Annotated in this window: 198 protein-coding genes, 10 tRNA genes, 2 pseudogenes and 1 riboswitch (2 of these 211 running past the window's edge); of the genes and pseudogenes, 118 read left to right on the top strand and 92 right to left on the bottom strand. The window is 40.4% G+C overall.

From position 1 onward, the window contains the following. From O6P32_RS02030 to O6P32_RS02010, 5 genes are all read left to right on the top strand, one after another. Positions 1-975: the 3' portion of a porin gene (locus tag O6P32_RS02030; RefSeq protein WP_178265398.1), read on the top strand. 54 nt of this gene lie to the left of the window's left edge; the window shows 975 of its 1029 coding nt (coding positions 55-1029); the start codon falls outside the window, past its left edge; the stop codon is at positions 973-975. A gap of 219 nt (positions 976-1194) precedes the next feature. Beyond that, positions 1195-2226 carry a L,D-transpeptidase gene (locus O6P32_RS02025; RefSeq protein WP_269876510.1) on the top strand — a complete coding sequence of 344 codons (1032 nt, stop codon included), beginning with the start codon at positions 1195-1197 and terminating at the stop codon, positions 2224-2226. Positions 2227-2382: 156 nt separating this feature from the next. Further along, positions 2383-2982, top strand: coding sequence for a murein L,D-transpeptidase catalytic domain family protein (locus O6P32_RS02020; protein WP_408636037.1), 600 nt, complete (start codon positions 2383-2385; stop codon positions 2980-2982). A 52-nt stretch (positions 2983-3034) separates the two neighbouring features. Further along, on the top strand, positions 3035-4792 hold the full coding sequence (gene aspS, locus O6P32_RS02015) for an aspartate--tRNA ligase (protein ID WP_178265400.1): 1758 nt from the start codon (positions 3035-3037) through the stop codon (positions 4790-4792). A 102-nt stretch (positions 4793-4894) separates the two neighbouring features. Further along, the gene (locus O6P32_RS02010) at positions 4895-5284 is read left to right on the top strand and encodes a GtrA family protein (protein WP_178265401.1); all 390 of its coding nucleotides are present in this window, start codon (positions 4895-4897) and stop codon (positions 5282-5284) included. Here O6P32_RS02010 and O6P32_RS02005 read toward each other — a convergent pair. The 22 genes from O6P32_RS02005 to O6P32_RS01900 all read right to left on the bottom strand — a co-directional run bounded on the left by O6P32_RS02005 (position 5271) and on the right by O6P32_RS01900 (position 28831). After that, positions 5271-5786: a UpxY family transcription antiterminator gene (locus O6P32_RS02005; RefSeq protein WP_178265402.1), complete on the bottom strand. Its 516-nt coding sequence runs from the start codon at positions 5784-5786 to the stop codon at positions 5271-5273. The genes O6P32_RS02010 and O6P32_RS02005 overlap by 14 nt on opposite strands. A gap of 16 nt (positions 5787-5802) precedes the next feature. Then, positions 5803-6246 (bottom strand): lipocalin-like domain-containing protein, encoded by a 444-nt coding sequence (locus O6P32_RS02000; protein WP_269876508.1) that lies wholly within the window; start codon positions 6244-6246, stop codon positions 5803-5805. A gap of 20 nt (positions 6247-6266) precedes the next feature. Continuing rightward, on the bottom strand, positions 6267-7745 hold the full coding sequence (locus O6P32_RS01995) for a capsule assembly Wzi family protein (protein WP_269876507.1): 1479 nt from the start codon (positions 7743-7745) through the stop codon (positions 6267-6269). A gap of 281 nt (positions 7746-8026) precedes the next feature. Further along, the gene (locus O6P32_RS01990) at positions 8027-9454 is read right to left on the bottom strand and encodes a carbon starvation CstA family protein (RefSeq protein WP_269876506.1); all 1428 of its coding nucleotides are present in this window, start codon (positions 9452-9454) and stop codon (positions 8027-8029) included. Positions 9455-9669: 215 nt separating this feature from the next. Further along, positions 9670-11331, bottom strand: coding sequence for a hypothetical protein (locus O6P32_RS01985; RefSeq protein WP_269876505.1), 1662 nt, complete (start codon positions 11329-11331; stop codon positions 9670-9672). Between the two features lie 200 nt (positions 11332-11531). After that, complete coding sequence (locus tag O6P32_RS01980) at positions 11532-12677, bottom strand: dTDP-glucose 4,6-dehydratase (protein WP_269876503.1); 1146 nt, start codon at positions 12675-12677, stop codon at positions 11532-11534. Between the two features lie 24 nt (positions 12678-12701). Further along, positions 12702-13616: a dTDP-4-dehydrorhamnose reductase gene (gene rfbD, locus O6P32_RS01975; RefSeq protein WP_269876501.1), complete on the bottom strand. Its 915-nt coding sequence runs from the start codon at positions 13614-13616 to the stop codon at positions 12702-12704. Positions 13617-13635: 19 nt separating this feature from the next. After that, the gene (gene rfbC, locus O6P32_RS01970; protein ID WP_269876500.1) at positions 13636-14208 is read right to left on the bottom strand and encodes a dTDP-4-dehydrorhamnose 3,5-epimerase; all 573 of its coding nucleotides are present in this window, start codon (positions 14206-14208) and stop codon (positions 13636-13638) included. Between the two features lies 1 nt (position 14209). Next, entirely contained in the window at positions 14210-15115 is a 906-nt protein-coding gene (gene rfbA / locus O6P32_RS01965) for a glucose-1-phosphate thymidylyltransferase RfbA (RefSeq protein WP_178267099.1), read from the bottom strand. Positions 15116-15324: 209 nt separating this feature from the next. Further along, positions 15325-16125, bottom strand: coding sequence for a glycosyltransferase family 2 protein (locus tag O6P32_RS01960; RefSeq protein ID WP_269876498.1), 801 nt, complete (start codon positions 16123-16125; stop codon positions 15325-15327). Between the two features lie 54 nt (positions 16126-16179). Then, positions 16180-17295 (bottom strand): glycosyltransferase, encoded by a 1116-nt coding sequence (locus O6P32_RS01955; RefSeq protein WP_269876497.1) that lies wholly within the window; start codon positions 17293-17295, stop codon positions 16180-16182. Between the two features lie 6 nt (positions 17296-17301). Next, positions 17302-18450 carry a polysaccharide pyruvyl transferase family protein gene (locus O6P32_RS01950; protein WP_269876495.1) on the bottom strand — a complete coding sequence of 383 codons (1149 nt, stop codon included), beginning with the start codon at positions 18448-18450 and terminating at the stop codon, positions 17302-17304. After that, entirely contained in the window at positions 18447-19355 is a 909-nt protein-coding gene (locus O6P32_RS01945) for a nitroreductase family protein (protein ID WP_269876493.1), read from the bottom strand. The genes O6P32_RS01950 and O6P32_RS01945 overlap by 4 nt, the downstream gene beginning before the upstream one ends. A 59-nt stretch (positions 19356-19414) precedes the next feature. Further along, positions 19415-20521: a glycosyltransferase family 4 protein gene (locus O6P32_RS01940; protein WP_269876492.1), complete on the bottom strand. Its 1107-nt coding sequence runs from the start codon at positions 20519-20521 to the stop codon at positions 19415-19417. Further along, positions 20518-21450, bottom strand: a complete 933-nt coding sequence (locus tag O6P32_RS01935) for a glycosyltransferase family 2 protein (protein WP_269876491.1) — start codon at positions 21448-21450, stop codon at positions 20518-20520. The genes O6P32_RS01940 and O6P32_RS01935 overlap by 4 nt, the downstream gene beginning before the upstream one ends. Then, positions 21404-22651, bottom strand: coding sequence for an O-antigen ligase family protein (locus O6P32_RS01930; RefSeq protein WP_269876490.1), 1248 nt, complete (start codon positions 22649-22651; stop codon positions 21404-21406). Before O6P32_RS01930 ends, O6P32_RS01935 begins: the two co-directional genes overlap by 47 nt. A gap of 38 nt (positions 22652-22689) precedes the next feature. Beyond that, the gene (locus tag O6P32_RS01925) at positions 22690-23745 is read right to left on the bottom strand and encodes an acyltransferase family protein (RefSeq protein WP_269876489.1); all 1056 of its coding nucleotides are present in this window, start codon (positions 23743-23745) and stop codon (positions 22690-22692) included. Between the two features lie 9 nt (positions 23746-23754). Then, entirely contained in the window at positions 23755-25248 is a 1494-nt protein-coding gene (locus O6P32_RS01920) for a lipopolysaccharide biosynthesis protein (protein WP_269876488.1), read from the bottom strand. Next, positions 25241-26362 (bottom strand): Coenzyme F420 hydrogenase/dehydrogenase, beta subunit C-terminal domain, encoded by a 1122-nt coding sequence (locus O6P32_RS01915; RefSeq protein WP_269876487.1) that lies wholly within the window; start codon positions 26360-26362, stop codon positions 25241-25243. Before O6P32_RS01915 ends, O6P32_RS01920 begins: the two co-directional genes overlap by 8 nt. A gap of 85 nt (positions 26363-26447) precedes the next feature. Beyond that, positions 26448-27659 (bottom strand): polysaccharide pyruvyl transferase family protein, encoded by a 1212-nt coding sequence (locus O6P32_RS01910; protein WP_269876486.1) that lies wholly within the window; start codon positions 27657-27659, stop codon positions 26448-26450. Between the two features lie 12 nt (positions 27660-27671). Beyond that, complete coding sequence (locus tag O6P32_RS01905; protein ID WP_269876485.1) at positions 27672-28364, bottom strand: acyltransferase; 693 nt, start codon at positions 28362-28364, stop codon at positions 27672-27674. A 272-nt stretch (positions 28365-28636) separates the two neighbouring features. Next, positions 28637-28831 carry a hypothetical protein gene (locus O6P32_RS01900; RefSeq protein WP_269876484.1) on the bottom strand — a complete coding sequence of 65 codons (195 nt, stop codon included), beginning with the start codon at positions 28829-28831 and terminating at the stop codon, positions 28637-28639. Positions 28832-29061: 230 nt separating this feature from the next. Here O6P32_RS01900 and O6P32_RS01895 point away from each other — a divergent pair, with 230 nt between their 5' ends. Then, positions 29062-31182 carry a BT4734/BF3469 family protein gene (locus O6P32_RS01895; RefSeq protein WP_269876482.1) on the top strand — a complete coding sequence of 707 codons (2121 nt, stop codon included), beginning with the start codon at positions 29062-29064 and terminating at the stop codon, positions 31180-31182. Between the two features lie 348 nt (positions 31183-31530). Here O6P32_RS01895 and O6P32_RS01890 read toward each other — a convergent pair whose 3' ends face one another. Next, positions 31531-31782 (bottom strand): DUF4248 domain-containing protein, encoded by a 252-nt coding sequence (locus O6P32_RS01890; protein WP_269876481.1) that lies wholly within the window; start codon positions 31780-31782, stop codon positions 31531-31533. A 392-nt stretch (positions 31783-32174) separates the two neighbouring features. On the opposite strand from O6P32_RS01890, the gene O6P32_RS01885 reads away from it, so the two are divergent. The 3 genes from O6P32_RS01885 (at position 32175) to O6P32_RS01875 (ending at position 33489) form a co-directional block, all read left to right on the top strand. Beyond that, entirely contained in the window at positions 32175-32657 is a 483-nt protein-coding gene (locus tag O6P32_RS01885; protein WP_269876480.1) for an HU family DNA-binding protein, read from the top strand. 88 nt (positions 32658-32745) lie between these two features. Then, positions 32746-32853, top strand: coding sequence for a smalltalk protein (locus O6P32_RS01880; RefSeq protein WP_269876479.1), 108 nt, complete (start codon positions 32746-32748; stop codon positions 32851-32853). Between the two features lie 204 nt (positions 32854-33057). Next, positions 33058-33489 carry an N-acetylmuramoyl-L-alanine amidase gene (locus tag O6P32_RS01875; RefSeq protein ID WP_269876478.1) on the top strand — a complete coding sequence of 144 codons (432 nt, stop codon included), beginning with the start codon at positions 33058-33060 and terminating at the stop codon, positions 33487-33489. Positions 33490-33712: 223 nt separating this feature from the next. Here O6P32_RS01875 and O6P32_RS01870 read toward each other — a convergent pair whose 3' ends face one another. The 4 genes from O6P32_RS01870 to O6P32_RS01855 all read right to left on the bottom strand — a co-directional run bounded on the left by O6P32_RS01870 (position 33713) and on the right by O6P32_RS01855 (position 39372). Beyond that, positions 33713-36154, bottom strand: coding sequence for a GumC family protein (locus O6P32_RS01870; RefSeq protein ID WP_269876476.1), 2442 nt, complete (start codon positions 36152-36154; stop codon positions 33713-33715). Between the two features lie 154 nt (positions 36155-36308). Further along, a complete protein-coding gene (locus tag O6P32_RS01865) occupies positions 36309-37106 on the bottom strand; it encodes a polysaccharide biosynthesis/export family protein (protein ID WP_269876475.1) in 798 nt (265 codons plus the stop codon). A gap of 192 nt (positions 37107-37298) precedes the next feature. Beyond that, on the bottom strand, positions 37299-37745 hold the full coding sequence (locus O6P32_RS01860; RefSeq protein ID WP_269876474.1) for a BT0820 family HAD-type phosphatase: 447 nt from the start codon (positions 37743-37745) through the stop codon (positions 37299-37301). Positions 37746-37959: 214 nt separating this feature from the next. Beyond that, a complete protein-coding gene (locus O6P32_RS01855; protein ID WP_269876473.1) occupies positions 37960-39372 on the bottom strand; it encodes an undecaprenyl-phosphate glucose phosphotransferase in 1413 nt (470 codons plus the stop codon). 454 nt (positions 39373-39826) lie between these two features. On the opposite strand from O6P32_RS01855, the gene O6P32_RS01850 reads away from it, so the two are divergent. The 15 genes from O6P32_RS01850 to O6P32_RS01780 all read left to right on the top strand — a co-directional run bounded on the left by O6P32_RS01850 (position 39827) and on the right by O6P32_RS01780 (position 54715). Then, positions 39827-41089: an MFS transporter gene (locus tag O6P32_RS01850; protein WP_178266660.1), complete on the top strand. Its 1263-nt coding sequence runs from the start codon at positions 39827-39829 to the stop codon at positions 41087-41089. Between the two features lie 28 nt (positions 41090-41117). Continuing rightward, complete coding sequence (locus O6P32_RS01845; RefSeq protein WP_269876472.1) at positions 41118-42671, top strand: DUF4836 family protein; 1554 nt, start codon at positions 41118-41120, stop codon at positions 42669-42671. Between the two features lie 228 nt (positions 42672-42899). Further along, the gene (locus O6P32_RS01840) at positions 42900-43598 is read left to right on the top strand and encodes a 16S rRNA (uracil(1498)-N(3))-methyltransferase (RefSeq protein WP_269876471.1); all 699 of its coding nucleotides are present in this window, start codon (positions 42900-42902) and stop codon (positions 43596-43598) included. Between the two features lie 4 nt (positions 43599-43602). Next, complete coding sequence (locus O6P32_RS01835; protein WP_269876470.1) at positions 43603-45153, top strand: DUF4836 family protein; 1551 nt, start codon at positions 43603-43605, stop codon at positions 45151-45153. A 10-nt stretch (positions 45154-45163) separates the two neighbouring features. Then, on the top strand, positions 45164-45808 hold the full coding sequence (locus O6P32_RS01830) for an ATP-binding cassette domain-containing protein (RefSeq protein WP_269876469.1): 645 nt from the start codon (positions 45164-45166) through the stop codon (positions 45806-45808). Between the two features lie 50 nt (positions 45809-45858). Continuing rightward, on the top strand, positions 45859-47046 hold the full coding sequence (locus O6P32_RS01825; RefSeq protein ID WP_269876468.1) for an ABC transporter permease: 1188 nt from the start codon (positions 45859-45861) through the stop codon (positions 47044-47046). 357 nt (positions 47047-47403) lie between these two features. Beyond that, entirely contained in the window at positions 47404-48930 is a 1527-nt protein-coding gene (gene atpD, locus O6P32_RS01820) for a F0F1 ATP synthase subunit beta (RefSeq protein ID WP_178266654.1), read from the top strand. 43 nt (positions 48931-48973) lie between these two features. Then, positions 48974-49219, top strand: coding sequence for an ATP synthase F1 subunit epsilon (gene atpC, locus O6P32_RS01815; RefSeq protein ID WP_269876467.1), 246 nt, complete (start codon positions 48974-48976; stop codon positions 49217-49219). Between the two features lie 67 nt (positions 49220-49286). After that, entirely contained in the window at positions 49287-49739 is a 453-nt protein-coding gene (locus tag O6P32_RS01810) for a hypothetical protein (protein ID WP_269876466.1), read from the top strand. Beyond that, entirely contained in the window at positions 49693-50772 is a 1080-nt protein-coding gene (atpB, locus tag O6P32_RS01805; RefSeq protein WP_269876465.1) for a F0F1 ATP synthase subunit A, read from the top strand. The genes O6P32_RS01810 and atpB overlap by 47 nt, the downstream gene beginning before the upstream one ends. Before the next feature lie 45 nt (positions 50773-50817). Beyond that, complete coding sequence (atpE, locus tag O6P32_RS01800; RefSeq protein WP_269876464.1) at positions 50818-51072, top strand: ATP synthase F0 subunit C; 255 nt, start codon at positions 50818-50820, stop codon at positions 51070-51072. A gap of 75 nt (positions 51073-51147) precedes the next feature. Next, complete coding sequence (atpF, locus tag O6P32_RS01795) at positions 51148-51651, top strand: F0F1 ATP synthase subunit B (protein ID WP_178266649.1); 504 nt, start codon at positions 51148-51150, stop codon at positions 51649-51651. A gap of 5 nt (positions 51652-51656) precedes the next feature. After that, positions 51657-52211 carry a F0F1 ATP synthase subunit delta gene (locus tag O6P32_RS01790; protein WP_178266648.1) on the top strand — a complete coding sequence of 185 codons (555 nt, stop codon included), beginning with the start codon at positions 51657-51659 and terminating at the stop codon, positions 52209-52211. Positions 52212-52235: 24 nt separating this feature from the next. After that, a complete protein-coding gene (gene atpA / locus O6P32_RS01785) occupies positions 52236-53828 on the top strand; it encodes a F0F1 ATP synthase subunit alpha (RefSeq protein WP_178266647.1) in 1593 nt (530 codons plus the stop codon). A 5-nt stretch (positions 53829-53833) separates the two neighbouring features. Beyond that, entirely contained in the window at positions 53834-54715 is an 882-nt protein-coding gene (locus O6P32_RS01780; RefSeq protein ID WP_269876462.1) for a F0F1 ATP synthase subunit gamma, read from the top strand. 572 nt (positions 54716-55287) lie between these two features. On the opposite strand, the gene O6P32_RS01775 is transcribed toward O6P32_RS01780, so the two are convergent. Further along, positions 55288-55362: transfer RNA gene (locus O6P32_RS01775), tRNA-Pro, on the bottom strand. A gap of 35 nt (positions 55363-55397) precedes the next feature. Next, a tRNA-Pro gene (locus O6P32_RS01770) sits at positions 55398-55472 on the bottom strand. Positions 55473-55759: 287 nt separating this feature from the next. Here O6P32_RS01770 and O6P32_RS01765 point away from each other — a divergent pair. The 6 genes from O6P32_RS01765 (at position 55760) to O6P32_RS01740 (ending at position 62974) form a co-directional block, all read left to right on the top strand. Beyond that, a complete protein-coding gene (locus O6P32_RS01765) occupies positions 55760-56332 on the top strand; it encodes a hypothetical protein (protein WP_269876461.1) in 573 nt (190 codons plus the stop codon). A gap of 854 nt (positions 56333-57186) precedes the next feature. After that, positions 57187-58836, top strand: coding sequence for an McrB family protein (locus tag O6P32_RS01760; RefSeq protein WP_408636036.1), 1650 nt, complete (start codon positions 57187-57189; stop codon positions 58834-58836). Between the two features lies 1 nt (position 58837). Next, complete coding sequence (locus O6P32_RS01755) at positions 58838-60082, top strand: 5-methylcytosine restriction system specificity protein McrC (protein WP_269876459.1); 1245 nt, start codon at positions 58838-58840, stop codon at positions 60080-60082. Between the two features lie 116 nt (positions 60083-60198). After that, on the top strand, positions 60199-60423 hold the full coding sequence (locus O6P32_RS01750) for a hypothetical protein (protein ID WP_269876458.1): 225 nt from the start codon (positions 60199-60201) through the stop codon (positions 60421-60423). 385 nt (positions 60424-60808) lie between these two features. Beyond that, positions 60809-60991, top strand: a complete 183-nt coding sequence (locus O6P32_RS01745; RefSeq protein WP_269876457.1) for a hypothetical protein — start codon at positions 60809-60811, stop codon at positions 60989-60991. A gap of 135 nt (positions 60992-61126) precedes the next feature. Next, the gene (locus tag O6P32_RS01740; RefSeq protein WP_269876455.1) at positions 61127-62974 is read left to right on the top strand and encodes a fimbrillin family protein; all 1848 of its coding nucleotides are present in this window, start codon (positions 61127-61129) and stop codon (positions 62972-62974) included. A 229-nt stretch (positions 62975-63203) separates the two neighbouring features. Here the strand turns inward: O6P32_RS01740 and O6P32_RS01735 are convergent, their stop codons facing one another. The 3 genes from O6P32_RS01735 to rlmD all read right to left on the bottom strand — a co-directional run bounded on the left by O6P32_RS01735 (position 63204) and on the right by rlmD (position 67690). After that, entirely contained in the window at positions 63204-65072 is a 1869-nt protein-coding gene (locus O6P32_RS01735) for a TonB-dependent receptor (protein ID WP_269876637.1), read from the bottom strand. A gap of 254 nt (positions 65073-65326) precedes the next feature. After that, entirely contained in the window at positions 65327-66250 is a 924-nt protein-coding gene (locus O6P32_RS01730; RefSeq protein ID WP_178265524.1) for an RluA family pseudouridine synthase, read from the bottom strand. A 21-nt stretch (positions 66251-66271) separates the two neighbouring features. Further along, positions 66272-67690: a 23S rRNA (uracil(1939)-C(5))-methyltransferase RlmD gene (gene rlmD / locus O6P32_RS01725; RefSeq protein ID WP_269876454.1), complete on the bottom strand. Its 1419-nt coding sequence runs from the start codon at positions 67688-67690 to the stop codon at positions 66272-66274. Positions 67691-67877: 187 nt separating this feature from the next. On the opposite strand from rlmD, the gene ppdK reads away from it, so the two are divergent. Next, complete coding sequence (gene ppdK / locus O6P32_RS01720) at positions 67878-70604, top strand: pyruvate, phosphate dikinase (RefSeq protein WP_178265526.1); 2727 nt, start codon at positions 67878-67880, stop codon at positions 70602-70604. 77 nt (positions 70605-70681) lie between these two features. Here ppdK and O6P32_RS01715 read toward each other — a convergent pair whose 3' ends face one another. Further along, positions 70682-71479 (bottom strand): arginase family protein, encoded by a 798-nt coding sequence (locus O6P32_RS01715; RefSeq protein ID WP_269876453.1) that lies wholly within the window; start codon positions 71477-71479, stop codon positions 70682-70684. Positions 71480-71918: 439 nt separating this feature from the next. Between O6P32_RS01715 and O6P32_RS01710 the strand changes: the two genes are divergently transcribed. Beyond that, positions 71919-72497, top strand: a complete 579-nt coding sequence (locus O6P32_RS01710) for a hypothetical protein (RefSeq protein WP_269876452.1) — start codon at positions 71919-71921, stop codon at positions 72495-72497. Positions 72498-73269: 772 nt separating this feature from the next. Here O6P32_RS01710 and O6P32_RS01705 read toward each other — a convergent pair. Continuing rightward, positions 73270-74523 carry a DEAD/DEAH box helicase gene (locus O6P32_RS01705; RefSeq protein ID WP_269876451.1) on the bottom strand — a complete coding sequence of 418 codons (1254 nt, stop codon included), beginning with the start codon at positions 74521-74523 and terminating at the stop codon, positions 73270-73272. Positions 74524-74553: 30 nt separating this feature from the next. Beyond that, positions 74554-75780, bottom strand: a complete 1227-nt coding sequence (gene serB / locus O6P32_RS01700; protein ID WP_269876450.1) for a phosphoserine phosphatase SerB — start codon at positions 75778-75780, stop codon at positions 74554-74556. A 432-nt stretch (positions 75781-76212) separates the two neighbouring features. Between serB and O6P32_RS01695 the strand changes: the two genes are divergently transcribed. After that, positions 76213-76707 (top strand): TlpA family protein disulfide reductase, encoded by a 495-nt coding sequence (locus O6P32_RS01695; protein WP_269876449.1) that lies wholly within the window; start codon positions 76213-76215, stop codon positions 76705-76707. 98 nt (positions 76708-76805) lie between these two features. On the opposite strand, the gene O6P32_RS01690 is transcribed toward O6P32_RS01695, so the two are convergent. From O6P32_RS01690 to lon, 4 genes are all read right to left on the bottom strand, one after another. Continuing rightward, complete coding sequence (locus O6P32_RS01690) at positions 76806-77891, bottom strand: site-specific integrase (protein WP_269876447.1); 1086 nt, start codon at positions 77889-77891, stop codon at positions 76806-76808. A 153-nt stretch (positions 77892-78044) separates the two neighbouring features. Then, positions 78045-79157: an LptF/LptG family permease gene (locus O6P32_RS01685; RefSeq protein WP_269876446.1), complete on the bottom strand. Its 1113-nt coding sequence runs from the start codon at positions 79155-79157 to the stop codon at positions 78045-78047. Between the two features lie 6 nt (positions 79158-79163). Next, on the bottom strand, positions 79164-80294 hold the full coding sequence (gene tgt, locus O6P32_RS01680; protein WP_269876445.1) for a tRNA guanosine(34) transglycosylase Tgt: 1131 nt from the start codon (positions 80292-80294) through the stop codon (positions 79164-79166). Continuing rightward, a complete protein-coding gene (lon, locus tag O6P32_RS01675) occupies positions 80291-82768 on the bottom strand; it encodes an endopeptidase La (protein ID WP_405370667.1) in 2478 nt (825 codons plus the stop codon). Before lon ends, tgt begins: the two co-directional genes overlap by 4 nt. A 177-nt stretch (positions 82769-82945) precedes the next feature. Between lon and O6P32_RS01670 the strand changes: the two genes are divergently transcribed. Continuing rightward, positions 82946-83656 carry a tRNA1(Val) (adenine(37)-N6)-methyltransferase gene (locus O6P32_RS01670; protein WP_269876444.1) on the top strand — a complete coding sequence of 237 codons (711 nt, stop codon included), beginning with the start codon at positions 82946-82948 and terminating at the stop codon, positions 83654-83656. A gap of 32 nt (positions 83657-83688) precedes the next feature. Here the strand turns inward: O6P32_RS01670 and O6P32_RS01665 are convergent, their stop codons facing one another. Further along, entirely contained in the window at positions 83689-84723 is a 1035-nt protein-coding gene (locus O6P32_RS01665) for a diacylglycerol/lipid kinase family protein (RefSeq protein WP_269876443.1), read from the bottom strand. Positions 84724-84937: 214 nt separating this feature from the next. Here O6P32_RS01665 and spt point away from each other — a divergent pair, with 214 nt between their 5' ends. Further along, a complete protein-coding gene (gene spt, locus O6P32_RS01660) occupies positions 84938-86125 on the top strand; it encodes a serine palmitoyltransferase (protein ID WP_269876442.1) in 1188 nt (395 codons plus the stop codon). Positions 86126-86603: 478 nt separating this feature from the next. Here the strand turns inward: spt and O6P32_RS01655 are convergent, their stop codons facing one another. Then, positions 86604-87428 (bottom strand): Cof-type HAD-IIB family hydrolase, encoded by an 825-nt coding sequence (locus O6P32_RS01655; protein ID WP_269876440.1) that lies wholly within the window; start codon positions 87426-87428, stop codon positions 86604-86606. A gap of 105 nt (positions 87429-87533) precedes the next feature. On the opposite strand from O6P32_RS01655, the gene O6P32_RS01650 reads away from it, so the two are divergent. Continuing rightward, entirely contained in the window at positions 87534-88205 is a 672-nt protein-coding gene (locus O6P32_RS01650) for an MgtC/SapB family protein (RefSeq protein ID WP_269876439.1), read from the top strand. 86 nt (positions 88206-88291) lie between these two features. On the opposite strand, the gene O6P32_RS01645 is transcribed toward O6P32_RS01650, so the two are convergent. Further along, positions 88292-88510, bottom strand: coding sequence for a winged helix-turn-helix domain-containing protein (locus O6P32_RS01645; RefSeq protein WP_269876438.1), 219 nt, complete (start codon positions 88508-88510; stop codon positions 88292-88294). 232 nt (positions 88511-88742) lie between these two features. Here O6P32_RS01645 and map point away from each other — a divergent pair, with 232 nt between their 5' ends. From map to O6P32_RS01545, 20 genes are all read left to right on the top strand, one after another. Next, positions 88743-89597, top strand: coding sequence for a type I methionyl aminopeptidase (gene map, locus O6P32_RS01640; protein ID WP_269876437.1), 855 nt, complete (start codon positions 88743-88745; stop codon positions 89595-89597). 13 nt (positions 89598-89610) lie between these two features. Next, on the top strand, positions 89611-90633 hold the full coding sequence (gene tsaD / locus O6P32_RS01635; RefSeq protein ID WP_269876436.1) for a tRNA (adenosine(37)-N6)-threonylcarbamoyltransferase complex transferase subunit TsaD: 1023 nt from the start codon (positions 89611-89613) through the stop codon (positions 90631-90633). Between the two features lie 17 nt (positions 90634-90650). Further along, complete coding sequence (locus O6P32_RS01630) at positions 90651-91151, top strand: CinA family protein (protein ID WP_269876434.1); 501 nt, start codon at positions 90651-90653, stop codon at positions 91149-91151. Positions 91152-91254: 103 nt separating this feature from the next. Continuing rightward, positions 91255-91515, top strand: a complete 261-nt coding sequence (gene rpmB / locus O6P32_RS01625; protein ID WP_007569552.1) for a 50S ribosomal protein L28 — start codon at positions 91255-91257, stop codon at positions 91513-91515. A gap of 19 nt (positions 91516-91534) precedes the next feature. Next, the gene (gene rpmG / locus O6P32_RS01620; RefSeq protein WP_005841291.1) at positions 91535-91723 is read left to right on the top strand and encodes a 50S ribosomal protein L33; all 189 of its coding nucleotides are present in this window, start codon (positions 91535-91537) and stop codon (positions 91721-91723) included. Positions 91724-91732: 9 nt separating this feature from the next. After that, on the top strand, positions 91733-91888 hold the full coding sequence (locus tag O6P32_RS01615) for a DUF4295 domain-containing protein (protein ID WP_269876425.1): 156 nt from the start codon (positions 91733-91735) through the stop codon (positions 91886-91888). Positions 91889-92007: 119 nt separating this feature from the next. Further along, entirely contained in the window at positions 92008-92973 is a 966-nt protein-coding gene (ftsY, locus tag O6P32_RS01610) for a signal recognition particle-docking protein FtsY (protein ID WP_269876424.1), read from the top strand. Continuing rightward, positions 92970-94268 carry a 30S ribosomal protein S12 methylthiotransferase RimO gene (gene rimO / locus O6P32_RS01605; RefSeq protein WP_269876423.1) on the top strand — a complete coding sequence of 433 codons (1299 nt, stop codon included), beginning with the start codon at positions 92970-92972 and terminating at the stop codon, positions 94266-94268. Before ftsY ends, rimO begins: the two co-directional genes overlap by 4 nt. 22 nt (positions 94269-94290) lie before the next feature. Further along, positions 94291-94581 carry an HU family DNA-binding protein gene (locus O6P32_RS01600; RefSeq protein ID WP_269876422.1) on the top strand — a complete coding sequence of 97 codons (291 nt, stop codon included), beginning with the start codon at positions 94291-94293 and terminating at the stop codon, positions 94579-94581. Beyond that, positions 94574-95701: an HU family DNA-binding protein gene (locus tag O6P32_RS01595; RefSeq protein ID WP_269876421.1), complete on the top strand. Its 1128-nt coding sequence runs from the start codon at positions 94574-94576 to the stop codon at positions 95699-95701. The genes O6P32_RS01600 and O6P32_RS01595 overlap by 8 nt, the downstream gene beginning before the upstream one ends. A gap of 220 nt (positions 95702-95921) precedes the next feature. Next, on the top strand, positions 95922-96917 hold the full coding sequence (locus O6P32_RS01590; RefSeq protein WP_178265462.1) for an AAA family ATPase: 996 nt from the start codon (positions 95922-95924) through the stop codon (positions 96915-96917). 135 nt (positions 96918-97052) lie between these two features. Continuing rightward, positions 97053-97922 (top strand): DUF58 domain-containing protein, encoded by an 870-nt coding sequence (locus tag O6P32_RS01585; protein ID WP_269876420.1) that lies wholly within the window; start codon positions 97053-97055, stop codon positions 97920-97922. A gap of 8 nt (positions 97923-97930) precedes the next feature. Continuing rightward, positions 97931-99034 (top strand): BatD family protein, encoded by a 1104-nt coding sequence (locus O6P32_RS01580; protein ID WP_269876419.1) that lies wholly within the window; start codon positions 97931-97933, stop codon positions 99032-99034. Between the two features lie 18 nt (positions 99035-99052). Then, on the top strand, positions 99053-100051 hold the full coding sequence (locus O6P32_RS01575; RefSeq protein ID WP_178265465.1) for a vWA domain-containing protein: 999 nt from the start codon (positions 99053-99055) through the stop codon (positions 100049-100051). A 14-nt stretch (positions 100052-100065) separates the two neighbouring features. Continuing rightward, positions 100066-101085 carry a VWA domain-containing protein gene (locus O6P32_RS01570; RefSeq protein ID WP_178265466.1) on the top strand — a complete coding sequence of 340 codons (1020 nt, stop codon included), beginning with the start codon at positions 100066-100068 and terminating at the stop codon, positions 101083-101085. Positions 101086-101092: 7 nt separating this feature from the next. Beyond that, positions 101093-101788, top strand: coding sequence for a tetratricopeptide repeat protein (locus O6P32_RS01565; RefSeq protein WP_178265467.1), 696 nt, complete (start codon positions 101093-101095; stop codon positions 101786-101788). A gap of 32 nt (positions 101789-101820) precedes the next feature. Further along, the gene (locus O6P32_RS01560; protein WP_269876418.1) at positions 101821-103650 is read left to right on the top strand and encodes a BatD family protein; all 1830 of its coding nucleotides are present in this window, start codon (positions 101821-101823) and stop codon (positions 103648-103650) included. A 22-nt stretch (positions 103651-103672) separates the two neighbouring features. Next, positions 103673-104425: a tetratricopeptide repeat protein gene (locus O6P32_RS01555; protein WP_178265469.1), complete on the top strand. Its 753-nt coding sequence runs from the start codon at positions 103673-103675 to the stop codon at positions 104423-104425. A 4-nt stretch (positions 104426-104429) separates the two neighbouring features. Beyond that, positions 104430-105134 (top strand): phosphatase PAP2 family protein, encoded by a 705-nt coding sequence (locus O6P32_RS01550; RefSeq protein WP_178265471.1) that lies wholly within the window; start codon positions 104430-104432, stop codon positions 105132-105134. 105 nt (positions 105135-105239) lie between these two features. Continuing rightward, positions 105240-105500, top strand: a complete 261-nt coding sequence (locus tag O6P32_RS01545; RefSeq protein ID WP_178265470.1) for a DNA-binding protein — start codon at positions 105240-105242, stop codon at positions 105498-105500. A gap of 245 nt (positions 105501-105745) precedes the next feature. Here O6P32_RS01545 and O6P32_RS01540 read toward each other — a convergent pair. From O6P32_RS01540 to O6P32_RS01505, 8 genes and pseudogenes are all read right to left on the bottom strand, one after another. Further along, positions 105746-105951, bottom strand: a pseudogene (locus O6P32_RS01540) (transposase); the annotation flags it as partial. A 151-nt stretch (positions 105952-106102) separates the two neighbouring features. Beyond that, positions 106103-106176, bottom strand: a tRNA-Arg gene (locus tag O6P32_RS01535). Positions 106177-106201: 25 nt separating this feature from the next. Further along, positions 106202-106275, bottom strand: a tRNA-Arg gene (locus tag O6P32_RS01530). A gap of 27 nt (positions 106276-106302) precedes the next feature. Further along, positions 106303-106376, bottom strand: a tRNA-Arg gene (locus O6P32_RS01525). A 30-nt stretch (positions 106377-106406) separates the two neighbouring features. Further along, positions 106407-106480, bottom strand: a tRNA-Arg gene (locus tag O6P32_RS01520). A gap of 81 nt (positions 106481-106561) precedes the next feature. Next, the gene (locus tag O6P32_RS01515) at positions 106562-108868 is read right to left on the bottom strand and encodes a patatin-like phospholipase family protein (RefSeq protein ID WP_269876415.1); all 2307 of its coding nucleotides are present in this window, start codon (positions 108866-108868) and stop codon (positions 106562-106564) included. A 188-nt stretch (positions 108869-109056) separates the two neighbouring features. After that, entirely contained in the window at positions 109057-111102 is a 2046-nt protein-coding gene (htpG, locus tag O6P32_RS01510; protein WP_269876414.1) for a molecular chaperone HtpG, read from the bottom strand. Between the two features lie 110 nt (positions 111103-111212). After that, a complete protein-coding gene (locus O6P32_RS01505) occupies positions 111213-113750 on the bottom strand; it encodes an ATP-dependent Clp protease ATP-binding subunit (protein ID WP_178266819.1) in 2538 nt (845 codons plus the stop codon). A gap of 455 nt (positions 113751-114205) precedes the next feature. Here O6P32_RS01505 and gyrA point away from each other — a divergent pair, with 455 nt between their 5' ends. Both gyrA and O6P32_RS01495 read left to right on the top strand, forming a co-directional pair. Further along, complete coding sequence (gyrA, locus tag O6P32_RS01500) at positions 114206-116731, top strand: DNA gyrase subunit A (RefSeq protein WP_178266820.1); 2526 nt, start codon at positions 114206-114208, stop codon at positions 116729-116731. Positions 116732-116767: 36 nt separating this feature from the next. After that, positions 116768-118012, top strand: coding sequence for a tetratricopeptide repeat protein (locus tag O6P32_RS01495; RefSeq protein WP_269876413.1), 1245 nt, complete (start codon positions 116768-116770; stop codon positions 118010-118012). A gap of 287 nt (positions 118013-118299) precedes the next feature. Here the strand turns inward: O6P32_RS01495 and dapA are convergent, their stop codons facing one another. Together dapA and ligA are read right to left on the bottom strand one after the other, a co-directional pair. Next, entirely contained in the window at positions 118300-119193 is an 894-nt protein-coding gene (dapA, locus tag O6P32_RS01490) for a 4-hydroxy-tetrahydrodipicolinate synthase (RefSeq protein ID WP_178266822.1), read from the bottom strand. Positions 119194-119289: 96 nt separating this feature from the next. Next, entirely contained in the window at positions 119290-121287 is a 1998-nt protein-coding gene (gene ligA / locus O6P32_RS01485) for an NAD-dependent DNA ligase LigA (RefSeq protein ID WP_269876411.1), read from the bottom strand. Positions 121288-121390: 103 nt separating this feature from the next. Between ligA and trmD the strand changes: the two genes are divergently transcribed. Beyond that, positions 121391-122071, top strand: a complete 681-nt coding sequence (gene trmD, locus O6P32_RS01480; RefSeq protein WP_178266824.1) for a tRNA (guanosine(37)-N1)-methyltransferase TrmD — start codon at positions 121391-121393, stop codon at positions 122069-122071. A gap of 139 nt (positions 122072-122210) precedes the next feature. Here the strand turns inward: trmD and O6P32_RS01475 are convergent, their stop codons facing one another. The 5 genes from O6P32_RS01475 to O6P32_RS01455 all read right to left on the bottom strand — a co-directional run bounded on the left by O6P32_RS01475 (position 122211) and on the right by O6P32_RS01455 (position 127561). Continuing rightward, entirely contained in the window at positions 122211-123122 is a 912-nt protein-coding gene (locus O6P32_RS01475; RefSeq protein ID WP_269876410.1) for a dihydroorotate dehydrogenase, read from the bottom strand. Beyond that, positions 123110-123886 (bottom strand): dihydroorotate dehydrogenase electron transfer subunit, encoded by a 777-nt coding sequence (locus tag O6P32_RS01470; RefSeq protein ID WP_178266826.1) that lies wholly within the window; start codon positions 123884-123886, stop codon positions 123110-123112. Before O6P32_RS01470 ends, O6P32_RS01475 begins: the two co-directional genes overlap by 13 nt. A gap of 173 nt (positions 123887-124059) precedes the next feature. Next, on the bottom strand, positions 124060-124527 hold the full coding sequence (locus O6P32_RS01465) for a helix-turn-helix domain-containing protein (protein ID WP_269876409.1): 468 nt from the start codon (positions 124525-124527) through the stop codon (positions 124060-124062). A gap of 1240 nt (positions 124528-125767) precedes the next feature. After that, complete coding sequence (holA, locus tag O6P32_RS01460) at positions 125768-126784, bottom strand: DNA polymerase III subunit delta (RefSeq protein WP_269876408.1); 1017 nt, start codon at positions 126782-126784, stop codon at positions 125768-125770. Then, a complete protein-coding gene (locus O6P32_RS01455; protein ID WP_178266829.1) occupies positions 126785-127561 on the bottom strand; it encodes an AMP nucleosidase in 777 nt (258 codons plus the stop codon). It abuts the gene before it with no gap. Between the two features lie 139 nt (positions 127562-127700). Between O6P32_RS01455 and O6P32_RS01450 the strand changes: the two genes are divergently transcribed. After that, a complete protein-coding gene (locus tag O6P32_RS01450; RefSeq protein ID WP_178266830.1) occupies positions 127701-128150 on the top strand; it encodes a type I restriction enzyme HsdR N-terminal domain-containing protein in 450 nt (149 codons plus the stop codon). An 82-nt stretch (positions 128151-128232) separates the two neighbouring features. Here the strand turns inward: O6P32_RS01450 and O6P32_RS01445 are convergent, their stop codons facing one another. From O6P32_RS01445 to O6P32_RS01430, 4 genes are all read right to left on the bottom strand, one after another. After that, positions 128233-129024, bottom strand: coding sequence for a zinc ribbon domain-containing protein (locus tag O6P32_RS01445; RefSeq protein ID WP_178266831.1), 792 nt, complete (start codon positions 129022-129024; stop codon positions 128233-128235). A 5-nt stretch (positions 129025-129029) separates the two neighbouring features. Next, complete coding sequence (locus O6P32_RS01440) at positions 129030-130124, bottom strand: Nif3-like dinuclear metal center hexameric protein (protein ID WP_269876405.1); 1095 nt, start codon at positions 130122-130124, stop codon at positions 129030-129032. Between the two features lie 323 nt (positions 130125-130447). After that, positions 130448-131278, bottom strand: a complete 831-nt coding sequence (locus O6P32_RS01435) for an exodeoxyribonuclease X C-terminal domain-containing protein (RefSeq protein ID WP_178266833.1) — start codon at positions 131276-131278, stop codon at positions 130448-130450. A 102-nt stretch (positions 131279-131380) separates the two neighbouring features. Further along, the gene (locus O6P32_RS01430) at positions 131381-133708 is read right to left on the bottom strand and encodes a transglycosylase domain-containing protein (RefSeq protein WP_269876403.1); all 2328 of its coding nucleotides are present in this window, start codon (positions 133706-133708) and stop codon (positions 131381-131383) included. Between the two features lie 412 nt (positions 133709-134120). Here O6P32_RS01430 and pyrB point away from each other — a divergent pair, with 412 nt between their 5' ends. Genes pyrB through glyA form a run of 5 tightly spaced genes read left to right on the top strand, consistent with a single transcriptional unit; the run spans position 134121 to position 138164 of the window. Continuing rightward, positions 134121-135062, top strand: a complete 942-nt coding sequence (gene pyrB, locus O6P32_RS01425) for an aspartate carbamoyltransferase (protein ID WP_178266835.1) — start codon at positions 134121-134123, stop codon at positions 135060-135062. Between the two features lie 15 nt (positions 135063-135077). Next, positions 135078-135536 carry an aspartate carbamoyltransferase regulatory subunit gene (gene pyrI, locus O6P32_RS01420; protein WP_269876402.1) on the top strand — a complete coding sequence of 153 codons (459 nt, stop codon included), beginning with the start codon at positions 135078-135080 and terminating at the stop codon, positions 135534-135536. Then, positions 135536-136117, top strand: a complete 582-nt coding sequence (locus tag O6P32_RS01415) for a flavin reductase family protein (RefSeq protein ID WP_178266837.1) — start codon at positions 135536-135538, stop codon at positions 136115-136117. The genes pyrI and O6P32_RS01415 overlap by 1 nt, the downstream gene beginning before the upstream one ends. Before the next feature lies 1 nt (position 136118). Continuing rightward, positions 136119-136853 carry a porin family protein gene (locus O6P32_RS01410; RefSeq protein WP_269876401.1) on the top strand — a complete coding sequence of 245 codons (735 nt, stop codon included), beginning with the start codon at positions 136119-136121 and terminating at the stop codon, positions 136851-136853. 30 nt (positions 136854-136883) lie between these two features. Continuing rightward, positions 136884-138164 (top strand): serine hydroxymethyltransferase, encoded by a 1281-nt coding sequence (glyA, locus tag O6P32_RS01405; RefSeq protein WP_269876400.1) that lies wholly within the window; start codon positions 136884-136886, stop codon positions 138162-138164. Positions 138165-138185: 21 nt separating this feature from the next. Here glyA and O6P32_RS01400 read toward each other — a convergent pair whose 3' ends face one another. The 3 genes from O6P32_RS01400 to O6P32_RS01390 are packed head-to-tail and all read right to left on the bottom strand — an operon-like array spanning position 138186 to position 141274. Next, positions 138186-139037 carry an N-acetylmuramoyl-L-alanine amidase-like domain-containing protein gene (locus O6P32_RS01400; RefSeq protein ID WP_269876399.1) on the bottom strand — a complete coding sequence of 284 codons (852 nt, stop codon included), beginning with the start codon at positions 139035-139037 and terminating at the stop codon, positions 138186-138188. After that, positions 139021-139650, bottom strand: a complete 630-nt coding sequence (locus O6P32_RS01395; RefSeq protein ID WP_269876398.1) for a trimeric intracellular cation channel family protein — start codon at positions 139648-139650, stop codon at positions 139021-139023. Before O6P32_RS01395 ends, O6P32_RS01400 begins: the two co-directional genes overlap by 17 nt. A 46-nt stretch (positions 139651-139696) precedes the next feature. Further along, complete coding sequence (locus O6P32_RS01390) at positions 139697-141274, bottom strand: DUF3078 domain-containing protein (protein WP_178266841.1); 1578 nt, start codon at positions 141272-141274, stop codon at positions 139697-139699. 294 nt (positions 141275-141568) lie between these two features. Here O6P32_RS01390 and O6P32_RS01385 point away from each other — a divergent pair, with 294 nt between their 5' ends. The 5 genes from O6P32_RS01385 to O6P32_RS01365 all read left to right on the top strand — a co-directional run bounded on the left by O6P32_RS01385 (position 141569) and on the right by O6P32_RS01365 (position 148658). Next, positions 141569-143167, top strand: a complete 1599-nt coding sequence (locus O6P32_RS01385) for a CTP synthase (protein WP_178266842.1) — start codon at positions 141569-141571, stop codon at positions 143165-143167. Positions 143168-143194: 27 nt separating this feature from the next. Further along, positions 143195-145048, top strand: coding sequence for a membrane protein insertase YidC (gene yidC, locus O6P32_RS01380; protein WP_269876397.1), 1854 nt, complete (start codon positions 143195-143197; stop codon positions 145046-145048). Positions 145049-145175: 127 nt separating this feature from the next. Next, positions 145176-147287, top strand: a complete 2112-nt coding sequence (locus O6P32_RS01375; RefSeq protein ID WP_269876396.1) for a S9 family peptidase — start codon at positions 145176-145178, stop codon at positions 147285-147287. Positions 147288-147366: 79 nt separating this feature from the next. Further along, the gene (locus O6P32_RS01370; RefSeq protein WP_178266845.1) at positions 147367-147741 is read left to right on the top strand and encodes a PH domain-containing protein; all 375 of its coding nucleotides are present in this window, start codon (positions 147367-147369) and stop codon (positions 147739-147741) included. 95 nt (positions 147742-147836) lie between these two features. Beyond that, the gene (locus tag O6P32_RS01365) at positions 147837-148658 is read left to right on the top strand and encodes an EFR1 family ferrodoxin (RefSeq protein WP_269876395.1); all 822 of its coding nucleotides are present in this window, start codon (positions 147837-147839) and stop codon (positions 148656-148658) included. 138 nt (positions 148659-148796) lie between these two features. Here the strand turns inward: O6P32_RS01365 and O6P32_RS01360 are convergent, their stop codons facing one another. Then, positions 148797-149207 carry a cupin domain-containing protein gene (locus O6P32_RS01360; protein ID WP_178266846.1) on the bottom strand — a complete coding sequence of 137 codons (411 nt, stop codon included), beginning with the start codon at positions 149205-149207 and terminating at the stop codon, positions 148797-148799. 142 nt (positions 149208-149349) lie between these two features. On the opposite strand from O6P32_RS01360, the gene O6P32_RS01355 reads away from it, so the two are divergent. Continuing rightward, positions 149350-149721, top strand: coding sequence for a winged helix-turn-helix transcriptional regulator (locus tag O6P32_RS01355; protein ID WP_178266847.1), 372 nt, complete (start codon positions 149350-149352; stop codon positions 149719-149721). Between the two features lie 808 nt (positions 149722-150529). Here O6P32_RS01355 and O6P32_RS01350 read toward each other — a convergent pair. The 3 genes from O6P32_RS01350 to O6P32_RS01340 are packed head-to-tail and all read right to left on the bottom strand — an operon-like array spanning position 150530 to position 153302. Beyond that, entirely contained in the window at positions 150530-151291 is a 762-nt protein-coding gene (locus O6P32_RS01350; protein ID WP_269876394.1) for an SDR family NAD(P)-dependent oxidoreductase, read from the bottom strand. Between the two features lie 15 nt (positions 151292-151306). Then, positions 151307-151963: a carbohydrate-binding family 9-like protein gene (locus tag O6P32_RS01345; RefSeq protein WP_269876393.1), complete on the bottom strand. Its 657-nt coding sequence runs from the start codon at positions 151961-151963 to the stop codon at positions 151307-151309. Positions 151964-151988: 25 nt separating this feature from the next. Further along, positions 151989-153302, bottom strand: coding sequence for a UDP-glucose dehydrogenase family protein (locus O6P32_RS01340; protein WP_269876392.1), 1314 nt, complete (start codon positions 153300-153302; stop codon positions 151989-151991). Between the two features lie 114 nt (positions 153303-153416). On the opposite strand from O6P32_RS01340, the gene O6P32_RS01335 reads away from it, so the two are divergent. From O6P32_RS01335 to hydF, 6 genes are all read left to right on the top strand, one after another. Then, a complete protein-coding gene (locus O6P32_RS01335; protein ID WP_269876391.1) occupies positions 153417-154556 on the top strand; it encodes an HU domain-containing protein in 1140 nt (379 codons plus the stop codon). Positions 154557-154572: 16 nt separating this feature from the next. Then, positions 154573-155106 carry an FHA domain-containing protein gene (locus O6P32_RS01330; RefSeq protein WP_178265916.1) on the top strand — a complete coding sequence of 178 codons (534 nt, stop codon included), beginning with the start codon at positions 154573-154575 and terminating at the stop codon, positions 155104-155106. An 82-nt stretch (positions 155107-155188) separates the two neighbouring features. Next, positions 155189-156664 carry a 4Fe-4S dicluster domain-containing protein gene (locus tag O6P32_RS01325; RefSeq protein WP_178265915.1) on the top strand — a complete coding sequence of 492 codons (1476 nt, stop codon included), beginning with the start codon at positions 155189-155191 and terminating at the stop codon, positions 156662-156664. Positions 156665-156673: 9 nt separating this feature from the next. Then, positions 156674-157711 carry a [FeFe] hydrogenase H-cluster radical SAM maturase HydE gene (gene hydE / locus O6P32_RS01320; protein WP_269876390.1) on the top strand — a complete coding sequence of 346 codons (1038 nt, stop codon included), beginning with the start codon at positions 156674-156676 and terminating at the stop codon, positions 157709-157711. Between the two features lie 21 nt (positions 157712-157732). Then, positions 157733-159151, top strand: coding sequence for a [FeFe] hydrogenase H-cluster radical SAM maturase HydG (gene hydG, locus O6P32_RS01315; protein WP_269876389.1), 1419 nt, complete (start codon positions 157733-157735; stop codon positions 159149-159151). Positions 159152-159156: 5 nt separating this feature from the next. Further along, positions 159157-160341 carry a [FeFe] hydrogenase H-cluster maturation GTPase HydF gene (gene hydF / locus O6P32_RS01310; RefSeq protein ID WP_408636028.1) on the top strand — a complete coding sequence of 395 codons (1185 nt, stop codon included), beginning with the start codon at positions 159157-159159 and terminating at the stop codon, positions 160339-160341. A gap of 14 nt (positions 160342-160355) precedes the next feature. Here the strand turns inward: hydF and O6P32_RS01305 are convergent. Both O6P32_RS01305 and O6P32_RS01300 read right to left on the bottom strand, forming a co-directional pair. Then, positions 160356-160428: transfer RNA gene (locus O6P32_RS01305), tRNA-Gly, on the bottom strand. A gap of 65 nt (positions 160429-160493) precedes the next feature. After that, positions 160494-161822 (bottom strand): cobyrinate a,c-diamide synthase, encoded by a 1329-nt coding sequence (locus tag O6P32_RS01300; RefSeq protein WP_269876387.1) that lies wholly within the window; start codon positions 161820-161822, stop codon positions 160494-160496. Positions 161823-161933: 111 nt separating this feature from the next. Between O6P32_RS01300 and O6P32_RS01295 the strand changes: the two genes are divergently transcribed. From O6P32_RS01295 to O6P32_RS01265, 7 genes and pseudogenes are all read left to right on the top strand, one after another. After that, entirely contained in the window at positions 161934-162740 is an 807-nt protein-coding gene (locus tag O6P32_RS01295; RefSeq protein ID WP_269876386.1) for an MBL fold metallo-hydrolase, read from the top strand. Positions 162741-163069: 329 nt separating this feature from the next. Next, a complete protein-coding gene (gene ndk / locus O6P32_RS01290) occupies positions 163070-163546 on the top strand; it encodes a nucleoside-diphosphate kinase (protein ID WP_178265909.1) in 477 nt (158 codons plus the stop codon). A gap of 105 nt (positions 163547-163651) precedes the next feature. Continuing rightward, a tRNA-Lys gene (locus O6P32_RS01285) sits at positions 163652-163724 on the top strand. Positions 163725-163759: 35 nt separating this feature from the next. Then, positions 163760-163835 (top strand) — tRNA-Lys (locus O6P32_RS01280). Positions 163836-163999: 164 nt separating this feature from the next. Further along, a complete protein-coding gene (locus O6P32_RS13625; protein ID WP_332909932.1) occupies positions 164000-164245 on the top strand; it encodes a hypothetical protein in 246 nt (81 codons plus the stop codon). Positions 164246-164328: 83 nt separating this feature from the next. Next, positions 164329-165191 (top strand): annotated as a pseudogene (locus tag O6P32_RS01270) (aldo/keto reductase). A gap of 254 nt (positions 165192-165445) precedes the next feature. Beyond that, entirely contained in the window at positions 165446-166402 is a 957-nt protein-coding gene (locus O6P32_RS01265) for an aldo/keto reductase (RefSeq protein WP_408636035.1), read from the top strand. A gap of 96 nt (positions 166403-166498) precedes the next feature. On the opposite strand, the gene O6P32_RS01260 is transcribed toward O6P32_RS01265, so the two are convergent. After that, positions 166499-167398 carry a helix-turn-helix domain-containing protein gene (locus O6P32_RS01260; protein ID WP_269876382.1) on the bottom strand — a complete coding sequence of 300 codons (900 nt, stop codon included), beginning with the start codon at positions 167396-167398 and terminating at the stop codon, positions 166499-166501. A 250-nt stretch (positions 167399-167648) separates the two neighbouring features. Between O6P32_RS01260 and O6P32_RS01255 the strand changes: the two genes are divergently transcribed. Both O6P32_RS01255 and O6P32_RS01250 read left to right on the top strand, forming a co-directional pair. Beyond that, complete coding sequence (locus O6P32_RS01255; RefSeq protein WP_269876381.1) at positions 167649-168221, top strand: flavodoxin; 573 nt, start codon at positions 167649-167651, stop codon at positions 168219-168221. Positions 168222-168230: 9 nt separating this feature from the next. Next, positions 168231-168410: a Sec-independent protein translocase subunit TatA/TatB gene (locus O6P32_RS01250; RefSeq protein ID WP_269876634.1), complete on the top strand. Its 180-nt coding sequence runs from the start codon at positions 168231-168233 to the stop codon at positions 168408-168410. Between the two features lie 81 nt (positions 168411-168491). Here the strand turns inward: O6P32_RS01250 and O6P32_RS01245 are convergent, their stop codons facing one another. From O6P32_RS01245 to dapF, 3 genes are all read right to left on the bottom strand, one after another. Beyond that, a complete protein-coding gene (locus O6P32_RS01245; RefSeq protein ID WP_269876380.1) occupies positions 168492-168848 on the bottom strand; it encodes a DUF2023 family protein in 357 nt (118 codons plus the stop codon). A 41-nt stretch (positions 168849-168889) separates the two neighbouring features. After that, on the bottom strand, positions 168890-169396 hold the full coding sequence (gene fldA, locus O6P32_RS01240; protein WP_269876379.1) for a flavodoxin FldA: 507 nt from the start codon (positions 169394-169396) through the stop codon (positions 168890-168892). A gap of 581 nt (positions 169397-169977) precedes the next feature. Then, positions 169978-170781, bottom strand: coding sequence for a diaminopimelate epimerase (gene dapF, locus O6P32_RS01235; RefSeq protein WP_269876378.1), 804 nt, complete (start codon positions 170779-170781; stop codon positions 169978-169980). 703 nt (positions 170782-171484) lie between these two features. Between dapF and O6P32_RS01230 the strand changes: the two genes are divergently transcribed. The 13 genes from O6P32_RS01230 to O6P32_RS01170 all read left to right on the top strand — a co-directional run bounded on the left by O6P32_RS01230 (position 171485) and on the right by O6P32_RS01170 (position 186050). Further along, the gene (locus O6P32_RS01230; protein ID WP_178266139.1) at positions 171485-172207 is read left to right on the top strand and encodes an NUDIX hydrolase; all 723 of its coding nucleotides are present in this window, start codon (positions 171485-171487) and stop codon (positions 172205-172207) included. 11 nt (positions 172208-172218) lie between these two features. After that, on the top strand, positions 172219-173700 hold the full coding sequence (locus O6P32_RS01225; protein WP_269876377.1) for a xylulokinase: 1482 nt from the start codon (positions 172219-172221) through the stop codon (positions 173698-173700). Positions 173701-173765: 65 nt separating this feature from the next. Then, on the top strand, positions 173766-175082 hold the full coding sequence (gene xylA, locus O6P32_RS01220) for a xylose isomerase (RefSeq protein WP_178266141.1): 1317 nt from the start codon (positions 173766-173768) through the stop codon (positions 175080-175082). 109 nt (positions 175083-175191) lie between these two features. After that, positions 175192-176679 carry a D-xylose transporter XylE gene (gene xylE / locus O6P32_RS01215; protein ID WP_178266142.1) on the top strand — a complete coding sequence of 496 codons (1488 nt, stop codon included), beginning with the start codon at positions 175192-175194 and terminating at the stop codon, positions 176677-176679. Between the two features lie 411 nt (positions 176680-177090). Further along, a riboswitch (TPP riboswitch) is annotated at positions 177091-177189 on the top strand. A gap of 65 nt (positions 177190-177254) precedes the next feature. After that, positions 177255-177455, top strand: coding sequence for a sulfur carrier protein ThiS (gene thiS, locus O6P32_RS01210; RefSeq protein ID WP_178266143.1), 201 nt, complete (start codon positions 177255-177257; stop codon positions 177453-177455). 6 nt (positions 177456-177461) lie between these two features. Continuing rightward, positions 177462-178082, top strand: a complete 621-nt coding sequence (locus O6P32_RS01205) for a thiamine phosphate synthase (protein ID WP_269876376.1) — start codon at positions 177462-177464, stop codon at positions 178080-178082. A 72-nt stretch (positions 178083-178154) separates the two neighbouring features. Beyond that, positions 178155-178934: a thiazole synthase gene (locus tag O6P32_RS01200; RefSeq protein WP_178266145.1), complete on the top strand. Its 780-nt coding sequence runs from the start codon at positions 178155-178157 to the stop codon at positions 178932-178934. A 22-nt stretch (positions 178935-178956) separates the two neighbouring features. Further along, the gene (gene thiC, locus O6P32_RS01195; RefSeq protein WP_178266146.1) at positions 178957-180648 is read left to right on the top strand and encodes a phosphomethylpyrimidine synthase ThiC; all 1692 of its coding nucleotides are present in this window, start codon (positions 178957-178959) and stop codon (positions 180646-180648) included. Between the two features lie 38 nt (positions 180649-180686). Further along, on the top strand, positions 180687-181805 hold the full coding sequence (gene thiH, locus O6P32_RS01190) for a 2-iminoacetate synthase ThiH (protein ID WP_178266147.1): 1119 nt from the start codon (positions 180687-180689) through the stop codon (positions 181803-181805). Positions 181806-181933: 128 nt separating this feature from the next. Beyond that, on the top strand, positions 181934-182626 hold the full coding sequence (locus O6P32_RS01185) for a HesA/MoeB/ThiF family protein (RefSeq protein ID WP_269876375.1): 693 nt from the start codon (positions 181934-181936) through the stop codon (positions 182624-182626). A gap of 44 nt (positions 182627-182670) precedes the next feature. Continuing rightward, positions 182671-183279, top strand: coding sequence for a thiamine phosphate synthase (locus O6P32_RS01180; RefSeq protein ID WP_178266149.1), 609 nt, complete (start codon positions 182671-182673; stop codon positions 183277-183279). Positions 183280-183388: 109 nt separating this feature from the next. After that, a complete protein-coding gene (locus O6P32_RS01175; RefSeq protein ID WP_178266150.1) occupies positions 183389-184327 on the top strand; it encodes a ribose-phosphate pyrophosphokinase in 939 nt (312 codons plus the stop codon). A 73-nt stretch (positions 184328-184400) separates the two neighbouring features. Next, positions 184401-186050, top strand: a complete 1650-nt coding sequence (locus O6P32_RS01170; protein WP_269876374.1) for a B12-binding domain-containing radical SAM protein — start codon at positions 184401-184403, stop codon at positions 186048-186050. A 66-nt stretch (positions 186051-186116) separates the two neighbouring features. Here the strand turns inward: O6P32_RS01170 and O6P32_RS01165 are convergent, their stop codons facing one another. The 5 genes from O6P32_RS01165 to ileS form a co-directional block, all read right to left on the bottom strand. Beyond that, positions 186117-186461, bottom strand: coding sequence for a hypothetical protein (locus tag O6P32_RS01165; protein WP_269876373.1), 345 nt, complete (start codon positions 186459-186461; stop codon positions 186117-186119). A 2-nt stretch (positions 186462-186463) separates the two neighbouring features. Next, positions 186464-187369: a DUF4296 domain-containing protein gene (locus O6P32_RS01160; protein ID WP_178266153.1), complete on the bottom strand. Its 906-nt coding sequence runs from the start codon at positions 187367-187369 to the stop codon at positions 186464-186466. Then, positions 187362-188006 (bottom strand): lipoprotein signal peptidase, encoded by a 645-nt coding sequence (locus O6P32_RS01155; RefSeq protein WP_269876372.1) that lies wholly within the window; start codon positions 188004-188006, stop codon positions 187362-187364. The genes O6P32_RS01160 and O6P32_RS01155 overlap by 8 nt, the downstream gene beginning before the upstream one ends. Positions 188007-188123: 117 nt before the next feature. Beyond that, a complete protein-coding gene (locus tag O6P32_RS01150; protein ID WP_178266155.1) occupies positions 188124-188504 on the bottom strand; it encodes a TraR/DksA family transcriptional regulator in 381 nt (126 codons plus the stop codon). A gap of 66 nt (positions 188505-188570) precedes the next feature. Further along, positions 188571-192059: an isoleucine--tRNA ligase gene (ileS, locus tag O6P32_RS01145; RefSeq protein ID WP_269876371.1), complete on the bottom strand. Its 3489-nt coding sequence runs from the start codon at positions 192057-192059 to the stop codon at positions 188571-188573. A 269-nt stretch (positions 192060-192328) separates the two neighbouring features. Here ileS and O6P32_RS01140 point away from each other — a divergent pair. After that, positions 192329-192400: transfer RNA gene (locus O6P32_RS01140), tRNA-Cys, on the top strand. Between the two features lie 294 nt (positions 192401-192694). Here the strand turns inward: O6P32_RS01140 and O6P32_RS01135 are convergent. After that, positions 192695-193819, bottom strand: coding sequence for a glutathionylspermidine synthase family protein (locus tag O6P32_RS01135; RefSeq protein WP_269876370.1), 1125 nt, complete (start codon positions 193817-193819; stop codon positions 192695-192697). A gap of 15 nt (positions 193820-193834) precedes the next feature. Further along, positions 193835-194176 carry a hypothetical protein gene (locus O6P32_RS01130; protein ID WP_269876369.1) on the bottom strand — a complete coding sequence of 114 codons (342 nt, stop codon included), beginning with the start codon at positions 194174-194176 and terminating at the stop codon, positions 193835-193837. Positions 194177-194306: 130 nt separating this feature from the next. Here O6P32_RS01130 and rfbA (O6P32_RS01125) point away from each other — a divergent pair, with 130 nt between their 5' ends. The 7 genes from rfbA (O6P32_RS01125) to O6P32_RS01095 all read left to right on the top strand — a co-directional run bounded on the left by rfbA (O6P32_RS01125) (position 194307) and on the right by O6P32_RS01095 (position 200306). After that, a complete protein-coding gene (gene rfbA / locus O6P32_RS01125) occupies positions 194307-195188 on the top strand; it encodes a glucose-1-phosphate thymidylyltransferase RfbA (RefSeq protein WP_269876368.1) in 882 nt (293 codons plus the stop codon). 23 nt (positions 195189-195211) lie between these two features. After that, positions 195212-195784, top strand: a complete 573-nt coding sequence (rfbC, locus tag O6P32_RS01120; protein WP_178266160.1) for a dTDP-4-dehydrorhamnose 3,5-epimerase — start codon at positions 195212-195214, stop codon at positions 195782-195784. Beyond that, positions 195781-196779, top strand: coding sequence for a PhoH family protein (locus O6P32_RS01115; protein WP_269876367.1), 999 nt, complete (start codon positions 195781-195783; stop codon positions 196777-196779). Before rfbC (O6P32_RS01120) ends, O6P32_RS01115 begins: the two co-directional genes overlap by 4 nt. Before the next feature lie 29 nt (positions 196780-196808). Beyond that, positions 196809-197756 carry a phosphoribosylaminoimidazolesuccinocarboxamide synthase gene (locus O6P32_RS01110; RefSeq protein WP_269876366.1) on the top strand — a complete coding sequence of 316 codons (948 nt, stop codon included), beginning with the start codon at positions 196809-196811 and terminating at the stop codon, positions 197754-197756. 75 nt (positions 197757-197831) lie between these two features. Further along, positions 197832-198572, top strand: coding sequence for a bifunctional demethylmenaquinone methyltransferase/2-methoxy-6-polyprenyl-1,4-benzoquinol methylase UbiE (gene ubiE, locus O6P32_RS01105; protein ID WP_269876365.1), 741 nt, complete (start codon positions 197832-197834; stop codon positions 198570-198572). A 32-nt stretch (positions 198573-198604) separates the two neighbouring features. Continuing rightward, complete coding sequence (locus O6P32_RS01100) at positions 198605-199348, top strand: shikimate dehydrogenase family protein (protein WP_269876364.1); 744 nt, start codon at positions 198605-198607, stop codon at positions 199346-199348. Positions 199349-199358: 10 nt separating this feature from the next. Beyond that, positions 199359-200306: an alpha/beta hydrolase gene (locus O6P32_RS01095; protein WP_269876363.1), complete on the top strand. Its 948-nt coding sequence runs from the start codon at positions 199359-199361 to the stop codon at positions 200304-200306. Positions 200307-200448: 142 nt separating this feature from the next. Here the strand turns inward: O6P32_RS01095 and O6P32_RS01090 are convergent, their stop codons facing one another. Continuing rightward, positions 200449-200820 (bottom strand): DUF3127 domain-containing protein, encoded by a 372-nt coding sequence (locus O6P32_RS01090; protein WP_178266440.1) that lies wholly within the window; start codon positions 200818-200820, stop codon positions 200449-200451. 155 nt (positions 200821-200975) lie between these two features. Between O6P32_RS01090 and dnaN the strand changes: the two genes are divergently transcribed. The 8 genes from dnaN (at position 200976) to O6P32_RS01050 (ending at position 212713) form a co-directional block, all read left to right on the top strand. Further along, positions 200976-202100 carry a DNA polymerase III subunit beta gene (gene dnaN, locus O6P32_RS01085; protein ID WP_269876362.1) on the top strand — a complete coding sequence of 375 codons (1125 nt, stop codon included), beginning with the start codon at positions 200976-200978 and terminating at the stop codon, positions 202098-202100. A gap of 28 nt (positions 202101-202128) precedes the next feature. Next, complete coding sequence (locus tag O6P32_RS01080) at positions 202129-202905, top strand: 3'-5' exonuclease (protein ID WP_269876361.1); 777 nt, start codon at positions 202129-202131, stop codon at positions 202903-202905. A gap of 4 nt (positions 202906-202909) precedes the next feature. Next, a complete protein-coding gene (coaBC, locus tag O6P32_RS01075) occupies positions 202910-204103 on the top strand; it encodes a bifunctional phosphopantothenoylcysteine decarboxylase/phosphopantothenate--cysteine ligase CoaBC (protein WP_269876631.1) in 1194 nt (397 codons plus the stop codon). Positions 204104-204118: 15 nt separating this feature from the next. Then, positions 204119-205783: a DNA repair protein RecN gene (recN, locus tag O6P32_RS01070; RefSeq protein ID WP_269876360.1), complete on the top strand. Its 1665-nt coding sequence runs from the start codon at positions 204119-204121 to the stop codon at positions 205781-205783. A 21-nt stretch (positions 205784-205804) separates the two neighbouring features. Further along, on the top strand, positions 205805-206560 hold the full coding sequence (rlmB, locus tag O6P32_RS01065; RefSeq protein WP_178266444.1) for a 23S rRNA (guanosine(2251)-2'-O)-methyltransferase RlmB: 756 nt from the start codon (positions 205805-205807) through the stop codon (positions 206558-206560). Positions 206561-206579: 19 nt separating this feature from the next. Beyond that, the gene (locus tag O6P32_RS01060) at positions 206580-208280 is read left to right on the top strand and encodes a tetratricopeptide repeat protein (RefSeq protein ID WP_269876359.1); all 1701 of its coding nucleotides are present in this window, start codon (positions 206580-206582) and stop codon (positions 208278-208280) included. 301 nt (positions 208281-208581) lie between these two features. Further along, complete coding sequence (locus O6P32_RS01055; protein WP_269876358.1) at positions 208582-209232, top strand: hypothetical protein; 651 nt, start codon at positions 208582-208584, stop codon at positions 209230-209232. A 289-nt stretch (positions 209233-209521) separates the two neighbouring features. Continuing rightward, positions 209522-212713 (top strand): DUF3427 domain-containing protein, encoded by a 3192-nt coding sequence (locus O6P32_RS01050; RefSeq protein ID WP_269876357.1) that lies wholly within the window; start codon positions 209522-209524, stop codon positions 212711-212713. A 263-nt stretch (positions 212714-212976) separates the two neighbouring features. Here O6P32_RS01050 and O6P32_RS01045 read toward each other — a convergent pair whose 3' ends face one another. The 8 genes from O6P32_RS01045 to O6P32_RS01010 all read right to left on the bottom strand — a co-directional run bounded on the left by O6P32_RS01045 (position 212977) and on the right by O6P32_RS01010 (position 224530). Further along, positions 212977-215850, bottom strand: coding sequence for a PD-(D/E)XK nuclease family protein (locus tag O6P32_RS01045; RefSeq protein WP_269876356.1), 2874 nt, complete (start codon positions 215848-215850; stop codon positions 212977-212979). Positions 215851-215882: 32 nt separating this feature from the next. Next, entirely contained in the window at positions 215883-219122 is a 3240-nt protein-coding gene (locus tag O6P32_RS01040) for a UvrD-helicase domain-containing protein (protein ID WP_269876355.1), read from the bottom strand. Positions 219123-219188: 66 nt separating this feature from the next. Next, positions 219189-219479 (bottom strand): hypothetical protein, encoded by a 291-nt coding sequence (locus tag O6P32_RS01035; protein ID WP_269876354.1) that lies wholly within the window; start codon positions 219477-219479, stop codon positions 219189-219191. A gap of 143 nt (positions 219480-219622) precedes the next feature. Further along, positions 219623-219868 (bottom strand): TIGR03905 family TSCPD domain-containing protein, encoded by a 246-nt coding sequence (locus O6P32_RS01030; protein WP_178266449.1) that lies wholly within the window; start codon positions 219866-219868, stop codon positions 219623-219625. 114 nt (positions 219869-219982) lie between these two features. After that, the gene (locus O6P32_RS01025; RefSeq protein WP_178266450.1) at positions 219983-220714 is read right to left on the bottom strand and encodes a YebC/PmpR family DNA-binding transcriptional regulator; all 732 of its coding nucleotides are present in this window, start codon (positions 220712-220714) and stop codon (positions 219983-219985) included. Between the two features lie 25 nt (positions 220715-220739). Further along, positions 220740-220979, bottom strand: a complete 240-nt coding sequence (locus tag O6P32_RS01020; protein ID WP_269876353.1) for a hypothetical protein — start codon at positions 220977-220979, stop codon at positions 220740-220742. 14 nt (positions 220980-220993) lie between these two features. Next, complete coding sequence (pheT, locus tag O6P32_RS01015) at positions 220994-223456, bottom strand: phenylalanine--tRNA ligase subunit beta (RefSeq protein ID WP_269876352.1); 2463 nt, start codon at positions 223454-223456, stop codon at positions 220994-220996. 210 nt (positions 223457-223666) lie between these two features. After that, a complete protein-coding gene (locus O6P32_RS01010) occupies positions 223667-224530 on the bottom strand; it encodes a helix-turn-helix domain-containing protein (RefSeq protein WP_269876351.1) in 864 nt (287 codons plus the stop codon). A gap of 125 nt (positions 224531-224655) precedes the next feature. On the opposite strand from O6P32_RS01010, the gene O6P32_RS01005 reads away from it, so the two are divergent. Next, complete coding sequence (locus tag O6P32_RS01005; protein ID WP_269876350.1) at positions 224656-225948, top strand: cytidylate kinase family protein; 1293 nt, start codon at positions 224656-224658, stop codon at positions 225946-225948. Positions 225949-226714: 766 nt separating this feature from the next. Here the strand turns inward: O6P32_RS01005 and dnaB are convergent. Both dnaB and O6P32_RS00995 read right to left on the bottom strand, forming a co-directional pair. Further along, positions 226715-228274: a replicative DNA helicase gene (gene dnaB / locus O6P32_RS01000; RefSeq protein WP_178266455.1), complete on the bottom strand. Its 1560-nt coding sequence runs from the start codon at positions 228272-228274 to the stop codon at positions 226715-226717. 43 nt (positions 228275-228317) lie between these two features. Next, a complete protein-coding gene (locus O6P32_RS00995) occupies positions 228318-228794 on the bottom strand; it encodes a DUF456 domain-containing protein (protein ID WP_269876630.1) in 477 nt (158 codons plus the stop codon). A 112-nt stretch (positions 228795-228906) separates the two neighbouring features. Here O6P32_RS00995 and ispE point away from each other — a divergent pair, with 112 nt between their 5' ends. Together ispE and O6P32_RS00985 are read left to right on the top strand one after the other, a co-directional pair. After that, the gene (gene ispE, locus O6P32_RS00990; protein ID WP_269876349.1) at positions 228907-229728 is read left to right on the top strand and encodes a 4-(cytidine 5'-diphospho)-2-C-methyl-D-erythritol kinase; all 822 of its coding nucleotides are present in this window, start codon (positions 228907-228909) and stop codon (positions 229726-229728) included. Positions 229729-229733: 5 nt separating this feature from the next. Next, a protein-coding gene (locus O6P32_RS00985; protein WP_269876348.1) for an RluA family pseudouridine synthase crosses the window boundary here: on the top strand, positions 229734-230686 show its 5' portion. The gene runs 718 nt beyond the window's last position; the window shows 953 of its 1671 coding nt (coding positions 1-953); its start codon is at positions 229734-229736; its stop codon lies off the right edge, out of view.

Raw genomic sequence — 230686 nt, 5'->3', positions numbered from 1 at the left:
TTCACAGCAACTGCACAGACCATCGACTTGAAAGATTATTTGCCGGAGGTTCATGGTACTATCCGTGGTAAATACGAGTATCAGACTACTAATGACGAACAGCGCTTTCAGGTACGAAATGCCCGTATCAGTTTTTCTGGAAACGTTCACCCTAAAGTCCGTTACAAGGCAGAAATTGATTTGTGCGATGAGGGGGAAATGAAGATGCTGGACGCCTATGTATGCGTCACTCCTTTTCAAAACTGGGAAGTTACAATCGGACAGAAGCGTGTGCCTTTTACTATCGATGCACATCGTTCTCCTCATCAGCAGTATTTTGCTAACCGCTCTTTTATTGCCAAACAGATGGGTAGTTTACGTGATGCGGGTGCTACTGTGAAGTATAAACAAAAAGAGGGATTTCCTTTTGATATAGAAGCCGGATTGTTCAGTGGCTCCGGACTTACCGAGCAAAAAGGCTGGCATAAGGTATTGTGTTACTCTGGAAAAATACAAATGTTTCCGTTCAAAGGATATAATCTTACCTTGAGTACTCAGCGTATTCGTCCTGCAGATACCAATATTTACATGTACGATGTAGGTACTTACTACGAATGGAATAACTGGCATTTCGAAGTAGAAGCTATGTACAAGCGATATGCTCATGTTGATTTTGATGATGTATGGGCTGTCGATGCATTTGTTAATTACGATTGGTTCTTCCGTAATCAGAAAATGCTGTTCAAGAAAATGTCCATTTTGGCCCGTTTCGATTATATGGGAAATAATAGTGAAGGAGTACCCGATGAAAACGGACAGTTGGTGATTGATGATCATGAACGTAAGCGTATTACCGGCGGTCTCACTTTCAGTCTTGGAAAGCCGTTTCAAGCCGACTTAAGAGTAAACTACGAAAAATATTTTTATAAAGACTTATCATTGGCCAAACCATCAGAGCAAGATAAGTTCGTAATAGAAATGATGGTTCGTTTCTAAGCGTTATAAGCAGGAGAGCACGGAAGTTTTGCAGAAGCAGAGCTTCCGTGCTCTTTTTATAGTAACCTGTAAATAGAAGTTTATTATTTTGTACCTGATATTATTTTCATAGAAAAACACTCTCTTCTGATAAACTATTTGTCTTTCAGTTTGTTTGTTAAATAAAAGATTGTTTTTATAAATATATTTTGTTAACTTTGAATCACAAGGAATATTCTTATGAAAAGCATATTTCATATTATCTTCATGTTTTTTGTAGCCTGTTCTTTCTTTTTAGGCTGCGAACATGGTCAGGCAAATAAATATTCATTGTTGGACTGGCCGGATACAGCCCGTGTTGATACTCCTCTTTTAATTTTTCCTCCTAAAGCACGTCCCCTGTTGGCATCCGATATACAGATTACTAAAGAATTGCTGTACGACCGTTATACATTAAAAGATACCTACTCTTATAAAGATACGGTGCGTAGTTTTAAATGGGAGACCATCCGTAAGTGTATAGCCTTTGTAGAAAATCTTCTTGCCGACAGTTTGCAATTAGGTGTTTTTAAAAACTATAAAAATCTGAATAGCGAAGCTCCTTTAGTAAAACAGTTTGTACGAAATGTGTATGGACGTGTGGCAGATACTCTTGGCGTAGAAAGATATCAGTCGGTTCCTTTGTATCATCCTTCCGATGAGGAAACTCCTGTGCGTTATGGCCGCGACGGTAGTATAGTAAATATTCTCGAAGAAGATTCTGTCTTTTATCGGGTAGCTCCTATCACCATCGAAGGTGAGTGGCTTGTTCCACGCCGTTATATCAAACGCTTGAAGTATCCTACTCATTTCCTTCATCTTGTTTTTGTCGACCGTAGAGATCAGAATATTGTTTCTTTGGAACGTGAATCCCGCGGTCACTGGAAAGTACGAAGTATGAATCCGGCTACTACCGGTCTTCATCGTCCTCCTTATGCACAGGAAACTCCTTTAGGCATGTTTCTTCTTCAACAGAAAAAAGAACGAATGGTTTTTCTGAAAGACGGTTCGTCTGCAGTAGGAGGGTATGCTCCTTATGCCAGTCGTTTTACAAACGGAGCCTACATTCACGGAGTGCCGGTTAATGCTCCTCGTACTTCCATGATAGAATACAGTTGGTCATTAGGAACAATTCCTCGTTCGCATATGTGTGTGCGCAATGCCACTTCTCACGCCAAGTTTATTTACGATTGGGCACCTGTTGAGGCTACGTTAGTAGTGGTTATCGAATAATATTTAACAATCCTGATTCTTTCTATTCGACTGAAAAGCAGTATTTTTGCCGCTAAATTGTAAATAGACATCATGCGGCGAATTATATTTTCAGTTATTTTATGGTGTATTCCTTTTGCAGCCTTCAGAGCAGGAAGTTCTTCTCCTGTGAATGAAATGGCCAAGGTAGAAGAATGTGAAGAGTTGTACGAAGTCATGCAACTTGATGGAGTGGTCAACCCCGTAGCTTTCCGTCAGGCTGTAGCCGGATACAATAAGATAGAGCAACGTAAACGCGATATTCTTACGCTTATCGATTTTTCCAAACCCTCCACGGAGAAGCGTCTGTTTGTATTCGATATGCGTCAGCGCAAACTTCTGTTCTCGTCAGTAGTAGCACACGGCAGAAACAGCGGAGGCAATTATGCCACTTCTTTCTCTAATAAAGAGGGTTCTTATAAAAGCTCTTTAGGCTTTTACCTTACCGAAAGCACTTATCAGGGACGTAACGGTTATTCCCTCATACTCGAAGGGCTGGAAAAAGGTATAAACGACCGTGCCCGTGAGCGTGCCATAGTGATACATGGAGCTTCCTATGCCGATCCGTCGGTTATTCCTTCCAGCGGACGTTTGGGAAGAAGTTTAGGTTGTCCGGCTCTCCCGCAGAAACTTTCCCGTCCTATTATCGATGCCATTAAAGGAGGGAGTGTTATTTATATTTATGCCGACCAGCCCGATTACCTGACACAAAGTTCTATTCTCCATTCTATTGTATAAGTCAAAAACAAGTGCTAACTTTGTGCCACTTAAAGATAAAAACAGTAAACTTATGTTCAGAAGTCATACTTGCGGTGAGTTGCGACTCGCCGATGCAGGCAAAAGCGTCACACTGGCCGGATGGGTACAGCGTGTACGTAAGATGGGCGGAATGACCTTTGTCGATCTCCGCGACCGTTATGGTATCACTCAGTTGGTATTTAATACAGAAATAAATGCTGAACTTTGCGAGCGTGCCAATCACTTGGGACGTGAATACGTCATTCAGGCTACTGGTACAGTAAACGAACGTTCCAGCAAAAACAATAACATTCCTACCGGTGAAATCGAAATCATCGTAGCAGAACTTGTTGTGCTTAATGCGGCACAGACCCCTCCGTTTACTATCGAAGACAATACAGACGGTGGTGATGATCTCCGTATGAAGTACCGCTACCTTGACTTGCGTCGTAATGCTGTACGCAAGAATCTTGAACTCCGTCACCGCATGACTATGGAAGTACGCCGTTATCTCGACAGCAAAGGCTTCCTCGAAGTGGAAACTCCGATGCTTATCGGTTCTACTCCCGAAGGTGCACGCGACTTTGTAGTACCTTCACGTATGAATCCGGGACAGTTCTATGCACTTCCACAGTCTCCGCAGACATTGAAACAGCTGCTTATGGTATCCGGTTTCGACCGTTACTTCCAGATTGTGAAATGCTTCCGCGATGAGGACCTTCGTGCAGACCGTCAGCCGGAATTTACACAGATTGACTGTGAAATGAGCTTCGTAGAACAGGAAGACATCATCCAGACTTTCGAAGGAATGGCTAAACACCTCTTCAAAGAACTGCGTGGTGTAGAACTCACCGAACCTTTCATCCGTATGCCATGGGCCGATGCCATGAAATACTATGGTAGCGACAAACCCGATTTGCGTTTCGGCATGAAGTTCGTAGAACTGATGGACATTATGAAAGGTCACGGCTTCTCTGTATTCGATAATGCAGCCTACATTGGCGGTATCTGTGCAGAAGGAGCAGCTACCTACACTCGTAAGCAGCTCGACCAGCTCACAGAGTTCGTAAAACGTCCTCAGATTGGAGCAAAAGGTATGGTTTACGCCCGTGTAGAAGCAGACGGCAATGTAAAATCAAGCGTAGATAAATTCTATACACAGGAAGTTCTCCAGCAGATGAAAGAGGCCTTTGGTGCAAAACCAGGCGACCTTATCCTTATTTTGAGTGGAGATGATGCAATGAAAACCCGTAAACAGCTTTGCGAGTTGCGTCTTGAAATGGGTAACCAGCTTGGCTTGCGCGATAAGAACAAGTTCGCTTGTCTTTGGGTAATCGACTTCCCGATGTTCGAATGGAGTGAAGAAGAAGGCCGTCTGATGGCAATGCACCATCCGTTCACTCACCCCAAAGACGAAGACATTGCACTTCTCGACACTAATCCGGCAGCCGTACGTGCCGATGCATACGATATGGTCATCAACGGTGTAGAAGTAGGAGGTGGTTCTATCCGTATCCACGACTCACAGTTGCAGGCTAAGATGTTTGAAATCCTTGGTTTCACTCCGGAAAAGGCACAAGAACAGTTCGGCTTCCTGATGAATGCCTTCAAGTTCGGTGCTCCTCCTCACGGTGGTCTGGCTTATGGTCTCGACCGTTGGGTATCTCTGTTTGCTGGCTTGGATTCTATCCGCGACTGTATCGCATTCCCGAAGAACAATTCCGGTCGCGATGTGATGCTCGATGCTCCTGGATACCTCGATCAGAAGCAGCTTGACGAATTGAATTTGGTTATTGACATCAAAGAATAATCTCAGCTAAACGAAGAGGATGTGTCGGTACCGGAATGACGGAACACTCCAGTCACTCTTGTAATGATCCGGCGCATCCTCTTCTTTTTTGTGTACACACAGATGAAAGAATCCGTCCGTATTTTCCGCTTTGCCGTTATTGGTACCTTGAATGCGCTGATTACTGCCCTTGTAGTCGGTATTATGATGCATTATGCAAACCAAGACTATATGCTAGCCAATATTGTAGCTTATGTCATTGCGCAGGCACACAATTTCGTCTGGTCCAAATACTGGATTTTTCCTCTGCAGACAGAAACAAAAAAAAATAACATCTGGCATCAGATGCTATTCTTTTCCGGCGCTTTCCTTATAGCTTATAGCGCACAATTTCTTTTTCTGCTATTGTTGGTAGAGATTTTTCATTGCAATGAGTATCTGGCTCAATTCCTCGGTCTGTTTGTTTACGGAGCCGTCAATTTCATGAGCAATAAATACATCACTTTTCGTTGAGTCTCTCAATAAATCCGGCTGGAATTTCTACCGCCGCATAACCCAGATTCTCAATCCGTACACTTACCCGGGTTTTTCCGTGCGTTTCAATCAGTTCACCTGTCAGGCCCTTCAGCGGCCCTTTCAGTACTTGCACCTTTTCTCCCGGATGAATCGGTCCGTCTGTAAAAGTAACGGCTTCTTCCGAGAAATCCAGCATAAACTTGAAGCGCTCCATTTCATCCTCCCGAATGATGGCAGGCCGATGCGTACAGCGGTCTATCAGAGTTCCGGTTACACTCGGTAGTTGCTGCATCAGTTTGATGCGGTTTACTTCATCCGTGTGTACAAAGATCATCATCGGTATTACTACCATCTGCAATTTCTTTTTCCGATCACTCCACTGGCGTATCACCTCCTGTACAGGCAGATAATATTCTACTTCCATCTGTGCTAACCTTTCTGCTGTTCTTTTTTCATGGTGCATACGCACATACAAAGCATACCAGTTTATTTTTCCCATGAGTATAGACCTTGATTTAAAATTTACTGAAAGTCAGTGTTGCATAATCCGAACGCAATACCATATTCTTACCATCCGATTTTACTATTTCGAAAGTGGTTTCCAGGCTATTCAGTCCATACGGCTGCAAGTCTTCCAGTTTGGTCGGCTCTTTGCTGTCTGTCGTTCCTTTCCGGTAATAAAAATCCTTCATAATCACCGTATTTCCATCCTCACCATAAGCAAATCGTCCGATTGACGGTGCGTATCCCTTTGTACCCTGCTTTTCCGCTATATCTACCACCCACAGCTGGATGCTATAATAAATCCGTTCGCAAGGATGCGTTACCCCATCTTCCGTTGTTGTATATTCCTCCAGTTTCCACATACCCTCTATATCGCTGTTTATAGGAGCCTTTTCACATCCCCCCAACAGTATGAGTAAGAAAACCAAAAGTCCTGTATATATTCTTTTATTCATACACTATTCCGTTTTTTCAGTTATAAGATACCTCCTGTCTTTCTTACCGTCAGCATTCCTCCGGTAGAGTTACCCAGATAATTTCCCCGGTCCACTCCCAAAGCAGCCGACACACTCCATCCTTTCGTCCATTGCGGAGTATAAGTCACCTCATACAGCGAACTGAACTGCTTTCTCTGCTTATCCAATGGCACGAAATACGTACCCCAGTGACGGGCAAACGATACCAGTACCCGGTAATTCCACTCCGTAGCCGGATTACCCTCTATGCCCACATGATGCGAGCGTACACGGTTACTCTTGAATGTAATTTTTCCATCCTGATTGTAGATAGGACCGGGCAGGAGAGGATTTCCCATTCCATAACCCCAGTGTTGCCAGGCTTGATACCCCCCGTTGTTATAATAATTATCTCCGGCACTTACCTGATATTCCGGAAAACTGCCAGCAAAGCCATCATACAAAATCGGTCCGGTCTGATCCTTTGTCGACATCATTTCCCATACTACATTACTCACGAAACGGTTTTTAGGTAAAGTGATATCAATACCCAACTGTCCGTCCTTCCATCTTCCATACTGCCAGAACATCTGCGAGTGGTCGTCAAAATAATGTTCCAGATATACCCTGAACTTCCAGTCGTGTAAATAATAATTCAAGGCAAAGTTCCAGCTGCCCACATGGTTTCCTTCTACATTTGCCATTTTATCTTCACTTCGTACCGGTAGAAATGCCTTTATAAAACTGTCCAGTCCGTCCGGCATATCATGTACCAGTGTACTGCTTCCGTCCGCATTCTTTTTCATCTGATCTCCGGCAAATTGCGCTGCATCCAGCAAACCGAATTCAAATTCCAGCGGCAGTTTTTCCCTGTTCCCGATTCGGAACATCAGCGCTTTGCTATGATACAATATATCCCTACCGTACGACTGTCCTGCAGCGGCAAAACTCTCTTGCCAGCTATCGTCGGTAAACATACCATACGCGATATGGCCTTTCAGAGCCAGCCATCCCTTTGTCCCCGGAACCGATACATAGTCGGCAATCTCACCCCGCACCTGAGGCACTGGACGTGCATTATTCCCTTCCACCAGCATACCACTGCTTAAATGTTCATTCTTTTCCAATGGTCCGCCTGTACGTTCCTTACTACCGATACTCAATGTAAGAAAACGCCAGGAAATATCTCCATAAGCCTGTTGTACTACAAAGTTGCTTGTCTGGTTTACAGTTCCAGCCAAGTCCAGTCCAGCCTGAATACGCCAATGATGCGGCAGTTGCCGGTTATACGCGATACCAGCCCGTAGAAATCCGCTGTTTGGTTCCTGGCTCGACAGTCCGTACCGGTTAGCCGTAAACCAGAGCGGTGCGTATGTACCCTCCGATACATTTCCACTTGCCTCTATGCGGTAGGTTAGGGTAGAGTCCGCTTGTTCCGCCTGTGCAGCACTACACAAACAAAGAGCAGCAATAAATAGATTCGTTTTCTTGAAATTCATAAGTTGCTTTTGGGTTTGAAAAACAATTTGACAAAGATAGCGAAAGGCGAGAGCAGAGGCAAATGAAAACACAGTTTTCAAGTTTGAACTATGCCGAGCCGCCTCCTATCTTCTGAAAAGATAGTGAAAGGCGAGAGCAGAGGCAAACGAAAACACAGTTTTCAAGTTTGAGCTATGCCGAGCCGTCTCCTGTCTTCTGAAAAGATACATGAAGGCAAGTGCAGGTACCAAACCAAAAGCTTGTTTTTGAGCAAAGGTAATGCCGGACTTATATATCCGTACTATCTCTGTGCTTTTTGTTTCATATACCACCGGCAGAAGCAAATCACGCTAATCAATAAAGACAAAGAAGATACCCATCCTATATAGCCCTTATTCATTCCTATTCCTTCTGGAGCTACGGTGATATATGTCAGACAAACCATGGTCATAAACAGTGCCGGTATCAGTGTCATCATAAACGACAATCCTTTTCTTTCGCGTACCAGCCATACTGTGATGGTCCATAAAGTAAATACCGCCAAAGTTTGGTTAGCCCATGCAAAATACCTCCAAATCACTTGGAATCCGTCTGCGTCACGAAGACTATACAACAAGATAGCCCCTGCAACGCAAAACATCGGAATACAAATATACAAACGCGATTTCAAGCTCTTTTGTTCAAGATTCATAAAATCCGCTACAATCAGTCGTGCCGAGCGGAATGCCGTATCCCCACTGGTAATAGGAGCCGCTACCACACCCAATATCGCCAGTACACTACCTATAGCTCCCAACCATTCTTTACTGATTTCAAAAACCACTACAGAAGCATCACTTACTCCCATACCATTCTGGTGAAAGAAATATGTAGCCACAGCCGCCCAGATCAGTGCTACAATACCTTCTGTAATCATTGCACCGTAAAAAATCGGCCGTCCGTTGCGTTCACTTTTCATACAGCGGGCCATCAGTGGGCTTTGTGTTGCATGAAATCCCGAGATAGCCCCGCAGGCAATGGTGATAAACATCATCGGGAAAATAGGAGTCGTTTCCGCTTTCGGATGCGTATTGGTCAGCCCTTCCCACAGTTCCGGCAGCGTCGGATGGTTTACATATAGCATCACCAGCAATCCCAAAGCCATAAAAATCAAAGCCAGTGCAAAAATCGGATATACCTTACCGATAATCTTGTCTATTGGCAGAAACGTAGCCAGTATGTAATAAATAAAGATTACAACAATCCAGAACGTAATATCCAGATGCTCCGGAGTCAGTTTCGCCAGTAAGGTAGCCGGTGACGCCACAAATACCGCACCTACCAGTATCATCAGTACCACGGTAAATACACGCATCACCTGTTTGGTAGATTTTCCCAGATACCTTCCTACAAGTTCCGGCAAGCTTTCCCCATGATTTCGTAAAGACAGCATTCCTGAGAAATAATCATGCACTGCCCCTGCAAAAATAGAGCCCAACACAATCCACAGAAAAGAAGCACTTCCAAACATAGCTCCCATAATTGCTCCAAAAATAGGACCCACTCCGGCTATATTCAAAAACTGAATCATAAACACTTTCCAGTTCGGGAGTACTATATAATCCACCCCATCCGCATCAGTTACGGCAGGAGTCAAGCGGTTATCAGGTGCAAAAATACGTTCAGCCAGTTTCCCATAAATAAAATATCCGGCTATCAAAGCCACCAGACAAAGAGTAAATGTAATCATCGTGTATTAATCTTTGGTTAAAATAATCGTTCTATTATTTCATAATTATTTGTACTCCCCGAACCCTGTATTTTATAGTTCGTTTCAAAGTGCGGTGCAAAAATAATGAATTGTTCGAAAAAAGAATAAAATAAAAGAAATATATAAACAAAAATCGCTACGGTCTCTTCTGTATAGAGGCTGTAGCGATTTCTTATCTTTTTGACAGACTACGCTCAATAATATACCAATGTACGAGTTTCCGTGGTACGTTCTAAGTTGTTATTTCTTGAACATGTTATCTCCCGTTTGGTCCAGTTACCATATTTATCTGTTTCCAGATACTTACATCTGTATTTGGTACTTTCCTCACCCTCTTCATAACTTGATAGATCTTCTATTGTAGATGGATGTTTATCTGTTCCTTCGTAAGTATATTTTCTTATAACCGGCATCATTCCATTGAAGTAACGGTGACATACGACTCGTCCATGTTCATCAAATTCATATTCTGTTGTTCCTTCTATACCATTCTCGTCCACTTCTTTGCGTAAATTCCCTTCACATGTAATTCGGAACGGCCCTACTGCTTTATTTATCATATATTTTTCCGGTCCTTGGTAGCTATATTCGTCTGTACCACGGCGCACAATGTTACCATTTTCATCAAATACTATAATACCATTCGTACTTGTTACACTCTTTACTTTGCCATATAATCCATATCCTTGCACAGCTGTAAAACGAGGAGCATTTATTTTCACTGTTTCTTTAGCTTGTTGTGTCTTTTCCTTTATGGTTTTTACTTCGTCAAGACTTTTACTTGAAGAAGTAGAGAAGTAAGATATATGACGGTTTATGGTCCATATCCGGTTTTCGTATCCGTCGTAATATTTCAGTCCTCTAAAGCGGAGAAAAGCATCATATGCCCTGATAAGATATTCATATTCCATGAAATTTTCTGGAACCGTAACTCGCATCGTAGTCCAGTTTCCGTGAGAGTCATATTCATATGCAAATGTAACTCTCAATGTAGTATTGAAAAATATATATTGAGAGTGTCTTTTCAGATTAATCTGATACACACCTCCTGTGTACTCCCACGAAGCCAGATCTCCCATTTCGTTATAAGTATATCGGTTCGTACATACTATTGTATCTTCTTTATAGATAAATTTCTCCTGCTTTTCTGTACACAATCCGTTATCTTTTTCGTAGGTATAAGTACATATAGAGCCTGTACAGTTATGAGCTTCCATAAATGGGTTGGAACTGCCGTATGCTTCCATACTGATCAGTCTTCCCGATGTATCAAACATCATTTTTCCTTTTTTGTCATTACTCTTGTTGAAATATTGTGGAGTAATTTCTTTCAATGTTCCGTCATTATAATATGAATAAACCTGATTAGCCCACATCATACCTCCTTTTCGTTTCACAAGTCGTCCCTGTTCATCATATTCAAAAGTCTGATCACTGGACACATGCGGATTTTTCTGTGGATTTCGATAGACTCCCATTAGTCTGTTTTTGTCATCATAGCGAAATGCATATACTTCAATCAGCATGCGCCCTTTGTCGAAAAAGTGGCTTGCCCATTGCAGTTTACCCTGCTCGTCAAAAGTATACTCGGCACCACCTATTGGTTGGGCATATTCTACTTTCGATACATCTTTTCTCAATCCCAGTTTTATACGGTCATCCGGATAATTTACAAAGTCCGGATAATAAGACTGTGTAAAATTCTCTTCATTATAATATACTTCGGGATAATAGAGTGGCAAAGGATTATGCAGTACATACAGCGGTGTGTAATTTTTTTCCTTCTGAAATACTCCGCCTTCCGAACAAGCAGAAAGGAAAACAGCAATTATAGCCGTAAATAAGATCTTTTTCATGGTAATATGTATTTATAGGTTGTTTACTTTTTTCAAAGTAAGTAAATTAAATTGGAAATAACAAGTAGACGTAAAGTAAATCGCCACAATACTTTTATTGTATTGTGGCGATTTATTAAACCTGTTAAAATGATGGATTTATCTTTTTTAATCAGAGATTATTACATCGTTATGATTTGATCCTGATTGTAATAAAAGATTTATTTCCCTTTATACATATCCTCATAATACTTCTGATAGTCACCCGAAGTCACGTTGTCCATCCATTCCTGGTTGTCCAGATACCAGCGTACAGTCTTTTCGATACCCTCTTCAAACTGCAGGCTTGGTTCCCATCCCAGTTCTTTCTGAAGCTTGGTAGAGTCGATGGCATAACGCATGTCGTGTCCCAGACGGTCGGTTACGTAGGTAATCAGATCCATGTCTTCACCCTCTTTTCTACCCAGCAGACGGTCTACAGTATTGATTACCACCTTGATGATGTCGATGTTTTTCCATTCATTGAAACCGCCGATGTTGTATGTTTCCGCAATCTTTCCGTTGTGGAAAATCACATCAATCGCACGTGCATGATCTTCTACAAACAGCCAGTCGCGCACGTTTTCTCCCTTACCGTATACCGGCAACGGCTTGCGGTGACGAATGTTGTTGATGAACAGCGGAATCAGCTTTTCCGGGAACTGATACGGTCCGTAGTTGTTCGAGCAGTTGGTTACGATAGTCGGCATACCGTATGTATCGTGGAATGCACGGACAAAATGGTCCGAACTTGCTTTCGAAGCCGAGTAGGGGCTGTGCGGATTATACTTGGTATCTTCGTAGAAGAAATCCTTACCGTATGCCAGGTGATGCTCCGAAGAAGAAGCCGTAGTAGTGAATGGAGGCTCGATACCTTCCGGATGTGTCATCTCCAGCGCACCGTACACCTCATCGGTAGAGATGTGGTAGAAACGTTTTCCCTTATATTTTTCAGGTAATCCTTCCCAGTACAGTTTGGCAGCCTGCAGCAGAGCCAGTGTACCCATTACATTGGTACGTGCAAAGGTAAACGGATCTTTGATACTGCGGTCTACATGGCTTTCTGCAGCCAGATGGATGATACCGTCCACATGATACTGCTGCATCAGTTCCATCATCTTGTCGAAGTCACAGATATCCGCCTTTACGAACACATAGTTCGGCTGGTTCTCGATATCCTTCAGATTGGCCAGGTTACCTGCATAAGTCAGCTTGTCCAGATTGATGATGCGATACTCCGGATACTTGTTTACAAACAGGCGTACCACATGGCTTCCGATAAATCCGGCACCGCCGGTTACGATAATATTGCGTTTAAATTGTTCCATAATTACTAGTCGTTTTTTGAATCGTTATTTTTTCAGTGCATCCATATTAGCCATACATACTTTCAGCGAGTCTGTCCAGTATGGAATCTTCAGACTGAAAGTCTGTTTGATTTTTGTCTTGTCGAGCACCGAATATGCCGGTCTTGTCACCGGGCTTGGGAATTCATTGCTGTGACACGGCTGGATATCACATTCCGTATTTCCTGCCAGTTCTGCAATCCGTTTGGTAAAGTCGTACCACGAGCATACCCCTTCGTTGCTGAAGTGGTAAATTCCCGTCTTGCTGTATCCCTGCTTGGGCTGTTCGGCAGCATAATCATCCAGCACCGCCTTGATGGCTACTGCCAGATCCAGTGCATAGGTCGGAGTACCTGCCTGATCGAACACCACATTCAGTGCCGGCTTGGTAGCGGTCAGGTTCAGCATGGTCTTCACGAAGTTTCTGCCGAATTCCGAGTACAGCCATGCCGTACGCAGAATCACATGATCGCATCCGGTCGCTTCGATAAACTGTTCTCCTTCCAGCTTGGTCTGTCCGTATACTCCGGTCGGTGTACCCTTCTGTTCTTCGCGGCAAGGCGTATTGTACGGATCCCCTCCGAATACATAGTCGGTAGACACCTGTACCAGCAGTCCACCTGCCTCCTTCATGGCTTCTGCCAGAATCCTGGGAGCTTCAGCATTCAGTTTCCGGCACAGCTCTACATCACTCTCAGCCTTGTCCACATTGGTATAAGCCGCACAGTTTACAATACAGTCAATCTTTTCCTTCTTCACCATTTCGTATACCGCATCGGCATCTGTCATGTCCAGAAAAGTTGTTTCCACACCTTCCGCTTCCACCACATCGGTAAACAGAAAGCGATATCCTGTATTCTTGCTTATGATACGCATTTCATGGCCCAGCTGACCGTTTGCGCCTGTCACTAAAATATTCATGATTGTTTCCTTCCCCTTATTATTTGTATAAATCTTCATTGTAATCAAACAGCCAGTCGGCATCCTTCAGTCGGGGATGATGCTTGTCCTTTTCAGACAGAATCACCTTATCCGCCGGTACACCCCAGTCGATACCCAGGTCCGGATCATCCCATGCCAGTGCCCCTTCGCTTTGCGGTGCATAGAAGTTGTCGCACTTATACTGGAAAATCACTTCCGGAGTCAGTACACTGAAACCGTGTGCAAATCCGCGTGGAATGAAGAACTGGCGGTGATTCTCCTCAGTCAGTTCCACAGCCACATGCTTTCCGAAAGTCGGCGAACCCTTGCGGATGTCCACAGCCACGTCCAGCACAGCCCCCTTGATGACACGTACCAGCTTGCTCTGTGCATAGGGCGGCTTCTGAAAGTGCAGTCCGCGCAATACACCGTAACCCGACTTGCTTTCGTTGTCCTGTACAAACTTCACGGTACGTACCTGTTCGTTGAAGTTCCGTTCCGAGAACGATTCGAAGAAATACCCTCTGTCGTCTTTAAACAGGCGCGGTTCGATAATCACCACACCTTCTATATCTGTTTTAATTACATTCATATCAATCCAAGTTTTCTTTACCTGTGCGTTCCACTTCTTCAATCACTTTCAGCAGATATTGTCCGTACTGATTCTTCAGCATCGGCTGGGCTTCCTCACGCAGTTTGTCTGCAGTAATCCATCCCTTACGGAAAGCAATACCTTCCAGACACGCCACTTTCAGTCCCTGACGTTTCTCTATCACTTCAATGTAGGTAGAAGCTTCCGCCAGTGAGTCGTGTGTTCCCGTATCCAGCCATGCAAAACCACGTCCCAGCGTCTGTACCTTCAGTTCCCCGTCTTCCAGGAACCGCTGGTTCACAGTTGTAATTTCCAGCTCTCCGCGAGCCGATGGCTTGATACCTTTCGCCACTTCCACCACCTTGTTCGGGTAGAAATACAGACCCACTACCGCATAGTTCGATTTCGGGTGCAGCGGCTTTTCCTCTATCGACAGACAGTTTCCGTCCTTGTCGAAGTCAGCTACCCCGTATCGTTCCGGATCGCTTACCCAGTAGCCGAATACGGTAGCCTTCTGTTCCTCTTCTGCAGTGCGTACCGCTTCGTGCAGCATGGCGCTGAATCCATTCCCGTGGAAGATGTTGTCACCCAGCACCAGACAGGCCGAGTCGTTTCCAATGAATTTCTCCCCGATAATGAAAGCCTGAGCCAGGCCGTCGGGAGAAGGCTGTTCTGCGTACTCAAAGCGTACACCGAAGTTGCTTCCGTCGCCCAGCAGACGCTGGAATCCCGGAAGATCCTGTGGTGTAGAGATAATCAGAATCTCGCGGATGCCGGCCAGCATCAATACAGAGATTGGATAGTAAATCATCGGTTTGTCGAAAACAGGGAGCATCTGTTTGCTTACTCCCTTGGTGATAGGGTACAAGCGTGTACCGCTACCGCCGGCTAAAACGATACCTTTCATAAATATAAATTAAAATGTAAAATGATTTTCGTAATAGAATTGCTTATAAATAGATAGAAATTCATCAAGAAATGTTTGATGATATTTGGGTTGAAGAATTCAAATTTAGTAGAATATGCCTTTAAAATATTAGTGTATGTATATGACAATTTCTTGAATTCTTCTAATTTGCTTTAGAATATAAACTTCTAATTATTAGGGTTTAGAAATTATTTTATTTCAGCTTTAGGATTTTTGATGGAAAATCCGTGTTTTTTAAAGAAAGTGCACATACTTTTAACATGTAAAAGTGTTTTTTTTCCTAGCTTGGCACTGGCTCTTAAATGATTATGAATCATTTTGGCATCAGGACAATATATCACAGGCTTTTTCATTTTCCAGCATCTTAGGCAAATATCTTCATCTTCCATATATAGAAAATAATCCAAATCGAATCCGCCTAGTTCTGCATAGGTATCTTTGGACATAAACAATGCAGCACCAATGGCCCAGTCTACAGCTTGAGTTTTTTTGAAGTTTAAATTTTTACAGAGATATTCGCTTACTGTTTTGTTATTTGTACTGTCTTTTCCTTTAGATATTATACGAGCAAATAGTGCCTTTAATGAAATGAATCCTCTGACTGAATATTGAATAGAGTGGTCTGGATTGAGAAGCTGTGGAACAACAATACCAGCTTGTGGATTTTGCTGCATACATTGTAATAGCTTATCTAAGCTGTCTTTCATTAATACAATGTCAGGATTGATGATTGCTACATATTTTCCAGTAGATGCAAATACTCCTTTGTTGTTGTTTTCTCCAAATCCCAATGGAATTGTATTTTTTATAATCTTCACTTCTGGATAATTTTGGGAGATAAATTCAACGGAGCCATCTGTAGAACAGTTGTCGACATAAATCATTTCGAAGCTGGCCTGTGGAGTGTTTTCTTTGAAAATTGAGTGCAACAAAGCCTTGAGGTATGAAAGATGATTCATACCTACAGTAATAATGGATAATGTGTACATATCTTATTTCTTAAGATTTTCTTAGATATATAATAGGAGAGATGTAAGTTATACTTACTGCTTTAGTAATTGTATATATGCCTGCTGATATGATTCTGACATAATCTGAGCAGTGTATTTTTGTAAATACAGATTTTGTATGCAGTTTCTTATTGTGTTGGAATCAAGATTGATAATCTTTTCTATTTTGTGAATAATGTCTTGTGGATTCTTATGGTTGATGATGTATCCTGTTTGTGTATCTCTAATGTTGGCAAGAACCTCTTGATGTGACGGAATATCGGATAATAACATTGGTAAGCCCACCGACATACTTTCCAAAATAGTGTTGGCTAATCCTTCTACATCCGAAGCCGAGATATAATAATCCGATGCTTTTAAATAATCATAAACCCGTGTTGTAAATCCAGGCATGATTATATTTCTATTCTTGATTTTATTCAACTCATCCCACATGGGACCTTGTCCCAACATAATTATACCAATATTATTGGACGTAATTTTATTAAAAGCTTCAACAAGAATATCTGGATTCTTTTCTTTCGAGAAACGCCCTATAAAGATAAAGTATTTTATATTTTCTTTTAGACCAAGTTCTTTTTTTAATGTTTGTTTTTCTTGTTCATTATATTGCCATATAGGTAGGGATGAACCATTGGGAATACTTAAAATATTCCAGCCTTTATATTGCTTGTACAATTCTCCTACACTTTCAGCACATCCAATCGGCAAATCACATCTTTTTGTAAAGAAATTATTTAAAGCTATAACTATATTGCCTTTTAACTTTCCATACATAATCTGTTGTTGTAAACCTGGATATATGTGGATTGTATATACTCTTTTAAATTTTTTGGGAAGAAAGCACATTAAATATAAAGAGCGTGCACAATGTGAGTGAAGTTCATCGGGGTTAATTTCTATAACCTTTTGCTTCAAAACCTGAAATAGCTTGATTGGTGATAATTTTGTATTTGGGGCTAGTTGATAGATGTGAATAGGAAATTGTTTGAACTCTTGTAGCCGTGAGTTTTTCTTTTCCGGAATCAAAGTAATGATAGAAACTTCAAATTTTGAAAAATCAATATATTGAATGATATTATACATCACATTGACAGGTCCCTCGTTACATAAAGATGATACAAGGTAACATATATGAATTTTATTCATGATAATTTACTTTAGAATACTTTCTTTTATCTTTTCCAATAAGGTATCAGCTCTTTGAATATATTTGAGATTGATTTGATTAATTTTTTGAGCATCAAATATTGTATCTAATTTATCAATAGCTTCTTCTATTGGTTGTAAGTTGGGTGATTGACCTAGATTAAAATGTAGGTCTGTTAGGCTATAGTCCTCTAATATTCGGAAAGTTTTAGAATCTCCTTTATTTGCAAATCGTTTTTTATCCCAATCTATGGCTATTACAGGTTTACAGTTTCTAAGGCCGAATACGGAGTCATGAAAACGTTCTGTTACAATCAGATGGCAATGTTTGAATAAACCTGCCCAACCCAAAGCGTCGACAGTTGCAACCTGAATATCAACGTAAGGATTATAAAATGTAGATACAAGGGTATAACCTTTTTTTTTCAATAAATGTGCAAGTTCTTTTCTGTAAGGAAAGTTGATGTTAAAATTGTAAAGAGCAATTTTCTTTCCGGTAAGCCGTTTAGCGTATCGTTTCGGTAGTGTAAAAGTATTTACATCCAGATAGAATGTTGGATCTGGTTGCTTATTAATACTTGCAGCATTGATATTCAACTGACTTGTTAAATAATTGATAGTCAGATTATCTCTGATTCCAATATATTTTAGATTAGAAATACTCGAAGTTAGTATTTCTTTTTGTTGTGCCGTTAAACTAAAATTTGCAGGTGAGGCACTGGCTGCAAAAAATATCTTTTTAGCCTTTAAGTTAGGGAAAGGCAACCAGTTGATACCAATTTTATCATTAATACATGCCTCTTCCAGAATAGTATCACTTCCTACACTAATAATATCGTATTCACTCAGTTTGTTTACAATATCAGGCTGGTAGTTGAATAAGTCCGTTTGAAATGGGGTAAGAGTAAATGTTTGTTTATAAGCTTTATTATATGCTATTAATCTGATTGCTGCATATAGTTTCTGTAAGAAAAGGGTGGACAAGCTTCTTTTTGTGGAAGTTTGTATACCGTTATTTTGTTTAAAGTCTGGAAAATCAAGAAAATGGATTGTTGCGTTAGGAAATGCTTTTTGGAAAGCTGTTTTTACTCCTAATGCTTGCATGAAAGTTCCAGGGTTAATACCTTTAGTAAAAGTAATGATTAGTATTTTCATATAAACTTTGTGTATAAAGAATAGTCATTTCTTTCTGATACGGCAACTTTATAATTCTCTTTGTATGCCCCTGCGCCAATTAATACTATAGGAATTTCATTGTCAGGAATATTAAGCATATTTTTTATGGTTTTTAGCTGTTTTTGTTTATGCCCCATAGTAAGTGGAATATTGGCTACTCCATAAAAATGTAATGCATACATCAGGTTCATTGCGTATATTCCACCATCTACATATACTTGGTTTAATTCATGAAAATTATATCTACTTAAGTTTCCACATAAAAGAATGGCATATTGCATATCTTGATAAAAGCCATTGCATCCTTTTTGCAGGTTGAATAATAATTTTTTTTGTTGTTCATCTTGAAAAATATAAATGCTCCAGCTTTGTCTATTACATGCAGAAGGTGTTCTTTCACATAATTTTAAAGCTTTTTTTATGAGATCTATTTCTATGGGTTTATTGGAAAAGTCTCTGATGGAGAATCTGCTTTGAGAAAATATTTCGAAATTCTTTGATGAATTCTCTTTAATATCTTCGTAGTTAAAATAGTATATGCCTCCTGACTCGTTTGTTTCAACTTTATTTTTACTACAGAAGTCTGAGAAAAGGTGTTCAATTTTCTGCATATCAGCTCCCAGTTCTTTATTGAAGCTAATATATTTTTTTATAATAGAGCAAATGTCATTGACGGTTTCTTTACTTCCTCTTATTTGAAGGTAGGTTTGAAGGTCTTTTAGTAGGTTTATAACTTTTGCTTGACCAAATCCAATCTTAACTTTACCTATTGACATTCCTTTCTCAATGGCATGAGCACGAATTATCAGATCGGTTTTTAATTTTTCTGAATCCTTGAATTTATTGCCATCAGCTATATATTTTGTACATGCAATAGCTTCCAAAAGTTTTTCATGTACAATTCTAATCAATAAGACAATGCGTGATTGTTTCAGATATTTTTTTAGCATGACTTGATAGAGTTAAAGTAATTAATGTATTTTTGAGAGATAACTTCTAATGAATAATTGTCATGAGTGTATTGTGCTAAGTTGTTTTTTATTCTGATATACTCTTTTTCATCTTGGTTACTTACTTTTGTTAGAACTTTTTTCAGAGATTCTTTATTATTTACAGCAAATAAAAATCCGTTAACTGTATCTTCTATTCTTTCACTAAACCCTTTAATATCAGATGCTATTACAGGAAGATTGTAGTAGTAGGCTATCATGTGTGGCCCACTCTGTGCTACATCTTCATAAGGGAGTATTAAATATTGATGTTTGGAAAATAGTTCAGGAATCTCATTGTCGTCAATTCTTTTAAAGAAAGTAGTGATATTTTTATTTGTGCCAATTAGAAACTGATACTTTTCGATGTTATCACACTTTCCTGCAATTGTAAGGTGAAATTTTTCTTGTATGTTATTCGGAAGTTCTGTTAGTGCATTGATAAGTAAATCAAGTCTTTTATTTTCTTTCACATTACCGAAAAATAGCAAGTTTATTTTTTTGTTATCAACATGATAGTTGTTTGTAAGGGTATTACCATAACTTTTTAATGTCATGGTACATTCTAATACTTTCTTTTCTGGGAAGTTTTTATTGAAATAATTCAATAGATGCTTCGAAAAAATCTGGAAGTATTGATTGTTCTTGAATATATAATTTACATACCATGTCATGAGTCTTTTATTAGGCCACCCTTTATAGGGTATTACATTGTGGGCTGCATGAATGACAGGTATGTTTTTACTCATATAAAAAAGAATAGGATAGTAGAAGGGCATTCCTAAATAGTCTGAATAAATGAACGAGGGTTTGTTCTCAAGAATTCTTTTTAATATATTATAATATTCAGGAATAATTCGTATGTCCTTTCCTCTATGTGTTATGGTATATATTGTAGCATCTAGGTTGGGTGGAAGTGCTATCTTGTTGCTTTGATGTTTAATTACATACCATTCAATTTTGTATTCTGAATGCTTCTTTAAATAGGGTACTATACTAAAATCTACATCAATAAAATAATCTGCTGTGATCCATGCAATAGTCTTTTTTCTATTTATCATTGTTTGTTTGATTTTAGAGTTGTTAATATTGCTAAACCTAGTACGGAATAATTCAGGTGATATTTTTTCTTATTAAAAAGCCATCTGATAATACTTATTTTATTATGCAATAAATCTAATCTTATAGCTCGAGCTTTTTTCTTGATAAAAGAATTTTCTATTTTGTTTTTTATCAAGCATAGAGTTTCGTAATCAACTATATTGTTAGGCTGTAAAGTCGCTATAAACTTTTTATACCATTTATATTCTATATTGATTGCTTCTAATTTGATTTTGGTATTTCCTGTGCGACTGATTGTTGATGGATTTGTACGATAGAAAAAAGTAGGAGTGTTAATGTTAGCTATACCTTTCTCTTTTGCTGCTAAATAGGCTGTTATATCATCAGACCCCCAAGCTAATGGTAGTTTATAGAAACCATTTATTTCTCGTAAATAGTCCGTCTTAAAGCAAAAATCTCCTATAAATTGCATTCGTCCTTCAATTCTATGTAACATAAAAGAATATATTGATTCGTATTCCGCTCTATCAGGAGTAATACCTACATGTTTATTTTCAGGATCAATCAGTATAGTTCTTGCATGATATATTTTTAAATTTGGATATTTTTGTATTATAGTTACATATTGTTCTAATGCATCAGTAGATAACTTGTCATCATCTCCCATACATATTACGTAATCTCCAGAAGCATAACTAAGACATTTGTTCCAATTGTCTACTACATTGATGGCACCACAGTTCTTTTCATTTTTAAAATAGCGTATTCTATGGTCTGAGTAAGAGTTGACAATTGAATCCAAGTCTTCAGGAGATGCATCGTTGACAATGATTAACTCGAATTTGGGATATGTTTGCGATAAGATGCTATCAATACATTCTTTAAGATACTTGGCTTTGTAAGCGGGAATTAGAATTGAAAATTTCATTGTTCGTTGTTGAGTGTTTATTGATTGATAAAGCGAAGCAATCTATCATATAGAAAGTTACGCATATTGTTATAATTTCAGACCAAATCCATGAGCCTGCTATATTGGTAAATATTTGATATATAATATATAATTTTAAGAATACAAGATTACTGGGAAATTTGAATTTTAAAGGATAATAGAATAAGGTAATTATCAATAGTAAACCTATTATTCCCCATTGGACATAAATTCGTGCATAACCTACGTCTGATTGGAAGAATCCATAAGAATCATTTAGTTTTAATTCGTTTTTTCCCATTGAGGAATCAGTATGATATTGTCCATTGCCCAATATCCATGTTAAAGGATTGTCGGAATATTGAGTAAAATAGTACTCGTATTCTAAGAAACGCACATTAGTATTTCCTGATTTATTATCTTTGACTTGCTCTTCCGTTAAATTTATTAGGGAACCGATAATAGAATCATTCTTCACATTAATAGTGAATATATTGGCAGATATAATTAAAAGTACAGATAGTATCCAAATATATTTCCATTTTCTGAACAGGTATATTAAACTAATTATGAAAGACCAAAAAATGACTTGTCGTATTGTGGTCATAATAATAAGAGTGAAAGCTAATCCAGCTAAACAAAGATATTTCTTTGAATGTTGGCTTGTCCAGTTATTAAGAAACATAAAATAAGATAAGAATAAAAATCCTCGATTAGCTATTGTTATTCTGAATATTCCTCTAGCATCACTTAATTCTTTTTCTGTATCGAAGCCGAATACTATTTCAGGGGCTTTATATAAGGCGAATAAATATAATATTGTGTAGATAAAAAATTGTACATTAATAAATGTTCGGAGTTCTTTTTCAGTATATTTTTTTTTGTAAAGTAGAAATATGAAAATGATGGATAAAATTGGAGCGGTACTTCTGTAACCTAATGATATGGGCTGATTCCAAATGAGCCAACTCATTACAATTGAAAATACTATGACTAATGTCAATTGCTTAAATCTTTTCTTGATATAACTATTCTTACAGTTCTTAAATTCTTTATATGTATATAATCCCATTATTGGTAAAAGGATAAAATAAAGAGCTTTAAGGATAGTCATATTAAATCCTACATACATAAATGCTTGCCATGAGATAATAGGAAAGGCATAAAGTAATATTGTTCTAAATGAGAATGATTTAGTCATTATAATAATATTTTATTACCACTCAATGAGGAGTGATATTATTTGTTTTTAATATAATGTTGCTTTGTCTTATTCATGAGTTTTGTAATCATTAATGGCATACAAATCCCTGATAAAGAGTATATTATTACCCCCCCCCATTGGCTGTTAAACTCCTCTATAATAGGGAAATAAGCTAATTGCTGTATTGGTCTATTTTGTATGGAGATGATTAAAATACTTGCCAGTTTAAATGACAGGAAGTGCCAAGTTAGAATAGGTAGTGTGTTGTTTCCAATATATATAAAGGAGTTTTTTAATGCTTTATATTGAGACTTGTTTATCCTGTCACTTATGTGCAGTGTTAAAAGCGTACCTGCTATGGCTGCAATAGAGTAAGGTATAATATTTATATAGTCAAATCTCAACATGGAAGTAGGGATAAGTAGAGAAATGGCTAATACTATAATGAAATACAGTATGCTTATATAGTTGTTGTTCTTACATATTGTATGAGTACGTATATAATATCCTGAAATAAAGAAGAACGTACTCAATAAGGTCAATGAATTGATACCAAAATATGGAATTCGAAGATTAAAATAATTTGCAAAGATACAAGCAATAATTGTTCCTGCCAGAATGGCAAGCAGATGGCTTTTCCATTTCTTAATGATAAAGAAAGAGAGTATTGAGCCTAAAAATAATTGTTTAATAAACCAATATCCTCCTAATAATTGCTCATGTTCTCTCATTGCGGTGACTATTTGGAAAGCTTTCGATATATATTCTTTGATTGAATACAAGTGTGATACCTCTCCTTTGAATCCATAGCTGTCGTTGTAAATATTGAGATGGAAAAACAAGTTATGCAGGAGTAAAAATAAAAGGGCATATTTAATATAAGGAATGTATAAACCTTTGATTTTCCTCTTTATAAAATCAGTGTTGTTCGATAAATACTTTTCCTTAAAACAATATCCGCTGACAATGAAAAATAATGGCATGTGGAACATAATTATAAAGTTGGCTTCCATTTGCGGAAGTCCTGCATGTACTACGACCATTAATATGATACCAATAGCTTTGGCTATTGTTATTTTATCATCTCTCATAAAATACTTTTATTTCTTTATTAATGCTAGAATTTTTTTTCTTTCTTCTTTGCTTATACTGCAATAGCACGCTATGAAGAAAAGCACACTAAATATGATACCTTTAGTTAGAAAAGTGATAAGAATCTTATCTGATGGGGCTGGAATAAATTCATTTATGATTAGGTAAATAAGTGTACTGTATATTACAGGCGGAAGGAAAGATCTGATAAATACTCTCTTGGAGTTTATTTGCATTTTTTGAGGCCAATAGTAAAAATAATAGAAAATATACTGTACAAGCAGATATATCATGAAAGCGACAACTACTCCACCTATTTGATAATATGGTATCAGAAACCAAGCTGTTACTAGTCCAATAAGGGATGCCAAACAGGTATTGTATGTAAGAGCCCGAATATCCGAGCCGGCAAGTATCAGACTGGAGATAGCTTGGTTGTGCACACCTAATGTACAGATAAGCCATAAATTAAACCAAGGAATAAGATACAAATAAGAATTTCCAACATACATTGTAATGACTTCTGTTCCTACAGTCATCATGCCAAAAGCACAGAAGCTAAGTACAATGGATATATACTTAGTCCCGTCATAAGCTACCTTATAGTATGCCTCTTTATTATTTTGAGAAATAGCTTTCGCAGCGGAAGGTAATAAGGCGTTTAGAAATACACTGCCAAACATGCTGACAACTCCTATAATCCCATTTAATACACGATAGTCTGCAACGGATTCCATTGTTCCCTGCATTCCCAAAAAGACAGGCCGTAAGTTGTAGAAAGAAAATTGGAAGATGCTGAATGAAAAGATATTCAGGCAGTAGGGGAGAATTTCCTTTAGTGTTACTATGTCTATCTTAGGAATAAAGTTGATAAAGGGCGTTTCTTTTTTTATTTTAGAAACGGACATTGGTATAATACTGAATAAAGCGAAGGTAGTCAGAAAGAAATAAACGCTGATACTCAGATTTCCATATACTGTAATAAATAGAATAAGGATTTGCAGAAGTTTGGGAATGATGGTTCTTCGCTGAATCCATGCCACATTTTCTGTTGCTTTTATCAATTGGTCGAAACAAGAAGAAGACCAGCTTACAAAGGCACTGGCTGCCAATATATAGAACAATGTTTTTAAAATACTATCTTGGTCTGGGGTTAAGTTGAATATCTCGGAGGAGAAAAATGAGATACCTACCAGTACTAAGGCATTTAGAAACCCTACAATCCCGTAAAATCCCAGGCTGGTTTGAAAAAGCTTATTTGTTTTTATATAATCTTTTTTTGCCAACCATGAGGAGAAGAAACGGACATTGGTGGAGTTGAACCCCATATCCATCAATTGCATATATACATTGATGGACATAGCTAATCCGATGATTCCGTATTCTGATTTCCCGAAATGGTTGATTAAGATTGGGACTGAGATAAAACCATATACGGCATTTACCAGATTTACAATCAGGCTCCATATTACCCCGCTGGCTATTTTTTTAGCACTACCCATTTCTTTTTCTTGTTTTATAGTATCGTTTGACAGTTCCTAATGCTTCTTTAATTCCCTTTTTGTAGTTGGCTTTTAGAGCCATTTTTCCATAACCAAGATTTTTGAAAGATAAAATTCCTCCAGATAAAAGTTGCACGATAACAATTCTCCATCCAACATAATGTCTGCGAGTATATTGGTAGTTCTGCATATCACGTACACAGTCTACGTTGAGTACTTCTTCGGTTATATATCCGGCTTTTACAGCTGCATCAAATAGTTTTTTACCGTTTTGTGTGCGTATAAAACAGAAGTTTTTTCCATCAGATTCTGTAAAGTCTGGATATCCGTCCTTGGTATTCCATGCATCTCCCGAAGCAATGTCTGCTAGAAGTCCGATACCATCGGGGCATATTTTACATCTGAAACCAAGATCTCTTCCCAAGATTTTTCCCCAACTATCATTATAGGTCATCTGTGAGGTGTTTCCGTTTTCAAATTTTACAGTGAAATAGCCGGGCCATCCGTTTCCTCTATATTGCAAAGAAAGAGGAACTGTAGGATTATCAAAGGTTTGAATGGCTTTCATGGTTGCGTTGTAACTGGGCATCCCTGCGCAGAATATTGCCAGGAAAAATTTAATTCTGTTCTGATATTTGGGATAACAAGCCAGAAGATTTTTGATTCCTGCTATATCACAGGGCTTTCCTATAAAGGCATACGTATCTGTGTTTGCATCTAAAATGTCAAAGATGCGGTCAAATATCAGTGCCGGGGCATAACGGGAAGCGTTCCTACTTAATATTTCATCTTTGGTTTTGCTGATATGTAATTTATTATATAAGAAACTGCCTTGTTCTGTACCTACGTGCAGAACTGCATCTATTTGGTGAGACTCTAATAGGTAGATGGCTAATGCAGAAGTAACTCCGCCCGAAGAAGAAGACTGGCGAATGTGTTTATTTGTAGCCCAAGCATTAGATACTGTTTCAATATTTCCCCAAACCGAAGTGTTCTTTTTCGTTTTGGTTGCATGTACGTGAATTCCGGGGCATAGTGCTGTGATAATTTTTTCCGATTCAGAATTTACGCGCTGGAAGTGTGGTCTGTAAAAGCCTTTTGTATTAAGTTTCATTGTGCAGTTAGAATCAATTGCGCTGCAAAGACCACAACCCAAGCATAAGTCATTTTTTATGATAGTTGATATTTTAGTCATAACTTCATTCTAAGTTTAAGAATTTACTCAATGCTTTCTGTATTTTCTTTTTATTTTCCTGAATGGTTGTGTGTTGTTGATGTTCTATTTCTGTTTTTAGTGCTTCTCTGTTGGAGAAAGATTCCTGAATCAGTTGGAGAATTGCGGAATTATTATCTTTCTTCATGTCTGCCAGATGAGAATAACTTAATGTATCAGCGAATAATCCGTTGAATTTTCTACTATAAGCCATGGGGACTACAGGGACTCCGGTAGAAAAGGCTGCAATAGTAGAATGCATTCTTGCTCCCATAAAGAAATCCATACCGGCAATGTAATTTTTGGCTTCTATAGGTCCTAAAAAGAATTCGGAAAGAATCAGGTTAGGATGACTGTACTTTTCGTATATTTCGAACGATACTTCATAATCGTTTTCGATATTTTTTTCTCCCAATACAACATGGGGTATAAGGTGTAATTTTACATTTGGTAATGTAAGGAAATACTCAATGATTTTGCATATTAATTGTTGGTAATCAACGGTTAAGCCAAATTGATTGTTTCGGGTATATCCTCCGTTCCAAAGTAGTGCAGAAACATTCAGTCCTACATGAATGAATTGGGAATCAAATTGTTTTTTATGATATGGCATAAAGAAGGCTACATCAATATATTCTGTAATTTCTTTATGTGGTAATAATTCTTTAACATAATTGTAACTTTGTTTATCACGGGCCATAACTGATTTTGCCTTTTGTATTCCTCTAGTTGCACGTGTTTTAATTTCATCATTTTGGAAAGGACCAATTGTTTGTGGTAAGATACAAAGTGGTATATTGAATTTCTGACTTAATTCATATTGAGAGAAAATCCAATCAAATCTTGTTTTACCATATATATCAGAGAAACTGTCTCCTTGTCCAATATCTAGGATATAATCTGCATTTTTAAAAATTTGATAGTTTGATATATATTCTTTATATCTAAGAACGTTTTTAATGAATTGTTTCATATTATGGGATAAGGGAGTCCCACAAGCTATGTATTTGATTATTTTATGTCCTATTTTTATTGAATATTCTCCTGATACGATTTGACCGCTTTGAGGCAAATAAAAAGTATATGATATTCCTTGTTTAGAAAGGATTTCATCTAATAGGTACATTGTAGAAATACTTAATGCTACACATCCACGGTTACCACTAATGGTTGTACTGTTTGATAATATAATATTCATTTGGTATAAAAATTAATATAGTCTACATGATTTGCCATTAAAGTTATATTGAAGATTATGTGGCCTTTCACCTACTTTGTGAGCAGGAATACCGGCAACTACACTAAATGGTTCAACGTCTTTTGTTACCACACAACCTGCGCAGCAAACGGCTCCCTCTCCAATATGAACGCCTGGCAATATAATAACATTGGAACCAATCCATGCGCGATTATCTATTTCAACACTCATTTTTCTTCCTTTACAGCACCCAAAAAAAGGGTCTCTATGGTCATGTTGCTCTGTATAGATAGATACATTTGATGATAAATTTACATTCTCACCTATAATTAGATAATTTCTTGCATCCAATAAGGCATTGTCACCAATAATAGTTCCTTTTCCTACGGTTAATTTATGGGGAAAACGAATTTCAGTACGGAAATGAAATACTACGTGTTTAGCTATAGTAGCACCTAATCCTTGATATAAGAATTTTCTTAAGTGATTAGATGGTATTATAGAGATGTTGTATAATACGAATCTTCCTGCTCCAAATCGGAAATATTTTTCTATTGCATAATAAGGTATGGCTAACAGTTTGTATTGCCACTTTCTGTGTTTAAGGTATTGTCCCCAAAAAACTTGTAGTGGATAAAGCAAAAGAATGAATATCCATTTTGCATATAAAAACAGAATTGCGATAAGTAAGATTGTTTGTGCCATTATGTTTTAGTTTTATTCATATTCAATATCATTATCATCCACATTAAAAGAAACTTCTTTTTCTCTTAAATGTTACTTATAAGGTTATCTTATTGATAATATATTATTGTTTTTTGTTTCTTCCTGTACACCTTGCCACCCTGTCACCCTGTTTGCAAACTTATCCGATAGGGTTGCGGAATGTGCGGAACAGCTCTTTTTCCGCAATTCCGCAATACACGTGAAAATGGTTGCAAACGCCTGACAAAGGTGTACAAGGTGTACAGAGCTTCTTACTGTCCCTGGCGGAGATGATAGTCTTTCTCTTCGCTCATATATTTGTGAATCAATATATTGGTGAACTCATCGGGATTGTCTTTCACACTGTTCAGAAAGATGCGGAAGACATCGCAGTATCGCTGATATTCGGGCTTTAGCCCCTTTTTATCCGCAAATATGTGCGGGCACTCATTTTGGCGATTCTGCATACGTCTCCGATAGTAAGTAACTTGCCGTCGACGGGTGTGGTCTTGCGTACCTGCTCGAGGTACTTTCCTGTCTCTACATAGTAGAGCTGGTTTTTTGTTTTAGTCATTGTTTAATGGTTAATAATTATTAAATAGTACCGTTCCCTTACCCTTTATGCAGGGTAATTTGCGGTTTGCTCTTTCTGAAATTTAAGTCTACCTTCGTACTGATAACTTTAATCTGTAAGACTATGAATCAAATTACATTGAGCCTCTTCAGAGGCTATGCCGACACGTGTCCTGTCGAAACCACCTTGTCCGAAATCGTCCGTATTATCCGTGAAGACAGCTCCGTACGCGACCGTACCGAGAAACACCGTTATTACCTCTCTCAAGGCAATACGAAGGCAGCTTCCCGCGAGAAGGCATCGTGTCCCTGCTTTGCGGTGGCTGTCCGTTTCCGGGGTGGAAAACAGTTGGCGCATATTTGTGGATGGACCGGACTGGGGATGGTAGACATCGACCATATTCCCGCGGACCGGCTTGCGGAGGTACGGGAAAAAGTGGTTTCCGATGCTCATACGCATCTTTGTTATACTACTGTGAGCGGACAAGGCCTTCGTATTCTTTATCGTCTCAATCTGCCCGAAGGTTTCGGAGAAAGTAGTGAGGCTGTTTCCGTTTATCGGAATACGTTTCTGTCGGTTTGCCGTTACTATACCGGTCTCACCGGATGCGAATGCGATCTTGCCTGCAAGAATGCAACCCGTTTGAGCGGACTGGCACACGACAGTGAGGTGTACTTTCATCCCGAAGTGACAGCCTTCGAGACAGAGAAGGTACAGGAGGGGGCGAAGAAGCGTAACTACCGTTTGGAGCGTGCCGTTACCCTGGCAGGCCGAAGGCTGCACAAGGAGGGTATTGAGTTTGTACCCGGACATCATAACGAGTATGTGATGCGTATGGGGTATCTGTTCAACGAGTATGGTATCCCTATCGAAGAGTCTGTAGAGTGGGCAAAGGTGAAGTTTGCTGCCTACGACGGGGATATAGAGGCCATTTTCCGTTCCTGTTATGCCGACGAATCCAAGTTTGGCAAGAAGCAGCTGAATCCGGACAGGGAGAACGGAAAGAGCATGCGTCCCAAATATGCCAGCGTAAGGGAGATAGAGTGCTTCCTCGACGGGCAGGCTTCGTTTCGCCACAATACCATTACCGGTTATTGCGAGTGTCTTCCGCGAAATGCAGAGGAGGGCACGGAGTATGTGGAACTGACCGACCGCTACGTCAACTCGCTTTGGCGACGGATGTGTAACGAGGGAATGACGGTGAATCTCAACGATCTCCGCAATGTACTCCAGTCGGAGTATGTCCGTCCGTATAATCCTTTTGAGGAGTATTTCTCTGCGCTTCCGGAATGGGATGGTACGACCGACCATATCCGTCTCCTTACCGACACGGTGCATGTATGCAGGGGAGAGCAGGAGGTGTTTGCCGAATATTTCAAGAAATGGCTTGTAGCAGCGGTAGCATCGCTGCTCGATGCTGCAACCATCAATCATGTGATTCTGGTGCTGGTAGGACCGCAGGGGTGCTACAAGACCACGTGGCTCAGCCGCCTGTTGCCTGAAAATCTGCAACGGTATTTTCATATCAAGTCCAACTATAATCGCGTGACGAAAGATGATCTCTTCGGACTTTCGGAGTTTGCGTTGGTTTGTCTCGAGGAGATAGACGAGATGAAACCCTCGGAACTGAGTCGTCTGAAGGCAATGTCGACCATGCCGCACATCAGCGAGCGGCAGGCTTACGGGCATTTCAAAGAGTTTCGCACGCATATTTCCAGTTTTTGTGGTACGACGAACAAGATGCAGTTTCTCAACGACCCGACAGGAGAACGCCGCTGGCTTCCGTTCGAGGTGGCGGAAATTGACAATCCGTTTCTTCATCCGGTGGATTATGAAGGTATCTATGCACAGGCTTATGCCTTGTGGAAGGGTGGATACCGTTTTTGGTTTACCGAGCAGGAAATCGAAACGGTGAATCGCCGGAACGTGGAGTTCAAGACTCCCGATTTGGAAAACGACCTTATATTTACTTGTTTCCGCTGCCCGCTGCCGGGAGAGGAATGTGATTTCGTGACGGTAGCCGATGTGCTGGCACGTATCGGTGGAGGGCTGAAGAATCCGCTTAGTCCTACAAAAGTGGGTATCATTATGCGGAAGGCAGGTTTCCAGCCGGTGCGTATAGGCAACAAGAGGGGCTATCGGGCGGTGGTACTTTCCGAAGAGGAAATCCGCCGTAACCGCAAGGCGATGGCGCGCTATACGGCACCCTTGCCCGATGATGAAGAGAAGGATCTCTTCGACTGACAGCTGGCTATGAAAAACTGACTGTTTCTGTGTCATTTTTGTTTCACGTATCATTGGCTGACGATTCGAGGATCGTTGGCTGATGATTCGAGGATCGTTGGGGTTCGATTCGAGAATCGTTTTATTTGAGTTGACAAGGCGTTTTTAATTGACAATGGATAATGGAAAATTGTCAATTATCAACTCTCCATTGTTAATTTTTAGGTAGCTAGGTATTAAGTGACGAGTTGATGAGGTGTTTGTTTGTATAAGTTTTTAAGTTCTTTAGTTTATAAGTTTGCGTGTGTTGGTTTGTGAGTCATAACCAACTTATAAACTCAAAAACTCATAAACTCATAAAGCCTTATGTCACGGTTTTCCCAAATATCGGAAGATGATTTCCACTTGCAGAGAGGTGAATATCTGTTGTCGGGGACGGTATCCGGTCTGTGCAAGTTCTTCACAAAGTGTTTTGTTCAATTTTATCCATGCTGCCAGTCGGTTGAGTGCCGAAACCGGACTAAGGTTGGGGGCATAAGCTTCGGCCAGTTCCCGTTTGTAATAAGGGCGTACAGTCCATTCTTTTTCTTCTTTTTGCTCTGCAAGGGTGAATTGGTTCATAGTATTCTTTTTTTTGTTTTATTCAGATAACAGATATATTATAGATATATCTAAATATACTAAAAAAAAGGGAGACTATAAACTGCTTTGTTCACTATTTTTCACAATCTTTCATCTTCTTTCTTTGTGCTTTTAATCTGTTCATATTCAGTGTGATAACCGGATGTATCTTTGTTTCAGATTAAATCAGTTGACAAGTTGTTATGAGTTTTTTAATTCTTTAGTTTGAGAATACCAACAAACTTAAGATGAGTTTTTTAGTTCTTGAGCTGATGAGTTTGATAACACCAACCAACTAAAAAACTTACAAACTCAAAAACTTAAACAAGCGCCTTGTCAACTTGTTACCTGAAACCTTGTAACCTAATTTATAACCTTAAAAACTTAAACTTATGGCTTTAAATTACAGTATTTCAATGCGCTCTTCCAATCCGGGAGATTCGGAAGCTGCGAAAAAAGCGTATGCAAAAGCTCAGATTGGCAGTAACGTGAGCTTGAAAACCATGTCGAAGCGGATTGCTTCGCAGACTACCGTAAACCGTGCCGATGTGATGGCCGTACTCACAGCCCTGGTTGACAACACTTTCGAGGTGCTCCGTGAGGGTAATCAAGTGGATTTGGGCGAATTGGGTAAACTTCGTCTGCAACTGAGCAGTGAGGGAGCCGATACACTCAAAGACTTTACTTCCGACTTGATTACAGGAGTGAACATTCAGTTTGTGCCGGGCGAGGATCTGAGAAATATCTTCGCGGGTATGGAGTTCAATCCGGTACCTACGCGTGATGCGGTACGTAAGGTTTTGAAAGCCCAGAAGGCCGGTGAAACCACCGTAGACATCACTCCGGAAAAAGCAGCAGAGGAGCCGCTTGGGTAAGTTAAAACTCCGGACCGGTTGCTCACGCAGGCGGCCCGGACCTAACCTAAAACTAAATTAGAATTATATTTATTAAAATTATTTTTATATGGAAAATTCTTCAAAACCTAAAAATGTGTGGGGCATTGTCCTCAAAGTCATCATTACCGTAGCTACAGCCATTGCCGGAGCATTGGGATTTAGCTCGTTTGTGTAGAAAGTTGACGAGTTGACCAGTTGACAAGGGAACAAGGTGTTATGAGTTTCTTAGTTCTTGAGTTTATGAGTTTGCGTATGAGGACATCAACAAACTGGCAAACTAAAAAACTTACAAACTTATACTAACAAGTGCCTTGTCAACTTGTCACCTGATATCTTGTAACCTAACTAAAAAACTCAAAAACTTACAAACTTACAACCCATGTACTTCCAGAACTTCCGAAAAATAGATACTATCGTGATCCATTGCAGTGCGACGCGTGAAGACCGGGATTTTCCGGTAGAAGCACTTCGGCGCTGCCATCGAAAACGGGGATTTGCCGATATCGGCTATCACTTTTACATTACCCGTGACGCAGTGATTCATCCGTGCCGGCCTTTGCATCAGATCGGTGCACATGCTGCCGGATGGAATGACCATAGCATCGGGGTGTGTTACGAAGGGGGACTAAGCCGGAAAAACCGTCCTGCCGACACTCGTACCTTGGCCCAGAAATGTGCCTTGCTGGATCTGCTCCGCCAGTTGAAAGCGGATTATCCGCAAGCGCGGATTGTGGGGCATACCCAACTGAGTCCTTATATCCGTAAAGCCTGTCCCTGCTTTGATGCAAGGAAGGAATATGCGGAGTTATAAAATGTAGAACGAAGATTGAAGAGTGAAGAGCCTGCGGCTTCCCAGCAGAAATTGATTAATCAATACATAAGTTAAGTGTCGGTTAGCCTGTCGGCTCTTCTTTTTTTATTTCACTCCTTAATAATATTTTCTTCGCTCTCCGTTCTTTTTGTCATTCTAAACGCGGTGAAGAATCTTACAAAAACGAGATTTCTTCACTACGTTCAGAATGACATTTTTATGTTTATCCTTTTTTGTTGTTTTGGAATCCGTAACCATAGCCGTATCCATACCCGTAGCCGTACTTCTTGCCATAGCCGTAACCGTAGCTGTTCTTGCGCTTGGTCATGTCGATGTCGTTGATGACGGTGGCCAGTTTGGCAAACTTCTTTTCGGCTTTCAGTTCGTTGATGTACTGGTATGCTACCTTCGGAGTGACTTCTGCACGGCAAACATAGAGACAGAAATCTGCCACACGGCTGACGATGGCTGTATCGGTCACGATACCGATAGGAGCAGTATCGAGAATGACATAGTCGTAACGCTCTTTAAGCAGGGCAATGGCATGGTCGAGTACCGGGCGTGCCACCAGTTCGGTGGGGTTAGGTGGTACGGCTCCTCCGGGCAGAATGTCCAGATTGGAATGGATGTCCGAAGGCTGTACCAGAGAGAAGATATCGGTATGTTCCGGATCGCTCAGGTAGTTGGTAATACCATGTTCACGATGTGAGATGTTGAATACACGGTTCAGACCGGGCTTACGGATGTCCATACCTACAATCAGTGTCTTCTTTCCGAGCAAGGCCAGACTGACTGCTAAATTTCCGGCTACGAAAGACTTTCCTTCGCCGGGCTGGGTAGAGGATACGAGGATGACTTTCTCGTCTTTTTCCAGCATAAAGAGAAGGTTGGTACGGAGTCCACGGAAGGTTTCTTCCATGATGTCGTTGTGGTTTTCACGCACTACGATGGCACCCTGTGCAGGTTTCTTGCAGCGTGGAAGTTCGGCGATAAGAGGTACGGCAGTGAGTTTCTGTACATCTTCTCCGTTTTCAATCTTGTATTTTAGTAAATCGATAAGATAGATAAAACCGACGGGAATACCCAAGCCTAAAATAAGGGCTGCCAGTGCGATGATTTTCTTCTTGGGAGCTACCGGATATTTATCGGGTAATGCCTGTTCGATGATTCGTCCGTTGGTAGCAGTGGCTGCCAGAGTGATGGCATTTTCCTCACGCTTCTGCAGCAGCATGATGTAGAGCTGTGCCTTGATTTCCTGCTGGCGGGAGATGGTGAGGAATTCCTTTTCCTGCTTGGGGGCATTGCTGATACGGCCTTCGAACTTGCTTGCCTGGCGGTCGAGATTACCCTTGGTGATGCGCAGTCCTTCGAGTACACTGGCTACGGTCGTCTGTACGCTGTGGCGCATGGCTTCGATGCCAGTCTTCATGTTTACTACGGCGGGGTTACTTTCTGAAGAGGTGCGGAGCAGGCGTTTGCGTTCGATAATCATGGTATTGTACTGATCGATGACGCTGCTCAGATTTTGGTCTTTCAAACCTACATTGGATGGAATGACTTCATCGGCATTGGCAGGATTGTTGATATAGTCGCGCAGGAATTCCACCAGACGGATCTGTGTCTGGTTTTCGATGCGGAGCTGTTCGTATTTAGAGTTTTCTTCCAAGGCTAATTTGGCATCGCTTGCCAGATCGGTGAGTCCGGATTTCTGTTTGAAGTCAGCCAGCTGGCTTTCGGTAGTACCCAATTCGCGATTGATGATGGAGATACGGTCTTCGATAAAATCAGCTGTTTTTTGTGCCACTTCGTTTTTCTCGTCGTTGGCATCTTGGTTGTAGAAAGCTACAAGGGTGTTGATGAAATCGACCGCGCGTTGCTTGTTGCTGTTTTTTAAAGCAATTTGTGCGATGGTGGTAGTCTTGGATGTGGGTTCTACGCTAAGACCTTCTCCATAGCTTTTTGCTACGGCAGTAGGAGAGGCGACGTAGGTAATGAGCCGGATGTCTTCCATCGGCTTGTCTTTTGCTTTCATTAAAGCCAAGATACTGTCGTTAGGAGTAAAACTGAAGACACCTACAGGGGTGGGCAATACGGCCGGAAGTGCATCGAACGTTTTTTCTTCCTTCATTTCTTCTTCATTGAGCATGTATTTCGCCTGTACACTCAATTTTCCTTCCGGAGTATAAATCATTTTCAGTCTGGCTCCTCCTTCCAGTTTTTCGGCTTCTTCCGGTGTAAGATAGACTTGTACAGGAGCATTCTTGTACAGGGGGGTGTTATAGCCGAAGGTACGGTCTTCTACAGTAGAAATGTACAGTCCCAAATGGGTTACGACTTTACGGATGAGGGTGCGCGACTTAAGAATTTCTACTTCATTGTCGAAATTGTTGGTCATGGAGAGTCCTCCCATTCCCTGTAAAGCTTCGATGGCTCCATTAGCCGCTTTCATGGCATGCGTGCGTGGATCGTCTTCTTTTACCAGTACAGCGGCTGTGACATTGTATATTGGTGTCTGGAAGCGCATGTATACAAAGGCTGCGCCTAAGCAGATTATGACACTGGCTACAAACCAGGGCCAGTAGATGAGGTATTTGAAAATCAGACGATAGAGATTGAAGTCGTCTTCTTTTTGTTCCGGTGTATCGAATTGGTTGTTTTCGTTCATAAGATTGATATGAGTTTTTAAGTTTTTGAGTTTTTAAGTTTTTAAGTTTGAGATTTAAGTTTTTGAGTTTTTTTATTTGCGTGTATAAGTTTTTGGTTTATTACTGTTTTGAGATTAACCAACTAAAAAACTTAAGAACTTAAAAACTTACTTTTTATTTTACAAGCGTAGCAATCAGGCTGGCAATGGATACCAGGATAGAAGTGGCTGAGATAACGACGCTGGTGGTGTTACCGATGTCGGAGTTCTTAGCCTTGGTTTTATTCGGAGTGACATAGAGGATGTCATTCTGCTGCAAATAGAAATGGGGGGAGAGCACAAGGTCGGATTTGGTAAGGTCGAGCATGACGATTTCACGTTTACCCTGTGCGTCTTCGCGGATGAGTTTTACATTGTCGCGTACACCGTATACGGTCATGTCGCCTGCCATGGCAAGGGCTTCGAGTACATTGACCTTTTCGTTGGAAACGGTAAAGGTACCCGGCCGAGTGACTTCACCCAATACGGAAATCTTGTAGTTTGCCATTCTTACGGTGACAATGGGAGTTTCTTTCAGATACGGTTTAAGACCTTCCCGAATCAGGGCTTCGGCTTCATTTTTTGTCATACCGCCTACCTTGAGTCTGCCCAATACAGGAAAGTCGATTTCTCCCTGATTATTGACCAGGTATTGTTGCAGAGAGGGCTGGGTAGTGGTATTGATGTTTGCAATAGCTGCGTTGAGTGGGGTTTGTACTGTAAGATTGAAAGGAGCTGCAGCTTGTGGGTCTGTGGTATTGACCGTGATGCTAAGCAAATCCTTTGGCATGATCTTGGCATCGTAGAGAGGAATCTCTTTTCCGTAGGCGTTTACAGTTTCGGGATCCTGCATGTAGGGTACTTTTTTGTAAGAAGTACATCCGGTAAACAGGATGCCTGCTGTAGTGATTACGATAAAATGTTTTAGCTTCATATTTTTTTAAGTTCTTTAGATTTTTAGTTTTTGAGTTAGTTGACAAGGCAGTATAAATTTGTAAGTTTTTTAGTTTTTAAGTTTGCGTGTATAAGTTTTGGGTTTATTACTGTTTTGAGATTAACCAACTAAAAAGCTTATAAACTCAAAAACACATAATCAACCAACTTATAAACTTAAAAACTTACGAACTTAAACTTTCTTTCTTCCAAACAAAGCCGCAAAGAACCCCTTTTTCTTGGGGGTATCGTGGTAGCTTTCTTCTTCGTACTTGCGCATGAGGTCTTCGTAGGAAAGTTTTTGGGTAACCATTTCGTAGATAGTTCCCCAGTCGGGCAATCCTCCGAGATTACGGTCGTCGATAAATAAGTCGGCTTTAAGTTTGCGTGAGTAGTGACGGTTGGCTCCTTTTTCTTCTTCCGGATAGTCTCGGTTGATGGCATAAAATTCAATACCTCGTTCACGGCAGAAAGTAATGGCTTCGTCGAGTAGGCGTCCTTCGCGCACAGTCCAAAGAATCAAGCGATGTTTGTCCTGCTGCAAACGGCGCAGAGTTTCGAAGGCAAAAGGTATTTCCTTACCTATTTCGGGATACTTGTGTTCGACAAGTGTTCCGTCGAAATCAATAGCTATAATCATAAAAAAAAAATAAGGATTTACTACAGGTCCGGGTACGCTTCGCGGTTACCTGTCACATTTTTATTTGTTGAAAGGTAAATAATAGAAATATATTTTTTGCAAAAATAAATCTTATTCCCCGTACGGCAAAGGCTTTTAAGAAAAAATAAGGCGTTCCCGAAAGATTTGAGTTTTCGGGAACGCCTTATAAATAAGAATAATACAAAGCTGTGTCTTAATATGCGTTTTTTTCGCCGTGAATAGCATTGGCCACGGTACGGTAAATGATGTAGAGGTCGAGACCGAAGCTCCAATGCTCAATATACCAGATGTCACCGTGTACACGGCCTTCCATGTCTTTCAACTCTTTGGTCTCGCCGCGGAATCCGGTTACCTGACTCCAACCTGTAATACCTGGTTTGACGAAATGGCGTACCATGTATTTGTTGATAAGTTTGGAGTATTCTTCGGTGTGCTTAAGCATATGCGGGCGGGGACCTACGATACTCATATCCCCCAACAGTACGTTGATGAATTGTGGAAGTTCATCGATATTGGTCTTACGCATGATATTACCCCACTTGGTTTTACGCGGATCGTCTTTGGTAGCCTGCAGTGTATCTGCTTCCTTGTTGACCTTCATGGAACGGAACTTGTAGCAATAGAACTCCTTGTCGTTGAGTCCGTTTCGTTTTTGGCGGAAGAAAATAGGACCAGGCATGGTAATTTTTGTGATGATGGTCACAATTATTAATATAATAGGGAATAAGGTGCAAAGGAAGAGCAGAGAAAATACGATGTCGAATGCTCTTTTCATTGCTTTATTCTCAATGCGGCTCAATGGGTCCGGACGTAAACTGAGGTAGGGTACATTGCCAATGAGGTTAAAGTATACCCGGTTCTGCAGATAGTTGTGCAAGTTGGGGACACTGTAGAAGTGGACCAGGTTATTCTCGCAATAATTGATAATAGGGAGAATGATATGGCCGTATCTGGATGGCAGACAGCAGTACAGGTAATGAATTTCGGGGTGCTGTTGCAGATAAGAACAAACTTGGTCGGGAGTTCCTAAATAAGGACACTCTTTAGAAAATTCAGGATTGGGTTCAAAATCGAAATAACCGTATACGCGATGGCCTGTAGAAGGGTCATCGGTAAGCTCGTGAAACAGCTCCCGGTTGTTTTCTGTACTACCTACCAATACAACGTGGTTTAAATTTCTGCCTTTCAGGCGAATTAACTTGATGATAGATCGGAAGATCAGGCGATGAGTAGCTATACAGATAAATAGAGTCAGTATGTATCCGCCGAAAAACCAGGAAAAAACATTCATATATTTGCCGATGCTGAGTAGAATGCCTGACAAAAATACGAAGTAGATGATAGTGCGGAATACACGGGTCACAATCTGATAGGTGAAGACTTTACGAAGATGTAAAACGACTCCTCCTTTCAGAGCACAAATGAAATAACATAAAACTAATGTAATATCAACTTGGAGCAGAGATGCATTTAAAACCTTATTTCCTTGGCTCATTGCCCAATGGTAAAAAAGGATAAATAATCCTCCACAAATGCATAAATCTCCAAAAATTACACAGGTTTTAATCAGCCCGCTGTAGCGGGTTGTATGATGATAATTTGCCATGATGTTTTGTTTGTCTCTTTAAAAAATAAATTTTTTGGTTATTTACTAACTCAACGTTGCAAAGATAGGCTTTGTTGTTGAAAATCACAAGTAATTCTTTTGTTGTTTTTAATAATGAACTTTTTCTTATTGGTTAATACATGTTAATTAAAAGCGTTTTTTTTGCTGTTTGTTATGTTGCATAACATAAAATAGCTATCTTTGCATCGTGTTTTTCATGGTATTAGATTTAAGGTTAATGAAGATTGGGAGTCTGGGAAGATTCCCTTTTTTTATATCTGTATATAGATGAACATATTTCATTAATATGACAAATTAGGGTGGCGGGTTTACGGATAGACAAAAAGTATCCGGAGCTATGTGTGATATCTTGGAATAAAAAAATCTGGAGCTCCAAGATGGTTTTCAATTTTATTTTTTACCTTTGTTTCTAATAAATTTTACTTAAAATGCTATGAATATAAAAATCCGCCTGATCATTATGAACTTCCTGCAGTTTGCAGTGTGGGGAGCTTATCTGACTTCAATGGGAACTTATCTTGCCAATATAGGCTTGGGAAGCCATATTGGTTTGTTTTATGCAATGCAAGGAATTGTTTCTCTGTTTATGCCTGCCATTCTCGGAATTATTGCAGACCGCTGGATGCCGGCACAGCAGTTACTGGGGTTGAGTCATTTACTGGCCGCCTTGTTTATGGCTGGAGCCGGTTATTATGGAATGACGGCGGGTGATATGGTTTCTTTCCCTGTTTTGTTTGCTTTTTATTCGATGAGTGTAGCGTTTTATATGCCTACGCTGGCGTTGTCGAATTCGGTGGCGTATACTGCTTTGGAAAAGAAAGGGCTGGATACAATCAAGGCTTTTCCGCCTATCCGTACATGTGGTACCATCGGCTTTATCTGTTCGATGTGGCTGGTCGATCTCATGGGTTTCCAGAATAATTATATGCAGTTTTATACGTGTGCCGTATGGGGAGTGATTTTGGCGGTGTATGCACACACATTGCCACACTGTCCGGTAAATAAGACTCATTCTCAGAAAAAAACAATTGTGGAAGCACTGGGACTCAATGCCTTTCTGCTGTTTAAACAGAAAAAGATGGCGATATTCTTTGTGTTCTCCATGTTATTGGGAGTATCGTTGCAGATTACCAATGGGTTTGCCAATCCTTTTATTACAAGTTTCAGTTCTATTCCTGAATATGCTGATACGTTTGGAGTACAGCATGCCAATCTGCTCATTTCACTCTCGCAAATCAGTGAAACGTGTTGTATCTTGCTGATCCCGTTTTTCTTGAGCCGTTTTGGTATTAAAAAGGTGATGCTGATTGCGATGGTGGCTTGGGTGTTGCGTTTTGGTTTGTTTGGCTTGGGAAATCCGGGAAGCGGAGTGTGGATGTTTATTCTTTCCATGCTGGTATATGGAGTGGCATTCGACTTCTTTAATGTATCCGGTTCGTTGTTTGTGGATAAGGAAACTGATATTTCAATTCGCTCCAGTGCGCAGGGATTGTTTATCATTATGACTAATGGAGTGGGTGCTACTGTGGGTACACTGGCTGCTCAGTGGATAGTAAACCAGTTTGTAGACTTTAGTAGTACGGCTCCTCAGGTTGAAGGGTGGAGCAATGCGTGGTTTATTTTTGCTGCGTACGCACTGGTGGTAGCGGTTGTGTTTGCTTTGGTTTTCCGTTATAAACACGAACGGACAGTTTGACAACGTTATTAATTAATATATAAAAGCTATGAAAAAGAGTGTGTATGTATGCCTGATGTGTTTGGCCATGATATGGCTGGCATCGTGCTCAAGTGAAAAAAAGTATGTGAACGTGTTGCCGGAGAATCCGGGGGCAGTGGTATCTGTAGATTTGAAGCAACTGGTGCAGAAAAGTGATTTGTCTGCAGAAGATACTAAGGCTGTTGTGACTGAGATTAAGAATACCTTGGGTAACGGATTGGATGCGCAGGGTACGGAACTGATAGATAAAGTGTTGGCGGATCCTTCGGAAAGTGGACTGGATTTGAAGCAAAAAGTGTATCTGTTTGTGGATGACAAAGGAGAAAAAGGGGGCTTGCTGGCATGTGTGCAGGATAAAGGAAAACTGAATGAGTTGGTTGGTTTGCTGGGAAAACAGCAGTCATCGGCAGCTATAGAAGATAAGGGAGCGTATAGTCAGGTTGTACAAGAGCAAGGGGTGTTGGCATATAGCGATTGCTCTTGCTTGCTTTTGTTCTCGGACAAAGGAAAGGATGCTGATTTGCAGACCTGGGCTTCTGAACTAATGGGAGGAGAGAATAAAAATTCTTTCTGTGATAGCAAGGGCTTCGAAAGTATGGAAAAGATAAAGGGAGATATCTCTGTCTTTATGTCGATGGTGATGCTGCCTGAAGAATATAAGATGATGGCTAAAATGTCTATGCCCGCAACTGTTGATTGGAAGGATCTGAACATTGTGGCAGGAGTACATTTTGAAAAGGGACGTATGGTTCTTGACATTGAAACCCTTATCAATGATGCCTTGAAAAAGGAATACGAAAAGATTCGTCCTATTTATTCGAAAGAAACTACTGATAAGTTCTTGAAGATGTTCCCGAAAGGTTCGTTCATGTGGGTAGATATGGGCTTGAAAGGAGATAAATTGTATGAAACATTGATGAAGGAACCTGCTATGGCAGCACAGCTGGGTGGTGTACAGACCATGTTTGACTTGAAGTCGGCATTGAGCGCGATTGATGGAGAAACAGTAATCTGTATTTCTAATCTGGAACCTTTGTCGTTTGCATTGATGGCTGAGGTGGAGAACTCGGATTTTATGCAGAGTTTTGAAAGTTTGAAGCCGATGTTGGACATGACCAGAGGACAAATGAAGCTGGTGGAAACCGGAAAGAATGCGTATGAGTTGCAGATGGCAGACGGACGTATGATGGGTGTGCAAGGCAACGTGTCTATATATATAGGTGTAAAAGATGGAGTATTTTATCTGACTAATGATAAGATGTGTGCCGAACAGAAAGAGGTCGATAACTCAATGAAGAATGAATCGTGGGCTGGTAATGTGCCGGGTAAACGGTGCTTCTTTGTGATGAATTGTTATTCACTGAATGAGATAATGAATGCTAATCATCAGGTTTATAGTTCGAAAGATCAGTTGACACAGCGGATGCTGAGTGTTATGGATTACATGACAGTAGAGGCAAAGGATGATACTCACGGACGTATGGAACTGGGTATGAAGGATAAGGAAACAAATGTCTTGAAGCAGTGGATTGCGTTGGGTAAGGAGCTTGCTGTCCGCTAATTGAGGTCTTGATATCTTGTAGTTATGTCCGAATGGTTGCATGGAATGGTGCTGCTGTTCGGACATAATTTTTTTATTTTCGTTTGTTTCTGCGTTTGCTTTTCGCTATCTTTCTAGAAGATAGGATGCGGCTCGGCATAGTTCAAACTTGAAAACTATGTTTTCGTTTGCCTCTGCTCTCGCCTTTCATTATCTTTGCACGAGTAAAATTTTAAAAAAGAAAAAGATATGCATGTATTTTATACACCGGATATTGATACTTGTCCGGAACTTCCGGAAGAGGAAGCCGGACACTGTTTGAGAGTATTACGCTTGGGTGTAGGCGACGAAGTGATGCTGACAGACGGAAAAGGATTTTTTTATAAGGCAGTCATCAGTGCGGCTACGGGAAAAAGGTGTCAGGTGAAGGTGGTGGAGAAAATAGAGCAGGAGAAGTTCTGGAAAGGACATTTGCATCTGGCTATGGCACCGACCAAGAATATGGACCGTATAGAGTGGTTTGCCGAAAAAGCAACGGAAATAGGCTTTGATGAATTGAGCTTTTTGAATTGCCGTTTTTCTGAACGGAAGGTTATCAAGACGGAACGTATTGAGAAGATTGTGGTGTCGGCCATGAAGCAGTCGTTGAAGGCATGTAAGCCGATTGTGAATGAAATGACGGACTTTGCTAAATTTATGCAACGGGATTTTCAGGGACAGAAATTTATCGCTCACTGTTACGAGGGAGAGAAACCGTTGCTGAAAGAGGTTTTGAAACCTGAGGAAGATGCACTGGTTTTGATTGGACCGGAAGGTGATTTTAGTCCGGAGGAGGTTCAGAAAGCTGAAGCACTGGGCTTTCAGCCAATCAGTCTGGGTAAATCGAGACTGCGGACAGAAACGGCTGCGCTGGTTGCTGTGCATATGATGAATTTATTTAATTCTTAAAGTAATGAAAACACTGAAATATTGGGTCGGGGCAGCTGCTGTATGGGTACTGACGGCTTGTTCGGGAGGTGCAGACTATGAACGTGTGTTGCCGAAGGATGCTGCTGCGGTAGCGACTGTCGACCTGAAAGCGATGGCTGCTAAAGCTGGCTTACAGAATAGTGAAGGACAGGTGGCGATGAACCGGCTGGCTAACTTGTTGAAAAGTGGACTGACTGATTCGGAGAATCTGATTGACAGAATTGTGGCGAATCCCGATGAGAGCGGATTGTCTTTGAAAGACAGGCTGTACTTGTTTGTAGAAAAACGCTCGGTGTCTGCTGGTGTGCTGATGCGGGTAACTGATGAGGACAAACTGACAGATTTGCTGGAGATGCTGAAAGAACAGGGTGTGTGTGAGGCGTTACGTGAAAGTGACGGATGTACTTGGACGGTAATGGGAAAGATGCTGATCGCTTATAATGAAGATGCTTTTCTGTTGGTGATGGACCCGTCTGGAAGAAATGCCGGTGATATGCAACATTCGGCTGCAAAATGGTTGAGACAGAAACGGGAGGATAGCTTTGCTGAAACTGAAGATTATCAAAGTATTCAGGATGCAAAAGGAGATATTTCTGTTTGGGCTTCAATGGCTTTGCTGCCGGAACGTGCGATTTATCCATTGACAATGGGAGGGTCGGCTGAACTGAAAGGGGAGGACGTGAAGGCCTTGGCTACAATGAATTTTGAGACAGGTAAGCTGGTGTGTGATGTACGTTCGCTTACCACCGATAAGGTGATGATGAAGGTGGCGGAAGAATATTTTAATGCTACATCACCGGTAAAAGGAGACCATTTGGATGATTTTCCTGCCAATACGTTCGGTTGGAGTACATTGTCCGTAGACGGAGCAAAGTTATATAAATGGTTGAATAGCAATCCTGCTGTGAAGCGTATGTTTGAGCATTCGATGATTCCGCTTGATTTTCATGCCATTTTCTCTGCTGTAAAAGGTGACGTGTCGTTTACTGTGACTAATCCGCTGTATGGAGATTATATTTTATTGGCGGATGTGGTGAGTACGGATTTTCTGCAGACTGTTGAGGATCTGAAACCGATGATTGCCATGACTGGAGGGCAAATGCGCTTGATGAATCGTGGAGAGCATGCGTATGAATTTTATATGATGGATGGTAGTGTATTGAATATGCGTCCGGGTCCGGTTCATGTGTGGTTTGGAGTAAAGGATGGTAAAATGTATTTTACCAATAGGGAGAATCTGGTGGAGAGAAAAGTGCTGGGGTTGTCGATGAAGAATACGGAATGGGGAAAAGAAGTAGAAGGAAAGAGAGTGTTCTCTGTAGTGAACTTCATTTCTTTGATGCAGACCGTATCGTCTACACTTCGCAAGCAGCAGATGCCCCCCGTGTTTATAGGCTTGGACAGACTGGACAGGATGACAGTGGAAATGAGAGAAGAGGATAAAATGGTGCATATGGAACTGCTCTTTAAAGATCGGAATAGAAACGTGCTGGAGCAGATGACGGCATTGGTAAATCTGACAACCGGAAAATAAAATTGGAAAAATGAATACAATAGAATTGCAACAGACTTTGCCTGCGGTTTTTGCAGACAGGGATTGTGTCGTGTCGGATGTATGGCATAAACAGATTGCGTTTCAGAAAGGACAGATTTGTTTGGTGGAAGCTGCTTCGGGAACGGGGAAATCTTCGCTCTGCAGCTTTGTGTATGGATACAGAAAAGACTATCAGGGAATTATTTCTTTTGATGGAGAAAATGTCAGAAAGTTTACGGTCAGCCGGTGGGTAAACATCAGAAAAAAAGAATTGAGTATGCTTTTTCAGGAGTTACGTTTGTTTCCGGAGTTGACAGCAGGAGAAAATATAATCTTGAAAAACGGATTGACAAAGTATGCCAGCCGAAAGCAGATGGAGGAGTGGTTTGACCGGCTTGGAATTGCGGACAAATGGAATCAGAAAATCGGACAAATGTCGTACGGTCAGCAACAGAGAGTGGCTTTTGTAAGAGCTTTGTGCCAACCTTTCGATTTTATTTTTCTGGATGAGCCTATCAGTCATCTGGACGATGGAAATGCCCGGATAATGGCTGATATTCTGAAGGAAGAAGTAGACAAACGTGGAGCCGGTGCAATTCTGACTTCTATAGGAAAGCATCCGGAGATGAATTATGACAGGGTATTGAAACTGTAGAAGAAGATGACTTTGAAACTAAAAATTCAAAATAAAAAATTAAACAAATCATGCTTTGGAAATTATTGAAACAGCATATTAGCGTGGCGCAATTGGCTGGATTCTTTCTGGCTAATTTGTGTGGAATGGTGATTGTGCTGCTGAGTGTACAGTTTTATAAGGATGTCTTGCCTGTGTTTACGCAGGGGGATAGCTTTATGAAGAAGGATTATTTGATTCTGAGTAAAAAGGTAAGCACATTGGGGTCGCTGGTGGGAAAAAGTAATACGTTTTCGGCTGGTGATGTGGATGAAATTAAGAAACAGCCTTTTACGGCAGAGGTCGGAGCTTTTAAGCCGACTCAGTTTCGTGTATCGGCAGGAATGGGAGTACAGGGGATGCAGATGTCTACCGATATGTTTTTTGAATCGGTGCCCGACCGCTTTGTAGATGCAAAACTGGATCGCTGGAAATTTGATGCTTCGCAAGAGGTGATTCCTATCATCGTACCACGTAATTATCTGAATCTGTATAACTTCGGGTTTGCGCAAAGCAGAAACTTGCCTAAGATATCGGAGGGACTTGTGGGTATGGTTAATTTGGATATCCGATTGATGGGTAACGGGCAGGTGAAAATGATGAAAGGGAATATTGTAGGATTTTCTGACAGATTGAATACAATTCTGGTGCCGGAGACTTTTGTGGATTGGGCAAATAAAGTGTATGGGACTGGACAGCAGACTGAACCGTCGAGACTGATTGTAGAGGTACACAATCCGGCAGATGAGAGAATTGCACGTTTCCTGAAAGAAAAAGGGTATGAAACCGAAGGTGACAAGGCCGATGCTGGAAAAACTGCCTGGTTCTTGAAACTGATTGTGGGTATAGTGATGTCTGTAGGGTTGATTATCAGTATACTTTCATTTTATATTCTGATTCTCAGTATTTATCTTTTATTGCAAAAGAATACCAAAAAGCTGGAAAATCTGTTGTTGATAGGATATAGTCCTGCACGTGTGGCACGACCTTATCAGGTGTTGTCTGCCGTGGTCAATTTACTGGTACTTATATTGAGTCTTGTTGTGGTATGCCTTATACGGGGAGAGTATCTGGATGTAGTGAATGGATTATTCCCGGATTTGAACCCTGGTGGGCTTCTTCCATCTTGTCTGGTAGGAGGAATATTGTTTGTGGTTGTTACGATACTGAATGCCATTATTGTACGCCGGAAAATTAATGAGATATGGATGAGAAAATGAGTAAATCTTAAAAAGAGTTTTCTCATTGAAAGTTGAAAAATACGCTACTTTCTGTACAGAGGAGTACTTTGTATGGAGGGTAGCGTTATTTTTTTAAGGCTATGAAGGGGAATGAAATCGTATATATGTGAATAAATGTTTATTCGTGTTCTCTATTGTAAAATGGAATGTTCAATATTAGTTGATTTGTGTCTTATAACATAGTTTTAAGGCTAAAAAATGTTATATGGAGTTACACCCATGCAAGATTATTCTATAAATTTGCGTAACACAAATAGTCAAACTTTTAACAATTGAATGACCAACTTTATTGGAACTTTTGTGAAGGGAGACTTTTAAAATTTAAAAGTATAGCTTATGTCAAAAATCGTTGGACACATTTCGCAGGTAATCGGTCCGGTAGTCGATGTACACTTCAAACTTGAAGGCAAGGATGCGGAACATGCTTTGCCGAAGATCCACGATGCGATGACTATCGTAAGACACGATGGCCGCACATTGGTGGTGGAAGTGCAGCAGCACATTGGTGAAGATACTGTTCGTACCGTGGCAATGGACAGCACGGATGGATTGCAGCGCGGAATGGAAGTCGTGCCAACCGGTCAGGCAATTACAATGCCGGTCGGTACTCAGATTAAAGGACGAGTAATGAACGTTGTCGGTGAAACTATTGACGGCATGAAGGAACTGGACAAAACGGACGGTTTCCCTATTCATCGTGAGCCGCCTAAATTTGAAGATCTGGCTACGACTCAGGAAGTCCTTTTTACAGGTATTAAGGTAATTGACCTTTTGGAACCTTATCTAAAAGGAGGTAAAATTGGATTGTTTGGTGGTGCTGGTGTTGGTAAAACAGTGCTTATCAAAGAGTTGATTAACAACATTGCGAAGAAACACAACGGTTTCTCTGTGTTTGCGGGAGTAGGAGAACGTACTCGTGAGGGTAATGACCTGCTGCGTGAAATGATTGAATCAGGGGTAATCCGTTATGGCGATGAATTCCTGAAGAGTATGGAGGAAGGAAATTGGGATCTTTCCAAAGTAGATTATAATGAAGTGGAAAAATCGCAGGTAGCAATGGTTTTCGGCCAGATGAACGAACCTCCTGGTGCACGTCAGTCTGTAGCTCTTTCCGGTTTGACCTTGGCAGAATCTTTCAGAGACAGACAAACCGGAGAAAATGGACCGCGTGATATCTTGTTCTTTATCGATAATATCTTCCGTTTTACTCAGGCCGGTTCTGAGGTATCTGCCTTGTTGGGACGTATGCCTTCTGCAGTAGGATATCAGCCTACTTTGGCTACAGAAATGGGACAGATGCAGGAACGAATCACTTCTACCAAAAACGGATCTATTACTTCTGTACAGGCGGTATATGTGCCGGCAGACGACTTGACAGACCCTGCTCCGGCTACTACCTTTACACACTTGGATGCGACTACGGTATTGAGCCGTAAGATTACCGAGTTGGGTATTTATCCGGCTGTGGATCCGTTGGAATCAACTTCTCGTATTCTTGATCCGCTGATTGTTGGCAAAGAACATTATGAAACTGCTCAGCGCGTAAAACAAATTCTGCAACGTAATAAGGAATTGCAAGATATTATCTCTATTTTGGGTATGGATGAACTTTCGGATGAAGATCGTCTGACTGTGAACCGTGCACGTAGAGTACAGCGTTTTTTGTCGCAGCCATTTGCTGTAGCCGAACAGTTTACTGGAGTTCCCGGAGTGATGGTATCTATTGAAGATACAATTAAGGGATTCAAGATGATTCTGGATGGTGAGGTAGACTATTTGCCGGAACAGGCTTTCCTGAATGTAGGTACGATAGAAGATGCCATAGCAAAAGGTAAGAAATTGCTGGAAGCTGCTCAGGGATAAGCCGGACCGGAACAGAAAGGCTTGTCAATTAAAATAGAATAATATGAAAGAACTTCATTTGGTAATTGTTTCACCCGAACGAATCGTGTTCGATGGTATGGCAGAGTCGGTTACATTGCCGGGAGAACTCGGAGAGTTTCAGGTATTGCCCGATCATGCTCCGCTCATTTCGTCGCTTGTGGAAGGAGAGGTGAAATATGTTGCCGGAAAAGAAACACAAGTTTTGCAGATTACTGAAGGATTTGTGGAAGTTAGAGACAATCAGATATCAGTCTGTGCTGAACTTTGAGAAAAGTGAAGTGGACGCTGAACTAAAAACGTTTTGGTAGTTTCCGATTGAAAAACTACATAATACTATGTTAATGTTAGCCGTAAAGAAAAAGTTTGTAGTAGAACATACTCTTGCAGGAATTGTTCTGACGGGGATTGTGGCCTTAGTATACCATTTGTTTATACCGGAACGGTATTTTCTGTGGTTTCCTGCCATACCGATATTCTTCTATCTTTTCGGCTTATTTTATATAGGTATGTTTACGTTCAGTATCCGGCTGGGGCAAGATAAAATAGCCATGACTTACATGGTATGTAAGGCGATAAAGTTTATATTGAGTGCATTTGTTATGATTGCTTATGGCTTTTTTGTACGGCATGAAATTGTAGCTTTTATCGGAACGTTTATCTTTTTTTATTTTGCCTTTCTGATTTTTGAGACACGCTTCTTCCTTCTGTTTGAAGAGAAACTTAAACAAGAGAAAAAAAACAATGAAAAAACTTCGGTACATAGCAATAATTCTGCTTCTGCTGGTTAGTATACCGGGGATGGTATGGGCTCAGTCTGCGGGAACGGCTTCACAGGAAAGTGAAGAAGAACTCGATGTGAATGAACTGGTGTTCGGTCACATTGGCGATGCATACGAATGGCATATCGTGACGTTGGGTGAGACAGAGCTTTGTATTCCACTGCCGGTTATTGTGAAAAGCAGCACCGGATGGCATGTATTTTCTTCTTCCCGACTGGAAGAGGGAGAATACGAAGGATTGTATATCGCCAAAGGTGGAGCATACGACGGCAAGATAGTAGAACGAAATGATGCCGGTGAAGAGGTTCGTCCTTTTGATATTTCCATTACGAAGAATGTGCTGGGGTTGTTTATAAACAGTGCGCTGTTGCTCGTCATTATGATGAGTTGTGTACGCTGGTATAAAAAACACCCGGTAGAACAGGGAGCTCCTAAAGGAGGAGTAGGTATGATTGAGGCATTGGTGCTGATGGTGTACGACGATGTGATAAAAGGTTGCATCGGAGAAGACTATAAGCGATATGCTCCGTATCTGCTGACTGCATTTTTCTTCGTATTGGTAAATAATCTGATGGGACTGATACCGTTTTTCCCCGGAGGAGCTAACGTAACAGGTAACATTGCCATTACTTTGGTCTTGGCAGTATGCACGTTTATCTTTACGAATCTGTATGCTACGAAGGAATATTGGAAAGAAATATTCTGGCCGGATGTGCCTACGTGGCTGAAAGTTCCAATACCTATGATGCCGTTGATTGAGTTCTTCGGTATATTTACAAAACCGTTTGCGCTGATGATTCGTCTTTTTGCCAATATTATGGCAGGACATGCGGCTATTTTGAGTTTGATAGCCATCATCTTTATTACTGTAAAGGTGGGTCCTGTAATAAATGGCTCAATGACGGCTGTAGCAGTGATATTCGGTATTTTTATGGATGCACTGGAAGTTCTGGTAGCATTTATCCAAGCTTATGTGTTTACTATGCTTTCGGCCGTATTTATCGGTTTGTCGAGAGTAAAGGAACACGAAGCAAGTAAATAGAGATTAAAAAATAGGAAAGTATAACCATTTAAAAATTGTAAGATTATGTTATTGTCAATTTTATTGCAGGCTGCTGCAGGTGTAGGTATTAGTAAATTAGGTGCCGCTATTGGTGCGGGTATTGCTGTATTGGGTGCTGGTATCGGTATCGGTCGTATTGGTAGCTCTGCAATGGAGGGTATTGCCCGTCAGCCGGAAGCATCTGGTGATCTGCGTATGAATATGATTATTGCAGCTGCTTTGGTAGAAGGTGTGGCTTTGATTGCCATTGTAGTTTGTTTGTTGACTTTGTTCTTGTAATTTATAAGGTAGTTAAGGAAATGCGGGCATCGTATCTCCTTTCCTTAACTACTTTCAATTTTAAAATAAGAAGATATGGGATTATTAACTCCAGATCCGGGATTGATGTTCTGGATGATTATAGTGTTTGGAGTCGTTTTCTTTGTGTTGGCAAAGTATGGCTTCCCTGTAATCATCGGCATGGTTGAGGATCGGAAAGCATACATTGACGATTCGCTGAAAGCTGCACGTGAAGCAAACGAACAACTGGCTAATGTGAAAGCCGAAGGCGAAAAAGTGCTTGCGCAGGCTCGTGAAGAACAGGCACGGATACTGAATGAAGCTTCTGCTACACGCGACCGTATCATCAAAGATGCACAGGAGCGTGCCATGCTGGAAGGACAGCGCCTGATGGATGAAATGAAAAAACAAATTGAAACTGAAAAAGAAAGTGCAATTCGTGATATTCGCCGCCAGGTAGCAGTCTTGTCAGTAGATATTGCAGAAAAGATCATGCGCAGTAAACTGGCTGATGAAAAAGAGCAGATGGAGTTGATTGACCGTATGCTGGATGAAATGCTTGAATCTTCTAAAAAATAAATGTTATGAATACTGGAGTTGTTTCTATGCGTTATGCAAAGGCATTGCTGGCGTATGCAAAGGCACAAGGTAAAGAAGATGTAGTGTACGAAGAAGTAAAATCGCTTGCTGTACATTATGCGGAGGTGCCGGAATTGCGTCGGGCCATAGAGAATCCGGTACTGGATGTGGAACAAAAACTGAATCTGCTCTGCGAAGCCGCAGGAGGTAAGACTGTTTCTGAGGAACTGAAGCGTTTCTTTAATTTGGTGCTGGAGGAAAAAAGAGAGAAATTCCTGCAATTCATGACTTGGTCGTATATAGACTTGTACAGGGAAGATAAGCATATCCTCATCGGAAAATTAACAACTGCGATTCCTTCACCTAAGTTGGTAAAGCATTTGGAGGTGTTGGCTAGTGAACGGACAAAGGGAAGCGTCGAACTGGAAGCAAAAGTTGATCCTGCTCTCATTGGAGGTTACATTATCGAACTGGCTGGGTTCCGTATGGACGCCAGTGTGGCCAATCAGCTCAAGAGGGTGAAGCGTCAGTTTATGGCGAGAAATAGAAGAATAGTTTAATATTAGAAGTTGGAGATATAAAATATGCCAGAAAATACAATAAAACCCAGCGAAGTTTCGGAAGTATTGCTGCAGCAGTTGCAGGGAATTGATACTTCCTTGAAATTCGATGAAGTGGGAACTGTATTGCAAGTGAGCGATGGTGTGGCGCGTATCTACGGATTGCGAAATGCCGAAGCCAACGAATTGCTGCAGTTTGAAAACGGTATCATGGGTACTGTGATGAATCTGGAAGAGGATAATGTGGGTGCCGTATTGTTGGGACCTACAGACCAGATCAAAGAGGGGATGATTGTAAAACGTACAAAGCGTATTGCATCTATTAATGTAGGTGAAGGTATGCTGGGACGTGTAATCGACCCACTGGGTGTTCCTTTGGACGGACGTGGCGAGATTGGCGGTGAACTGTTCGAAATGCCTTTGGAACGTAAGGCACCGGGAGTTATTTTCCGTCAGCCGGTAACTGAGCCTCTGCAGACAGGATTGAAAGCTATTGATGCCATGATTCCTATCGGTCGCGGACAGCGTGAGTTGATTATCGGTGACCGTCAGACCGGAAAGACAGCAATTGCCATTGATACCATTATTAATCAGCGTGCTAACTATGAGGCTGGGAATCCGGTATACTGTATTTATGTGGCAGTAGGACAGAAAGGCTCTACAGTGGCTAGTTTGGTAAACGCCTTGCGTGAAAAGGGAGCAATGGATTATACCATTGTGGTAGCTGCAACAGCTTCAGACCCTGCAGCCATGCAGTATTTTGCTCCGTTTGCGGGAGCTGCCATCGGAGAATACTTCCGCGATACCGGCCGTCATGCTTTGGTAGTTTACGATGATTTGTCTAAACAAGCGGTTGCATATCGTGAAGTATCTTTGATTCTTCGTCGTCCTTCCGGACGTGAAGCATATCCGGGCGATATTTTCTATTTGCATTCACGTTTGCTGGAACGTGCAGCTAAGATTATTTCTCAGCAGGAAGTGGCCGAACAGATGAACGATTTGCCACCAAGCCTGAAGGGAAAGGTAAAAGCAGGAGGATCGTTGACTGCTTTGCCTATTATCGAAACACAGGCTGGAGACGTATCAGCTTATATTCCTACTAACGTGATTTCTATTACCGATGGTCAGATCTTCCTGGAAACAGACTTGTTTAACCAGGGATTCCGTCCGGCTATCAACGTAGGTATCTCGGTATCTCGTGTAGGTGGTAGTGCACAGATTAAGAGTATGAAGAAAGTGGCCGGTACATTGAAGATAGACCAGGCACAATATCGTGAATTGGAAGCCTTCTCTAAATTCAGTAGTGATATGGACCCTGTTACAGCAATGGCTATCGACAGAGGACGTAAGAATAACCAGCTGCTGATTCAGCCTCAATATTCACCGATGCCTGTAGGAGAACAGGTTGCAATCTTGTATTGCGGTACACACGGATTGATGCGTGAAGTGCCTATCAGTAAGGTTCGTGCTTTCCAGGATGCCTTCCTGACCACTATGCGTGCAAACCATCAGGCTGATGTACTGGATGTATTGGCCAGCGGAAAGATCAGCGATGAAATTACTGCAGTAATAGAAAAGGTGGCAGCTGATACAGCAGGCCAATTTAAAGAAAGATAATTGTCATGGCATCACTGAAAGAAGTAAAAGGAAGAATAAATTCAATTCAAGGTACGCTGAAGATTACTTCGGCTATGAAGATGGTGGCCTCGTCGAAGCTACATAAGGCTCAGGAGGCAATAGAAAACATGCTTCCTTACGAACGACGACTGCATCGTATGCTTACCAACTTTCTGAGTGCGGGGCTTAGTGTAGAGTCACCTTTCATTGTGAAACGTGATGTGAAAAAGATTGCCGTTGTTGTGTTTGCTTCGAACAGTAGCTTGTGCGGTGGATTTAATATGAATGTGATTCGTCATTTGACTGAAATCATAGAAAAATACAGTGCAAAGATTGGTAAGGAGAATATCCTGGTATATCCGGTAGGGCGTAAGGTGGCCGATGCCGTGAAGAAAATGGGATTTCAGCCGATGGGTGATTTCCAGCATATGAGCGGAAAACCGAATTACAAGGAAGCATCTGACTTATCGACCGATTTGATAAACCGTTTCTTAAGCGGGGAAATACAACAGGTAGAGTTGCTGTATAATCATTTTAAATCGACTTCTACACAAGTTCTGACACAAGAGACCTATTTGCCTATCGACTTGTCTGCTGCTCAAACAGCGGATGAAGCAGGGGAAAGCAACGTGCAAGCTGATTATATCATAGAGCCGTCTGCCGAAGAAGTGATGCAGGAATTGTTGCCTAAGGTGCTACGTATGAAGATTTATACAGTTTTGCTTGATTCGAATGCGGCAGAGCATGCTGCACGAACCATGGCTATGCAAATTGCAACAGACAATGCAAATGATTTAATTCAGGAACTGACTTTGATTTATAACAAGAGTCGTCAGCAGGCAATTACAAACGAATTGCTGGACATTGTCGGAGGAAGTATGGCATAAGACTGTTGATACTATAGAAAGAGGGCCGTCTCAAAATACTTTGAGACGGCCTTTTTTTATGTGTTTCCTGACAGGCGTATAATGTGACAGGAATAGAAGGGTAGTGGAACGTGTTGGAGGCTTTAATCGCCGTCGTTGGTTACAGAGTTGGCGACGTTGGCTGTATAGTCGGCACCGTCGATTGTGCAGCCGACGTCGTCGGCTTAAATCAGCGGATAGAAGCATGATACTATATTGATGCTGATGAATCTCTTTCTTTCAGGTAAATTGAGTTGGGGAAATCTTATCAGAAAAAGATAAAGGCCCTCTCATTTGTGGTTATGAGCTGGCCTTTTAACTCTCGAATAAACTAAAAAATTAATTATCTTAAAAAAGAATTTCACTTGTATTTACTTCATAAACAACACAGATACGCATTTGGTTCACGAATTGTGTAAAAAAATGAATATTTGGGTATAAAATCGAGTGAATTTTAGATAGTGGAAGTACAACTTATGGGGAAGTTGCTATAAAAAACAAAATCTATCATCTTAAGTTAGTTAAAACTAAGAAGATAGATTGCTGATTTTCTGTCGGGGTAGCGGGATTCGAACCCACGACCCCCTGCTCCCAAAGCAGGTGCGCTAACCGGACTGCGCTACACCCCGAACAAATATTTTCTCTCTTTTTAAAGTTTACATTGTCGGGGTAGCGGGATTCGAACCCACGACCCCCTGCTCCCAAAGCAGGTGCGCTAACCGGACTGCGCTACACCCCGAAGAGGTTTTTCCTTAAAAGCGCTGCAAAGGTATGGGTTTATATTTAAATATGCAAGTATTCGGGGCGTTTTTTTATCTTTTTTATTCAATAAATTATTCGGCGAAATACTTTCTCCCTGTGTTTCAGGAAACTGTAGCGATTTGTCGAACGAGTAGCGAATAGCCTTTTGAGATTCGTGTAGAATTGAAGCAAAGGGAAGATAAAGTTTTGGATGGAATTTGTTACTTTTGCGATATGTATGCGGCAGGAGGTCGGATAGTGAAACTTGAAATATTATTATAAATTATGGGAGATAAAGAATACTTAGATCGTTTTGAAGATAAAATGCAGCAAACACTTTTACGTTTATGTACTTCCTATCATCAGTTGGAGGGTGTATTGTTGGCTACAGATGATATAACAGAACACTGGCAAAAGCTGGCACCCGAATATTTGGCTGATGCAGTAGAGCAGGTACGCGATTATCCTACCGTATCGGTGGCTTGGGCAGCTTATTTAGGTTTGGCTATGGCTTATGGATGGGATATGAGCTGGGAAGTGTTTTCCAAGGCAGAATACAAGTTCTTTTACGGAGAGCAGGGATTCGACGATATGGATGAGCATATTGTGCGTGATATCTTGGGAATGCCGCTCGATGGAGAAGAAGCAAAGAGTCTGGAAGAAATGATTCGCCGTTGTGCGCAGGCAGCTGTCGATATGATTCGTCATGAGCAGATAGAACCGCAAAGCCCGCTGGCGTATTACGCTTTTTCGCGTGCCTGTGAGGTAATGTATAATATTGGAGCCGCATTGGGCTTGAAACATCTTGGATATAAGTTTACGAAGGTGGACTTGTCTGATCGTACGCTATTGAACTAAAGAGGAAGGGTTCAGTTTCAACGAGGAAGGCTATTAATAGCCTTTAAATAATTGAATGACAGCACGGTAAACAAAGATAATTTGCTTGCCGTGTTGGTGTTTTAAGGCCTTTTAACGTGTGGTTTGTTTGTCTAAATTACGTTTTTTTCTCTCAAATGCATACGTATTGTTCCGGTAGAATCACTAGTTTCCCGTCCAATAGTAAGAGGATGGGTAAGATAGTTGTTCGCTAATTATCCTGTAATTCGTCATTTATCTTATACCAATCTTTCTCAAATGCTTATATTAATAATCTCTCTGTACTTTCTATTTGTCACTGTTTTTATTCGTACTTTTGTATGTATTGATAATTGAATATATAAAAAACTCTTTTGGGTTAAGTGTCTCTTTTTATGGAAAGAACTGATTTTATAAAAACTAAAGATGATATAATTCGCAACATAATGACTCTCTATTCCTATTTAAAAGGAGAATTAGGAGACGAATATAAGAATTGGTCTATAGACAAAATGGTTAGAGGTAAGAATTTTGTTGTTGAAGTTATTGACTCGAAGATTTGTTTTGCGCCAAGTAGGTTTGCTGGTTACATTGATAATTCGAAAGATAAACACGATGAAAATCATGGCGATGGAACACAAACGGATGAAAAAATAAAAATATATTATAACAAGATACAAGATGAAAGACTTGACTTGTTGTTGCAAAATGAACTATTAAAATATGGAGTTTCTTCTGGCGAAAAAAAATATTGGATTGCCAAAGACACAACAGTTGATGATATCATTCGTGTATCGAAGACCAAATCCCAGCATATTCCATACAATCTAGAATATGATAAATACTGGCATATACAAATGCATCTTCCCGAGGGGAAAGGGGGAACTCAAATAGATTCAACCTTGATGCTTCTTGAATCAGAACCTGTCATTGGAACAGGAGAGTGGAATGATAATCAATGCAAAAATTTCAAGAGTATTGAGAATGGCAATATTGTACTTGTCAGAAAAGGAAGCCAGGCTATAGCTCTATGCCAAGTTATTGGTGATAATTTTACAGATGAAAAGCTTACAGAAAAATATATCAATGTTAATTTTAGGAAGGTGAGAATTTTGGATTGGGCCGATAATTACAAACAACCAAGATCTGGCCTTTTTTCTCAAGGAACATTTTCGTCTTGCCGCAAAAATACAGAACAATATCAGTATATAGATGATTGGTTGAAGTATATGAAAAGCATAGCATTTACAAATAAATGTGCCAAGTTACTGAGATCTAAGCACAATATAATTTTGCAAGGAGCTCCAGGCACAGGTAAAACTTATAATACAGCCGCTATAGCACTTGAAGTACTTGGAATAAATGATGTTGATTTGACTGATCATGTCACCGTCATGAAAAAGTACAGAGAGCTACAGGATGATCGCATTTTTTTTACTACATTTCATCAGTCTCTTGATTATGAGGATTTTGTAGAAGGATTAAAACCTCATATTCAAACAAATGCAAACGGAGAAAGTATAGGTGTGACATACGAGCCTGAAGATGGCATATTCAAGCGTGCATGCAATGCTGTAGAAACTGATGGGAGTAAAGACATCATAGAATGTATTGATGATTATCTTCAAAAGATTAAGGGATTTGAGAACAAAAGAAAAATACCGACCCTTTCAGGACGGTCTTCTCTTTACATATGGTGGAAAGAAGGGAATGCTACTTTAAGCACAAGAAGTACTAATTCTACTAGTAAACGCGAGGGAGATTATACTCCTTCTCCGCTCAATATTGAAAAAATAAAACTTCAGGCCTTAGGCAAGGGAAGTGAAAATAATTGGCAACAATATGCACAAGCATTTATAGAAGCAGTCAAAAATGAATATCATGCTAAGACTAATAAGTCAGTAGTTCTCATTATTGATGAAATTAATAGAGGTAATGTATCAAAAATATTCGGTGAATTAATAACATTACTGGAATCCGATAAACGTGACACTGGAAATCATCCGATAAAAGTTATGCTGCCTTATTCAAAAACAATGTTTGGAGTACCGAGTAATCTTTATATCATTGGTACAATGAATACGACAGATAGAAGTACCGGAACCTTAGATTATGCCCTTCGCAGGCGTTTTGCGTTCGTGACCTTGCAGGCAAATCCAGAGATTATCGAAAGCCATTATAATAAATTAAATAATCCTGAATTAAAGATAAAGGCTATTCAGTTATTCAATAATATTAAAGCTTTTATTATGAACCCAAAGCATCTTTGCGGTGATTCTGGTATAGACGACTTGATGGTCGGTCATAGTTATTTTATGGCTTCCTCTGAAGAGGAATTATTAAACAAAGTAGAATACGAGATACTTCCTCTTATCGCAGAATACATTAATGATGGAATTATAAGTGTTTCTGATGAAGAAAAGAAAAGAGCCTTTCACGCATGGTTGAATCTACAACCAATGCAAGAAACTGAAGATGAAGAAATAAATACGGAAGACGAAAATTAACATGATACAACTCCAAGAGCACGAGCAATTAATATTAAATGGAGCACCCATTGGATATGATGATAGATACAATAATCTTGAACTTATTCAATGGGCGAAACCTACGGATAATAATCCATGGGGCTATTATGCTTCGTTTAAAATTGGAGCAGAATGGGTTGATCAGAAAGAATCGCTGGTTGTAACAACAAAGCGGGGTATGGAAAATATTGATTTCCTTAGTATGTTCATGACTTGTTTCACATCTGATCTTGCTTTGGATTCGTTTTCTGAAATATATAAGATTGATTTAGATCGACCGCAAATAGAGGCACCTTCATTAAACAGTATAGTCAGTCCTCTTATCATAGTTCATTTTATAAGTATTGTGAATCGAATTAAATCTTTAAAAAAAGGATATGTGCATTACCAAGAGAACCTTAAAAAGGTAAAGGGACATATTAAATCGCTAAAGAATGAAAGGCTAAATATTGCTACCAAGAGATATGAACGGATATTTTGTGAATATGATGAGTATTCTATTGATATTCCTGAAAACCGTATTATAAAGAAAGCTATTCTTTTTTCACGGGCCTTAATTACAAACATAAGCGATAATAGGCAATCATATCTTAGACTTCAATCATTGATAGCTAAGGTTCTGAGGAAATTTGAATATGTGAGTGATTGTGTTGATGAGAAATCAGTAAGGCAAATTCGCTCCCACAAATTATTCAATGAATATTCGGAAGCGATACGTTTAGCGAAAACGATACTTAAACAGTATGATTATAGCATAAATAAGGTTGCCTTTTCTAAGAACAAGGTAACTCCGTTTGTTTTGGATATGTCTTTGCTATATGAACATTATGTCTATGGATTATTACATGAAGCATATAAAGATAAAATAGTATATCAGTTTAAAGGCAAGACTGGATATCCAGATTTTTTGTTTAAGTCAAAGGATTTTAAAGCGATTCTTGATACTAAATACATCCCAAAGTACGAAAAGGGTTCGTTAGACATATATGTAATTAGACAGTTAAGTGGTTATAGTAGAGATTTACCAATATTGAAACATCTAGGATATGAAAATATTGAAGAAATTTCTTCAACTCCAGCCGTCCCATGTATAATTATATATCCGGAAGAAGGAAGTTCTATATATAATCCATTTAAGAATATGCCTCTGAGTAGTTTGTGTACAACGTATTTACAAAGGTTATCAATGTTTTATAAAATTAGTGTGCCTGTTCCAACACTATAAATCATTATGGTTTTGCCCTATTTTATTTATTAATATGATGAAGGGTGGGGCCATGGTAAGTTACGGAGTCTTATAAATATTTAATTATAGATTAATTGTAAATATAAAATCATATTATGGAAAATATAACATTTAATGAACTATTATCAATCATTGAAGATAAAGATTTGAATTTGACATGGTGCGACCATGATAATTGGACTGTAAAAAGAGCTTTAGATTATATTGAAGAACTTTCTGTTCTATATCCATCAGGTATAAGGATAATAAAAGATTATGAGAACGTTATAGAAATATACTACAAAGACAAAGTTATCCAAAGATACATTATAGCTGGATAATCCAGTAACTCCATTTTGTTTGTCCACCATTTCCTCCCATCTCAGACGGTGTGGCTTGTTTACGCAAATTTCATTGGTTCTGATTTAATGCATTGATTATCAATGTTGATAAATTTCTTCAACGAGGACGAATATTAGTGATTGTAAGCACAACAAACGCTATTGAATCCCTGTAAATTAGTAAGATTTACGGGGATTTAATTTGTCTGGATAATAGCGCTTGACCGCCTCAAATGGCGTGATTTGCTTGGATAAAACAGGCTTTTTCATTGAAACTTGCCTGTTGTATAATTCAGCAGTGGTAAAGATTGCAATTTTTATGTTTTTGTCCTCACTATTAAAATTTTTCAATAGAGAACTTGACTTGTTTGTGTGGAATTGAGGGATGGGCCATTTAAGCCAGGATACCTTGTGTGACAAATACGGTAACTTCCATCTCCACATACTGGCCATGCTCAACAAGGAATCGGTTATCCTGTTTATGAGAAAGACAGCAATGGATGAGAAATCTTGCCTGTCTCAGGTCTCTGGGATCGATTTTGACAGTAATCTGCTTCCGGACGAATAAAAATTCTCATCGGCAGGCTAGTCTGCCGATGAATTAACAGATAAATTAATATCTTTGCAAAATTAATATGTCTGAAGACTTACTTCAGGCCCACTAAATGAAACATTATCTATATTGCATTTATATTATTTTTTTATGGTTAAATGTTTTTCTATATTTAAAGGTATATACATTAGTATCTTTATCAGCATTTTGTCTTTATCTTTCTTTTCTTGTTCTTCCGAATTTCAGGATAATTACCAGGACAGGGATGACGGATATCTGGATATCGTTTTTTCCAAAAAGGAGACAAGGGCTGACCTTGCAAATGATGGTTCCGGAAGTTTTACAGAGGGCGATAAAATTGGGCTTTACCTTCAAGGAGATAAAGGTCTTTCTTATCGTGAACTTACATATTCGGGAGGACAGTGGCTTCCACGTCTGAAGCGTAATGATTTTGGTGAGGGGCCAATATCTTTGTCTGCTCATTATCCGGCAACCGGAGAACAACAGAATCCAAAGACTTATCAGCTGGATATGGCATTAGACCAGACTGGAGACGGTTTTTATAATTCAGATTTGCTGTTTTCAAAAACAGTCGTCGGATCAGGTGTATACGAAGCTGATATGAATTTCGCGCATGCTCTTCACAGAATCAGGATTTCTATCTCTGGCAGTATGACTTCGCCAGAGGTTAAAGTCAGGAGTCTGACACAGGGTAATTTTAATCTACTTACCGGTGAAGTTGAAGTGAGTGGAACCGATTTCAAATGGATTACCCCATTCAAGGATGGAGAAGGAAATTTTGCCGCTGTGATTATTCCTCAAAGTGCGATCCCCTACAGGGACGATGACGGACTTCTGCAGATCGTTGCAGAGGGTAAGACAGCGTATTTCAATGCTCCTGAAAAGACAGAAGAGAATAATGATCTTACATTTTTCGAGTCTGGAAAGCAGATTTCGATAAACCTTACTCTGAAACCGGGCAATCCTGAACTTGCAGGAAAGACATTGTGGGTATATGGATTGAATGTGCCTGATTTTCCAGGTAAGGAGAATCTTCCTACATATAAACTCGGTAATAAGTATGGTTTGCCTGAAGGCCAGTGGTTGAGATATGACAATCGTTACTATGAGGAGCAATATCTCACATGGGCTGAAGGGTGTGGCTGGTATGACTGCAACAAGTCACATGGAAACTATGAAGACGATTCCCAAATGTGCTGGGCGGCATCTGCATCAAATGTAGTGTCGTGGTGGATGTGTTTGAATAAAGAATATCTTGCGGCATACGATAGAGATTATGGTTCTTCGGTGACGACTGGTTCAGGTACTTTTGAGCGTCCGTCCTATGATTTCAAGCCGCTTTACCCTAATGGGGTTGGCAGTTGGGATGGTTCTCTTCCGGAACCCAATAATGTCACAGTCAACAGGTCGGAAGTTTTCCAGTTCTTCAAAGATCATTTCCCGAATTTTGGCAACGATGATCCTAAAGGAGTTGAATGGTTTTTTACCGGGGCTTATCTTGGTGGCGATATCAATGGTTTTAAAGGGTTCTTTCCGGAAGTATTCACGAAAAATAATGCCTTGACGGCAAGGTGCCCGCACAATCCAGACAAAGAGCAGTTCAATACATTTGTTACAGATGCCCTCCTCAATAAGAGGGCTATCGGTCTAAATGTGTTTGATGTTGCCGGTCCCAAAACTGGAAATCATGCTATGACAGCTTGGGGAGTCGAATATGATGAAGCAGGGGATATTGCCTATATATACTATTGCGACAACAACTATGCGGAACAGGATCCTAATGGTGCGGTGATTATCAGACAGCAGATAGTATATGCTGTCGATAGTTACGGGAAAGAATGTACTTATCTACAGCAGTTGAAACCGGAGGATCCGGATACTAGAGTGGGGAAATTCCTGATTACCTCTGTATTTTCTGCTGATCTCGGCAGAGATATATGGAAAAAGAAATATCCGAATGTAGTTGTAGAAAAATAATACATAATCTCCCCTTAAGAATATCTTTATCTGCTGGTATTCAGTACTTTTAAAAGTCTTTGATAAATCTGCAAGTTTCTTATCTTTATGTTAAGAAACTCTGGTATCAATATCTTTTTATTTATATTAGTTACAACTTAGATATATAAAATCAACAGCCATATTGGTCTCTATTTATTGATGAACTAAGAAAGATAAGAGACCGATACGGCTGTTCTTGTAGGAGTCATTATCGTTTTGGAGTGTGCAATTTTATATTAAATCCAGCCATAACCGTTGCTCTCGGCATGGGATAGCCGGCATTGATTTCATATTTCTGAGCCAGCAGGTTCTCACCACGCGCCCAGATATCCATCCATTTTCCTATGTGGAATGAAGCACGGAGATTCCAAAGTACGAAATCCTCCTTACTTTCCTTCTCGCCAACCGAAGTATAGAGTCCTTCAATGTATTGTACTCCGGTGGAGACGTTCCATCGTCCGAGAGAGAAATTGGCCCCTGCATACAGTTTATGTTGAGGTGCGGCAATAATGTTTTTTTTCATATGTAGAAAGCTGTAGTTCCCGTCCACAGACCAGTTATGATTGATACGGTATGCCGATTGTATTTCTATTCCGGTATTTTCGATTTTTCCTGAATTCTGGTTCAGCATGCCGCTGCCATTAGGATTGGGAAGGGTTTGAATAAGGTTTTTTCCATCTATGTAGAACAGATTCACCCCGTAGGTTAGCTGTCCTTCCATCAGATGTTGAGAGAACGCAAACTCGTAGTTCCACATTGATTCCGGTTGCAAATTCGGGTTTTGTGGTGGAAACATGTACATCTCGCGCAGGATTGGATAACGGAAACCTTTCGAAGCAGAGGCTTTCAGTTCGATGGCGTGTGGAAGATGAAACGCCAGACCTGTTTGCGGTACCCACTCTGTTCCTATGCGTGAGTGATGATCGGCACGCAATCCTGCATTAAATGTAAGCCACGGACTGATGTCTTGACGGAACTCAATATATCCGGCCAGTTCATTTTCGTGTTTGTCTACCAGTTCAGAAGTCGTTCCTCTATTTTCTCCACTCACATATTCACTCCAAGCATGTCCTCCATACCGAAACCAGTCGAAACCTAATGTGATACGATTACCCTTAAAAAATTGAGTACTCTGATACAAGGAAACGCCCATCATGTTATCACGTGAGTTGAAGCGGTCATCCTGCGGACCTTCACCGGCAGAAGGGGTATATCCGTCGTTAATCCAGTGATTGCCCCAGTTGTAGAAAAAGCTGACGGCTCCGGAAGTCTTTTCATAATGGTTTTTCACAGCAAAAGAAGTCATTCCTCGTGTAATGCGTTGGTCGCCATCCAGCAGCGGTGAGTCAACCGGGCCGGGGTAAGAGGCATTGAAATGGGTAACATTCAAATCTCCGTGTAGATTCCAGTATTTGGTCATTTCGTATCCCAGTTTCGCATAGCCGCCGTATTGTTCGAAGCCCATATCGGGGCGGTGTCCGTCTGTGCGGTTATAGGAAGCTGAAACGACGCTGGAGAAACGTCCTTTCCGAATACAGTTGGTCAGTTCCGTTTCAAGTGTGTTATAGGAACCATAGCCAGCACGAAAGTTAGTGTTCACTCCATCATCCTGCATCTTGCGGGTAACGATGTTGACTACACCGCCCATTGCATTTGATCCGTAAAGAACCGAAGCCGGTCCTCTTAATACTTCTACACGTTCGGCAAGGAATGACTGGTAGGCATCGGCTATCGGATGGCCGAAAATACCGGCATATTGGGGATGACCGTCAATCATTACCATCAACCGGGCTGTACTGCCACTCAATCCGCGGAGTGAAATACCTCCGGCTGCACCATCCGATACTCCATATCCCATAATTCCGCGTGAGGTGACAAACAGGCCTGGAATTTGTTCCGTAAGAACCGGAAGCAGTGATGCCTGCAAAGCTTGATTTATTTTACTGCGGTTCACTACTGATACGGTTTGGGACAGATGGCGGACATTTGTTTCATTTCGGCTACCGGTAACTACTACTTCTCCGATTTTATATACTTTTCTTGTATCAAGAGTATCTCGCTTTAGTTCCTGACTCATTCCCGATTGTACAGCAAGAGTCATTAATACGAATATATAGGATTTTCTTATTTTCATTTATACTATATCTATTTGTTTATAAAATATTTCTATCTATGAGGGACATGTGTTAACGGTTTGATAGATAGACTGAATATAAATAATAGTAGTTATGACTGGATGCCAAGATACAATCATACAATACGGACAGTGCCGGATACAACTTGTCAACTCGTGTATCCGGCACTATTCTTCTATATATGCAATAGAGGTTCTTATTTTCTCAGCATTAAGGTTTTGAATGGAGTAGGATAGGGAGTTTCAAACTCCATCAATTCGCCTGTAACGGGATGATAAAAGCAAAGCTTGAAGGCATGAAGAGCCAAACGTCCCAACGGATCTACTTCGGAACCGTAGCGGATATCGCCTACTACCGGGTGGCCAAGCGACTGCATGTGTACACGAATCTGGTTCTTCCGTCCGGTTTCAAGTTGCAACTCTATCAGAGAAAAGCCATTAGCTCGTTTGATAGTGCGGTAATGTGTTACAGAAAATTTACCACCATCATCTACAGGAGAAGAGCTGACATACAGTTTACGGTCGGTAAGCCATGATTGTACGGTGCCTTGATCTTTTTCCATGTCTCCCACAACGATTGACACATAGCGGCGGTCACACACGATATCGTGCCAGTTGTCGCGTAGAGTGTGCTGGGTCTTTTCGTCTTTGGCATACATCATGATACCTGAAGTTTCGCGGTCCAGACGGTGCACAACAAACACGCGGTTATTACGGTGCTGGCGTTTTACATACTCGTTCAGGATATGCTGTGCGGTACGTTCTTTCTGTTTGTCAGTAGCCACAGAAAGCAGTCCTTCTTTCTTCTCTACCACAATGAGGTATGCATCTTCGTACAGAATTTTCAGCAGAGGATGACGGAACTCATGCTTGTTCTTTTCCTTGCTGATCTGAACCTTCATGCCCGGCTTCAGCGGATAGTTGTATTGTGTCTGTATGTTATTGTCTACCAGTACTACACGGTTGCTCAGCAATGCTTTTACGCGTGTACGGCTGATACCTGCCATTTTCTTCATCAGAAACTCCATGAGTTCGGCAGGTTCGTTTACATTATATATTGTATATTGAGCGGCAGCCCGTGCACGGGGACGTCCGCTTGGTTTTCTGTCATTTCTTGCCATAAGGATTGGTGGTATATAAAATTATCGTTTTTCCAGCAAAACTACATTTTCTACATGATGAGTGTGCGGGAACATGTCTACCGGTTGTACGGCTGTTACCTTGTATTTGCTGTCAAGTAACTGTAGGTCGCGAGCCTGTGTAGCCGGATTACAGCTTACGTATACGATACGGCGTGGTTCGGCAAACAGAATAACATCAATTACATCGTTGTGCATACCGGCACGGGGTGGGTCGGTAATAATCACATCCGGACGACCGTGTTCGTTGATGAAGTCTTGAGTCAAGATATCCTTCATGTCGCCGGCATAGAAAAGAGTGTTTTCAATACCATTTATTTGTGAATTTACCTTTGCATCCTCAATTGCTTCGGGTACATATTCTATACCGATTACTTTCTTGGCCTGACGCGATACGAAGTTGGCGATAGTTCCTGTACCTGTATAAAGGTCGTATACCAGTTCGTTTCCTGTCAGTCCGGCGAAATTACGCGCAACCTTATATAGGTTGTATGCTTGTTCGGAATTGGTTTGATAGAATGATTTTGGTCCAACCTTAAAGCGGAGTCCTTCCATCTCTTCGAAGATGTGGTCATTTCCTTTGAATACTTCTACTTCCAGATCGCCGATGGTGTCGTTACATTTATTGTTGATGACGTAAAGCAGGGAAGTGATTTGTGGAAACTTATCTGCGACAAACTGCAGAAGTGCTTTCATCTGTTCCAGCTCTTCGTTTTTAGTAATTTTGCACTGCAGCAAAACCATCAGTTCGCCAGTCGATGAAGTACGCACCATCATGTTTCTCAGCATACCTTCCTGTGTACGCAGGTTGAAGAATTCATAATTGTGTTCGTAAGCATAATCGCGGATGGCATTGCGAATCTGGTTGGAAATATCATCTTGTAACCAGCATTTTTCAATGGCCAATACCTTGTCGAATGCTCCCGGAATGTGGAATCCTACTGCATTCATCTGGTCATATTTCACATCCTGCTTTACTTCTTCTTCTGTCAGCCAACGTTTATTGGAAAAAGTAAACTCCAGTTTGTTACGATAGAATTTTGTTTTTTCTGACCCCAAGATTGGCATAAATTCCGGCAATTCTACTTTACCGATACGGGTAAGATTGTCGAATACCTGTTTCTGCTTGTATCTGATCTGGTCTTCGTACGAAAGACATTGCCACTTACAACCGCCACATACGCCATAGTGCTGGCAGAACGGCTCTGTACGCATTGGAGATTTTTCATGAAATTTTACAGCTACGGCTTCGGCATAATGATTTTTCTTACGTTTAATCTGTAAGTCTACTACATCGCCCGGTACTACGTAGGGGACGAATATCACCAAATCATTTACTTTGGCCAAGGCCTTACCTTCTGCTGCTACATCTGTGATTGTTATCTTCTCTAATAGAGGAAGTTCTTTTTTCTTTCTTGCCACGTCCTTTTTTTATAAATCGAATTTGGGACAAAAATAAGAATAATTTCCGACATTCTTTTATTATTTCAAAAGAACTTCATTTTGCAAACTCGATATTGCAAAACATGTTGTAAAAAACATTCTTTTTATTTGCTTATTTATAAAATATCCATAGTTTTGCGGCTACTAAACTTAAATCTATAAAAAAATGGAAACAAAAAGAGTCTATACTTTTGGAAATGGAAAAGCTGAAGGTAAAGCAGATATGAGAAATCTTCTGGGAGGAAAAGGTGCCAATTTGGCTGAAATGAATTTGATTGGAGTTCCCGTTCCTCCGGGTTTCACAATTACTACCGATGTTTGTAATGAATATTTTGAAAAAGGAAAAGATGATGTAGTAGCTCTACTTAAGGCTGATGTGGAAAAGGCCATTGCCGGGGTAGAAGAACTGATGAAATCTAAATTTGGTGATGTAGAAAATCCTTTACTTGTTTCTGTACGTTCCGGAGCCCGTGCTTCTATGCCGGGAATGATGGATACCATTCTGAATCTGGGTTTGAATGATGATGTAGTGGAAGGTTTGGCCAGAAAAACTGGAAACGAACGTTTTGCGTGGGATTCATACCGTCGTTTTGTACAGATGTACGGTGATGTAGTATTGGGTATGAAACCGACTAATAAAGAAGATATCGACCCGTTTGAAGCAATCATAGAAGATGTAAAGAAAAATAAAGGTGTACGCTTGGACAACGAGTTGGATGTTGCAGACTTGAAAGAGTTGGTAGTACGCTTTAAGGCTGCTGTAAAAGCACAGACCGGAAAAGATTTCCCAAGTTGTGCTTATGAACAGTTGTGGGGAGCTATTTGTGCCGTGTTCGATTCATGGATGAACGAACGTGCGATTCTTTACCGCAAGATGGAAGGTATTCCGGCAGAATGGGGTACTGCTGTCAATGTGCAGGCGATGGTCTTTGGAAATATGGGCGATACATCGGCTACAGGTGTATGTTTCTCTCGTGATGCGGCAACTGGTGAGGATTTGTTCAATGGCGAATACCTTATCAATGCACAAGGTGAAGACGTAGTGGCAGGTATTCGTACTCCGCAGCAGATTACAAAGATAGGCTCTCAGCGTTGGGCTGAACTGCAGGGTATTTCAGAAGAAGAACGTGTGGCAAAATATCCTTCTATGGAAGAAGCAATGCCAGAAATCTATAAGGAACTGGATGCTTTGCAAACCAAACTGGAGAATCATTATCACGATATGCAGGATATGGAATTTACTGTTCAGGAAGGTAAATTGTGGTTCTTGCAGACTCGTAACGGTAAGCGTACAGGAGCTGCTATGGTACGTATTGCCATGGAAATGCTTCAGCAGGGTATTATTGATGAAAAAACTGCAGTTTTGCGTTGCGAACCTAATAAATTGGACGAACTGCTTCATCCGGTATTCGACAAGGCTGCATTGCGTCAGGCAAAGGTTCTGACCCGCGGTCTTCCTGCATCTCCGGGAGCAGCTTGCGGACAGGTGGTGTTCTTTGCCGATGATGCTGCAGAATGGCGTGCAGATGGCCGTCGTGTAATCTTGGTGCGTATCGAAACTTCACCTGAAGATTTGGCTGGTATGAGTGCTGCAGAAGGTATCTTGACAGCACGTGGCGGTATGACTTCGCATGCAGCTGTTGTGGCTCGTGGTATGGGTAAATGTTGTGTATCGGGTGCCGGTGCTATTAATGTAGACTATAAGGCTCGTACTATAGAAATAGATGGTGTAGTACTGAAAGAAGGTGATTACATCTCATTGAACGGAAGTACCGGAGAAGTATATCAGGGACAGGTACCTACAAAGGCAGCCGAATTATCAGGTGATTTTGCTAAATTGATGGATCTCTGCAACAAATATACTCGTTTGCAGGTACGTACAAATGCAGATACTCCTCACGATGCTGAAGTGGCACGTAGCTTTGGAGCAGTGGGCATCGGATTGTGCCGCACCGAACATATGTTCTTCGATAATCAGAAGATTGTAGCCATGCGTGAAATGATTCTGGCTACTGATGTAGAAGGACGTAAGAAAGCTCTTGCTAAACTCTTGCCGTATCAGAAAGCTGACTTTAAGGGAATTTTCAAAGCAATGGACGGTCATCCGGTAAATGTACGTTTGCTTGATCCTCCTTTGCATGAATTTGTTCCTCATGATTTGAAAGGACAGGAAGAAATGGCTCAGGCTATGGGTGTAACTGTAGAATATATCCGCCAGCGTGTAGAAAGTTTATGTGAACATAACCCGATGTTAGGCCATCGTGGATGCCGTTTAGGTAATACTTATCCGGAAATTACAGAAATGCAGACACGTGCGATTTTGGGTGCAGCGGTTGAATTGAAGAAAGAAGGGTTCAATCCTCAGCCTGAAATTATGGTGCCGTTAACCGGTATTTTATATGAGTTTGAAGCACAGGAAAAAGTGATTCGTGATACAGCAGCTCAGTTGTTCAAGGAAGAAGGTGTAGAAATACCGTTTAAAGTTGGTACTATGATTGAAATTCCGCGTGCAGCTCTTACTGCTAATCGCATTGCATCACGTGCCGAATACTTCTCATTCGGAACTAACGACTTGACACAGATGACTTTCGGCTATTCTCGCGATGACATTGCTTCGTTCTTGCCGGTATATCTTGAAAAGAAGATTTTGAAAGTCGATCCGTTCCAAGTATTAGACCAGAATGGAGTAGGACAGTTGGTAGAAATGGCTGTAGAAAAAGGTCGCTCTGTACGTCCGGAACTTAAGTGTGGTATTTGCGGTGAGCATGGTGGTGAACCTTCTTCTGTGAAGTTCTGTCACCGTGTAGGTTTGAACTATGTATCTTGTTCTCCATTCCGCGTGCCTATTGCTCGTTTGGCTGCGGCTCAAGCTGCAATAGAGGAAGCTAAATAGTACAAAATAACTATTGATTTAGGCTGTAATAATCTGCTGGTCGGATGTTACAGCCTAATTTTTTACTTGTAATGTAATTATTCTCCACTATCAGTCTTTGCTTCTATTAATTGTAAAATAATTTTATTGATTTTACCGTCAATTCTTGCATCTTTATTATCTTCTGCGATATCGGATTTAGGTATAAATTCACCACAAATGTCTATCCCTAATACAGGATGGTTCTGAAGAATGATATATAATAACTTTTCCAGTTCTTCCAGACTCATAGAACCTTGATCCCAGTTGGTAATTGCATATTCTGGTGAAAGTACATCTTTATCAATAGAAATGTATACGGGGTCGGATATAAGCTCTTCTGCAAATCTTTTCCAGTTTTTTTCTTTATTCAGATCATTGTCACTATAGAAGTGAACTCTATCTTTATATTCAGGTGATACTGATTGTACGAGCTGCTCAGAAGCCCCTACAATGATAACTTTCTTACAATTTACATTGCTGTCAAGAATATCTTTTACCCAACTTCCACATGAAAGAATATGTTCGAATAGAGAAGGTTGCATATCCGGATGATGATCAAATACTACAAGAACAAATGGTTCTTCGATTCGGTCTGTCCATAATTTAGTCACATAGTGATAATTACCGGAATCAATGAAATGAACACCAGTTATAGGACACCTTTTGATCATTTTTATTAGAGCGTTTTTGCCTTCATCATCACAGTAGCAGTCTGTTCCTGATAGGTGTCTGCAATCCAGCCAGTGGTACTGTTTATTATGTGGAAAGCCTTCCATGTCATAGACACCGGAGAAGTTCATTATCACTACATCATTTGAAATTAATCCATTTTTTGTGTCAGTTTTTATTGGCATATTAATAGGTTTATAAAATAAGATATATTGATTTTGTATTTGTCAGTTTTATAACTGTAAAATACGAATTGCAAACAATGTACCTTATTTAATGTTCGAGTAGAAAACAGAAATACGTTTAACCAGTATTATATATCTGCCTCTTAATTTTAACTCTGTATAAACATTGATGTTGTCAAAGTGTCATTTTGAACAGGATGTAGAGTTTGTATATTGTTTTTTTATTTCTGCTGGGTTTTTTGAAAGTTAGGGGTTGTGATAAAATATTATAATAGCAAACACAACTGCTGTGTGCGAATAGCTTTACAATAGATTGTGAAAGATTTGCTTAACTGTTGTAGTAAATTAATTACAAAGTTTTTACTATGCCTCTTTGATTTGCTATCTGTCTGAATTAATTTTCTATCTTTACCGAAGAAGAATGTAACTGAATAAGCTTATGTTGGATAACGGACGATGGGGTATGATGCAACAAGATGCAGAACGTATGATAGAATGTCTACAGACCAGAGGAGTGGGGTTTGATGCGGGATTGTCGGACGAAGAAGTGCAGAATATAGAGCGTACATTTAAGTTTGTGTTTCCACCAGATTTAAAACTTCTTTTACAAACAGCATTACCTGTGTCGGAGCGGTTTCCAGACTGGCGGTCGGGAGTAGGAGTGCAATCGATGATGGATTGGCCTATTGAAGGCATTATGTTCGATGTAGAGAATAATAATTTTTGGCTTGAAGAATGGGGACAGAAATCAGACTCTTTGGGGCAGCGTGTGTTGACGGTGCGTTCTTTGGCCAAAAAATGGCCTCGTCTTATACCCGTCTATGGTCATCGTTATCTTCCGGCTTTCCCAAGTGAAGCGGGAAATCCCGTATATTCTGTTTATCAAACAGATATTATCTGTTACGGCAATGATTTGCTGACATATCTGTGCCGTGAGTTTAAGATTGCACCGTATCGTTCTTCTTTTCAAAGGAGCAAGCCTAAACAGATTCCATTTTGGGGAGATTTAGCACTATGAGTTATTGTGTTCTGGGATAGAGGAGGTTCCTAAAGCTAGATATAGAGGTGATAAATGAAGAAAATCTGAGCTTACCGTCATCTGTTTTGTAGAAAATATTTTTGTCTTTTTGACAATGGAAGAAATTTTTCTATTCCTTTTAGATTGTATGACAAAGTGTCAATGCAGAGTATCAAAAAACGGCCTTATTTGTACTGGAGTGTAGGATTGCCTGTGAAAATGCGATTTTTTAAGGATGTGAAAAATGCAATATTAAAGGATAATGGGTGGGTAACGGCGTGTTGTGTAGTTAGTTTATAAGAAATACTTTCATTAATATTGTTGTAATATGTGTAAATGTGTCTTTTTGATAGTTGAAAAAGTGTGCGAAAAACTGCGGGAAAAACTGTTTTAGTATGTAAAATGTCGGTTGAAAATACGCAATTGGTAGTGTTGGCTTACGTGAATAGTAACGGAAGTGAACGATACAAGTCGCGTAAGCCGATGATACTAGTATCGTAAAGAGGTTTTATGGGTAGAAAAACGATGCGTTATAAGGTATAAAAACCTGTTGTATAGCAGAAATACTTGTACTTTCAGACTGAAAAAAGGAGATTTGAAGCCTCTTGAATGAAGATAAAAATCAAAATACGCGTTAGCGGAAAACGGGTAAAATGGAAATTATGATTCTATTTATGTATTTCTGCTTACAAAATGAATACTGCCGGTTCTCTTTCTACGTGGGGTAGGGAGAACCGGCAGTGCTGTATATAAACGATAGAGCTTTATGTACTTACGATTTGTTTACTCTTTTCTTGGCAAATTTACCGTTGTTGCGACGGTATCCTTTTTTGTTGTTTGAGCCTTTCTGAGAATTGTTTTTTCTGGCTACCCGAGGTGCATAGAGTGGAGCTTCACCCAATTCGTCCGGTACGGGGATTTTGTAAATATCTTTTCCCAAGAAGTTTTCTATTTGCTTGAAGCGGGTCTGCTCCGTTTCGCTTACAAAAGTAATGGCACATCCGTCGTTGTTGGCACGGGCAGTACGTCCGATGCGGTGTACATAATCTTCGCTGTCGTGAGGTACGTCGTAGTTGATAACCAGACGGATGTCGTCAATGTCAATTCCTCTGGCAACGATGTCGGTAGCGATAAGAATATTGATTCTGCTGTTACGGAATTCGTGCATGATTTCTTCGCGTTGGCTCTGATCCAGGTCGGAGTGCATTTCGCCAACATTCAGCTTCATGCGTTTCAGTGATTTGGTAACTTCTTTTACCTTCTGTTTGGAAGAGGCAAAGATGATGACACGTTCGGGCTGTTGCTCGGAGAATAGTGATTCGATAATGCCTAATTTCTGAGTCTCATAACAAATATAGGCTGTCTGTATAATTCTATCGGCGGGCTTGGATACTGCCAGTTTGACCTCTTCCGGATTGTTCAGAATGGTTTTGGCCAACTGTTGTATCTTGGTAGGCATGGTAGCCGAAAACATGATGGTTTGCCGTTCTTTGGGAAGATGTTTTACTATCTGCATAATATCGTCGGCAAATCCCATATCGAGCATACGGTCGGCCTCATCGAGGATGAAGAATGATACCTTCGACAGGTCTACGTATCCCAGACTGATGTGGCTGATGAGTCGGCCTGGAGTGGCGATTACTACGTCTGCTCCCAGTGTAAGCCCTTTTTTCTCCTGCTCAAATCGTACTCCGTCGTTTCCTCCGTAAATGGCCACACTTGAGATTGGCATGAAGTAGGAGAAACCTTCCATCTGCTGGTCTATCTGTTGTGCCAGTTCGCGGGTAGGCGACATGATGATGCAGTTGATGGAGTCCTCGGGATATCCGCCTTTGCTCAACTGATTGATGACGGGTAGCAGGTAGGCAGCCGTTTTTCCGGTACCGGTTTGTGCTACACCGATAAGGTCTTTTCCTTCGAGAATGACCGGAATAGTATGTTCTTGTATAGGAGTGCATTCTTTGAAATTCATGGCATCCAATGCCTGCAGAACACTTTCCTCTAAGTTCAGTTCAGAAAATTTCATATAGTAAAAATCCGTTTTTATTATCGTTGACTATAGTTTGCCGCGTTCGTCCAAATATGAATCTTTGAATCCCAGGAAGTACAATACACCGTCAAGACCAATTGTATTGATAGACTGGCGGGCATTGGCTTTTACTTTGGGTTTGGCATGGAAGGCAATACCAAGTCCGGCTACGGAGAGCATAGGCAGGTCGTTAGCACCATCGCCTACTGCAATGGTTTGTGCGATGTCTACATTTTCTACCTGAGCTAAGAGTTGCAGCAGTTCCGCTTTTCGTTTTCCATCCACAATGTCGCCTATGTGGCGTCCGGTCAGTTTTCCATCTACAATTTCCAGGTTGTTCGCGTATACATAGTCGATGCCGAATCTCTCTTTCAGATAGTTTCCAAAGTAAGTAAAACCTCCGGAAAGAATGGCTATTTTGTATCCATATCGCTTTAGTACGTACATCAGGCGTTCTACGCCTTCGGTGATGGGCAGATGCTCGGCAATGTCACGCATTACGCTTTCGTCGAGTCCTTTCAGCAGAGCCACCCGTTCCTTGAAACTTTCGATGAAGTCTATTTCCCCTCTCATGGCCCGTTCGGTGATGGCTTGTACCTGTTCGCCTACTCCCGCACGTTTGGCCAGTTCGTCTATTACTTCCGTTTCTATCAAGGTAGAATCCATATCGAAACAAATCAGACGGCGCATGCGGCGGTACATGTTATCTTGCTGGAAAGAGAAATCCATTCCCAGTGTGGTACTGAGTTCCATCAGACGGCTCTGAAGCACATCACGGTCTTTGGGAGTTCCTCTCACAGAGAATTCGATGCAGGCACGTATGCGTGCTTTCTTCTCATCCAGGGGCATACGTCCTGTCAGACGGCGTATGGCATCAATGTTCAAACCCTGTTCGGCCAGAATCTGTGTGGCGCCCGCTATTTGCTGGGCAGTCAGTTTTCTTCCAAGCAGAGTCAGGATGTAACGGTTCTTTCCCTGCATGCTTACCCATTCCTCATATTCTTCTCGTGTAATGGGGTAGAAGCGGATATTGATACCTAAGGCAGAAGCTTTGAAAAGCAATTCTTTCATAATATTACCCGAATCTTTTTCGTAGCATTTAAACAGGATACCCAATGAGAGGGTACTGTGAATATCGGCCTGTCCGATGTCCATGATGTCCACATCGTATGTCGACAGGATTTCTGTAATGGACGCTGTCAGTCCCGGACGGTCCAAGCCGCTGATTCGGATTAATATTAGTTCGGTATTCATAGTTTGCCTTATTCCATAATTATTATATTGCAAATGTAACGATTTTATTGGATTCGGGCACATAAAAAGGTATCAATTATCCCCTTGGAAGCATATGGAAGCCATATTATGGTGATTTTAGAGGAGAAAATTTATTTACAGAGAGGAAAAATGAGAGAATAGAATGGAGAAGATTTGCCGAATTCCGTCATGGGTTAATCGTGCAGGTGTAGGGATGGATAAAGGTAGAAAATAATCTCTTTTTTGTGAAAATATGCTCAAAAACATAAAGTTTTATTTGTTTTTGTAGGATGAATGATGAAAAACGCTTATTTTTGCACCGGATTTCAAAATGAAAGGGGTATTGGGCGACCAATATCTATAAGATGATGTTCCGAGTAGAAATCACTGTGAAGGGACAGACTCGGATAGTATTAACTAAAATCAAATTACATGATTAAAAGTGTAAAATGGTTTTTTGTTGTATTGATATTCAGTTCTTTCATTTCTTTTTCATTTGAAGAAGAAAGAGTTTCGGCAGAGACTTTGACTGTAGGAGAGAAAGCTCCGGAGTTGGTGCTCTGCAATCAGACGCAGTCGCTCGACCTGCGTGCCGGTGACGGTAAGTATACTTTGTTGAGCTTTTGGGCAAGTTATGATGCGACTTCCCGAGTAAAAAACGCAGCATTAAGCAAAGAGGTGCGGGATTATGACCGCATAAAGATGATTTCTGTTTCTTTCGACCATTATGCGTCGGTATATCGGCAGGCTGTCAAACAAGATGGAATTCAGTTGCCGGAAAGTTATGTAGAAACAGAAGGCGCTAATTCCAAAGCTTTTCAGGCGTACGGTCTGGAAAATGGTTTCGGCAATTATCTGTTGGATAGTAACGGAGTGATTATTGCCAAGAATCTGGATGCAGAGGAATTGTCTTCTTATCTGAATTGATGGGAAGAGTTAACATTGAATAAAATTGAATACAACAAAAAGCAAAAGTTGCTTTGTCACAAGGAAACTTGTACAAAGCAACTTTTTCATTTTTTAGCTTATTTGTTCAGGCTCTTTCTGGTAACAAGCATACGGTTGATGAGCTTTTGGTTGGCTTGGTCTAACTTTTGCTTTTCCAGCGCTTTCATGTAAATACGTGTGGTTTTTTCTGAAGTGTGTCCCAAACTTTCACTGATAATGGATACGGAGATTCCTTGCTCTTTGGCCAGTGAGGCCCATGTATGGCGGGATACATAAGATGAAAGATGATATTGGTCGCCCAGGAGTTTGCTGAGCTTGTTGAGCCGTTTGTTGTAGACTCCCAACTGGTAACGGTATTCTCTGTAATTGTCTGCGGGGGATGTGTCTCTTAAAATAGGAAATAAATACCCGGCTTGAGAAGTGTCGGCGTAACGATTTAGAATTTCAAGACTGGGAGGTTCCAGCTTTACAGTGATTTGCTGATGGGTTTTACGCCTGTAATAAGTAAGATAGTTGCCGTAAATGTGTGATTTCTTCAGAAAAGCAATATCGACAAAGGATATTCCGCGTACATAGATGCTGAATAGGAAAAGGTCCTTGGCCAGTTGCAGGGTGGGACGTTTACTGCAGTCCAGACTGATAAGTTTACGTATCAGAAGTTTGGGAATTCCTCTTTTTCTAGTGTTTTCGTATCCGGTAAAGGCACGGATAAAAGGAGATTGTTGCGGAGTAAGTTCCAATTCTACTGCTTTGTTGTAGATGGCGCGCAGAGTACGCAGGTAACACGATATTGTATTCAGGTTGCAACCTTGATTCTGGAGATATTTTTCGAAATTATCGATAAACAAAGGAGTGATGGAGTGGAAAGGGAGAGGAGAAAATGATACATACTGATGTAATCGGGCGATAGCCGTTCGGTAGTTTCTTGCAGTATTGAACCTCGATGCTTTTGTCATATTTTCCGTTTCGGCACGGGCGAACTGGAAAAAGTCTGTCTGCTGTTTCGGAGGTGGGGAGGTTCGGGAGGAATTGTTTTTTGTGTACTGCGCCTGTAGTCTCTTTACTGTAGTGGCTAACTCTTGCTGAATTTTTTGCAAGGCTTCTGCATCGTATTCGGAACCTGTTCCGAATGATACTTCAAAACGAATGTTGATACTGTTCATAATATATATTATTAAGGGATGAAACCTAATAATATAGGTCAGTCACAGTTTTCTTCGGAGAAAAACAAAATACACCCTAAAAGTAAGTACTGCTTTTAGGGTGTATTCTGATGTTTTCGGAAAGATTTTCTCTTCTTCTTGTAGAGAAAGTCTTTATTTCGGTGCTTTCCGATAGAGGTAGATTGCAATAAACAAATAGAGAATATTAGGTATCCATACTGCAATGCCTGCCGGGAGGTTTCCATTGATGGCAAATGTAGACGATACAGTCTGGAACAAAATGTAAGAGAAGCTTAGTGCAATACCGATACCCAAATGGAGTCCCATGCCACCTTTCATTTTGCGTGAAGATAGTGAAAGACCGATTGTTGTCAGGATAAATGCGGCAAATGACATCGCTATTCGTTTGTGATATTCTACCTCGAATACCTTGATGTTGGCAAAACCTCTCTGTCTCTGTTTGGCTATGTAGTCACTCAGTTCGGAACTGGTCATTGTTTCCTGCTGTCCGCGTGTGATAAGGAAGTCTTGCGGTTCCATTTTGATGACGGAATCTATCACATCTCCTTTCGTGATGTATTCGCGCATACCTTTCATCTCACGAATCATATAGTCTTTTATGATCCATTTGTGCACACTGGTCGTATCGTAAGTCACACGCCGTGCCGTGAGATGGGATACCAACTTGTGGTTTTCGAACTTGTCCAACGAGAAACGATATCCGGTTTTATTGTAATCCTCATACCGTTCCATATAGGCTATTACGCCTGAATCTACTTCCAATTGTACATTGCGTACATAATCTACCTTTTTCTTTTTCTTGTATACCTGTTCGAACTTCAGGCGGGTGACACTTCCTGTAGGAATAACTTCCGTACTCAGCCCGTAGGTTACAAGAGAGATGATGGCGGCCGAAATCATATAAGGGCGCATCAGCCGTTTAAAACTCATGCCCGTAGAGAACATGGCTATAATCTCAGAATTCTCCGCCAGTTTGGAGGTAAAGAATATTACGGCAATGAAAACAAACAACGGACTGAAAAGGTTGGTATAATAAGGTATGAAGTTCAGGTAATAGTCGAAGACGATAGCCTTGAGTGGTGCCTTATTATTGATAAAGTGGTCGATGTTTTCATTGATATCGAATACTACTGCAATAGAGATAATCAATGCGATAGCAAAGAAATAAGTTCCAAGGAACTTGACAATGATGTATCGGTCAAGTCTTTTCAGCCACTTTGTCTGTTTGAAAAAGTTTTTATTCATGACTTTTTATAATCGCGTTGATAAACGTTTTACCATTGCCGGCTTCCATGTAGAGAAATCACCTGCAATAATGTGCTTACGGGCTTCACCCACTAACCAGAGGTAGAATGCCAGATTATGGATGGAGGCAATCTGCATGGCCAGCAATTCTTGTGCATGGAACAGATGGCGCAGATAGGCACGGCTGTACATCGTATCTACGTAAGAGGCACCGTCGGCTTCGATGGGTGAATAATCGTTCTCCCATTTTTTGTTGCGCATGTTCATGATACCGTCTTTGGTAAATAGCATTCCGTTTCGTCCGTTTCGGGTAGGCATTACGCAGTCGAACATGTCAACCCCTCGTTCAATACCCTCCAGAATGTTGACCGGTGTTCCTACCCCCATCAGGTAACGAGGTTTGTCGGTCGGAAGAATTTCGTTTACCACTTCAATCATTTCATACATCTTTTCCGTTGGTTCTCCTACTGCCAGACCTCCAATGGCATTTCCATCTGCATTTTTTGATGCGATGTATTCGGCAGAACGGCGGCGCAGGTCAGGGTATACACAGCCTTGCACAATGGGGAAGAGTGATTGCTCGTATCCGTATTTGGGCTCTGTTTCATTGAAGCGGGTGATACAACGATCTAGCCAGCGGTGAGTCAATTCCATGGATTTCTTGGCATACTCGTAGTCTGAAGTTCCCGGAGCACACTCGTCGAAAGCCATCATGATGTCGGCACCAATCGTACGTTCGATATCCATGACACGCTCTGGAGTGAAAAGATGTTTCGATCCGTCTATGTGAGAACGGAACTCTACTCCTTCTTCCTTCATCTTGCGAATGCCGGAAAGAGAGAATACCTGGAAGCCACCACTGTCGGTCAGCATGGGACGGTCGAAACCATTGAACTTATGTAATCCACCAGCTCCTTCGATGATGTCCAATCCCGGACGAAGGTACAAATGATAGGTATTACCTAAAATGATTTGCGCCTTGATATCGTTTTTCAACTCGTGCAGGTGAACACCTTTTACCGTGCCCAGTGTACCTACTGGCATGAAAATGGGAGTTTCAATCTGCCCGTGAGCTGTGGTGATAAGCCCGGCACGTGCATTCGACCGGGCATCTTTATATTGCAATTCGAATTTCATGTTGTTTTCTTCTCTTCTTCCGTTATGGTAAAATCGATTGGATCAGCGACCTTTTCGTTTGTCAGAGCCAGTTCCAATACTTCTTTAATATCTTTTACATAGTGGAAAGTCAGTCCCTTCAGGTAGATAGGCTGTATTTCCTCAATGTTTTTACGGTTCTCTTCACAAAGAATAATATCCTTGATACCTGCTCGTTTGGCTGCCAGTATCTTTTCTTTGATACCGCCTACAGGAAGTACTTTTCCTCTCAAAGTGATTTCTCCTGTCATGGCAAGGTTTGCTTTCACTTTACGTTGAGTCAAGGCTGAAGCAAGCGAGGTTACCATGGTGATACCTGCAGAAGGTCCGTCTTTTGGAATAGCTCCTTCCGGTACGTGGATGTGGATGTTCCAGTTGTCGAAGATACCTTCGGGCAAATCCAGCAGATGGGTATGCGATTTCAGATACTCCAATGCCAACATGGCAGATTCTTTCATTACATCGCCCAGATTACCGGTCAGTGTCAGACGTCCACCCTTTCCTTTGCTCAAGCTTGTTTCTACAAACAGGATTTCTCCTCCTACAGCAGTCCATGCCAGTCCGGTTACTACTCCGGCATATTCGTTGCCCTGGTATTTGTCGCGGGAGTATTCCGGTGCCCCTAGGAATTTCTTGATGTCTGCCGGCTTCAGATCGTAGTTGGGAACCTCATCCTGACTGGCTGTTTCCAACGCAATCTTACGCAGTACCTTGCTGATTTTCTTTTCCAGTTCGCGTACACCGCTTTCACGTGTATGATACTCTACGATATACTCGATGGCAGCCTTGTTGAACTTGATGTTCTCTTTTTTCAGTCCGTTGGCTTCCAATTCTTTCGGTATCAGATGGCGACGTGCTATCTCAATCTTTTCTTCCGTAATGTAACCGCTTACCTCAATCAGCTCCATACGGTCGAGCAGAGGAGTCGGGATAGTACCCAGATTGTTGGCTGTTGCGATGAACATTACTTTCGACAAATCATAGTCCATATCGATGTAATTGTCGTGGAATGTATTGTTCTGTTCCGGATCGAGTACTTCCAGCATTGCCGATGACGGATCGCCCCGGTGGTCGCTGCCCAACTTATCTATTTCATCGAGGATAATGACCGGATTGGATGTCTCAGCTTTTATCAGGCTCTTGATAATACGTCCGGGCATGGCGCCGATGTATGTTTTACGATGTCCGCGGATTTCCGATTCATCGTGTACACCGCCCAATGACATACGTACATATTTACGTTTAAGCGCTGCAGCAATAGAACGTCCTAAAGAAGTTTTTCCCACTCCCGGAGGACCATACAGACAGATAATCGGCGATTTCAAATCACCTTTCAGCTTCAGTACCGCCAGATGCTCAAGAATACGTTCTTTTACTTTCTCCAGTCCGTAATGATCTTTGTCCAATACTTTTTTAGCATTGTTGATGTTAATCACATCGGTAGTATAGGTATCCCATGGAAGAGCCAGAAGAGTCTGCAGGTAAGTCAACTGTACATTATAATCGGGTGATTGGGAGTTGATTCGCTCCAACTTAGCCAATTCTTTCTCGAATGTCTTTGCAACTTCCTTCTTCCATTTCTTTTCCTGACTTTTCTTGCGCAGCTCTTCGATGTCTCCATTTTCGCCTTGTCCCAATTCGTCTTGGATGTTTCGGATCTGCTGTTGCAGGAAGTATTCTTTCTGCTGGCGATCCAAGTCTTCCCGGGTACGAAGCTGGATATTTTGTTTAAGAGTTGCTAATTGTATTTCTCTGTTCAATACCTGAATAAGACGGTACAATCGCTCCTTCAGAGAGTTTGCACTTAACAGGTCGAATTTGGAGTCGATTGGGAACGGGAAATTAGATGAAATAAAATTCACCAGAAGTTCCGGTGTTTCCAGATTCTTGATAGCTACAGAAGTGTCTGAGCTAATCCGGTCGGATACTTCTATGTATTTCATACTTTGCTCGCGGCAAGTATCCATCAAAGCCTTGAATTCGTCTGTATTTTCTACAGTCATATCATCTTCGGCTACAGTGACTTTCCCTTTCATATAAGGGTGGGTAGAAGTTATCTTGTCAAGATAAACCTTCGGTCCATGAGCTTGTACGATAGCTGTGGTGTTCCCTCCGGGTATTTCGAAGACACGAAGTATGCGTCCGATAACTGCGACAGGAAATAAATCCTTCAGTTCCGGCTCTTCTACTTCGCTCACTTTCTGTGTAGCCAGGACTATCAGTTTCTTTTCCTTTAAAGCTGCATCTACCAGCTTCAGTGTAGGCGGGCGTCCTATAGCTACAGGCATTATAACAGTGGGGAAAACAACCATATTACGCAGTGTCATAATAGGCAACTCCTGATCGATGTCTTTCACTTCGACAACGGGAGCTGTATCTTCTATTTCGGCCATCATTGCAATATCCTCGTTTTCTGTATTCATTAAAAGATGTTCTTTTTTTCTCTTTTTTATCATAGCTGTTTTTATGTTCTTATTTTTATGGCTTTGCAAATGGTTGCAAAAACGTTACAAAGTTAATCATTCTGCTTTTAATATGGAAATGTAATACCTTATATTGCATTAAAGAATGTAAGGTTTTATGGTTTTATATAAATAAGTTTTGCGTATTTTTGGCGAAAATTTGAGAAGTATATGCCAAATCCTTTCTTTCAGTTTAAAAAGTTTACGGTTTACCATGATAAGTGTGCCATGAAAGTCGGTACAGATGGAGTTCTTTTGGGAGCTTGGGCTTCTATAGAGAATGCACGGCGGATATTGGATATCGGTACGGGCACGGGGCTGATCGCTTTAATGCTGGCCCAACGTTCGGATGCGTCTGTTGTTGGGGTAGATATTGATGAAGCTGCAGTAGAGCAGGCTCGTGAAAACATCGAACGTTCCGAGTGGAAGAGTCGGATTGTGGTAGAACATAAAGATGTACGTGATTTGTCTGGAGAAAAGTATGGCTTGTTTGATGTCATTGTATCGAATCCTCCATATTTTACCGAAGCTGTATATTGTCCGGACAAGCAGCGGAATACTGCCAGGCATATGGATAGCCTGCCGTTTGATGAGTTGTTGCAGGCTGTAGACAGACTGCTTGCCGAAGAGGGATGCTTTTCGGTGATTCTTCCGTCGGGGGTTGCCCCGGACTTTATAGCGAATGCACTTCACTATCGGTTGTATCTGTGCCGGCAGACTTTTGTGCATACCAAGCCTGAGGCTGTTCCTAAAAGAGTTCTTATGGCTTTTTCGCGTACGGCATCGGAATGTAAAACTGAACATTTGGTTGTGGAACTGGCCCGGCATGAGTATTCTCCCGAATATATAGCTTTAACTCGTGACTTTTATTTGTCGATGTAAAATACAGGGCAGGAGAAAAGAGCAAGAACGCTTTAATCCTTCTTGCTCAGTCTTCGTAAGATATTTTGATTTAGCTTGACCAGTTGTTTGTGTCTGTGAGCCAGTGTGGTGGTAAGGGGACGCTTGTCTACAAAATCGGTCAGGTTTTGCAGGAGGCTAAAAGGGTCGAATGTCTCCTTAGGCTTTTCTGGGGTAATGATATGTAGTCCTTTGGGCTTGATTTCCACTTCCAGATCTTTTCCTCCTATCATCGGGTCGCCATCAAAGTGGAATACACCTTCCTTGCTTCTGTGGATAATGATTTTTTTATCCGTCATGGTTTTGATACGGCTGTTCTGGTCGATAGTTTTATTGAATAACTGGAATGACAAGGCCGGTACATCCAAGACAGTAAACGGTTCCAGAATGGTAATATTCATTAACCCGTCTGTCAGAGAAGCTTGTGGAGCAATGTATGCATTGTTCCCGTATTGAGAGGCGTTGGCACAAGCAATGAGAAACGCTTTGTATTTTACTGTTCCCTCGGAATTTTCTATTTCGTATGTTTCAGGACGGTATGTCAGACTCTCATGAAGTGTATTTTCCAGATAAGTTAGCAGTCCTCTTTTTCCCGAATCTGCAAATTTCAAACTGACAAATGCATCAAACCCTACGCCACAGGTGCAGAAGAACAGATGACCGTCTATGATTCCATAATCGATGGTTGTCTGAAACCCCTTGTTGAGTGTGTCGATAGCTCCTTTTGCATCCATAGGTATGTGTAAATGACGGGCCAGACCATTGCCTGAGCCGCATGGAATAATCCCTAATGCTGTGTTTGTATGTACCAATGAACGCCCGATTTCATTTATCGTGCCATCTCCTCCAATTGCTACTACTATATCGCAGCCTTCTTCACTGGCTTTTCTGGCTATTTCGGAAGCATGGCCGGCATATTCGGTTCTACAAATAGTATATTCGTATTTTGTTAAGTCTAATTTTTTCTCTATCAAGTCCAAAATGGCTTGTTTTCCGTGAGTTCCGGATATGGGGTTGACTATAAATGTTATTTTTTTCTTTGCATCCATATTTATGAGTCCGTTAGGGCTTTTAGATAAGACAAAATTACGATTATTTTGTTTATAATTCATCCGTTTTTTTGGAGAAATGATAGTTTGATTGTTTTTTTTAATCAGATGAATGTTTTACTTTCCGATTTTTTGTATCTTTGCGCGTTCTTTTAAAAAAACGGCATTTATAATAAATAATGTAAGTTGAGTAAACTTACTCTACATTTTAGATATGGGATTATTACAAGACAAATTAAGTAAATTCAGAGTGCCTCAAATGTATATGGAGAGAGGCGTTTATCCTTATTTTCGTGAAATAGACAGTGCCCAGGATACAGAGGTAATGATGGACGGAAAGAAGGTCTTGATGTTTGGGTCTAATTCTTATATGGGATTGACTCATGACAGTCGAATAATCGAAGCAGCTATTGCTGCAACTCGTAAATACGGTACAGGATGTGCGGGGTCGCGTCTGTTGAATGGAACTCTTGATATTCATGTGGAACTGGAAAAAGAGTTGGCTGAGTTTGTTGGTAAAGACGAAGCGCTTTGTTTCTCTACCGGATTTACAGTAAACGAAGGTGTTATCCCTCAGCTGGTTGGTCGTGGCGACTATGTGATTTGTGATGACCGTGACCACGCTTCTATTGTAGATGGACGCCGTTTGTCTTTTGCTAATCAGGTGAAATACAAGCATAATGACATGGACGCTTTGGAGAAAGAACTTCAGAAGTGTGAGCCGGATGCAATTAAACTGATTGTTGTAGACAGTGTCTTCTCCATGGAAGGTGATTTGGCAAACTTGCCTGAAATCGTGCGTCTGAAAAAGAAATACAACGCTACTATTTATGTAGATGAAGCTCATGGATTGGGTGTGTTTGGTCGTCAGGGACGCGGTGTCTGCGACCATTTTGGTGTAACAGAGGATATTGACCTTATCATGGGTACATTCAGCAAATCACTTGCTTCTATCGGTGGTTTTGTGGCAGGTGATAAGGATACAATCAACTGGTTGCGTCATAATGCCCGTTCATACATATTCCAGGCAAGTAACACGCCGGCAGCTACTGCGGCAGCCAGAGAAGCACTTCATATTTTCAAAACAGAACCGGAACGTCAGGAAAACTTGTGGAAGATTACAAACTATGCATTGAAGAGCTTCCGTGAGGCTGGTTTTGAAATCGGCGAAACAGAAAGTCCGATTATCCCATTGTATGTACGTGATACAGACAAGACTTTCGAGGTAACTAAACTGGCGTTTGATGAAGGTGTATTTATTAATCCGGTTATTCCTCCTGCATGTCATCCTCAAGATACGTTGGTGCGTTTTGCATTGATGGCTACTCACACAAAAGAGCAGGTTGATTTTGCGATTGAAAAACTGATTAAATGCTTTAAGCAGTTGGATATCTTGAAATAATATACGAATTATTCAGTATACAGAAAGAGAGGTTGTTTCATAGCTTGAAACGACCTCTCTTTTTGTATTTGGATTTCTTTGCATTTAAAAGCTGTGTGGTGTAATAGTATATTTATTTCAATTCGCTCGGAATTGGAGGTTGGAATTCTTGCTTCTCGATAGTCGGGTAGTGCGGCTGGGATAAAAAGATGGTGATGAATGTCGTAAGTTTTAGCCGCCGTCGTTGATTATGGATTTGCCGCTGTGGGATGCACAGCCAACGTGGGCGAATGTGCAGCCGACGTCGCCGTTTTTAATCAGTTTATAGAATCATGCGTTTATGTGTATGGCAATTAATGTATTTCCTGCAGGTGTGTAGAAAGTCTGATGGAGATGTGAAAAAAATCCTGCAAGATTGCTGTGTTTGAAATAGCTATCCTGCAGGGCCTTATGTTTAATCAGAAAAGCAAGTGCTTTACTGAAAATGGTATCGAAAACTTTATTTATCTGTGTTTTCTGATAAAATAAACTTCTCTACAACATGTGCAACTCCATCTTCTTCATTGGATAAAGTAATGAAGTCGGCGTTTTCTTTTACGACTTCTTGTGCATTGCTCATGGCAACTCCCAGTCCGGCATATTTTATCATGGAAAGGTCGTTGAATCCATCACCTACGGCAATCATTTCGTCTTTGGTCATGCCGATTTCTTTTAATAACACGGCCAGCGATTGGGCTTTGTCTATACCTTTGGGTACAAGTTCCAGAAAGTATGGCTCCGAACGGAATACCCCCATCCGGTCGTGCAGATGGTTATACATTTCTTTTTCCAAAACAGCCAGCCGGGTAGGTTCTCCTACAATAAGGCATTTTGCAATAGGGTGTTGTACTGCTTTAAGGAAATTGTCTACCTTCTTAATTTTCATTACATTAAGCAGTGCTTCCTTGAGTACGTATTCATCGTCTGGATATTCGGTCAGTACATATTCTCCATCGTATGTGACAATGGCAAAGTGGTTGTCGTTGGCGCATTGATATAAATAGGGAAGCACTTCCGGGTCCAGAAGATTCTTATAAAGTAATTCACCTGTTTTCCAGTCAATGATTTCTCCGCCATTGTACGACAAAACATAGCCTTCGTATTTGTCTAATTGCAGCAGGTTGGCCAAAGGGGCAATACCATAAGTTGGTCTTCCGGAAGCCAATACGATTTTCAGCCCCTGCTCTTGTGCTTTGATAAGTGTAGTACGTGTGTGTTCGGTCACCTCTTTTCGGGTATTGGTCAATGTCCCGTCGAGATCTAATACTAAGAGTTTATATTTCATAGAGTTTTAATACGTAGATTAATGAGGCAAAGATAGTATAATATTCGAAGTTTTTATTTATCTTTCGGGGTAAACGAAGGTATTTTCTTTAAAAAAAGAATAGATATGACAGAATTGTTTTGGGATTTTGCTTTAAGACTTTTTGTGGCTGGAGCAATGGGAGTACTGATCGGTTTGGAGCGTGAGTACCGTGCTAAGGAGGCTGGTTATCGTACGCATTTTTTGGTCGCCTTGGGAAGTGCATTGATTATGATTGTTTCTCAATATGGCTTTATGGATGTGTTGAAGGCCGATTTGGTTCGTCTTGACCCCAGTCGGGTGGCTGCTCAGGTTGTTACGGGAATAGGTTTTATAGGTGCTGGAACCATTATTCTGCAGAAGCAGGTGGTACGTGGCTTGACGACCGCTGCGGGAATTTGGGCTACTTCGGGTATTGGACTGGCTGTAGGAGCTGGAATGTATGGAATAGGGATAGTGGCTACGGTTCTTGTGCTTATTGGTTTGGAAACGTTGAGTTTCTTTTTTAAAAGTATGGGCATGAGAAATATGATGATAGAATTTTCTGCTCCCAATAAAGAAGCGATACGTAAGGTGTCCTCCAACTTTAATTCGAAGAATTATGTAGTTGTATCGTATGAGATGACAGAGATTGCTGTGGGAGGTGATGTGGTTTATCGGGTTACGATGGTGATTAAAGCCAAACGTATGAATGAGGAAGGGTTATTGCTGATGTTTTTGCAGGATTTTCCTGATATTACGGTAAATAAGATAATATAAATAACGGGTTCTGATGTGTGTCGATATAATCAGAACCCGTTAACGCTGGATGAGATTGTCCGTGTGCTGCAAATGTGTACCCTTTGTCATCCTATGTATACATTTACGCTTAAAAATAGAGTGTCGTTTTCCTTGTTGATGTCAAAGTCTATTTTGTTTTCACGGGCAAGCCATCCGATAGCTGCATTTAGATCTCTGTCGGACAGTCCCGATGCAGTCTTTAGTTGTTCGTAACTCCAATGGGCGTTATTTTTTAATACATTCCAAACGATGCCTGCATTTGTTCCAATTTGATATTTGTCCATACGCTAATAAATTTATGGGTTCTCTGATAAAATAAAATTATTTGCGGCAATTTAAGATAAAAAATCTATTAATAAAAGCTTTTTGCTTGCGTTTTATTAATAGGACCTTGTTGTTTAACACTTTTTAATGTATTAAGAAATCAGTTTGTAACTTATATGGATATTTTTATCTTTAATCTTCGTTGATTCTTTTTTTTCTGTTAACTTTGCAATACTTTTGAATCGTATAAGTATGAGAAGAAATAAGATAAACTGGAGGGTTCCCAAAGGGGCAGAATTGACAGAACTGGATAAGAAAGTCCTTTATTATCAGAATAAAGGATGTTTGGTTCCTACTCGTCAGTTGATTAAGACTCCAGAACAGATCGAGGGAATTCGTCGTAGTGGCATAATAAATACCGGTGTATTGGATTTGGTTGAAAGTGAAATCCGTGCAGGAATGAGCACTGCTCAAATAGATAAGTTGGTGTATGACTATACGGTGGCTCATGGAGCTATTCCGGCTCCGCTGAATTATGAAGGATTCCCTAAGAGTGTATGTACGTCAATCAATGAAGTGGTGTGCCACGGAATCCCGTCGGAAGATGAGATTCTGGAAGAGGGGGATATCATAAATGTGGATGTCTCCACTATATTGGATGGCTATTATTCGGATGCTTCGCGTATGTTTATTATCGGGAAAACTACTCCGGAAAAAGAAAAGCTGGTTAACGTTGCCAAAGAATGCCTCGAAATAGGTATGCAGGCTGCACAGCCTTTTGGCTTTGTGGGAGATATAGGCAATGCTATTGAAAAGCATGCCAAAAAGAATGGCTTTTCGGTGGTTCGCGATTTGTGTGGACATGGAGTGGGATTGGAATTTCATGAAGAGCCGGATGTAGAGCATTTTGGCAAGAAGGGAACAGGTATGCTGTTGGTACCGGGTATGGTCTTTACTATTGAACCTATGATTAATATGGGAACATGGGAGGTCTTTGTGGACGAAGAAGACGGATGGACAGTAGTAACAGAGGATGAATTGCCTTCTGCTCAATGGGAGCATACATTTGTGATGACGGAAAATGGCTTGGAAATCTTAACGCATTAATTACGTAGAAATTATGGATACAATAATATTGGGTATAGAGTCGTCTTGTGACGATACGTCGGCTGCAGTAATTAAGAATGGTGTATTGCTTTCGAGTGTAATTGCAAGTCAGGCTGTACACGAAGCGTATGGAGGTGTGGTGCCGGAACTGGCTTCCAGAGCACATCAGCAGAATATTGTACCGGTGGTACATGAGGCTTTGAAGCGTGCCGGAGTAACAAAAGAACAGTTAAGTGCAATTGCGTTTACTCGTGGGCCGGGCTTGATGGGTTCTCTGCTGGTAGGCGTTTCCTTTGCAAAAGGATTGGCTCGTTCTTTGGGTATTCCGATGATTGATGTGAATCATTTGCAGGGGCATGTGTTGGCACATTTTATAAAAGAATCGGAAGAAGATCAGAATCAGCCTAAATATCCGTTTATTTGTCTGCTGGTCTCAGGAGGAAATTCTCAGATTATCCGTGTGAATGCTTATAATGATATGGAAGTGCTTGGCCAGACCATTGATGATGCGGCAGGTGAGGCTATTGACAAGTGTTCAAAGGTAATGGGGCTTGGTTATCCGGGAGGACCGATTATCGACCGTTTGGCTCGTCAGGGAAATGCTAAGGCGTATACATTTAGCAAACCTCATATTCCTGGTTATAATTATAGCTTCAGTGGTTTGAAGACTTCTTTCCTTTATTCTCTGCGTGAATGGCTGAAGGATGATCCTGATTTTATAGAGCATCACAAGGAGGATCTGGCAGCTTCGTTAGAAAAAACGATTGTAGATATCCTTATGGACAAGTTGCGCAAAGTCGTGAAAGATACAGGTATTAATGAAGTGGCTGTTGCCGGTGGTGTTTCTGCAAATAACGGTTTGCGGAATGCGTATCGTGAGCATGCTGAAAAATATGGCTGGAAGATATATATCCCTAAATTTGGGTATACCACAGATAATGCGGCAATGATTGCGATTACAGGATACTATAAGTTTTTAGATAAAGATTTTTGTTCAATAGATCAACCGGCTTATTCGCGGGTTACAATTAAATAAAAAGAGAGGGGGTTGTTATGTCAGTAGAGACGAAAATATTAAGTAAGGAAATTAGTGAAATCTTTTGGAAGGAAGGTTTTTCACTTTCTACAGCAGAAAGTTGTACTGCAGGAAATGTAGCAGCTATTATTACAGCTGTTCCGGGAAGTTCTCATTTTTATAAAGGGGGTATAGTGGCTTATGCAAATGAACTGAAGCAAAATATCTTGCAGGTGAAAGCTGAGACATTGGAAACTTACGGGGCTGTCAGCGAGGAAACAGTCATTGAAATGGTAAAAGGTGCAATGCAGGTATTCAATACAGATTTTGCTGTGGCTACTTCGGGTATTGCTGGTCCTGCAGGTGGTACACCGGAAAAGCCTGTCGGTACTATTTGGGTGGCTGCAGGTTGTAAAGACAAGATTGTCACTGCTAAATTAACAGAAGATAACGGACGGGATAAAAATATACAATCGGCAACCAAAAAGACGCTTCAATTGCTTTTGGATATCTGTCAAAAGCAAGAAAATGAGTTGTAAAACATAATTAGTTGCTGAAATACTTGTATATATAAAATAAAATGACTTACTTTGCACTCCGTTTGAGAGAACCAAGAATAAAACTATAAAAAATCAGATAGAAATGTCGAAAATTTGTCAAATTACCGGAAAGAAAGCCATGATTGGCAACAATGTTTCACACTCAAAGAGAAGAACTAAAAGAACTTTCGATGTGAACTTGTTTACTAAGAAATTCTACTATGTAGAACAGGATTGCTGGATTAGCCTGAACATCTGTGCTAACGGCTTGCGAGTTATTAACAAAAAAGGCCTGGACGCAGCGCTGAATGAAGCAGTTGCTAAAGGTTACTGTGATTGGAAAACTATCAAAATTATTGGTTAATTAAAAGGAGAGAAAGACTATGGCTAAGAAAGCTAAAGGAAATAGAGTACAGGTAATCCTTGAATGCACAGAAATGAAGGATAGTGGTATGCCGGGAACTTCTCGTTATATTACAACTAAAAACAGAAAAAATACCACTGAAAGATTGGAATTGAAAAAGTATAATCCTATTTTGAAAAGAGTAACAGTTCATAAAGAAATTAAATAATAACAGACCATGGCAAAGAAAACAGTCGCAACCCTTCAGACAGGTAAAGAAGGACGTTCTTATACTAAGGTTATCAAGATGGTTAAGTCTCCTAAAACTGGTGCTTACGTATTTGATGAACAGATGGTTCCTAATGAAAAAGTACAGGAATTTTTCAAGAAATAATTTAGCTAATATAATTTGCTAGTAAAAGTTCCTTCCATTGTTAAATGGAAGGAACTTTTTTTGTGTGTATACGAGATTAGTTTTATCTTTGTGCTATTAATAGATAATTATTGATTTGTATGGGATTTTTTAGTTTTTTCTCAAAAGAAAAGAAAGAGACCTTAGATAAGGGGTTATCCAAGACCAAAGAGAGTGTGTTTAGTAAGATTGCACGTGCTGTGGCAGGTAAATCTAAAGTAGATGATGAAGTATTGGATAATTTGGAAGAAGTCCTGATTACATCCGATGTAGGGGTGGAAACAACTCTGAATATTATTAAGCGTATAGAAAAAAGGGTAGCGCAGGATAAGTATGTGAATACTCAGGAACTTAATAATATTCTTAGAGAAGAAATTGCCGCCTTATTAACCGAAAATAATACAGTAGATGCTGATGATTTTTCTGTTCCTGAAGGGAAACATCCTTATGTGATTATGGTTGTGGGGGTGAATGGAGTGGGAAAGACTACAACTATTGGTAAACTGGCATACCAATTTAAGAAAGCAGGTAAATCTGTTTACTTGGGAGCTGCCGATACTTTCCGGGCCGCAGCTGTGGAGCAGCTGGTGATTTGGGGAGAACGTGTAGGAGTTCCGGTAATCAAGCAGCGTATGGGAGCCGATCCGGCATCTGTCGCTTTCGATACCTTGAGCTCTGCTGTAGCTAATAATGCAGATGTGGTAATTATCGATACTGCCGGTCGCCTGCATAATAAAGTAGGATTGATGAATGAGCTTACCAAAATTAAAAATGTAATGCGTAAAGTCGTTCCCGATGCACCTCATGAAGTTTTGTTGGTATTGGATGGCTCTACCGGACAGAATGCTTTTGAACAAGCTAAACAGTTTACGCTGGCTACAGAGGTAAATGCTATGGCAGTAACCAAGTTGGATGGTACTGCTAAGGGTGGTGTTGTAATTGGTATCTCAGACCAGTTTAAAATTCCTGTTAAATATATCGGACTGGGTGAGGGTATTGAAGATTTGCAAATATTCCGCCGGAAAGAATTTGTGGAATCATTGTTTGGCTCAAATACAGATAAATGAAAAAAAATACAGTAGATATAATCACTTTAGGGTGTTCGAAAAATCTGGTTGATTCTGAAAAGTTGATGAAGCAACTGGAAGCAAACGGCTATAAAGTAACTCATGATAGTGAAAATCCTCAGGGAGAAATTGCGGTAATTAATACTTGTGGCTTTATTGGTGATGCTAAGGAGGAATCTATTAATATGATTCTGGAGTTTTGCCAGGCCAAGGAGGAAGGTAGACTGAAAAAACTTTATGTGATGGGATGTCTGTCTGAACGCTATTTAAAAGAATTGCAGATGGAGATTCCTCAAGTTGATAAGTTTTATGGAAAATTCAACTGGAATGAATTGCTGGCTGATTTGGGGAAAGCTTATCATTCTGAATTTGCCATAGAAAGACACCTGACAACTCCTAAGCATTATGCTTATCTGAAAATATCGGAGGGATGTGACCGTAAATGCTCGTATTGTGCCATTCCTATTATAACAGGACGTCATGTATCTCGACCTATGGAAGAGATATTGGATGAGGTGCGGTTGCTGGTTTCCGAAGGGGTAAAAGAGTTTCAGGTAATAGCTCAGGAACTGACCTACTATGGAGTAGATCTGTATAAAAAGCAAATGCTTCCGGAACTGATTGACCAGATGGCTAAAATCCCTGGTGTAGAGTGGATTCGTCTGCATTATGCTTATCCGGCTCATTTCCCAACCGAATTATTCCGGGTAATGCGTGAAAATCCGAATGTTTGTAAATATATGGACATTGCTTTGCAGCATATTAGCGATAATATGCTACAGAAAATGCGTCGTCATGTGTCAAAGGATGAGACTTATGCTTTGATTGAGCAATTCCGAAAAGAAGTTCCGGGCATCCACTTACGTACCACTTTGATGGTAGGACATCCTGGAGAAACAGAACAGGATTTCGAGGAACTGAAGGAGTTTGTCCGTAAAGCACGTTTTGATAGAATGGGAGCTTTTGCATATTCTGAAGAAGAAGGAACTTATTCGGCTCAACACTACGAGGACAATATTCCGCAGGATGTGAAACAGCAGCGTTTGGATGAATTAATGGAAATACAGCAGGAAATTTCTGCTGACTTAAGTCATGCCAAAATCGGAAAGGAGATGAAGGTGATTATAGACCGTATGGAAGGAGAATACTATATTGGTAGAACTGAATTTGATTCTCCGGAAGTGGATCCTGAAGTATTGATTAAGGCAGAAGGGAATTCTCTTCGGATAGGTTCATTCTATCAGGTGAAGGTTTATGATGCCGATGATTTCGATTTGTATGCATCATTAGTATAATAGTAGAATAAAAGCGGAAGACATGAATCATAAAGAGTTTATCGGCGAATTGTCTCGCCGCTTAGGATATACCAACAAAGATGCTGCCCGTCTGGTGGCGTCTTTGGTGGATATTATGGGAGAAGAATTGCTGGAAGGAAAAACATTGACTTTCCAGGGATTCGGAACTTTCGAGGTAAAAAAAAGGTTGGAGCGTATTTCTGTAAATCCTGTTACTAAGCAGCGTCTGCTGGTACCTCCAAAATTGACATTGAATTATAAGCCCAGTCCATTATTAAAGGAAAAGTTTAAAAAGAATTCGTTTGATGAATGATAAAACAACTTTACAAGATCTGATAGGATTGTTAGCGCAGCGTCATCAGATGGAGACAACGGATGCCGAGGTCTTCGTGAAGACTGTGCTGAGCTTGATAGAGGAAGCTCTTGAAAAGGATAAATATATCAAAATTAAAGGATTGGGAACCTTTAAGCTGATAGAAATAGAGGAGAGAGAAAGTGTTGATATAAATACGGGAGAACGTATTAGAATACAAAGCCATTCTCGCATTTCTTTTCTTCCTGATTCTTCGTTGCGGGAATTGGTAAATAAACCTTTTTCTCATTTTGAAACAGTCGTGTTGAATGAAAATACTCATTTTGACGATTTGGAAGAAGTTTCAAGCATAGAGAAAGAGGAAACAGAAGAAAATGAAGAACAGGAATTTGTTTCTGAAGTGGAACCGGCAGAGCAATCACAAGATTTAACTGTCGTAGAAACGCAGGAAAATAAAGTCTCTAAGGATGTTCCCCTTGTAAAGGAAACAGAAGAAAGAGAAAATATTGCAGAACATAAAGAGGAAACGCAATTGAATTTGGAGGAGGACAAGAAAACTCGTTTGCCTTGGTGTATGATTGCGTCTGTACTTTTGGCTGGAGTAATTCTTGGTGGTGGAATTATTTGGGGACTACTTTCTGGACGGAGGTATATTCCGGAAGCTTACTTGTCTTCTTTAGTGAAAGAGCAGGAGGCAATACCTTTATCTAATTTATCTTGCAAGGATAGTTCGGCTGTATTGAAGCAGGTTTCAACGGAGTCTGTGGTTGATACACTTAAAGTAGAACAATTAATACCGAAAAAGGATACGTTGAAGCAATCCTCTGAGCGAAATAAGGTTTCTGCAGAGTCTACTGCAAAAGGCCAAGTAGTCGGAGCAAAATCCTCAAAACAAACCGCAGAAAGTCTTTCAGATACAGTAGAATATGTAATTTCTGGTACCAAATTCACATATACAATTGGAGAGGGAGAGACTTTGGTCCGTGTTGCACTTAAATTCTATGGCAATAAGAAATTATGGCCTTATTTGGTGAAGCATAATGCAAATATTATCAAGGATCCGAACAATGTGCCGGCTGGATTGATTATTAATATTCCTGAACTGACTCCTCGAAAATAAGCCATTATTGTATCGGAAGAGAATAGAAAGAGTGTGATTTTGTTCATTTTTCTGTCTTTTTGAATGAATTTTGCTTTTGTTTTTGCTCTCTTCCAAATTAAATATTTACTGTGTAGGCAATATTTTTTAATAAAAATTAGTTGCTGCTGTTAATATAATGCCGTATTTTTGGCTGCAATAAAAATAAAGAAGATAAAAAACACAGTAAAACAATAAAATTATGGCTGAAGCTATTGATATTCGAGAACTAAACGAGCGCATAGAACGTCAGAGTGCGTTTGTTACTAATCTGATGACAGGAATGGATCAAGTCATTGTCGGTCAGAAACACTTGATAGAATCTTTGTTAATTGGTTTGTTGTCTGATGGACATATTTTGTTGGAAGGTGTTCCAGGATTGGCAAAAACCTTGGCTATAAAAACACTTGCCTCACTGATTGATTCAAAATATAGTCGTGTGCAGTTTACCCCTGACTTACTTCCGGCCGATGTAATCGGAACTATGATATATAGCCAGAAGGATGAACAATTCATCGCTAAAAAAGGACCTATCTTTGCTAACTTTGTGTTGGCCGATGAAATCAACCGTGCTCCGGCAAAAGTACAGAGTGCTCTGTTGGAAGCAATGCAGGAACGTCAGGTTACTTTGAGTAAGGAAACATTCCGTTTGCCAGAGCCGTTCCTGGTAATGGCTACTCAGAATCCTATTGAACAAGAAGGTACTTATCCATTGCCGGAAGCTCAGGTAGACCGTTTCATGTTGAAGGTTATTATTGATTATCCGAAACTGGAAGAAGAGAAGAAAATTATTCGTCAGAATATTACAGGTGAAAAAATTGAAGTACGTCCTGTACTGAAAGCGGAAGATATTATAGAGGCACGCAAAGTGGTACGCCAAGTTTATCTGGACGAAAAAATTGAACAATATATTGCTGATATCGTATTTGCAACTCGTTATCCTGAAAAATATGACTTGAAAGAACTGAAAGGTTTGATCGGCTTTGGTGGATCTCCACGTGCTTCTATCAATCTGGCTCTTGCTGCACGCAGTTATGCGTTTATTAAACGCCGTGGCTATGTGATTCCGGAAGACGTTCGTGCTGTGGCTCATGATGTATTGCGTCACCGTATTGGATTGACTTACGAAGCTGAAGCAACCAATGTTACTTCGGATGAAATTGTAAGTAAGATTTTGAATAAGGTTGAAGTGCCCTAATTAAATCTTGACTTTTTGCCTTGTTTTTTAGACTTAAGGCAAAATGGATGTTTGAAGTGAGAAATTCTCAAGTTAAATAAGGTTATTCCAGATTTGCATAAGCAAGTCTGGAATAATCGGATTAATTTCAGAAAAATGGAAACAAGTGAACTACTAAAACGTGTTCGCCAGATCGAAATTAAAACAAGAGGGCTTTCCAATAATATCTTCGCCGGCCAATATCATTCAGCTTTTAAGGGTAGGGGTATGGCTTTTTCGGAAGTGCGTGAGTACCAATATGGAGACGATGTACGCGATATTGACTGGAATGTAACAGCTCGTTTTGATAAACCTTTTGTAAAAGTATTCGAAGAAGAACGTGAACTGACGGTAATGCTGTTGGTAGATGTTTCGAATAGCTTGGATTTTGGTACGGTGAAACAGACAAAGAAAAATATGGTGGCAGAGATTGCGGCTACACTTGCCTTTTCTGCTATTCAGAACAACGATAAAATCGGTGTTATATTTTTTTCCGACCGGATAGAGAAATTCATTCCTCCAAAGAAAGGAAGAAAACATATTCTGTATATTATTCGAGAGTTGCTTGATTTTCATCCGGAAAGTAAGCGTACCAATATACAGTGTGCTGTAGAGTACCTGACCAATGTATTGAAGAAACGGTGTACGGCTTTTATGCTTAGTGATTTTATCGATGATAAGGATTTTCGTAATGCACTGACTGTAGCCAACCGTAAACATGATATTGTGGCTGTCCAGGTATACGACCGTCGTTTGGAAGAACTTCCGGATGTTGGTTTGATGAAAGTTTGTGATGCTGAGACCGGACACGAACAATGGATTGATACTTCTTCGAAATCGTTACGTGCAGCGCATCATGCTTGGTGGAAAGAACGTAAGGAAAAACTGAACGATGTGTTTACTCATTGTAATGTAGATTCCGTATCGGTACGTACAGACCAAGATTATGTAAAGGCTTTACTTAATTTATTTGCTAAACGAAATTGAGGAAGATAATGAAATATTCTTTATTTAATACTTGTAGAAAGTATCTGAAAGTTGTGCTATGTGCCGTATCTCTGTTTGCTGGAACATCATTTGTGCATGCTCAGGTGACGGTGGAAGCTACTATTGATTCTTTACAACTTCTAATTGGCGAACAGGCGAAGATAAAGTTGCAGGTAAGCATGGACGCAAATCAGAAGTTGCGTTTACCTTTGTTTAGTGACACAATTGTACGTGGTGTAGAAATTGTAGATGTAGCAAAACCTGATACTCAGTTGCTGAATGACAATAAACGTTGGCTGATTTCACAAGAATATACAGTCACTTCATTCGATTCGGCTTTGTATTATCTTCCACCAATGAAAGTAATGGTGAATGATAAACAGTATCAATCGGAAGCTTTGGCTCTGAAGGTGTACTCCATACCAGTAGATACATTACATCCGGATCAGTTCTTTGGACCTAAGGAAATCCGGAAAGTACCTCTTATCTGGAGTGATATCGCTCCTTTGGTATATTCTTCAGTTCTAATGTTGATTTTGGGAGCTGTTGCAATATTCCTTGTAATACGCTATCGTAATAACAAGCCTATCATTAAGATTATTAAGGTGGAACCCAAACTTCCTCCTCATCAGACAGCCTTAAAAAGAATCGAAGAAATTAAGTCGAACCAGTCATGGCGTCAGAATGATCCGAAGATGTATTATACTGAACTGACTGATGCTATTCGAGCTTATATAAAAGATCGTTTTGGTTTTAATGCACTGGAAATGACTTCTTCCGAGATTATCGAACATTTGCTGCAGGAAAAAGATAAAGATTCCATTAAGGATCTTCGTAATTTGTTTGAAGTGGCCGATTTGGTTAAGTTTGCCAAATATGCACCTTTGATGAATGAAAATGATATGAATCTTTTGAATGCTGTGGATTTTATTAATCAGACTAAGATAGAGGAAGATCCTAATGCAAAGAAAGAACCAACAGAAATCAAAGTAGAGGAAAAGCGGTCAAAGCAAGGACGTATAGCATTGATTTGCTGTATTGCTGTGGCTGGAATAGGAGCGCTGATTGCGTTGTATGTGGCTATTCGTCATATTATTAGCCTTTTCTTCTGATATTAAAATATTGAAGTTATGATTTTTGCAAATATTGAATATCTGTTTTTACTGATTTTGCTGATACCCTATGTGGTGTGGTACTTCATGCGGAGGAAAAAAACAGAACCAACGCTTCAAGTCTCTACAACTCGCATGTATATGAATGTACCTAAGACATGGAAGGTATATTTGCTTCATGCACCGTTTTTACTGCGTATTGTTGCTTTTGTGATGATTGTACTTGTATTGGCGCGCCCACAAACTACTGACAACTGGCAGAATACGGAAATAGAGGGTATTGATATTATGCTTGCTGTCGATGTGTCTACCAGTATGTTGGCAGAAGATTTAAAGCCTAACCGCTTGGAAGCTGCAAAGCAAGTTGCTTCGGAATTTATTAACGGACGTCCGAATGATAATATAGGGCTGACTATTTTTGCAGGAGAGGCATTTACCCAATGCCCGTTGACTGTGGACCATGGTGTATTATTGAATCTTTTCAATGGAATAAAAGGGGATATCGCTCAGCGTGGTTTGATTGAAGATGGTACAGCTATTGGTATGGGAGTTGCCAATGCAATTAGCAGATTAAAGGACAGTAAAGCAAAGTCGAAAGTTATTATTCTGCTGACAGACGGTAGTAATAATCGAGGAGATATTTCTCCGTTGACTGCAGCAGAGATTGCTAAGCAATTTGGCATTCGAGTTTATACAATTGGAGTTGGAACAAACGGTACAGCACCTTATCCGATGCAGACTTATGCCGGAGTACAATATGTAAATGTTCCTGTAGAAATTGACGAGCAGACTTTGACACAGATTGCAGGTACGACAAATGGAAATTATTATCGTGCAACCAGCAATTCTAAACTGAAAGAAGTGTACGAAGAGATTGATAAGCTTGAGAAAACCAAACTTAATGTGAAAGAGTTCAGCAAACGTGAAGAAGCATATCAGCTTTATGCCTTGATAGCTTTTATCTGTATTTTGCTGGAAATTGTTTTACGTAATACGGTATTAAAGAAAATACCTTAAAAACAAAAAATACTATGTTTAGATTTGGAGAACCTTTATATTTATATCTGTTGATTATATTGCCGGTATTGGTAATACTTTATTTATACTCCAATTATAGACGCAGAAAAAAAATTCGCTTGTATGGTGATCCTGACTTATTGGCTCATCTGATGCCGGATGTGTCTAAGTATCGTCCGGATGTTAAGTTCTGGTTGATGTTTGCGGCATTGACGATGGTTATCCTTATGTTAGCCAGACCACAGTTCGGCTCTAAGATGGAAACCGTAAAACGTCAGGGAGTGGAAACGGTGGTAGCATTGGATATTTCAAATTCTATGCTGGCACAAGATGTGACTCCCAGTCGTTTGGATAAGTCGAAAAAGCTGATTTCCAGATTGGTGGAAACATTCAATAACGATAAAGTCGCAATGATTGTGTTTGCCGGAGAGGCATTTACACAACTTCCTATTACAAGCGATTATGTATCAGCGAAGATGTTCCTTGAAACAATTAATCCGTCTTTGATTTCAACTCAAGGTACAGATATACGTGGAGCAATAGACTTGGCCATGAAGAGTTTTACTCCGAATGAAAATGTAGGACGTGCAATCGTTCTGATTACAGATGGAGAAAACCATGAAGGAGGAGCGATAGAGGCTGCCCAGGAAGCTGCCAAAAAGGGAATACGTGTATTTGTATTGGGAGTGGGTTCACCCGATGGTTCGCCTATCCCGATGGAAGGTACTAATGAATTTCGCAGAGACAAAGACGGTAATGTTGTCGTGACTCGGCTTAATGAACAGATGTGTCAGGAAATTGCGAAAGCAGGAAATGGCATATATGTGCGGGTAGATAATACAAACAACGCAGAAAAGGCATTGAATGCAGAGATCAATAAATTGGCAAAAGCCGATGTCGAAACTCAGGTCTTTACAGAATTCGATGAACAGTTTCAGGTTTTGGCATGGCTGGCTTTGATTTTATTGATAGCTGAATTGTTGATTCTGGAGCGTAAGAATCCGTTGTTCAAGAATGTGAAACTCTTTAAATGAGATTGATATGTTACAGAAATTATATATTGTTGCTGCTTTTGCATTAGCTGCCGGTACAACTTATGGGCAAAAAACAGTACGCGATTATTTGCGTAGTGGTAATAAATTGTATCAGGACAGTTTGTTTGTGAAAGCTGAAGTTGATTATCGTAAAGCGCTAGAACAGGATCCTAATTCTACGGATGCGATGTATAATTTGGGTAATTCTTTGCTGATGCAGCAGAAAGCAAAAGAAGCTATGGAACAATTTGAGGCTGCTTCCCGGATAGAAAAAGATAAATCGAAGTTAGCACAGATTTATCATAATATGGGAGTGATTCTGCAATCTTCCAAGCAATATCCTCAATGCATCGAGGCATATAAGCAGGCTTTGCGCAATAATCCGAAAGATGATGAAACTCGCTATAATTTGGCTTTGGCTCAAAAACTGTTGAAAGATCAGCAACAACAGCAGGATCAGCAACAGAACCAGGAACAAAAGCAGGATCAGAAGCAAGATGATAAGCAGCAAAATAAAGAGCAGCAAGATCAGCAGAATAAAAATCAGCAGCAAAACCAACAACAGCAGCAAAATAAAGACCAGATGTCGAAAGAAAATGCAGAGCAATTGCTGAATGCAGTCATGCAAGATGAAAAAAATGTGCAGGATAAAGTAAAGAAAGGCATTCAGGTGCAGGGACGCAAGCTGGAGAAAGATTGGTAATTATAAAGACAATTTAAAAAGAAATTATACGAATGAGGAAATTTATCTTCTTATTGTTGTTGTTTGTATCCATATTACAGGTACAGGCAGACAAAAATGTTACTTTTAAAGCCGAAGCTCCTGATGTAGTGGTAAGCGGCGATCAGTTTCGTTTGACTTTTACAGTCAATACGCAAAAAGTGAAGGACTTCCGTATGCCTTCTATTAGCGGATTTGATGTATTGATGGGGCCGAGCCGTTCACAGCAAAGTAGTACCCAAATTATAAATGGTAAGGTTTCTTCCAGCAGTTCCATCACATATACCTATATATTGATGGCTGGAAAAGAAGGAACGTATACCATTCCGTCTGCAAGTATTGAAGTTGATAAAGAGAAAGTGTTTTCTAATCCAGTAACGATTAAGGTACTTCCTCAAGACAAAACTGCCGGAAATTCAGGTCAGAGTGGACAAGGTGGCTCTGCATCTTCTTCACGAAGCCAGATTGTAGGTAGCCGTATTACAGATAAAGACCTGTTTATTACAGCAACGGCCAGTAAGACTACAGTGCATGAACAAGAAGCTATTTTGTTGACCTACAAGGTTTATACCTTGGTAAATCTTCGTCAGCTTTATGGTAAAATGCCGGATTTGAAAGGGTTCCATACTCAGGAAGTGGAATTACCTCAGCAGAAAACTTTCTCTTTGGAGCATTACAAAGGACGCAATTATAACACAACAGTATGGAGTCAGTATATCTTATTCCCTCAACAGACAGGTAAGTTAGAAATTCCTCCAATTACCTTTGATGGAGTTGTCGCACAACGTACTGTATCGGACGATCCTTTCGATTTCTTCAATGGAGGCGGTTATGTAGAAGTAAAGAAGAAGATTGTTACACCGAAACTGACAATTAATGTACAGTCTCTTCCCGCTAAACCTGCCGGTTTTTCGGGTGGTGTAGGAGAGTTTACACTTTCATCCTCAATCAATGCCAAGGAAGTAAAAACCAATGATGCAGTCACTATCAAATTGGTTTTGTCGGGTACTGGAAATATGAAATTAATCAGTGCTCCGGAAGTGAAATTTCCACAAGATTTTGAGGTATATGATCCGAAAACAGAAAATAACTTCCAATTGACGCAGAATGGTTTGACTGGAACTCAGACTATAGAGTATCTTGCTATCCCTCGTCATGCAGGAGATTTTACTATCCCTCCTGTAGAATTTACATATTTCGACCTGAAAACAAAATCGTATAAAACCTTGAAAACTGAAGCTTATCAGTTGCATGTTGCAAAAGGAGAAGGAAATGCAGATCAGGTAATAGCCGATTTTACAAATAAAGAAAATGTAAAAGTATTGGGTAAGGATATCCGTTTCATCAAGTTAGGTAATACAAAATTGCTTCCAAAGGGTGATTTCTTTTTTGGAACATTCGGGTATTATTTGTGGTATATCATTCCTTTTGTATTGTTTGTTGCTTTTGCAGTTATCTATAGAAAGCAAGCATTGGAAAATGCCAATATTGCAAAAGTGAAGACAAAGAAAGCTAATAAAGTTGCAAGCAAACGTATGAAGTTTGCAGGTAAGCTGTTGGCTGAAAATAAGAAGAATGAGTTTTATGATGAAGTCTTGAAGGCATTGTGGGGATACATCAGTGATAAATTGTGCATTCCGGTATCTCAATTGTCGAAAGACAATATTGAATCTGAACTGGTAAAATATGGTGTATCAGATGAATTGATTCAGAAGTTTATCGGTGCGCTGAATGAATGTGAATTTGCACGTTATGCTCCGGGAAATGAAAATGAAGCGATGGATAAAGTCTATACGGCAGCTATTGATGTAATAAGCCAGATGGAAGGTTGTATTAAACATTAAAAGGATAGGAGAAAGAGAAAAAATGAAGAAGCTATCTATTGTGTTGATTTTATTATTAGGAATTGCTCAATTTATAAATGCAGCTGTCACAAAAGAGGAAGCGGACCAGGCGTACCAGGCGAATGATTTTGCGGCTGCAATAGAAAAATATGAGGCAATCTTAAATACTGAAGGAGAATCTGCCGATGTGTATTATAATTTAGGAAATAGCTATTATAAGGAAAAGAACATCGCAAAAGCGGTTCTGAATTATGAACGTGCTTTACTTTTGAATCCGGGAGATGCTGACATTCGCTTTAACCTGGAAATGGCCAGAAGTAAAACTGTAGACCAGATAACTCCCGTAAGTGAAGTGTTTATTGTAACCTGGATGAATTCTCTGATTAATGTAATGAGCGAGAAAGAATGGGGAGTTGTAGGAATCCTGTCTTTCTGGCTTATGCTGGTGTCGTTGATTGTATATATCTTCGGGCGTCGTATTTTGTATAAGAAAATAGGATTTGCAGGAGTTGTTGTATTTTTGTTGATAGTTATTGGAGCTAATATTTTTGCCAGCTCACAAAAGGCAGAACTGATAAACCGTACGGGAGCTATTGTGATGAGTCCTAGTCTGACCGTAAAAAGTACTCCAAACGAGAGTGGTACAGATTTATTTGTGCTGCACGAAGGTACAAAAGTATACGTGGAGGATGACTCTATGAGAGAGTGGAAAGAAATCCGCCTTGAAGACGGCAAAAAGGGATGGGTTCAAACAAGTACCATAGAAATTATCTGAGATGATTGATATTCAGCAATTAATAGATAAAGATAAAGAACTTCTGTTGTTCCTTAATGGAAGTGATTCTTTGTTTTGGGATGGATTCATGTCTGTTGTAACCGATACAAAGACATGGATTCCTTCCGCTATTATATTGTTATATGTTATTTTAAAGAATAACAAATTGGCACAAAGTATTACTATTATTGTAATGCTGGCCTTGGCTATTACTTTTGCAGATCAAATAGCCTCAAGTATTTGTAAACCTTATTTTGCCCGCTTTCGTCCGGCTCAGGATCCTGAATTAATGTATTTGGTAGATGTTGTGAATGGATATAGAGGTGGAATGTATGGATTTATATCCAGTCATGCGGCAAATACGTTTGCTGTAGCAGTGTTTGTATCTTTACTTATCCGCAACAAATGGCTTACCATTATGATGTTGGGATGGGCTTTTATTCCTTCGTATTCCCGCATTTATCTGGGCGTTCATTATCCTGGTGATATTTTGTGTGGTGCATTGGTGGGAAGCATTGTTTCAGTTTTGCTATATCTGCTGTATACTTATATTCAGAAGAGATATTTCTTTCAGTCGCAAGGATATGTGTCTACTCAGTATACAAGCAGCAGATACGAGATAAGTGATATTCAGGTTTTGCATATGGTATTATTGGTGACCTATTTTTATGCTGTGGTGGCAGGAATGGTAGTTGGAGTAAATTGCTAAGATTAAAAAATCTCTGTTTTTAATTTGGATATTTATTTTCTTTCACTAACTTTATATCGTGATTTAACAATTAATCTGTTTAACGCTTAAAAATCTTAGACTACTATGAACAGAACAATAACTTTTAATGAACTTCGTAAAATTAAAGATTCATTACCCAGTGGCAGTATGCATCGTATTGCCGATGAGTTAAATATAAGTGTTGAAACTGTACGTAACTTTTTTGGAGGACACAATTTTAAAGATGGTAAAAGTGTAGGTATTCATTTGGAACCCGGACCGGATGGAGGTTTGGTAATGTTGGATGATACCACAGTGCTTGATAAAGCTATTGCCATTCTGAAAGAAGAACAAGCTTCAGTCTAAAATCAGTAGAAGAAATTATAGGAAAAGGTCATCTCAATTTTGGGGTGGCCTTTTTGTTTTGTCTTTACTGCCTTTCCTGGCAGATAATGATGGATCAGGAATAGACAGGTGATAAGGAGTGTAGAGAGCTTTAATTCCCGTCGTTGATTGCAGAGTTGTCGTCGTTGTCTGTACATTCAACGTGGGCGGTTGTATAGCCGACGTCGTCGATTGTAATGGGTAAATAGAATCATGAATCACTATCTCATGGAACACTTTCCACGTTCAGCAATCCCTTCAAATGTCTTATGAATCAGAACTCTTTGGCAATGGCATACGCGCAAGGGCGTGGAGTCAACTAAACTGATGCCGGTACAGGTTTCCTGCAGACTTTTTTGATGAAGATAGTCATGGGAAGCAATACTCCTTTCTCCGGTTTCACAAAACGGTTATAGGAGACCTGACGTGAAAAAGGTGTTTCAGGTATCGCCATATGATGGATTATCAGATAAATGTGTTTATTATTATTTCGAACTCACATTATTGGGGAGAAATTTCAAATCGCTTAATCTGATACTAAAAAAAGAAACCACTTCAAAATAAAATTGAGGTGGTTTCTTTTGTGACCGCGACAGGATTCAAACCTGTAACCGGCTGATCCGTAGTCAGCTACTCTATTCAGTTGAGCTACGCGGCCAAACATAAATCATTTCAAGAAAGAGTGACCGCGACAGGATTCAAACCTGTAACCGGCTGATCCGTAGTCAGCTACTCTATTCAGTTGAGCTACGCGGCCAAAACTTTCAATCATTTCAAAGAAGAGTGATCGCGACAGGATTCAAACCTGTAACCGGCTGATCCGTAGTCAGCTACTCTATTCAGTTGAGCTACGCGACCAAACTCTAAAACTGTCATTTCAAAGAAGTGTGACCGCGACAGGATTCAAACCTGTAACCGGCTGATCCGTAGTCAGCTACTCTATTCAGTTGAGCTACGCGGCCATATCTTTTTGTTTGACGGGTGCAAAGGTATGGACTTCTTATGATATATCCAAATATTAGGGCAACTTTTTGTGAACTTTTTTAGTCCATGAATCGTGAATTGAATATTTGCCATCCTAATGTAATACCTATATTCCAGTTCTTAGATGGTGAGCTATAGTGGTTTAGATAGGCGCTGATAGCTCCGAAAGGTAACTTAACCACTAAAGATAATTCTCCCATATATTCTATCCGATGAAATAAATTTCCATAAGTAGCATTCGAAGATTGGTCTCTTTCTATAGGGAATATGGGGGCAAATCCGTAGATTTCTGTACGAACTTGGAAAACCGGAGTAATTTGATACACCGGCATGATACCCGCGCCGATAAACTGATTAGCCCGGAAAGCTTCGTTGTAGGTAATTTTACTATGTGCAGTTGGGGCAAACTCTCCAGCTTGCATCATAGTAGCCGTATAGTTGTGACTGAAGTTTCGGGAAGAGTAATAGGCCTTGATGTAATTTCCCAAAGAAAACTTCGATGTTAAAGGGAAGTAACGTTCCATTTCGTACGACAATTGCAACCACGACTGGATATACTTATAGCTTCCTTTGTATGGGTCGGAGGCTTCTGTTCCCGCCCGATAACGTTCTGTGCCGGTATAGATTTGCGCAACAAGTCTTTCTCTGCGTCCTTCGGTTGCATATTGCCGGCTATTCAATGTGTTTCCGTCTAAAGCTACTGAACCGCCAAAAATAGTGTAGCGGCTACGGTCGTGTTGGGCATTATTAAAATCTATCACGTTGGTTTGGAAGTATTGGTCTTGCAATTTGGCTATACCTATACCAAACTCAGCCTTTTGTCTGCTTAAAAAGGGAAAAGAAACAAAGAGCTTGACAAAATCTTCTTTCTTTTTATTGAATACGGCCGTACTTCCAGTAGTGAATAGTTTTTCCTGCTTAAAATAATCAAAAGAGGATAGTGAAGCTACCAGACGGCAGGATGTAGGCAGGTGGGTAGGGAGGTCCAGTCTTCCTGCAATTTGTATGCTGTTATAAATCTGACCTAAATGTCCGTCTAATGAAAGTTCTTTCGCATAATTGTTCAGGTTATAATAAGTAGCACCCGCATAGATCTGATTGGAGCCATTGGAGGCTATATTTCCCCCTACACGAAGAGAAAGATCATCTGCCATGGTAATTTTTAAGTCAAGATCGAAAGTATGGTCAGAGCTGTTATATATTGCATGGGGAATGATTTCAGATATCATATTGTCCGACATTAACCGGAAATATCCTACACGAAAATCTTCCAGAGAAAAAATTTCATTCTCTGAGGAATGAAATTCTTTGGCAATATATTTTTTCTGCTGTTCATTACCACCATGGATTATAATTTTCCGAAAGCGAAGTTCGGGCATGTAATTTTTGTATACCATACGTTTGCGTTCCAATTGTCTGTAATTGGTGCGGCGGGAAATACGGGATTTAATAGAATCCATCAGTTGGATAGTACGGTTGTATCCGATATCGTGCAGTTCGTCAAAACGCTTAAAGTCCATTAAGTTGACGTCTGTGTATTTAAAAGTCATCAGAATACCCAGCGAATCGGGAAGGGTATAGTCTGTCTTTTGCATGATCATATTTTCAAGTTGTCCCATAATATTGCCCAATTCAGGTTTTCCGGGATTGGAGCTGACTACACTTCCTATGATAATATCCGGGTGGAAGTCTTCAGTCATGATATTGACAGGGAAATTATTGTAGATACCTCCGTCATATGCTAAAACAGAATCGATTTCAATGGGCTTAAACATGGCAGGAAAACTCATGGAGGCGCGGACTGCATCCCCTAAATCTCCTTTTCGGAAGATAATCGGACGTTTATTGTATACATCCGAAGCTACACAGCGAAAAGGGACAAACAGTTTGTCGAAGTCACCCTGGCAAGAAGCTGTTGCTTGTCCGAAAAGCTCTAAAAAAGCAATATTCATTTGTGTAGGATCCACTACACTGGGAGGCAAAAACTGTGTTTTTACCTTATTTAAGGGGTTCTTAAGAGATACTCGTATGTTTATAAATTCAGGAGTTGGAGCGTTTCGTTTGAAATAGTAAATGTATTTCTCTTCAATGTTACCCGAATACCAGCGTTTGAAGTCGTCCGATTTTAAAAGCTTTTCCATGTCGTCGGGAGAGTATCCCATTGCATAGAGTGAACCGACAATCGCTCCCATGGAGGTGCCTGTAATATAGTCTATCGGAATATTGTTTTCCTCTAAAGCACGGATAATACCAATGTGGGTGATTCCTTTGGCTCCACCACCACTTAATACCAGTCCAACTTTTTGGGCTTTAAGAGAATATGTGCATAGTATCAGGCAACAAAAAATATAGAGTATTTTTTTCATTCGGAAATGTAAGTTACAACGTTTCTTCCAAAGATAGTGAAAAAGTGATTCAGACATTAAATAATGTCGGGTTTTTATTAAAGACGATAAAAAAATCCCCTTGCTTGAGCATGATAATACAGATATCATATCAAGTAAGGGGATTTACCTTAGTTTTTCTTATGCTTTATATCACAAAACGAATATTGTTAAATCATTTCAATGCTTCGTTTTACGAAATTGGTCAGAGCTTCTCCTTTCAGCATATTGTTTTGAAGCAGTGCCAGGTCTATCAACTGATGTACAACCTTATTTCCTGCTGCATAAGCACTGATGATTGAATCTTTCTGGTTTTTCTGTTCTTCCAGTTTCTTGTCAATGTTGTTCAGTTCGTCTTTTTCGCTTGTTGGAATTTCTTCGTCTTTTTTGCCTTCGTGTGCTTTGTGCAACTCGCTTTGACGCAGTTTCAACATCGCAATTTCCGATTCAACAGGAACCAATTGTTCAGAACAAGAGCTTTCAGCATTTTCCAGTACTTGTTTAATCAGTTTGTGGTCGCTGTTCAATACAAGGTTGAACATATCCGGCATTTCTCCATAGAAGCTCATACCTGGCTGTATAGAAGCCATTTCTTTCATACGTCGCATATATTCGGCCTGAGTAATGATAATCGGAGCTGCAGTTTCTCCCATGGCTTGAGTTTCTACATGGAATTCTGTTTTCTGTACCTTAGGAAGCTGTCCTTTGAATACAGTTGCCAGCATTTCACATTTATCAGCAGCTAACTCTTCGCCTTTTTGCTCTTCTTTCACAATCAGACGGTCGATTACATCGCTGTCTACACGAGTGAAACGACTCTTTTCCAATTTCTGTTCCAGCATATTAATCATAGGAACATCAAGCTGACCATCCATAATTAATACGTTGTAGCCTTTGTTCTTTGCACTATCAATGTAAGTATACTGGTCGTCTTTATTGGTTGCATACAAATAAATAAGGTTTCCTTCTTTATCTGTCTGGTTGTCTTTAATCAGCGTCTGATACTCTTCGAATGTATAATATTTTCCGTCTGTATCCTTGAGTAGGGCAAACTTGTTTGCTTTCTCATAGAAATCTTCCTGAGTAAGCATTCCGTAGTTGATGAAAATCTTTAAGTCATCCCATTTTGATTCAAACTCATTGCGGTCGTTTTTAAAGATAGACTGCAAGCGGTCTGCTACTTTTTTAGTGATATAGGTAGAGATTTTCTTCACGTTCGAATCGCTTTGCAGGTAAGAACGTGATACATTCAGCGGAATATCCGGAGAATCGATTACTCCATGAAGCAGTGTCAGGAAGTCGGGTACAATACCTTCTACAGAATCAGTTACATATACTTGATTGCAGTACAATTGGATTTTGTTCTTCTGTAAATCAATATTGCTCTTGATTTTCGGGAAGTACAGCACTCCAGTCAGGTTGAATGGATAGTCTACATTCAGATGAATCCAGAACAAAGGTTCGTCCGACATTGGATACAAGTCACGGTAGAACTTTTTGTAGTCTTCGTCTTGCAGTTCGCTTGGCTTTTTAGTCCAAATAGGGCATGTATCGTTTATCAGATTATCTTCTTCTGTTTCTACCTGCTTTCCGTCTTTCCATTCTTTCTTCTTTCCGAATGCTACCGGTACGGCTAAGAAACGGCAGTATTTATTCAGCAATCCTTGAATACGAGATTCTTCAAGGAATTCTTTGCAATCATCGTCAATATACAGGATAATATCTGTACCTCGGTCTGCCTTTTCAGTTTCTTCCAGTGTAAACTCAGGACTTCCGTCACAAGTCCATTTTACAGCTTGTGCCCCTTCTTTATAAGATTTAGTTACGATTTCTACTTTTTTGGCTACCATGAATGCTGAGTAGAATCCCAAACCAAAGTGTCCGATAATGGCATTGGCATCGTCTTTATATTTTTCAAGGAAATCGTTGGCTCCTGAGAATGCAATCTGGTTGATGTATTTTTCAATTTCTTCAGCTGTCAGACCAATACCTCTATCCGAAATGGTAATTGTTTCCTTGTCTACCTTTACATGAATGGTAAGATTGCCCATTTCTCCTTTGAATTCACCTTTAGAAGCATATGTTTTCAACTTTTGGGTTGCATCTACGGCATTTGATACTAATTCGCGAAGAAATATTTCATGATCGCTGTACAAGAACTTTTTGATGATGGGGAATATGTTTTCAGTAGTAACCCCAATGTTACCTTTCTGCATATCTTTATAAGTTTTAATTATTATGTTTTCTAATTTACGTGGTATTTATCGCAAAAAAAATGCCAGACGAATATCGTCTGACATTTTGTCTGTATTCAAGCCAATAAAACTTATTTCTCTACCTTCATGCGGATTTCTTTCCCGTTTTCATCCATGTAAACATGTAATGTATCACCGCTTTGAGGGTCTTCATTCAGTATCAGTTCGGCCAAACCGTCTTCCAGATTGTTTTGGATAGACCGTTTCAAAGGACGTGCACCAAATTGCACATCATATCCTTGAGAAGCTACGTAGCGTTTTGCTTCTTCGTCGATAGAAAGCTTATATCCCAGATTTTCAATACGTTTATATAGCCCTTTTAATTCAATTTCGACAATTTTCTGGAGTGCTTCTATATCCAGCTGGTCGAAAGTGATGATTTCGTCCAAACGATTGATGAATTCCGGAGCAAACGATTTATTGAGTGCTTTGGTGATTACGCTGCGTGAATGCTCTTTTTCGTCGATACGTGTTTGGGCAGCAAATCCAATACCTTTTCCAAACTCCTTAAGTTGACGGGTACCAATGTTGGAAGTCATAATAATGACTGTATTTTTAAAATCCACTGTCCGTCCGTAACTGTCGGTCAGTCTTCCTTCATCCATTACCTGAAGTAGAAGATTGAATACATCGGAGTGCGCTTTCTCTATTTCATCCAGCAATACGATGGAGTAGGGTTTGCGTCGTACTTTCTCTGTTAGTTGTCCACCTTCTTCGTAGCCTACATATCCCGGAGGAGCTCCTACAAGACGAGACACTGTAAATTTTTCCATGTACTCGCTCATATCGATACGAATCAGTGCATCGGCAGAGCCAAACATAAGTTTGGATAATTCCTTGGCCAAGTGTGTCTTACCTACACCGGTAGGTCCTAAGAACAAAAATGTTCCTATAGGCTTGTTAGGGTCTTTCAGTCCAACACGGCTTCGGCGGATAGCTTTCACCAGGGTGTCTACGGCTTTATCCTGTGCAATGACTTTAGACAGCAACTCCTCTTTCATTCCACGAAGCTTGATTCCTTCGGCTTGTGCCATGCGTTGTACCGGGATACCAGACATCATTGAAACAACATCTGCTATCTGTGTTTCGTCTACTGTTTCTCGGTTTTCCTTCAAGCTCTCTTCCCACGCTTGCTTCATCTCCTCCAGTTTCTCTATATATTTCTTTTCCTGATCCCGGAAACTGGCAGCTAATTCGAAGTTCTGTAAACGTACTGCCTCGTTTTTATGATTACGGGTTTCTTCAATCAGCTTTTCCTGCTCTTCCAGTTCTTTGGGCGCGGTGATATTGGTCAGATGCACACGTGAACCTGCTTCATCCAAAGCATCAATCGCTTTGTCGGGGAAGTTGCGGTCGGTTATATAGCGGTCTGCCAATTTGACACATGCCTCAAGAGCTTCCTCTGTATAGTTTACGTTGTGATGCTCTTCGTATTTTTCCTTAATATTTTTCAGAATCTGCAATGTCTCTTCGGGAGTAGTAGGCTCTACTAATACTTTTTGGAAGCGTCGCTCTAAAGCTCCGTCTTTTTCGATATTTTGTCTGTATTCGTCCAATGTAGTAGCACCGATACATTGTATTTCTCCTCGGGCTAACGCCGGTTTCAGCATATTGGCAGCATCCATAGAACCGGCAGCAGATCCTGCACCTACAATATTGTGGATTTCGTCGATAAACAAGATGATATCCGGGTTCTTTTTCAACTCATTAAGGATAGAACGAATTCGCTCTTCAAACTGTCCGCGGTATTTGGTTCCTGCTACAACGGCAGTCATATCAAGGGCTATCACGCGTTTGTCGAACAGGATACGTGATACTTTCTTTTCCACAATGCGTAATGCTAGTCCTTCTACAATGGCAGATTTACCGACTCCCGGTTCGCCTATCAGAATAGGGTTGTTTTTCTTTCTTCGGCTTAGAATCTGTGCTAAACGTTCAATTTCCTTTTCGCGTCCTACTACCGGATCTAGTTTGCCCTCTGAAGCGGCTTTTGTCATGTCGGTACCGAATGAATCGAGTACAGGGGTATCGTTAGTAGGTTTTTGTTGGCGGGTACGGGTAGTTTGTTGTGTATCAGATTCAAAAGGGGAGTTGTTCTCGTTTCCATGTCGGCGGATTCCTTCCTCTTCTTCATCTTCTTCCCCAAAATCAAGACCACTTTGAGGTTCTGATTTAGGAATAAGACGATCTCTTATTTTCTGATAAGTAACTTCATGTTCTTCTAATATTTGACATGCTTTGCTTTGGCTTTCTCTCATAATTGCTAATAAAATATGTTCTGTGTCAGCGAACTTACATTTCATAAGGCGAGACTCCAATAGACTCATTTTAAGTAATTTGGCTGTAAGATCGTTGAAACCAATGTTCTCGTTGTATGTATCTGTTTCATCGACTTCTTCGCGCAAAGAGGCTTCAAGTTCCTTCTTTACAGTTTTCAAATCAATGTATAAATCTTGTAAAATTTCAATAGCCTTTCCTGTACCTTCACGTATCACACCTAGTAACAAATGTTCTGGGGTGATATACTTGTTACGTAGTCGGTTAGCTTCCTCTTTGCTGTATACTATGATATCGGATACTCGTGGCGTAAATTGATTTTGATTGTCCATAAAATTCATGTTTCTCCAATGTGCAAATATACATTATAAATATAGAACCAAAGTTCTATTATTTGTATTTAACAAATAGTGTGCCATTTTGTTGTTTTTTTGCTGTAATTTGAAAATTGCGTTTTTATGTTCTGAAAGTTAATTTTTTGATTGTTTGATCTTCGTGTAGTGGCTCTTTTGTTTACTTTCTATGTGTAGATGTTTAAATGATTTAGAATGAAGTAGTTCGTTATGCAACGAGATTTTCGGGATAGGAAAGAATGTGTATATTGTACGTGTTTTTTATGGTGGAAGTTCTTTTTTATGTTCGTAAACAGTGTTTTTCTTTCTTTTTTTGAAAAATAGAATGCTTTTTAAAACTTGGAGCTTTTGTTTTGCCAATTCAATAAAAAGTCGTACTTTAGCATGGTTTTTAACAATCGAACTAAAGAGATATAATAATAAATTTAATTTAAATGCAAGAGCAAGACAGAATTATAAAAATCAACATCGAAGAGGAAATGAAGTCGTCGTACATCGACTACTCTATGTCTGTAATCGTAGCACGCGCCCTCCCAGATGTAAGAGATGGTTTTAAGCCTGTGCATCGCCGTATTTTGTACGGAATGATGGAACTGGGAAATACTTCAGACAAACCATATAAAAAGTCTGCGAGAATCGTAGGTGAGGTATTAGGTAAATATCATCCGCATGGAGACTCTTCTGTGTACGGTGCATTGGTACGTATGGCTCAGGATTGGGCAATGCGTTATCCGTTGGTAGATGGACAGGGTAACTTCGGCTCGGTTGATGGTGATAGTCCTGCTGCCATGCGTTATACGGAAGCTCGTCTGAAAAAAATAGGTGAAGAGATGATGCAGGATCTTTATAAAGAAACTGTGGACTTCCAGAATAACTTTGATGATACCTTACAGGAACCAACTGTGATGCCAACCCGTATTCCGAATCTTTTGGTAAATGGAGCATCTGGTATTGCTGTGGGTATGGCTACCAATATGCCTACACATAATTTGGCAGAGGTTATTGACGCTTGTGTTGCTTATATCGATAATAATGAAATAGATGTAGATGGCCTGATGCAATATGTAAAAGCACCGGACTTCCCGACTGGAGGATACATTTATGGAATCAGTGGGGTACGTGATGCATACGAAACCGGTAGGGGACGTGTGGTGATGCGTGCCAAAACAGATATAGAATCACACCCTACACACGATAAAATTATCGTTAATGAAATACCTTATAACGTAAATAAGAAGGAGCTGATTGAAAATATTGCTTCTTTGGTAAACGAAAAGAAAATAGAAGGTATTTCGTATGTAAACGATGAATCCGACCGTGAAGGTATGCGCATCGTAATTGATGTAAAACGTGATGCCAACGCTAGTGTAGTATTGAACAAATTGTTCAAGATGACTGCATTGCAGACTTCATTTGGTGTAAATAATATTGCATTAGTACACGGACGACCGAAATTGCTGAATCTGAAGGATTTAATTCGTCTGTTTGTAGAACACCGCCATGAAGTGGTTATTCGTCGTACACAGTTCGATTTGCGTAAGGCGAAGGAACGCGCTCATATTTTGGAAGGCTTGATTATTGCATCGGATAATATTGATGAAGTAATTCGTATCATTCGTGCAGCCAAAACTCCTAATGAGGCTATATCTAATTTGATGGAACGCTTCCAGTTGTCTGAAATTCAGGCACGTGCTATCGTAGAAATGCGTTTGCGCCAGTTGACTGGTTTGATGCAGGATCAGTTGCATGCTGAATATGAGGAACTGATGAAGCAGATTCAATATTACGAAGAAATCTTGACTAATGATGAGTTGTGTAAGAAAGTCATTAAGGATGAATTGATAGAAGTGAAAGAAAAGTACGGTGACAAACGTCGTTCGGAAATTGTCTATGCTTCGGAAGAATTTAATCCGGAAGATTTCTATGCAGATGATGAGATGGTTATTACAATTTCTCATTTGGGATACATCAAACGTACACCGCTTTCTGAATTCCGTGCTCAAAATCGTGGGGGAGTAGGTTCGAAAGGTAGTGAAACTCGTGACGAGGATTTCATCGAACACATCTATCCTGCTACAATGCATAATACGATGATGTTCTTTACGCAGAAAGGTAGATGTTACTGGCTGAAGGTCTATGAAATTCCGGAGGGCAATAAGACATCGAAGGGACGTGCTATTCAGAACTTGCTGAATATTGATGCTGATGATATGGTAACAGCTTATCTGCGTGTGAAGAATTTGAATGATACAGAGTTTATCAATAGTCATTATGTATTGTTCTGTACAAAGAATGGTGTTATTAAGAAAACACTGTTGGAGCAATATTCTCGTCCACGTCAGAATGGAGTTAATGCAATTACTATACGTGAAGACGACCGCGTAATTGAAGTTCGTATGACAAACGGTAACAATGAAATTGTAATTGCGAACCGCAATGGTCGTGCCATCCGTTTCCATGAAAGTGCAGTGCGTGAAATGGGACGTACAGCTACTGGTGTACGCGGTATTACACTGGATGAGGATGGAAAAGACGAGGTAATAGGAATGATTTGTATTAAAGATCCTCAGAAAGAAACAATTATGGTTGTTTCTGAGAATGGATATGGAAAACGTTCTGATATTGAAGATTACCGTAAAACAAATCGAGGTGGTAAGGGCGTGAAAACTCTGAATATTACGGATAAGACAGGTGAATTGGTTGCCATTAAATCAGTAACAGATGAAAATGATTTGATGATTATCAACAAGTCTGGTATTACTATTCGTCTGAAAGTAGCCGAAGTTCGTATAATGGGTCGTGCTACTCAAGGAGTTCGTCTGATTGACCTTGAAAAGCGAAATGATCAGATAGGTTCTGTTTGTAAGGTTACTTCTGAAGCTGAGGAAGAAAGTGTTGCTGAATCTTCTTCGGAACAGGAATTACCAGAACAGAATGAAGAGCATATAGACAAAAACTAAAACGAAAAATTGTATTACTAAATTAAAAACACAATTATGAAAAAAGTATTATTAAGTGCAGCTGCTTTATTGTTTTCTGTATATGCAGCCAACGCTCAGGAAAGCGTTGTGAAGGAAGCGAAATCTGCAAAGAGTGACCCTGTAAAAGCTGCTGAAATTTTGGAGCCGGCTTTGGTTGATCCATCTACTGCTAATGATCCAGAAACTTGGAAGTTGGCTGGTGATTTTCAGAAATCTATTTATGATGGAGAAAATCAAAAATTGTATTTCTTGAGAAATGGTTTGCCAAGTGATAGCCCGGTAGATACACTGAAATTGGGGAATAGTATTACTAAAATGTATGAATACTATTTGAAGTGTGATGAAATTGAGCAGGCTAAAGTAAAAAGTGGTGAATTGAAAAAGCCTAAATTGAGAAAGAAAATTGTAAAGGTTTTGGCTGATCCTAGCGTACGTGAAAATATGTATGTGCTTGGTGGTACTGCTTTGAATAATGGTGATTATGCAAATGCTGTTAAGATTTTAGGATTGTACATTGATACTTCTAAGAATCCTATTTTTGAAACAGAAGATGCTGTAAAAAATGATACTTTAGTTCCTTTCTATGCCGCATACGCTACATATGCTGCTTACTCAATCAAGGATAAAGATGCAGTAATCAAATATGCAGCTGTAGGTAAAGAGCACAAGGAAGAAGGTTTCAGAGCATTGTGGGCTTTGGCTGAGTTGTATAAGAGTGAAGAAGCTGCTGATTCAGTACAGTGGTTGGCAACAATCAAAGAAGGTGTAGAAAAATTCCCAACTCAGGAATATTTCGTAGCAAACTTGATGGATTACTATATTCAGAAGAATAAAGTAGATGAAGGTTTGACTCAGATTGACGCAATTCTTGCTAAAAATCCAAGCCCATATTTCTTGTATGTAAAAGGTGTACTACAGTATACAAAACAGGATTATGAAGCTGCTATCAAAACATTTAATGAAATAATTGCTCAGGAAAGTGATTATAAGGCAGAAGCTTATTCTAAGATTGGAGATTGTTATTTCTTCCCAGCACAGGTTATCGTAGAAGAAAATTCTAAACTGTCTATGGATGATCCTAAATATGCTACAAATGAAGCTAAAATTAAGGAATTGTACGAAAAAGCTAAACCTTTCTATGAAAAAGCAAAAGAATTGAAACCGGATAACAAACAATTATGGGGTCAGTTCTTGTTGAATATCTATTGGAAGTTGAATAAAGCAGAATACGATGCTTTGGAAAAAGAATTAGGTTATTAATATATAGTTTAGAATAAATAATAAAAAAGCTATCTTATTTTGAGATAGCTTTTTTTATTGGAATTAATTGATATTGAATTATTATTATTCAATAAAATATATAATTGAATGTTTATATTATAATTGGTATTATGTTTAATTAGTGTTATCAGTATTTTCATTAATATATCTTCCCTTTTCAAAAGAAAATTAGGATTAAAAATGAAGTGAACGGAAATTTCCAAATAAATAAGAAAGCCAGAATTTTTTCTGAAATTCTGGCTTTCTTATATTAAAAGTGAATTGCTTTAGCATTTGATTTTTAGTTCATCCAAAATTCTACGCATTTCTTCGAAAGTTGTAATTCGTGTAGGAACTAATGGTAAACGAAGACGGTTCTTAATCATTCCCATCATGTTTAGCATGGCTTTTACTCCGGCAGGATTACCATCAACGAATAAAAGCTTAAACAGCTCTGTAAATTTATGGTGAATAGTTAGGGCATTCGCATAATCACCTGCTAAAGCTAAACGTGTCATACGGCTGAATTCGCGTGGAAAAGCATTTCCGATAACCGAGATTACTCCTACAGCTCCCAATGTGATTAGCGGGAAGGTAATACCATCATCACCAGAGATAACATCAAAATTCTCAGGCTTGTTCTTAATAATGTCATCCATTTGTGTAATGTCTCCAGAAGCCTCCTTAATTGCTACAATGTTTTGAAAATCACGTGCAAGGCGAAGGGTTGTAGCAGCTGTCATGTTTACCCCTGTACGACCTGGTACATTATAAAGCACGATCGGTAATTGGGTCGCTTCTGCAATCGCTTTATAATGCTGGTAAATACCTTCTTGTGAGGGCTTATTATAATAAGGTACAGAAACCAAAACAGCATCTACACCTGTAAAATCATCGTTTTTCAATGTGTCTACTACAGTTTGCGTACAATTACTTCCGATACCTAATAAAATAGGTACACGTCCATTAACGCGTTCAATAACGACCTGCTTTATTTTCTTTTTCTCATCAGCGGTAAGTGTCGGGGTTTCGGCTGTAGTTCCCAATACGCAGAGAAAGTCTATGCCGTTTTGAACTTGATATTCTACTAATCTGATAAGTGCGTCGTAGTCTACACTTCCGTCTTCATTGAAAGGAGTTATCAGAGCTACTCCCATTCCGCTAAGTCTTCTTCGTATCATAAATGAATTATAAACTCTTGTACAAAATGCAAAAATACGAATATTTTCTATTGAATTATTATTTTTATTATCTTTTTGCTTTTAAAAAGCCTGCTTTTAGTTAATCATGGCTAAAAATTCATCTTCATTGAGAATTGTTATGCCTAATTTCTGAGCTTTTTCTAGCTTACTGGGCCCCATATTCTCTCCCGCCAACACGAAACTAGTCTTCTTGGAAATACTTCCTACATTTTTACCACCATGTTTTTCAATCATTTCTTTGTATTCATCACGTGAATGATGAGCAAAAACTCCACTAATAACTATAGATTTACCTTGTAGCTTATCTGTGTAGCCTGAATAGTCTGTTTCATCAGCTTCCAGTTTCAGACCAGCTTCGCGAAGGCGTTCGATCAAAGCACGATTCTTCTCATTTGCAAAATATAGCAAGATACTTTGGGCTATCTTTTCTCCTATTTCATCCACATGAATTAAGTCGTCAAGAGTTGCAGACATCAATGCATCAATAGACCGGAAGGCTTTGGCAATTTTCTTTGCTACAGTTTCGCCTACAAAGCGAATACCAAGAGCAAACAAAACTCTTTCGAAAGGAACTTCCTTTGAACGTAGAATACCTTGTATAATGTTTTCTGCCGATTTTTCACCCATTCTTTCCAATTGGCAGATATCTGTAGCCTGCAGATGATAAAGGTCAGCTACATTCTGTATCATTCCTTCCTGGTAAAACAGGTCTACAGTTTCCGGTCCAAGTCCTTCTATATTCATCGCTTTGCGACTGATGAAATGCTCTATTTTCCCTTTGATTTGTGGAGGGCAAGCCGTTTCGTTTGTACAATAATGAGCTGCTTCGTCTTCATAACGTACCAATTTGCTTCCACATTCCGGACAGTGAGTAATGAAAGTTATCTTTTCACTATCGGGTTTGCGTGAAGCTGCATCTACCCCTGTAATCTTAGGGATGATCTCTCCTCCTTTTTCTACATATACCATATCGCCTACATGTAAGTCTAGCGAAGCAATAATATCTGCATTGTGCAAAGAAGCCCGGCGCACTACAGTTCCTGAGAGTTGTACAGGCTCAAGGTTAGCTACTGGTGTGATAGCACCTGTACGTCCTACCTGATACGTTACCTTGATGAGTTTTGTAAGAGCCTGTTCGGCCTGAAACTTGTAGGCAATAGCCCATCGGGGCGATTTGGCTGTATATCCCAAATTCCGTTGTTGACGCAGAGAGTTTACCTTTAAGACAATACCGTCGGTTGCAACAGGTAAATTCTTTCGTTCTATATCCCAGTATTTGATAAATTCGAAGACCTCATCTAAAGTCCGTACTTTACGAGTGATATGAGATATTTTAAATCCCCATTCGGCCGCTTTTTGAAGGTTTTCATAATGTCCGTCACAAGGCAAATTCTCACCTAACAGATAGTAAAGATAAGCATCCAATTGCCGGCTAGCCACTACTGCAGAGTTTTGAGATTTTAAAGTACCCGATGCAGCATTGCGAGGATTGGCAAAAAGCGGTTCTTCACGTGCTTCACGTTCGCGGTTTAATTTTTCGAATACATCCCATGGCATCAGAATTTCACCGCGTATTTCAAAGTTTTGAGGATAATCATTACCATGTAATACCAAAGGGATGCTGCGGATGGTTTTAACGTTGTCTGTGACATCGTCTCCTTTCACTCCATCACCACGTGTTACGGCACGTACCAACTTTCCGTTTTCATAGGTTAAAGAAATAGAAGTCCCGTCGAATTTCATTTCGCAACAGATTTCAAATTCTTCATTCAAAGATTTGCTGACCCGTTCATAAAAGTCGGTTACTTCGGCTTCCGAATATGTATTTCCCAAGGATAACATCGGATACTTGTGCTCCACCTGGGTGAAATTTTTATTGATATCACTTCCTACGCGCATGCTCGGAGAGTTCTCATCGGAATGCTCCGGGTGTTTGGCTTCCAGATCCTGTAGCTCTCGCATCAGTTTATCGAATTCGATATCTGAAATTACCGGGGCGTTCAAAACATAATAATTGTAGTTATGAAGATGCAACTCTTCGCGTAGTTGGTCTATTCTTTCTATTTCAGTCATGATGTTTTTGAATGATGTTTCGTGCAAAAATAGCAAAAATGTAGTTTGGGGAGATGTGGGTACGGAGGAATATTCTTACTTTTGCAAAAAATAACAAGACATTATGAGAATAGATATTATAACGGTTTTGCCGGAAATGATAGAAGGTTTTTTCAATTATTCTATCATGAGCCGTGCACAGAAGAAAGGTATTGCCGAAATTCATATTCACAATTTACGTGATTATGCTTACGACCGCTACCGTAAAGTAGATGATTATCCCTTTGGAGGATGTGCAGGTATGGTGATGAAGATAGAGCCTATCGACCGATGTATTTCGGCATTGAAGGCAGAGCGTCATTACGATGAGGTGATTTTTACTACTCCCGATGGAGAGCAGTTTAATCAGAAGATGGCAAACACGTTATCGATGACTCAGAATCTGATAATTCTCTGCGGGCATTTCAAAGGAATTGATTATCGTATCCGCGAACATTTTATTACGAAAGAAATCAGTATTGGCGATTACGTGCTCACGGGAGGAGAACTGGCAGCTGCGGTTATAGCTGATTCTATTGTACGGATTATCCCGGGTGTAATATCCGATGAGCAGTCGGCTTTGTCTGATTCTTTTCAAGATAATTTACTGGCTCCTCCAGTCTATACCCGTCCGGCGGAGTACAATGGCTGGAAAGTGCCCGATATTCTTTTATCCGGTCATGAAGCAAAAATACGTGAGTGGGAATTTCAGCAATCCTTAGAGCGTACACAGCGTTTGCGTCCGGACTTGCTGGAAGGGAAATAATCTTTACAAAAATAAGAGGTTGTCAAAATGAAGATGCAGAGCTTTCTTCTTTTGGCCATAAAAAGTAAGCTCTGCATCCTGTCATAAAAGCGGATGCAGAGCTTATTCTTTTATAAAGCAAATGTTGTAAAATATTTTCTTATACTTCTAATGCTCCGATAATGTCGCGTACAGATGAATATCCATGACGGTTCAGGTAATCATTGATACCTTCTGCTACCTTTACTGTGATGGCTGGATCGATAAAGTTAGCTGTACCAATCTGAATAGCCGATGCACCAGCCAAAAGGAATTCTACTGCATCTTTCCAATTCATGATACCTCCCAAACCGACAACTGGAATTTTCACTGCTTTTGCTACCTGCCATACCATTCGTAAGGCAATAGGTTTCACAGCGGCTCCACTCATACCACCGGTAACGGTAGAAAGAATAGGCTTGCGTTTTTCTGCATCAATAGCCATACCCAAAAGTGTATTGATAAGCGATACGCTATCTGCTCCGGCGCCTTCTGCAGCACGGGCAATTTCAGTAATATCAGTAACGTTGGGAGACAGTTTTACAATGAGGGTCTTATTGTATACTTTTCGTACAGCACTGACTACTTCTGCAGCTCCATGAGCTGTTACTCCGAAGGCCATACCACCTTGCTTAACGTTCGGGCATGAGATGTTTAATTCAATAGCCGGTATATTTTCCAGCTCGTTGATGATACGTGCAGTTTCAGCATAATCTTCTACCTGAGATCCCGATACATTGACAATCATGTTAGTCTTGATATCTTTGATTTGCGGGTAGATGTGATTTACGAAATAATGTACACCTTTGTTCTGTAATCCTACCGCATTGAGCATTCCCATTGGGGTTTCTGCCATACGAGGATACGGATTTCCTTCACGGTGGTGTAAGGTAGTACCTTTTACAATGATACCTCCAATTTTTTCCAAGTCTACAAAATCCTGGAACTCAAGTCCATATCCAAATGTACCCGATGCAGTCATGACCGGGTTCGACATTTTCAAATTACCGATGTTTACGCTTAAATCTGCCATAATAGTTTCTTTATATTAAATACCGGACCTTCTTTACATACACACACGTGTCCTTCATCTGTTTTTTCTACACAGCAAAGGCAAGCACCTACGCCACATGCCATAGTGTTTTCCAAAGATACTTCACATTCAATATCGTTGGATTTGGCATACTTGGCAACGGCCATCATCATAGGTTTTGGTCCACAAGTGTAAATCATATCAAACTTGTTGTTTGCCAGTACACTATGCTGAGTGACGTATCCTTTTTCTCCCATACTTCCATCTTCTGTGGTGGTGTATACGTCACCAAATGCAGCAAATTCATCCAATTGTAACAGGTCATTCTTGGAACGGGCACCTAACAAGAAAGTTGGTTTGCAGCCCATTTTAAGAAGGGCCTCTCCTAAATATAACATAGGAGCTGTGCCTACACCGCCTCCAATCAGTAAGACTTTCTTTTCTGGTGTTTCTGGCATTGAGAATCCGTTTCCTAAAGGCAAAACAACATTTACAGTATCACCTTGTTTTACAGTTGCTAATTTACGGGTACCATCGCCAACCAATTGTACGAGGAACCAAACTTCATTAGTACGACGGTCTACGTAGTTGATGGAAATAGGACGGCGTAAGAAGGTAGTGTTAGAGCCGTCTATACGAATCTCAGCAAATTGTCCCGGTAACATTTCGGGCAATGGATCTGACTGGGTTAATTTAATGAGGACATAGTTGGCATGCAAACGTATGTTCTCTGTAACCGTTAAATCTAAGATGTATTTTTTCATAAAAAAATAGGGTAAGTTCGTTTTACTTGCAAAGATAGCGAATTTACCCTAAATACATATAGAGAAAATAAAAACGATACTTGTATCGTGAGCTATCGATACAAGTATCGTTGCCTTTCGTGACTTGTATCGATAGCTTGCGATACAGGTCACGTTTTTCAACCGTCTTTTTCTTATTTATCAGGCTTGAAGACTTCGTACGTTCCGTTATCGAAGAAAATCCTGATTTCTGTAATTTTTGGATGTGGCTTTTCAATATACTTAATTTCCTCACGTACAATCTCTTTGGTGGGATAAATGGGGTTGTTACTCCCGTTTTTTTGCCCAAAATCGGAAGCGTCTGATGGATTGGCCGCAATTTCGGGCTTTTCTGAGGTGTTATCCCACATGAAATCTATTCCGCTAATAGCCTCTGGTTTTTCTTCTTGCGATTCTTCCGTCATCGGACCCTCTCCATAAAGCAGCCAATTGAGGTTTATATGTGGATATGCCTTATGTATACGCATTACTACTTCCAAACTCGGCTTATTGCGCCCGTTGAATATATGTGATAAAGAAGAAGTTGAAATGCCAATCTTTTCTGCAAATTCAACGTTACTTAGTCCTTCTTTTTGCATTATTTGAGCGATACGGTCTTTCATTTACAAATGGAATTAGAAGAATTTCGATATACAAAAGTAATTGATAGATTTTAATATTGCAAATTATACGTTTATAAAATTAAATAAAGTTGCAATTTAATAATGTAAACCTTGTATTAACAAGTGTAATTTATATATGTAAACAGAGAAGGCTATATATTGGAATAAACTTTAATGATTTACATTAAAAATTTGGCATATAGATGTATTGATAATTGACTGGGTTTAATTTCTATTTTATAGTATAAATACAGACATAACAGATGTTAATTCATGTATATAAGCTTTACTTTATTTTTGTAAAGTGTTGGTTATTAGAATATAATTATAGTTGTGTGCCGTAGAATAAATATACATATACAATAATAAAGTAATACAAATATACATGTATATAAAAAGGTATCCCCTACTCTATCATTGTGAAATAATAAAGAAATATACAATTATATATACATTTGTATAGTATGATATCATATTTGTATATCATTATAAATGTAATATTGATTAATATGTATTACATTTGTATTGTAAGGTAAAAGGATTAGCAGTTTTGTATCCTAAGTCTACTTTGCTATTGCATGGACATGCTCTTTTCGTTTACGAAGATATACCCTATATAAAATTGAAAATGCATGTAAGAGGATGTGTGAACTATTAGATCGGAAAACCTCATAAAACGGCCGTTTTTGTGTAGTGTAATCAAGTTGTGAGTAAATTTGCCGTATTTTTGATGGTCTATATGATACATATCGTCAGTTCTACTTTTGAAATTCCTGCATAAATTTCTGCAATTCGCCTTTAAATATTTTATTATGTAATGTAAATGACGAAATATCTGTCTATATGATATTTGGGTAGCTATAAATATTATAAAAAATTAGTGTATTTCCTTTTGTATTTCCGTTCTATGAATTTTAAAAGAGTTTTTAGAGGCTATTATACATGATGGATTTGCAATAGCGTAGAGAGAGGATTCTATCATGCAAAGACAAGAAATATGAGATGGGAAGTGTAATGTTTCTGATGTTTGTCTTATGTAAATCCCCCTTTCCGATTAAAAGGAAAGAGGGATCTTTGTATGGGGCTTATTGTACAAAAAGGAAGATTAAAAGAGTCTTTCTTTTGTTTATTTTAGCTGTTAAAATTGCAGATCGATAACAGTGTCTAGTGGATATGAAAAGCTTTATAAAACTTCTTTTTTTAGTTTCTTTTCGATGTCTGCTAGAAGCAACTTTAGGAGTTAGTGCAAGATCATATAGACCAGACTTCGTAGCAGTTCTCCATCGGGTGTAGAAGGATTGCCTATACCTTTGGATTTAGCATCGCATTCGCGGATTGCCCCAATAATCTGCATTACTTTAACTCCGCTGTATTTTTGCATTGCTATCATATAATCTTTGGATTGCCAGGGTGAACGAAGACCAAGTTGAGCTGCGATTCCCTGATCTGTTTTTTCCGGTGCATAGTAAGCGAGCATAAGATTTGCAAAGAAATTAAATAAAACAGCCAAGGTCACCTGCAATGGATTATTCTTGGGATTTTCTTCAAAATATTTTACTATCTGATTTGCTTTTAAGACGTCCTTTGCTATTAAAGCATTCCGTAATTCGAAGTTGTTGTAGTCTTTACTTATGCCAATGTTTCGTTCAATCAGCTCGGGGGTAATACGCTTTTGTCCGGCCGGAAGAGTGATAATTAATTTTTCCAATTCGCCCGCCATTCTGTTTAAGTCAGCTCCTACAAATTCAGCCATCATTTCGGATGCCTTCGGCTCTATTTCTACCTGTTTTCTTTTCAGATAGGAAGAAATAAAGCCTGGCAACTGAGCTTCCTTTAGTTTCTTCGATTCAAAGAGTACTCCGGCTTTTTCTATTTCGGCTGTAATTTTTTTTCTTCTGTCTAATGCTCCATGCTTGTAGCAAAAGACCAGAATAGTTGACGCTAAAGGTTTCTGGAGATAGTAAGTCAGCTCTTCTATATTACGTAAATGCTGAGCCTCTTTTACTACCACCACCTGGTATTTAGACATCATGGGGTAACGTTTGGCTGCATTGATAACCGTTGCAATGTCTGTGTCTGCTCCATACAGAACAGTCAGATTAAACTCCTTTTCAGTCTCTGTGAGCGCATGATTTACGAGATAATCGGATATACGGTCGATGTAATAATCTTCTTCTCCCATCAGAAAATAGATGGGAGAATAGACTTCATTTTTTAAGTTGCGGACAATCTCTTCGTAAGTAACTTCTTTAGCCATTTACCAATCAAACTTCAAATGTTTTACTGTTTTCTTTTCATCGATAATCATGCGTAAGGCAGCGATACCTATTTCTACGTGTTCATGCACAAAACGGCGTGTAACCATAGAATCGCTTTTGTCTGTCTTTACCCCTTCCGGTATCATGGGTTGGTCGGATACCAAGAGCAGAGCTCCTGTAGGGATATGATTCGCAAATCCTGTTGTAAAAAGCGTTGCAGTTTCCATATCTACGGCCATGGCACGTGTTTTGAGAAGATACTTCTTGAAGTCATCATCATGCTCCCAGATACGTCGGTTGGTGGTATACACAGTTCCGGTCCAATAGTCGCGGGAATGGTCACGGATGGCTGATGAAACGGCACGCTGTAACATAAATGCCGGAAGGGCCGGTACTTCAGGGGGATAATAATCGTTCGATGTACCTTCTCCCCGGATGGCTGCAATTGGCAGAATCAGGTCGCCGATCTGGTTCTTCTTGTCTATTCCTCCGCATTTTCCCAGGAACAGGCATGCTTTAGGCTTGATAGCGCTTAGTAAATCCATGATAATTGCCGCATTGGGGCTTCCCATTCCGAAGTTGATTATGGTGATTCCTTCGGCATGGGCAGAAATCATATTGGCGTCACGTCCTAAGATAGGTACATTAAACTTTTCGGCAAAAATTTCGACATAATTGTTGAAGTTGGTCAGCAGAATATATTCACCAAAATCCTCTAAGTTCCGTTTGGTGTATCGGGGTAGCCAGTTTGCTACAATTTCTTCTTTTGTTTTCATAATGTTTTTGTTTTTTAGAGTAAAATAGAAAGCGATTCGGTATGGTCAAACTTGAAAAACATTACTTTTCGTTTGCCGCTACACTCGTCTTTCACTACTTTTGTAAGAAATGTATGACCTATATATGCAAATGTACGAAATGTTGCCATTAAATTTACCACACTATTCTCATAAAGTTATCACAAAGACAGGTAAAAACTATATTTTTGATGATTTACGCAAGAAGTATGTAGCCTTGACACCTGAGGAATGGGTGCGTCAGCACTTTATTCATTTCCTGTTAGAGCAGAAAGGTTATCCCAAGGGATTATTGGCCAATGAGGTACAGATCTGCTTAAACGGGACGAAAAAACGGTGTGATACGGTGCTCTACGGGCGCAATCTGAATGCGCGGATGATTGTGGAATATAAAGCACCTTCAGTGGAGATTACGCAGGCTGTATTCGACCAGATTACCCGTTATAATATCGTATTGAAGGTAGAATACCTGATTGTGAGCAACGGGCTTCGTCATTATTGCTGTAAAGTGAACTATATGGATGGCACGTATGCGTTTTTGCCGGATATTCCTCCATACGATATGTTATAGAATAAAAAAAATCCGCAATACACGGAAAAGGTAAATGCCTTTTTATGTGTATTGCGGAATATAAGGAAGAGATAAAATGCTTTTATTTAATCTTGGTATCCAAGTGCTTTTCTGTCACTACTCCTGCCAATTCCGGGTCGATCATGATACGTCCACAGTATTCGCAAACGATAATTTTCTTACGCATACGGATATCCAACTGTTTCTGAGGCGGAATCTTATTGAAACATCCTCCACAAGCATCACGCTGTACATAAGTGATACCCAATCCGTTGCGTGAGTTCTTACGGATACGTTTGAATGCCTGAAGCAAACGAGGTTCGATAGTAGTTTCGAGGTTTTTGGTTTTTTCTCTCAACTTTTCTTCTTCCTGTTTGGTTTCAGAGATAATTTCGTCCAGTTCGTTTTTCTTCACTTCCAGATCTTTCTGGCGTTCTTCCAAAGCATGAGTACTTTTTACAATTTCCTCTTCTTTTGCTGCGATAGAAGCAGTATATTCCTTGATACGTTTTTCGCACAATTCTACTTCCAATGACTGGAATTCAATTTCCTTAGTCAATACATCGTACTCGCGGTTGTTACGTACGTTGTCTTGTTGAGCTTTGTATTTTTCGATAGAAGTTTTGGCTGTTTCGATTTCGATTTTCTTTCCAGCAACATTCGATTTCAGATCTTCTATCTCACCTTTGATTTTTTCAATACGTGTTCTCAAGCCGGTTACTTCGTCTTCAAGGTCTTGCACTTCGAGAGGAAGTTCACCTCTTAAAGTTTTAATCTTGTCGATTTCCGACAGCATGGTTTGCAACTGGTACAATGTTTTCAGTTTTTCTTCCACGCTCAATTCTGTAGAATCTTTTTTTGCTTCTTTAGCCATAGTTCTTATAAATATTTAATAGGATTCGTATTTATATGGGTTATCTGAGTGTTGAGGCTTGGGAAATACTCTTTAAGGAGATTCTGGAATATTTCCGTGGTATACTGTTCACTCTCGTAATGCCCTATTTCTGCAATTAATATTCTTCCTTCGTAGTTGAAATAATCGTGATATTTCACTTCTCCGGTAATAAATACATCTGCCTGAGCAGAAACTGCGTTAGGCAAAAGGAATGCTCCTGCTCCTCCGCATAAAGCTACCTTCCGGATAGGCCGGCCTGTAAGTCGGGAATGCTTTACGCATCCTGCTCCAAATATCTGCTTTACTTGTTGGAGAAAATCACCTTCATTGATTTCTTCCGGAAGTTCGCCTATCACTCCAGCCCCGGTTTGTGTCCATTGGTTAGCCAGTGGGTAGAAATCGTATGCCGGTTCTTCATACGGATGCGCGCCGATTAATGCCCGGGTTACAGATTGCTTTAGAAAAGCCGGCAGAATAGTTTCAATTCTTGTCTCATTTTCTTCGTGCAACTCTCCTATCGCTCCACAATAAGGATTTGTTTCCTCTCCTGCACGGAAAGTTCCCTTTCCTTCTATGTTGTAGCTGCATTTGTCGTAGTTTCCTATACATCCACAGCCGGCTGCAAACAATGCTTCCCGTACTTCTCCAGCCCGTTCTGTCGGAACAAAAGTGACCAGTTTAAGTAAGGCTTTTTCTTTGGCTTCGAGTATGGATACATGGTGTAAACCCAGTTTCTCGGCTATTTTATAGTTTACTCCCTGTGGAGCATTATCCAGATTGGTATGCATGGAAAAAATCACGATGTCGTGCTTGATTGCTTTCATCACGCAGCGTTCTACATAATCTTTCCCTGTCAGCGACTTGTAGCCTTTGAAAATAAGCGGATGATGCGATACAATCAGATTGTATCCCAATGCAATGGCTTCGTCTACTATCGCTTCGGTTACGTCCAGACACAACAATGCCCCTGTAGCTTCCACGTCTGTCAATCCAACTTGCAGTCCGGCATTATCAAATCCGTCTTGCAAAGGCAGAGGCGCGAACATCTCAAGGGCACTAATTACTTCCTTAATTTTCATATGTCGCGAAAATTTAAGGCAAAGATACAAATAATTTTTAGAATATCCGTCAATCTCGTTTTAAAAAAGCAAGGTAGGGATACAACTAGAGTTGTTTCGATGGACGCATGGTTTCTACATGCGGTTCTGATTAAGAATGAAAATGAAACAAGGAGCCTGCTATGGAGGTATTATTATTTTTGCCAGTCCTTTCAAGTAAGTACTGGAGTTTTTCCTTGAAAGTATTGTAATACTTACGGGCAAAAACTGCACTCATTACAGGTAATGAGTGCTAAGAGTCCATGTCTATATACGGAAAGACGTCTGTTAATTCGCAGTCCTCTCTATTTCTGATTTACCAGTTTAACATATCCCAACCGTGTATATTGTACTCCCCGGCTTTCGTAGTGCGACATAATTTTGGCTGAGGCCAGATGGAGAACTTCCTGTATGGAAATTTTGCGAGTATAGCAACTCAGTATTTCAGGAGACATACTTTTCCCTTTTGCCTTTATCAGTAGGGTAAATCGGTTTCCGTCGCGGTCGGCAGCCAATACTTGCTGGTCTACATAGAAATCAGGCTTATACCGGTCTACTTGTAAGCGTACATTGAGAACAGTGAGGTATTGTTCCCTAAGGGTTTCTCCTATTTGCCCCACAAAGCGACTGACGGATGAGATTTTTCGTTTTTGTGCAGTCAGTTCAAAGTGGACGGTAGAAAATTGCTTGGCGAGTTCCACAATACGCTCATACCGTTTTGTGGAAACTTCGAATTTATTGGCTAGCCAAAGTACGTAGGAAGGGTCTATATAATAGATTTCAGCCAGTCGTTTTCCCCGGTATTTTCCGAAAGGCATCAGGTCGTCTGTCAGACCATAATAAGCTTCAAAATAAGAATTATCTACTATTTCTACTTTGACATTGCAGTTTTGTAATAAGGTGAAAGCTCTTTCGGCTGCAACATCGAAAGTCATGGCCAGAGTACGGATAAAAAGCGGTGTGGAGTTGTCGGAAAAGAGTCTCCAAAGGGCATAATATGGGCGGTACGGAGTGGCAGTACTGATAGCGTATTTTCCATTTTGAACCGTTCGCCCTTGATTAAACGAGTCAATTTTTGTCTGTATGCCCGCAATCAGTTCTGGAGGTAGTTGGTAAAATACGGGACTATTGTTCATAAAATAACCTCCTTTCTTCATTATCTTTCGTGTAAGTTAAGAAGAAAGGAGGAAAAAAGCAAGTAATTTATCAAAAATCAGAAAGCAAGTACCATTATCACGTTATTGGAAGAATACATCATCCAAACGGCTTGTGTTTTCTTCTTCTATTTCGGTCAACTTGTCTTTGCAAGGATCAAAATCTTCAGGAATTTCAAAACATTCTTCCTGTGAGTATCCTAATGATTTGTCCTTATATACCTTATTCATAAATATACCCCATACTGGAAGAGCCATAGAAGCTCCTTGTCCGTCGCGCATGGTATCGAAGTGGATGTCACGCTCTTCACCTCCTACCCAGCATCCCGATACCAACGAAGGAGTGAATCCCATAAACCATCCGTCGGAGTTGCGGTTGGTAGTTCCTGTCTTTCCACCCATGTCTGCTGTAATATTATAAAGACGGCGAACACGTCCACCTGTTCCTTCATTGATGACTGCACGGAGCATAACCAGCATTTTGTAAGCACTCGATTCACTGATTACTTCTTCTACCTGTGGGGTGAAAGTAGCGATAGTATTGCCTTCGTTGTCTTCGATACGCGAAACAAACAAAGGTGCAGTGCGGATACCTCTGTTGGCAAAAGCAGTGTAAGCACTTACCATTTCGCCTACTGAAATTTCACAAGGACCCAGGCAGAGGGAAACAGTAGGCTGAATGTCTTTGTTCAATACTCCGAATGAGTGGATAAGGCGTGCCAATGCATATGGACTCAGTTTGCTCATCAGGTAAGCCGAGATCCAGTTATTAGAGTTGGCAAGTCCCCATTTTAATGTAACAATTTCTCCGTAATGCGATTTGGAGCTGTTGCGCGGAGACCATGCTTTTCCGTTTTCATCGAATAATGTTTGTTCTACGTTACGTACTTGGTCGCATGGAGAAAAACCATTTTCCATAGCCAATGCATACAGATAGGGCTTGATAGTAGATCCTACCTGGCGGCGTCCTACCATTGCCATATCATATTGGAAATAATTATAGTTTGGTCCACCTACATAGGCTTTCACATATCCTGTAATCGGGTCCATTGACATGAAACCTGCACGAAGGAAATGTTTGTAATAACGGATAGAATCCATTGGTGTCATAATGGTATCTTTTTCTCCTTCCCAGGTAAATACAGACATTTCTTCTTTTGTGTTGAAAGCTTTACGTATTTCGGCTTCTGTAGCACCGCTTGCTTTCATCAGACGATAACGGTCTGTCTGGCGCATGGAACGGTCTAAAATCTTGTCTACCTCCTCTTGGGTAAGCTGGTTGGTGTAAGGAGCTGTACGGCGGCCTTGTTTTTCTTTAAAGAATCGTGGCTGCAGATATTTGGCTACATGTTCATATACAGCTTCTTCGGCATAGCGTTGCATGCGGGAGTCGATGGTGGTGTAAATTTTCAGACCATCGGTATAGAGGTTGTAATTAGAACCGTCTTTCTTCTTGTTTTTTGCACACCATCCATACAGAGGATTGGTTTCCCAAGCCAGCGAGTCTTCGTAATATTTTTGCATCTGCCAGCCGCGGTACTTGCTGCGTTCCGGTTTTTTTGCAGTCATTACTCCACGCAGATATTCGCGGAAGTAAGTTGCCAGACCATCCTTATGGTCTACAGGCTGAAATTTCAATACCAAGGGCAACTGCTGTAAAGAGTCACATTCTGCCTCGGTCAGAAAACCTGCTTTACGCATTTGGTCCAATACGGTGTTGCGGCGTCCGCGAGAACGCTCGTTGAAACGGCGGGGATTGTACAGTGAAGGATTCTTGCACATTCCAATCAATGTAGCCGCTTCTTCTATAGTCAAATCTTTTGGATCTTTAGAAAAATAGGTCTTGGCTGCAGTTTTGACTCCCACGGCATTGTTTAGAAAGTCGAATTTGTTGAGATACATCGTAAGGATTTCTTCCTTAGTATAATATCGCTCCAATTTTACGGCAATCACCCACTCTATTGGCTTTTGCAACAAACGTTCCATTACATTGTCGGCCGTAGGCGAATAAAACTGTTTAGCCAGCTGCTGGGTAATGGTACTACCTCCTCCGGCATGTTTCTGCATGAAGATACCTCGCTTTATCAAAGCACGGAAGAAAGCCCGTATATCGATACCCGAATGTTCGCTAAAACGCACATCTTCTGTGGCTACTAAGGCATGAACCAAATGAGGGGATAAATCCTCGTAGCCTACATATACACGATTTTCCTTACTCAGCGACCAGGTGCCGAGCAACTGTCCATCGTCGGATATGATTTGGGTTGCAAACTTCAGATTTGGATTTTCAAGTTCTTCTACAGGAGGGACATAGCCTATCCATCCTTTTGAAATAGCTGTAAATACCGTAGCAACGGATAGAATACCGAGCACCATGAGTGCCCAAAGTATGTAGATGACTTTTTTTCTCATTGTTTTTGAGTTCGATACATTTGTGCAAATGTATGAAAAACTTTTTGTATGACAAAAGGTTGACGATATCGGTGTGTAGAAAAAACGTTACTATTAGCGTAGGCTGTATTATCAGTACCGCTGGTCTGCGTTTATAGCGATACAAATCTATGGTAATAGAAGTATTTGTAGTGATAATAGACTTGATGTTTTTGCTCACATTTTTTTGTAAAAATATATTTGGAATTCTTCTTTTTTCAAACGTTTGACATTCAACTGATAAAACCACAAAGTGATTCTGAAAACTGTTTTTCTTATCTATATAAAACATGCTTATTCGCATCTATTTTTGACAGTTCCGTTTTTTGCTGTTCCGTTTTTTTTGTTTACCTTTGAACTCCGGTTAAATAAAAACAAATATAAAACCGTTGATATGGAAAAAAGAAGCTTAGTTACTATTGCCGAACATTCCAAAGAGAAGATACTTTACTTATTGGAAATGGCAAGAGAGTTTGAAAAGAAGCCAAATCGCCGTCTGTTGGCCGAAAAAGTAGTCGCAACCCTTTTCTTTGAACCATCTACCCGTACCCGTTTGAGCTTTGAGACTGCAGCCAACCGCCTGGGGGCTCGAGTAATTGGATTTACCGATCCGAAAGTTACCAGTTCGTCGAAAGGAGAAACGCTGAAAGACACCATTATGATGGTGAGTAATTATGCTGACATTATTGTAATGCGCCATTATCTGGAAGGGGCAGCAAGATATGCCAGTGAGGTGGCGCCAGTGCCAATCGTAAATGCCGGTGATGGAGCAAACCAACATCCTTCACAAACTATGCTCGACCTTTATTCCATATACAAAACACAGGGAACACTGGAAAATCTGAATATTTATATGGTAGGTGACCTTAAATATGGTCGTACCGTACATTCTTTGCTGATGGCCATGCGCCATTTCAATCCTACATTCCATTTTATTGCTCCAGAAGAATTGAAGATGCCTGATGAATATAAATTGTACTGTAAACAGCATCATATCAATTATGTAGAGCATACTGATTTTACAGAAGAAACAATTGCCGACGCTGATATTTTGTACATGACTCGTGTACAGCGTGAACGCTTTACCGATCTGATGGAATATGAGAGAGTGAAGGATGTATATATTCTTCATAATAAAATGTTGGAACATACTCGTCCTAATCTGCGTATTCTGCATCCGCTTCCTCGTGTAAACGAAATTGCTTATGATGTGGATGATAATGAAAAAGCATATTATTTCCAGCAAGCACAAAATGGTTTGTACGCTCGTCAGGCTATTTTATGCGATGTTTTGGGTATTACCTTGGACGAAGTGAAAGCCGATACATTAAAATAAAAATAAGAAAGTCTTATGAATGAAAAGAAAGAACTGCAGGTTGCCGCTTTAAAAAACGGTACTGTGATTGACCATATACCTTCTGATAAATTATTCACAGTGGTTTCGTTGCTTGATTTACCTCATATGGATACAAACATAACCATTGGTAATAATTTTGAGAGTGCAAAATTGGGAAAGAAAGGAATTATTAAAATTGCTGACCGCTTCTTTACTGATGAGGAAATCAGCCGTTTATCGGTTGTTGCTCCTAACGTAAAACTGAATATCATCCGCGATTATGAAGTGGTAGAGAAAAAACAGGTGGTGATGCCCGATGAGTTGAAAGGCATTGTAAAATGCAATAATCCTAAATGTATTACTAATAATGAACCCATGCAAACCTGGTTTCATGTAGTAGATAAGGAAAACGGAATATTGAAATGCCATTATTGCGAAAAAGAACAGCATAAAGATAATATAAAGCTGATTTGATGAAGCAGAACTGGAAACCCGGAACAATGATTTATCCGTTGCCTGCCGTTTTAGTTACATGCGGAAGCAATGAGAGTGAATATAATATTATTACCATAGCGTGGGTCGGTACAATTTGTACCAACCCTCCTATGTGTTATATCTCTGTACGGCCGGAACGCCACTCCTATCCTATTTTGAAGAAAAATATGGAGTTTGTCATTAATCTGACAACGAAGGATATGGCTTATGCAACCGACTGGTGTGGGGTACGTTCCGGAAAATCTTTCAATAAGTTTGCTGAAATGGGACTTACACCTGGTAAGTGTGAGGTAGTAAGTTGTCCTCTTATTGAAGAATCGCCGCTGTGTATAGAATGTAGGGTGAAAGAGATTATTTCTTTAGGCTCGCATGATATGTTTATTGCTGATGTGGTAAATGTGAAGGCGGATGACAAGTACCTGAATACGGAAACTGGAAAATTTGAACTGGCACAATCCAATTTACTGGTATACGCCCACGGAGGATACTATGAGTTGGGAGATAAAATTGGCAAGTTTGGATGGTCGGTAGAAAAGAATAAAATAAAAAATACCAGATAGCATGAGAAGAATAGCCTTACTTATATTACTGTGGCATTTCTTTGTGTGTGCAGACTTATGGGCACAATCGGCAGAGAATTTGCAAAGTGGTGTGCACGATGCCAAGGTTAATATAGGAGTAAAGGCAGGATTCAATTCGTCCATGTTTTTTATTGATGAATTCAAGTTGGGTGATTATTCACTTGATCATATTCAAAATAATTATAAAGTAGGATATTTTGCCTCTTTTTTCGTTCGCTTTAATCTTAAGAAGCATCATTTTCTCCAGACAGAAGCTTCCTATCATATTGCAAAAGGAAGTATTTCTATTAATCAGACTACAGAAAACATTGATTTTTTGAAAAGTAATGCATTGGTCAAGACGACAATTCATTCTGTCGATGTTCCTTTGCTTTATGGATATAAATTTGTAGATGTTTATCCTTACGGTATGGCTTTTTTCGTTGGTCCTAAAGTTGCCTATACGTGGGACAAATACACGAAATGTGAATATACCGGTTTTTATCAACAGGATATAAAGGAGTCTATACGCCCATTTAATTTCAGTGCGGTGATAGGACTGGCTGTTAATGTCTCCAATATCTTTTTCGATTTCAGATATGAGATGGGGTTACATAACATGTCTGAGGGAGTTGATTTCAATCGGGGAGTTACAGAAGCCCCGTATAACGAACAGGAAATAATAATCAAACGCCGGCGGAATGTGATGAGTTTTTCTTTAGGCGTGATTTTTTAATATTCATTTATCTTTAAAAGACAGGATTATATGAAACGAGACGATTTAATTTTTGACATTATTGAGAAGGAGCATCAGCGTCAGCTTAAAGGTATTGAGTTGATTGCTTCCGAGAATTTTGTAAGTGATCAAGTGATGCAGGCAATGGGTTCTTGTCTGACAAATAAATATGCCGAAGGTTATCCGGGAAAACGCTATTATGGAGGATGTGAAGTAGTCGATCAGAGCGAACAGATTGCTATCGACCGGTTGAAACTGATCTTTGGAGCTGAATGGGCAAATGTACAGCCTCACTCTGGAGCACAGGCTAATGCTGCTGTTTTTCTCGCTGTATTAAATCCTGGTGATAAATTCATGGGCTTGAATCTGGCACATGGAGGTCATTTGTCTCATGGTTCTGCAGTTAATACATCGGGTATCATCTATCATCCGTGCGAATACAATCTGAATAAGGAAACCGGAAGAGTAGATTATGATCAGATGGAAGAAATTGCATTGCGTGAACGCCCGAAAATGATTATCGGTGGTGGTTCTGCTTATTCTCGTGAGTGGGATTATAAACGTATGCGTGAAATAGCTGATAAGGTAGGAGCTATTTTTATGGTAGATATGGCTCATCCTGCCGGATTGATTGCTGCAGGTTTGCTGGATAATCCTGTGAAATATGCACATATCGTAACTTCTACTACTCATAAGACTTTGCGTGGTCCGCGTGGTGGTGTAATTATGATGGGTAAAGACTTTCCTAACCCATGGGGAAAGACAACACCTAAAGGCGAAATTAAGATGATGTCTCAGTTGCTGGATTCTGCTGTGTTCCCTGGTATTCAGGGTGGTCCTCTGGAACATGTAATTGCTGCTAAAGCTGTGGCTTTTGGGGAATGTTTGCAGCCGGAATATAAGGAATATCAGAAACAGGTACAGAAGAATGCTGCTGTCCTGGCTCAGGCCTTGATGGATCGTGGTTTCACTATTGTATCGGGTGGTACAGACAATCATTCCATGTTGGTAGACTTGCGTAGCAAATATCCGGACTTGACTGGTAAAGTTGCAGAAAAAGCTCTTGTATCGGCTGATATTACTGTGAATAAGAATATGGTGCCGTTTGATACTCGTTCGGCATTCCAGACTTCTGGTATTCGTTTAGGTACACCGGCAATTACTACACGTGGAGCAAAGGAAGACCTGATGTATGAAATTGCTGAGATGATTGAAACTGTATTGTCGAATGTAGATAACGAAGAGGTTATTGCATCGGTACGCGCACGCGTCAATAATACAATGAAGGATTATCCTATTTTCGCGTATTGATAAAAGGAATCTGTATTTTAATTAGCGAGGAAACGCACACACGGAAATTACCCGAATGCCCGTGTGTGCGTTCTTGTTTTTAGAATATTCGTACAGAGATACAGAATCTAGAATAACTTTTCCTTTTGCTGATGAGGCATGAAGCAAGTGTAATTTCCCTTTTATCCAGCATGCAAAGCCCATGTGTACTACGTCTAATCCTTTAATGGAAGTGGTTAATGCCAGTATATCTCCATTATGTATAGGAAGTTCTTTTATAGGTTGGTCCAACCGTTGTTTGGGGATATAAAATATGATTTTATCTTGCCATTGAGCTTCTATTGTGCGCATCTTCTCTACCTCTAAGGGGTTGTCCTTCAATGCGGGATAAGCCTTCGGATGGCTTGTCATAAAAGACAATGTCAGTGGGTGTGAAGAATGGCTCAAATCTTGGGTACGTTCATGTAAAAAGCCTTTTGATTCGTTGTTTTTTACCCAATCGCTGAAATAGTGCAAACGGGAAGAATATCCGTTTATAATTCCGTTTCGGTAGCGTATACGTGTCAGGTTATGTATAAATGCCCTATAAGTCAAATTGTTCTCTTGCTCGGTCAAAACGAGAGCTAGTACAGTTTCTACGAAGGTAGTACAATCCAAAGAGTCGAGGCGTACGACCAGCCTCTCCTCTCCTTTTGTTTCTAAAGTTCCTGCTGCATAAGGTTTGTCTAAAAATGCTTGGCCGTAAAAAAGAGTTCGACAGCTATCACTGGGAAGTGATGCTCCGGTATGAAGCAACTTCTCTACCTTTATGCTGTCTTGGTATATAGAAGCCTGTGTGGGGAGGTTAAATATAAAAGCACTCCATATCAGGAAAAAGCTAAGCTTCATTTTCATGCTCAGGATCGCCTTTTAATATAGGAAGAGTAATATGATATTTTACAGCCAGTACACGAGTAAGAAATACGGTAGAACCACTTACGATTTGAGAAATATATGATTCTACACCTACTAAGGCACAAATCCAGTAAGCAATGCCGCCTACTACACAAGCCATAGCATAAATCTCCTTGCGGAAAATAAGAGGAATCTCATTGATGAATACATCGCGGATAACTCCACCGGCTGCTCCGGTCATACTACCCATAATAATGGCTACCCAAAACGGATATCCTGCAGCTATACTTCGTTCTACACCTACGACGGTAAAAAGAGCTAAACCAATGGTGTCGAATATGAAGAATGTATTGTTTAGATGAATAAGGTGTTTGCTAAATAAAATAACGAATAACATGGCAAAAGCCGTACATATTACATAGAACGGGTCCTGCATCCAAGCTGGAGGTACATCTAAAAGGACATCGCGTAAAGTTCCACCACCAATAGCGGTTACCAATCCTACAACATAAGCTCCAAACCAGTCGAAACGTTTGGCAGAAGCCAAACGAATTCCACTGATAGCGAATGCAAAAGTTCCGATAAAGTCTAGTACTTGTACAAATGAGGGCATTGTGTTTATGTTTCTTTTGGGTTAGAAGTATTGTATTGTTTAGAGATTACCATGCATAGCTGAATCCCAGACTCAGAAGTTCCTGTAATTGGAAGTAGCTATCTCCTTCAGCTCTTGTTACTGAATCGTCGAAACGAGTGTGTACAAAGAGTTTGGTTGAGAAAAAGCGATTGAACACGAAAGTGAAAGTGTTTTCCCAGTCGGACAATACTTTTTCGTAGTTAGTGGTATATGAGAATTTTGAATCCCACATCAAATTAGAAAGAATCTTATAGTTTAATGTTACTTCCAAACGAGAACCCAACTGATTTTCTACTTTCTTTCCTGCTTTAATGTTATACTTTGTCGGGTCTACCTTGCTGCTTGCTACACTGTATCGGGTGTAGTTGAAAGGGTTGACCAGTACAGACAAATTGCAAACGCCATCTTTATTATATTTATAGTCCATACCAAGACCGAGGTTCAATTCGGCCGGAGAGAATAAAGCAGCAATCAGATTATCTGAATTGGTGTCATAGTTGGAGAATAACTGAGTCTTGAATTCTCCAGACAAAGTATAATACCAGTTGGCAATGGCCTTGTATCCTAACTTGGAGCTTAAACGAACCATATCGTTATTGGGCTTAAACTTATGTACGGTATCAGAAGGAGTGGTAACAAATCCCATCTTCCACTCTATCTTGTTTTCAAACTGAACCTTTTGACGATCATCATAATTGAACTGCCATAACAAGTTTCCCAACAAAGTTTTTACACTCTCACCTCCGTTGTACCAGTTGTCGGATACATAATTTTGAGAGAACTGTACGTCTGCATTACCAGCAATCTTCCAGAAATTAGGTTTGGCAACAGATAAATCCTGTTCTTGCACTCCGTGTACATGTGTCGGAGTTGTCAGAAGGCCATACACATATTCTCTTCTTGGTCTTTTTATGATTAACTCCTCTGAGAGAGGCTCCAAGTCCTTTAATTGCATCTCGTTTTTATTTACCAAGTTCGGATATTGCAAATAAAAACTAAGTAATTGTTTGTTGATGGCCCGGTCAATATCAGCTGAAGTCGTTACATGAGGAACTTGAAACAAGGAATCGTGTTCCACATTTTCTTTGATGAACGGAATTTTTGGTGTCCATCCTTCTATACTCATAGCTTGTTCTATGGGAGCGCTATAATAAGTTGCCGGCATAGACAGTTTATAGTAGTCTGCATTCGAGCGGATATCAGGAGCTGGCAAATAAATGTCATCCCAGCGTTCGCACCACTCTTTCCGGTCGCTACGGTATTTGTACAGAAAACGGTTAAATTGTAAAACAATAGGATTTATTTCTACAATATTCTTTTTTCGCAAAGAAAGCGAGTCTGCTGCTATACTCTTGGAGGGAGCTGCTATTGTATCTGCCAATAGTATTTGAATAACTCTATGCATGGAATCAATAGCAACAGTATCTCGTACGAAAATGTCGCTTTTAGTCTCTTTTGTAGCTCTTTGGGTTATAGTACTGTCTTTTACAAGAGTGGTATTTGTCAATATTGTGTCATTGACAAGTAGATTGTCTGTAGATGTTTGTGAATATCCTTTGCTATATAAAGTAAGGACTATAAGAAAAATGCCTATCTTTTTCATCGCTATTTTATGTATGTAATTTCTGCAAAAGTACAATTATTTTTTAAGAATTATTTCAAAAAACAAAGTTTGTATGTGTTTTGTTGACGATTCTACTAATTTAATATACGAAGAGGCAATTTTTATCTCTCGACTCTTATTGGAATGCAACAGAACATGAAGAACGAAAAGCAAAATGAACCTTAACATTCGTATGTTTTCACGTTATCATGCTATGAGTTTCGGCATTTTTTTATAATTTTGCATCTTTGAATAATAGTTTTAAGAAAACAAATCATTTAAAAATATTCGATTGTGGCAGAAACAAAGTACATTTTCGTAACAGGTGGTGTTGCCTCTTCATTGGGTAAAGGTATTATTTCATCATCTATTGGTAAATTGCTTCAAGCAAGAGGCTATAGCGTTACCATCCAGAAGTTTGACCCGTATATCAATATCGATCCGGGAACCTTGAATCCTTACGAACACGGAGAGTGTTATGTAACGGTAGACGGACATGAAGCCGACCTCGACCTTGGTCACTATGAACGCTTTTTGGGTATTCAGACAACAAAGGCAAACAACATTACCACCGGACGTATCTACAAGAGTGTAATCGACAAGGAACGCCGTGGTGATTATTTGGGTAAGACAATCCAGATTATCCCTCACATTACGGATGAAATCAAACGCAATGTGAAGTTGCTTGGTAATAAATACAAGTTCGACTTCGTAATTACCGAAATCGGAGGAACTGTAGGTGATATTGAATCATTGCCTTACTTGGAAAGTATCCGTCAGTTGAAATGGGAATTGGGTAAGAATGCTTTGTGTGTACACCTTACTTATGTACCTTATTTGGCTGCGGCTGGTGAATTGAAGACTAAACCTACTCAGCATTCTGTAAAAGAATTGCAGTCTGTAGGTATTCAGCCGGATATCCTGGTATTGCGTACAGAACATGAATTGAGTACTAACCTGAAGAAAAAGGTTGCCCTCTTCTGCAATGTAGACGACAATGCCGTTATTCAGTCAATGGATATGCCGACTATTTACGAAGTTCCTTTGCGTATGCAGGAGCAGAACCTGGATGTAACTATTCTTCAAAAGATGGGATTGCCTGTAGGCGAAACTCCTTCTTTAGGTCCGTGGAGAGATTTCTTGAACCGTCGTAATAAAGCAACGGAAAAAGTGAAAATCGGTTTGGTGGGCAAATATGATTTGCAGGATGCATACAAATCTATTCTTGAGGCTTTGTCGCAGGCTGCTACTTACAACGACCGTAAAGCTGATATTCATTTCATCAATAGCGAGAAATTGACCGACGAGAATGTAGAGGAACAATTGAAGGATATGGATGGAATTATTATCTGTCCGGGATTTGGCCAGCGTGGTATTGAAGGTAAGTTTGTTGCTATCAAGTATTGCCGTACACACGATGTACCGACATTTGGTATTTGTCTGGGTATGCAATGTATCGCTATCGAATTTGCCCGCAATGTATTGGGATATGCAGATGCCAACAGCCGTGAAATGGATGAAAAGACTCCGCACAATGTGATTGACATTATGGAAGAACAGAAATCAATCACCAATATGGGTGGAACAATGCGTTTGGGAGCTTATGAATGTGTGCTTGATCCTACTTCTAAAGCTTATCAGGCATACCAGAGTGAGCATATCCAGGAACGTCACCGTCATCGTTATGAATTCAATAACGACTATAAGAAAGAATTCGAAAATGCCGGTATGAAATGTGTAGGTATCAATCCTGAATCAGATTTGGTGGAAATCGTAGAAATACCGACCTTGAAATGGTTCATCGGTACTCAGTTCCATCCTGAATACAGTAGTACAGTACTGAAACCGCATCCTCTGTTCTTGTCGTTCATAAAAGCAGCTATTGAAAAATAATAGGTATTAATTATATAAATAGAAAAAATGGATAAAAACACGTTAGTGGGATTCGCACTGATTGGAGTGGTCATTGTCGGATTTGGCATTTGGAATCGCCCCAGTCAGGAGGAAATGGAGCGTGCAAGACACTATCAGGACTCTATTCAGGCGGTAGCCCAAAAACAAGAAGAAATACGCAAAGCACAAGAAGAAGCAGCGGCAAAAACCATTCAGATTGATTCAACTTCTGCTCTGTTTTCTGCAACACAAGGAACAGAACAGTTTACTACACTGGAAAACGATCTGGTACAGCTCACTCTTACAAATAAAGGAGGACGAGTATGCAAGGCCATGCTGAAAGAGTATAATGACCAGAAACATGAACCACTGGTTTTGTTTGATGGTACAGATGCTTCTTTGAACTTTGGATTTGCAGGAAAGAATGAAAATATTCTGACCGAACAGATGTTTTTTGAAACTACTCAGGTAACCGATTCTACTGTTACTATGCGTCTGAATGCCGGAAATGGAGGACATTTGGATTTTACATACAAATTGTTGCCCGAGTCGTATGTAGTTGACTTTACTGTGCAGGCGACTGGTATGCAGAACTTCTTCTCTCCTTCCTCTCGTAGCATGAGCATCAACTGGAAGCAGCGTGCGCGTCAGATGGAGAAAGGATATACATTCGAGCAGCGTTATACGTCGCTTACCTATAAGCCTAATGGAGATAGTTTCGATTATCTGAGTGAAACAAAAGATGAGAAAGAAACAATTCCTGAAGTACTGGATTGGGTAGCATTCAAGAATCAGTATTTCTCTTGCGTATTTATGGCAGAGAAAAGCTTTGAGAATGCAACTCTCGAGTCAAGAATGGAACAGAAAGGTAGCGGCTACATGAAGAATTATCAGGCAGATATGGAAACTGCATTCGACCCTACAGGAGCTACTCCAAGTCGTTTCCAGTTCTATTTCGGTCCGAATCACTTCAAGACACTGCTGGCTACCAATGATTTGAGTTTTAAAGACAAAGATCAGGAGTTGGAAGACTTGGTTTATCTGGGATGGCCTATTATCCGCCTGATTAACCGTTGGTTTACAATTAACCTGTTCGATTGGTTATCAAGCTGGGGACTCAGCATGGGACTTGTTATCTTGCTGATGACTATCATTGTAAAAGTATTGGTATTGCCTACTACTTACAAGTCGTTTATGTCGTCGGCTAAAATGCGTGCTTTGAAGCCTTACGTTGATAAGATTAACGCTAAATACCCGAACAAGGAAGATGCATTGAAGAAACAGCAGGAAACAATGGCGCTTTATAGCCAGTATGGAGTAAGCCCAATGGGAGGATGTCTTCCGATGCTGATTCAGACTCCGGTGTTTATGGCATTGTTCTTCTTTGTTCCGAATGCTATCGAACTCCGTCAGCAAAGTTTCTTGTGGGCAGACGATTTGTCTTCGTACGATGATTTAATCAGCTGGAGTACCAATATTCCTTTGCTGGGAAATCATTTGAGCCTGTTCTGTTTGCTGTTTAGTGTGGCTACTGTATTGAATCAGATTATCATGATGAAACAGCAGGATATGGGCAACAATCCGCAGATGGCAGCTATGAAATGGATGATGTATATCATGCCGGTGATGTTCTTCTTTATCTTTAACGAATATGCATCGGGATTGAGCTACTACTACTTTATTTCAAGTTTGATTGGTATTCTTACCATGTGGATTATGCGCCGTATGACAGATGAGAAGAAGTTGCTGGCTCAGTTGGAAGCCAATAAGAAAGCTCCTTCGCAGAAGAAGACCAGTGGTCTGATGGCAAAACTGGAAGCTTTGCAGAAAGAGCAGGAACGTCTTCAGAAAGAACGTCAAGACCGTCTGAATAAAAAATAAATTCTTTCGAAGAATAGATATCAAGAGCGATTTACCTAAAAGTAAGTCGCTCTTTTCTTTTCTATACGCTCTTTTTTGTACATTTGTAGGACAAGGAAGAATATTCAACTTTAAAAACGAGAAATAAATGAATAAGAATTTTATGACGATGACGGCTGCTATGGTGCTGGCTGCATCAGCAGCACATATTGAGCCTGGTGTGGCTGCAGAAATTATCGGTAAGCAGGAAGTTACGTTCAAGGACGGCCGCCTTACTCCTGAAGCGTTGTGGGCAATGGGGCGTATCGGCAGTTCGAGTGTCTCTCCCGATGGCAAACGGATTGTTTATACCGTATCTTATTATAGTGTAAAGGCAAACAAAAGCCATACTGTAATTTATATAATGAATGCAGATGGTTCGGAAAATACTCTACTTACTACAGGCGCAGCCAGCGAGATGGAGCCTGCATGGATTAAAGGAGGTCAGAAGATTGCTTTCCTTACTTCGGAAGGAGGAAGCTCTCAGATATGGGAGATGAATATAGATGGCTCCGGACGCAAACAGCTTTCAAATTATGAAGGAGATATAGAAGGTTTCCGATTTTCTCCCGATGGAAGCAAAGTGGTCTTTATCTCTCAGGTAAAATACGGTAAACGTACCTCGGATTTGTATCCCGACCTGGATAAAGCCAGCGGTATGGTAATAGACGACCTGATGTACAAGCATTGGGATGAATGGGTGCAGTATGTACCCCATCCGTTTGTGGCTTCGTTTGATGGCAATAAAGTAGGACAGGCAACCGATATTCTGCAAGGTGAGCCTTATGAGTCGCCTATGAAACCTTTCGGAGGTATCGAACAGATAGCATGGAGCACTGATTCAAAGCAGATTGCTTATACGTGCCGTAAAAAAACAGGAAAAGAGTATTCTGTATCTACCGATTCGGATATTTATCTTTACGATATAGAAAACAAGCAGACACGCAATCTGTGTAAAGAGGATGCTACAGATAAGAATATGGGTTATGATACTAATCCTAAGTTTTCGCCAGACGGTAAACGGATTGCATGGCAAAGTATGGAGCGTGACGGCTATGAAAGCGACCGCAACCGTTTGTGCGTAATGGATTTGAAGAGCGGGCAGAAAACCTATGTGACTGAATCATTCCAGTCGGGAGTAGACGATTATTGCTGGGCACCGGATGGAAAGACTCTGTATTTTACCGGTGTATGGCATGCTACCAGCATGATTCATAGTACAAACCTTAAGGGTGAGGTAAAGCAGCTGACAGACGGTATGTACGACTATGCTTCGGTAGCTGTTCTGAATGATAAGCAGTTGCTTACCAAACGCCATTCTTTGAGCGCAGCCGATGAACTCTTTACTGTAAGTCTGAAGAAAAAAACGGAAGTGGTGCGTATCACTAAAGAAAACGACCATATTTTCAGTCAGTTGAACTTGGGTAAGGTTGAGCCACGTTGGACAAAGACAGTGGATGGAAAAGATATGCTTTCGTGGGTAGTTTATCCTGCCAATTTCGATCCGAATAAGAAGTATCCTACCCTTCTCTTCTGTGAAGGTGGACCGCAAAGTCCTGTCAGCCAGTTCTGGAGCTATCGATGGAATTTGCAGATTATGGCAGCAAATGATTATATCGTTATTGCTCCGAACCGTCGCGGATTGCCGGGATTCGGTATGGAATGGCTGGAGGAAATAAGCACCAATTATGGTGGTCATTGTATGGACGATTATTTGAGTGCTATCGATGATATTGCTCAGGAACCTTACGTAGATAAAGACCGTTTAGGCTGTGTAGGAGCAAGTTTCGGCGGATATTCTGTATACTGGCTTGCCGGACATCATAACAAGCGGTTTAAAGCCTTTATTGCGCACGACGGATTCTTCAATATGGAACAGCAGTATCTGGAAACCGAAGAACTTTGGTTTGCAAACTGGGACTTGGGTGGTCCGTATTGGGATAAAGAAAATCCGGCTGTGCAGCGCAGTTATGCCAATTCTCCGCATTTGTTTGTTGACAAATGGGATACTCCTATTCTTTGTATTCACGGAGAAAAAGACTACCGTATCCTTGCTTCACAAGGTATGGCTGCCTTTAATGCGGCTAAGTTGAGAGGAGTACCTGCCCAACTTCTTGTATTCCCCGATGAAAATCACTGGGTGTTGAAGCCTCAGAATGGAATTTTATGGCAAAGAACTTTCTTCAACTGGCTCGACAGATGGTTGAAGGATAAGAAATAATAATCTGATTTATAATTCTCCCTTGTCTTGTGTTTAAAATGCAGGCAAGGGAGAAAATGTTTTACTTAATAACAATACTATGGGACTTTTTAATGCTCTTTTGGGAAATGTATCCGAAATGGATGCCAATGCTTTGAAAAATGAATATCAGCCTTTACTGTGCGAGGGGGAGAAAATAGAAAAAGCGTATAAACTGATACGTGATAAGTGGGTATTTACCAACAAACGCCTGATTATACAGGACACGCAGGGGGTGACGGGCAAAAAGAAGGAATATTATTCTATCCCCTACCGTTCTATCGAACGGTTCTCGGTGGAAACTGCCGGTACGTTTGATATGGATGCAGAAATAAAAATCTGGGTACGGGGGTGTGATGAGCCGCTGGAGCAGCAGTTTGGCCGTGAGTCGAATGTAGCGGAGGTGCAGCGGGTTCTGGCGCAATATGTATTGTAATAAAATAAATCCCAAAGAAATGGGATATTTATTGCGTGATATAAATGTTGTGAAAGAAAGAAGTTTAAAACGAGAAAGCTGCTTCCATAAATACTTTGGAAAATGTACAGAGAAATACCAAAGGTGAATTGCTTCCAATAGAGGAGATAAAAGATATGAACATTTATGAAATAACTTTCAGTCCGACAGGTGGAACGAAAAAAGTTGCCGACTTTCTGGCAACCGAATTGAGTCAGGAGATTAGATGTATTGATTTGTCAAACGGTAATGAGGATTTTCATAAATTCTCATTGACTAATGAAGATACGGCTATTGTTGCCATTCCATCCTATAGCGGGCGCGTACCTTCTACAGCAGCAGAGCGCATAGCAAAGATTCAGGGCAATGGTGCTAAAGCAGTTATAGTCTGTGTGTATGGGAACCGTGCCTATGAGGATACTTTGGTAGAACTTCAGGACATTGCACAGCAAGCCGGATTTTCTGTGATAGGAGCTGTTGTCGCAATTGCAGAACACTCGATAGCACATCGATATGCCACAAACAGACCGGATAAGGAGGATTATGAGCATTTAAGAGCATTTGCAGAGCAGATTGGAAATAAACTGAGAAGAAATGACTTTTCCACTCCAGCAATACCGGGCAACAGACCCTACCGGAAAGCTGCCCCTACAGGTATTGTACCTAAAGTTACAAAAGCATGTATCCAATGCGGTCTTTGTGCTTCCAAATGCCCGGTAGGAGCCATTGACAAGAACAATCCGGCAAAAGTAAACAAGAAAGTCTGTATCTCGTGCATGCGATGCATCACAGTATGTCCCCATCATGCAAGAAAGGTGAACGGATTGCTTCTTGCTATCGTAAACATGATGCTTAAGAAGGCATGTACCGTACGGAAAGAATGTGAGTTGTATCTCTGATGCATTGCTTTGGGGTTCCTTGGGAAACTATGAATATGATATTAGGAACAACTGAAAATCTCTGACAATGATACAATATATAATATGCTGTCATTGCCAGAGATTTTCAGTTTATCAGGTAATCAATAATAGAACTTTTTACAACAGATTTTCGCGTTCTGTGATTTCGGCATCTGTCATTGTGTAGCCTTCCAGACTTCCATCCTTTGCCTGAATACAGATATAAATCATAGGCTCAGCAGAAGTACACTTTAAGTTTCGGTCACATCCTGGTGATACACGAACGATTGACCCTTCACTGATTTCGAAAACTTCATCGTTTACCTGAAACTTTCCGGCTCCTGATAGGATAATGTAGTTTTCTTCATTCGCCTTATGGTTATGAAAGAACGGAACAGATGCCCCAGTCGGCAATGTACCGAACGAGATCTCACATGAAGTAGCTTCTGTAGCTTCTTTCACAAACTGCTTACCTTCAAAACCCTTGATGCAACCGATTGTTGCGTGAGCGTACTTTTCGCCCTTGTTCATAATTTTAATATTGCTCATATTTTCTGTTTTTATAAAGTTGATTAACTTTGTATTCTAAACTTACTATCATTCAGATAGTGCAAAATTAATCCTTTTTATATTGATAAACAAGAAGTTACATAAATGTAACCCACTTACTTTAAGGTAATTATTATTGGAAATGAACAGCTTGCAATTACAAGAAAATCTAAAAAAATATACTCGTATAGAAGAATGCCCTATCCGGAATGTGTTGTCGCGGTTTTCCAGTAAATGGGCTATGCTCATATTGTGCGTACTTTCTGAAAATGAAGCAACGCGCTTTAATATTATAAGTAAGGCTATTCCGGATATTTCTCCTAAGGTACTTACCGAGACATTAAAGGCTCTTGAGGCCGACGGGCTGGTGAAAAGAAAATTATATGCCGAAATACCTCCAAGAGTGGAATATTCATTGACAGAGGTAGGCCAAAGTTTAATTCCTATACTAAATAATCTCATAAAATGGGCATTGGATAATTCGGCATATATGTCAAAACATAGAAAAAAGTAAATCAGATATTTTCTATAATTTTACATCAACGACGGGTGTTTTGTTGTCAAGTTGGAGAATAAGGTTTGAAGGTAAGGCAGTAAAAAGAGGGATATATTTTTTTTCTGACAAAATGAAAGTTTCTGATTCTCTTCTTTTCTTGTCGACATGATAATTGCAAAGTGTCAATTCTGATGCTTCTACACGGCGTTATTTGCACACGTATTCGGGAATGGTTGTGATTTTGCCGGTTTTTTGAACCTTTCTGAAAACGGGAAGACAATGAATTGGTGCGTAATAAGACTTCAAGGAAAAGAAATGCGGAGAAGAATGTCTTTTTATATGATATTTAAACTTAAATCCATCGTTTTGTTATCGGATAAACGATGGATTTTTATGTACTTATGAAGGAAATTTGCTGGAAAATCGGTTTTAAGGTATTCTGTTTTTCCGCATTTAGCAAGAATTGGAAACGCGAATGGTCGCGATAGCAAACGTTATTAGTCGCGTAAGCCGATGATACTTGAATCGGAAGGCTTCGATTCAAGTCGTGATTAGGGGTAATAATGAAGGTAAATATATGCTGTAAAGCATGTTTTAGGCGCTGTTTTCGGCTTGAGTGAGAGAATTTTTACATCATGAGTAAAGATTTTGTCTGAAATGTGCGTTAGCAGAAAAAGCCTTTTTCTCTGTTTTAAGAAAGAAAATATTCGTTTTGCTTGTCAAAATGTCAGAATAGGAAAAGAGGTAAAAGGCCGTGCAAAGAAAAACAGGTGTATGGCTGGCATAAGCCAACGATACACCTGATGATATAAGATAAGAATAAAAATTATTTTTCTCTATAACTGATGGTTCCGGTAGCCTGATGAGTAGGCATAACCAGTACTTCGGCTATCTGGACGTGTTCGGGGGCCGAAGCTGCATAGTAGACTACTTCGGCGATGTCATCACCCGTCAGTGGGCGGATACCCTTGTAGAAGTCGTCGGCACGCTGCTTGTCGCCACGATAACGTACCACAGTGAAATTCGTTTCTACCATACCCGGCTTAATGTTCGTTACGCGCAGCGGAGTGTCTACCAGATCGATCCGGAGTCCGTCCGACAAGGCTTTTACAGCAGCTTTGGTAGCACAATATACACTTCCTCCCGGATAAGCTGCATCACCGGCAATGGAACCGATATTGATGATGTGTCCGCGTCCGCGTGCGACCATGCCCGGCACAATCATCCGTGTCATGGAGAGTAAGGCTTTAATATTGGTGTCGAGCACAATGTCCCACTCGTCAAGATTCCCTTCAAATTCTTTGTCTACCCCGATTACCAGTCCGGCATTGTTTATCAGTACATCAATCTGCTGCCATGAGCCTTGCAGGGAGTCGATGGCTGCGCGCATGGCAGCACGGTCTCTTACGTCGAAAGGCAGAGTAAGTACTTCTACTCCCAAGGCGGTGAGCTCCTCTTTCAACTGGTTGAGTTTTTCGATGTTTCTGCCGTTCAGAATCAAGTTCGAGCCCATGGCTGCAAACTTACGGGCACAGCCTTCGCCAATGCCACTGGTGGCTCCGGTTATCAGTACGTTTTTTCCTTTCATGCTCTGTTCTCCTTTTTATTTGTCGAAATAGATTTTGCCGAAAAACTCGGGACAATGGAAACAAGGTTTAGGCAAGTCGATAGGACTCCACGACAGGAAGTGAGGTGTCTGCAGTAAATCGCCACACTTGTAGAAATTGGCACGTGCAGTCAGGCCATCCAGATTGAGGATAGAATGACGGAAGAATGCAGATACGGGAATTATCAGAGTTAAATCCCAAGTACATAAACCCACTTTTTCTTCGAAAGGAGTTCTTCCGAGTGAAGCCCATCGGGATACGCTGTCCAGTGCTTCGGAAGGAGCATGCATACGGTCGCCTACCCGTCCGAATTCTATCAGCAAGGTGCCGGCACAGTTGCACTCAAAGTTATAGTATACGTCTTCTTTTTCGTCAGGCTGGAAAAAAAACTCTGCACAGGCATCCTCCCATACCCGTCCGTTGTCTGCAGGTGCCACGGCACGTACACTTTCTTCGGTAATGTGATAATGCAAGAGAATGCGGTCGCCTGTGTGGGCAACAGCAAATTTCATTTCCGGCTTGTACGGATATTCTTTCCAGTTTACGTTGTCTACAGCATGATATGCAATTTGTTCCTTTTCAAATAAAGAAGGAATCTGCTCGGGTTTTATCTCTCCGCATGCTGCCAGTTTCTTGATGTGTAATTCTTTCATGTTATTCCGATTAGGTGATAATCTGTTATTTCCCTATACAATGGTATACGAAGCCTAAATCATTCAGCTCGTTTCCATCGTATATATTTCTTCCGTCGAAGATGACCGGAGCTTTCATGGTTTTCTTGATTACTCCCCATGCCGGCAAACGGAATTCCTTCCATTCGGTCACCATCAGAAGGGCATCGGCATCGAGAAGGGCATCGTACATATCGCGTGCGTAATATATGGTATCTCCCACTCTGCGTTTGGCTTCTTCCATAGCAGCCGGATCGTATGCCCGAATCTGGCAGCCGGCTTCCTTGAGTTTTTTGATAAGTACCAGTGCAGGCGCTTCGCGCATGTCGTCTGTTTCCGGCTTGAAGGCCAGCCCCCACATGGCAATGGTTTTGCCTTCCAGATTGCCGTTGTAATATTTCTGCAGTTTACGGAACAGAATATCTTTCTGTGCTTCGTTTACTTCTTCTACCATTTTCAGTACACGCATGCTGTATCCGTTTTCTTCTGCGGTTTTGATAAGAGCTTTTACGTCTTTAGGGAAGCAGGAACCTCCATATCCACATCCTGGATAAAGGAACTTGCGTCCGATGCGGCTGTCGGAACCGATACCGCTGCGTACCATGTTTACATCGGCTCCTACCAGTTCGCACAAATTGGCGATATCGTTCATAAAACTGATACGGGTAGCCAGCATGGAATTTGCAGCATATTTTGTCATCTCTGCCGATGGAATATCCATGAAAATTACACGGAAATTGTTGAGCAGGAACGGGCGGTAAAGCTTGGTCATCAGTTCTTTAGCCTTATCTGATTCAACCCCTACTACAACGCGGTCTGGAGTCATGAAGTCGCTGATGGCATTGCCTTCCTTCAGGAATTCCGGATTCGAAGCAACATCGAACTCGATGGAGCATCCTCTTTTTTCCAGTTCTTCGTGAATGGCTGCTTTTACTTTTTTGGCAGTACCTACCGGTACGGTACTTTTTGTAACGACCAGTACATATTGATTCATGCAGGAACCGATGGTACGGGCCACATCCAGCACATACGAAAGGTCGGCACTTCCATCTTCATTGGGAGGGGTTCCTACCGCACAGAATACGATGGTGACCTTATCCAGACATTCTTCCAGAGAAGTGGTAAAATGCAGGCGTTCTGCTTTTACATTGCGCAGCACCATGTCTTCCAATCCTGGTTCGTATATTGGTATAATGCCTTTTTTCAAGGCTTCTATCTTTTCTTTGTTTGTATCTACACAATACACATTTGCTCCTGTTTCGGCGAAGCAAGTACCTGTAACCAAACCGACATATCCGGTTCCTACAATTGCGATATTCATAGTTATTTCTTCTGTTTCTATATGCGATGCAAAAGTAAAATAAAAAAAGAAGCCGACCGAGAAATGGAAACGAAAGTTTGTAGGTTTACGGAAAAAAATATTAATTTTGCAATTATGATTGAATTGTCGAAACATATCGAAGTGTTACTGCTTGAGAACGATTGTGTTATCGTTCCGGGATTAGGTGGCTTTATTGCTCATTACCGTTCTTCTGTATATAAAGAAGATACTCAGGAGTATTGTCCTCCTGTGCGTACAATCGGATTTAATCCTCAGCTGGTGATGAATGACGGCTTGCTGGTACAATCGTATATGCAGGCATATGATACTGACTTTCCCGATGCAACCCGGCGGATAGAAAAGACTGTTGCTTCTCTGAAAGAGGAACTTTACAAGAAAGGACAGTTTTCGCTTGGCAGTGTGGGTATGTTGTATTATAATATGAACGGTGGTTATGGGTTTGAACCTTGCGACGGTGGTTATTTTACCCCTTCTCTTTATGGTCTGCAGCGCTTTTCTTTGCCTGTTTTGCCGGAAGAGCAAATACAGAAGGTTCAGCTTGAAAATAGCCTTGCAGATTTGCAAGATGCAGAAATACCTCAGCAGCATACTGCGTTGAAACCGTTGCGCCATTGGTTGCAGACGGCTGTGGCTGTAGCAGCTGCTATCCTATTGTTCTTTGTTCTGTCCGTTCCGGTAGAAAATACGTATATGGACGAAGCAAATTATGCTTCACTAGGCTCTGCTACGTTGTTTGATGCAATCCGCAATCAGTCGGTGAATACTCAGGTGGCCGGCTCTTCGGTACAGCAGGAGGTTGCCCGCAAATCTTCTCGAAAGAATAATGTCAATACATTGAAACCGGTAGCTGTTAAAGTGGAAAAAGTGGCAAAGTCTTCTACTCCTTCTTCTAAACCGAAAGTAGAAAAGGCAAAACCAGTTGCAGCATCGGCTGTAACTCCTGCCGCAACAGCTTCTCCTAAAAAGGAAACAAAAACAGTTGCACAACCTAAGAAAGTCCAACCGGTGTATTATGTGATTATTGCAAGCCTTACAACCCGTACAGATGCACAGCGGGAACTGAAGAAGTTTCAGGAAGAAGGATGTACCAAAGCTGTTATCTTAGAGTCTCAAGGTAAATATCGTATTGCTTTCGACCAATATTCTACGCAAACGGGTGCATATGGAAAAGTACAGGAATTGAGAAAGCAAGATGCTTTCAAGAATGCCTGGGTATTTACTTCCAACAAATAATCTGAAGCATTAAAGTATGAAAAGAGTAAGATGTCCGAAATGTGACAATTATATACAATTTGATGAAACAAAATACGAAGAAGGGCAGTCACTCGTCTTTGTGTGTGATCAGTGTAAGAAACAATTTGGAATCCGTATCGGTAAATCGAAATTGAATGCGGCTAATCGTCGGGAGGAAGTTGTAGATGAAACCGACGGTTTGCAAGACTATGGTAATATTGTAGTTGTTGAGAATGTATTCGCATTCAAGCAGGTACTTCCCTTAAAAGAGGGAGATAATGTGATAGGACGTCGTTCTAAAGGTACGGAAGTGGACATTCCGATTGAAAGTAACGATCCGAGCCTCGACCGCCGTCATTGTATTATTCATGTAAAGCGTAACAAACAGGGCGAAGTGGTGTATACTCTTCGGGATAATGACAGTGTGACGGGAACTTTTTTGATGAATGAATTGTTAGGTCCTAAGGATAGAGTCCGTATTGAAGGAGGTGCTATTATTACCTTGGGAGCTACTACATTGATTTTACGCAGTGCAGAGTCTGACTCTTAAAAACAATTCGGTGTATAAAACCGTTTATTTGATACGAATAACTAACTATTTAAGGATAACTAACTAATAAACAACTTTGATTATGGCCTTTACGAATAACGTAATGATTGTACGCCACAAGTTGCTCGAGAATCTTGTCGCTTTGTGGAAAGAAAATCAACTGATAGAAAAAATAGACCGTATTCCTTTGGAATTTAGCCCTCGTCGTTCGCAGGCAGTAGGCAGATGCTGTATTCATAAAGAACGTGCGGTGACGAAGTATAAATCTTTGCCATTGCTGGGATGGGATATGACTGATGAAACGGATGAATTGACTCCTCTTTCAGAATATGCCCGCAAAGCATTGGAACGTAAAGGAAAAATCAAGGAAAATATATTGTGCGTGATTGATGAAGCTTGTTCTTCATGTGTGCAGGTAAACTATGAAGTAAGTAACTTGTGCCGTGGTTGTGTAGCACGTAGCTGCTATATGAATTGTCCGAAGGGAGCAGTTCATTTTGATAAAAAGACAGGACAGGCACATATTGATCATGATACTTGTATTAGCTGTGGTATCTGTCATAAGAGTTGTCCTTATCATGCAATCGTATACATTCCTGTTCCTTGTGAAGAAGCTTGTCCGGTTAAGGCTATTCAGAAAGATGAACACAATATCGAGCATATTGATGAAAGCAAGTGTATCTATTGTGGTAAATGCTTGAATGCTTGTCCGTTTGGCGCAATTTTCGAAATTTCTCAGATATTCGATGTGCTTGAAGCAATCCGTAATGGAGAACAGGTGGTTGCTATTCCTGCTCCTTCTATTTTAGGGCAGTTCAAGGCTTCTATCGAACAGGTATATGGAGCATTGAAACAAGTAGGCTTTGCGGATGTGATAGAAGTAGCGGAAGGTGCTATGCATACTACCAGCAATGAAGCTCATGAACTGCTGGAAAAACTGGAAGAAGGACAGAAATTCATGACGACTTCCTGCTGTCCGTCGTATATTGAGTTGGTGAACAAACATATTCCTGATATGAAGAAATATGTATCTTCCACCGGTTCCCCTATGTATTATGCTTCACGCATTGCAAAACAGAAATATCCGAATGCAAAAGTAGTCTTTATCGGCCCTTGTATCGCTAAGAGAAAGGAAGCACAACGTGATGAGTGTGTGGATTATGTAATGACTTTCGAAGAATTGCATCCTTTGTTCAAGGGATTGGGTATTGAACTGGAACAGGCTAATCCGTATAAAGTAGCTTATGAATCGGTGTGCGAAGCTCATGGATTTGCTCAGGCTGGTGGAGTAGCCGGAGCTGTGAAGGCTTATTTAGGTCCTAAGGCAGATGGTATCAAGATGTTACAGTTCTCTGATTTCAATAAGAAGAATATCGGTGTATTGCGTGCTTATGCCAAGACTGGAAAGGTAGATGCACAATTTATCGAGATGATGGCTTGTGAAGGTGGATGTGTGACCGGACCAAGTGCACACAACGATCCTGTGGCTGGTAGAAGACAGTTGAATCAGGACTTGTTGAAGCGTACACTGAAATACGAAAACAGTAACGATAAATAACTCTTCTCAATGAGAAGTTTAATAGAACGTCTTCATCGGGAGCATACCTTGTCTCCCGATGAATTACGTACTCTTTTGGTTGGTTGTGATGCTGAGCATTTGGCATTGATTAACCAAAAAGCCCGTGAAGTAGCATATTCTCATTTTGGCAATCGGATTTTTATTCGAGGATTGATAGAAATCGGCAATTGCTGTCGGAATGATTGTTTTTATTGTGGTATACGCCGCAGCAACCGTAATGTAGAACGTTACCGGTTGGATAAGGAAACGATACTTTCCTGTTGTGCGCAAGGATATGAATTAGGCTTTCGTACTATTGTATTGCAAGGTGGAGAAGATAATTATATGACAGACGAACGGGTTGTAGATCTGGTTTCGTCCATTCGTAAAGCTTATCCGGATATTGCAATTACATTGTCATTAGGAGAAAAGTCAACAGAGGCATATCAGGCCTTTTATCAGGCAGGAGCCAACCGTTATCTGTTGCGCCACGAAACACATAATGAAGCACATTATCAAAGTTTGCATCCGGAAAGCATGTCGTTGCAAAACAGATTACGTTGTTTGTACGATTTGAAGAAAATTGGCTATCAGACAGGAACTGGAATTATGGTAGGAAGTCCGGGGCAAACGATTGAACATTTGGTCGAAGACATCCTTTTTATTGAAACTCTTCAACCGGAGATGATTGGTATCGGTCCTTTCCTCCCCCATCACGATACTCCTTTTGCATCTGAACCGTCCGGAAAGATGGAACAAACATTATTATTGCTTTCTATATTCAGATTGATGCACCCCAAAGCACTTATTCCTTCAACCACAGCATTGGCTACTTTAGCTCCCGATGGACGGGAAAGAGGTATCCTGGCAGGTGCTAATGTAGTGATGCCTAATCTATCACCCGTATGGCAACGTAGCAAATATGCTTTATACGATAATAAAGCCTCTATGGGAGCAGAGGCCGCAGAAGGATTGCGGTTGTTGGAAGAAAAGTTGGATGCAATAGGATATGTGATAGACAAAAGTAGAGGTGATTACGAAAACTGAACAACTAAATTGTAGAAGATTATGTATAAAATAGATTCCCCTCATGCAGAAGAGTTTATCTGTCATGATGAAATTTTGGATACATTAGCTTATGCTCAAGCACATGCCGATGATAAAGAACTTATTCGCTCGTTGATAGAGAAAGCACGAGCTTGTAAGGGGCTTAGTCATCGTGAAGCAGCAGTGCTGTTGGAGTGTACAGACTCGGATTTGCTGGAAGAGATTTACAATCTGGCCCGTGAGATAAAGAAAAAATTCTATGGCAATCGTATCGTCATGTTTGCTCCTTTGTATTTGTCCAATTATTGTGTCAATAGTTGCGTATATTGTCCGTATCATGTGAAAAACAAGACGATAGCCCGTAAAAAGCTGACTCAGGAAGAGATTCGCCGCGAAGTAATTGCCTTGCAAGATATGGGACACAAGCGTTTGGCACTTGAAGCAGGAGAAGATCCAATACGCAATCCGATAGAATACATTCTGGAATCTATTCAGACTATCTATCAGATTAAGCATAAGAACGGAGCTATACGCAGAGTGAATGTAAACATTGCTGCTACTACAGTAGAAAATTACAGAAAGCTGCACGAAGCAGGTATTGGTACCTATATTCTCTTTCAGGAAACGTACCACAAAGAGAATTATGAAAAACTGCATCCACGTGGTCCGAAGAGCAATTATGCGTATCATACGGAAGCTATGGACCGTGCCATGCAGGGAGGTATTGATGATGTGGGGTTAGGAGTTTTGTTTGGGCTCAATACATATCGTTACGATTTTGTAGGATTGCTGATGCATGCCGAACATCTGGAAGCAACCTATGGAGTAGGTCCTCATACAATCAGTGTACCTCGTATTTGCTCAGCGGACGATATTGATAAAGCCGACTTTGAGAACGCTATCTCCGATGAAATATTCCAGAAGATTGTTGCTGTGATCCGTATCAGCGTGCCTTATACCGGTATGATTATTTCTACCCGAGAATCTCAACGCTCACGCGAAAAGGTACTCGAACTGGGAGTTTCACAGATCAGTGGTGGTTCGAAAACCAGCGTAGGAGGCTATGCAACAGAAGAAATTTCCGAAGAAAACTCTGCTCAGTTTGATGTCAGTGATACCCGTACATTGGATGAAATTGTAGCATGGTTGCTGCGTTTGGGCTATATTCCCAGCTTCTGTACAGCCTGTTATAGAGAAGGACGAACCGGAGACCGCTTTATGTCGCTGGTAAAGACTGGCCAGATAGCCAATTGTTGTGCTCCCAATGCTTTGATGACCTTGCAGGAGTATCTGGAAGACTATGCATCTCCGGAAACTCGTGAGTTGGGTATTGATATGATACGTAAGCAAATGGAACAGATACCCAATCCGGCCATTCGCAAACGTGCCTTGGAGAACTTAGAGCGCATAAAGGAAGGTAAAAGAGATTTCAGATTTTAATGAGTATGGAAAATACACCTCGTTCAAATCGTATTCATATTGGAATTTTCGGAAAGAGAAATAGTGGAAAATCTTCGTTGATCAATGCTTTGACCGGACAGGAGATTGCTGTTGTATCCGATTTTGCCGGTACGACAACCGATCCCGTCTACAAGGCAATGGAAATACACGGTCTGGGAGCCTGTGTGTTTATTGATACTGCAGGGTTGGATGATGAAGGTGAACTGGGAGCTTTACGCATCAAACAGACAATGCGTGCAATGGAGCGCACGGATATTGCCTTGATTGTGTGCACAGACGATCAGATTGACCAGGAACTGCAATGGAGCAAATGGTTGAAAGAGAAGAACACCCCTATCCTATGGATATTGAATAAGGCCGACTTACATGCAGACAGCGAACAGATAGCCCGTCGTATAGAGAAACGATGCGGACAAATGCCTTTGATTGTCAGTGCCCGGAATCGGGAAGGAATGGAAGAGATACGCCGAAGCATGATTGGGCAGTTCCCTGATGAAACTATGGAACGCGGTATTGTAGGCAGATTGGTCTCTGCCGGGGATGTAGTGATGCTGGTTATGCCTCAAGATATTCAGGCTCCGAAAGGAAGACTGATTCTTCCGCAGGTACAGACAATCCGTGAACTGTTGGATAGAAAGTGTCTTGTAATGAGCTGTACTACAGAGAATATCACCTCTATGCTTCAAGCATTGGTAGAACCTCCTAAACTGATAATTACTGACTCACAGGTCTTCAAAACGGTATACGAACTGAAGCCCGAGGCAAGTCGTCTTACCTCGTTTTCTGTACTGTTTGCCCAGTACAAAGGCGATATAGACTATTATATCGAAGGAGCCAATGCCATCAGTCAGTTGACTGAGAAATCGAAAGTCTTGATAGCCGAAGCATGTACACATGCTCCCCTTACAGAAGATATAGGCAGGGTAAAAATACCACGTATGCTGCACAAACGGATTGGAGAAGGATTGCAGATAGATATGGTTTCCGGTACAGATTTTCCGGAAGACCTCTCCTCTTACGATTTAGTCATACATTGCGGAGCCTGTATGTTCAACCGTAAATATGTATTGAATCGTGTTGCACAGGCACGTAACCAGCATATCCCGATGACCAACTATGGTGTAGTGATTGCTTATATAAATGGAATCTTGGATAAGATTGACTATTGATTTGGGAGTATAAGAGCGGTAAGCGGGACTCGAACCCGTGACTTTCGGCTTGGGAAGCCGACGCTCTACCAACTGAGCTACTACCGCAATTCGATAACAGACTCAAAGGTAGATTTTATTTTTGGAATAAACAAGAATAAAATCTGCCTTTTTTATTCCCAAAATTTCATGACATCCGTTTCTCCCCAATACCAATGAGTGAACCCGGCAATGACATTCTTATATCTGTAAATTGGAGTACCCACTTCTGTTCCTGCCGGTGTATAAAGTGGAGCTTCTGTTGGTAAAGCATCCGGATTGAGGACGGTTGAATAGTGAAATTCATGGCCTTTCCACTCCATATTACGGTAGTTCATTCTTCGGTAACCGGTCGTCAAACGTGAGTCGGCCGAAGTGCACTCAAACGGTAATACATCGGCCATGGCATAAGCCGTGCCCCCCTTCCGTACTGTGAGTGAACGGGACAGGAGTACCATTCCACCACATTCGGCCAGTAGTTTTCCTCCCTTTTCTGCATAATCCCGAAGTTGCAGCATAAGTCGTTTACGACGGTGTAATTGTCGGGCAAAAAATTCGGGATATCCTCCCGGCAGATATACCAGGTCTGCTTTAGGAAGGTCACTTCCGTATACGGGACTGAAATAGGTTATTTTTCCCAACTCTGCCAGCCGGTCTATATTCTCCCGATATAAGAAACAGAAAGCCGGATCGCGTGCAATGGCAATCTGCATCCGTTTCCCTTGAGAATAATGCATGGCTTCGATGCCAATTTCCGAAGTGTAAGGCAATGTGTATCGACAGGGAAAAATACGTGTGCATAGATTCAGCATCTTATCTATATCGACATGCTTTTCAATCTGTTCGGCTACACGTGAAGAGACCGATACAATAGATTGTTTTTCTACCGATGTAATGCTTTGATGGCGGGAAGGCAGATTGATATCCTCTATAGAAGGCAAATGCCCCAAACATTCTATTCCTGCGTCCGAACAGGCTTCTTTCAGCATGGCAAAATGAGCCGGAGAGACTGTTTGGTTGAATACTACTCCTGCAATTCTGACCGAAGGATTAAAATGACGGAATCCGTATAGAAGAGGAGCTACAGAGTAGGCTGTCGCTCTGGCATTGACTATTAAAATAACAGGTATGTTCAGTATCTTTGCGATTTCGGCACAACTTCCTTGCATGCGCCGGTAACCGTCGTACAGTCCCATCACTCCTTCCGTTATACAAACATCCGCATGTTCTCCGTATTTATTGTAGATGTATTGAATATGGGTGCGTGAAGCCAGGCCGAGATCCAAATTCACAGATTCCCGTTCGGATACAATAGTATGATATTGTGTATCAATATAATCTGCACCACATTTAAAAGGCTGCACCTTTACGCCGCGCTTGTGCAAGGCATGCAAAAGCCCCAGTGTGAAAGTAGTCTTTCCACTTCCCGAGACTGGTGCAGCAATCATAAACTGTGGTTTCATATTATAGCATTACTTCTTTTTAAAACGTGGGCAAAGATACGAAGATTAAATAGAAGAATTGCTATCTTTGCACTCCTTTCGACGGATGGAAGGGTAAAAAGATAAAAAAGCATGAAAGTACGTTTTATGAGTCTGGGAAGCGGAAGTAGCGGGAATTGCTACTATCTGGGAACAGATAATGAAGGAATTTTGATAGATGCAGGCATCGGTATCCGTTCTATAAAGAAAATCTTCAAGGAAACAGGACTGAGTCTGGAAAATATACGCGCCGTATTTGTAACTCACGACCATGCCGACCACATCAAGGCTGTAGGTCATTTGGCCGGTAAGCATAACATTCCAATTTATGCTACACAGGAGGTACATTATGGTATTTCGCGCAGTTATTGCATGACGGAAAAGCTGGATAAAGAGCATACGCGTTTTATTCGGAAAGAGGAAACAATAAGACTTGGAGATTTTGAAATTACCTGTTTTGAGGTTCCGCACGACGGTACCGACAATGTAGGATACTGTGTGGTGATAGATGGTAAGACTTTTTCTTTTCTGACCGACATCGGGCATATTACAGAAACAGCCGCAAAGTATATTGCAAAAGCAAACTATCTGATACTGGAAGCCAACTATGATGAGACTATGCTGCAAATGGGCCCCTACCCTTATCATTTAAAAATGCGCATTGCAAGTCCGAACGGACATATGTGCAACCGGGAGATGGCCGACTATATTGCGTCCAATATGCCGGAAGGATTGAAATATTTATGGCTTTGCCACCTGAGCAAAGACAACAATCATCCGGAACTGGCATACAAAACGGTAGAAATGGCTTTGAAGGAAAAGAATATTATAGCCGGACAAGACTTGCAAGTCATTCCTTTAAAAAGAACCGTTCCTTCGGAATTGTACTGTTTTGAATAAGTTTATTTTTGAAAGATAGAATGAAAACAGGGAGAATAAAATGCTGAGAAGCAAATTATTTCTCCCTGTTTGGTATCATGCTGATTCAATCCGAACTGTATCCTGTAATCGGCGTTGTTGGCTGTACATCCGACGACGTCGGCTGTAAAATCAGTGTCGCCGTTTGCATATCCGACGCCGTCGGTCGAAAAACTCTTCTGTTATCGTTTTTTTTCAATAACTTTTGGTATTTAAAATAAAGCACGTATATTTGGGGCGCTACTTTAACTGCAAAGACAAAGTAGCTGCTATGTAAATCTTTGTATAAATCTAAAAATTGAAACACAATTATGAGTTTAGAAAGAACTTTAGTCATTTTAAAACCATCGGCAGTACAGCGTGGTTTGATTGGAGAAATAACTACCCGTTTTGAACGTAAAGGCTTGCATTTGATTGGAATGAAAATGATGCAGCTTACCGATGAAATACTGAATGAGCATTATGCTCACTTGAGTGAAAGACCGTTCTTCCAGCGTGTAAAAAATTCGATGATGGCTTCCCCTGTCGTTGTATGTTGCTATGAAGGAGTAGATGCTATTCAGATAGTTCGTTCTATGACTGGTGCTACAAATGGTCGTGTCGCAATTCCCGGAACAATTCGTGGTGATTACAGTGTCAGTTCGCAGGAAAATATCATTCATACTTCCGATTCTCCTAAAGCTGCCTTGGAAGAAATAGCACGTTTCTTTAAGCCGGAAGAACTATTCGAATATAAATCATGTGCTCAATCATTCTTGTATTATCAAGAAGAATATCAACTTATCTGATTTATAGAATATTATAGAAAATCACTATAAAAAGTTGAAAAAGTTATTCCTTTTTATTTGTTCTTTTCAAATAAAGGTTATACCTTTGCACCCGCAATCAAAAAGGCACTCTTAGCTCAGTTGGTAGAGCAACTGACTCTTAATCAGTGGGTCCAGGGTTCGAATCCCTGAGGGTGTACTTTAATTCGGGAAATTTGACAATTTATAGTGGATGCACTCTTAGCTCAGTTGGTAGAGCAACTGACTCTTAATCAGTGGGTCCAGGGTTCGAATCCCTGAGGGTGTACCAAATGGAAGAGTAGATTAAGTTGTAGATAATCAATATTTTACAAATTAATTTACTCTTTTTATTTCTACCCTATTCTTCGTTTATAGATTAAAAAAAAGGAAAATCACCTCACTTTTGAGTGATTTTACATGTCCGAAAACTTATCCTTTTTTATTTAATCTATTATGGCCACATTAAAACTTACAATTATCAAAGCAAAAGTTCTTAAGAATGGGAAGCACAAAATCAGAATCGCGTTGTGCCATAAAGGAGAAACATGTTACATTTTAACACGTTATCTCATTGATTCTGAGAACCAATTCAAAAATGGACTTATCCAAAAAAGACAGGATGCAAGCGTCATTAATATGAAGCTGAGAAGCCTGCTGAATGATTTATTACGTATTCGTTATTTAAATCATAATCTGTAAAATCATTACAAATCTCCGTATTATTGTTACATGAATTTGCATAGTATACCACTACTTTTGTATGAAAAGAAAATATGATAAATATGCAAACTCTTAAATTGTATAACGGAATAGAAATGCCACAGGAGGGTTTTGGGGTATTTCAAGTATCTAATGATGTATGTGAATCTGTTGTATTGGAGGCTATTGAGACTGGCTATCGCCTTATAGATACCGCATCTTCTTATAATAATGAAACTGCTGTAGGGGGAGCAATCCGTAAATCGGGATTGCCTCGTGAAGATTTTTTATTACCTCAAAAGCTTTTATCAATGAAATGGGATATGTACAGACAAAAACGGCTTTTCAACGGACACTTAATAATTTAGGTGTTGATTATCTTGATTTATATCTCATCCATATGCCTTTTGGAGACTATTATGGTGCATGGCGGGCTATGGAAGAACTATATAAAGAAGGGCGTATTCGTGCTATTGGTGTAAGTAATTTTCAGAGTGACCGTATTATAGATCTTTGTTATATGGCTGAGATTAAACCGATGGTGGACCAATTGGAGTTGCATCCTTTTTATCAAAGAGAAGAGGAGCTTGATATTTTACATGGATATGGTATTATACCGCAGGCTTGGGCTCCTTTTGCCGAGGGGATGAATGGAATGTTTACGAATCATATATTGAGAAAAATAGCGAAAGAACACGATAAGACGGTAGCACAAGTCATTCTTCGTTGGAATGTACAAAGAGGCGTAAGTGTCATTCCGAAATCTGTTCATCGCAGTCGCATGAAAGAGAATTTAGGAATCTGGGACTTCGAACTTTCTAAAAATGATATGCAAGCAATTACTTCACTTGATCTTGCACGCCCACAAATGCTTGACCCGCATAAGCCAAGTGAAGTGCATCGGCTTTTTAATTATTTGGAGAATCCTGTGCTTACCAGTTTGTAAATTATCGGCTGAGTTGGGAAATATTGTTACGAAAACATTCTATAATTTGAGGAATATAAGAGTTAAATATAATTACTATGAACCGCAGGACTTTCTTAAAACAAGCTTCAGGTTACGCGTTGGCAGTAGCCGGTACAATGACAGGAGTAGAAAAGGTTTTTGCAGAATTAATACCCGCAAAAAAAGGTAGTGCATATAATCTTCATAACAACACAGAGCAGAGGCAGGATTTTGAGCATCGTAATTTAGGCGGAATGGATGTTTCTGCTATTGGACTGGGCTGTTTGCCAATGGTAGGCTATTATGGAGGGAAATATGAGAAAAAGGACATGGTATCCTTAATTCGTCGAGCATACGATCAAGGTGTTACATTATTTGATACAGCGGAAGTTTATGGACCTTATATCAGTGAGGAATGGGTAGGTGAAGCTGTTGCACCATTCCGTGATAAGATAAAGATAGAAACAAAATTTGGCTTTGGAGTGGAAGAAGGTCAACCGACATCACTTAATAGCCGTCCTGATCATATCCGTAGAGCGGTAGAAGGTTCTTTGAAACGTTTGCGTACCGATCATATTGATCTTTTGTACCAACATCGTGTAGATCCAAATGTGCCAATGGAAGCTGTGGCAGAGGTTGTGAAAGAGTTAATGAAGGAAGGCAAGGTTTTACATTGGGGATTGTCTGAGGCCAGTGCTCAATCCATACGTCGTGCACATGCGGTATGCGCTCTTTCGGCAGTACAGAGTGAATATGCTATTTGGTGGAGAGAGCCGGAAACTAAAATATTTTCTACTCTTCAAGAATTAGGTATAGGCTTTGTTCCGTATTGTCCGCTCGGAAGAGCCTTTCTTACCGGAACCATTAATGAGAGTAGTCGTTTCCTGAAAGGGGACCGGCGATATAACTTACCGCAATTCCAGCCTGAAGCATTAAAGCATAATATGCCTTTGGTTTATTTGATAAGAGAATGGGCAAAGCGTAAAGCATTGACTCCTGCACAATTTGCGTTGATTTGGATGCTTTCCCGTAAACCTTGGATTGTTCCTATCCCTGGTACTACAAGTATTGCTCATTTAGATGATTTCCTTGGTGCAGTATCTGTAAGATTAACTCCTTATGAAATGGAAGAGTTTGATGCTGCTTATACTAAAATAGATTTGATGGGACATCGTGCAGATCCGTTTACAGAAAGTCAAATTGATAAATAATCATCTATATTCATTGGTATAGATTGTGAGGTATCTGCATATTTCAGACAAAAAACTTATCGGATGTACAAATTTAATTTTATAAACGTCTGCTTGTCAATAACAGAGTTTTTTACAATATTCTGAAGGAGTGATACCTTCTAATTTTTTAAACATTCGGCTAAAATGCTGAGAATATTCAAAACCAAGATGCTCCGATACCTGAGATACAGTCTCTCCGGCAGTAAGGTAGTTTTTTGCAAGTTGGATAATGAAGAAGCGAATGTGATTGCTTGCTGTCTCACCGGTAGTTTTTTTGATAACATCTCCAAAATAATTGGGTGACATACATAATTCGTTTGCACAATATTGCACGCTGGGAACCCCATGAGTTAATTGGAGTTTGTTCTCAAAATATTCACGAAGCAAGCGGTCAAAACGAATAAGAATATCGGAATTTTCATGCTTGCGGGTAATAAATTGGCGATTGTAAAAACGTTGGCAAAAATTAAGAGCTAGTTCAATATAACTTATGATAATCGTATTCTGAAGATTATCTGGCTTATTGTTTAGTTCTTTACGAATTTGCTGCATTAATGAGACAAGAATATCATGTTCGTCTTCCGTCATGTGGAGGGCTTCATTGACACGATAGTCAAAAAAGGAATAATCCTTAATATGTTTCTCGAGCGGGAAATTATGAAGTAGATCAGGATGGAATAGAAGCGCCCATCCTGTAATGGATACTTGTTCTCCATTGTCCTCCTTGCCTCCTATTTGTCCTGGAGCTACGCAGAGTAATGTTCCTTTATTATAATCGTATTTTCCACAGCCATATTCCAAATCTATGTTCGCGTCATCTCGGAGAAATAATCCGTATACACTATAGTTGTTTAAACTATGACGCATAGGTGATACTTCTGCATAATTTATGACAGTGATCAGCGGATGCTGTTCGTTGCATCCAAGATAATGGCTATAGTCATTGACATTTCTTACTTGCAGTATGTTATTCATTATTTTTTCTATTATAGTAATGCAAAGATATACTATTATGTGATTCATGTTTTGAATAGATAGTAAATTCTGTAAAAATGGTACAGATTGCAGGATTATGTTTACAAAATTACTCTATGTTTCAACTTAATTTTGCATGATGAAAAATAAAACATATATAATACATCGTGTAATAATAGTGTCAAATATGGAAATTGCAGAGATTGAATTTAAAAATTAAATGATATGTTGAAAAATAAATAGCCTATTTATGAACAAGATTATTTTAACATTGCTGGTAGTAACAACTTTCTGTTTTACTGCTTATGCTCAAAATGAAAAGCGTATGCAAACCTTAAATGAGGTGTTAATTGTTTATTTCTCTGCCACACATACTACAGCTAAAGTGGCTCATATGATTGCAAATATCACTGGTGGTACTTTATATGAGATTACTCCTCAACGGATTTACACATCTGAAGATCTTGATTGGAATAACAAAATGTCACGTAGCTCAATAGAAATGAAAAATCCTGCAGCACGTCCGACATTGCATGGTACAAAATTAAATATCAGTGGCTATAATGTAATTTTTATCGGCTATCCTATTTGGTGGAATCAAGCTCCAAGAATTGTCAATACTTTTATAGAAAGTTATTCTTTGGAAGGGAAAATACTTGTACCTTTTGCTACATCTGGTGGGAGCGGAATAGCCAATAGTGTAAAAGAGTTAAGGAATGCATATCCTAAGCTAAAATGGAAGGATGGTAAATTACTGAATACGGTGAATCGTAATGCTATTCAGAACTGGGTTAACGATGTAATAAAAAGTAACGATTTATAAAATAAAATGATGTTTGGAATAGGTACACAAGAAATTATTTTTATCGCACTGATACTCCTGTTGTTTTTTGGAGGTAAGAAAATTCCGGAATTGATGGGAGGACTTGGAAAAGGAGTACGTAGTTTCAAGGAAAATATCAAAGAAGTGAAAAATGACATTGGCATAAAGAATGAAGATTCTGCTGAATGATGATATAAGAAAGAATACGTATGAAATTTAAATTGTTTCAGTGTTTTAGGTGTTGAGTTTATAAATTGATTATTTATAAGCTCAGTAATAGTTTTTCTTGCGTTTGCAGTAACGTTCGCATTGAGCACAAATATCATATCCCAACATCGCTCCCAGTATAAAATCCTCTTCCGGTGTCAACATATGGAGTGGGCGTTTTGCCAGATGTCTGATTGCCTGAATACATTCCGGACGCCCGAAAAATAAGTTCACGCTTGTATTTGTCACCGGTTGTACCAGAAAGTCGATTCGCTGCTTTTTCAAGCGTTCGATGGCAAACTCTTCATACTTGCGGTTGACTGTAAAGAGAATCATGCGGCGTACACCTTTTTTGTATTCATATATGTGATTCAGAAAAACTTTCATTTCAGCTGGCAGGATGTCGGGAGATGATATCATTGTAATAAAATGGATTATGGTAGATAAAAAATGATTGTGGATTAAAAAGTTTTCTTTAACTCGTCGGTCCAAGTTTTGATGCGTGTGGATGTTTTGTGGCTTTCATTTATATCATCTAATGCAAGACCTACAAAACTACCGTCGACAACAGCTGCAGAGTTAGAGAAAGTGTAATCATCTGTACTTACATGATTGCCCAGAAAGGTGCATCCGCTGTCTTTCAAATCTTCGTACAAAATCCCCATGGCATCACAGAAAGTGTCACAATAAGATTCAGAGTCTCCACAGCCAAATAAAGCGATATACTTCCCTTTTAAGTCTGCATTCTTCAGTACTTTGATGCCATCATACCAGTCATCCTGCAGTTCTCCGTCTCCCCAGGTTGAAGTGCCAAGAAGCAGAATATCGTAAGCATTTACCAATTCGACAGTCAGTTTGTCTGCACTATAAACGTCTGTATTTGCGATTCCCAATACAGCAGCCAATTGCCCTGCCAAGTTTTCACATGTTCCTGTAGTGGAACCATAAACGATACCAATTTTTTTCATGATGTTTAATTTAGATTGTTTTTCTGTGACAAAGGTAGGCGGTCTAGGGTTGTTTTGAAATACCTAAAAATAGTGCTTTTCTTAAGGCGTATTGCTGCTGTTTTCAGACTGTTGGAAAACACTATATACATCATAATATTAGATACAGCTTTTGTTTCTTAAATTATGGATACCTATTTGAGGGGATTAAGCCAAAATTGGCTGATGCTTTAAAAGGAAGAAACAGATATTTTATTGCTATTGCGAGAAATTATAGATTGTTTTCTTAAATTTGTAAAAACCAATTGTTGATTTTATGAAACCAAAGTTTTTACTTTTTTTATTTGTACTGTCTCTCTGTTTCAGTATGTCTTCGTGTGTTGTACATAAGCATCCTCATAAATTGCATCATAAAGAAATTCCACCCGGCCATGCAAAGAAAAAACATGGAAAGAAATCAGCTAAGTATTATGCTCCCGGTCATCGTAAAGAAATACATCATTATTAATTTATTAAGGTATACCGAATTTATTGGGTATACCTTAAACAGGAACTAATTTTAAGTAGAAATAGAAGTTTTTATGGTTGTAGATGTTATTTGTTTAGATTTCTATTTCACCATCAAAAACTTTGGTTGCAGAACCTTTCATGGTCATATGATTGGTGTGTACATCCCAGTTCATCAGGAGCTCTCCTCCGTCCATTTTTACTTTTACATTTCTTGTACACTGTTTAGTAAAAATAGCGGCAGCAGCAGTTGCACATGCTCCGGTTCCACAAGCCTGAGTAATGCCTGATCCTCTCTCCCACACACGCATGCGAATGTGTCCCTCGTCTAAAATTTGGGCAAATTCTACATTGGTCCGATCTGGAAATAAAGGATGATTTTCTAAAAACGGGCCTGCCTGAAAAAGATTGACACTCGAAACATTGTCTACAAAAATGACTAAATGTGGATTCCCCATTGATACGGTAATACCCTGGGGGTAAAGAGATTGTTCTCCTAATTTTACCCAATGAATATTTGTGGGTATTCCCATATCTACCGTAACTTCATCTACTGTATTGTTTGAGTTTACATTTAGCTTTAATTGTTTAATACCCGATTTGGTTTCCAGCGCAATATCCTTTTTATCCGTCAGTCCATATTCGTAAAGATATTTCCCAATACACCTGCTGGCATTCCCACACATCATGGCTTCAGATCCATCTGCGTTGAAAATGCGCATGCTGAAGTCACCGATATTAGATGGTCCTATTAATACTAATCCATCACTTCCTATTCCAGTATGCCATTGACTCCAGCAGATTGCCAGTTTTTCCGGATTCTCTATAGGATATTGCAAGGTGTTGACATAAATATAGTCATTACCTGCTCCATGCATTTTAGTAAATTTTATTTTCATAGACTATTTTGATTAAATGAGTAGATTGAATTTTTTATCATATACTTATAATTGGATATATAATTGACATATAGTATTGCATTGTTGCTTATATTATGTTATAATGATACAATAATTAGCTGTATGTGAAATATTGTCATTATTAATCACTATTATTATATCTTTATGTTCGCAAATGTAGGAAATAGAAATTCTGTTTTTATGATGAAATGGAATAAAAAATAAATAGTTGTTCTTTTTGTGTTATTTTGATATAATAATCATGTATTAAATAATAAACTATTCTATATTTTATGAATAATAGTATTAATATGTAATATTAATATTGTTTTTGAAATTAAAATTCATATCTGATTGTTAAAGCAAAAAGTATGAGTCAGATTAGTTTTTTTATTGCATGTACTTATTGTATTTCATGAAGCACTTTTATATATCCTGTTCAGTACAATAAGTACCTTCTGCATTATATGTTCCGAGAGAATATATAAAGTACTATCATACTGATTTTTATCATTTACTTATACTGTTAATAGTTTTATGTGATAAGCTGCATAAAAAATACATATTGTACTGCTTATGAAAAGGTTTATTGTATAAGATAAGATATTTATCTATTTGATTAATAGGTAATTATTAATCTTGTAAAATTTGGTTGTTTCAAAAATAAATTCTTTATTTGCACAGCGAAACAAAATTATGAACTATGGAACACAGCATGCAATTGGCCAATAATCATATTTCGGTAGATTGTGTAGTGATTGGATTCGATGGCCAAAATTTAAAAGTATTATTAGTACGTCGTATAGGAGAAGATGAAGGTGAAGTTTTCCATGATATGAAACTGCCTGGTAGTCTTATATACATGGATGAAGACTTGGATAGTGCGGCTCAGCGAGTTTTAACCCAACTGACTGGATTGAAAAATGTAGACTTAAAGCAATTTAAAGTGTTTGGTTCTAAAGATCGCACCAAGAACCCTAAAGATATCCGTTGGTTGGAAAGAGCTGAAAAAGCAAAAGTTGATCGTATTGTGACAGTTGCTTATTTTTCATTAGTAAAGATCGATAAAACTCAAAGTAAGCTCTTGGATAACTTTCAAGCAGAATGGGTTTCTCTGCAAGATGTAAAGGAACTTGCTTTCGACCATAATCAGATTATTGCCGATGCAATGGAATTTATCCGTCAATATGTGGAGTTTAATCCGTCTTATCTTTTCGAATTGCTTCCTCGAAAATTTACAGCTCTTCAGTTGCGTGTTTTATATGGTTTACTCTATGGGAAAGCTGTAGATGTCCGTAATTTTCATAAGAAAATAGCGATGTTAGACTATGTAGTTCCTTTGGATGAATTCCAGCAGGGAGTGTCACATCGTGCAGCAAGATATTACCATTTTGACAAGAAAATTTACAACAAGACAAGAAGATAAAATAATAAAGTATGTATTTATTAGGATATGATATAGGGAGTTCTTCTGTAAAAGCCAGTTTGGTCAATGCAGAAACGGGGAAATGTATTTCTTCTGCTTTTTATCCTAAAACAGAAGCTCCTATTATCTCAGTCAAACGAGGTTGGGCAGAACAAGAACCGGACAGTTGGTGGGAATATTTGAAATCTGCAACTCAGGATATTCTATCCAATTCCTGTATTCGTAAGGAAGATATAAAGGCAATAGGTATTTCATATCAGATGCACGGCCTTGTATGTGTAGATGCTCAGCATCGTGCTCTTCGTCCGGCGATTATATGGTGTGATTCCCGAGCCGTTCCGTATGGTCAAAAAGCTTTTCATGAATTAGGCGAAGAATATTGCCTGTCTCATTTACTTAATTCTCCAGGTAACTTTACAGCTTCTAAGCTAGCATGGATTAAAGAAAATGAGCCGGAGGTATATGAGAAGATATACAAAATCATGTTGCCCGGTGATTATATCGCCATGCGTTTGAGCGGAGAAATCTGTACTACCGTATCAGGCCTTTCGGAAGGTATGTTTTGGGATTTCAAACAAAACTCAGTGGCCGATTTCCTGATGAAATATTATGGATTTGATTCTTCTTTTATTCCTGATATTAAGCCTACATTCGGAGAACAGGGAACTGTTTCTGCCGAAGCTGCTCTGGAACTTGGACTGGCAGCAGGAACACCTATTACTTACCGTGCAGGCGACCAGCCCAATAATGCATTGTCTTTGAATGTATTCAATCCGGGAGAGATTGCTTCTACAGCAGGAACTTCGGGAGTTGTATATGGAGTAAATGGAAAAGTCAATTACGATCCACAGTCGCGTGTAAATACATTTGCTCATGTTAATCACACTGCAGACTGTACCCGACTGGGCGTTCTCTTATGTATCAACGGTACTGGTATTCTGAACTCCTGGATGAAGCGAAATGTGGCAACAGAGGGATTGTCGTATGCAGAAATGAACGATTTGGCTGCTCAAATCCCAATCGGTTCGGAAGGTATCAGTATCCTGCCCTTTGGCAACGGTTCGGAGCGTATGCTTGAAAATCGTGAAGCAGGATGCTCTGTCAATGGCATTAATTTTAATTTACATCATAAAGGCCATCTTATCCGTGCTGCTCAAGAAGGAATTGTTTTCTCTTTCAAATACGGTATCGACATTATGAAAGGCATGGGAATGGATGTACAGAAAATCCATGCAGGTCATGCCAACATGTTCCTTAGTCCGGTATTCCGTGAAACACTGGCTGGTGTAACAGGTTCTGTAATCGAACTTTACGACACAGACGGTTCTGTAGGCGCTGCCAAGGGGGCTGGTATGGGAGCTGGAATTTATAAAGACCATGTGGAAGCTTTTTCAACTTTAGAGAAGCTTGCAGTCATAGAACCCGATTCTTCGAATGCAGATGCTTACGCAGATGCCTATGCGAGATGGGTAGAATGTTTGAAAAAAATATAAACAATCATAGATTCTGATTTGATAAAACAACTATTTAAAATAAATAATCTTTAAACTTTAATATTATGGCAACAAGAGAGTATTTCCCAGGAATTGGAAAGATAAAATTCGAAGGTGTAGAAAGTAAGAACCCAATGGCATTCCGTTATTACGATGCCGAAAAAGTGATTTTGGGTAAACCAATGAAAGACTGGCTCAAATTTTCAATGGCATGGTGGCACACCTTGTGCGCAGAAGGTTCAGACCAGTTTGGTGGTGGAACAAAACAATTCCCGTGGAAAAGCAGTGCAGACAAAATACAGGCAGCTAAAGATAAAATGGATGCTGGATTTGAGTTCATGCAAAAAATAGGTATCGAATATTATTGTTTCCACGATGTAGATTTGTGCGATGAAGCAGAAACTATCGAAGAATATGAACAGAATCTCAAGGAAATAGTTGCTTATGCGAAGAAGAAACAGGAAGAAACCGGTATCAAACTTCTTTGGGGTACTGCTAATGTATTCGGCCATGCCCGTTATATGAACGGAGCTGCAACCAACCCCGATTTTGATGTAGTGGCACGTGCGGCTGTTCAGATTAAAAACGCAATCGATGCAACCATTGAGCTGGGTGGTACCAACTATGTATTCTGGGGCGGACGTGAAGGTTATATGTCGCTTCTGAATACTGACCAGAAACGTGAAAAAGAACATCTTGCACAGATGCTGAAAATGGCACGTGACTATGCACGCAGCAAAGGCTTTACAGGAACATTCCTTGTAGAACCCAAACCAATGGAACCAATGAAACATCAGTATGATGTAGATACAGAAACTGTGATTGGCTTCTTGAAAGCACACGGTCTTGACAAAGATTTCAAGGTAAATATCGAAGTTAATCATGCTACATTGGCCGGACATACTTTCGAACATGAATTGGCTGTAGCAGTAGACAATGGTATGCTGGGTTCTATTGATGCCAACCGTGGTGACTATCAGAACGGATGGGATACAGACCAGTTCCCTATCGATAACTTCGAACTCATTCAAGCTATGATGCAGATTATCCGCGCTGGTGGTTTGGGTAATGGCGGTACCAACTTTGATGCAAAAACACGCCGCAACTCTACCGACTTGGAAGATATTTTCATCGCTCACATTGCGGGAATGGATGCAATGGCCCGTGCTTTGGAAAATGCAGCCCGTCTGCTCGAAGAATCTCCTTACAAGAAGATGCTGGCAGACCGTTATGCTTCCTTCGACAGTGGTAAAGGAAAAGAATTCGAAGAAGGAAAACTTTCTTTGGAAGATGTTGTTGCTTATGCCAAGACTGCAGGTGAACCTAAACAGACAAGTGGTAAACAAGAGTTATATGAAGCAATTGTAAATATGTATTGCTAATCTCTTGATTTTATTATACCGTATCAGGTATCGTCGGTACATATCATTTACAGACTGATCTCTTTCAGTAATATGTACCGGCGTTTACCTTTTTAACAATCTTATAACTATGAATGACGCAAAGAAAAGTAAAACCTATCTTTTTTCCATTGTAATGGTAGCCGTATTGGGAGGCTTGCTGTTTGGATACGACACCGCGGTGATTTCCGGAGCCGAAAAAGGCTTACAGGCATTCTTCATGGGAGCAGACGATTTTGTTTATACAGATACATGGCATGGCATTACTTCATCCAGTGCTCTTTTAGGGTGTATCATAGGTAGTGCCATTTCGGGTTGTCTGGCTTCCCGTTATGGCAGAAAGCAGTCGTTGTTTCTGGCAGGTATCATGTTCTTTCTGTCGGCTTTAGGTTCATACTATCCCGAGTTTCTTTTTTTCTCTTATGGAGAACCTTCTTACTCTTTATTGCTGGCTTTCAATTTCTACCGTATATTGGGCGGTGTAGGTGTCGGACTGGCCTCTGCTCTTTGTCCGATGTATATTGCCGAAGTTGCTCCAAGTAATATCCGAGGTACATTGGTTTCGTGGAATCAATTCGCTATCATCTTCGGACAGCTGGTAGTTTATTTTGTCAATTTTATCATTCTTGGTGATAATGTTAATCCTGTTGTCGAAGTGGTAGAAGGAGTAAACAAGGTTATCAATCCGGATGCAGCAGCATGGGCTATCGAAACCGGATGGAGACAGATGTTTGTAAGCGAAGCAGTACCTGCCGGACTTTTTACTATCTTGATTCTGTTTGTACCTAAAACACCACGTTATCTGGTAATGTCGGGACATGATGAAGAGGCACTGACTGTATTGACGAAAATCAACGGTCGTGAGCGTGCCAAGCAAATTTTGGCCGATATCAAGGGTACCGTACAGACTAAGACAGAACGACTCTTTACTTACGGATGGTTGGTAATATTTATTGGCATTATGCTGAGTGTATTCCAGCAGGCAGTGGGTATCAATGCTGTATTATATTTTGCTCCACGTATTTTCGAAAGTATGAATATCGGCAATCCGATGGTACAAACAGTTTTCATGGGAGTTGTTAATATTTTATTTACACTTTTGGCTGTGTTTACCGTAGAGAAATTAGGACGTAAGCCTTTGCTGATTTGCGGTTCTATCGGTATGGCTGTAGGAGCTTTAGGTGTTGCTTTCAGCAATCTGGCTACAGGAATTTCTCCATTAATACCGGTGATCAGTATTATGATTTACAGCGCATCTTTCATGTTCAGCTGGGGTCCGATATGCTGGGTACTTATTTCTGAAATTTTCCCCAATACAGTGCGTGGTACAGCTGTTGCCATTGCCGTAGCTTTCCAGTGGATATTCAATTTCATTGTATCGTCCACCTTCCTGCCGATGTATAATATGAGTGCAGGCGATATGGGTGAAAAATTCGGACATATTTTTGTATACGGCCTATATGGTGTGATTTGTATTATAGCAGCCGTATTTGTCTGGAAACTGGTTCCCGAAACCAAAGGAAAGACATTGGAAGACATGACTCGTTTGTGGAAAAACAGACAAGAGCAAAACAAGTAGAAGCTAAGCGGAAAAAGATCTTGTTATTCAGGTAAAATAGTACAGATACCGATACTCCTTTTGGGTGGAGTTTATCGGTATCTGTTTTTTATAGGCTGTCTCTGCAATAAAATGGATGTACTACACAGATGCAGTATGTTTGTTGTTCTATTCATCTTTTGTATCCGACGACGTCGGATATAAAAACGGCGACGTTGGCTCGTCAACCGACGTCGGCAATTATACAGCCGACGACGCTGGATGCAGACCGTGATTCATCACAAAAACTTACGAGAATCTTATTCCTTTTAAAAAAATCGTCTGCCGAAGGTGATACTGCCGACTACACTCAGAACCGTATCGAAACCTTTCGTTGAAATATGATTATTCGCTTTTTTATCTCAAACTTTTCGTATACCTTTGCGACTAAGAAGTAAAACAAAGGGGTGCCCAACCAGATGACGGGCTGAGATTATACCCTACGAACCTGATTTGGTTAATGCCAACGGAGGGATTGTTGTTCGATTATATCTTTTTTATATCCGTTTTCCGGAAGTTCCTTCTTTGTATTACTTTAATTTTTAAAATGTATCGACATGAAGATTATAGTAAACAACAAAGAGGTAGATCTTATTCAAGGCAATACCATTGCCGATCTTGCCCGTCAACTTGAATTACCTTTACAGGGAGTAGCCATTGCGCTACACAACCGTATGATTCCTCGTGCCCAGTGGGAGGAACAGGTGCTCCAGCCGGGAGACAGTCTGGTTATCATTAAAGCAGCATGCGGGGGGTAACAGGATATGAAACTACAATTCATCACTCATTTTACAGACCGGTATTCTTATTTCGATTCGGCACGGATGGCACTCGAAGGTGGATGCCGTTGGATTCAGTTGCGCATGAAAGATGCTTCGCCCGAAGAACTCGAGTATGAAGCCAGACGTGTGCAGGCTTTATGTCGTGAATACGGAGCTACTTTTATTATAGACGACCATGTAGAACTGGTAAAAAAACTTGAAGCAGATGGCGTGCATCTGGGTAAGAACGATATGCCGATAGCCGAAGCCCGCAAGATATTGGGAAATGACTTTATCATCGGTGGAACAGCGAATACCTTCGAAGATGTGCAGATGCATTATGCGGCAGGTGCCAATTATATAGGATGTGGTCCTTTCCGTTTTACTACGACGAAAAAGAATCTGAGTCCGGTATTGGGCCTGGAAGGATACCGCAACATTTTGAATCGGATGAAAGAGGCTGATATCCAATTGCCTGTTGTGGCCATTGGTGGAATCACCTACGAAGATATACCGGAAATCATGCAGACAGGAGTCTCGGGTATTGCATTAAGCGGTACCATTTTGCGTGCCGACAATCCGGTAGAGGAAACACGCCGTATTTTGGGACTTCTCCCTGAATGATGAAGGGACAGCGTTTTCTCTTTATGTGTATGTACAGTAGAATCATTACAGAAAAATTTAAATCAAGATAAAATGGAAAAACTGATTATTGCAGGAAAAGAATTTAACTCCCGCTTGTTCTTGGGAACTGGAAAATTCAACTCCAATCAATTGATGGAAGAAGCTATTCTGGCTTCAGGTACAGAAATGGTAACTGTAGCTATGAAACGTATCGAATTGGAAGATAAAGAGGACGATATGCTTCGTCATATTGTTCACCCACATATCCAACTGTTGCCTAATACTTCTGGTGTACGAACAGCCGAAGAAGCTGTATTTGCTGCACAGATGGCTCGCGAGGCCTTCGGAACCAACTGGCTGAAACTGGAAATCCATCCAGACCCACGTTATTTGTTGCCCGATTCTACAGAAACCTTGCGTGCTACAGAAGAACTGGTCAAATTAGGCTTTGTGGTACTCCCCTACTGCCAGGCAGACCCTACATTGTGCAAACGTCTGGAAGAAGCCGGTGCGGCAACTGTGATGCCGCTTGCTGCTCCAATCGGTAGCAACAAGGGATTGCAGACACGCGATTTTCTGCGCATCATCATCGAGCAGAGTAATGTTCCTGTTGTAGTCGATGCCGGTATCGGTGCGCCAAGCCATGCAGCCGAAGCAATGGAAATGGGTGCAGCGGCTTGCCTGGTGAATACAGCTATTGCTGTGGCCGGAAATCCGGTTGAAATGGCTAAGGCATTCAGCGAAGCGGTAATAGCCGGTCGTCGTGCCTACGAAGCCGGATTGGGTATCCAAAGTATTGACTTCACCGCATCAGCGTCATCTCCTCTGACTGCGTTCTTAAACGAAAAATAATCTATTTAGCAAACCACAATTTATGGAAAAAGATAAAAAAGCATATGCTCATGCAGAGAAAGCCTACATGCAAGGAACAATGTATCCTTTCGTACGTGTAGGTATGCAGAAGGTCAACCTGACTCCTACTGTCACTATCGAAAACGGAGAAAAGGTGATTACTCCGAATGCACCTGTGTATATTTACGATACTAGCGGTCCGTTCAGCGATCCGTCGATAAAGATTGATCTGAAGAAAGGTTTGCCGCGAATGAGAGAGGAATGGATTACTTCCCGCGGTGATGTGGAACAACTTCCTTCCATCACATCCGAATATGGCAAGAAACGTCGTGACGACAAATCGTTGGATCATTTGCGTTTCGAACATATCGCTTTGCCTTATCGGGCAAAAGAAGGCAAATGCTGTACACAGATGTATTATGCCAAACAGGGTATTGTAACTCCGGAAATGGAATATGTAGCCATTCGCGAAAACATGAATTGCCGCGAACTGGGAATCGAGACTTACATTACACCGGAGTTCGTTCGTGATGAGATTGCCGCCGGCCGTGCCGTACTTCCTGCCAACATCAACCATCCGGAAAGCGAACCGATGATTATCGGACGTGCTTTCCTTGTAAAAATCAATACCAATATCGGTAATTCGGCAACCACCTCAAGCATCGACGAAGAAGTGGATAAAGCGGTATGGAGCTGCAAATGGGGCGGTGATACGCTGATGGATCTTTCTACAGGAGATAACATTCACGAAACACGCGAATGGATTGTACGCAACTGTCCGGTGCCGGTAGGTACAGTACCTATTTATCAGGCACTCGAAAAGGTAAACGGACGTGTAGAAGACCTGACGTGGGAGATTTATCGCGATACGCTGATTGAGCAGTGCGAACAGGGTGTAGACTACTTTACCATTCATGCGGGTATCCGTCTGCACAATGTACACTTGGCCGACAAACGTCTTTGCGGTATTGTGAGCCGTGGGGGCTCTATCATGAGCAAGTGGTGTCTTGTACATAATCAGGAATCTTTCCTTTACGAACATTTTGATGATATTTGCGACATCCTGGCCCGTTACGACGTGGCTGTATCACTGGGCGACGGGTTGCGTCCCGGTTCTATTGCCGACGCCAACGACGAAGCACAGTTCGCCGAACTGGATACCATGGGCGAACTGGTGGTACGTGCATGGGAAAAGAATGTACAGGCATTCATTGAAGGTCCGGGTCATGTACCTTTGCATAAAATCCAGGAAAACATGCAGCGCCAGATTGAGAAATGCCACAACGCACCTTTCTATACTCTGGGCCCTCTGGTTACAGACATTGCTCCGGGATACGACCATATCACTTCGGCCATTGGAGCTGCACAAATCGGATGGCTGGGAACTGCCATGCTTTGCTACGTGACTCCGAAAGAACATCTCGGACTTCCGAACCGTGAAGATGTACGCACAGGAGTCATCACATACAAGATTGCAGCTCATGCGGCCGATCTTGCCAAAGGACATCCGGGGGCACAGGTCAGAGACAATGCCTTGTCGAAAGCGCGTTACGAATTCCGCTGGAGAGACCAGTTCCATCTGTCACTCGATCCGGACCGCGCTTTGGAATATTTCAACGAAGGCCGTCATACCGATGGAGAATATTGTACCATGTGTGGACCGAACTTCTGCGCCATGAAACTTTCACGCGATTTAAAGGAAGTAAACCGGTAATAAACAACACGACATTGACTGTAAACTAAAATTACATTATGTTTTCAGAAGAATTAGAAAAAATAAGTTGGGATGACACTACCCATGCCATCTATTCGAAAACAGAAGCCGACGTACGTCGTGCTTTAACAAAAGAGCGCTGTGACATTGACGACTTCATGGCGCTGATATCACCTGCGGCAGAACCGTATCTGGAGATTATGGCACAACTCAGCCGCAAATATACCGAAGAGCGTTTTGGTAAGACCATGTCGCTCTTTATCCCTTTGTATTTGACAAACTCATGCACCAATTCGTGTGTATATTGTGGTTTTCACATCAGTAACCCGATGGCTCGTACCATTCTTACACCCGAAGAGATAGAGAATGAATATCGTGCCATCAAGAAACTGGGCCCTTTTGAGAATCTGTTGCTGGTGACTGGAGAGAATCCTGCAAAAGCAGGTGTTCCTTATCTGGCTCGTGCACTTGATCTGGCGAAGCCTTATTTCTCAAACCTCAAGATAGAGGTGATGCCGCTTAAGGCAGAAGAATATGCCGAATTGGTTAATCATGGGCTGAATGGAGTCATTTGTTTCCAGGAAACATACAATCGCGACCGCTATCGTATTTATCATCCGCGTGGTATGAAATCAAAATTTGAATGGCGTGTAGATGGATTCGACCGTATGGGACAGGCTGGTGTACACTCTATAGGTATGGGAGTATTGATTGGTCTGGAAGACTGGCGTACTGATGTTACAATGATGGCTCGTCACTTGCGTTATCTGCAGAAGCATTACTGGAAGACCAAATACAGTGTAAACTTCCCTCGTATGCGTCCGGCAGAAAACGAAGGCTTCCAGCCCAATGTCATCATGAGCGACCGCGAACTGGCACAGGTGACTTTTGCAATGCGTATCTTCGACCACGATGTGGATATCTCCTACTCTACTCGCGAACCGGCGAACATCCGTGACAATATGGCGACATTGGGGGTAACTACAATGAGTGCAGAGAGCAAGACCGAACCCGGAGGTTATTATACTTATCCGCAGGCATTGGAACAATTCCACATTAGTGACGACCGTACTGCCGTAGAAGTAGAAAGTGCCTTGCGTAAGTTAGGACGTGAACCGGTATGGAAGGATTGGGATGCTTCCTTCGACCGTTTCTAACTGCTTGAAATTTACAGTTCATCAGAAGCGGGGATTGTCTGCCAATACAGAATCTCCGCTTCTAATCTGTTCTCTATGCAGTCAGAAAGACTGTTTATGTAATACTAATACCAGTATAAAGATTGATTATGGAACGATATAATCGTCAGATGATTCTCCCTGAGATAGGAGAAGAAGGACAAGAAAAATTAAGACAGGCCCGTGTCTTAATTGTAGGTGTCGGAGGGCTGGGAAGCCCTGTCGCGCTTTACCTGGCTGGAGCAGGAGTAGGCACACTGGGCGTGATAGACGACGATGTAGTAAGCGTAAGTAATCTTCAGCGTCAGGTGCTCTATACGGAGCATGAAGTCGGTATGTCCAAGGCACTACAAGCATGTACACGCTTGAAAGCACTGAACAGCAATATTCAGGTAAAAGCCTATCCGGAACGTCTTACTTCACACAATGTACTTCAAATTTTCTCCGATTACGACATCATTGTAGACGGATGCGATAATTTTGCAACCCGTTATCTGATTAATGATACGTGTGTACAGTTGGGAAAAATCTATGTATATGGTGCCATCCGTGCTTTCGACGGGCAAGTATCTGTATTCAATTATCAGGGAGGAAAGACCTATCGCGACCTTTTCCCCGATGAACAAGAGATGCTTTCCATGCCTGCCCCTCCCAAAGGAGTCTTAGGGGTTACTCCCGGACTGGTAGGATGCGCCGAAGCCAATGAAGTCGTAAAGATTATTTGCGGTTATGGTGAAGTTCTGAGCGGAAAGCTATGGCAAATCGACCTGAAGACACTTGAAAGCTATCTAATTTTGTTGTAAAGATTGGGATTATTGCTACCTTTGCGCCACAATTTAGATTTCCAATGAAATTAATATTAATAACAACGCCTACATACTTCGTAGAAGAAGACAAAATTATTACCTCTCTCTTTGAAGAAGGACTGGATATTCTTCATTTGCGTAAACCTGATACAGCCCCGGTTTATGCAGAACGATTGTTGACACTGATTCCTGAAAAATACAGAAAAAGAATCGTTGTGCACGGTCATTTCTACCTAAAGGATGAATATGGGTTGAAAGGAATTCATTTAAATCATCGTAATCCTACCCCTCCTCTTAATTATACAGGGCATATCAGTACTTCCTGTCATTCTATTCAGGAGGTAGAGGAACGGAAGAAAGATTTTAATTACGTATTTCTCAGTCCTATATTCGACAGTATTTCCAAAGAAGGTTATAAATCGAATTATACACCAGAAGAGATCAGAAAGGCGGTCAAGGCCGATATTATTGATCAACGGGTAATAGCTTTGGGAGGTATAAATGAAGACAATATCCTGCAAATAAAAGATTTTGGATTTGGAGGAGTTGCTGTACTTGGTGATATCTGGAATAAGTTTAATCCCAATGTCGACTTTAATTATCAGGAGTTGATTACGCATTTTAGAAAACTAAAACGATTAGCTGATTAATTATACATGAAGGAATCGTTTAAAGTTTTCTAATTAACATTTGTATGACTTAAAGAAATGGCGTAACTTTGCAGAAAAATTAAGGAAATTATATCTATTATAATATACAATGAGCGAAACATCACCTTTTAAAGTATTTTCGGGTACAAACTCGAGATACCTCGCAGAGAAAATTTGTAATAGTTTAGGCTGCCCGCTGGGTAACATGAACATTACTCATTTTGCAGACGGCGAATTTGCCGTATCGTACGAAGAATCAATTCGTGGTCAACATGTATTCTTGGTTCAGTCTACGTTCCCTAATTCAGACAACCTGATGGAATTGTTGCTGATGATTGACGCTGCCAAGCGTGCATCTGCAAAAAGTATCATCGCTGTAATTCCTTATTTCGGATGGGCTCGTCAGGACCGTAAAGACAAACCACGTGTCTCAATTGGTGCTAAATTGGTTGCTAACTTGCTGAGCGTAGCAGGTATCGACCGTCTGATTACTATGGACTTGCATGCAGATCAGATTCAGGGATTCTTTGATATTCCTGTAGACCACTTGTACGGATCTACCATTTTTGCTCCATATATTCAGTCACTGAATTTGGAGAACCTGGTAATTGCAACTCCAGATGTAGGTGGTTCTAAGCGCGCCAGCACTTATGCCAAGTATTTGGATGTACCTTTGGTATTGTGCCACAAAACTCGTGAAAAAGCAAACGTTGTAGCTTCTATGCAGATTATCGGAGATGTAAAAGATAAGAATGTAATCTTGATCGACGATATGGTAGATACTGCAGGTACTATTACAAAAGCTGCCGACATCATGAAAGAAGCTGGTGCAACATCTGTACGTGCAATTGCTACTCACTGTGTGATGTCAGGTCCTGCTTCAGAACGTGTGCAGAACTCACAGTTGGAAGAAATGGTATTTACAGACAGTATTCCTTATTCAAACCGTTGCGCAAAAGTTAAACAGCTTTCTATCGCAGATATGTTTGCTGAAACTATCCGCCGCGTGATGACTAACGAATCTATCAGCTCACAGTACTTACTGTAATAGCTTATCACTAATATAGGGATTTGTCGGAGTCTTATGGCTTCGACAAATCCTTTTTTCTTTTTATACGAATATGAAAATACTCTGGCTTGACTTGAACAGCTCTTACGCACACTCCTCTCTTGCGCTTCCTGCAATCCATGCACAGGTTGCGAATAACACTGCATGGGAATGGGATATTGTTTCGGCTACTATTAATGAAAATCCTGGTATGATAGCAGGAGAAATTTATCGCCGGCATCCCGATATTGTAGCTGCTACTTGTTGGCTGTTCAATCACGAAATGCTTTTACACATTCTTTCAAGGGTCAAAGCGCTGATACCGGAATGTTGCATTGCATTAGGAGGCCCGGAGTTTTTGGGGGATAATGAAGATTTTCTCCGCCGGAATTCTTTTGTAGATTGTGTATTCCGGGGTGAAGGTGAGGAAGTAGTACCGCAATGGCTGATGTGTTGGAACAGGCCGGAAGAATGGGCTTCTATTTCCGGTATATGTTACCTCGATTCTTTGCATGTATATAGAGACAATGGTTTGGCGAAGGTTTTGGCATTTGATACATTGGTTAATCCGGAACAAAGCCGTTTTTTCAATTGGGAGAAACCCTTTGTGCAGCTGGAAACTACACGAGGATGTTTTAATACGTGTGCATTCTGTGTCAGTGGAGGGGAAAAACCGGTCAGAAACCTGTCTGTAGAAGCAATTGGACGCCGTATTGAAGAAATTCATCGGCACGGAATAAAGAATATCCGGGTATTGGATCGTACTTTTAATTATAATATTCGTCATGCCAAAGCATTGCTGAATTTGTTTTGTCAATATCCTGATATACACTTTCATTTAGAAATTCATCCGGCGCTTCTTTCTGATGCTTTGAAAGAAGAGTTAAAACAAATGCCCTACGGATTACTTCATCTGGAAGCAGGTATACAAAGTTTACGTCAGGAGGTGTTGACAACAAGCCGCCGTGCCGGTAAATTGGAAGATGCTTTAGAAGGATTAAAATTTTTATGTTCGTTGCCTCAGATGGAAACGCATGCCGATTTGATAGCCGGCCTTCCGCTTTATCGCCTGGACGAAATATTTGAAGATGTACGTACACTTGCCGAATATGGAGCTGGAGAAATACAACTTGAATCATTGAAACTGTTGCCGGGAACAGAAATGCGGGCAAGAGCAGCAGAATTGGGTATTTGTTACTCTCCTCTTCCACCGTATGAGGTATTACAAACTAATGAAATCAGTGCGGATGAACTTCAGATTGCACGTTTGCTTTCCAGATTGCTGGACGGATTTTATAATGCGAAAGTCTGGCAACAGGTTACACGTAAGTTAATTGTGGAGCAATCTGATTTCCTTCACCGTTTTCTAGCATATCTAACTGCTATTGGTGTTATAGACCAACCTCTTGGACTGGAGAGACGTGGAGTGATTCTATATGAATTCTGTAAAGCTGAGTATCCTCAATACGAAACTGCTGTCAGTCTTGCCTGGATAGAAGGTGGTATGTCATTGAAAAAACAGCCGGCATCACGAGTTCGTACCAAACATGTGTATCCTGTTTCCGACTGGGAAACCGTGTACGGAGAATATCGGGAAGGAATGCGTTTGTGCCTATTGCCTGCTACAGAAGATACCCCTGTTTCATATTGGTTTGGATTCGATACAGAAACTCAGCAAACCAAACCTCTTTTTAAGGCTTTTTCCTATCAGATAAAGGAGTAAATAAAAAAGAATCCCGATATCAATCTGTGCACTTCATGTGCATAAATTCAATATTGGGATTCTTTTTTATATAGACTTGCATACTATCACATGCGTATCTGAAGTAAATTCCATTTCAGAAACATTGAAAGGAGTCATCCAATAAGCCTTTTTAGGACTCTCCTTTCCTTCCGATTGGACGAGGGATGCAATACGTTCTTTAAAATGAGAAAAGCTCTCATCCGGAAGAATTTTGGGCAATTCCAAAGGAGATAGTATTATAAGATCTCCCAGCCATTCGGTATAACGTATTTCCTCAGAAAAGGAATACATTTTTAATACATATCCTTGTTCGTCCAACTCCACGACCTGCTGTAAGGAAATTTTTCCGCTTTCCGCATCATATACCCGGTGTGTAGCTATCTTTCTCATTCTTATTCTACACTCTCCATTTTCTGGAGTTTCATTGGTTTCATTTTTTCAGATGCTTTTTGCTTTACTTCTTTATTGCTTTCTTGCATTTCAATTGATTTCGCTGCAATCTTTTCAACTTCCTTTGGCTTTTTGTCAGTGCTTTCTTTGCCTGTATCATGATAGCGCATCAGTCGAATTTGATTCAACAATACACTTCCTTTCGAATTTTGTCCGGCAGTGTAATAAATAAAACCACTAATGTTTTTTATGTTATAAGCTGAATCCGGTTGCAAATACAAGCGTTGTGTTCCCGAACCCGATACTGTTTGGGTCAATCCCTGCACGCTATCGTTATCGAAGTAAAAGTTGAGAGCCATGACTGCCTTGGCATCGGCTATCTGAGGCATGAAGTGGAAATCGGCCATCAATGCAATTGCATCTTTCGGTTTGAAAGTTGTATCAGCCTTCAAGTCGAATGTCACCTTGTTAGTAAGCGGTGAAGCGGACAGCCAATATAAAGAACGATCCTGCCAGATGTCTACAGTATCTCCCGACAGGAAAACAGCAGTCTGTGTTCCTTGCCGATTACCCTGTGCTTTCAGTTGTAGCTCTGAAGCTTCAAAGCGCTGTTGCAAATTCTGGTAAATAGTTGCTAATTCTTTGCTATTTCGAGTATACCATACCATGGAAGAGTCGAATTCTGCCTCTGTGACATGATGTTTCTCAAAGACATATTTCAAATATGCCCCCTTTTTATAGTGATCGGAATAAGGTAAATCATTAGCAACCGTAGATGCCAAATGGTAATCATATAACAGATTTTCCATTGCATCCGGCTGAATGATGTCTTTAGGAACTTTTTTCCCGCAGCTGATCATTCCTGTCAACAGGGCCAGCATAGCAATCTGACTGATACGTTTATTCATTCTCTTTGTCTTCGTTAGCGTTTATACCTTTGCTCAAGTAGTTGCTGTAAAAGATCAGCATTGCAATCATACCACAGCTGATAGCAGCATCAGCAAAATTGAAGATAGGACTGAAGAAGATAAAGCGGTCTCCTCCTACCAACGGCATCCAATCGGGCCAGAATGTATCAATAATTGGGAAATAGAACATATCTACCACTTTCCCATGTAACCAGTCTGCATATCCCTCTCCTAAAGGTACCCAGGTAGCAATTTCGGAAGGTGTACTGGCACTGAATATTTCTCCATAAAATACACAGTCGATGATATTGCCCAATGCACCGGCAAGAATCAGTGACAGACAGACAATAAATCCTGTTTTTACATAACGATGAATTTTGATTATTTTATGAAGATACCAGGTAATAGCTATTACGGCAACAATACGGAATAAAGTAAGAAATAGTTTAGATATGACTTCAAGTCCGAAAGCCATTCCGCTGTTCTCTACAAATTTTATTTGAAACCAATCTGCAATGTGTATGTCTTCGTACAGATACATATTGGTTTTTACTGCAATTTTGATAATCTGGTCAATGACCAATACCGCTATTACGATTAGGGTTGCCAGACGTCCTTGTGTCAGAAATTTCCTCATACGTTCTTTTTAAATTGACAATTGACAATTGATAATTAAACAATCCACAATCAAGCCATACCTCTTGTCTGCATGGAAATTGCCAACTGTCTATTATCAATTGTCAATTTAAAAATATTATCTCTTTCCTTGCTGCTTTGCTTCAATGCTTAATGTAGCATGTGGTACAGCACGAAGTCTTTCAGCAGGAATCAATTTACCGGTTTCACGGCAAATTCCATAAGTTTTGTTTTCAATTCTCACCAGTGCGGCACGCAAATTCTGAATAAATTTAAGTTGTCGTGCAGCCAGACGAGTCGTTTCTTCTTTCGACAATGTATTTGCACCTTCTTCCAATACTTTATAGGTAGGTGATGTGTCATCAGTGTCATTGCCGTCTGTGTTCATTATACTCCCTTTCAGTTTCTCGTAGTCGCGTTCAGCCAATTGAAGCTTTTCCATAATAATGGCACGGAACTCCTCAAGTTCTGCGTCAGAGTATCTCGTTTTTTCAGCCATAGTAATTAGGTTTTAAAATTAATAATAGTATTCACTCAGTCCGAAGACTGAGTGAATAGGTTCATATCACAACTTTGTCACTTTTACAAATAATGAGAAGTCATCGAAGTTCAGTTCTGTTCCTTCTGCAACTTCATCTGCCAGTTCCAGTGAATTTGCTAAAACTTGGTTGCAAATATAATTATTATATTCATTTACCGCATCGTCTGTTTTTGAATTTTTAGATAAAGTGATATTTATCTTATCTGTTATTTCAAAACCGTTGCTCTTGCGGATATTCTGAATACGGTTAACCAGTTCACGGGCAATACCTTCGCGGCGCAATTCATCGGTAACAGTTACTTCCAAAGCTACAGTAAGTGTGCCTTCGTTGGCAACCAGCCAGCCCGGAATATCTTCACTGAAGATTTCTACATCAGCTGCTTCTACGGTAGCTTCTCCACCTTCGAGTGCGAATGTATACTGACCGTTCTTTTCCAATTCAGCAATAGCTTCCTGTGACATTCCTGCAACAGCAGCAGCTACGGCTTTCATCTGTTTGCCAAACTTCGGACCCAACTTCTTGAAGTCACATTTCACTTTCTTCACCAACATGCCCGATGCTCCTTCTTCGAAGCGGATTTCTTTCACATTGACTTCGCTCATGATCAGATCTTTTACAGCTTCGATATGAAGTTTCTGTGCTTCGTCGATAACCGGAATCATAATACACTGCAGTGGCTGACGAACTTTGATATTTACTTTACGGCGTAAAGCCAATACCATAGAAGTTACATCTTGAGCCATTTGCATACGTGCTTCCAATTCCTTATTAATAAGTGATTCGTCGGCTACCGGGAAGTTGGCAAGGTGTACAGATACCACATTGTCGCGTCCTGTTGCAGCAATCAGATCCATATAAAGACGGTCTGCATAGAACGGAGCAATAGGAGCCATCAGTTTGGCTACTGTTTCGAGGCAGGTATACAATGTCTGGTAAGCAGACAATTTATCTGTTGACATGCTGCTTCCCCAGAAACGTTTACGGTTCAGACGTACGTACCAGTTACTCAAGTTATCATTTACGAAGTCATTGATCAAACGGCCTGCTTTTGTCGGTTCATAATCGTTGTAGCAAGCATCCACATCTTTAATCAATGAGTTTAGTAATGACAGAATCCAACGGTCGATTTCCGGACGTTCTTCCATCGGTACTTCCTCTTCTGCATAGCAGAATCCGTCTACATTGGCATACAATGCAAAGAATGAATATGTATTGTATAAAGTACCGAAGAATTTACGACGAACTTCGTCTACTCCTTCCTTGTCGAACTTCAAGTTATCCCAAGGTGAAGAGTTGGTTATCATATACCAACGAAGTGGGTCTGAACCGAATTTCTCGATAGTTTCGAATGGATCGACCGCATTACCCAAACGTTTCGACATCTTGTTACCGTTCTTGTCGAGTACCAATCCGTTAGAGATTACATTTTTATAAGCTACGCTGTCGAATACCATAGTAGCAATTGCATGCAGAGTAAAGAACCATCCACGAGTCTGGTCAACACCTTCCGCGATGAAATCGGCCGGATAATAAGAGCGGTTGTCTACGATTTCCTTGTTTTCGAACGGATAGTGCAGCTGCGCATAAGGCATAGCTCCTGAATCGAACCATACATCGATAAGGTCGGTTTCACGCTTCATCGGTTTACCAGAAGCAGATACCAATACGATATCGTCTACATACGGACGATGCAAGTCAATCTTTTCGTAATTTTCTTTATCGTATTGTCCCGGTACAAATCCCAGTTTCTTATATGGGTTTTCTGTCATGAAACCGGCAGCAACCGATTTTTCTATTTCATTGTACAATTCTTCTACAGAACCGATACAGATTTCTTCACCTTCTTCGCTGCGCCAGATAGGAAGCGGAGTTCCCCAATAACGCGAACGGCTCAAGTTCCAGTCGTTCAGGTTTTCCAACCATTTACCGAAACGTCCTGTTCCTGTAGATTCCGGTTTCCAGTTGATTGTTTTGTTCAATTCAATCATGCGTTCCTTGGCAGCAGTAGAACGGATAAACCAACTGTCGAGCGGATAATACAATACAGGTTTATCTGTACGCCAGCAGTGTGGGTAGTTGTGTACATGCTTTTCGATCTTGAATGCCTGATTGTTCTGCTTCATCATCATGCAGATGTATACATCCAATGATTCTGCAGCCTGTGCAGCTTTTTCATCGTATTTACCATCTACAGTGAACTGAGGATCGTATGCATTCTTAACCCAACGTCCCTGGTATTCTTTATATTTTTCTACATCTACGCATTCTTTAACAAAAGCGTCATCCAGTTCTTCGATAAGATAGAATTTACCAGTCAAATCGACCATCGGACGGGTTTCTCCCTTCTTATTAATCATAAACAAAGAAGGAATGCCCGCTGCACGTGCTACATTGGCGTCATCGGCACCAAAAGTCGGTGCAATGTGTACGATACCTGTACCGTCTTCAGTTGTTACATAATCACCCAGAATTACGCGGAATGCTTTGTCTGCTGCTTCTTTCCAGCTTCCGTCTTCAGTAGCTTCTACCGGTTTAACCCATGGAATCAGCTGTTCGTACTGCATACCTTCCAAATCTGTACCTTTATATTCGCCTACCACTTTGAACGGAATCAGCTTATCGCCCGGTTTATAATCTTCCAAAGCCAGTTCTTCTGCCTTTTTATTGAAGTGAGCATACAACAATGGTTTGGCAAGAACGACAGTCATCTTTTCGCCGGTATATCCATTGTAAGTCTGTACAGCTACATAATCGATTTTCGGTCCTACACACAATGCAGTATTTGAAGGCAGTGTCCAAGGAGTAGTGGTCCATGCGATGAAATAAGGAGTTCCCCATTCTGCCATTTCAGGTTTCGGGTTCTTCATTTTGAACTGACCTACTACAGTCAGATCTTTTACATCGCGGTAGCAACCCGGCTGATTCAACTCGTGTGAACTAAGTCCGGTACCTGCTGCCGGAGAATAAGGCTGGATAGTATATCCTTTATACAGCAGACCTTTGTTGTACAACTGTTTCAGCAACCACCACAAGGTTTCAATGTAACGGTTGTCGTAAGTAATATAAGGATTGTCAAGATCTACCCAATATCCCATTTTATGAGTAAGGTCTGTCCACTCTTTTGTAAATTTCATGACATCTGTACGGCAGTGTTTGTTGTAATCTGCCACAGAAATCGTCTTTCCGATATCCTCTTTGGTAATACCTAAAGCTTTTTCTACACCCAGTTCTACTGGCAATCCGTGAGTATCCCATCCTGCTTTACGTTTTACCTGAAAACCTTTCATGGTTTTAAAACGGCAGAATGTATCTTTAATGGTACGAGCCATTACGTGGTGAATACCCGGCATACCATTGGCAGAAGGAGGGCCTTCGTAGAAAACAAATGAAGGATGACCTTCACGTTCTGTCATACTTTTAGAGAATACGTCATTCTCATCCCATTTCTTCAGAACTTCTTTATTGACTTCTGATAAATTGAGCTGTGAATATTCTGTGAATTTCTTACTCATAGTTATGTTATTTTTATTAAGTTCTTTACATATAAGGGTACAACATCCTTAAATTTAGGCTGCAAATTTAAAAGAAAAATAGATATAAGGAAAACAAAACGAAGAGTATTACGTAAATAAGATTTAAAACAAGGTTACTTGTGCTCAAATTGTAGGCAAAAAGCAGATAAAATAGGAAAAAGCGTCTTGAAAGATTTTTTTTCGTTCAAAGTATTGCAGGTTTCAAAAATAGTCGTACCTTTGCAAGCGAAATCAAGAAAACAAGTACTGGTTCCTTGGATGAGTGGCTTAGTCAGCGGTCTGCAAAACCGTGTACGGCGGTTCGAATCCGCCAGGAACCTCGAAAGGCAAGTGTCTGTGACGCTTGCCTTTTTTTATTGCATGAAGGACATAATGGAATAGAAACAGAAGGTGATGATAAGCGTCGGAAGTTTTAATCATCGCCGTTGGCTGCACAGCCAACGGCGATGGCTGTATATTCGGCGACGTCAATTATCTATCCGACGTCGTCGGATAGAATAAGCGAATAGAATTATGGATTTATAGCTATCATATAGTTGAGCCATCATTCAGCAGTTGAAACCTGCCTGGTGATGGCTCAATTATTTTTTCAGATAAGATTCCGTGACTTAGATTTATCCAATAATATGCGGAATAAACTCCGAAAGGTTATCGGTAATTTCCGTACTGTTTTCCCGAATACCCAATCCGGCGGGCTCCCCTCCTATTACCCACGAGCCCAATACGGGGAAACGACCTCCATACATGGTAGGTTTTACATACTCTTGGTAAACATATGCCCCGTTGTTATATTCCCCTTCTGTTTCTTTGATGATGGCTTGCTCATTCCATTCGCGGATATCAACAATACTTACATTATGTCCTTCTCTGGAATATACGGGCTTCTTACAGAATACTCCACTCTGCGGACGAGATAAGTAACATGGCAATACATAGGGAGAATCCGGAAACAATTCAAACAATACACTCAGGATGGCTTTGTTCGACATAATCAGTTTCCATATAGGTTCTATCCATGTTGTTTCTGCCAAACACCCATCCGGGCTCTCATCTACCATCCACTCCCACGGATAAAGTTTGAAACATTGTTTTATCATCTCTCCGCTTGGGTCGTAGAAACGTCCTTCTTGCAAATCCATGTCATTAATATCCAAAACGCGGGTAGAGAAACCTGCTTCCATGGCAGTACTTGCCAGATATTGCAGCGTTCCGGTATCTTCATGTTCATCCAATACGCCTGCGAAGTGAATATCGCTGCCCGCGGGAAAAATATCTTTCCACGATTGAACAAGACCTTCATGGATGCCATTATACTGATCGCTCCCGGGGAACATATCCTCTTTCCACTGCCATTGTATTACAGAAGCTTCGAGCAGGGAAGTCGGTGTATCAGCGTTAAATTCCAAGATTTTAGGAATGCCGTTCTCATCCAACAGGAAATCAAAGCGTCCGTATAAACTCAGTTCATCTCTATCCCAGGATTCTTTGATACGTGCACACACCTGAGGAGGTATCCGAAGGATACGTTCCATAAACTCCGGCTTTTCCTCAATAATATATTGTGCCGCTTCACAATACATCCGATAAGCTTCTGCTGTTGCTTTTTCTATTGCTTCTATTTCATTCGGATTAAATCGGTAATATGCTTCTTCCCTCCAATAGTTTCCGTGAAAATCAAATCCCAAGGCCTCTATTTTATTCTTATAATCAGAACGGGGTATTGTGTTTAGTCTTTCCATATCATTCTTTATTTATCATCCATATACACCGAAAGAACGATGTTTACTTCCAAACACTTTACCACTCGATTTCGAAGAGGGTTTTATATTTACTTTTGAAGGAGGATTGACGCGGGCTCCATTGGCATCTGTCCATGAATTTGAGCTTGGATAATAATAATGTGTAGTAGTCAAGCCATTGAAAGGTGAAGGCATCAGTGCCCAACGCATCAACATGGCATTGTAAATCCAGCTATTCCCCTGACTGTCTTTATATTCTTCCTGATCTTTAGGATTCTCTGGTAGCTCTGTTTTTTGAGTGCACCCGGCAAGAGCCATCAGACACATAGCAGCCATCAGAAATTGTCGTTTGTTCATATTTTTGGTACTTAAATTCAGGATGCAAATATATGGGAATCTTTAGAAGTATACTATTTTCGATAGGAAAACTTTGTCAGTACACAAAAAAACTCTTACTTTGTAGACCAAAATCTCTAATGAAGTAAACATGAAAGGTATTGTTTTAGCCGGTGGCTCAGGAACACGACTTTATCCTATTACCAAAGGGGTATCCAAACAGCTTTTACCAATCTTTGATAAGCCAATGATTTATTATCCCATTTCGGTACTGATGCTTGCCGGTATACGTGAGATATTAATCATTTCTACTCCAAATGATTTGCCTAATTTCGAACGCCTGCTGGGAGATGGAAGCGATTTCGGGGTAAAATTTGAATACGCAGAACAACCTTCACCAGACGGATTGGCACAGGCTTTTCTCATTGGTGAGAAGTTTATAGGAACCGATTCTGTGTGTTTAGTCTTGGGCGACAATATTTTTCAAGGGAACGGGTTTACTGAAATGCTGAAAGAGGCCGTTCGTACTGCAGAAAAAGAAGATAAGGCTACTGTCTTTGGTTATTGGGTGAGCGATCCGGAACGATATGGTGTTGCCGATTTTGATGATGAAGGAAATTGTCTTTCCATTGAAGAAAAACCAGCTTGTCCAAAATCGAACTATGCAGTAACCGGTCTGTATTTTTATCCTAATAAAGTAATTGAGATAGCAAAAGGTATTAAGCCTTCAGCACGTGGAGAATTGGAAATAACGACTGTAAACCAAATTTTTCTCGCTGAAGAAAAGCTGAAAGTGCAGACATTGGGAAGAGGGTTTGCCTGGCTGGATACAGGTACGCACGATTCATTGGCCGAAGCTGCTACTTATATTGAAGTGATTGAAAAGCGGCAGGGCTTGAAAATTGCTTGTCTGGAAGATATTGCTTTTCGTCAGGGATGGATTTCTGCGGATAAAGTACGCGAATTGGCATTGCCTATGCAAAAGAATCCATATGGACAATATTTATTGAAACTCATAGAAGAAGTAAAATAAGCCGATAGAGGACATTGATTATAATGGAAATTATAAAAACTGAAATAAAAGACGTATTGATTATAAAGCCGAGAATATTCGAAGATGCTCGCGGGTATTTTTTTGAATCTTTTTCGGAGCGAGATTTTAATACTCAAGTACGGAATATACATTTTGTACAAGATAATGAGAGCAAATCAAGCTATGGAGTATTGAGAGGATTGCATTTTCAGAAACCACCTTTTGCACAAAGCAAACTGGTACGTGTCATAAAGGGAGCAGTGCTGGATGTGGCTGTAGATATTCGTAAAGGCTCTCCTACTTTTGGAAAACATGTAGCCGTAGAATTAAGCGAAGATAATCATCTTCAGTTTTTTATACCAAGGGGATTTGCCCACGGATTCAGTGTACTGACTGATGAAGTTATTTTCCAATACAAATGCGACAATTTTTATGCACCACAAAGTGAAGGAGCCATTGCATGGAATGATCCGGCTTTAGGAATAGACTGGCGCATACCTTCCGACAAAGTTATCTTGTCTGAAAAAGATAAGCATCATCCGTTTTTAGAAGATGCCGAATGGCTGTTTGATTATAATGAAGATTTATACAAATGATTGAGAAACATATTGTATTAGAAGATATAGACCCCGTTATTTTTTATGGTATCAACAATACCAATATACAAATGATAAAGGCCTTGTTCCCTAAACTGAGAGTGGTAGCACGAGGCAATGTCATTAAAGTAATGGGTGATGAAGAAGAAATGTGTGCATTCGAAGAGGCGATTCTTGCACTTGAAAAATATTGTGTGCAATACAATTCGCTGAACGAGGAAGTTATACTGGATATCGTTAAGGGTAAAAAGCCGCAGACAGAAACAAACAACGATGTAATTGTATATAGTGTGACCGGAAAGCCCATTACTTCCCGCAGCGCCAATCAGCAAAAGCTTGTAAAAGAGTTCGACAAGAACGATATGATTTTTGCAATTGGTCCGGCAGGTTCCGGTAAAACTTATACGGCCATTGCACTGGCTGTGCGTGCCTTAAAGAATAAGGAAATAAAGAAAATCATTCTTAGCCGTCCGGCTGTAGAAGCGGGAGAAAAGTTAGGTTTTCTTCCCGGTGATATGAAAGACAAAATCGACCCCTATCTGCAACCTCTGTACGATGCATTGCAAGACATGATTCCAGCAGCAAAACTGAAAGAATATATGGAATTGAATATCATTCAGATAGCCCCTCTTGCATTTATGCGTGGACGTACACTCAACGATGCGGTAGTCATTCTGGATGAAGCACAAAACACTACCACTCAACAGATTAAAATGTTTCTTACCCGTATGGGTATGAATACCAAGATGATTGTGACTGGAGATATGACACAGATCGACTTGCCTTCTTCACAAACATCGGGTCTTGTACAGGCCATGAAAATTCTGAAGGGTGTGAAAGGTATCAGCTTCATTGAACTGAACAAAAAGGATATTGTTCGCCATAAGCTGGTAACCCGTATTGTAGAAGCATACGAGAAGTTTGAGGAAAAAGAAAAGGCGGAACGCGTCAAAACTAAAGTGAAAACAACTACAACTGAAGAACCCAATAAATAATCTTATTCATAACTAAACAATAAAAGGATATGAGCAAAGCATTAACAAAAACAGATTACAATTTTCCTGGTCAGAAAAGTGTCTATCATGGAAAAGTACGCGATGTGTATAACATCAATGATGAAAAGCTGGTAATGGTAGCAACCGACCGTATCTCAGCATTCGATGTCGTATTGCCTGAAGGTATACCTTATAAAGGACAAATGCTGAATCAGATTGCAGCTAAGTTCCTGGATGCAACAACAGATATCTGTCCTAACTGGAAACTGGCAACTCCAGACCCTATGGTTACAGTGGGAGTTATGTGTAAAGGTTTTCCTGTAGAAATGATTGTTCGTGGCTACTTGTGTGGTAGCGCATGGCGTGCTTACAGAAGTGGTGTACGTGAAATTTGTGGCGTAACTCTTCCTGAAGGTATGCGTGAAAATGAAAAATTCCCTCATCCTATCATTACTCCGACCACAAAGGCTGAAATGGGCTTGCATGATGAAGATATTTCTAAAGAAGAAATTCTTGCTCAGGGACTGGCAACTCCGGAAGAATACGAATTGCTGGAGAAATATACTTTGGCTTTGTTCGAACGTGGTACTCAGATGGCTGCAGAACGTGGATTGATTTTGGTAGATACTAAGTATGAATTCGGTAAGCATAACGGAGAAATCTATTTGATGGACGAAATTCATACACCAGATTCAAGCCGTTACTTCTATTCAGAAGGATATCAAGACCGTTTCGAAAAAGGTGAACCTCAGAAACAGTTGTCTAAAGAGTTTGTACGCGAATGGTTGATGGCAAACGGTTTCCAGGGTAAAGAAGGTCAGCAAGTTCCTGAAATGACTCCGGAAATTGTAAATTCTATCAGCGAACGCTACATCGAATTGTATGAGCACATCACAGGCGAAACTTTTGTAAAGGCAGATACTGATAGTATTGCAGCACGTATCGAAAAGAACGTAACCGAATATCTTACAAAATAAATCTGTTTTTAATATGCAGGGGGTAAGGCCATACTGCTTTATCCTCTGCATTTGTTTTATTAAATCTCTTTATCCATGTCTCAGTATCCACAAGAAAAAATCAAACCTTATAATGAAGATGAAAGCAAAGTTGTACAAGTAGAAAAGATGTTCGACACCATTGCTCCTGCATACGATAACTTGAACCATATGCTTTCTTTAGGCATCGACAAAAGCTGGCGTAAGAAGGCGATTAACCGACTGAGACCTTTCCATCCGCAACATATGATGGATGTAGCTACCGGAACTGGAGACTTTGCTATACAAGCCTGCCGTATATTGCAGCCTCAGGAACTTATCGGGACGGATATATCGGAAGGTATGATGAATGTAGGGCGTGAAAAAGTAAAGCGGGAAAAACTGGACCGGCAAATTTCGTTTGCTAAAGAAGACTGTACTGCTTTATCTTTCTCCGACAATCGTTTCGACGCTATTACCGTGGCATTTGGTATCCGTAATTTTGAAAATCTAGATCAAGGTTTGAAAGAAATGTATCGTGTATTGGTGCCGGGGGGACATTTGGTTATTCTTGAATTGTCTGAACCTGAATGGTTCCCAATGAAACAGTTGTATGCCTTATACTCCAAAATTGTGATACCAACTTTGGGTAAACTTTTCTCTAAGGACAAAAGTGCCTATACTTATCTTCCCGAGTCTATCAAAGCATTCCCTCAAGGAGAAGTAATGCAGAAAATCATCCGTAAAGCAGGATTCAGCCAAGTAGAATTCAAACGGTTGACAATGGGAACTTGTACACTTTATTTTGCAACCAAATAATATTTTGTTTCTTTTTAAAGTTTAATACAGCGATGAAAAAATACGGTTTAATCGGCTATCCGCTTGGACATTCTTTCTCAAGAAATTTCTTTAATGAAAAGTTTGCATCCGAAAAGATTAATGCCGAATATGTTAATTTCGAGATTCCTACTATCAACGACTTTCCCAAGATCATTGCCGAAAATCCGGATTTAGCTGGACTTAATGTGACTATCCCTTATAAAGAACAAGTGATTCCGTATCTGGATGAATTAGACTCGGATGCTGCCGGAATTGGAGCTGTCAATGTCATCAAACTAAAACTTGTAAACGGAAAGCATAAATTGATTGGTTATAATTCTGATGTGATTGGATTTACTCGTTCAATAGAACCGTTATTGGAACCCTATCATACCAAAGCGTTAATATTGGGTACTGGAGGAGCTTCGAAAGCTGTATATCACGGATTGAAGAAATTAGGATTGGAATGCCTTTTTGTATCAAGAGGACGACATAATGAAACTACCATTACTTACGAGGAACTGACTCCGGAATTAATGGAAGAATATAAGGTCATTGTAAATTGTACTCCCGTAGGTATGTATCCTAAGGCCGATGAATATCCGCATATTCCTTATCACTGCCTTACTCCCAAGCATTTGCTATACGACTTGCTTTATAATCCAGACACAACTCTTTTTATGAGAAAAGGAGCAGAACAAGGTGCTGTAGTAAAGAACGGTCTTGAGATGTTGCTTTTGCAAGCTTTTGGAGCATGGGAAATCTGGAATCAATAACAGAACATCTATGAATAAAAAACGAATTGGAGTTATCGGTATAATCATACTGGTACTCTTGGGAAGTATAGTTGGTGGAAGTCTTTATATGATTGATTACTCCCTACGACCCGTCAACCGGGGAAAAGATATGGAAGGATCTATGCAATATATGAAACAGACCTATCCTCATATCACCCCTTGGATAGACAGCTTGCAGCACCATCATGCTCTGCGTGATACTTTTATTACAGCTCCGGATGGTATCCGTCTGCATGCTTTTTACGCATACGCTTCCCGTCCTACCCGACATACGGCAGTGATTGTTCATGGGTATACAGATAATGCGATCCGCATGTTTCATATAGGTTATCTTTACAATCACTCACTCGACTATAATATCTTGTTGCCCGATTTGCGCTATACAGGATTAAGTGAAGGTGATGCCATACAAATGGGATGGTTGGACCGTAAGGATGTAATGCAATGGATTGATACAGCTCCTTCCCTCTTTGGCGATTCTCTGAAAGCTGTAGTACACGGTATTTCAATGGGTGCTGCTACCACTATGATGGTATCTGGAGAGCCGTTGCCCGATTATATATCTTGTTTTGTAGAAGACTGTGGATACACCAGCGTATGGGATCAGTTCAAAAAAGAATTAAAGTCACAATTTGGTCTTCCTGCGTTTCCTTTACTATATACAGCAAGTATCTTGTGTGATTGGCAGAATGGTTGGAATTTCCATGAAGCCTCTGCACTCCGACAGGTAGAAAAATGCCAGAAACCGATGTTGTTTATTCACGGTGATAAAGATGATTACGTTCCTACGTGGATGGTCTATAAAGTCTATAAAGCCAAGCCGGAACCTAAGGATTTGTGGATTGTTCCTCAGACTGCTCATGCCGAGTCTTACCTGAATGAACCTGAAGAATATACTCATCGTGTCCGTTCCTTTGTAGAAAAATATATAGATTAGCAATCAGGTTTTCTCTTATATAATCGTATAACTTTTCTAGTTGTAATTGGAATAGAAAAACAGGTGAAAGCAAGAAGCGTGTGTAAAAGTTGAAAAGGTCAATTTTTACACACGCTTCTTGCTTTTATACAGACTGATTTTATTAGAACGGCAGATCGTCCTTTTCGTCAGTTGCTGCAAAATCTACTGGAGCCGCATTCATTGGAGGGAAAGGTGCATCCATTGGTGGAACTTGAGGAGCTACTCCTACACGTTCTACTTTCCATGCACGGATACTGTTGAACCAGCGTCCCTGCCACTCACGGGCATCAATATCAAAAGAAACATTCAGCTCTTCGCCAATCTGAATATTAAACTGCTGTATTTTATCAGCACCAAACACATCAAAACACATTCTGCGCGGATACTGGTCGTGCGTTTCAATTACATACTCTTGTACTTTCCATTCATTACCGTTTTTGGAAACTCCTCCTCTCGGTTCGAGAACAGCGATCACTTTTCCTGCTAATTCCATTGTCTAAATATATTTTAATTCGGTCACGAAATTAAGCTTTTCCTAAGAAGTACACTAATTTTTTAAAAGCTTTTTGCGCCGCTTATATAATCTTTTCGTAACTTTGGCAGTTAAATAACGGATTCCGAATTAAATATTATAAATATAAAAACACTATGAAGTTTATTGTTTCAAGTACCGCATTATTCAGCCACTTGCAGGCTATCAGTCGTGTAATCAACTCTAAAAACTCATTGCCAATATTGGATTGTTTTCTGCTTGAGCTGCAGGACGGAACTTTGTCTATGACTGCATCTGATAACGAAACGACTCTTTCTACTTCAATCGAAGTCAATGAATACGAAGAGGATGGACGCTTTGCCGTTTCTTCAAAGACATTGCTGGAAGCTCTGAAGGAAATTCCCGAACAGCCTCTGACTTTCCAGATTGATATGAGCAACTTGGAAATCAATGTGCAATATCAGAACGGTAAATATAGTCTGATGGGACAGAGTGCCGATGAATATCCACAGGCACAAGAGCTGGGTGCTAATGCTGTACAGGTAACAATGGGAGCTGATGTACTTATGGCAGGGGTTAACCGCAGTATTTTTGCTACTGCTGATGATGAACTCCGCCCAGTAATGAACGGTATTTATTTCGATATCACTACCGAAGACATCACTTTGGTCGCATCCGATGGGCATAAGTTGGTTCGTTGCAAGACTTTTGCGGCGCAGGGTACAGAAAAAGCTGCTTTTATTCTTCCTAAAAAACCAGCCAACTTGCTGAAAAACCTGCTTCCTAAAGAACAGGGCGATGTACAGATTGGATTCGACGACCGTAACGCTACTTTTACATTGGAAAACTATCGCATGGTATGCCGTCTCATTGAAGGACGTTACCCTAACTACAATTCAGTGATTCCGCAAAACAATCCGCACAAGGCTATCATCGACCGTGCTGCATTTATCAGTGCATTGCGTCGTGTTTCTGTGTTCTCTTCTCAAGCAAGCAGTTTGATTAAGTTAAGTCTTTCTGCCAACTCAATGAAAATTTCGGCACAAGATATCGACTTCTCAACTTCGGCAGAAGAAACAATTATCTGCCAGTACGACGGTAGCGCAATGAGCATTGGCTTCAAATCGTCATTCCTGATTGATATACTGAACAATATTTCTTCTCAGAATGTCATTATCGAGTTGGCCGATCCTTCACGTGCAGGAGTTATCGTACCTGAAGAACAGGATGAAAATGAAGACTTGCTGATGTTGCTGATGCCTATGATGCTGAATGATTAATAATTCGGAGATTTGAAAAATTTTAAAGATGAAACTGAACTTAAAGAATCCTCTGGTATTTTTCGATTTGGAAACTACCGGAACAAATATAAACACCGATCGTATTGTCGAAATCTGCTATCTGAAAGTATATCCTAACGGAAATGAAGAAGCAAAGACATTGCGTATCAACCCGGAAATGCATATTCCGGAAGCATCGTCTGCCGTACATGGTATTTTCGATGCCGATGTAGTAGACTGCCCTACTTTCAAGGAGGTAGCTAAAGACATCGCTAAAGACATTGAGGGAGCTGATATCGCCGGTTTCAATTCCAATCGTTTTGATGTACCGGTACTGGTAGAAGAGTTTCTCCGTGCTGGTATTGATATCGATCTTACCAAGCGTAAATTTGTCGACGTACAGGTTATCTACCATAAACTTGAGCAGCGTACTCTTTCGGCTGCCTATAAGTTTTATTGCGGCAAGAACTTAGAGGATGCTCATACTGCAGAAGCCGATACACGTGCCACTTATGAAGTCTTGAAGGCACAGCTCGACCATTATCCGGAGGTGTTGGAAAACGATATCAATTTTCTGTCTGAATATTCTACCTACAGTAAAAATGTAGACTTTGCTGGACGCATAGTGTACGATGACAAGGGAGTGGAAGTATTCAACTTTGGAAAATACAAAGGTATACCGGTAAGCGAAGTTTTGTTGCGTGATCCGGGATATTACGGCTGGATAATGAACGGAGACTTTACTCTGAATACAAAAAATGTTCTGACAAAAATCAGATTACGTGAAGGCGGTCTGACCAAATAACATGATGAAAGGAAAGAAAATAGTATTAGGTATCACAGGTAGCATTGCGGCCTATAAAGCTGCTGTCCTGACAAGAGGGCTGATTAAAAAAGGTGCGGAAGTACAGATTGTCATCACTCCGGCAGGTAAAGAGTTTATCACTCCTATTACCTTGTCTGCCCTAACCAGCAAACCGGTCATCAGTGAATTCTTTTCACAGCGTGATGGGACATGGCACAGCCATGTAGACTTGGGATTATGGGCTGATGCCATGATTGTTGCTCCAGCTACAGCTTCTACCATCGGAAAGATGGCACATGGTATTGCCGACAATATGCTTGTCACTACATACCTGTCGATGAAAGCACCTGTATTCGTGGCTCCGGCAATGGACCTCGATATGTTTGCCCATCCTTCCACTCAGCACAATCTGGACATTCTCCGTTCGTACGGTAATCATATTATTGAACCTGCAGCAGGCGAACTGGCCAGCCATCTGATTGGAAAAGGTCGTATGGAAGAACCTGAAAAGATAATCGAAGTATTGGAACAATTCTTTGCTTCGCGTCAGGATCTGCAGGGACGAAAGGTGGTCATTACAGCAGGACCAACTTACGAAAAAATTGACCCGGTACGTTTTATCGGCAATTACTCATCTGGCAAGATGGGATATGCATTGGCTGAAGAATGTGCAGAGAGAGGAGCTGAAGTTACATTAATCAGTGGCCCTGTCAGCTTGAATCCTGTGCATCCTAATATTCATCGCATCAGTGTAGAAAGTGCTGCACAGATGCATCAGGCAGCAATCTCTTCTTTTTCGTCTGCCGATGCAGGTATTTTGTGTGCTGCTGTAGCCGATTTTACACCCGAAGAATGCAGCAATCAGAAAATCAAGCGTGGAGAGGATGATCTGGTAATCCGTTTGAAACCTACACACGATATTGCATCCGAACTGGGTAAGATGAAAACAGGAAGTCAGCATCTTGTAGGTTTTGCTCTTGAAACAAACGATGAGATTGCTCATGCTCAATCAAAACTGGAACGTAAGAACCTTGATTTCATTGTAATGAACTCACTGAACGATGCTGGTGCCGGTTTCCGTTGCGATACTAATAAGATCTCTATTATCGATGCTCAAGGCATTACCCCCTATCCACTTAAGCCGAAAAAGGAAGTTGCCAAAGACATTGTAGACAAACTGGTATCGCTATTCAGATAAACAGATATACTGACTATGTTACAATCTATTCATATACAAAATTATGCTTTAATCGATCGGCTCGACATCGATTTTACTTCTGGCTTTTCTGTTATTACCGGCGAGACCGGTGCGGGAAAGTCTATTATATTAGGAGCCATCGGGCTGCTGCTTGGACAACGTGCCGATGTGAAAGCAATCAAAAACGGGGCTTCCAAATGTGTGGTAGAAGCCAAATTCCGTATTGCCACTTACGACATGGAAGCATTCTTTGAGGAGAACGACATTGAATATGAACCGGAAGAGTGTATCATTCGCCGGGAATTGTCGGCCAATGGAAAAAGCCGTGCTTTCATCAACGATACACCGGCTTCCCTTGCACAAATGAAAGTGTTGGGCGAACGATTGATAGATGTACATAGCCAACACCAGAATCTGTTGCTCAATAAAGAAGGATTTCAGTTGAATATCCTTGATATATTGGCGCAAGACGATAAACAGCTTGCTGATTATCATCGTTTATACACTACTTATAAACAAGTAAGCCGAGAGCTTGAAGAATTTATTGCTCAGGCAGAAAAAAGCCGACAGGATGAAGATTATATCCGTTTCCAACTTGAACAATTGGAAGATGCCGATTTAAAAGAAGGTGAACAAACTTCTTTGGAACAGGAAGCAGAAACTCTAAGTCATGCAGAAGATATAAAGGCAGGACTTTATAAAGCCGGTCAATTGATAGACGGTGATGAAAGTGGAGGTCTGTCATTGGTTAAAGAAGCGATGCAGACACTCCAGAGTGTATCGCGGGTATATACCCCAGCACAAGAATGGGGGGAGCGGCTGAACAGTTGCTACATCGAACTGAAAGACATCTCCCGTGAAATTTCCGGAGCTCAAGAGGAAATTGAATTCAACCCAGCCCGATTGGATTTCGTAAACGAACGGTTGAATCTCATTTACAATCTGCAGCAGAAACACCGGGTAGATTCAGTAGAAGCATTGATTGAACTGACAGACAAATATCGCAATCAGTTGAACACCATTACCTCTTTCGATGAAACCATTGCCAAACTGAATAAGCGGAAAGAAGACTTGTACGCACAAGTGCTGGCACAAGCTGCCGTCCTTACCGAATGCCGTAGTCGTTCGGCTCGTCAGATTGAAGAACAAATGCAAGCATTACTTATTCCATTGGGTATGCCTAATGTCCGTTTTGCTGTAGAAATGACTACACGCAAAGAACCGGATGCCAAAGGAATGGATAGTGTAACTTTCCTCTTCTCGGCCAACAAAAACGGGACACTTCAAAATGTAGCATCCATTGCATCGGGTGGAGAAATTGCCCGTGTCATGCTTTCATTAAAAGCAATGATTGCCGGTGCAGTGAAACTCCCCACCATCATCTTCGACGAAATTGACACAGGTGTATCTGGTTCCATCGCCGAAAAGATGGCACTCATTATGCAGGATATGGGAAAGCAGAACCGTCAGGTAATCAGCATTACCCATTTGCCTCAAATTGCTGCCCGTGGTATCGCACATTACAAGGTATATAAAGAAGATACGGAAACCGGTACGAACAGCCACATCCGTTTGCTTACCCGTGAAGAACGTGTTCGCGAAATAGCTAATATGCTAAGTGGTTCTACCCTTACAGAAGCAGCTCTTAATAATGCGCGGGCACTTTTAGGATTTAATTAGAAATAACTTTAACAGGAAGATATGATAGAAAAAAATGAAATGATATTTGGCGTTAGAGCCGTCATTGAGGCTATACAGGCCGGAAAAGAAATAGACAAGGTACTTGTGAAGAAAGATATTCAGAGCGACCTGTCGAAAGAACTCTTTGCTGTACTGAAAGAAACTTTTATTCCTGTACAGCGTGTGCCGGTAGAACGCATCAACCGCATTACCAAGAAAAACCATCAGGGAGTAGTAGCTTTTATCTCTCCTATTACTTATCAGCGCACAGAAGATATTGTTCCTTTCCTGTTCGAACAGGGTAAGAATCCTTTGCTTATCATGTTGGACGGACTGACCGATGTGAGAAACTTCGGAGCCATTGCACGTACATGCGAATGCGCCGGAGTAGATGCCATCATCATTCCTTCTAAAAATAGTGTCAGCGTAAATGCCGATGCCATCAAGACTTCGGCAGGAGCACTACATACTATTCCTGTATGTCGCGAAAACAATTTGACTAATACTATCAAATTCCTGAAAGAAAGCGGATTCAAGATTGTAGCTGCTACCGAAAAAGGAGATTACGACTATACAAAAGCCGAATATAAAGACCCTACCTGTATTATTATGGGAGCTGAAGATACTGGCGTGCCTTACGAACATCTGGCTTTGTGCGACGAATGGATTAAGATCCCATTGTTCGGTTCAATCGAATCACTAAATGTATCGGTTGCTGCAGGTATTCTGATTTATGAAGCTGTAAAACAGCGTGGATTTGATAACGAAGCACAGTAATATTTTACAACTATTCACCATGAAAAAGATATATCTTCTTCTTATCGGAGGATTCTGCTTCCAGACGATGTTTGCCCAAAGTCTGCCCAAATGGGCCAATAAGGCAAAGAAAGCTGTTTTCTCTGTTGTTACTTATAATAAAGACAATAAGATTCTGAACACAGGAAATGGTTTTTACATCGATGAAAGCGGAACAGCTGTATCCGATTACACCTTGTTTAAAGGTGCTCATCATGCCGTAGTGGTTACAGCCGATGGCAAGGAACTCCCGGTAAAATGCATTATGGGAGCAAACGATCTTTACGATGTGGTCAAGTTCAAGACCGAAACAGATAAAAAGACTGTAGCACTTCAACCTGCTTCACAGGCAGTGCCTCAAGGAGCTACTGTATATCTTCTTCCCTATTCTACCCAGAAAGCAGTCAACGGACAGAGCGGAAGTGTAGAAAAGGTAGACACCATCGGAAACAATGCATATTATTATACCATACAGATGCAGACTGGTGATAAAACTGTAAGCTGTCCCATAATGAATGCTGAAGGAGAAGTCTTAGGACTTATCCAGAAAAATGCCGATGCAGAAAGCAAAGTAAGCTATGCCGTAGGTATCAGTTATGTTTCTTCACTCAGCATCAATGCACTTTCCGGCAACGATTATACTTTAAATTCCATAGGTATCAAGAAAGGATTGCCTGAAGACGAATCACAAGCTCTGGTTTACTTATATATGATGTCTTCTCAGCTTAATCGGGAGCAATATCTGGAGTTGCTGAACGACTTTATTGCACAGTATCCTCGCAATATGGAAGGGTATCAGCGTCGTGCAGCTTTGTATATGGAATATCGTGATGATACCCACAATGCTTTGGCAGCACAAGATTTAGAACACATGCTGGAGGTAGCCTCCAAGCCTGATGAAGCTCATTTCAACATTGCCAAGTTGCTTTATAACTATCAGATTAATCTGAACGGAGCACAAGCTTATGCCAGTTGGACATACGAACGTGCTTTAGAAGAAATCAACAAAGCTCTTGAAATTGCACAGGAGGGCGTGTATTACCAGGTACAGGGCGATATCTATTTCGCTATGCAAAAATATGCCGAAGCTTACGCAAGTTATGAAAAGGTAAACCAATCTTCTATGGCATCGGCTGCCACATTCTATGCAGCTGCGAAAACGAAAGAACTGATTAAAGATGTAGACAAGAATGAAGTCATTGCATTAATGGATAGTGCTGTAGCCCGATTCAACGAACCTTATGGCAAGGATGCAGCTCCTTATCTGTACGAGCGTGCCCGTATGAAGAACGAACTGAAGAAATACCGCGAAGCCGTAATCGACTACAATCACTTCTACGATGCCATGATGGGACAGGTTTCTGCTGAATTTTATCTGATACGTGAACAGGCAGAAATGCAGTGCCGTATGTATCAGCAGGCCATCAACGATATCAACAAGGCTGTAGAACTTGAACCCAAGAACGTAGATTTGTGGATTGAAAAGGGAGGCGTACATTTGCGTGTCAATCAGGCAGAAGAAGCAATAAAGGCACTTCGTACGGCTCTTTCTCTCGATCCGAAAAATGCACCGGCTTACCGTATGTTAGGTTATTGCCAAGTACAGCAGAAAAACACTAAAGAAGGTATAGACAATTTGCAGAAAGCAAAAGAACTGGGTGATACTGTTGCCGATGAATTATTGAAGAAGTACAGTAAATAATTTTGATGATATTTATAGAATAAGCCGGGCATTGCAGTCCGGCTTATTTTGTATATATCTTCATCTGCTTATAATTTAAAAAAATATTTTAAATCTCAATATACTGATTACTAGCTATAAAAATACAGAAAGAATTTATCATTCTTACGCTATTCTCTCTTCTTACATTTCTAATAAAGAGAAATTCATCCACTTGTAATGATCATATTTGTTTAAAATAATGGAACACTTTTATATGTCTTATAAAAAGATTTGTTATATTTGCTTTATAGCATATAATAACACTTAAAATCTTAGTATTATGAACAACAAATTATTTGCTTTTTTTGAGACCGTGTGGAGTTATATTGACACAGGTAAGTTCTACCGTGAGCCTTTTCGTTGGCTTTATGCAGTAATAGCAGTATTAAATCTGTTGTTTCCGCTTTACATTATTTTTCTGACAATAGACAGTGGACTTTTCAAATATATGTCTGGAGGAGACATATTTGCTTGCATTTTGGTATTCTTGTTGTTAATCTTCCTTGGTATAATGAGTTTCCACTTATGGAGCAACCGTCAGAAAAAAGTAAAAGAATATCTTCAAGAAGAAAATGAGTTTATTGCCATTCCTGTTGTTTCACATTTTATACAGACAATGGGAGAATGGTTAGGTTTTTACATAGGAGTTGGAGGATGTTTGATATCCTTATTATTTGTTCTCTTTGGAGTAAACGATTCTTTAGGAGGAATGTTAGGTAATAGCGTACTTCCTATGGGTGTTGGTTTCAGCATGGTAATCATGTATCCTATCATGGGATTTCTCATTGTTGTTTCTGGAAGATTAATTGCAGAACTCTACAGGGCATTGGCTGCTATCGCTAACAACACCAAAAGATTAGAAGGACTAGCCAAACATACTGATAATATGAAAGTTTCTAAGATTGATCAACCTCAGGATAGTCCAGAATAATAGAATATTTTTCAATATTTCAGTAGATTTTTTGTATAAAATATAAAACAAAAAGCCATAGCAATCTGTATAAGACAGTATGCTATGGCTTTTTGTAGATAGACGGGTATGAGCCTATATTTATAACTTCTTAAACAAACTAGTAATTCTACTCTGTTCCTTCACTCAATAATCTTTCTTTTCGTATATTTGAAAGTAGAATCTGAAGTCATTAAATATGATAATAAAATGAATATATAGATTCTGTATTAACAAACACAACTATTGTAGTTAGATTATAGATATTATTATGGAACTAACCCCTGGAGTATATGAGACCCTTATTAGTGAAGCTATTAACGAAAAGCTAAATGAAAAAATAAAAAATGGGTATCATATAGCGAAAGAAAAAATAGATTCAGCTGATTCAAATAGCTTTTTTGCTAATTATTTGGCAGAAATCGTATCTAATATCTTGAAAGATGTAAAGCGCGCTAAATCTGATGAAACTATCACTGAGCAAATTAAACGTATTAACGAAATTTTTTTGTTCATTCAAGAAAAATGGCAAGTAGATCTTTCTGAAGATATGCTTTCTATTGAAAAAGACTTTCTACGTGGTATCTATGATACTGTAGGCTATACTAAAGAGCAAATAGAAAAGAAAGCACTAATTCATCCTTCCTCTGGATATCGTGTGAGTAATCTTTTTACTGGCTCAAACAGAGATCTTTCAATTGATGAGGAAATGAGACGTGATATATTGACAGCTGATAGTATTGACTTGATGGTTTCATTTATTCTATTTACAGGCTTACGCCTTATTATTGAACAACTACAAGAATTCGTAAAACGAGGTGGTCATTTACGAATAATCACTACTACCTATATGGGAAATAGTGACCCTAAAGCATTAAAAAGATTATTAGATTTAAAGCAATTTGGGAATGTAGAGATTAAAGTATCCTACACATCAAGCCAAGAACGTTTACATGCAAAAGCTTATCTATTTAATCGAACTAATGGCTTAAATACAGCATTTATAGGCTCTTCCAATCTTTCAAAATCGGCTTTTACAAAAGGATTAGAATGGAATATTAGAGTTACTTCTGTAGAAAATAAACATATTATAGAGAAAGCTCAAGCTTCATTTGAATCATATTGGAATGATGAAAACTTTGAGTTTATAGAAAATGAAGAAGACTTAAGAAAATTTGAAAAAGCTATTTCACAAGAACGTAATAAAAAAGTATCTTCAAATGAAAATACAGATTCTATTGTTGTCCGTTTTGAACGAAAAACTCATCAAATAAAAGTTTTAGAACAATTAAATTATGAACGTGTAGTATTAAATAGTTATCGTAACCTTATTATCGCAGCAACTGGTACTGGAAAAACAGCTATTAGTGCATTCGATTATAAAGATTTTAATAAAACATTTCGAAAGAAACATCAACGTAATGCTCGTTTATTATTTGTAGTGCATCGCGAACAGATATTAAAACAAGCTCGTTCTACATTTCGCTCGGTCATGGCAGATGGCAATTTTGGTGAAATTTGGACCGGCAATTTGCACCCATCTACAGAAGGAAATTTAGAGCATCTATTTGTTACAGTTCAAACATTTTCTTCACGAATAGAAGTTTTTAAAAGCCTTGGAAAGAAATTTTATGATTACATAGTAATAGATGAGGTACACCATGCAACAGCTGATACATATCGGAAAGTCTTTGAAATCTTTACACCGGAAATTTTAATTGGTTTAACAGCAACCCCCGAACGAATGGATGGACAAATGATAAAACCAGATTTTAATAATCGCTTTGCTGCAGAGATTCGTCTATATGATGCACTAAATCAACAGCTATTATGTCCATTCCAATATTTTTGTGTGACAGATAATTCTGTAAACCTAGCAAACATTACTTTTTGTAGTGGAAAATATGATATAACAGAATTAAGCAATACATTAATTAATAATGAACGTATTGAGGTTATAGATAATGCATTAAATCGTTATATTACAAATCCACATGAAGTAAAAGCAGTTTGTTTTTGTGCCACCATTAAACATGCCAATTTCATGGCAAAAATGTTAGGTCGTAAATATAAAGCTGCAGCTATGACCTCTGAAAACACAGGGAAGCACAGAGAAATTATGTCACAGTTTAGCCGTGGTGATATTAACTATTTATGTGTAGTTGATATAATGAATGAAGGCTATGATGTTCCAGAGATTGATACTGTACTCTTTTTGAGACCTACCGAAAGTTTAACAATCTTTTTACAACAATTAGGACGTGGACTTCGAATAGCAGATGGAAAAACAGAATTAACGGTACTTGATTTTATTGCACAAGCAAATAAACAATACGATTATGAAAGTCGCTTTAGAGCCCTTACTGGAGGTAGTAGAAAAAGTACAGAAGAAGGTATTAGAAATGGATTCTCTTTTTTGCCACGAGGATGCAGTATTGAAATGGAAAAAGTTGCACGAGAACGAATTTTAGAAACTGTAAAAAACTCTATTTTCAATTTGAAACGGCTTCGCAGAGATATTCAAAGTTTCGAAGATAATTCTGGAAAAACATTGACTATTTCAAATTTCTTAGATTATTATGATTTAGAGGCTTATGCTTTATACAACAAGAGTGATAATTGCTGGAATGCATTAAAACGTTCAGTGAATATTTTGCAAGATAATCCAAGTGATTTACAACTAGAAGTTGAAAAATATATTAGACAATTTATCCATATTAATGATAAAGATTTTATACAAGCTATTAAAGGTGTAATTAAAAATGATTTCAATATATACGATATCAAAAATCTGCCAAACCATTATATAACAATGTTCTATTACAACCTATTCTTTAATAAACTTGAAAAAGTTAATAAAGAGATGGGAACTACATTTCAAACGATGGAGGAAGCTATTAATGCACTAAAAGGTATGAAATCATTACAACAAGAATTACTAGAACTATTAGATTTTACTGAGCGCAATATTAATAGAATAACAAAACCGTTATGTGATGATTTAGATTTTAAATTATATGGTCTGTATTCTCGCGATGAAATTAATATTATAGCAGATGGGGATGTTGCAAGAGGAAATATTACAGGATTATTTAATGATAAAAAAGGACGTGACATTCAGTATTTATTTTGCACTATTAATAAAAGCGATAAAGAGTATTCAGCAGAGACTATGTATGAAGATTATGCTATTGATTCACATACATTTCATTGGCAAACTCAGAATAATACAAGGGCTAATTCTACTGCAGGAAGGTTATATACGGAACAATCCACAAATGGTTGGAGATTCTTGCTTTTTGTCCGTGAGACAAAAACTAATAGTTATGGCTTTACAAATCCTTACCACTGTTTAGGATTTATTGATTTCATTGATGCAAAAGGAGAATGTCCTATGACAATTAACTGGAAAATGAGAGAACCGATTCCTGCTTCAATTCTTGAAGTAGCAACAGCAATCTGATAAAATAGTATGTTACTTGTACCATCGGTTTACGCGACTTGTATCGATAGCTAACGCGACTATTCACGTAAGCCAACGCGATTAGTCACGTTAGCTCACGTGAATAGTCGCGTTTTTTAGTACATATACCATATATAAAAAGTCCCACGAAAAAAATAAAAGAGTTATAAAAAGAAAGACAAATTCAAAAGAGGAAAAATATCATCTTACATATTATAAAGTGTAATCGCACACCTTATAACATGTAAAATGATTGGTAGAAGTTACTTCTTACACAAATCCTTATAATCACAATACAAACATTTTTCCGGTATTTCGGTCTGGCGGAAAGGAATATCCGGATGGAAGATTTCTTCCAACAGTTCTTTTAATCTTCCTCTGAATTCTTCTTCATGTTGTGCAAAGTCGGTTACTTCTTCTTTGCTCTTACGCGGTTCTCCCATACGTACTATCGGAGAATAATCGGCAGAAGCAGCACGGTGTATATAGAGCAGAGCCGGCGCCACCTTACGGGAATCGTTCTTTTCACGCAACTGCTTACAAATGAGTGAAGCATAAAGAAAGGTTTGGAAGATGTAGTTAGAACGTTTCTTGTCGGGTATAAAAAGTGACTCCACATTGGCAGGAATATCTGCATCTCCTCCTGTCTTGTAATCCACAATACGTAAGACATTATCTTTCGCATCCATACGGTCGATAATTCCTCCAATACGCGAACGAATTATTCCTTTTGGAGTCTGTATTTCGGTAGGCTCGAAGACCGGATATTCCGATGCTACAAAAGTAAACGGAGCATGGCGCAGGTCGTTTCGCAACAACTGGCGAATGTATTTTACGATAACGGCAGAATTAATGAGCTGTACTCCGTTGTATTCTGGCTTTTCATCGGGTTTTACATGGAAGAAAAGGCGCTTAAACGCATCATCTACATAATTCTGCACACGGATTTCATCTTTCAGCAGAGCCTCGATAGCATCTTTGTTTATCACCTTTCCGTGCGTAGTCAAATCTTTGTAAATATGCTCTGCCGCATCGTGGAAAATGGTCCCAAACGTAGCTGAATCGATTTCACCGGTTACTTCATCAGGCAAAGAGAGTTTGGCTACGGCACGATAATAAAACTTTAGCGGACAATCCAAATAGTAATTCAAAGCAGAAGGAGAAAGTACGGCCTTGGGATTGACCCGAACATCGAACAAGCTCTGCATACGTTTCATGACTTCCGGCGTCTTTTCTACCACAATAGGCTGAGAACCTTGAGGCGACTGTGCTGCTTCCAGATGGGCACGTTTTACGGTATACTCCCACTCGATAAGGAACTGGAGCATGAAACGCGACAATTCTCCGCGGTTAATGCCATCGGTAGCAGTATTATACATCATGGTTACTTTTTCGGCACGCTGTATCATACGATAGAAATAGTAAGCATAAACCGCAATCTTGTGTTCGATGGTAGTCATACCAAAGGCTTTTCTTAAGTTGTAGGGAATGAAAGACGAATCGCCTCCTGATTTTGGAAGCTGTCCTTCGTTGACAGAAAGCAATACCAGATGACGAAAATCGAGGTTACGGGTTTCCAATACCCCCATTACCTGCATACCGATAGCCGGTTCGCCATGAAAAGGAATGCTAGCCGTAGCCAATACACGAGTAAGCAAACGTTTTAGTGTAGGAAGTTGAACGGTTAGTTCACCACTTTCTACTAAGGTATGGAAGCGATTGACCAACGTGTAAGCTTTGAACAATGATTCGCGATACAACTGATCGAAGGCCGCTCCTGCCCCACTTCCCTGCTTGTTGTATAATGCCGCTACTTGCTTCAAAGCCTCTCCCAAGAGTGTACACAAACCTAAGTTGGTTGTCTGAGGTTCGAACAGCAGTTCCAGTACTGCATCTTTCTTCAGCTCCGAAGGAAGTGGATAAAAACGGTTGTCGTGAACTAAAGTCTTTTCAAGTTCCTCTGCCATAGCAGACAATTGCCGGGTATACGAATGACGCAACAGACTGAGAACTTCGGCAAAGCGGTATCTGCCATTGGTTGCATTGTATCCTGCCACATGAAGCTCCATCAGCGAATTGATGAAACTATATGCCGGAGTCTGCGACAAAGGAAATCCCATCGTAATGTTGATGTGACGAATATTGTCTGGCAAAGCATGCAGCACAGGCTGCAACAAGGCTTCGTTGCACAATACTACGGCGGTTTCTTTTTCCTGTTCGGTAAGATTTTCCCGAATCCACTGAGGCAGATAACGTACCTGGCCATTCTCTGTAGGCGACTCGATGAAGGTTACCTCTTTAGGATGATTCAGATGGTCGAAGAAGGAAGCCGGCAACTCTGAAGGAAAATCACGAAGATTGCGACGGATAAATTCTCCTGCTTCATGCGGAGTTTTATTCAAATAGAATACATCGTAATCCCAGTAGAACCAAGCTTTTCCTGCAGCATTCAACTTTTCGAACAGACGGTGCTCTACTTTGTTCAATACATTGAATCCGACAAATACATATTTCTTGTAAGGAAGCAGTTCGATGTTCAATTCATCGATTACACGGCGATAAAGCATTCCTTCGTATGCCAATTTCTGACTGGCCAACAATGTCCTGTATTGTATATAGATATCGCCCAATACATCCCAAAGGGAAATAAAGCGTTGTTTAAGCTCCGTTACCTGATTGATAGAGAAATTCTTGAAGAACTGACTGATGGCTTCTTTCTGTCCTTCTTCAAGAAAATCGTAATCATCCATCAAAGCATTCAGGTCTTTCAGGTTACTGAACAGGGCTTTCGTGTCCACCAGGTTCTTGTCGGCATCATCGAAATCGCCAATCAGCATTTCTCCCCAGAAATAAAATTCGTCCAGCGTTTCCTTGCTACCCGTCACCTCTCGGAAGATTTTATATAAATCACATACCAGCTTTACCGGATCACCCACGGTCCAGTCGGACGACTGGCGGAAAAGTTCGCTGATGCTGACATAAGAAGGCGACCAAAGAGGACGGTCGGCTTCCTTGGCCAGATATTCGTCAAAGAACAATCCGGCACGCTTATTGGGAAAGACCACGGCTACATCTGTAAAATCACCACCGGTCTTCTGATATAAATCGTGTGCTACTTGCTGTAAAAAAGTTTCCATACGCATTCCGTTTCTTTTTATACTTTTCTTTATCAGATGGCTTCCAGTTCGTTGGCAAATACATACCATAAATAGCCTTCCACATGGGTATATCCCATAGAAATAAGCAAGTCCATATATTCGCGCACCTGACGATTGTAAATATCTTTTTTCTTACCAAACTTAAAATCAACGACTACAACCTTGTCTTTCTTCATCATGACACGGTCGGGACGTCGGGTCTGTACCTTTCCGTCAGCATCAGTATAGATGATAGCACATTCGTTGTATAGTCTCCATTCACCGTTATACCACTCTTTGACGCGCGGATTATGCAAAGCCCATGCAGCCAACTTACGGATTTGCTCTTCCTGTTCTGCCGATTCGATAATGCCTTCGAAACGAAGTCGTTCAATGGCTTGGGGAAGATCACTCTCCTGCCCGATGGAAGCAAAAAGGTGATGCAACAATTGTCCCTGACGAATGTAACGGCTTTCCTTGTCTTCTTCTTCATCGCCTCGTATGAAATCGGCTGAACGGTTGGATTGTTTGAACTCCACTTCTGTTTCCAAAGATTCGATGGTGACAGGAAGGGCTTCGGCTTCGGTAGTTAGGCGGTTGGTAGACGTAGTCTTTTTCTTCGAAGTATCCGACAGACAGAGTGTACCATATTCGTAGATTTCCTCTCCTTCTATGGAAGAATCGTTCTCTTCTTCTCTGGCAGATGTAGCAGAAGAGGAAAAAAGCGATACCTGAGGCAATGCTTCGGAAAGAAGTCCGGATACCGTTCCACGCTGATTGGCTTTTCCCCAGATGATAAGATTTTTACAGGCACGTGTAAATGCTACGTAAAGCAGATTCAGGTTGTCTACCCAAAGCTGCAAACGTTCTTCCCGGTAACTGTTCCGGTAAATGGATTCTGCCATATTTGCCGAATAGTTTACCGGAACAAGATCGAGTTCGTTGAAGGGAGGAAGATCGGTTTCATCACCTGTACCGGCTACCGAACACCAGATAAGATGATTGTTGGTTTCGTTCTCCATCTTCCAGTCACAGAATGGAATCAGTACCGTATGATATTCCAATCCCTTTGATTTGTGGATAGAAAGAATACGGATACCGTCAATTTCTCCGGAAGGAATGGTCTTCTCATGCAATTTTTCATCCCAATGCGCAATAAATGCTGTCAGTTCAGATGAATTGTTCTGCAGATAATCGGTTACCGCATCGTAGAAAGCACAGAGATAAGCTCCCTGATTTTTTATCTCTTGCAAATTAAAAAGGAGGAAGAGTTTCTCCAGCAGTTCGTAAAGAGGCATAAGTCGTAACACAGCGATTTGCAACATAAATCCTGCCGGAAGATAATCTTCAATCCGGTTAAGTAGGACAGTATTCAGGTCGACTGATTTATGCAATACTTCCTGCTGATAGGATACCGCCAGACGCGCTTGAGCAATACGGTCGTCGGGAGTAACGAGATAGCGCAAGGCATCAATCATCATGCATACAGCAAGTGAGGCATCCAGACGAAAGGCTTCGTCGGATACAATACGATACGGAGTATATTTATCAAAATAATCGGCTACAGCTGGAATAGCTTTGTTCTTTCGCACCAGAATGGCAATATCGTTTACTTGCACCCCTTGTCCTACCAATGTGTCCACTTCACGGGCCAGTTCTTCCAACATACGGTCTGTATAAGGATGCTCCTTGCTATCAGCCAGAAAACTGATTTTGATGTATCCTTCTTCGGTCTTCTTGGCAGTTTGCTGGCAGACATCGCTATACGCATTCATCAGTTGGGTACAAGGCTCTCCCGATTCTTCTTCATAGCGGTCGTTCAGCACCTGGCAGGCTGCTGTAAATAATTCATTATTAAAACGGATGATGTTGGCTTCGCTACGCCAATTGGTAGCAAGTGTACATTCCTGGGTACGAAAAGCCGGGTCTTTATCCAAATTCGCCAAGATACGCCAGTCACCGCTTCGCCAACGATAAATACTCTGTTTGATATCGCCCACAATCAAACTCCCCTCCTTCTTCGACAAACTTTCCTGTAAAAGCAGACGGAAGTTTTCCCATTGCATACGTGAAGTATCCTGAAACTCATCAATCATCACCGTATCGATAGTGGTTCCTATTTTTTCGTATACAAACGAAGCATCTCCTTCCCGAATCAGGCTATGCAACAGATTGTTGGTATCCGAGAGCAAAAAACGATTGTGTTCCTGATTCTGCAAGCGTACTTCATCGTCGATATGAGCCAGCAGACGAAGATTATTGAGATGGCGGAGCGAAAGATCACAGGAATTGACTATCAGATTGTTTCGTACACGGAACTTTTCCGCTTCCCCCAATAAGGGAATCAGTTCATTCGCAGCAAGTGAACGGATAGTATCCCGATAAGAAGATGTTTTGGTTGTCCAGTTATCCTCACTTTCAAGACATTTTTCTACCGTAGCATTGCGAATATCATTCGCCAGATATCCGTTCGAAAGCTTGTTAAAGTAACTTCCTATCCCTCTCGAACCATTCTTCAGATCGGCCGGACTCAGGCCGTTTGCTTCCAGCAAACCAATGAACTGTTCGCTGAATCCTTTCATCTGTTCTAATGCCTCTTCGCGAAGGTCCTGCAACTGCTTGCGATAATGAGGAATGAACTGAGGATCAGCCAATTTTTTACGGAGTCCTTTTCCTTTCTCCAGGTATTCTTCATCGAAGATGTTTCGACCAAAGTTCTTGATTTCTCCCGACACATTCCAGCGCTTGTCATCGGCTATTCGCTCTTCAATATACTCCAACAGCCAATACAATACCGGTGAACGGCGATCCAACTTTTCGATAAGGGTATCTACCGCATCACTCAGCACTTCCGCATTATTCAGTTCTACCGAAAGATTGGCACCCAACTCCAGTTCGCGAGCCAGATTATGCATAACCGACTGGAAAAAAGAGTCGATGGTTTCGATACGGAAGCGACTATAATCGTGAATAATATAATGCAAGGCTTCATCTGCCGCCTGTCTCACTTCAGCTTCAGTCTTCGAAGTACGGCGAACGATTTCCTGCAAATAATTATCCGAACCTTTGTCTTTTGTAGCAATACCATACAGCTGACTTAAAATACGGTCTTTCATTTCCGTAGTAGCTTTGTTGGTAAAGGTTACGGCCAATATTTTGCGATACGCGTGAGGATCTTGTATAAGTTGGATAATGAATTGTATAGCCAGCGTAAAGGTCTTTCCAGAACCTGCCGAGGCCTTATAAACTAATAATCGGGGATCTTGCTCCATATCTTTCTGTGTAAATTAGCTGAACACAAAGATAAGAAACCTTCGGGAATATATACAGACTTCCCTTCAAACAATTAGCAGAATAAGTGCAGCAAGAAGTAGTATGACCAGTAAAATAACGCCGAGAAAAGTCAATGTAAAACGGAAGAAATGCTTCCTTTCTGCAGACTCCCGGATTTGAGTCTGATGTATAATTTCCGATAAATCTTCGGAAGTGATATCAGGTAAAGGCGAGGCTTCTTTTACCGACAGCAGACGTTGGTGTGTGGCATGCAAGCGCTCCTTGCTTACCTTACGGAGTTCACGGTTTTCTTTGTCCCGACGAAGCATATCATTGATACAGCCTAAGGTTCCCATTGTAAAAAGAGTGTAAGGTTATTTCTTAAAGATAAGCAATAAATAAAGGCACTCCAAACTACAGTCGTTAAAATATCTTGGCCTGTAATCACAGCTATACTTCTTCGGGGCTTATCAAAACCTGTATATAGCCCAAAAGAATATTACTTTTCGAGCATGTGCAATGCTTTACAAAGCTGATCAGGACACGAAGTAGGGCGACCTCCGCAACGGATTCCCTCCAGGCGACTGATCACTGCTTCTACCGGCATTCCTTTTACCAAAGCACTGATGCCTTGCAGATTGCCATTACATCCTCCAATGAAATGTACCTCCTGCACTATACCATTCTCTACTTCTACTTCGATCAGTTTACTGCATGTACCTTGTGTAGTATAATTAATTTTCATATCAATCAAAATAAAGAGTATAAAATAAAAGGAACTGTAGCAAAACAAAAGCAACAAGTCACTTGTCCTGATACAGTTCCTTCTTTGTCTTATTATCGTTCAGACACGGAAGAATTATTCTTCTTCCGGTTTCATATTTGTATATACAGTCTGTACGTCATCGAACTCTTCCAGACGTTCAATCATCTTGTCGATAGTTTCACGCTGTTCCGGAGTTACTTCTTTCAAATCGTTTGGTATATATGTAAAGTCACCACCTACATCTTCAAATCCGCATTCTTCCAAATGTTTCTGAATAGCAGCATAACTCTTAGGATCACCATAGATAGTAATTGTTCCTTCTTCCGGATCTTCATCAAACTCATCTTCGACATTATAGTCAATCAGGTCGAGAATCAGTTCTTCCATATCCATGCCATCCTTCTTCTTAAAGGTAAATACACATTTATGGTCGAACAAGAATGCCAATGATCCTGTAGTACCCAAGTTACCACCAAATTTATTAAATACAGAACGAACGTCTGCTACAGTACGTGTAGTATTGTCTGTCAAAGTATCTACAAATACGGCTACTCCATGAGGACCATATCCTTCGTATGTCATACCTTTGTAGTCGCTCTGGTCTTTACCCATTGCGTTTTTGATAGCACGTTCGATATTATCCTTCGGCATGTTTTCACGCTTACAAGTAGCGATTACCGAACGCAATGTCGGGTTGTTTTCCGGTTCCGGACCGCCAGCTTTTACTGCAATAGCGATTTGTTTACCCAGACGTGTAAAGGTCTTAGCCATGTGACCCCATCTTTTCAGCTTTGTAGCTTTTCTATATTCAAATGCTCTTCCCATTGGATAGTATATTTTAGTTTATTTTTTAATGAATTTTCTTGTCTTTATTCTTTTCCAGCTTTCTACATTTAAAGAAAGCCAGACAAGCGATAGTTACGCATACTAATCCACCGGCTATTGCCAGAATATTCTTCCAGGTTTCATTGGCAGAAAAATTATACAACACTCTGCCCGCCTGTATTGTCAGAAGAAAGAACAGTACAAAAGCAGCTGTATATTTCCTTTTCTCCTTGATGTGATAGTCCGGTTTGATTTCGGTATGCATAAAGTTTTTCTTTTTTATCGCAAAACAGCTCCCAGCTTATTCTGCAAGTTGGCAATAAGTTTCTGCATTACCTTGTCAATCTGCTTATCATTCAAGGTTGCATTCTCATCCTGAAGCATAAAGCTTACAGCATAACTCTTCTTGCCCGCTTCCAGATTCTTGCCTTCGTATACATCGAACAATTCTACGCTCTTCAATAATTTCTTATCTGTTTCGTAAGCAATCTTTTCGATTTCGGCAAACTGTACACCTTTGTCTATCAGCAGAGCGAGGTCGCGTTTTACAGCCGGGAACTTCGATATTTCGCGGAAAGAAACCGTATTGCCCTTGATAGCTTTCATCAGTTCCTTCCAGTTCAAATCGGCATAATAGACTTCGTTATCAATATCGAATGCCTTCTGAATCTTCTTGCAAACTATACCGAAAGTAGCCAGCAACTTACCGCCACGGGTATGTACTGAAATAGCTACTGAATAAATATCATCAGTCAAGTTTCCAAATACCAGTCCTCCGAAGTTTACACCCAAACGACGGAAGATATTCAGCACATGAGCCTTCAGTTCATACACAGACATGTTTTCATCGGCATGTGCCCATGAATTGCTTACACGTTTACCGGTCATCCACAAGCCTAAATGCAACTCTTCTGAGTAAGCAGCCAGAATCTTTTCAGGATTTTTCTTCTCTGCATTGAAGTGATAGCAGTTACCGAATTCAAAGAACTTCAGGTCGGCATTCTTACGGTTGGCATTGTGCTGGATGCTTTCCAAACCACCAAAGAGCAGTGTGGCACGCATTACATTCAAGTCGTTGCTCAACGGGTTCATCAGACGAACCAGATTTTCCGGCTTGTAAGTTTCCAGTCCTTCATAATAAGCAGCAGCAGTAAGAGAGTTGTTCAGAATTTCATTGAAACCACAACCTACCAACTGTTCTGACACCAGATTCTGAAGTTTTACCGACTTGTCTACATCGCCTTTTACGCTCAGACTCGATTTTACAGAAGTAGGAATCTCTACATTATTATAACCGTAAATACGGAGAATATCTTCTACCACATCGCACGGGCGCTGTACATCCACACGATAAGGAGGAACAAGCAGAGACAAACCTGTTTCTGTTTCTTCCGCAATCTTCATCTCCAGGCTGGTTACGATGCTTTTTACAGTTTCCTTCGGAATTTCCTTACCAATCAGAGAGTTGATGTAAGCATATTCCAAATCTACCTTAAAGTCAGCAATCGGAGTCGGATATACATCCTTGATTTCCGAAGCGATTTCTCCTCCGGCAAGTTCTTTCACCAGCAAAGCAGCCTCTTTTAATGCATAAATAGTACCGTTCGGATCTACACCACGTTCGAAACGGAAAGACGAGTCAGTACTCAATCCATGACGACGCGCAGTCTTACGCACCCAAGTAGGATGGAAATAAGCACTTTCAAGGAATACATCCTTGGTTGTTTCTGTAGTACCGGAATCCAGTCCACCAAATACACCGGCAATACACATCGGCTCTTCGGTATTGCAAATCATCAGGTCGCGTTCCGAAAGTGTACGCTCTACTTCGTCTAAAGTCACAAACTTGGTACCTTCTGCACAAGTCTTCACTACAATCTTGCCGCCTTTAATCTTGTCGGCATCGAAGCAGTGCATAGGCTGTCCGTAAGCATGAAGGATATAGTTGGTAATATCCACAATGTTGTTGATAGGACGTACACCGATAAGACGGAGTTTGTTCTGCAACCATTCAGGACTTTCCTTTACGGTTACGTTCTTGATGGATACACCTGCATAGCGCGGACATGCTTCTGCATTTTCCACTACTACATCAATATCCATGTCATGGTTATCTACCTTGAAAGCTTCTACAGACGGACGTTTCAAAGTAGCCTGATGACCATTCTGAATCAACCATGCATAAAGGTCGCGAGCTACACCATAGTGAGAACAAGCATCTGCACGGTTGGGAGTGATGTCTACTTCCAGTACATAGTCGCTCTTGATGTTATAATAGTCTTTTGCCAAAGTACCGGGAACCACGTCGTTCGGTAACACAATGATACCTTCGTGACTTGTACCAATACCAATTTCATCTTCAGCACAAATCATACCGTTCGATTCTACTCCGCGAAGCTTTGATTTTTTAATGGTAAAACATTCATCGCCATCGTAGAGCTTTGTTCCCAGCGTAGCTACTACTACTTTCTGTCCGGCAGCTACATTGGCTGCACCACACACAATCTGTACAGGTTCTCCCTGACCCAGATTTACAGTAGTAATATGCATATGGTCGGAATTAGGATGCGGTTCGCAAGTCAGGACCTCACCTATTACGAGGCCTTCCAATCCTCCTTTTATTGATTGAACTTCTTCTACTCCACCTGTCTCCAGTCCGATGGAGGTCAGTGCGGCTGCCACTTCATCAGGTGTCAAATTAAAATCTACATACTCTTTCAGCCAGTTATAAGAGATATTCATATATATATCATTTTTTATAGTTCGCAGAATGTTGCGCAAATTTAATATAAATATTTGGGATAAAAGAGAAAGGCGAAAATTATTTGCTTCTACTGTATAATGAAAGCATTATCGTTTTTTTGATTCTTCTGCTATATTTGTACCTTATACAATGTCCTTTATCGGGCATTACAAACTTCAGAGAGGATATAATCTTAAAGCCAGTGACATTTATTCTTTTCGCTTTCGGAAATTCATTGGTGACATTCCCGTTTTTCGAAGAAAAAATTTACCAAAAACAGATTGGTCAGAGAAGCCTAACACATCAGCTATTTCCTGTACATCCATATCGGTACACTCCAACATTTTACGTGCATCGGCACAAAGTAATTCTGATATATGAAAACAAACTGTATGACCTGTTATTCGCTTGACGACTCTTGACAAATAGGTTGTCGAGACATTTAATTTATCCGCATAAAAAGAAATGGTATGATAATCACGATAATGATGTACCAGCAACTTTTTAAAATTCCGGAAAATCTCACTAGAGCGTTTCACATAACCAGATGTATCACGGTTCTTTTTATACAATGTATCTGCTATTTGCAGAAGCAGAAAACAGAACAGGTGGCGAAGACTACCGTCTTGGTATAAATGCATAATTTCCAGTTGTGGAGAAAGCAAAGACATCACCTGACTCAAGTATTTGACTCTTTCCGCATCAAGTGAAAATATAGGAAGCTGATAATTGCCAATATACAGTGATACTTGATTGTATAACAATTGTCCGGCAGACAAAGTATCAAAGTAGTCAGGGACAATATAAAGGCAAGAGCAGAAAAAGTCTGTGCTTCTTTTGGATAAAACCCCTCGAACACTTGGCGTCAGAACTAATAAATCATTAGCAGAAAGTGTATAACGATGATAGATATCAGAAACAGAAGCTGTTCCGTTTGTGACGAGTAAAAAAAAGAAACCTTTCTCCATTACGATATCACCAAAATCCATAAAGGAGCCTTTAACATGCCGATAACATGAATCTGTACATTTCAAACCCAAAGAATCTGCAATTTCTGTAAATAGGATATCCATAAGCTCAATTTTATATACAAAAATATATTTTTGTTTCGTTTTTGACTAACATAGGTTATCTTTTTCCAAACTCAAAATGAAAAATAACTTGAACTTTGCATCAACTTAATTCAAAAGAATAGCTTATGAACAAATACACTATCAGACGTTATCTGCTTTTTATTATCTCGCTTTTTATCAATGCATTTGGTATTGCCTTTATCACCAAGGCATTTTTAGGAACATCTCCCATCACCAGTGTTACTTATGTTCTGAGTATGTTTACTCCTTTCACTATGGGAATATGGACCATTCTGCTAAATCTGTTATTTGTCATACTTGAGCTTTTTTTTATGACACGCAAGGATTTGAAATCCGACTGGAAAATGTATCTACTTCAGATTCCCATAGCATGTTGCTTTGGATTGTTTATTGATTTTTCCATGTTTATGCTCTCCTGGCTTAATCCGTCAACCTATATCACTCAAATAATCGGACTTATAGTTGGCTGTATAATTTTAGCCATCGGAATAGCTTTGGAAGTAAAAGCCAATGTAGCTATGATGGCTGGAGAATATCTTGTAAATGTCATTACTCGTCGGTTTCATAAAGAATTTGGATATGTGAAGCTAGGACTGGATGTAACCTTGCTTCTGACAGCTTGTATCCTATCACTCCTCTTTATGTCTGGAATACATGGTGTGCGGGAAGGTACAGTTGTCGCAGCATTGGCCGTTGGTCCTATCGTACATTTTATAAGTCCATATTATCATATATTCGATCGATGGATAACTTATCCTACTCAGCAAATAGAACAGACATCACGATCCGGCAAAAATATTGTCATCACCATTGCCCGAGAATTCGGAAGTGGAGGACATTTATTGGGCGAAATGCTGTCCAAAGAGCTTGGTATACATCTATACGACAAAGAATTTATCAATATGGCAGCAAAGGAAAGTGGTATAGACGAGCAATATATCATAAAAAACGAACAATCGATTCCTTCTTTTTGGTTGAAATGTATTCTCTCAAAAAACAGCGAACGTCCATTGGAAGATAGCCTTTCCGCTGATGATGTACTATTTTTGGCAGAAAGTCGCATAGTACAGAAACTAGCCGCAAAGGAATCTTGTATTATTATTGGCAGATGTGCTGATTTCGTATTGAAGGACTATCCGAACATTATAAAAATATTCTGTTATTCAGATTTCCAAAGCGCACTTAGCCGCTGTGTCACCCAATATGGTATTGCCCGAGAACAGGCAGAAGAAGCAATTCATCGGATCAATCGCAACCGCATCCATCATTATGAATATTACACAGGCAAGAAATGGGGCGATCCGCACCATTACAACTTAATGCTCAATACAGGAAGCATTAAACTTGAAACTGCCTGCAGACTGATTGGCGAAATTTACCGCGATATGAACAAATGATTTCTCAAAACTATTACAATATCCATAAGAAGTTTTTTATCAAAATGATATTACTTCATATTTTACTTTAAGTTTGGATACAGCAGATTATATATAATCAAAATGTCAATTTACCCCCTGTAAAAACCGCTTTATTTGTATCGGAATACAGCAATGCTCAAAAAACAAGGCTTTTTCAAGCTTAGGGAATATCCAAAAAGAAAGAGATTTTGCTAAAATAGCAGTCTTTTCTATTTGATATTGTAGTATAATATTTCTATATATCCATTTTAAAGATATTCTTGATACATTTTCACACTTTTAAAAAGAGGTGATTTTTCATCCGAAAACGTCTTTTTACAGATTAAAATCTCTATGAATTCGTGTTTTAAGTCCTCTTTTTTACATGATTAGTACCGAAAGCAAACGCGACTAGTAGCGTAAGCCTACGATACAAGTCGCATCGGGCATCGATACTTGTATCGGAAGGCGATGTGACGAGGTAAAAAAGAGGGATATATAGCGTCCTTTTTCATGCTGTAAAGCATAAAATAAAGTTGTTTTACCAGCCTTTGAAGCCAATTATTTCCATCAAACCCACCCTTTCTTTTCAAAATACGAGTTAGCCCAAATGTTGAAACCGGCGAATTATGACAATTAAATAAAGAATTTTCAAACAAAATGATAAATCATATACTCCTCTTTTTATACAACGTACCCCTCTAAAACAAGAAAGCCCTACCGGTACATAACCGGCAAGGCTTTTTATGGAGAAAAAATTTAATCATCAGAACGGAACCTCGGGGATGGGTCCGCCAAACGGATTTTCCTGAGGAATCATATCTACCGGAGGAGGAGGCACACTGCCCTGTCCGCCTCCACTGTTCATCTTGGAGCGGAGTACCGGAGCTGCTGCGTTTTCTCCGGGCATCGGCACAATCATCTCGTCGTCCGGATTCTGGAAACGTGCATATTCTCCGCGGAAGCGCAGCAACACATCGCCCACCGCACCGTTACGGTGCTTGGCTATGATAATCTCGGCCATACCGCGTAAATCGTTTCCACGTTCGTCGGTATATATCTTGTAGTATTCCGGGCGGTGAATGAAGCATACCATATCGGCATCCTGCTCGATGGCTCCCGATTCACGAAGGTCGCTCAGCTGCGGACGTTTTCCGTCTATACCTTCACGGTTTTCTACACCACGGTTCAACTGACTCAGAGCAATAATCGGAATGTTCAACTCCTTGGCAAGTCCTTTCAACGAACGCGAAATGGTGCTGACTTCTTCCTGACGGCTACCGAAAGACATTCCGCTGGCATTCATCAGCTGGAGGTAGTCGATGATGATAATCTTCACCCCATGTTCGCGCACCAGACGGCGTGCCTTTGTACGAAGTTCGAACACGGAAAGAGAAGGCGTATCGTCGACGTACAACGGTGCGTCGTACAATTCCTTTATCTTATAGTCGAGCTGTCCCCACTCGTAAGGTGCAAGCTGTCCGCTCTTGATTTTTTCGCCCGGGATTTCGCAAACGTTTACTATCAGACGGTTGACCAGCTGCACGTTGCTCATTTCAAGCGAGAACAGAGCTACGGGCACCTGATTGTTGACCGCCATATTCTTGGCCATGGAAAGAACGAAAGCCGTCTTACCCATCGCCGGACGTGCCGCGATAATGATAAGATCGGAGTTCTGCCAGCCGGAAGTCATCTTATCCAGCTGATGGAAACCGCTGGACAATCCGCTCAAACCGTCGGTACGTGCTGCCGCTTTCTGAAGCATTTCATACGCCTCCTGGATGACAGGATTAATCTGCGTATAATCCTTCTTCATGTTCTGCTGGGAAATCTCGAAGAGCTTGCCTTCGGCTTCCTGCATCAGGTCGTCTACATCCTGCGTTTCGTCGAATGCCTTGGTCTGTATATTGCTGGTAAAGGAAATCAGTTCACGAGCCAGAAACTTTTGCGCGATGATACGGGCATGATACTCGATATGTGCCGACGATGCGACCTTTCCACTCAGCTGGGTTACATAGAAAGCACCTCCCACCTCGTCCAGATCGCCCCTAGTGCGGAGCTGTTCGGTTACGGTAAGAATATCGATAGGCTTCTGCTGGATAGCCAGGTCGGTAATGGCTGCATAAATCAGCTGATGGCGGTGTTCGTAAAAAGACTCCGGACGGAGTATCTCACTCACCAGCGAATAGGCGTCTTTCTCAATCATCAATGCACCCAGCACCGCTTCTTCCAGTTCGGGAGCCTGCGGCTGGAGATGCCCATATTCGTCTACAGGCTTCGTTTTTGTAGCCTTTGGGACGCGTGTCGTTCTTCTCGTTTCTGCCATTTAGGGTATTTTTTATTAAATAGGGGCACAAAGATACATACTTTTACCAAAGTGAAGTAAAAAAGGCCACGATAAAATAAGCGCAAAGTATCACTTTCAGTATCGTTCCGAACAGGAATCCCAGAAGCGAACCGATACCCGATTTCAGGGCTACAGACAATCCTTTGTCTCCCAGCAGCTCTCCAATCATCGCTCCGAGAAATGGGCCGAGCAAAAGCCCGTAAGGCAGGAAAAACAGTCCGATGATGGATCCTGCAAAAGCACCCCAGCTTCCCCATTTGGTACCACCGCTGTATTTACTGCCCCACATCGGAATAAGATAATCGAGCAGAAGTGAGAGTGCAACCAGTCCCAGCCAGACGAGCAACTGGGAAGTAGAGAACTGAACCCGGTCGGTAAAATGCAATAACAACAAACCTACATACGAAACCGGAGGACCGGGCAAGGCCGGAAGCACACATCCCAGAAAGCCTGTCAGCAGACAGATTATACTTAATACAATTAAAATAATATCCATAATTTAAGTATTTCATTAAACGGTCGATACGCAAAGTTACAGAGAATTTTAAACACAAAAAAGAGTTAATTCAAAACTTTATCGTATATTTGAACAACCTAAAAATACTATAATTATGATTACATTTCCTAATGCAAAGATAAATCTCGGACTTCATATTGTAGAAAAACGTCCGGATGGTTACCACAATCTGGAAACAGTTTTCTATCCTATAAACCTGCAAGATGCACTCGAAGTAAAAGTGCTTGAAAATAGTGAACAGCCTTACAAACTTCATGTCAGCGGTACTGCCATTGAAGGTAATGCGGAAGACAATCTTGTCGTGAAAGCCTATCAGATGCTGAAGGCCGACTTTCCGATGCCGCCGATAGATATTCATCTGTTCAAACACATCCCTACCGGTGCCGGTTTAGGGGGTGGCTCGGCCGATTGTGCCTTCATGTTGAAATTGCTGAATGAAAAGTTCAATTTGAACCTGACCGCTGAAGCATTGGAAACATACGCAGCCCGACTGGGTGCCGATTGTGCTTTCTTTGTCCGTAATACTCCTGTTTTTGCATCGGGTATCGGAAATGTATTCGAACCCATTGACCTTTCCTTGAAAGGATATCACATCGTGCTTATAAAACCGGATATCCATGTGTCTACGAAAGATGCCTATGCAGGTGTTACTCCAAAACGTCCGGAGGTTTCGCTGAAAGAGGTAATCCGTCAGCCTTTGGAAACATGGAAAGAATGTCTGAAAAACGATTTTGAAAGTAGCATCTTCACACGTTTTCCGGAGATTGCAGCCATCAAGGATAAACTCTATGACCTGGGGGCTGTGTATGCTGCCATGAGCGGTTCCGGCTCTGCCGTATATGGTATTTTCAAGAACCCGATAGAAAACGTAGACGAAAAATTCGGAGGTTGCTTCTGTCGTCAGCGCGAATTGTAATCACAATGGAGTGTACTGATAAAATCCATTTCTTTGCGACAGATGTGTTGCCTGCCCCACCCGAAGAATTCACTTATCCGTTTCATTATACCCCTCACCCTCTCACCGAACTTGCCGCACAAGAGGTAGAACGCTATTTGGAAACACAGTCCGAATGGCAGGAAGAACTGAAAAAAGGGAAAATGTTCGGGGTACTGATAGTCCGTACCCCTGAAGGCAGAACGGGATATTTGGCGGCTTTTTCGGGTAATCTGGCAGGACGGAATCTGCATGATTTCTTTGTGCCTCCGGTGTACGATTTGCTATGTCCGGACGGAGTTTTCCGAAAAGGCGAGCAGCGTATTTCGGATATCAACGCACGTATCCGGCAGATGGAAGCAAGTGATGAATATCGAATCTGCCGCCGGCAAGTGGAAGAAGTGCAGGCATCTGCCACCGCACAACTTGCTGCTGCCAAACAAGCCTTGAAAGAGGCAAAGGCCATCCGACAGGCAAAACGGAATACTGTACTTGATGAAGCGGAACTGGAAGCGCTGGTCCGGGAAAGCCAGTTCCAGAAAGCAGAGTTAAAACGCCTGGAAAGACGATTGAGGCAGGAAGTAGAGGAAAAGACAAGGGCTCTGAACAATATTGAACAAACGATAGCAGCATTGAAGGAAGAACGCAAGAAATCTTCGGCTGAGCTTCAACGCTGGATATTCGGGCAGTTTCAGATGCTGAATGCAAATGGGGAGAAAAAAGATTTGTGTGAAATTTTTAAAGATACCCCACAGGGTACACCTCCCGCCGGTGCAGGAGAATGTGCCTTACCCAAGCTCTTGCAATATGCTTACCAGAACCACTTGTATCCGCTTGCTATGGGAGAATTCTGGTGGGGTATGTCACCCAAAGACGAGATACGGCATCACGGACATTTCTATCCTTCGTGTAAAGGAAAATGCGAACCGATACTGAAGCA

This window comes from Phocaeicola acetigenes, from assembly GCF_027529745.1.
Taxonomy (GTDB): Bacteria; Bacteroidota; Bacteroidia; order Bacteroidales; family Bacteroidaceae; genus Phocaeicola; species Phocaeicola acetigenes.
The sequence above is the reverse complement of the archived record's forward strand: the minus strand, read 5'-3'. Positions and strand labels throughout refer to the sequence as shown.

Bases quoted from the DNA above. Each gene is read 5' to 3' on its own strand.
- O6P32_RS02025 (WP_269876510.1), top strand. From the start codon at position 1,195: ATGAAAAGCATATTTCATATTATCTTCATGTTTTTTGTAGCCTGTTCT.
- O6P32_RS02020 (WP_408636037.1), top strand. From the start codon at position 2,383: ATGGCCAAGGTAGAAGAATGTGAAGAGTTGTACGAAGTCATGCAACTT.
- aspS (WP_178265400.1), top strand. From the start codon at position 3,035: ATGTTCAGAAGTCATACTTGCGGTGAGTTGCGACTCGCCGATGCAGGC.
- O6P32_RS02010 (WP_178265401.1), top strand. From the start codon at position 4,895: ATGAAAGAATCCGTCCGTATTTTCCGCTTTGCCGTTATTGGTACCTTG.
- O6P32_RS02005 (WP_178265402.1), bottom strand. From the start codon at position 5,786: ATGGGAAAAATAAACTGGTATGCTTTGTATGTGCGTATGCACCATGAA.
- O6P32_RS02000 (WP_269876508.1), bottom strand. From the start codon at position 6,246: ATGAATAAAAGAATATATACAGGACTTTTGGTTTTCTTACTCATACTG.
- O6P32_RS01995 (WP_269876507.1), bottom strand. From the start codon at position 7,745: ATGAATTTCAAGAAAACGAATCTATTTATTGCTGCTCTTTGTTTGTGT.
- O6P32_RS01990 (WP_269876506.1), bottom strand. From the start codon at position 9,454: ATGATTACATTTACTCTTTGTCTGGTGGCTTTGATAGCCGGATATTTT.
- O6P32_RS01985 (WP_269876505.1), bottom strand. From the start codon at position 11,331: ATGAAAAAGATCTTATTTACGGCTATAATTGCTGTTTTCCTTTCTGCT.
- O6P32_RS01980 (WP_269876503.1), bottom strand. From the start codon at position 12,677: ATGGAACAATTTAAACGCAATATTATCGTAACCGGCGGTGCCGGATTT.
- rfbD (WP_269876501.1), bottom strand. From the start codon at position 13,616: ATGAATATTTTAGTGACAGGCGCAAACGGTCAGCTGGGCCATGAAATG.
- rfbC (WP_269876500.1), bottom strand. From the start codon at position 14,208: ATGAATGTAATTAAAACAGATATAGAAGGTGTGGTGATTATCGAACCG.
- rfbA (WP_178267099.1), bottom strand. From the start codon at position 15,115: ATGAAAGGTATCGTTTTAGCCGGCGGTAGCGGTACACGCTTGTACCCT.
- O6P32_RS01960 (WP_269876498.1), bottom strand. From the start codon at position 16,125: ATGTACACATTATCCATTATTACTGTAGGTATGAATCATCTTTCATAC.
- O6P32_RS01955 (WP_269876497.1), bottom strand. From the start codon at position 17,295: ATGAATAAAATTCATATATGTTACCTTGTATCATCTTTATGTAACGAG.
- O6P32_RS01950 (WP_269876495.1), bottom strand. From the start codon at position 18,450: ATGAAAATACTAATCATTACTTTTACTAAAGGTATTAACCCTGGAACT.
- O6P32_RS01940 (WP_269876492.1), bottom strand. From the start codon at position 20,521: ATGATAAATAGAAAAAAGACTATTGCATGGATCACAGCAGATTATTTT.
- O6P32_RS01935 (WP_269876491.1), bottom strand. From the start codon at position 21,450: ATGAAATTTTCAATTCTAATTCCCGCTTACAAAGCCAAGTATCTTAAA.
- O6P32_RS01930 (WP_269876490.1), bottom strand. From the start codon at position 22,651: ATGACTAAATCATTCTCATTTAGAACAATATTACTTTATGCCTTTCCT.
- O6P32_RS01925 (WP_269876489.1), bottom strand. From the start codon at position 23,745: ATGAGAGATGATAAAATAACAATAGCCAAAGCTATTGGTATCATATTA.
- O6P32_RS01920 (WP_269876488.1), bottom strand. From the start codon at position 25,248: ATGGGTAGTGCTAAAAAAATAGCCAGCGGGGTAATATGGAGCCTGATT.
- O6P32_RS01915 (WP_269876487.1), bottom strand. From the start codon at position 26,362: ATGAAACTTAATACAAAAGGCTTTTACAGACCACACTTCCAGCGCGTA.
- O6P32_RS01910 (WP_269876486.1), bottom strand. From the start codon at position 27,659: ATGAATATTATATTATCAAACAGTACAACCATTAGTGGTAACCGTGGA.
- O6P32_RS01905 (WP_269876485.1), bottom strand. From the start codon at position 28,364: ATGGCACAAACAATCTTACTTATCGCAATTCTGTTTTTATATGCAAAA.
- O6P32_RS01900 (WP_269876484.1), bottom strand. From the start codon at position 28,831: ATGCAGAATCGCCAAAATGAGTGCCCGCACATATTTGCGGATAAAAAG.
- O6P32_RS01895 (WP_269876482.1), top strand. From the start codon at position 29,062: ATGAATCAAATTACATTGAGCCTCTTCAGAGGCTATGCCGACACGTGT.
- O6P32_RS01890 (WP_269876481.1), bottom strand. From the start codon at position 31,782: ATGAACCAATTCACCCTTGCAGAGCAAAAAGAAGAAAAAGAATGGACT.
- O6P32_RS01885 (WP_269876480.1), top strand. From the start codon at position 32,175: ATGGCTTTAAATTACAGTATTTCAATGCGCTCTTCCAATCCGGGAGAT.
- O6P32_RS01880 (WP_269876479.1), top strand. From the start codon at position 32,746: ATGGAAAATTCTTCAAAACCTAAAAATGTGTGGGGCATTGTCCTCAAA.
- O6P32_RS01875 (WP_269876478.1), top strand. From the start codon at position 33,058: ATGTACTTCCAGAACTTCCGAAAAATAGATACTATCGTGATCCATTGC.
- O6P32_RS01870 (WP_269876476.1), bottom strand. From the start codon at position 36,154: ATGAACGAAAACAACCAATTCGATACACCGGAACAAAAAGAAGACGAC.
- O6P32_RS01865 (WP_269876475.1), bottom strand. From the start codon at position 37,106: ATGAAGCTAAAACATTTTATCGTAATCACTACAGCAGGCATCCTGTTT.
- O6P32_RS01860 (WP_269876474.1), bottom strand. From the start codon at position 37,745: ATGATTATAGCTATTGATTTCGACGGAACACTTGTCGAACACAAGTAT.
- O6P32_RS01855 (WP_269876473.1), bottom strand. From the start codon at position 39,372: ATGGCAAATTATCATCATACAACCCGCTACAGCGGGCTGATTAAAACC.
- O6P32_RS01850 (WP_178266660.1), top strand. From the start codon at position 39,827: ATGAATATAAAAATCCGCCTGATCATTATGAACTTCCTGCAGTTTGCA.
- O6P32_RS01845 (WP_269876472.1), top strand. From the start codon at position 41,118: ATGAAAAAGAGTGTGTATGTATGCCTGATGTGTTTGGCCATGATATGG.
- O6P32_RS01840 (WP_269876471.1), top strand. From the start codon at position 42,900: ATGCATGTATTTTATACACCGGATATTGATACTTGTCCGGAACTTCCG.
- O6P32_RS01835 (WP_269876470.1), top strand. From the start codon at position 43,603: ATGAAAACACTGAAATATTGGGTCGGGGCAGCTGCTGTATGGGTACTG.
- O6P32_RS01830 (WP_269876469.1), top strand. From the start codon at position 45,164: ATGAATACAATAGAATTGCAACAGACTTTGCCTGCGGTTTTTGCAGAC.
- O6P32_RS01825 (WP_269876468.1), top strand. From the start codon at position 45,859: ATGCTTTGGAAATTATTGAAACAGCATATTAGCGTGGCGCAATTGGCT.
- atpD (WP_178266654.1), top strand. From the start codon at position 47,404: ATGTCAAAAATCGTTGGACACATTTCGCAGGTAATCGGTCCGGTAGTC.
- atpC (WP_269876467.1), top strand. From the start codon at position 48,974: ATGAAAGAACTTCATTTGGTAATTGTTTCACCCGAACGAATCGTGTTC.
- O6P32_RS01810 (WP_269876466.1), top strand. From the start codon at position 49,287: ATGTTAATGTTAGCCGTAAAGAAAAAGTTTGTAGTAGAACATACTCTT.
- atpB (WP_269876465.1), top strand. From the start codon at position 49,693: ATGAAAAAACTTCGGTACATAGCAATAATTCTGCTTCTGCTGGTTAGT.
- atpE (WP_269876464.1), top strand. From the start codon at position 50,818: ATGTTATTGTCAATTTTATTGCAGGCTGCTGCAGGTGTAGGTATTAGT.
- atpF (WP_178266649.1), top strand. From the start codon at position 51,148: ATGGGATTATTAACTCCAGATCCGGGATTGATGTTCTGGATGATTATA.
- O6P32_RS01790 (WP_178266648.1), top strand. From the start codon at position 51,657: ATGAATACTGGAGTTGTTTCTATGCGTTATGCAAAGGCATTGCTGGCG.
- atpA (WP_178266647.1), top strand. From the start codon at position 52,236: ATGCCAGAAAATACAATAAAACCCAGCGAAGTTTCGGAAGTATTGCTG.
- O6P32_RS01780 (WP_269876462.1), top strand. From the start codon at position 53,834: ATGGCATCACTGAAAGAAGTAAAAGGAAGAATAAATTCAATTCAAGGT.
- O6P32_RS01765 (WP_269876461.1), top strand. From the start codon at position 55,760: ATGGGAGATAAAGAATACTTAGATCGTTTTGAAGATAAAATGCAGCAA.
- O6P32_RS01760 (WP_408636036.1), top strand. From the start codon at position 57,187: ATGCATCTTCCCGAGGGGAAAGGGGGAACTCAAATAGATTCAACCTTG.
- O6P32_RS01755 (WP_269876459.1), top strand. From the start codon at position 58,838: ATGATACAACTCCAAGAGCACGAGCAATTAATATTAAATGGAGCACCC.
- O6P32_RS01750 (WP_269876458.1), top strand. From the start codon at position 60,199: ATGGAAAATATAACATTTAATGAACTATTATCAATCATTGAAGATAAA.
- O6P32_RS01745 (WP_269876457.1), top strand. From the start codon at position 60,809: ATGGGCCATTTAAGCCAGGATACCTTGTGTGACAAATACGGTAACTTC.
- O6P32_RS01740 (WP_269876455.1), top strand. From the start codon at position 61,127: ATGGTTAAATGTTTTTCTATATTTAAAGGTATATACATTAGTATCTTT.
- O6P32_RS01735 (WP_269876637.1), bottom strand. From the start codon at position 65,072: ATGAGTCAGGAACTAAAGCGAGATACTCTTGATACAAGAAAAGTATAT.
- O6P32_RS01730 (WP_178265524.1), bottom strand. From the start codon at position 66,250: ATGGCAAGAAATGACAGAAAACCAAGCGGACGTCCCCGTGCACGGGCT.
- ppdK (WP_178265526.1), top strand. From the start codon at position 67,878: ATGGAAACAAAAAGAGTCTATACTTTTGGAAATGGAAAAGCTGAAGGT.
- O6P32_RS01715 (WP_269876453.1), bottom strand. From the start codon at position 71,479: ATGCCAATAAAAACTGACACAAAAAATGGATTAATTTCAAATGATGTA.
- O6P32_RS01710 (WP_269876452.1), top strand. From the start codon at position 71,919: ATGTTGGATAACGGACGATGGGGTATGATGCAACAAGATGCAGAACGT.
- O6P32_RS01705 (WP_269876451.1), bottom strand. From the start codon at position 74,523: ATGAAATTTTCTGAACTGAACTTAGAGGAAAGTGTTCTGCAGGCATTG.
- serB (WP_269876450.1), bottom strand. From the start codon at position 75,780: ATGAATACCGAACTAATATTAATCCGAATCAGCGGCTTGGACCGTCCG.
- O6P32_RS01695 (WP_269876449.1), top strand. From the start codon at position 76,213: ATGATTAAAAGTGTAAAATGGTTTTTTGTTGTATTGATATTCAGTTCT.
- O6P32_RS01690 (WP_269876447.1), bottom strand. From the start codon at position 77,891: ATGAACAGTATCAACATTCGTTTTGAAGTATCATTCGGAACAGGTTCC.
- O6P32_RS01685 (WP_269876446.1), bottom strand. From the start codon at position 79,157: ATGAATAAAAACTTTTTCAAACAGACAAAGTGGCTGAAAAGACTTGAC.
- tgt (WP_269876445.1), bottom strand. From the start codon at position 80,294: ATGAAATTCGAATTGCAATATAAAGATGCCCGGTCGAATGCACGTGCC.
- lon (WP_405370667.1), bottom strand. From the start codon at position 82,768: ATGATAAAAAAGAGAAAAAAAGAACATCTTTTAATGAATACAGAAAAC.
- O6P32_RS01670 (WP_269876444.1), top strand. From the start codon at position 82,946: ATGCCAAATCCTTTCTTTCAGTTTAAAAAGTTTACGGTTTACCATGAT.
- O6P32_RS01665 (WP_269876443.1), bottom strand. From the start codon at position 84,723: ATGGATGCAAAGAAAAAAATAACATTTATAGTCAACCCCATATCCGGA.
- spt (WP_269876442.1), top strand. From the start codon at position 84,938: ATGGGATTATTACAAGACAAATTAAGTAAATTCAGAGTGCCTCAAATG.
- O6P32_RS01655 (WP_269876440.1), bottom strand. From the start codon at position 87,428: ATGAAATATAAACTCTTAGTATTAGATCTCGACGGGACATTGACCAAT.
- O6P32_RS01650 (WP_269876439.1), top strand. From the start codon at position 87,534: ATGACAGAATTGTTTTGGGATTTTGCTTTAAGACTTTTTGTGGCTGGA.
- O6P32_RS01645 (WP_269876438.1), bottom strand. From the start codon at position 88,510: ATGGACAAATATCAAATTGGAACAAATGCAGGCATCGTTTGGAATGTA.
- map (WP_269876437.1), top strand. From the start codon at position 88,743: ATGAGAAGAAATAAGATAAACTGGAGGGTTCCCAAAGGGGCAGAATTG.
- tsaD (WP_269876436.1), top strand. From the start codon at position 89,611: ATGGATACAATAATATTGGGTATAGAGTCGTCTTGTGACGATACGTCG.
- O6P32_RS01630 (WP_269876434.1), top strand. From the start codon at position 90,651: ATGTCAGTAGAGACGAAAATATTAAGTAAGGAAATTAGTGAAATCTTT.
- rpmB (WP_007569552.1), top strand. From the start codon at position 91,255: ATGTCGAAAATTTGTCAAATTACCGGAAAGAAAGCCATGATTGGCAAC.
- rpmG (WP_005841291.1), top strand. From the start codon at position 91,535: ATGGCTAAGAAAGCTAAAGGAAATAGAGTACAGGTAATCCTTGAATGC.
- O6P32_RS01615 (WP_269876425.1), top strand. From the start codon at position 91,733: ATGGCAAAGAAAACAGTCGCAACCCTTCAGACAGGTAAAGAAGGACGT.
- ftsY (WP_269876424.1), top strand. From the start codon at position 92,008: ATGGGATTTTTTAGTTTTTTCTCAAAAGAAAAGAAAGAGACCTTAGAT.
- rimO (WP_269876423.1), top strand. From the start codon at position 92,970: ATGAAAAAAAATACAGTAGATATAATCACTTTAGGGTGTTCGAAAAAT.
- O6P32_RS01600 (WP_269876422.1), top strand. From the start codon at position 94,291: ATGAATCATAAAGAGTTTATCGGCGAATTGTCTCGCCGCTTAGGATAT.
- O6P32_RS01595 (WP_269876421.1), top strand. From the start codon at position 94,574: ATGAATGATAAAACAACTTTACAAGATCTGATAGGATTGTTAGCGCAG.
- O6P32_RS01590 (WP_178265462.1), top strand. From the start codon at position 95,922: ATGGCTGAAGCTATTGATATTCGAGAACTAAACGAGCGCATAGAACGT.
- O6P32_RS01585 (WP_269876420.1), top strand. From the start codon at position 97,053: ATGGAAACAAGTGAACTACTAAAACGTGTTCGCCAGATCGAAATTAAA.
- O6P32_RS01580 (WP_269876419.1), top strand. From the start codon at position 97,931: ATGAAATATTCTTTATTTAATACTTGTAGAAAGTATCTGAAAGTTGTG.
- O6P32_RS01575 (WP_178265465.1), top strand. From the start codon at position 99,053: ATGATTTTTGCAAATATTGAATATCTGTTTTTACTGATTTTGCTGATA.
- O6P32_RS01570 (WP_178265466.1), top strand. From the start codon at position 100,066: ATGTTTAGATTTGGAGAACCTTTATATTTATATCTGTTGATTATATTG.
- O6P32_RS01565 (WP_178265467.1), top strand. From the start codon at position 101,093: ATGTTACAGAAATTATATATTGTTGCTGCTTTTGCATTAGCTGCCGGT.
- O6P32_RS01560 (WP_269876418.1), top strand. From the start codon at position 101,821: ATGAGGAAATTTATCTTCTTATTGTTGTTGTTTGTATCCATATTACAG.
- O6P32_RS01555 (WP_178265469.1), top strand. From the start codon at position 103,673: ATGAAGAAGCTATCTATTGTGTTGATTTTATTATTAGGAATTGCTCAA.
- O6P32_RS01545 (WP_178265470.1), top strand. From the start codon at position 105,240: ATGAACAGAACAATAACTTTTAATGAACTTCGTAAAATTAAAGATTCA.
- O6P32_RS01515 (WP_269876415.1), bottom strand. From the start codon at position 108,868: ATGAAAAAAATACTCTATATTTTTTGTTGCCTGATACTATGCACATAT.
- htpG (WP_269876414.1), bottom strand. From the start codon at position 111,102: ATGCAGAAAGGTAACATTGGGGTTACTACTGAAAACATATTCCCCATC.
- O6P32_RS01505 (WP_178266819.1), bottom strand. From the start codon at position 113,750: ATGGACAATCAAAATCAATTTACGCCACGAGTATCCGATATCATAGTA.
- gyrA (WP_178266820.1), top strand. From the start codon at position 114,206: ATGCAAGAGCAAGACAGAATTATAAAAATCAACATCGAAGAGGAAATG.
- O6P32_RS01495 (WP_269876413.1), top strand. From the start codon at position 116,768: ATGAAAAAAGTATTATTAAGTGCAGCTGCTTTATTGTTTTCTGTATAT.
- dapA (WP_178266822.1), bottom strand. From the start codon at position 119,193: ATGATACGAAGAAGACTTAGCGGAATGGGAGTAGCTCTGATAACTCCT.
- ligA (WP_269876411.1), bottom strand. From the start codon at position 121,287: ATGACTGAAATAGAAAGAATAGACCAACTACGCGAAGAGTTGCATCTT.
- trmD (WP_178266824.1), top strand. From the start codon at position 121,391: ATGAGAATAGATATTATAACGGTTTTGCCGGAAATGATAGAAGGTTTT.
- O6P32_RS01475 (WP_269876410.1), bottom strand. From the start codon at position 123,122: ATGGCAGATTTAAGCGTAAACATCGGTAATTTGAAAATGTCGAACCCG.
- O6P32_RS01470 (WP_178266826.1), bottom strand. From the start codon at position 123,886: ATGAAAAAATACATCTTAGATTTAACGGTTACAGAGAACATACGTTTG.
- O6P32_RS01465 (WP_269876409.1), bottom strand. From the start codon at position 124,527: ATGAAAGACCGTATCGCTCAAATAATGCAAAAAGAAGGACTAAGTAAC.
- holA (WP_269876408.1), bottom strand. From the start codon at position 126,784: ATGGCTAAAGAAGTTACTTACGAAGAGATTGTCCGCAACTTAAAAAAT.
- O6P32_RS01455 (WP_178266829.1), bottom strand. From the start codon at position 127,561: ATGAAAACAAAAGAAGAAATTGTAGCAAACTGGCTACCCCGATACACC.
- O6P32_RS01450 (WP_178266830.1), top strand. From the start codon at position 127,701: ATGTTGCCATTAAATTTACCACACTATTCTCATAAAGTTATCACAAAG.
- O6P32_RS01445 (WP_178266831.1), bottom strand. From the start codon at position 129,024: ATGGCTAAAGAAGCAAAAAAAGATTCTACAGAATTGAGCGTGGAAGAA.
- O6P32_RS01440 (WP_269876405.1), bottom strand. From the start codon at position 130,124: ATGAAAATTAAGGAAGTAATTAGTGCCCTTGAGATGTTCGCGCCTCTG.
- O6P32_RS01435 (WP_178266833.1), bottom strand. From the start codon at position 131,278: ATGAACAATAGTCCCGTATTTTACCAACTACCTCCAGAACTGATTGCG.
- O6P32_RS01430 (WP_269876403.1), bottom strand. From the start codon at position 133,708: ATGAGAAAAAAAGTCATCTACATACTTTGGGCACTCATGGTGCTCGGT.
- pyrB (WP_178266835.1), top strand. From the start codon at position 134,121: ATGGAAAAAAGAAGCTTAGTTACTATTGCCGAACATTCCAAAGAGAAG.
- pyrI (WP_269876402.1), top strand. From the start codon at position 135,078: ATGAATGAAAAGAAAGAACTGCAGGTTGCCGCTTTAAAAAACGGTACT.
- O6P32_RS01415 (WP_178266837.1), top strand. From the start codon at position 135,536: ATGAAGCAGAACTGGAAACCCGGAACAATGATTTATCCGTTGCCTGCC.
- O6P32_RS01410 (WP_269876401.1), top strand. From the start codon at position 136,119: ATGAGAAGAATAGCCTTACTTATATTACTGTGGCATTTCTTTGTGTGT.
- glyA (WP_269876400.1), top strand. From the start codon at position 136,884: ATGAAACGAGACGATTTAATTTTTGACATTATTGAGAAGGAGCATCAG.
- O6P32_RS01400 (WP_269876399.1), bottom strand. From the start codon at position 139,037: ATGAAAATGAAGCTTAGCTTTTTCCTGATATGGAGTGCTTTTATATTT.
- O6P32_RS01395 (WP_269876398.1), bottom strand. From the start codon at position 139,650: ATGCCCTCATTTGTACAAGTACTAGACTTTATCGGAACTTTTGCATTC.
- O6P32_RS01390 (WP_178266841.1), bottom strand. From the start codon at position 141,274: ATGAAAAAGATAGGCATTTTTCTTATAGTCCTTACTTTATATAGCAAA.
- yidC (WP_269876397.1), top strand. From the start codon at position 143,195: ATGGATAAAAACACGTTAGTGGGATTCGCACTGATTGGAGTGGTCATT.
- O6P32_RS01375 (WP_269876396.1), top strand. From the start codon at position 145,176: ATGAATAAGAATTTTATGACGATGACGGCTGCTATGGTGCTGGCTGCA.
- O6P32_RS01370 (WP_178266845.1), top strand. From the start codon at position 147,367: ATGGGACTTTTTAATGCTCTTTTGGGAAATGTATCCGAAATGGATGCC.
- O6P32_RS01360 (WP_178266846.1), bottom strand. From the start codon at position 149,207: ATGAGCAATATTAAAATTATGAACAAGGGCGAAAAGTACGCTCACGCA.
- O6P32_RS01355 (WP_178266847.1), top strand. From the start codon at position 149,350: ATGAACAGCTTGCAATTACAAGAAAATCTAAAAAAATATACTCGTATA.
- O6P32_RS01350 (WP_269876394.1), bottom strand. From the start codon at position 151,291: ATGAAAGGAAAAAACGTACTGATAACCGGAGCCACCAGTGGCATTGGC.
- O6P32_RS01345 (WP_269876393.1), bottom strand. From the start codon at position 151,963: ATGAAAGAATTACACATCAAGAAACTGGCAGCATGCGGAGAGATAAAA.
- O6P32_RS01340 (WP_269876392.1), bottom strand. From the start codon at position 153,302: ATGAATATCGCAATTGTAGGAACCGGATATGTCGGTTTGGTTACAGGT.
- O6P32_RS01335 (WP_269876391.1), top strand. From the start codon at position 153,417: ATGATTGAATTGTCGAAACATATCGAAGTGTTACTGCTTGAGAACGAT.
- O6P32_RS01330 (WP_178265916.1), top strand. From the start codon at position 154,573: ATGAAAAGAGTAAGATGTCCGAAATGTGACAATTATATACAATTTGAT.
- O6P32_RS01325 (WP_178265915.1), top strand. From the start codon at position 155,189: ATGGCCTTTACGAATAACGTAATGATTGTACGCCACAAGTTGCTCGAG.
- hydE (WP_269876390.1), top strand. From the start codon at position 156,674: ATGAGAAGTTTAATAGAACGTCTTCATCGGGAGCATACCTTGTCTCCC.
- hydG (WP_269876389.1), top strand. From the start codon at position 157,733: ATGTATAAAATAGATTCCCCTCATGCAGAAGAGTTTATCTGTCATGAT.
- hydF (WP_408636028.1), top strand. From the start codon at position 159,157: ATGGAAAATACACCTCGTTCAAATCGTATTCATATTGGAATTTTCGGA.
- O6P32_RS01300 (WP_269876387.1), bottom strand. From the start codon at position 161,822: ATGAAACCACAGTTTATGATTGCTGCACCAGTCTCGGGAAGTGGAAAG.
- O6P32_RS01295 (WP_269876386.1), top strand. From the start codon at position 161,934: ATGAAAGTACGTTTTATGAGTCTGGGAAGCGGAAGTAGCGGGAATTGC.
- ndk (WP_178265909.1), top strand. From the start codon at position 163,070: ATGAGTTTAGAAAGAACTTTAGTCATTTTAAAACCATCGGCAGTACAG.
- O6P32_RS13625 (WP_332909932.1), top strand. From the start codon at position 164,000: ATGGCCACATTAAAACTTACAATTATCAAAGCAAAAGTTCTTAAGAAT.
- O6P32_RS01265 (WP_408636035.1), top strand. From the start codon at position 165,446: ATGGATGTTTCTGCTATTGGACTGGGCTGTTTGCCAATGGTAGGCTAT.
- O6P32_RS01260 (WP_269876382.1), bottom strand. From the start codon at position 167,398: ATGAATAACATACTGCAAGTAAGAAATGTCAATGACTATAGCCATTAT.
- O6P32_RS01255 (WP_269876381.1), top strand. From the start codon at position 167,649: ATGAACAAGATTATTTTAACATTGCTGGTAGTAACAACTTTCTGTTTT.
- O6P32_RS01250 (WP_269876634.1), top strand. From the start codon at position 168,231: ATGTTTGGAATAGGTACACAAGAAATTATTTTTATCGCACTGATACTC.
- O6P32_RS01245 (WP_269876380.1), bottom strand. From the start codon at position 168,848: ATGATATCATCTCCCGACATCCTGCCAGCTGAAATGAAAGTTTTTCTG.
- fldA (WP_269876379.1), bottom strand. From the start codon at position 169,396: ATGAAAAAAATTGGTATCGTTTATGGTTCCACTACAGGAACATGTGAA.
- dapF (WP_269876378.1), bottom strand. From the start codon at position 170,781: ATGAAAATAAAATTTACTAAAATGCATGGAGCAGGTAATGACTATATT.
- O6P32_RS01230 (WP_178266139.1), top strand. From the start codon at position 171,485: ATGGAACACAGCATGCAATTGGCCAATAATCATATTTCGGTAGATTGT.
- O6P32_RS01225 (WP_269876377.1), top strand. From the start codon at position 172,219: ATGTATTTATTAGGATATGATATAGGGAGTTCTTCTGTAAAAGCCAGT.
- xylA (WP_178266141.1), top strand. From the start codon at position 173,766: ATGGCAACAAGAGAGTATTTCCCAGGAATTGGAAAGATAAAATTCGAA.
- xylE (WP_178266142.1), top strand. From the start codon at position 175,192: ATGAATGACGCAAAGAAAAGTAAAACCTATCTTTTTTCCATTGTAATG.
- thiS (WP_178266143.1), top strand. From the start codon at position 177,255: ATGAAGATTATAGTAAACAACAAAGAGGTAGATCTTATTCAAGGCAAT.
- O6P32_RS01205 (WP_269876376.1), top strand. From the start codon at position 177,462: ATGAAACTACAATTCATCACTCATTTTACAGACCGGTATTCTTATTTC.
- O6P32_RS01200 (WP_178266145.1), top strand. From the start codon at position 178,155: ATGGAAAAACTGATTATTGCAGGAAAAGAATTTAACTCCCGCTTGTTC.
- thiC (WP_178266146.1), top strand. From the start codon at position 178,957: ATGGAAAAAGATAAAAAAGCATATGCTCATGCAGAGAAAGCCTACATG.
- thiH (WP_178266147.1), top strand. From the start codon at position 180,687: ATGTTTTCAGAAGAATTAGAAAAAATAAGTTGGGATGACACTACCCAT.
- O6P32_RS01185 (WP_269876375.1), top strand. From the start codon at position 181,934: ATGGAACGATATAATCGTCAGATGATTCTCCCTGAGATAGGAGAAGAA.
- O6P32_RS01180 (WP_178266149.1), top strand. From the start codon at position 182,671: ATGAAATTAATATTAATAACAACGCCTACATACTTCGTAGAAGAAGAC.
- O6P32_RS01175 (WP_178266150.1), top strand. From the start codon at position 183,389: ATGAGCGAAACATCACCTTTTAAAGTATTTTCGGGTACAAACTCGAGA.
- O6P32_RS01170 (WP_269876374.1), top strand. From the start codon at position 184,401: ATGAAAATACTCTGGCTTGACTTGAACAGCTCTTACGCACACTCCTCT.
- O6P32_RS01165 (WP_269876373.1), bottom strand. From the start codon at position 186,461: ATGAGAAAGATAGCTACACACCGGGTATATGATGCGGAAAGCGGAAAA.
- O6P32_RS01160 (WP_178266153.1), bottom strand. From the start codon at position 187,369: ATGAATAAACGTATCAGTCAGATTGCTATGCTGGCCCTGTTGACAGGA.
- O6P32_RS01155 (WP_269876372.1), bottom strand. From the start codon at position 188,006: ATGAGGAAATTTCTGACACAAGGACGTCTGGCAACCCTAATCGTAATA.
- O6P32_RS01150 (WP_178266155.1), bottom strand. From the start codon at position 188,504: ATGGCTGAAAAAACGAGATACTCTGACGCAGAACTTGAGGAGTTCCGT.
- ileS (WP_269876371.1), bottom strand. From the start codon at position 192,059: ATGAGTAAGAAATTCACAGAATATTCACAGCTCAATTTATCAGAAGTC.
- O6P32_RS01135 (WP_269876370.1), bottom strand. From the start codon at position 193,819: ATGGAAAGACTAAACACAATACCCCGTTCTGATTATAAGAATAAAATA.
- O6P32_RS01130 (WP_269876369.1), bottom strand. From the start codon at position 194,176: ATGAACAAACGACAATTTCTGATGGCTGCTATGTGTCTGATGGCTCTT.
- rfbA (WP_269876368.1), top strand. From the start codon at position 194,307: ATGAAAGGTATTGTTTTAGCCGGTGGCTCAGGAACACGACTTTATCCT.
- rfbC (WP_178266160.1), top strand. From the start codon at position 195,212: ATGGAAATTATAAAAACTGAAATAAAAGACGTATTGATTATAAAGCCG.
- O6P32_RS01115 (WP_269876367.1), top strand. From the start codon at position 195,781: ATGATTGAGAAACATATTGTATTAGAAGATATAGACCCCGTTATTTTT.
- O6P32_RS01110 (WP_269876366.1), top strand. From the start codon at position 196,809: ATGAGCAAAGCATTAACAAAAACAGATTACAATTTTCCTGGTCAGAAA.
- ubiE (WP_269876365.1), top strand. From the start codon at position 197,832: ATGTCTCAGTATCCACAAGAAAAAATCAAACCTTATAATGAAGATGAA.
- O6P32_RS01100 (WP_269876364.1), top strand. From the start codon at position 198,605: ATGAAAAAATACGGTTTAATCGGCTATCCGCTTGGACATTCTTTCTCA.
- O6P32_RS01095 (WP_269876363.1), top strand. From the start codon at position 199,359: ATGAATAAAAAACGAATTGGAGTTATCGGTATAATCATACTGGTACTC.
- O6P32_RS01090 (WP_178266440.1), bottom strand. From the start codon at position 200,820: ATGGAATTAGCAGGAAAAGTGATCGCTGTTCTCGAACCGAGAGGAGGA.
- dnaN (WP_269876362.1), top strand. From the start codon at position 200,976: ATGAAGTTTATTGTTTCAAGTACCGCATTATTCAGCCACTTGCAGGCT.
- O6P32_RS01080 (WP_269876361.1), top strand. From the start codon at position 202,129: ATGAAACTGAACTTAAAGAATCCTCTGGTATTTTTCGATTTGGAAACT.
- coaBC (WP_269876631.1), top strand. From the start codon at position 202,910: ATGAAAGGAAAGAAAATAGTATTAGGTATCACAGGTAGCATTGCGGCC.
- recN (WP_269876360.1), top strand. From the start codon at position 204,119: ATGTTACAATCTATTCATATACAAAATTATGCTTTAATCGATCGGCTC.
- rlmB (WP_178266444.1), top strand. From the start codon at position 205,805: ATGATAGAAAAAAATGAAATGATATTTGGCGTTAGAGCCGTCATTGAG.
- O6P32_RS01060 (WP_269876359.1), top strand. From the start codon at position 206,580: ATGAAAAAGATATATCTTCTTCTTATCGGAGGATTCTGCTTCCAGACG.
- O6P32_RS01055 (WP_269876358.1), top strand. From the start codon at position 208,582: ATGAACAACAAATTATTTGCTTTTTTTGAGACCGTGTGGAGTTATATT.
- O6P32_RS01050 (WP_269876357.1), top strand. From the start codon at position 209,522: ATGGAACTAACCCCTGGAGTATATGAGACCCTTATTAGTGAAGCTATT.
- O6P32_RS01045 (WP_269876356.1), bottom strand. From the start codon at position 215,850: ATGGAAACTTTTTTACAGCAAGTAGCACACGATTTATATCAGAAGACC.
- O6P32_RS01040 (WP_269876355.1), bottom strand. From the start codon at position 219,122: ATGGAGCAAGATCCCCGATTATTAGTTTATAAGGCCTCGGCAGGTTCT.
- O6P32_RS01035 (WP_269876354.1), bottom strand. From the start codon at position 219,479: ATGGGAACCTTAGGCTGTATCAATGATATGCTTCGTCGGGACAAAGAA.
- O6P32_RS01030 (WP_178266449.1), bottom strand. From the start codon at position 219,868: ATGAAAATTAATTATACTACACAAGGTACATGCAGTAAACTGATCGAA.
- O6P32_RS01025 (WP_178266450.1), bottom strand. From the start codon at position 220,714: ATGGGAAGAGCATTTGAATATAGAAAAGCTACAAAGCTGAAAAGATGG.
- O6P32_RS01020 (WP_269876353.1), bottom strand. From the start codon at position 220,979: ATGCATACCGAAATCAAACCGGACTATCACATCAAGGAGAAAAGGAAA.
- pheT (WP_269876352.1), bottom strand. From the start codon at position 223,456: ATGAATATCTCTTATAACTGGCTGAAAGAGTATGTAGATTTTAATTTG.
- O6P32_RS01010 (WP_269876351.1), bottom strand. From the start codon at position 224,530: ATGGATATCCTATTTACAGAAATTGCAGATTCTTTGGGTTTGAAATGT.
- O6P32_RS01005 (WP_269876350.1), top strand. From the start codon at position 224,656: ATGAACAAATACACTATCAGACGTTATCTGCTTTTTATTATCTCGCTT.
- dnaB (WP_178266455.1), bottom strand. From the start codon at position 228,274: ATGGCAGAAACGAGAAGAACGACACGCGTCCCAAAGGCTACAAAAACG.
- ispE (WP_269876349.1), top strand. From the start codon at position 228,907: ATGATTACATTTCCTAATGCAAAGATAAATCTCGGACTTCATATTGTA.